The sequence below is a fragment of the Paraburkholderia sp. 22099 genome, assembly GCF_052045835.1.
Classification (GTDB): Bacteria; Pseudomonadota; Gammaproteobacteria; order Burkholderiales; family Burkholderiaceae; genus Paraburkholderia; species Paraburkholderia terricola.
On sequence record NZ_JBQEPU010000016.1, the window covers coordinates 1 to 161,844 of the forward strand.

A 161,844-nucleotide genomic window follows, 5' to 3' on the forward strand; every position below is an offset into this window, starting at 1 on the left:
CCGTGAAACGACTCCACGCCGATGATAGTGCGGATTGCCCGTGTGAAAGTAGGTAATCGTCAGGCTCCCATGCAGAAACACAGACCCCACCCCACACCGGTGGGGTTTGTGCGTTTACGCGAAGAGGAATTTACCTTATAGGTGAAAGCTGTCGTGTGGGAACGATCAAGCAAGCCTTGACATCGAGCGGTTGTTCCCTCATAATCGTCAGTTCTCTGCGGAGGGGTGCCCGAGTGGCTAAAGGGGGCAGACTGTAAATCTGTTGGCTTACGCCTACGTTGGTTCGAATCCAACCTCCTCCACCAGAAATGCAAGCTGTAGAAGTAGTTGGGAATCCATGAATCCTTGCGGGTGTAGCTCAATGGTAGAGCAGAAGCCTTCCAAGCTTACGACGAGGGTTCGATTCCCTTCACCCGCTCCAGCACAAGATGTAGCGCCCATGTGGCTCAGTGGTAGAGCACTCCCTTGGTAAGGGAGAGGTCGGCAGTTCGATCCTGCCCATGGGCACCAGAAGTACTCGGTGATTGTTTGCGCCCGGCGCAACGTACGGATAAATCCTCTTAGGAGTCGAAAATGGCCAAGGGTAAGTTTGAGCGGACCAAGCCGCACGTGAACGTCGGCACGATCGGTCACGTTGACCACGGCAAGACCACGCTGACGGCAGCGATCACGACGGTTCTGACGCAGAAGTTCGGCGGCGAAGCGAAGGCGTATGACCAGATCGACGCGGCGCCGGAAGAAAAGGCGCGCGGCATCACGATCAACACGGCGCACGTCGAGTACGAAACGGCTAACCGCCACTACGCCCACGTCGACTGCCCGGGCCACGCTGACTATGTGAAGAACATGATCACGGGCGCAGCGCAGATGGACGGCGCGATCCTGGTGTGCTCGGCCGCTGACGGCCCGATGCCGCAAACGCGCGAGCACATCCTGCTGGCGCGCCAGGTGGGTGTTCCGTACATCATCGTGTTCCTGAACAAGTGCGACATGGTGGACGACGCCGAGCTGCTGGAGCTGGTCGAGATGGAAGTTCGCGAACTTCTGTCGAAGTACGACTTCCCGGGCGACGACACGCCGATCATCAAGGGTTCGGCCAAGCTGGCGCTGGAAGGCGACAAGGGCGAGCTGGGCGAAGTGGCGATCATGAACCTGGCCGACGCGCTGGACACGTACATCCCGACGCCGGAGCGTGCAGTTGACGGCGCCTTCCTGATGCCGGTGGAAGACGTGTTCTCGATCTCGGGTCGTGGCACGGTGGTGACGGGTCGCGTCGAGCGCGGCGTGGTGAAGGTCGGCGAGGAAATCGAGATCGTCGGTATCAAGCCGACGGTGAAGACGACCTGCACGGGCGTGGAAATGTTCCGCAAGCTGCTTGACCAGGGTCAGGCAGGCGACAACGTGGGTATCCTGCTGCGCGGCACGAAGCGTGAAGACGTGGAGCGTGGTCAGGTGCTGGCGAAGCCGGGCTCGATCAATCCGCACACGCACTTCACGGCCGAGGTGTACGTGCTGAGCAAGGACGAGGGCGGCCGCCACACGCCGTTCTTCAACAACTATCGTCCGCAGTTCTACTTCCGTACGACGGACGTGACGGGCTCGATCGAGTTGCCGAAGGACAAGGAAATGGTCATGCCGGGCGACAACGTGTCGATCACGGTGAAGCTGATCAATCCGATCGCGATGGAAGAAGGTCTGCGCTTCGCGATCCGCGAAGGCGGCCGTACCGTCGGCGCAGGTGTCGTTGCCAAGATTCTCGAGTAACGCCAGATAGTTCTCGTTAATCGGTAATTTCGGGGTTGGCGGTGTCGTCAACCCCAAATGGTTTAGGGGTATAGCTCAACTGGCAGAGCGTCGGTCTCCAAAACCGAAGGTTGGGGGTTCGATTCCCTCTGCCCCTGCCAACTCTCGCGTCGCATTTGACGCTTCGTTAAGGTGTTATGGCGAATCCTTCCGTCGAAACTGTAAATACATCCAGCGACAAGCTGATGCTCGTCGCGGGCGTATTGTTGGTCTTGGCCGGATTTTTGGGATTTTTCTGGCTCAATGCCCAGGAGTGGTACGTCCGCGGAGCCGCCTTGGCTGTCGGTGTGATTGCCGGCATTGTAGTCGGTCTTCTCTCTGCGCCTGGCAAGGGCTTCATCGCTTTCGCCAAGGATTCGTATAAAGAAGTTCGCAAAGTTGTCTGGCCAACGCGCAAAGAGGCTACGCAGACAACGCTTGTAGTATTCGGCTTCGTCTTCGTCATGGCGATCTTTCTTTGGATTAGCGATAAATCCATCGAATGGGCGATTTTCTCGGTGATTCTGGGTTGGAAATGATATGAGCGATACTCCGGCATCCCCGAGCGGAAAACGTTGGTACGTCGTGCACGCCTACTCCGGAATGGAGAAGAGCGTGCAACGCGCGCTTCAGGAGCGCATCGAACGCGCCGGCATGCAAGACCAGTTTGGCCAGATCCTCGTACCGACTGAAGAAGTTGTTGAGGTGAAGGGCGGCCACAAATCCGTGACCGAACGTCGTTTCTTCCCGGGCTATGTGCTCGTGGAAATGGAAATGACGGACGAAACGTGGCACCTCGTGAAAAATACGGCAAAGGTGACAGGCTTCGTTGGTGGCGCGCGTAATCGTCCGAGTCCGATCTCTCCGCGAGAAGTCGAGAAGATCATGTCGCAGATGCAGGAAGGTGTCGAAAAACCGCGACCGAAGACCCTGTTTGAAGTAGGCGAGATGGTGCGGGTAAAGGACGGCCCATTCACGGATTTCAACGGCAGCGTCGAAGAAGTGAACTACGAGAAGTCACGTGTCCGGGTTTCCGTTACGATCTTCGGCCGCGCAACGCCGGTCGAGCTGGAATTTGGCCAGGTCGAAAAGTTGTAATTCAGAATTTTGCGGAACGCGGCATCGGCGCGTTCCGCATCTCGCGCTTACGGCTCGCGTAATGGCCGTTGAGGAGCGCAAGTAGCCTGTTTTTCGGTGAACGCGCGCTACTACTCACTGAACGTCTGCATGTATCGGAGCGGCGTTCCAAAGAGGTTTTTAACATGGCAAAGAAAATCATCGGCTTTATCAAGCTGCAGATTCCTGCAGGTAAAGCCAATCCGTCGCCGCCGGTTGGTCCGGCATTAGGCCAACGTGGCCTGAACATCATGGAGTTCTGCAAGGCGTTCAACGCTCAGACTCAAGCAATGGAACCGGGTCTGCCGATTCCTGTCGTGATCACCGCATTTGCGGATAAGAGCTTCACGTTTGTTCTCAAAACGCCGCCGGCTACGGTTTTGATCAAGAAGGCAGCGAAGATCGACAAGGGTTCGAGCAAGCCGCATACGGACAAGGTCGGCAAGATCACTCGTGCTCAAGCTGAAGACATCGCCAAGACCAAGATGCCCGATCTGACGGCAGCTGATCTGGACGCAGCGGTTCGTACGATCGCTGGTAGCGCCCGCTCGATGGGCATCACCGTGGAGGGCGTGTAAATGGCCAAGCTTTCGAAGCGTCTGCAGGCATTTGCAGCCAAGGTGGATCGTCAAAAACTGTACCCGATCGATGACGCACTGTCGCTCGTGAAGGAATGTGCAAGCGCGAAGTTCGACGAGTCGATCGACGTTGCAGTGCAACTCGGCATCGATGCGAAGAAGTCTGACCAGGTAGTTCGTGGCTCGGTCGTGCTGCCGGCAGGTACCGGTAAATCGGTCCGCGTGGCAGTGTTCGCACAGGGCGAGAAGGCGGAACAAGCCCGTGCCGCCGGCGCGGAAATCGTCGGTATGGAAGATCTGGCTGAACAAGTCAAGGCTGGCAAGCTGGACTTCGACATTGTGATCGCTTCGCCAGACACGATGCGCGTAGTCGGTACGTTGGGTCAGATCCTCGGCCCGCGTGGCTTGATGCCGAACCCGAAGGTGGGTACGGTTACGGCCGACGTCGCAACGGCAGTCAAGAATGCCAAGGCTGGCCAAGTGCAATTCCGTGTCGACAAGGCCGGTATCATCCACGCTACCATCGGCCGCGCTTCGTTCGAGCCGACGGCTCTGCGTAGCAACCTGAACGCTCTCGTCGACGCGCTGCAAAAAGCGAAGCCGGCAACGAGCAAAGGTGTCTACCTGCGCAAGGTCGCGCTGTCGAGCACGATGGGTGTTGGCGTTCGCGTCGACCAAGCGTCGCTCGCGGCACAGTAAGAAATTTCACGCCGTCTCGGCGAGAGTCGAGACGCTTTTATGGGCTTTGGGCGGTTGCGAGGTGGCGGTCTGCATCACGTAACCGGTTGTCAAAGACCGTTGGCGGGCACGCAGCGGGTAGGCGGGTCCTTAATGGAAAGCCAACGCAGATGGCGAACCCGAAAAGGTTTTGTAGTGATGAAACCGTTGGATGTCCGCAGCAATGTGGATTTCCAACGGTCGAAATACTCCTGACTGGTCGGACGCCGTTATTGAACGCGGTACACAAGGCGCACGCCGCGTGTATCGAATCTGGAGGTTAACCGTGCCACTCAACAAAGAAAGCAAGCAGGCCGTCGTCGCTGAGGTTGCCGCGCAAGTCGCGAAAGCCCAGACCGTGGTTCTGGCTGAGTATCGTGGGATCACGGTTGGCGATCTGACCAAGCTGCGCGCGAAAGCGCGTGAGCAACAGGTTTACCTTCGTGTGTTGAAAAACACGCTGGCGCGTCGCGCTGTCGAAGGTACCCCCTTTGCTCCGCTGGCAGAGCAGATGACCGGTCCCCTGATCTACGGCATCTCGGAAGATGCAATTGCTGCTGCTAAGGTCGTCAACGACTTCGGCAAGAGCAATGACAAGTTGGTCATCAAGGCTGGTTCCTACGAAGGCAAGGTGATGGACAAGGCTGGCGTGCAAGCGCTGGCAAACATCCCGAGCCGCGAAGAACTGCTCTCCAAGCTGTTGTACGTTATGCAAGCACCTGTTTCGGGCTTTGCGCGCGCTCTGGCCGCGCTGGCAGAAAAGAAACAAGGCGAAGAAACCGCTGCATAAGGTACTTCAGTCGAGCGTGATTGATCGCTGGCTGTATCCGAATTCAATTTAGGAGTATTTCAAATGGCAATCGCAAAAGAAGACATCCTCGAGGCAGTAAGCTCGATGTCGGTTCTGGAACTGAACGAACTGGTCAAGGCGTTCGAAGAAAAGTTTGGCGTGTCGGCAGCTGCTGTTGCAGTGGCAGGCCCGGCAGGCGGTGGCGCTGCTGCTGCTGCTGAAGAGCAAACCGAATTCACGGTCAACCTGACGGAAGTCGGCGCGAACAAGGTTTCGGTCATTAAGGCCGTTCGTGAACTGACGGGTCTCGGCCTGAAGGAAGCGAAGGACCTGGTCGACGGCGCACCGAAGCCTGTTAAGGAATCGGTACCGAAGGCTGCTGCTGAAGAAGCCAAGAAGAAGCTGGAAGAAGCCGGCGCGAAGGCTGAAATCAAGTAAGTTTCAGCGCGTTGCGCTAAGGCTGGCGGTTTTCCACCGCCGGCCTTTTTGTGCTTTGTGGGGACCATGTTTTTGCAAGACGTTTGGGCAAAAACATGGCTCCCAGAAGTCAAAGAAAACCGTCTATCGGCAAGATTGACCGGCGTTTCTCTTTGTCTTCTGAAGCGACTGCAGAAGGCAAGTTTGGTCGGGTAGCGGGCAACACAGGCATCCGCTGCCGTCAGCCAGCGGTTGGTAGCGGCCAACCACCAAGCTTCTAGGCTCGTTCAAGCCATCGGACGGCCATCGGGTCTCAGTCGGTGAACACTCGGGTTGTCTCATCAAGGTATCCTGCCTCGACAACAATGCCCGCCGTGATTCGGAGATCGTATGCAATATTCCTTCACCGAGAAGAAGCGCATTCGCAAGAGTTTTGCGAAGCGCCCCATCGTTCACCAAGTACCTTTCCTGCTGGCTACCCAGCTTGAATCATTCAGCACGTTTCTGCAAGCAGACACGCCGTCCACGCAACGCAAGCCGGAAGGTCTGCAAGCTGCGTTCACATCCGTTTTCCCGATTGTTTCGCATAACGGGTTCGCACGTCTAGAGTTCGTCAGCTACATGCTGTCGCCGCCGGCATTCAACATCAAGGAATGTCAGCAGCGCGGTTTGACGTATTGTTCGGCTCTGCGCGCCAAAGTGCGTCTTGTGCTGCTCGACAAGGAATCGCCGAGTAAGCCGGTCGTGAAGGAAGTGAAGGAACAGGAAGTCTACATGGGCGAAATTCCGCTCATGACGCCGACCGGTTCCTTCGTCATCAACGGCACGGAACGTGTGATCGTTTCGCAGCTGCACCGTTCGCCCGGCGTGTTTTTCGAACACGACAAGGGCAAGACGCACAGCTCGGGCAAACTGCTGTTTTCCGCACGTATCATTCCTTACCGCGGTTCGTGGCTCGACTTCGAATTCGATCCGAAGGACGTGCTGTATTTCCGCGTCGACCGTCGCCGCAAGATGCCGGTCACAATCCTGCTGAAGGCGATCGGCCTCACGCCGGAACAGATCCTCGCAAACTTCTTCGTGTTCGACAATTTCACGCTGATGCCGGAAGGCGCGCAGATGGAATTCGTGCCCGAGCGTCTGCGTGGTGAAGTCGCGCGTTTCGACATCACGGACCGTGACGGCAACGTGATCGTTCAGAAGGACAAGCGGATCAACGCCAAGCATATTCGCGATCTCGACAACGCGAAGACGAAGTTCATTTCGGTGCCGGAAGACTATCTGCTCGGTCGCGTGCTGGCGAAGAACGTCGTCGACGGCGACACCGGTGAAGTCATCGCCAACGCGAACGACGAAATCACGGAAACCGTCCTCGAAAAGCTGCGCGAGTCGAAGATCAAGGACATCCAGACGCTCTACACGAACGATCTGGATCAGGGTCCGTACATCTCGTCGACGCTGCGCATCGACGAAACCGCGGACAAGATGGCCGCGCGCATCGCGATCTACCGCATGATGCGTCCTGGCGAGCCGCCGACCGAAGAAGCGGTCGAGGCGCTCTTCAACCGTCTGTTCTACAGCGAAGATGCATACGACCTTTCGAAGGTAGGTCGTATGAAGTTCAACCGCCGCGTCGGTCGCGATGAAATCATCGGCCCGATGACGCTGCAAGACGACGACATCCTCGCCACGATCAAGATCCTGGTCGAGCTGCGTAACGGCAAGGGCGAAGTGGACGATATCGACCACTTGGGCAATCGTCGTGTGCGTTGCGTCGGCGAACTGGCGGAAAACCAGTTCCGTGCAGGTCTCGTGCGTGTCGAACGTGCTGTGAAGGAACGCCTCGGCCAAGCCGAAAGCGAAAACCTGATGCCGCACGATCTGATCAATTCAAAGCCGATTTCGTCGGCGATTCGCGAATTCTTCGGTTCGTCGCAGCTGTCGCAGTTCATGGACCAAACGAACCCGCTGTCGGAAATCACCCACAAGCGCCGTGTTTCGGCTCTTGGCCCGGGCGGTTTGACGCGTGAGCGCGCCGGCTTTGAAGTCCGCGACGTGCACCCGACGCACTACGGTCGTGTGTGCCCGATTGAAACGCCGGAAGGTCCGAACATCGGCCTGATCAACTCGCTCGCGCTGTATGCGCACCTGAATGAATACGGCTTCCTCGAAACGCCGTATCGGAAGGTTGTGGACGGCAAGGTGACCGACCAGATCGACTACCTGTCGGCGATCGAAGAAGGCCGTTATGTGATCGCTCAGGCGAACGCGGCGGTGGCTGAAGACGGCACGCTGACCGACGAACTGGTTTCCTCGCGTGAAGCGGGCGAAACGCTGATGGTCACGCCGGACCGCATCCAGTACATGGACGTGGCGCCGTCGCAGATCGTGTCGGTGGCGGCATCGCTGATTCCGTTCCTCGAGCACGACGACGCGAACCGCGCGTTGATGGGTTCGAACATGCAGCGTCAGGCTGTGCCGTGTCTGCGCCCTGAGAAGGCCGTGGTCGGTACGGGTATCGAGCGTACGGTCGCGGTCGACTCGGGGACGACGGTTCAGGCCTTCCGTGGCGGTGTGGTCGATTACGTCGACGCGGGCCGTATGGTGATTCGCGTGAACGACGATGAAGCCGCTGCCGGCGACGTCGGCGTGGACATCTACAACCTGATCAAGTACACGCGTTCGAACCAGAACACGAACATCAACCAGCGCCCGATCGTAAAGGTCGGCGATATCGTGTCGCGTGGCGACGTGCTGGCTGACGGCGCCTCGACCGACCTCGGCGAACTGGCGCTTGGCCAGAACATGCTGGTCGCGTTCATGCCGTGGAATGGCTACAACTTCGAAGACTCGATCCTGATCTCGGAGAAGGTGGTTGCGGACGATCGCTACACGTCGATCCACATCGAAGAGCTGAACGTCGTTGCTCGCGATACGAAGCTCGGACCGGAAGAAATCACGCGCGACATTTCGAACCTGGCTGAAGTGCAACTCGGCCGTCTCGACGAGTCGGGCATTGTCTACATCGGCGCTGAAGTCGAAGCAGGCGACGTGCTGGTCGGCAAGGTCACGCCGAAGGGCGAGACTCAGCTCACGCCGGAAGAAAAGCTGCTGCGCGCGATCTTCGGTGAGAAGGCTTCGGACGTGAAGGACACGTCGCTGCGCGTGCCGTCGGGCATGAGCGGCACCGTGATCGACGTGCAAGTGTTCACGCGTGAAGGGATTCAGCGCGACAAGCGCGCGCAACAGATCATCGACGATGAGCTGAAGCGTTATCGCCTCGACCTGAACGACCAGCTACGTATCGTGGAAGGCGACGCGTTCCAGCGTCTCGCACGTATGTTGACCGGCAAGGTCGCGAACGGCGGTCCGAAGAAGCTTGCGAAGGGTACGAAGATCGAACAGGCTTACCTCGAAGATCTCGACCACTACCACTGGTTCGACATCCGCCTCGCGGACGAAGAAGCAGCGGCACAGCTCGAAGCCATCAAGGACTCGATCGAACAGAAGCGTCACCAGTTCGATCTCGCGTTCGAAGAGAAGCGCAAGAAGCTCACGCAAGGCGACGAATTGCCGCCGGGCGTGCTGAAGATGGTCAAGGTGTACCTGGCAGTCAAGCGCCGTTTGCAGCCCGGCGACAAGATGGCCGGCCGTCACGGTAACAAGGGTGTCGTGTCGAAGATCGTTCCGATTGAAGACATGCCGTACATGGCCGATGGCCGTCCGGCCGACGTCGTTCTGAACCCGCTCGGCGTGCCGTCGCGGATGAACGTGGGTCAGGTTCTCGAAGTGCATCTGGGTTGGGCCGCGAAGGGTCTCGGCTGGCGTATCGGTGAAATGCTGCAGCGTCAGGCGAAGATCGAAGAACTGCGCGAATTCCTGACCAAGATCTACAACGAGTCGGGCCGCGCTGAAGAGCTGGACAGCTTCACCGACGACGAAATCGTCGAACTGGCGAAGAACCTGCGCGAAGGCGTGCCGTTCGCCACGCCGGTGTTCGACGGTGCAACGGAAGAAGAAATGTCGCGCGCGTTGGACCTGGCATTCCCGGACGACATCGCGAAGAACCTCGGCATGACGCCGTCGAAAAACCAGGTGCGTCTGTACGACGGTCGCACGGGTGAGATGTTCGAACGTACGGTGACTGTCGGCTACATGCACTACCTGAAGCTGCACCACTTGGTCGACGACAAGATGCACGCGCGTTCCACGGGCCCGTACTCGCTCGTGACGCAGCAGCCGTTGGGCGGTAAGGCGCAGTTCGGTGGCCAGCGTTTCGGTGAAATGGAAGTGTGGGCGCTCGAAGCGTACGGCGCATCGTACGTGCTGCAAGAAATGCTGACGGTGAAGTCGGACGACGTGACCGGCCGGACCAAGGTCTATGAGAACCTGGTCAAGGGCGATCACGTGATCGACGCCGGCATGCCGGAATCCTTCAACGTGTTGGTGAAGGAAATCCGCTCGCTCGGTATCGACATCGACCTCGACCGCAACTAATCGGACTACGGAGAGAAGGCAATGAAAGCTCTGCTCGATCTATTCAAGCAAGTCCAACAACCAGAAGTTTTTGACGCGATCAAGATCGGTCTGGCCTCGCCCGACAAAATCCGTTCGTGGTCGTTCGGTGAAGTGAAGAAGCCGGAAACCATCAACTACCGGACGTTCAAGCCGGAGCGCGATGGTCTGTTCTGCGCGAAGATTTTCGGGCCGATCAAAGACTACGAATGCCTTTGTGGCAAGTACAAGCGCCTGAAGCATCGTGGCGTGATTTGCGAAAAGTGCGGCGTCGAAGTGACGCTCGCCAAGGTGCGTCGCGAACGGATGGGCCACATTGAGTTGGCCTCGCCGGTTGCGCACATCTGGTTCCTGAAGTCGCTGCCGTCGCGTCTGGGCATGGTGCTCGACATGACGCTGCGCGACATCGAACGCGTGCTGTACTTCGAAGCCTATGTGGTGATCGATCCGGGCATGACGCCGCTGAAAGCGCGGCAGATCATGACCGAAGAAGATTACTACAACAAGGTCGAAGAGTACGGCGACGAGTTCCGCGCCGAAATGGGCGCGGAAGGCGTGCGTGAACTGCTGCGCGCGATCAACATCGACGAGCAGGTCGAGATGCTGCGCACCGAACTCAAGAACACGGGTTCGGAAGCGAAGATCAAGAAGTACGCGAAGCGCCTGAAGGTGCTCGAGGCTTTCCAACGTTCGGGCATCAAGCCTGACTGGATGGTGCTCGAAGTGCTGCCGGTGCTGCCGCCGGAACTGCGTCCGCTGGTGCCGCTGGACGGCGGCCGCTTCGCGACGTCGGACCTGAACGACCTGTATCGCCGCGTGATCAACCGTAACAACCGGTTGAAGCGTCTGCTCGAACTGAAGGCGCCTGAAATCATCGTCCGCAACGAAAAGCGGATGCTGCAGGAAGCCGTCGATTCGCTGCTCGACAACGGTCGCCGCGGTAAGGCGATGACCGGCGCGAACAAGCGTCCGCTGAAGTCGCTCGCTGACATGATCAAGGGTAAGGGCGGCCGTTTCCGTCAAAACCTGCTCGGTAAGCGCGTGGACTACTCCGGCCGTTCGGTGATCGTGGTCGGCCCGACGCTCAAGCTGCACCAGTGCGGCCTGCCGAAGCTGATGGCGCTCGAACTGTTCAAGCCTTTCATCTTCAACAAGCTCGAGGTGATGGGTGTCGCTACCACCATCAAGGCTGCGAAGAAGGAAGTCGAGAACCAGACGCCGGTGGTGTGGGACATCCTCGAAGAGGTGATCCGCGAGCATCCGGTCATGCTGAACCGTGCGCCTACGCTGCACCGCCTCGGCATTCAGGCTTTCGAGCCGGTGCTGATCGAAGGCAAGGCAATCCAGCTGCACCCGCTCGTTTGCGCGGCGTTCAACGCCGACTTCGACGGTGACCAGATGGCTGTTCACGTGCCGCTGTCGCTGGAAGCGCAGATGGAAGCGCGCACGCTGATGCTGGCGTCGAACAACGTCCTGTTCCCGGCCAACGGCGATCCGTCGATCGTGCCGTCGCAGGATATCGTGCTTGGCCTGTACTACGCGACGCGTGAAGCGGTGAATGCGAAGGGCGAAGGCCTGACGTTCACCGGCGTCTCGGAAGCGCTGCGTGCTTACGAGAACAAGGAAGTCGAGCTCGCCTCGCGCGTCAACGTGCGGATCACGGAAATGGTCCACAACGAAGACAAGTCGGAAGGTGCGCCGGCGTTCGTGCCGAAGATCACGCTGTATCCGACCACCGTCGGCCGCGCAATCCTGTCGGAGATTCTTCCGCCGGGCCTGCCGTTCTCGGTGCTGAACAAGCCGCTGAAGAAGAAGGAAATCTCGCGCCTGATCAACACCGCATTCCGCAAGTGCGGTCTGCGTGAAACGGTGATTTTCGCCGACCAGTTGATGCAGTCGGGTTTCCGTCTGGCAACGCGCGCGGGTATCTCCATCTGCGTCGACGACATGCTCGTGCCGCCGCAGAAGGAAACCATCGTCGGCGACGCCGCGAAGAAGGTGAAGGAATACGACCGTCAGTACATGTCGGGTCTCGTCACGTCGCAAGAGCGCTACAACAACGTCGTCGACATCTGGTCCGCAACGTCGGAAGCGGTCGGCAAGGCGATGATGGAACAGCTGTCGACGGAACCGGTGGTCGATCGCGACGGCAACGAAACGCGTCAGGAGTCGTTCAATTCCATCTACATGATGGCCGACTCCGGTGCTCGCGGTTCGGCGGTTCAGATTCGTCAGTTGGCCGGTATGCGTGGCCTGATGGCGAAGCCGGACGGCTCGATCATCGAGACGCCGATCACGGCGAACTTCCGCGAAGGCCTGAACGTGTTGCAGTACTTCATCTCGACCCACGGCGCACGTAAGGGTCTGGCTGATACGGCACTGAAGACGGCAAACTCGGGTTACCTGACGCGTCGTCTCGTGGACGTGACGCAGGATCTGGTCGTGGTCGAGGACGACTGCGGTACGTCCAACGGCGTCGCCATGAAGGCGTTGGTCGAAGGCGGTGAAGTCGTCGAAGCGCTGCGTGACCGTATCCTCGGTCGCGTGACGGTGGCTGACGTCGTCAATCCGGAATCGCAGGAAACGCTGTACGAAACGGGCACGCTGCTCGACGAAGATGCGGTCGAGGAAATCGAACGCCTCGGCATCGACGAAGTGCGCGTGCGTACGCCGCTGACTTGCGAAACGCGTTACGGTCTGTGCGCAGCCTGCTACGGCCGCGACCTGGGCCGCGGCTCGTCGGTCAACGTCGGTGAAGCAGTCGGCGTGATCGCCGCGCAGTCGATCGGTGAACCGGGCACGCAGCTCACGATGCGTACGTTCCACATCGGTGGTGCGGCGTCGCGTGCAGCGGTGGCTTCGTCGATCGAAGCGAAGTCGAACGGTACGGTGCGCTTCACGGCAACGATGCGCTACGTCACCAACGCGAAGGGCGAGCAGATCGTCATCTCGCGTTCGGGCGAAGCGATGATCACCGACGACCACGGCCGCGAGCGCGAACGTCACAAGGTGCCGTACGGCGCGACGCTGTTGCAACTGGACGGCGCGCAGATCAAGGCCGGCACGCAACTGGCGACGTGGGATCCGATGACGCGTCCGATCATCACCGAGTACGGTGGCACGGTTAAGTTCGAAAACGTCGAGGAAGGCGTGACGGTTGCCAAGCAGATCGACGATGTGACGGGTCTCTCGACGCTGGTCGTGATCGACGTGAAGCGCCGCGGTTCGCAAGCGTCGAAGACGGTGCGTCCGCAGGTCAAGCTGCTCGATGCGAACGGCGAAGAAGTCAAGATCCCGAACACCGAGCACTCGGTGCAAATCGGCTTCCAGGTCGGCGCGCTGATCACCGTGAAGGACGGGCAGCAAGTGCAGGTCGGCGAAGTGCTCGCACGTATCCCGACCGAATCGCAGAAGACGCGTGACATTACCGGCGGTCTGCCGCGTGTGGCGGAACTGTTCGAAGCACGTTCGCCGAAAGACGCAGGTATCCTGGCGGAAGTCACGGGTACGACGTCGTTCGGCAAGGACACGAAGGGCAAGCAGCGTCTCGTTATCACGGACCTCGAGGGCAACCAGCACGAGTTCCTGATCGCGAAGGAAAAGCAGGTTCTGGTGCACGATGGTCAGGTCGTCAACAAGGGCGAAATGATCGTGGACGGGCCGGCGGATCCGCACGACATCCTGCGTTTGCAGGGCGTCGAAGCGCTGTCGCGTTACATCGTGGACGAAGTGCAGGACGTGTACCGTTTGCAAGGCGTGAAGATCAACGACAAGCACATTGAAGTGATTGTTCGTCAGATGCTGCGCCGTGTGCAGATCACGGACAACGGCGATACGCGTTTCATCCCGGGCGAACAGGTTGAGCGGTCGGACATGCTCGACGAGAACGACCGTATGATCGCGGAAGACAAGCGTCCGGCAACGTACGAAAACGTGCTGCTCGGTATCACGAAGGCCTCGTTGTCGACCGATTCGTTCATCTCCGCGGCGTCGTTCCAGGAAACGACCCGCGTGCTGACCGAAGCGGCGATCATGGGCAAGCGCGATGATCTGCGTGGTCTGAAGGAAAACGTGATCGTCGGCCGTCTGATTCCGGCCGGTACGGGTCTCGCGTTCCACAAGGCACGCAAGAGCAAGGAACTGTCCGACCGCGAGCGTTTCGATCAGATCGCAGCGGAAGAGTCGTTCGAATTCGGTACGCCGGAAACCCCGGCCGCCGAACAGCACCACTCCGGCGAGTAAGTCCGGGCGGCGTTAGCCGCTTTGGACTCACCAGCCAGCGAAGCCGCTCAGTTTCGACTGAGCGGCTTTTTTTTATGCGCTCTTCTTTTGCGTGCTTTGCGCTGATTTGTTAGGCCAAACGGCTAACGTTTGTCGCAAACGGCGGGCGCAGCACGAATGCGTTGGTAAAATTCGTGTCACCGGCTCCACGCTGCTTCTCTCAAATTCATGTCCCGTCCGCTCGAAATCCTCAACGAAGTCTTCGGTTACCCCGCGTTCAGAGGACAGCAGGGCGAAATTGTCGAACACGTCTCGGGCGGCGGCGATTGTCTCGTACTGATGCCAACGGGCGGCGGCAAATCGTTGTGCTATCAGATTCCGTCGCTGGTACGGCGAGAAGGCGGCTTCGGTACGGGAATCGTGGTTTCGCCACTGATCGCGCTGATGCAGGATCAGGTGGCGGCGCTGACTGAAGTCGGCGTGCGTGCGGCGTATCTGAATTCGACGTTGTCGAGCGCCGAAGCGATGGCCACGGAACGCGCATTGCGCGATGGCGAAATCGATCTGTTGTACGTGGCGCCTGAGCGGTTGATGACGCCCCGATTCCAGGAGTTGCTGGAGCGCACGCGCATCGGGCTCTTCGCAATCGACGAGGCGCATTGCGTGTCGCAATGGGGGCACGATTTCCGGCCGGAATATATCCAGTTGTCGGTGCTGCACGAGCGCTTCCCGAATGTGCCGCGCATCGCACTCACCGCCACCGCCGACGCGATTACGCGTGACGAGATCATTCACCGTTTGGCGCTGGACGACGCACGCGTTTTCGTGTCGAGTTTCGATCGGCCGAACATCCGCTATCGCATTGTCGAAAAAGACAATGCGCGCACCCAGTTGCTCGATTTCATTCGCGCGGAACATACGCGGCCGGACGGCACAACCGACGCCGGCGTCGTGTATTGCCTGTCGCGCCGCAAGGTCGAAGAAACGGCGGAATGGCTGAAGGAAAAAGGCATGCGCGCGTTGCCGTATCACGCCGGCATGGAGTTCGAAATCCGCCAGAAGCATCAGGAGATGTTTCAGCGCGAGGAAGGCATCGTGATGTGCGCGACGATCGCGTTCGGCATGGGAATCGACAAGCCGGACGTGCGCTTTGTCGCTCACCTCGACTTACCGAAGAGCGTCGAGGGCTATTACCAGGAAACAGGGCGCGCCGGTCGCGACGGCATGGCTGCCAACGCGTGGATGGCCTATGGCCTCGGCGATGTCGTGCAGCAGCGCAAGATGATCGACGAATCCGACGCCGACGACGCGCACAAACGCGTGCAGACCGGCAAGCTCGATGCGTTGCTCGGTCTGTGCGAGGCCGCGACCTGCCGGCGGGTGCGGTTGCTCGCCTATTTCGGCGAATCGAGCGAGCCATGCGGCAACTGCGACAACTGCCTCGAGCCGCCCCACACATGGGACGCGACGCGCGAAGCGCAGATGGCGCTCTCCTGCGTGTTTCGCGCGCAGCGGGCGAGCGGTTTTCACTTCGGCGCGGGCCATCTGATCGATATCCTGCGCGGCAACCGCAGCGAAAAAATCTTGCAGCGTGGGCATGAAAAGCTGACCACATTCGGCATCGGCGCCGCGCTAGGCGAGCCGGAGTGGCGTGCGGTGTTTCGCCAACTCGTCGCGTTCGGCTATCTGACGGTCGACCACGAGGGATTTGGCTCGCTGGTTCTCACCGAAGCGAGCAAGCCGGTGCTCAAGGGCGAGCAGAGCGTCACGATGCGTCGCTATGTAAAGCCGACGCGCACCCGCCAGTCGTCCGGACGCACCAGCGAGCGTGCCGACCCCACGATCGGCATGGGTCCGCGCGAACGCGCCCGCTGGGAGCGGCTGCGCGCGTGGCGCACCGAAACGGCCAGGAGCGACGGTGTGCCGGCTTATGTGATCTTCCACGACGCGACGCTCGCGGAGATTGCCCGCAACGGCCCAGATTCCATCGAAGATTTGCGGAGTATTCCGGGCATGGGGGCGCGGAAACTGGATCGTTTCGGCGACGAGTTGCTGGAAGTCGTCGCCGCCGACTGAGTGCTCGGGCGCCTCCGCTGGGGTGCGCAGCATCGCAAGCTGTTGACTCTCTTAGTATTTTCGGAATATTATGCTAGGTTCCGGTTCTTGAGATGCCTGCGCGCGGAATCAATCCACGCGCTGCGATCGGATCCGGAAGTTCGATGCGCAATCGTTTCTGCTTTGCCCGGAAACAGATGCGTCGATTTTGTTCAATTTCAGGAATAAACAATGCCAACCATCAATCAACTGGTTCGCAAAGGCCGCGCGTCGGAAACGACGAAGAGCAAGAGCCCGGCTTTGCAGGACTGCCCCCAGCGTCGCGGCGTGTGCACCCGTGTGTACACCACGACGCCGAAGAAGCCGAACTCGGCGCTCCGTAAGGTTGCGAAGGTGCGCCTGACGAACGGCTTCGAAGTCATTTCGTATATCGGTGGTGAAGGCCACAACCTGCAGGAACACTCGGTCGTGCTGATTCGCGGCGGCCGTGTCAAGGACTTGCCGGGTGTGCGTTACCACATGGTTCGCGGCTCGCTGGATACCCAGGGCGTCAAGGACCGTAAGCAGGCTCGCTCGAAGTACGGTGCGAAGCGTGCAAAAGCTGGCAAGTAATTAGCCCGTCAGAGTAGTTTCAGGTCGCCTGCAAGGGCGGTAATAGCGGTGGTGCCGGAATCGCCGGCGCTGTCGAGTAAGTGGTCACCCGACCAGGCTGGTAAGTCGCTAGAGATGAATCGGGTTAGTTGGTGGCCGCGGAGCTAAAAAATAGCTCCAACTGAAAAGTAAAGGAAGAAACATGCCGCGTCGTCGCGAAGTCCCCAAGCGGGAAGTGTTGCCGGATCCGAAATTCGGTAACGTAGATGTAGCTAAGTTCATGAACGTGCTGATGCTCTCCGGCAAGAAGTCGGTTGCCGAGCGTATCGTGTACGGCGCTTTCGAACAGATCCAGACCAAGGGTGGCAAGGACCCGCTGGAAGTGTTCACGGTAGCGCTCAACAACGTCAAGCCGGTGGTGGAAGTGAAGAGCCGCCGCGTTGGTGGTGCGAACTATCAGGTTCCGGTCGAAGTGCGCCCGTCGCGTCGTATGGCATTGGCGATGCGTTGGCTGCGTGAAGCCGCGAAGAAGCGCAGCGAGAAGTCGATGGCCCTGCGTCTGGCAGGTGAACTCTCCGAGGCGGCTGAAGGCCGTGGCGGCGCAATGAAGAAGCGCGACGAAGTTCACCGGATGGCAGAAGCCAATAAGGCGTTCTCGCACTTCCGTTTCTAAGCTCCCCGAACCCGGGTTAGCAGAAAAATCGGAAAGAAATTCCGGGCGGGTGCGCTTACAAAGCGCCTCGCCCGTTTGTGTTACAGCGCGATGGGTATTTTCTCGCATCGCGTCATCCCCATAGAGGATCAAAGTGGCTCGCAAGACACCTATCGAGCGCTACCGTAACATCGGTATTAGCGCTCACATCGACGCCGGCAAAACGACGACGACCGAGCGCATCCTGTTCTACACCGGCGTGAACCACAAGATTGGTGAAGTGCACGACGGCGCTGCCACCATGGACTGGATGGAGCAGGAGCAGGAACGCGGCATCACGATCACGTCCGCTGCCACCACGGCGTTCTGGAAAGGCATGGCCGGCGACCGCGCTGAGCACCGCATTAACATCATCGACACGCCGGGACACGTCGACTTCACGATTGAAGTCGAGCGCTCGATGCGCGTGCTCGATGGCGCATGCATGGTGTACTGCGCAGTGGGCGGCGTGCAGCCCCAGTCGGAAACCGTGTGGCGTCAGGCTAACAAGTACAAGGTTCCCCGTCTCGCGTTCATCAACAAGATGGATCGTACCGGCGCGAACTTCTTCAAGGTCTATGACCAGCTCAAGCTGCGCCTGAAGGCGAATCCGGTGCCGGTCGTTGTGCCTATCGGCGCCGAAGAGAACTTCACGGGCGTGGTCGATCTGCTGAAGATGAAGGCGATCATTTGGGACGAAGCATCCCAAGGCACCAAGTTCTCGTACGAAGAGATCCCGGCAGCACTCGTCGACACGTGCAATGAATGGCGTGAAAAGATGGTCGAAGCCGCGGCTGAATCGAGCGAAGACCTGATGAACAAGTACCTCGAGTCGGGCGAACTGACCGAAGCGGAAATCATCAAGGGTCTGCGCGACCGTACGATCGCTTGCGAAATCCAGCCGATGCTTTGCGGCACCGCGTTCAAGAACAAGGGCGTGCAACGCATGCTGGACGCCGTGCTCGATTTCCTGCCGTCACCAATCGACATCCCGCCGGTTACCGGCGAGCTGGAAAACGGTGAGAAGGGTGAGCGCCGGGCAGCCGACGATGAAAAATTCTCGGCATTGGCATTCAAGATCATGACCGACCCGTTTGTCGGCCAACTGATCTTCTTCCGTGTGTATTCGGGCGTTGTGAATTCGGGCGACACCGTGCTGAACGCGACCAAAGACAAGAAGGAACGTCTGGGCCGTATTTTGCAGATGCACGCAAATCAGCGCGAAGAAATCAAGGAAGTCCGTGCAGGGGACATCGCTGCAGCCGTCGGCCTGAAGGACGCAACGACCGGTGACACGCTGTGCGATCCGCAGAGCCCGATCGTGCTCGAACGCATGATTTTCCCTGAGCCGGTGATTTCGCAAGCTGTTGAGCCGAAGACGAAGCCCGACCAGGAAAAGATGGGTCTGGCGTTAAACCGTCTGGCACAGGAAGATCCGTCTTTCCGCGTTCAAACGGACGAGGAATCGGGTCAAACCATCATTTCCGGCATGGGCGAGCTTCACCTGGAAATTCTGGTCGACCGGATGAAGCGTGAGTTCGGTGTCGAAGCAACGGTGGGCAAGCCGCAAGTGGCTTACCGTGAAACGATTCGCGGCAAGGCGGAAGACGTCGACGGTAAGTTCGTCAAGCAGTCGGGCGGTCGCGGCCAGTACGGCCACGCTGTCATCACGCTCGAGCCGAATGAGCAAGGCAAGGGCTATGAGTTCCTGGACGAAATCAAGGGCGGCGTGATTCCGCGTGAATATATTCCGGCAGTCGACAAGGGTATCCAGGAAACGCTGAAGTCCGGCGTGCTGGCAGGTTTCCCGGTCGTTGACGTGAAGGTTCACCTGACGTTCGGTTCGTACCACGATGTTGACTCGAACGAAAACGCGTTCCGCATGGCCGGTTCGATGGCGTTCAAGGAAGCAATGCGCAAGGCGCAGCCGGTCATTCTCGAACCGATGATGGCTGTGGAAGTTGAAACGCCTGAAGATTACATGGGCAACGTGATGGGCGATCTGTCGGGTCGTCGCGGCATCGTTCAGGGCATGGACGACATGGTTGGCGGCGGCAAGATCGTTCGCGCCGAAGTGCCGCTGTCGGAAATGTTCGGCTACTCGACGTCGCTGCGCTCGCTGACTCAAGGTCGTGCAACGTATACGATGGAGTTCAAGCATTACGCTGAAGCACCGCGTAACGTGTCCGAAGCGATCATCAACGCGAAGTCGAAGTAATCGCGCGGCAAGTCATTCAACGATTAACTTTTTGAAAGAAGAGAAACATGGCTAAAGGTAAATTCGAACGGACCAAGCCGCACGTGAACGTCGGCACGATCGGTCACGTTGACCACGGCAAGACCACGCTGACGGCAGCGATCACGACGGTTCTGACGCAGAAGTTCGGCGGTGAAGCGAAGGCGTATGACCAGATCGACGCGGCGCCGGAAGAAAAGGCGCGCGGCATCACGATCAACACGGCGCACGTCGAGTACGAAACGGCTAACCGCCACTACGCCCACGTCGACTGCCCGGGCCACGCTGACTATGTGAAGAACATGATCACGGGCGCAGCGCAGATGGACGGCGCGATCCTGGTGTGCTCGGCCGCTGACGGCCCGATGCCGCAAACGCGCGAGCACATCCTGCTGGCGCGCCAGGTGGGTGTTCCGTACATCATCGTGTTCCTGAACAAGTGCGACATGGTGGACGACGCCGAGCTGCTGGAGCTGGTCGAGATGGAAGTTCGCGAACTTCTGTCGAAGTACGACTTCCCGGGCGACGACACGCCGATCATCAAGGGTTCGGCCAAGCTGGCGCTGGAAGGCGACAAGGGCGAGCTGGGCGAAGTGGCGATCATGAACCTGGCCGACGCGCTGGACACGTACATCCCGACGCCGGAGCGTGCAGTTGACGGCGCCTTCCTGATGCCGGTGGAAGACGTGTTCTCGATCTCGGGTCGTGGCACGGTGGTGACGGGTCGCGTCGAGCGCGGCGTGGTGAAGGTCGGCGAGGAAATCGAGATCGTCGGTATCAAGCCGACGGTGAAGACGACCTGCACGGGCGTGGAAATGTTCCGCAAGCTGCTTGACCAGGGTCAGGCAGGCGACAACGTGGGTATCCTGCTGCGCGGCACGAAGCGTGAAGACGTGGAGCGTGGTCAGGTGCTGGCGAAGCCGGGCTCGATCAATCCGCACACGCACTTCACGGCCGAGGTGTACGTGCTGAGCAAGGACGAGGGCGGCCGCCACACGCCGTTCTTCAACAACTATCGTCCGCAGTTCTACTTCCGTACGACGGACGTGACGGGCTCGATCGAGTTGCCGAAGGACAAGGAAATGGTCATGCCGGGCGACAACGTGTCGATCACGGTGAAGCTGATCAATCCGATCGCGATGGAAGAAGGTCTGCGCTTCGCGATCCGCGAAGGCGGCCGTACCGTCGGCGCAGGTGTCGTTGCCAAGATTCTCGAGTAAAATCGCGGCTTGAATTTGTAGCAAGTGGTGCCCGGAGCCGGGCGCCGGCCCTCAGCGGGTGCCCGGCTCTACGTTCTTTTACTGTCTGGCGGCGCAACGCCGCCTCGCTCTTTACCGAGGAATTGTCATGCAGAACCAGAAAATCCGCATTCGCCTGAAGGCTTTCGACTATCGCCTTATCGATCAATCGGCAGCTGAAATCGTCGATACGGCAAAGCGGACTGGCGCAATCGTTCGTGGTCCGGTGCCCCTGCCGACCCGCATTCAACGTTTCGACATCCTGCGTTCGCCGCACGTCAATAAGACGTCGCGCGATCAGCTCGAAATTCGCACCCACCAACGCCTGATGGACATCGTCGATCCGACGGACAAGACCGTTGATGCGCTGATGAAGCTGGATCTGCCGGCTGGCGTGGACGTGGAAATCAAGCTGCAATAAGGCTCTCGGTGCTTGCCTGGGGTCACGGGCAACGCTAAGTCATTGATTGCTTGCGAAAAACGAAAGGCCTCGCTATAATGCAAGGCTTTTCGCGCATTTGCGCAAAAAAGTCGGCGTGCTGCAGCATGAATTCATGCCCGAAACGGCGCCGGCATTTTGTAAATTAGCCCCGACCAATCGCAGTCGGGAATGGAGAAAACGATGAGCCTTGGACTCGTAGGTCGCAAGGTTGGCATGACCCGTATCTTCACGGCTGAAGGGGATTCGATTCCCGTTACCGTGCTGGACGTGTCCGACAACCGCGTGACGCAGATCAAGACTGTTGAAACCGACGGCTACACGGCCGTGCAGGTCGCATTCGGTACGCGCCGTGCATCGCGTGTGACGAAGCCGTTGGCCGGTCATCTCGCCAAAGCCGGTGTTCAAGCCGGTGAAATCCTCAAAGAATTCCAGATCGATGCCGCTAAGGCTGCCGAGTTGTCGAACGGTGCCGTGGTCGGTCCCGATCTGTTCGAAGTGGGCCAGAAAGTCGACGTGCAAGGCGTGTCGATCGGTAAGGGCTACGCCGGTACCATCAAGCGTTACAACTTCGCATCCGGCCGTGCATCGCACGGTAACTCGCGCTCGCACAACGTGCCGGGTTCGATCGGTATGGCGCAGGATCCGGGTCGTGTTTTCCCCGGCAAGCGCATGACCGGTCACATGGGTGACGACACTGTAACGGTGCAAAACCTGGAAATCGCTCGGATCGACGCCGACCGCAAGCTGTTGCTGGTTAAGGGCGCCGTTCCAGGTGCGAAGGGTGGCAAGGTATTCGTTACGCCGGCCGTGAAGACGCGTGCCGTGAAAGGAGCGAAATAATGGAACTTAAGCTCCTGAATGCCAACGGTCAGGAAGGTGCGGGCGTTAGCGCGTCGGACGTCGTGTTCGGCCGCGATTACAACGAAGCCCTGATTCACCAGGTCGTGGTTGCTTACCAGGCGAATGCCCGTAGCGGCAATCGCGCGCAAAAGGATCGTGAGCAGGTCAAGCACACGACCAAGAAGCCTTGGCGCCAGAAGGGTACGGGCCGCGCTCGTGCTGGTATGTCGTCGAGCCCGTTGTGGCGCGGCGGTGGCCGGATCTTCCCGAATTCGCCGGAAGAAAACTTTTCGCACAAGGTCAACAAGAAGATGCATCGTGCGGGTCTCTGCTCGATCTTCTCGCAGCTGGCCCGCGAAGGCCGCATCTCGGTGGTCGACGAGCTGACGCTCGAAGCGCCGAAGACGAAGCTGCTGGCCGAAAAATTCAAGGCGATGGGGCTCGACTCCGTGCTGGTGATTACCGACACGGTTGATGAAAACCTGTACCTCGCGTCGCGCAATCTCGCCCATGTGGCGGTTGTCGAGCCGCGTTACGCCGACCCGCTGTCGCTGATCTACTTCAAGAAGATCCTGATCACGAAGGCTGCGGTCGCCCAGATCGAGGAGTTGCTGTCATGAGCGAGATTCGCAAAAACGATCATCGTTTGATGCAGGTCCTGCTCGCGCCGGTGATCTCCGAAAAGGCGACGCTGGTGGCCGACAAGAACGAACAAGTCGTGTTCGAAGTCGCGCCCGATGCCACGAAGCAGGAAGTGAAAGCTGCAGTCGAGCTGCTGTTCAAGGTGGAAGTCAATTCCGTCAATGTGCTGGTCTCGAAGGGCAAGGCCAAGCGCTTTGGCCGCTTCATGGGTAAGCGCAAGGACGTGAAGAAGGCCTACGTCTGCCTGAAGCCCGGCCAGGAAATCAACTTTGAAGCGGAGGCCAAGTAATCATGGCAATCGTTAAAGTTAAGCCGACTTCGCCGGGTCGCCGCGCGATGGTCAAGGTGGTCAACAAGGATCTGCATAAGGGCAAGCCGTTCGCACCGCTGCTCGATTCGCAGTCGTCGACTGCCGGCCGCAACAACAACGGCCACATCACTACGCGTCACAAGGGTGGTGGTCACAAGCATCACTATCGCGTCGTCGATTTCCGTCGCAACAAGGACGGCATTGCGGCGAAGGTCGAACGTCTTGAGTACGATCCGAACCGCAGCGCAAACATTGCGCTGGTTCTGTACGCAGACGGCGAGCGTAAGTACATCATCGCTCCGAAGGGTGTGACGGTAGGCCAGCAACTGATGTCGGGTTCGGAAGCGCCGATTCGCGCAGGCAATACGCTGCCGATCCGCAACATTCCGGTCGGCACGACGATCCACTGCATCGAAATGCTACCTGGCAAAGGCGCGCAAATGGCGCGTTCGGCCGGTACGTCAGCGATGTTGCTGGCTCGTGAAGGCATCTACGCACAGGTCCGCCTGCGTTCGGGTGAAATCCGCCGCGTTCACGTTGAATGCCGCGCGACGATTGGTGAAGTTGGCAACGAAGAGCACAGCCTCCGTCAAATCGGTAAGGCTGGCGCGAACCGCTGGCGCGGTATCCGCCCGACGGTGCGTGGCGTTGCAATGAACCCGGTCGATCACCCGCACGGTGGTGGTGAAGGCAAGACGGCTGCAGGTCGCGATCCGGTGAGCCCATGGGGCACGCCTGCTAAGGGTTATCGCACCCGCAGCAACAAGCGCACGACGAGCATGATCGTCCAGCGCCGTCACAAGCGCTAAGGAGTAAGCAATGGCACGTTCTGTAAAAAAAGGTCCGTTCTGCGACGCCCATTTGCTGAAGAAAGTTGAGGCGGCAGCAGCTTCGCGGGATAAGAAGCCGATCAAAACCTGGTCGCGCCGCTCGACGATCCTTCCGGATTTCATCGGTCTGACGATCGCCGTTCATAACGGCCGTCAACACGTTCCGGTGTACATCTCGGAAAACATGGTCGGCCACAAGCTTGGCGAGTTCGCATTGACCCGTACGTTTAAGGGTCATGCAGCCGACAAGAAGGCCAAGAAATAAGGGGCTCAAGATGGAAGTGAAAGCAATTCATCGCGGTGCCCGCATCTCGGCGCAGAAAACGCGCCTTGTGGCTGACCAGATCCGCGGTTTGCCGGTCGACAAGGCGCTGAACGTTCTGACGTTCTCGCCGAAGAAGGCTGCGGGAATCGTGAAAAAGGTCGTGCTGTCGGCGATCGCGAATGCGGAGCATAACGAAGGCGCCGATATCGATGAGCTCAAGATCACGAGCATCTACATCGACAAGGCTGCATCGCTCAAGCGTTTTACCGCGCGCGCTAAGGGCCGCGGTAACCGCATTGAGAAGCAATCCTGTCACATCACTGTGACGGTCGGGAATTAAGGGGTCATACGATGGGACAGAAAATTCATCCGACTGGCTTCCGTTTGGCCGTCAGCCGCAATTGGGCGTCGCGTTGGTACGCGAACAACAACAATTTCGCGGCGATGTTGCAGGAAGACATCGGTGTTCGTGAATACCTGAAAAAGAAGCTGAAGAATGCTTCGGTGGGGCGCGTCGTTATCGAGCGTCCGGCGAAAAACGCGCGCATCACGATTTATAGCTCGCGTCCGGGTGTGGTCATCGGTAAGAAGGGCGAGGATATCGAGCTGCTGAAGTCGGAACTGCAACGCCGCATGGGCGTTCCGGTCCACGTCAACATCGAAGAAATCCGTAAGCCGGAAACCGATGCGCAATTGATCGCGGATTCGATCACGCAACAGCTCGAGCGGCGCATTATGTTCCGCCGCGCGATGAAGCGTGCAATGCAAAACGCGATGCGTCTGGGCGCCCAAGGCATCAAGATCATGAGCGCTGGCCGCCTGAACGGTATCGAAATCGCTCGTACGGAATGGTATCGCGAAGGTCGGGTGCCGCTTCATACGCTGCGTGCCGATATCGACTACGCAACTTCGGAAGCGAAGACGACGTACGGCATCATCGGCGTGAAGGTGTGGGTCTACAAGGGCGACACGCTCGGCCGTAACGATGCGCCGGTGGTCGAAGAAGTCGCCGAAGAAAAGCGTCCGCGCCGCAACGCACGTCCGGGTGGCGATCGTCGTCCGCGTCGTGATGGTGAAGGTGGTGGCCCGGCAGGTGCACGCCGTGGCGCTCCTCGTCGCGCTGGTGGCGACGGGAAGACTGGAGAATAACGATGCTGCAACCGAAACGCAGAAAGTATCGCAAAGAGCAGAAGGGTCGTAACACCGGTATCGCTACCCGTGGCAACGCGGTGTCGTTCGGTGAATTCGGCCTGAAGGCTATCGGTCGTGGTCGCTTGACCGCGCGCCAGATTGAAGCGGCACGTCGTGCAATGACGCGCCACATCAAGCGTGGTGGCCGCATCTGGATCCGCATTTTCCCGGACAAGCCGATCTCGCACAAGCCGGCTGAAGTACGGATGGGTAACGGTAAAGGTAACCCTGAGTACTACGTCGCAGAGATTCAACCGGGCAAGATGCTGTACGAAATGGACGGCGTAACCGAAGAGCTGGCACGCGAAGCGTTCCGTCTGGCTGCAGCTAAGCTGCCGCTTAAGACGACGTTTATCGTGCGTCAGCTCGGCGCCTAAGGAGCAAATGATGAAGGCTTCCGAACTTCACCAGAAAGATCAGGCCGCGCTCAACAAGGAGCTGTCGGACCTGTTGAAGGCGCAATTCGGCCTGCGCATGCAACTCGCGACCCAGCAGCTCACGAATACGAGCCAGCTGAAGAAAGTTCGTCGCGACATCGCACGTGTGCGGACCGTCCTGACTGAGAAGGCGAACCAGAAATGAACGATAGCGTAAAAACCTCGCTCAAGCGGACGCTGGTCGGCAAGGTCGTCAGCAACAAGATGGACAAGACGGTCACCGTGCTGGTTGAGCACCGCGTGAAGCATCCGATCTACGGCAAGTATGTTGTGCGTTCGAAGAAATACCACGCGCACGACGATGCGAACACGTACAACGAGGGCGATCTCGTTGAAATCCAGGAAACGCGTCCGATTTCGAAGACGAAAGCTTGGGTTGTGGCTCGCTTGGTCGAGGCTGCTCGCGTCATCTGACGCCGCAAAGTTGTAGAAGTAATTGAAATCGCAGTAGGTTTCGCTTGCAAGACCAAGATTATTTGATATAATCTTGGTCTTCCCTCTTTTATGGGAGCCCCGTCGCGGGCGAAGTTGGTGGGGGAAGCGGGTCGGGCGCCAGCCTGTTCCGAAGGATTCACCGGATTGCGATGGCGGGTTTCGTTTGCCGTCGCTGCTGTTCTAACCCAAGCAGCCGATTGGCTGACGGGACCAAGACTGACCGGGTACGCCATGGTGGTGTGGCCGGATTAAGTTGGGAAAGATAAACCATGATCCAGACCGAAACTCGGCTTGAAGTGGCCGACAACACGGGTGCGCGTGAAGTCATGTGCATCAAGGTGCTCGGCGGCTCGAAGCGTCGTTATGCCAGCATTGGCGACATCATCAAGGTGACCGTCAAAGAAGCAACGCCGCGCGGGCGCGTGAAGAAAGGCGAAATTTATAACGCCGTGGTGGTTCGCACCGCCAAGGGCGTGCGCCGTCAGGACGGTTCGCTGATCAAGTTCGACGGCAACGCCGCAGTGTTGTTGAATGCCAAGCTCGAACCTATTGGCACCCGTATTTTCGGGCCTGTCACGCGCGAGTTGCGCAGCGAACGATTCATGAAGATCGTTTCGTTGGCACCTGAAGTGCTGTAAGGAGTCGCGATGAACAAGATTCGCAAGGGTGACGAAGTTATCGTCACCACCGGCAAAGATAAGGGCAAGCGCGGCATTGTGCTGTCCGTTGGCGAAGGCAAAGTGATTGTCGAGGGCATCAACCTCGTCAAGAAACACGTCAAGCCGAACCCGATGAAGGGTACGACGGGCGGTGTGGAAGCCAAGACGATGCCGCTGCAAATTTCGAACGTCGCATTGGTCGACGCGAATGGCAAGGCATCGCGTGTAGGCATCAAGGTCGAGGGAGACAAGAAAGTCCGTTTCCTTAAGACGACCGGTGTCGAGCTGAGCGCCTGACGCTGCGGAGTAAAAAAATGGCTCGTTTGCAAGAGTTTTACAAAGAAAAGGTTGTACCCGGCCTCATCGAGAAGTTCGGTTACAAGTCCGTGATGGAAGTGCCGCGCATCACCAAGATCACCCTCAACATGGGTCTTGGCGAAGCGGTTGCTGACAAGAAGATCATCGAAAACGCCGTTGGCGACCTGACGAAGATCGCAGGCCAGAAGCCGGTGATTACGAAGGCACGCAAGGCAATCGCTGGCTTCAAGATCCGTCAAGGCTATCCGATCGGTGCAATGGTCACGTTGCGTGGTCAGGCAATGTACGAATTTCTGGACCGTTTCGTGACGGTTGCGCTCCCCCGTGTGCGCGACTTCCGTGGCGTGTCGGGTCGTGCATTCGACGGTCGCGGCAACTACAACATCGGTGTGAAAGAGCAGATCATTTTCCCCGAAATCGACTACGACAAGATCGACGCACTCCGTGGGCTGAACATCAGCATCACGACGACTGCGAAGACCGACGACGAAGCAAAGGCTCTGCTCGCCAGCTTCAAGTTCCCGTTCAGAAACTGAGGTTACCGTGGCTAAACTGGCACTGATCGAACGTGAAAAGAAGCGTGCTCGCCTCGCTGCTAAGTACGCTCCCAAGCGTGCGGAGTTGAAGGCGATCATTGGCGATATGAGCAAGTCGGACGAAGAGCACTACGCAGCACGTCTGGAACTGCAACAACTGCCGCGCAACTCTAATCCGACCCGTAAGCGCAACCGTTGCGCAATTACTGGTCGCCCGCGCGGCACGTTCCGTAAATTCGGGCTGGCGCGCAACAAGATTCGCGAAATCGCGTTCCGCGGCGAGATCCCTGGCCTGACCAAGGCGAGCTGGTAATAGGAGAAACATAAATGAGCATGAGTGATCCTATCGCCGATATGCTGACTCGCATCCGCAACGCGCAGATGGTTGAGAAAGTTTCGGTGACAATGCCCTCGTCGAAAGTCAAGGTTGCCATTGCGCAGGTCCTGAAGGACGAAGGTTATATCGATGATTTCGCAGTGAAGTCCGAAGGTGCGAAGTCTGAATTGAACATCGTGTTGAAGTACTACGCCGGCCGTCCGGTCATCGAGCGCATTGAACGCGTCTCGAAGCCCGGTCTGCGTGTGTACCGCGGCCGTAACGACATCCCCGTGGTCATGAATGGCCTCGGCGTGGCAATAGTGTCGACGCCGAAGGGCGTGATGACGGACCGCAAGGCGCGTGCAACGGGCGTTGGCGGCGAAGTCATCTGCTACGTCGCTTAAGGCCGAAAGGAGAGAAACATGTCTCGAGTAGGTAAAAGCCCGATCGCGCTGGAAGGCGCAGAGGTGGCCCTGAGCGACGATCGCATTACCGTCAAGGGCCCATTGGGTACGATTACGCAGGCAGCAAACCGCCTCGTGAAAGTGGTGAACGACAATGGCACGCTGAAGATCGAGCCGGTGGACGAGAGCCGCGAAGCGAATGCGATGTCGGGCACGATGCGCGCATTGATTGCGAACATGGTGAACGGCGTGACGAAGGGTTTCGAGCGCAAGCTGACGCTGGTTGGCGTTGGTTACCGCGCACAAGCGCAAGGCGACAAGTTGAACCTGTCGCTGGGTTTCTCGCACCCCGTGGTGCACCAGATGCCGGAAGGCGTCAAGGCTGAAACCCCGTCGCAAACCGAAATCGTGATCAAGGGGATCAATAAGCAACAAGTTGGCCAGGTCGCTGCAGAAGTGCGCGGCTATCGCCCGCCGGAGCCCTACAAGGGCAAGGGTGTGCGTTACGCCAATGAGGTTGTGATCCTCAAAGAAACGAAGAAGAAGTAAGGGTGCGCAATCATGGATAAGACTCAATCTCGCCTGCGCCGCGCTCGTCAGACGCGTATCAAGATCGCTGAGCTGCAGGTCGCGCGTCTCGCCGTGCATCGCACGAACACGCACATCTATGCGCAAGTGTTCTCGCCGTGCGGCACCAAGGTGCTCGCCAGCGCGTCGACGCTCGAAGCCGAAGTGCGTGCGCAACTGGCTGATCAGACGGGCAAAGGCGGCAACGTTGCTGCTGCGACTCTGATCGGGAAGCGCATCGCAGAAAAGGCTAAGGCTGCCGGCATCGAATCCGTCGCCTTCGACCGTTCGGGTTTCCGTTACCACGGCCGCGTGAAAGCGCTGGCTGATGCGGCGCGCGAAGCCGGACTCAAGTTCTAAGGGAAGAATTCGTCATGGCAAAGATGCAAGCGAAAGTTCAGGCTGACGAACGCGACGACGGCCTTCGTGAAAAGATGATTTCGGTCAACCGCGTGACCAAGGTCGTGAAGGGTGGCCGGATTCTCGGTTTCGCCGCGCTGACCGTGGTTGGCGACGGTGATGGCCGCGTCGGTATGGGCAAGGGCAAGGCGAAGGAAGTGCCGGTCGCTGTTCAGAAGGCGATGGAACAAGCTCGCCGCAACATGTTCAAGGTGCCGCTGAAGAACGGTACCCTGCAGCACGAAGTGCACGGTAAGCACGGCGCATCGATGGTCCTCCTCGCTCCGGCGAAGGACGGTACCGGTGTGATCGCCGGTGGTCCGATGCGCGCAGTGTTCGACGTGATGGGCGTGCAGAACGTTGTGGCCAAGAGCCACGGTTCGACGAACCCGTACAACCTCGTTCGCGCAACGCTCGACGGTCTGCGCAAGCAGTCCACGCCGGGCGACATCGCGGCGAAGCGCGGCAAGTCCGTCGAAGATATTCTGGGCTAAGGTGGACACCATGTCTGATAAAACTGTCAAGGTCCAGCTCGTCAAGAGCCTGATCGGCACCCGTGAAACGCACCGTGCTACGGTGCGTGGCTTGGGCCTGCGCCGACTCAACTCGATCAGCGAGTTGCAGGACACGCCGGCTGTGCGCGGCATGATCAACAAGGTTTCGTACCTCGTTAAGGTCATCAGCTAAGCGGCTGACCAGGACTCAAGGAGTTGATAATGGAATTGAATAACCTGAAGCCGGCTGAAGGCTCGAAGCACGCTAAGCGTCGCGTCGGTCGCGGTATCGGCTCTGGTCTGGGCAAGACTGCCGGCCGTGGTCACAAGGGCCAGAAGTCGCGTTCGGGCGGCTTTCACAAGGTTGGCTTCGAAGGCGGTCAAATGCCGCTGCAACGTCGCCTGCCGAAGCGGGGCTTCACCTCGCTGACGAAGGAATTCGTCGGTGAAGTGCGTCTCTCGGATCTGGAAAAGCTGCCGGTCGACGAAATCGATCTGTTGGCTCTGAAGCAAGCCGGTCTGCTCGGCGAACTCATCACGAGCGCCAAGATCATTGCGACGGGCGAACTGAAGCGCAAGGTCGTTGTGAAGGGCCTGGGTGCGACGAAGGGTGCGCGCGCTGCTATTGAAGCAGTCGGTGGCTCTTTTGCCGAGTAACGCGCAAGTTATTTGCCGTCACTAGCATTTGCATCGGAGAAGGTACTTGGCTAACAGCCCGAGTCTCGCAAAACCCGGTCGCGGCGCGGCGAAGTTTGGCGATCTGCGTCGGCGAGCAGTGTTTCTGCTGCTGGCGCTGATCGTCTACCGTATCGGCGCGCACGTTCCGGTGCCGGGTATTGACCCGGACCAACTGGCAAAGTTGTTCCAAAGTCAGTCGGGCGGCATCCTTGGCATGTTCAACATGTTCTCGGGTGGCGCACTTTCGCGGTTCACGATTTTCGCGTTGGGGATCATGCCTTATATTTCGGCATCGATCATCATGCAGTTGCTGGCGATTGTCTCGCCGCAGCTCGAGGCGCTGAAGAAAGAGGGGCAGGCGGGACAGCGGAAGATCACGCAGTACACACGTATCTTCACGGTCCTGCTGGCGACGTTCCAGGCATTCGGCATTGCCGTCGCACTGGAAAATCAGCCGGCCTTAGTGATCGATCCGGGGATGGTATTTCGGTTGACGACGGTCGTGACGCTGGTCACCGGCACGATGTTCCTGATGTGGCTCGGTGAGCAGATCACGGAGCGTGGGCTTGGCAACGGTATCTCGATCATCATTTTTGGCGGTATTGCGGCGGGTTTCCCGAATGCAATCGGGGGTCTTTTCGAACTGGTGCGAACCGGCTCGATGAGCATCATTTCGGCGATCATCGTCGTCGTGCTGATCGCTGCTGTGACGTATCTGGTGGTGTTTATCGAACGCGGCCAGCGCAAGATTCTTGTGAATTACGCGAAGCGGCAGGTCGGTAACAAGATTTACGGCGGACAGTCTTCGCATCTGCCGCTGAAGCTGAACATGTCGGGTGTGATTCCGCCGATCTTTGCATCGTCGATCATTCTCTTTCCGGCAACCATCCTGAACTGGTTTAGTTCGGGGTCGCGTACCGGCTGGTTCGCAGACACGTTGCACAACGTGGCCGAAGCCCTCAAGCCAGGCCAGCCCGTGTACGTGTTGTTGTACGCGTTGGCGATCGTTTTCTTCTGTTTTTTCTACACAGCGTTGGTGTTCAACAGCAGGGAAACGGCCGACAACCTGAAAAAGAGTGGCGCTTTCGTTCCAGGCATCCGCCCGGGCGATCAAACGGCGCGATATATCGACCGCATCCTCACGCGTCTGACGCTGGCCGGTGCGATCTACATCGTGTTTGTTTGTCTGCTGCCCGAGTTTCTGGTGCTGCGCTGGAACGTGCCGTTTTATTTTGGTGGAACGTCGCTGCTGATCATTGTCGTCGTCACAATGGACTTCATGGCGCAGGTGCAGTCGTACGTTATGTCGCAACAGTATGAATCGCTGCTGAAGAAAGCTAATTTCAAAGGCGGCGGCGTCCCGATGCGTTGAAAGGACTTATGGCCAAAGACGATGTTATCCAGATGCAGGGTGAAGTCATCGAAAACCTGCCTAACGCTACCTTTAGGGTGAAGCTGGAAAACGGCCATGTCGTATTGGGACACATATCCGGGAAGATGCGGATGCACTACATCCGAATCTTGCCGGGCGACAAGGTGACGGTTGAATTGACGCCTTACGATCTGTCGCGTGCGCGGATCGTGTTCCGGGCGAAGTGATTTGAAAAAAGGGTAATATCATGAAAGTGATGGCATCGGTTAAGCGCATTTGCCGCAATTGCAAGATCATCAAGCGCAAAGGCGTTGTGCGCGTGATTTGCAGCTCTGATCCGCGCCACAAACAGCGTCAAGGCTGAACGCCGCGCTTTTGCTTGCGCTTTTTGTTTGAGGAAAAACAATGGCTCGTATCGCAGGGGTTAACATCCCGAATCACCAGCATACCGAAATCGGCCTGACGGCAATTTACGGTATCGGCCGCACGCGCTCGCGCGACATTTGCGTCGCTGCTGGTGTGGCATTTTCGAAGAAGGTCAAAGACCTGAACGACGCAGACCTCGAAAAGCTGCGTGAAGAAGTCGGCAAGTTCATCGTTGAAGGCGATCTGCGCCGTGAAACGACGATGAACATCAAGCGCCTGATGGATCTCGGCTGCTACCGTGGCGTGCGGCATCGTAAGGGCTTGCCCCTGCGCGGCCAACGTACGCGTACGAATGCCCGTACGCGCAAGGGTCCGCGTCGTGCAGCGCAATCGCTGAAGAAGTAAGCGGAACTGACAGTTACAGGAAAACGTAATGGCTAAGGCTTCGAACAACTCCGCGGCGCAACGCGTTCGCAAGAAGGTCAAGAAGAACGTCGCCGAGGGCGTGGTTCACGTTCACGCGTCGTTCAACAACACCATCATCACGATCACCGATCGTCAAGGCAATGCACTTGCTTGGGCAACGTCGGGTGGTCAGGGCTTCAAGGGTTCGCGTAAATCGACCCCGTTTGCAGCTCAGGTGGCGGCCGAATCGGCTGGCCGCGTGGCGATGGAATACGGCGTGAAGAACCTCGAAGTGCGGATCAAGGGCCCCGGTCCTGGCCGTGAGTCGGCGGTGCGCGCATTGCATGGTCTTGGCATCAAGATCACAGCGATCTCCGACGTGACCCCGGTCCCGCACAACGGCTGCCGTCCGCCGAAGCGTCGTCGTATCTAAGACGCTGTTTTCGCTAGCGCCTGTCGCCGCCGCGCTTGTAAGCCGGCGACCACAGGCCGCTTGCGCTATTAAATTGACTAAGCCCACCGTTCGACCCAAAGGGCTCGGACTAGCGTGAGTGCATGCATTCACGTGATCAATCATAGAAGGAATCAACGTGGCACGTTATATCGGCCCTAAGGCCAAGCTCTCCCGCCGTGAAGGCACTGACCTTTTCCTGAAGAGCGCCCGTCGTTCACTCGCTGACAAGTGCAAGCTTGACAGCAAGCCTGGCCAACATGGCCGCACCTCGGGTGCACGTACGTCCGACTACGGCACGCAACTGCGCGAAAAGCAAAAAGTGAAGCGCATCTACGGTGTCCTCGAGCGTCAATTCCGTCGTTACTTCGCCGAAGCAGACCGCCTGAAGGGCAACACGGGCGAAAACCTGCTGCAATTGCTTGAATCGCGTCTCGACAACGTCGTGTATCGCATGGGTTTCGGCTCGACGCGCGCTGAAGCGCGTCAGCTCGTGAGCCACAAGGCGATCACGGTGAACGGCGTCGTGTCGAACATTCCGTCGATGCAAGTGAAGGCAGGCGATGTTGTAGCGGTGCGCGAACAGAAGAAGAAGCAAGCCCGTATTCTCGAAGCGCTGTCGCTCGCTGAGCAAGGCGGTCTGCCGAGCTGGGTCGCTGTTGATTCGAAGAAGTTCGAAGGCACGTTCAAGCAGAAGCCGGAACGCAGCGACATCGCTGGCGATATCAACGAAAGCCTGATCGTCGAATTGTATTCGCGGTAATCGGATTAACGGCCGGGGCACCCCGATTGCGTTGCGCAAGGGGGCGTCTCGGCTGTTTATTTTCAGGTTGTTACCGGTCAGCCTTATCGGTGTAACGAGCCGAGGGTATTGAAAAGGAAAACCTATGCAAACCAGTTTGTTGAAGCCCAAGATCATCGCAGTTGAATCGCTTGGCGAAAGCCACGCGAAAGTGGTCATGGAACCGTTTGAACGCGGTTACGGCCACACCTTGGGTAACGCGCTTCGGCGCGTATTGCTGTCGTCGATGATCGGCTACGCGCCGACCGAAGTGACGATCGCAGGCGTCGTACATGAGTATTCGACGCTCGACGGTGTGCAAGAGGATGTGGTCAACCTGTTGTTGAACCTGAAGGGTGTGGTCTTCAAGCTGCATAACCGTGACGAAGTGACGGTTACGCTGCGCAAGGAAGGTGAAGGCGTTGTCACCGCGGGCGACATTGAACTTGCGCACGATTGCGAAGTGATCAACCCGGATCATGTGATTGCGCACCTGTCGAAGGGCGGCAAGCTCGACGTGCAGATCAAGGTTGAAAAAGGCCGCGGCTACGTGCCGGGCAATGTGCGTCGTTACGGCGAAGAATCGGCCAAGATCATCGGCCGCATCGTGCTGGACGCGTCGTTCTCGCCCGTTCGCCGCGTGAGCTACGCCGTTGAAAGCGCGCGTGTCGAACAACGTACCGACCTCGACAAGCTCGTGATGAACATCGAGACCAACGGTGTGATCTCGCCGGAAGAAGCAATCCGTCAATCGGCGCGTATTCTGGTCGACCAACTGTCGGTATTCGCCGCACTGGAAGGTACCGAAGCTACGGCAGAAGCACCGTCGCGCGCGCCGCAGATCGACCCGATCCTGCTGCGTCCGGTTGATGATCTCGAACTGACGGTTCGTTCCGCGAACTGCCTGAAGGCCGAGAACATCTACTACATCGGCGACTTGATCCAGCGCACTGAAAACGAGCTGCTCAAGACGCCGAACCTGGGCCGCAAGTCGCTGAACGAAATCAAGGAAGTATTGGCGTCGCGTGGTTTGACGCTCGGCATGAAACTCGAGAACTGGCCGCCGGCTGGTCTGGACAAGTAATCCCGGGACCTGAACCCGCCGCTGCACTGGCAAAGACGCGGATTTTCCTTTAAAATCCGCGTCTTGTCTTTTTTCACTACCGGCCCGTGCACTCGCCGCCTCAGGGGAAACCGAGGAGCCGAGCGTGATAGAAGAGCTGGAACAAAACTCTGAATCAAAGGAATTAACATGCGTCACCGTCATGGTCTGCGGAAACTGAACCGCACGAGCAGCCACCGTCTGGCAATGCTCCGTAACATGTCCAACTCGCTGATTGAGCACGAAGTCATCAAGACCACGCTGCCGAAGGCGAAAGAACTCCGTAAGGTCGTCGAGCCGCTGATCACGCTCGGCAAGAAGCCGTCACTGGCAAATCGTCGTCTGGCGTTCAACCGCCTGCGCGATCGTGACTCGGTCACGAAGCTGTTCGAAGTGCTTGGCCCGCGTTACGCCACCCGTCCGGGCGGCTACCTGCGCGTGCTGAAGTTCGGTTTCCGCGTTGGCGACAACGCACCGATGGCACTGGTCGAATTGCTCGACCGTCCGGAAGTCGAAGAAACTGAAGTGCAGGAAGCTGAGTAAGCTTTTTAGCACCCGAAGAAAAAGCCAGGCAGCACGCCTGGCTTTTTTGTTGGCGGGAAGAAAGCCCACGTGGCACAAATCCTTGGCGGCCAAATGCCGCAAGCTCGCCGCAGGCATCTCCGCGGTCGCGCGAAGCTAGGTGATACGATACTGACAGCTGATCGTGCCCGGCCGGAGCCCTCTGTGAACGTGAATGTGACCTTGATTCTGACGACGGTACCCGACGCGGACGTTGCCCAGAAGCTGGCGACGGACGCGTTAGCTGCGCGGCTATGCGCGTGCGTCTCTCAACTGGGCGTTGTTCAGTCCAGCTACCACTGGCAGGGCGCGATCGAAACGGCGCAGGAAATCCAGTTGCTGTTCAAGACAAGCGCCGCGCGGGCGCCAGAACTCGAACAATACATTCAGGCGAACCACCCCTACGACACGCCGGAAATCCTTTCGTGGCAAGCGACGGCATCATCCGTCTACGGCCAGTGGATCACTGCCGAAACCCAACGTCCTCTCCATGTTTAACGGTCTCGACCGCCGCGCGCTTTATGTGCTGCGCATAGCCTTTTTCCTGTTCGGCTGCCTCTTCGCCGGGTCGTTCGGCAGCGTTGCCCGCGCTGCGGACGATTTCCTCGACCCCGCGGTCGCCTTCAAATTCAGCGCCAGCGAAAAACCCGGCGAAGTCATCGTCACGTACAAGATCGCGGACGGCTACTACATGTACCGTGAGCGCTTTGCGTTCGCGCCTCGCAACGGCGCCGCAATTATCGGCGAGCCGCAGTTACCGGCCGGCCACATCAAGTTCGATCAGACTTTCAACAAAGACGTCGAAACGTATCGCAACGAGCTGACGATCCGCATTCCTGTGAAGCAGGCGGCGGGACAATTCGATCTGGTGGTGACGTCGCAGGGCTGCGCCGACGCCGGCATCTGCTATCCGCCGATGGACCGGGTGTACCGTGTCAGCGGCGAGGCGCTGCAACCGGCCGGCAACGCGGCGGCAGGCGCTTCGACGCAACCCACCCCGGCCGCCGGTGCGTCGTGGTATGAGCGGGCTACCAGCGCCGACTATGCGCGGTCGCTGTTGCAAGGTGGTGGTTTCTTCGCGATCGTCGGGCTTTTTTTCGTGGCCGGCGCCGTACTAAGCCTGCTGCCGTGCTCGTATCCGATGATTCCGATTCTGTCGGCGATCATCATCGGTGAAGGGGCGCGAGTGACGCGTGCGCGCGGGTTTGCGTTGTCGCTGGCTTACGTGATCGGCATGGCGCTCGTATATACGGCGCTCGGCATCGCGGCCGCGCTGGTGGGGCAAAGCCTCGGCGCGTGGCTGCAGAACCCTTGGGTGCTGGGCGCGTTCGGAATACTGCTGACGCTTTTCGCGCTGACGCTGATCGCAGGATTCGACATCGCCTTGCCGCGCCGTTGGCAAGAAGGCGTTTCGCAGGCGTCGGCGGGGCGCTCTGGCGGAAAATTCGCGGCGGTAGCCTTGATGGGTGCGCTGTCCGCGCTGGTGGTCGGCGCCTGCATGACCGCGCCGCTCTTCGCCGTGCTGGCGTTCATTGCGCACACCGGCGATGCGGTGCTTGGCGGCGCGGCGCTATTCTCGATGGGGCTCGGCCTTGGCGTGCCGCTTCTGATCATCGGTCTCGGTGCCGGCACGTTGCTGCCGCGCGCAGGCTCATGGATGGACGGGGTCAAGGTGTTCTTCGGCGTCGTGCTGCTTGCCGCAGCGCTGTGGATCGTCTGGCCGGTGCTCGGCGCGGCCGCGACGATGCTGTTGAGCGCGCTCTGGCTGCTCGTCGCCGCAGCATCGCTCGGTCTGTTCTCGGCCCCGGCCGTTGGCTCCTCAATATGGCGCCGGCTGAGCCGAGGGCTTGGCGCTGCGTTTGCGGTCTGGGCGGTGGCACTGCTGGTTGGCCTTGCCGCAGGCTCGTCCGATCCGCTGAAGCCGCTTGCGGTGCTGGCGGCGCGCGGCGGCGAGGCGGGTTTGGCCAATACGTCCAACGCGCTGGATACGCGGGCGCAAAGCGATCTCACGTTCGCCCCGGTGCGTTCGTCGAGCGAACTCGATCTGGCCATCAAAACGGCTGTGCAGCCCGCCATGCTCGATTTTTACGCGGACTGGTGTGTGAGCTGCAAGGAGATGGAGAAATTCACTTTCAGTGACCCGCGCGTCCGGGCGAAGCTTAAGCAACTGACCCTGCTGCGCGCCGACGTCACGGCGAATAACGCCGACGATCAGGCGCTGCTCAAGCGATTCGGCCTTTTCGGGCCGCCAGGCATCATTTTCTTCGACAAGGGCGGTAAGGAAGTACTGCGCGTCGTCGGTTACGAATCAGCGGACAAGTTTTTACGCAGCCTTGATCGCGCAACCCCGCCCGGTGTGTAGCCTCACACAGGTTTTCGATACGCGCAAAGTATGCGAAAAAAAAGGAGGCGGGACTAAAAAGTCCGCCTCCTTTTTCACCCCTCGTCAGCGCAGCAGCGTCGTCGCCCGCTAACGAAAGCCGTCAAATCATTTCTGCGAGCGCAAAATTCGCGCGGCATCCAGCGCGAAATACGTCAGCACGCCATCAGCGCCGGCCCGCTTGAACGCCAGCAGCGATTCCATCATCGCCTTGTCGTGATCGAGCCAGCCGTTCTGCGCGGCCGCCTTCAACATCGCGTATTCGCCGCTCACCTGATAAACGTAAGTGGGGAACTGGAATTCGTCCTTCACGCGACGCACGATGTCCAGATACGGCATGCCAGGCTTGACCATCACCATATCGGCGCCTTCGTTGATGTCCGCTTGCACTTCACGCAGCGCTTCATTCGAGTTGGCCGGGTCCATCTGGTAGGTCATCTTGTTGCTCTTGCCCAGATTCGTCGCGGAACCGACGGCATCGCGGAACGGCCCGTAAAACGCCGACGCAAATTTGGCCGCATAAGCCATGATGCGTGTGTGGACAAACTCCTCGCTCTCGAGCATTTCGCGAATCGCGCCGATGCGGCCGTCCATCATGTCCGAGGGCGCGACGATATCGACGCCTGCTTCAGCCTGCGCACGGGCCTGCTCGATGAGAATCTCGACAGTTTCGTCGTTCATCACGTAACCGGCTTCATCGAGCACGCCGTCCTGGCCGTGGCTCGTATACGGGTCGAGCGCGACGTCGGTCAGCACGCCCAGCTCGGGGAAACTCTTTTTGAGTTCGCGAACGGCGCGCGGAATGAGGCCGGCCGGATTGGCTGCTTCGCGGCCATCAGGCGTTTTCAGGGACGGCTCGATTGCCGGAAACAGCGACAGTACGGGCACGCCCAGCTCAACGCATTGCTCGGCCACGCCCATCAGCAGATCGACCGACACGCGCTCGACGCCCGGCATCGACCCTACGGCTTGCCGTACATTCGTGCCTTCGACGACGAACACCGGATAGATCAGATCATTCGTGGTGAGGATGTTTTCCCGCATCAGACGGCGCGAGAAGTCGTCACGGCGCATGCGGCGCGGACGGTAGTGCGGGTAGAAGCTCATATCGAATCGAAGATGATGGATGTGGAGAGTGGACAAGTACGTCTGCGTCTGCTCCCGAAACTTTTCGAGACAATGGTATATCATACCGATCGAGCAAGGCGCCTTGCGCTGACCTCCCCGCTTCTCCTCCCTGAGCGGGTGCCTGTCGTTTTTTCGATTAGGCTGTTTGACCCGCCGTTAAAGCGGCGGGTTTTTTTATGGGCGGCCGAAACGGCGCTTTTGCGTGCCTGACGGAAGCCCCAGCGCTTACTGCGCGGCGTCCGCTTCGCCCGTGGCTTTGGGGATCAGCCAGCCTTCGATCAACTCGTGCGCCTCGTCGATGCCGATTCGTTTGAGCGCCGAGAACAATTGCGCGGTCAACTCGCCTTGGTAGCCGGCGGCGCGATATTCAGCCAAGCCTTTCTGCGTCGCGCGCAATGCGTTGATGCTTTCCTGTCGCGTCAATTTGTCGCATTTTGTAAGCAGCGTATGGATCGGCTTGCCCGTCGGCGCGAACCACTCGATCATCTGCCGATCCAGATCCGTCAACGGACGACGCGAGTCCATCATCAGAATCATGCCGCGCAGTTGCGAGCGCGATTGCAGGTAGGTCGACAGTAGCGCTTCCCAATGGGCCTTGGCCGCGCCGGGCACTTCCGCGTAGCCATAGCCCGGCAGGTCCACCAGATGCGCGGTCGGCTCGTCCGCCTTGCCCACCGAAAAATAATTGATGTGCTGCGTGCGCCCCGGCGTCTTGCTGGCGAACGCGAGCCGCTTCTGATTGCACAGGATATTGATCGCCGTGGACTTGCCGGCGTTCGAACGTCCCGCAAAGGCGATCTCGGGCTGTGCGGTGGCCGGCAGGTCACGCAAGTGATTGACGGTCGTGAAAAAGCGGGATTGGTGGAGCAGGAAGGACATGATCAGGCCAGGATTCGAGACGCCGGGGAACCCGGAGCGGGGACGGGTCAAGCCCGACTGGCGTCTTAGCGATTAGCGAGTTATTGTACAATACGATGGTTTACTGAAAACCCGAGGGGGCCGCCCCGCGTGCCTTGGCGGCTCCTGGTGGTCACTCAGTCGCTGTCGTATTTTGCAAAACCTTCAGGAAAACGCTGGGCCGTCCCAAGTTTTCTTGCCCCCTTCGGGGGGCCTGGCGCGAGGCGCCGGGTTTGGGGGCTCTCTAAAAAATCCCACAAGACGAGACAGGGTGTGCGAATGAATCGACTGTGCAAGGCTCTGATGGTGCTTCAGGTAGCGGCAGGTCTTTCAGGTTTGGCAATTCAGGCACGAGCAGCAGAGCCGGCAAAGCCGGACGTCAATCGGGGGCAGGCAATCGCAATGCAGGTTTGCGCGTCGTGCCACGGCGCGGACGGCAACAGTGCCGGCGGCGCATACCCGAAGTTGTCGGGCCAGCATCCCGAGTATCTCGTCAAGCAACTCAAGGATTTCAAGACGCAGGCGGGCGCCAAGCAGCCCGCGCGCAACAATGCGATCATGGCGGGCATGGCCGCGGCGCTCTCCGACCAGGACATGGTCAACGTGGCGGCCTATTTCGCGGCGCAGGCTCCCAAGCCAGGTTATGCGCATAGCAAGGACACCGTGGCGCTCGGTCAGAAAATTTACCGTGGTGGGGTGGCCGAGAAGGGCGTGCCGGCATGCGCAAGCTGTCACGGGCCAACGGGCCAGGGCATTCCCTCGCAGTATCCGCGCCTGTCGGGGCAATGGTCGGACTACACGGTGGCGCAGTTGTCCGCGTTCACGCAGGGTTCCGGCGCACGTAACAACAACGAGGCGATGCATGCCGTCGCATCGCGTTTGTCGGACAGCGAGATCAAGGCTGTAGCCGATTACATCGCGGGCTTGCATTAAGTAAGAGTCCGCACGCAAGCGCAACCGGCCCGCCGGGGCCGGTGCAAAACAAGAAAAGGGTGGGGGCGTCGTGTCTACGACAGCCTCTCACCCTTTTTTGCTGTTCAGTCGGAGTATGAATGAGCGTCACCACGTCGGGTCTGCAGTCGAAGTCGAGCAATCGCATCGTGCGCAGCATCATCGAAGTCATGAGTTCGATGCGTTTCGCCATCGCGCTGCTCGTGATTCTGTCCATCGCCAGCATTATCGGCACCGTCCTCACGCAGGACGATCCGTATCCGAATTACGTCAACCAGTTCGGCCCCTTCTGGGCGGACATCTTCCGCTCGCTGAGCCTGTACACGGTGTACAGCTCGTGGTGGTTCATGCTGATCCTCGGCTTCCTGATGGTGTCGGTCTCGCTGTGCGTGATCCGCAATGCGCCGAAAATGCTCGCCGACGCCAGGAGCTGGAAAGACAAGGTTCGCGAAGGCAGCCTGCGCGCGTTCCATCACAAGGGCGAGTTCGCGGTGCACGGCACGCGCGCGCAGACCGCCCAGGTGCTCGCCAGGCTGTCGGCGAAGCTCGGCTATAAATTCGTCACGCGCGAGTCGGACGGCGCGACGCTGATCGCCGCCAAGCGCGGCGCGCTGACCAAGTTCGGCTATATCTCGGCTCACATCGCGATCGTGGTGATCTGTCTCGGCGGCCTGCTCGACAGCAACCTGCCGATCAAGCTGCAAATGTGGCTGTTCGACAAGTCGGCGATCCGCGCGAACACGGTAATCAACGAGATTCCTGCCGAACATCGCCTGTCGCAGTCGAACCCCACGTTCCGCGGCTACGCGTGGGTGCCGGAAGGGCAACACGTCTCGACGGCGATCCTGAACCAGCCGGACGGTTCGCTGATTCAGGACTTGCCGTTCTCGATCGAACTGAAGAAATTCATCGTCGACTACTACTCGACGGGCATGCCGAAGCTGTTCGCAAGCGACATCGTCGTCGTCGACCATAAGACCGGTGCGCGCGTGCCGGCGCGGATCGAAGTGAACAAGCCGTTCGAATACGAGGGCGTGTCGATCTATCAGTCGAGCTTCCAGGACGGCGGCTCGCAGATGCAGATGACCGCGTTTCCCATGACTGGCGCGAGCGCGAAGACCGCACCGTTCGCCGGCACGATCGGCGGCAACGCGCCGCTTGGCCAGGCCATGTCGCTGGCGGACGGACAGACCGTCGAATTCACCGATTTCCGCGCGATCAACGTCGAAAACATCTCGAACGGCAGCGGCCAGAACGACGCCCGCGGCGTCGCGGCGCATCGTACGCTGAAAGAAGCGTTCGACGAGCGTCTCGGCTCGGGCGCGAAGACGTCGAAGCCGCTCGAACTGCACAACGTCGGCCCTTCGGTGCAGTACAAGGTGCGCGACAAGGACGGCCAGGCGCGCGAATACAACAACTACATGCTGCCGGTGGAAGTAGCCGGCGAAAAGATGTTCCTCGCCGGCATGCGCCAGAACCCGGACGATCCCTTCCGCTACCTGCGCATTCCCGCCGACACCGGCGGCACCGTCAAGGAATGGATGAACCTGCGCGCCACGCTTGAGAATCCGGCCATGCGCGCGGCGGCCGCTCACCGTTTCGCGCTGCGCTCGGTGCCGGGTTCGAATGCTGAACTGCAGCAGCATCTGGAAGAAAGCGCGCTGCGCGTGCTGACCCTTTTCGCGGGCGCGGACAGCAGCGTCAAGATGCCGAACGGCCAGCCCGTCGGCGGCTTTCAGGCGATCGCCGGCTTTATCGATCACTCGGTGCCGAAGGGCGAGCAGGAAAAGGCGGCCGGGCTGCTTCTGCGCATGCTGGAAGGCTCGACGTGGGATTTGTGGCAACTGTCGCGCGAGCAGCTTGGCGAGCCTGAAGCGCAGGCCAACGCGGACGCGAGCCGCTTTGTTCAAACCTCGATCAACGCGATATCCGACAGCTTTCTGTATGGATCACCGGTTTACTTGCAGCTTGACGGCTTCAAGCAGGTGCAAGCTTCGGTATTTCAGTTGACGCGCGCACCGGGCAAAAAAGTCGTGTATCTTGGCAGTCTGCTTCTCGTATTGGGCATCTTTTCGATGTTCTACGTTCGCGAACGGCGCCTGTGGTTCTGGCTCAAGGATACCGATCACGGCACGAACGTCGTAATGGCGATGTCGAGCGCGCGCAAGACACTCGACTTCGAAAAGGAGTTCGTTCAAACGCGCGACGCAGTCGGCGCCGCGCTGGGCGCCAAACTCACTGAAGCACCCGACGCCGCCCGCGGCGCCGATCAACCCGGCCACGCCGGCGCGCAGTCCGCAAGCTCACAAGATTCGACCCGGTAAGATCATGGACTTGACTCAGGTTTCCCCCTCCTCATCATCGTCGCGGCCCAGCAAGGCGCTCGCGGGCGAGTCGCTCAACGTGGCGGAGTACGACGAGCGACCGTTTCTGAAACGGCTCGGTGTCTTCGACTGGCTGTTCGCCGTCGTGATGGTCGCTGGCGCGGGGTTCGCGCTGTCGCACTATCACGCGTTCATGAACTACTACGACAAGCTGGTGCTGGTGTGCGCGGTGCCGGTGTTCGTCGTGCTCGGCTGGCGTTGGAAGCCGGTGCGTCCGCTGATGGTCGGCATCGCGGCGCTGTCGTTGTGGGCGATCCAGATTTACCAGGGCGATCTGGCCCGTGCCGATCAGGCCTTCTTCCTGAAGTATTTCCTCTCGAGCCAATCCGCGATTCTGTGGATGAGCGCGCTGTTCGTGTTCGCCACCGTGTTCTACTGGATCGGCCTGCTGTCGCGCTCGCCAACCGGTGCGGCAATCGGCTCGAAGATGACATGGGCCGCGGTGGTCATGGGCTTCGTCGGGCTGATGGTGCGCTGGTACGAGTCGTACCTGATCGGCTCGGACGTCGGCCATATTCCGGTCTCGAACCTGTATGAAGTATTCGTGCTGTTCAGCCTGATCACCGCGTTGTTCTATCTGTACTACGAGCAGCACTACAACACGCGCGCGCTCGGCGCGTTCGTGCTGCTGGTGATCAGCGCCGCCGTCGGCTTCCTGATGTGGTACTCGGTCGCCCGTGACGCGCAGCAGATCCAGCCGCTCGTGCCGGCGCTGCAAAGCTGGTGGATGAAGATTCACGTGCCGGCGAACTTCATCGGCTACGGCAGCTTTGCGTTGTCGGCCATGGTCGGCGTCGCGTATCTGATGAAAGAGCGCGGCGTGCTGGCCGATCGCCTGCCGGCGCTCGAAGTGCTCGACGACGTGATGTACAAGTCGATCGCCGTTGGCTTCGCCTTCTTCACGATCGCGACGATTCTCGGCGCGCTGTGGGCCGCGGAAGCGTGGGGCGGCTACTGGAGCTGGGACCCGAAGGAAACGTGGGCGCTGATCGTCTGGCTCAACTATGCGGCATGGCTGCACATGCGTCTGATGAAAGGTCTGCGCGGTGCGGTCGCCGCCTGGTGGGCGCTAACCGGCCTGCTGGTGACGACTTTCGCGTTTCTCGGCGTCAACATGTTCCTGTCGGGGCTGCATAGCTACGGCAAGCTGTAAGATCCGCCGCTCCGCCCCGACTAAGAACCGCCGCGTGCTTCGCACCGGCGGTTTTTTTATGGCTGACGGAATATTTGCCGCGCCCGACGTGTTCGTCATGGCAGTAGCAACGAATAGCTGGACGGACGCGGGACAAGCGATCATGACTTCGGCCCCGTAAAATGAACGAACCGGCGGGGCCGGCAAGGAGCAGGACGATGTGGATCAAGCGAAGCGACAGAATTCAACTCCTCGGCGACGATATCGCGCGTAGCGAAATCACGCCGCGGCACGTATTCGAGAACCGGCGGCGTGTGTTGCAGGCGGCGGGCGCGCTGGCGCTCGGCGGTCTGATCGGCGTGAATGGCGAGGCGCTGGCGGCGTATTCATCGCCGGACCCGAAGGCGCAAAAGCTCGCGGCGAAGACCAACGCGAAGTTCGTCGCGCTCGACAAGATCACGCCGTTCAAGGACATCACGAGCTACAACAACTACTACGAGTTCGGCACCGATAAGGCCGATCCGTCGCATAACGCCGGCACATTGCGCCCGCACCCGTGGAAGGTGAGCGTCGAGGGCGAAATCAAAAATCCGAAGGTGTACGACATCGACGAATTGCTGAAGCTCGCGCCGCTCGAGGAGCGCGTGTACCGGCTGCGCTGCGTCGAAGGTTGGTCGATGGTGATTCCGTGGATCGGCGTGCCGCTCTCGGAACTGATCAAGCGCGTGCAGCCGACCGGCAATGCGAAGTACGTGCAATTCATCACGCTGGCAGATGCGTCGCAGATGCCCGGACTCTCGACGCCGGTGCTCGATTGGCCGTACTCCGAGGGGCTGCGCATGGATGAAGCAATGAATCCGCTGACGCTCCTGACGATGGGTGTTTACGGGCAGGTGCTGCCGAATCAGAACGGCGCGCCGATTCGCGTCGTGGTGCCGTGGAAATACGGCTTCAAGAGCGCGAAGTCGCTGGTGAAGATCCGCTTCCTCGACAAGCAGCCGCCGACCAGTTGGAACACCTATGCGTCGAGCGAATACGGTTTCTATTCGAACGTGAACCCGAACGTCGATCATCCGCGCTGGAGCCAGGCGACCGAGCGGCGCATCGGTGAGGACGGCTTTTTCACGCCCAAGCGCAAGACGCTGATGTTCAACGGCTACGGCGATCAGGTGGCGTCGCTTTATCAGGGCATGGACCTGAAGAAGAATTTCTGAGCAACGCGACCATGGCTTTCGATACACAGACTTCCGCTGTGAGCGGGCGCAAGGCGCCGCGAGCAGCGCACGCGTCCACGACGGTGAAGCGGCCCGCATCCGGCGCGCGCTGGATCGTGCCGGCGAAAATCGCGGTGTTTGTCGCCGCGTTGTATCCGCTCGCGCGCATCGTGTTGTTCGGCATGACCGATCGGCTCGGCTCGAATCCGATCGAATTCATCACGCGCTCCACCGGTCTCTGGACGCTCGTCTTTCTTTGCATCACGCTGGCCGTGACGCCCTTGCGCCGGTTGACCGGGGTCGCCACGTTCGTGCGCTTTCGGCGGATGCTCGGGCTCTACGCCTTCTTCTACGCGACGCTGCACTTCACCACTTACCTCTGGTTCGACAAGTGGTTCGATGTCGCCGAGATCGTGAAGGACATCGGCAAGCGACCCTTCATCACCGTTGGTTTCGCGGCGTTCCTGTTGCTGATCGCGTTGGCCGTGACGTCGCCGCGCGCGATGGTGCGCAAACTCGGCCGTCGCTGGCAGACATTGCATCGCGCGATCTACGCGATCGGCGTGCTCGCGATCCTGCACTTCTGGTGGATGAAGGCGGGCAAGAACGATCTGCTGTTGCCGAAGCTTTACGGCGCAATCATGCTGGCGCTGCTGGGGTGGCGGTTGATCGTATGGCTGCGCGAGCGAAGGTCGAAGGCAGGTTGACCGGCAAGCGAGTCGCACAAACTAAAAAGGCGATGCCGCGGTGGCATCGCCTTTTTTGTCAGACGCCGAACTCGACGTTTACGCCCGCAAGATCGTTTCTCCCGCAAACAACTGCTTGATCTCTTCGCGGGCGCGCACCACATGCGCTTGTGTACCATCCACCATCACTTCCGCCGCACGCGGACGGGTGTTGTAGTTGGAGCTCATCACGAAGCCGTACGCGCCGGCCGAACGAATCGCCAGCAAATCGCCGGGTTCGATCGCCAGCAGACGCTCGCGACCCAGCCAGTCGCCGCTTTCGCAAACCGGGCCGACCACGTCGTAGACATGCGCCGGTACGTCGCGCTTCGCCGCTGCTTCGATCGCGTGGTACGCCTCGTACATGGCGGGGCGCGCGAGGTCGTTCATCGCGGCGTCGACGATGGCGAAATTCTTTTCCGCACCCGGCTTCAGAAACTCGACGCGCGTGAGCAGCACGCCCGCATTGCCCACCAGCGAACGACCCGGCTCGAAATACACTTCACGATGGCCGTGGCCGCGCGCTTCGATGCGATCGAGCACGGTGCGCACGAACGCGCCGATTTCCGGCGGTGCTTCATCGTCGTAGGTGATGCCGAGACCGCCGCCCACGTCGATGTGGCGAATGCTCACGCCGTCCTGCTCGATCTGTTCGACCAGTTCCAGCAATTTGTCGACGGCGTCGAGATACGGTGCGACTTCGGTGATTTGCGAACCGATATGGCAGTCGATGCCGATCACCTCGAGATGAGTCATCGCCGCGGCGGCTCGATACGTCGCGCGCGCGTCTTCGAATGCGACGCCGAACTTGTTCGACTTCAGCCCGGTGGAAATATACGGATGCGTCTTCGCGTCGACGTCCGGATTCACGCGCAGCGAAACCGGAGCTTTCTTGCTCATGTCGGCGGCCACCGCATTCAGGCGGTCCAGTTCAGGAATCGATTCGACGTTGAAGCACTTCACGCCAGCCGCGAGCGCGTCGCGCATTTCGTCCGCACTCTTGCCGACGCCGGAAAACACGGTGTTTTCCGCTTTACCGCCGGCCGCCAGCACACGCGCCAGTTCGCCGCCCGATACGATGTCGAAGCCGGCGCCGAGACGCGCGAACACGTTCAGCACCGCGAGGTTGCTGTTCGCCTTGACGGCTACGTGCACGCTCGCGCGACGGCCTGCGCAAGCGCCGGCGTACGCGTTCCAGGCATCGGTGAGCGCGGCGCGCGAATAGACATAGAGCGGCGTGCCGAATTGTTCGGCGAGCGAGACGGCGGACACGTCTTCGGCGTGCAACACGCCGTCGACGTAGTCAAAAGCGGATCGAGTCATGCGAGGGTCTTATTGAGCGGGAGTAACGGCGGAGGCGGGCGGCGCGGCGAGTTGGTTTTCCGGCGCCAGCGTGAGCGGCGTGCCCGACGTATTCGGCACGGTGCCCGTTTCGTCGGCGGTTTCGGCGCTGGGTTTCACTTCATCCGGCGACGGCGGTTGCGTGCGGTCGATCGGCTTGGCCGGGAGCGGCGGCACGGTGGGCAAATAGAGCGAACCACGCTGCCCGCAGCCGGCAAGTGCACAACCTGCGAGAATGGCTAGACCCGCTACAATCGCGCGGCCGGGCGCCGCTGCGCGCATCCGAGAAACGACTCGCATGACTGTCCCTGAATAAATAATCGATGGAGTTTAGCATGTCCGATAGTGAATACCTGACCCGCGCGGAAGCCGCGCTAGCCGCCATCGAACGCGCACTCGACGACACCGATGCCGACATCGAATTCGAGCGCAGCGGCAATGTGCTGACCCTCGAATTCGAGAACCGTTCGAAGATCATCGTGAACCTTCAGCCGCCGATGAGCGAGATCTGGATCGCCGCGAAAGCGGGCGGCTTTCACTTCCGTTTCGTCGATGGTGAATGGCGCGATACCCGCAGCGGTACGGAGTTTTTCGCCGCGCTGTCGGAGTACGCGACGCAACAGGCCGGCGAGCCGGTTCACTTCGAAGCGTGAATCCGGGTTAAGGCGGGGGCGGGTTGCTGCTGCCCGAAGCGCGCCTCGCGACTGACGGACCGCCCACCAAAGCAAGCCTGAAACGACACCGCCGCGCATCGAGCGCGGCGGTTTTCTTCAACGGGCTACGGCGGTTCTCTAGTGCCCGCGGAACAGATTCATGATGTTCTGCTTTTCCTGCTCGTCGACCTGCGCGGGCGCCTCCGATGCGCCGTTCGCCGCATCCAGCGCGGCCTGGCTGATGCCGACCGTCGCGATGAAACCGTGCCCCGGCGTGAACTCGTCGAAATACAGTTCCGAGCCGACTTCGACCACATTGTCCGGCTTCGGCATCTTGTAGTCCGGCACGCCCTTGAGCGCGCGACCCATGTATTCGATCCACACCGGCAACGCCAGGCCGCCGCCGGTTTCCTTGTCGCCGAGACTGCGCGGATTGTCGTAGCCGATCCACGCGATCGCCGTGACCGTGTGCTGATAACCGGCGAACCACGCGTCGCGCGAATCGTTGGTCGTGCCGGTCTTGCCGCCGAGATCGGTGCGTTTCAGCACGTTGGACTTGGCGCCCGTGCCGCGTTGCGCGACGCCTTGCAGCAGACTGTTCATCACGTACGCGTTGCGCGGCTCGATGGCGTGCGGCGCGCTTTGCTCGGCCACCAGCGGTTGCGCATGGGCGACGACGATGCCGCGCTGATCCGTGACCTCGGCGATCAGATACGGGTTGATCCGGTAGCCGCCGTTGGCGAACACCGAGAACGCGCCCGCCATTTGCAACGGCGTGACGAGACCCGCGCCGAGCGCCATCGGCAGATAGGCCGGGTGACGCTCCGCGTCGAAGCCGAAGCGCGTGATGTACTGCTGCGCGTACTTGGTGCCGATCTGGCTGAGGATGCGGATCGACACCAGGTTCTTCGACTTCTGCAGCGCCGTGCGCATGGTCATCGGACCGTCGAAACCGCCGCCGTAGTTCTTCGGTTCCCACGGCTGCCCGCCGGTCTCCGCGGCGCTGAAAAAGAGCGGGGCGTCGTTGATCACCGTCGCCGGGCCGAGTCCCTTTTCGAGCGATGCCGAATAAATGAACGGCTTGAAACTCGAACCCGGCTGACGCCACGCCTGGGTCACGTGATTGAACTTGTTCTTGTTGAAGTCGAAGCCGCCGACCAGCGCGCGAATCGCGCCGTCTTGCGGCACCACCGAGACGAACGCGCCTTCCACTTGCGGCAATTGCGTGATCGACCAGTTGCCGTCGTCGTTTTTGACGAGGCGGACGATCGCGCCGGGCCGCAGCCGCTGATTCGGCTGCGCGCGCGCATTGAGCGCGGCCTGCGCGAAACGCAGGCCGTCGCCCTGGATGGTCGCGACATTGCCGTCGATGAAGGTGGCCTGCACCTGCTTCGGGCTCGCCGCCGTCACGACGGCGGCAATAATCTCGCCGTTGTCGGGATGCTCCAGCAGTGCGTCGTCGATCGCCTGTTCGCGGTCGTCCGCATCGGACGGCAGATCGATGAACGCTTCCGGGCCGCGATAGCCGTGGCGCCGCTCGTAGTCCATCAGGCCTTTGCGCAGCGCGCGATAAGCGACGTCCTGATCGGCGGAGTCGATCGTGGTGACGACGTTCAGGCCGCGCGTGTACGCCTCTTCGCGATACTGCGCGTACATCATCTGCCGCACCATTTCCGCGACGTACTCCGCGTGCACGCTGAATTCCTTGCCCGCGCCCTTGACCACGAGCGCCTGCTTGCTGGCCTCGTCGTATTGCTGCTGGGTGATGTAGCGCAGTTCGTACATGCGCTGCAGGATGTACTCCTGGCGCACTTTCGCGCGCTTCGGATTGACCACCGGGTTATACGCGGAGGGCGCCTTCGGCAGACCGGCGAGCATCGCCGACTCGGCCAGCGTCAGGTCCTTCAGATCCTTGCCGAAGTACACCCGCGCCGCGCTCGCGAAGCCATAGGCGCGCTGACCGAGATAGATCTGATTCATATACACCTCCAGAATCTGATCTTTAGTCAGCTTCGACTCGATCTTGTACGCGAGCAGCATTTCGTAAATCTTGCGCGTGTAGGTCTTCTCGCTCGACAGGAAGAAGTTGCGCGCCACCTGCATGGTGATCGTGCTGGCGCCTTGCGTGGCGTGGCCGTTGGTGAGCGCGACGAAGCCGGCCCGCGCGATACCCGTGAGGTCGACGCCGCCGTGATCGTAGAAGCGCGCGTCTTCGATGGCGAGCACGGCCTTCTTCAGACTATCGGGCACCTCCTGGATATGGACGATGTCGCGCCGCTCCTCGCCGAATTCGCCGATCAGCACATGGTCGGCCGTGTAGATGCGCAGCGGCACCTTGGGCCGGTAGTCGGTGAGCGCCTCGAGTGACGGCAGGTTGGGCGTTGCCACCACCAGCGCATAGCCGAGCACCAGCAGCACGCACACGATGCCAGCGACGATCAGACCGACAAAGCCAAGGACCAGCTTCAGCCACAACGGGCGTTTGCGCTTGTGCGGCGCGGGCGGTGGGGAGTTCGGAGACGTGGATTGCATATGGGCACCAAAAAACAGTCCCGCGATTATAGCCGCCCGGCTTTTCAGCTTTCGTCATGCTTACTGACACTTCTGCGCAGGTCGGTGCGCGACGCGGGAATGGCTTCACTGTAGCCGCTTTGGTGCGGCGCCGGCACCTGTCACGCAACGTTAGCCATTTGGCTGAGTGTCGCGCGGCGGCGCGGCTACGCACAATTCTTCCTCGTTACTCGCGCTCGAATGGTTCGCCGCGAGAGTTTGAGGGAGGGTGTGATGGCGTTCAAAAAATCGTGGCTTCAAGAGGTGCAAACAGGTGGCCGGCGTTTTGCCGCGGGAATCGACGTGAGCGCGCGGGCGGTGCGCCTCGTCATGGTGAGTCAGCCTTCGCGCACCACCGCCGCATTGCATATCGAATACGTGAGCACCGTGCCGCTTGCCGCGGGCGCGATGGCCGGCATGGAGATCGCGGATCGCCATGCGGTGGCGCGTGCGTTGCGCGACGCGTTTGCCGGTCTGCCGCGCGCCTGTGCGACGCATGCGTTGCGATGCGCGATGGCGCTGCCGGCGTCGGCCACGTTGACCGCCACGGTGCCGCTCACGCGGCTCGCCGCGCAAAGCGGCTGCGCGGAGGACGGCGGGCATGCGCTTGCCGAACTCGAACCGGCGGTGATGAGTGAAGTGGAGCGGATCGCGGGTCTCGAGCGGCACGCGCTCGCCGTCGACTGGTTTGTCGATGAAACGTCTTCGCCGGTTCGCTCGGTGACGATCGCCGCCACGGCGCGCCAGCATCTTGAGGCGCGTATCGAATGCGCGGCGTCCGCCGGTATCTCGCTGACCGCGATCGACGGCGAACCGCATGCCGCGCTGCGCGCCATGCGCTATGCGGCGAGCCATGAACTCGATCCGCACGAGCCGTATGTCGCGCTCTGGGTCGGCACGGACGGTGTGTACGGATGGCGCATCGTCGACGACGGCATCGTCGGCGAAATGCGCTATCCGGCGCCCGAGCACGCGGACTTCGCCGATGCGTTGCGTGATCTCGTGCGCGGCCCGGAACTCGACTGCGCGTTGTTGAGCGGCGAGGTCGATCTGCTCGACGGCGTGGGGTTTTCGACCGCGGATCTCGCCGACGTGTTGGGCTGCACCGTGTTGCCGTTCGAATGCGCGGCGCTAGGCGGCCTTGCGCGACCGTTGGACGATCCGTTGTTGCATGAGCCGACCGGCGCGGTCGCGTTCGGGCTCGCGTTGCGCGGGGTGTTCGAATGATGGGCGGCCTCTTGCATCCGCGCGGCTCGAACGTGCCGGCTGCCAGCACGCCGGCTTTCGCGCGCGGCGCCCGCTTCACGCGATCGTGGCTCGGTGGTTTCAACCTGCTGCCCTACAGGCAACGCAACGCGCGGCTCGCGCGCCGGCGGTGCGTACTCGAATGCATCGCCGCCGCGTTCGCCGGTTGCGCCGCGGTGCTCGCGCTGGCGGGTTGGCAGGCGTTGGAAAAGGCGCGACTCGATGCGCAGCGCGTGTCGATTGAACAGTCGCTCGCACAATTCACCGCGCCGCTCGCCGAACATGCCGGGCTATTGCGGGCGCAAGACGAGCAACGCCAGGGCGCGGCGCGTGCAAAGACCTTGTCCGCGCCGCTCACGCATTTGCGCGACCTGCTCGACGCACTCAGTTTCGAGCCGGGCGACGGCGTCGTGTTACAGCAGTTGCGTCAGCGCGAACACGAGACGGAATTGCTGGCGAGCTCGCGCGGGCATCTGGCTTCGGCGGAGTGGCTCAAGCGTCTGAGCGCGATTCGCGGCGTGACGGGCGCGGAGGTGAGCGACCTGCATCGATCGGCGCCGCCCCGTAGCGCGGGTGTGGCTGCGGGTATCGCGGGAGAAGTCGCAGGACAAGTGGAATTCGGCGCTCGTCTGCGCTGGCACGATCCGATGCGACAAACGGCTCATGTGGCCGCATCCGCGGCGCGGCGTCCGGTGAAGTCTGAACAATCGAGAGGTGTGAAATGAGTACGACGTTTGTCGATTTCGGCAGCGCGGCAAGCGCGCGCCCAATGCTTTCCCATTGGCTGAAGCGCGCGCGTGCGCCGCTCGAAGCATGGAGCGGGCGCCGTCGCTGGGCGGTTGCATTGCTGATCGCCGCGCTGGTGTTCGGGCTTGGCGCGCAGGGCTGGATCGTGGCGGATCTGGGCGGCGTGGAGGCGAGCCGGACCGCCTTGGAGGCTGCTACGCGGCATCTTGCCGATGCGAAGCGCTCGCTCGCGCAATTGCCTGCGCTGCGCCGTGAAGCAGCCGCGTCGGTCACCGCATCGGCAAGCACCCCGGCCATGACATCGAGCACCGGATCGCCAGCGCCTTCGTCCGTGGACGACGTGCGCATCGTCTCCGAACTGGCCGCGCAGAACGGCGTCACGTTGCTCGCGCTGGAACCCGGCGCCGCCAGCGGCACAGGCGCGGAAAGCATGCGCCCGTTGCAACTCACCGCGCGCACCGACTTCGTCCACTTGATGGCGTTCCTGCGCGGGCTGTTGGACCTGCCGGTACTGATCGTCCCCGTCGATGTGACCGTCAAACGGGATGGCGCAGCGCTTTCGGTGAGCGCGACGCTGCGCGTGTTCAATGCGCTGAGGCCGGTTCCTCCAACCGCGTCGGCGGCTGAGTTTGCCGAAGAGGACGCCGATTCGGCCGACGCAGACAACATCGTCTTCTTCGACCCGTTCTCGCGGCCGCAGATGCGGGCGGCGGGCGATCTGCCCGATGCTTCGCAGTTGCGCCTCGTCGGTGTGCTGCACGATCGTCAGCGTGGGTTGGCTTTGCTCGATACGCCGGAGGGCGCGACAACCGTCGCGTCCGGGCAGCAAATCGGCGCCGAGCGCGTCACGCGCTTCGACGCGCTCGGCATCACGCTCGTCAACGGCGGCACAACGCGCACGCTGGCGCTGGAAGAGGCGTCCTGATGAAGCTGGTAAAACCATTCCGCTTTGTGTCCGCGTCCATGTGCATCGGTCCACGCGCGGGCCGTGGCCTGCGCTGCGGCCTTCGTATGTGTTTCGGCCTGTACGTTGGCGCGGCGATCAGCGTCGGCATCGCGCGAGCTTCGACTCCACCGCTGCCGCCGCTGCCACCGAACATGCCGCTCGACGACGGCGTTGTGCCATTGGACGCTTCGTACAATGCTTCGCCGCCACCGCGCGGCGTTGTCGCCGAAGCGCCCAACCCGTTTCGCGATGAGTCGGCGGATCCTCGGGATGCAGCGCGCCCGTCAGCCTCCGCCGAAAACAGCCGCGCGGAGGAGCCGTTCGACGCCGACGACGGCTCCGTGCCGCTCCGAAGACGATCGGCAGCCTCGGCAACCCCGGCTCGCAACGACACCGCGACGAGTTCCGCGCTCGAAGGACCACCGGTGCCGCTGCCGCCGCTTGCGCGACTGAGCGGTGCGCCGAAAACGCTCGCCGACGCCAGGCTCGCGGCCGACGACAAACCGATCTCGCTGAACTTCAAGCGTGCCGAACTCGGCGCCGTGCTGAACGCATTCGCGCAATTCACGGGACTGAATATCGTCGCGAGCGAGAAAGTACGCGGCGCCGTCTCGCTGCGGCTCGACAAGGTGCCGTGGCGCGCCGCGTTCGATACGCTGCTCGATGTCAACGGTCTCGCGATGGAGCGCCGCGGCAACGTCGTGTGGGTCGCGCCGATCGCGGATCTCGCCGCGCGCGAGCGGCAGCGTTTCGAGGCGCACGCCAAGGCCGCCGATCTCGAGCCGCTCGCGAGCCGCACTTTCGTGTTGCACTACGCCCGCGCCGAGGACGTGCGGCGTTTGCTGACCGGTTCGGGGAACCAGCGCGTGCTGTCCAAACGCGGTGCCGTCACCGCCGATCCGCGCACCAATCTGCTGTTCGTCACCGATATCGAAGGCCGCGTCGCGCAGATCGCGGCTTTCCTCGAGTCCGTCGACCGGCCGACCCGCCAGGTGCTGATCGAGGCGCGGATCGTCGAGGGCGAACACGGTTTTTCGCGCAACCTCGGCGTGCGGCTTTCGATGGCGGCGACCAACGCCGACGGCACCGCGAGAGGCTTGACCGGCGGCACTGACGGGACGGTCTACGATCTGTCGGCCCGCCCGATTTCCGGCTTCGACGCCGCCACCGCCGGGCTCACGCTGTTCGCCGCCGGCGCCACGCGTCTGCTGAACATCGAGCTGAGCGCGCTAGAGGCCGAGGGGCGCGGCGAGATCGTATCGAGTCCGCGGGTCGTCACCGCGGACCGCATGAAAGCGGTGGTCGAGCAGGGCACCGAGCTGCCGTATCAGGCGAAAGTGGGGCAGGGCGTCTCGGGCGTGCAGTTTCGCCGCGCCACGCTCAAACTGGAAGTGGAGCCGCAGATCATGCCGGACGGGCGGGTGGTGCTCGATCTCGATGTGGCCAAGGACAGCGTCGGCGAGCTGACCGACGCCGGGCCGGCGATCAACACCAAACACGTGCAGACGCGCGTCGAGGTCGAGGATGGTGGTACGGTGTCGATCGGCGGAATCTATGCCGTCGACGAGCGGAACGATGTGACGCGGGTGCCGCTCCTGGGCAAAATACCCTTTTTAGGCGCGCTTTTTCGCCATCGGGCTCATCGCGACCAGCGCAGCGAACTGGCTATTTTCATCACGCCGCGCGTCATTCAGACGAATTAGCGGTATGCCGCCGCCGCTTGCCGGCAGCGGCGCGCAGGCTCGACAAGGCAGCCGCTTTGCCAGTAAGCTGCGGCACGAACCCACACCGGATTAGCCAGAGGACACCGTTGCAAGCGCGGGACGCACACGCCAATGTATTTTTCGTAGGGCTCATGGGGGCAGGCAAAACCACCGTGGGCCGGGCCATTGCGCGCCGTCTCGATCGCCCGTTCTTCGATTCCGATCATGAAATCGAGGCGCGCACGGGCGCGCGCATCCCGGTGATTTTCGAACTGGAAGGCGAAGCGGGCTTTCGCGAGCGTGAAGCGAACGTGATTTCCGAATTGACCGGGCGCGACAATATCGTGCTCGCCACGGGCGGCGGTGCGGTGCTGCGGCCGGAAAACCGCGAGGCGCTGCAAAATCGCGGCGTGGTGATCTACTTGCGCGCCAATCCGCACGATCTGTGGCTGCGTACCCGGCGCGACAAGAATCGCCCGCTGCTGCAAACCGAAGACCCCAAGGCGCGCCTCGAAGCGCTCTACGAAGTGCGCGACCCGCTCTACCGCGAATGCGCGCATTTCGTGATCGAAACCGGCCGGCCTTCGGTCAACGGACTCGTCAACATGGTCCTGATGCAGCTCGAGATGGCCGGCGTCGTCAAACACCCTGCGTCATAATGGACCGTATGATTACCGTCAACGTCGAACTGGGCGAGCGCGCCTACCCCATTCATATCGGTGCCGATCTGATCGGCCAAACCGCGCTGTTCGCGCCGCATATCGCCGGCAGCTCGGTCACCATCGTCACGAATACCACGGTCGACCCGCTATATGGCGACACGCTGCGCGCGGCGTTGGCGCCGCTCGGCAAGCAGGTGTCCACGGTCGTTTTGCCGGACGGCGAAGCGTACAAGAACCTGGAAACGCTGAACCTGATTTTCGACGCGCTGCTCGGCTCCCGCGCCGATCGCAAGACCACGCTGATCGCGTTGGGCGGCGGCGTGATCGGCGATATGACCGGGTTTGCCGCGGCTTGCTACATGCGCGGCGTGCCGTTCATCCAGGTGCCCACAACGTTGCTGTCGCAGGTGGATTCGTCGGTGGGCGGCAAGACGGGCATCAACCACCCGCTCGGCAAGAACATGATCGGCGCGTTCTACCAGCCGCAGGCCGTGATCGCCGACATCGGCGCGCTGCGCACGTTGCCGGCGCGTGAACTGGCGGCGGGCATCGCCGAGGTGATCAAGACCGGCGCGATTGCCGACGCGGGTTTCTTCAGGTGGATCGAGGCCAACGTCGAGGCGCTGAATCGTTGCGAACCCGAAGCGCTGGCCGAGGCGGTCAAGCGGTCGTGCGAAATCAAGGCGTCGGTGGTGGCGCAGGACGAGCGCGAAGGCGGGCTGCGCGCGATCCTCAATTTCGGCCACACCTTCGGCCACGCGATCGAGGCCGGGCTCGGCTACGGCGAGTGGCTGCACGGCGAGGCGGTCGGCTGTGGCATGGTGATGGCGGCGGATCTGTCCGTGCGCATGGGCTATCTCGACGAAGCGGCGCGCAAGCGTCTGGTCGATGTGATCGTCGCCGCGCATTTGCCGACCCGGGCGCCCGCGCTCGGCGATTCGCGTTACGTCGAACTCATGCAGGTCGACAAAAAGGCGGAAGCCGGCGCGATCAAATTCATTCTGCTGAAGCGTTTCGGTGAGACGCTGATTACCCAGGCACCCGACGCCGAAGTGCGCGCCACGCTGGCCGCCGCGGTTTAACCGCGGCAAGACTCCGGCAGCAACGCATCGCGCACCGGCGTCACGAGGCGCCGCCCATGTTTCGGAGAACCCGGTGACTGACAGGCGCAGCGACGATGTAAAACCCAACCCGGCAGGCGCGGCGTCGGTCGGCGAGCCTGCCCAGGAAGCGCTGGAAGCGCATCTCGCGCCGTACGCGGCGCGTTCCGCGCAGTCGCGCGGCCGCCGCTATCCGGAATCAGCGCCTGGCGCCCGCACCGAATTCCAGCGCGATCGCGACCGCATCGTCCACTCCACGGCGTTCCGCCGGCTCGAGTACAAGACGCAGGTGTTCGTGAATCACGAGGGCGATCTGTTTCGCACCCGACTCACGCATAGTCTGGAGGTGGCGCAAATTGCGCGGTCTGTTGCGCGCAATTTGCGCGTCAACGAAGACCTGGTCGAAGCGATCTCGCTTGCCCACGATCTCGGTCACACGCCGTTCGGCCATGCCGGTCAGGACGCGCTGAACGAATGCATGCGCGAACACGGCGGCTTCGAGCACAATCTGCAAAGCCTCGCGGTCGTCGACGATCTCGAGGAGCACTACGGCGCGTTCAACGGCCTGAACCTCTGCTTCGAAACACGCGAAGGAATTCTCAAGCATTGCTCGCGCGAAAACGCGCGGCGGCTCGGCGCCTTGGGCGAACGCTTTCTCGAAGGACGGCAGCCGTCCATCGAAGCGCAGATCGCGAATGTTGCCGACGAGATCGCCTACAACAACCACGACGTCGACGACGGTTTGCGCTCGGGCCTGCTCACCGTCGAGCAACTGGCCGAAGTCGAGCTATGGCAGACGCACTATGAGGCGGCGCGCAACGACTTTCCGCGGATCGAAGGGCGCCGGCTGATTCACGAGACGGTGCGCCGCATCATCAATACGCTGATCGTCGATCTAATCGATACCACCAAGCTGAATCTGCTCCGGCACGCGCCGGCTTCGCTCGACGCCGTGCGCGCCGCTCCGCCGCTCGTGGCCCATAGCGAGGCGATTGCCGTTCAGGCCGCGGCGCTCAAGCGCTTTCTATTCAAGAATCTGTATCGCCATTACCGGGTGATGCGCATGGCGAACAAGGCGCGCCGCGTCGTGGTCGGCCTGTTCGACGCGTTCACGGAAGATCCGCGCCTGCTGCCGCCGGGCTATCAGTCGACGGACGCGACGCTGCAGCCGCGTCTGATCGCCCACTACATCGCGGGCATGACAGATCGATATGCGGTGAAGGAATACCAACGGTTGTTCGTCATCGAAGACAACTGATCGGACGCGTGCCGGCGGGCGGGTTTGTGTCTACGTTCGGCATGAGCGCCCAAGCGGACGCGGGCACCGCATCGGCGCCCGCCACCGCGTTGCTTCGCGCCACGTGTCAGCGCAGCCTGTTCAGCGCAGCCGCGATGCGAACAGCGCGCCCGCGATCAACGCGACGCCGCCGACGATCGCAATCGTCTGCCACGGATTTTCGTGCACGTAATCGTCCGCGTCGGCCATCGCGACTTCCGCGCGCTCACGCACGGCTTCGCGCGTGTCGTTCAAACGGGCGCGCGCGGCGTCGAGCTGTTTGCGCAGTTTGCCGCGCAGTGCGACCGCGTCGGCCTGGGTGCCGTCGGCCAGGGTGGATTCGAGTTCCGCCATCAGCGTGCGCAGTTCGCTCGCGATATCTTCGGCCGCGTGGCGGCTATGGCGAGCGATGCGCCGCGCACGGCGGCTGGTGCTGGTCCAGGATTCGCCGAGGGCGTCTCGCGTATTCGAAAGTGTTGTCATGGTCGCTCCGTCGATGAGGGTGAAAGAATCCCCACGGTGCCACGCAGAAGCACGTCGCGACGCGGGAAACACCATGTGAACGCAACTTTGGTGCCAAACAGCAGCCCCTGCACACCATGACGCGGGCCGCGAACCGTCAGCAGATATTGCACCGAGGCCACGCGATTGCGGGTCAAATTTACAAAGATTCGCCGTTACGTCTGAGCCGCGCCGCCCGCGCCCGACGCCGATAACCGTTGCTCGACCTGCTTGAAATAAAGAACGCCGCCATTGAACCTATGACGGCGTTGTCCAAGCCCCGAAAATTCGACTACCCTAGCTCAACGGCCCCAATTTTCGCGACGGTCCGCGAAGCGTTAGAAACGGTAACCGATATTGACGTAGCTAACGATCGGGTTCAGTTTGATCTTGGTTTGCGACTGCACGTTGAGCGTGCCGACCGGCGTCCTGGCGGCGGTGTTCAGTTTGGCGGTCGTGCTGAGCGGCAGATAAGAGATCGACACGCCCGCGAACCAGTGCTGGTCGAACGCGTAGGTGAAACCCGCATTGAAGACCGGCGCCCACGAACTATCCGTATCGACGCTGGTCGGACCATGCAGAACATTGGCCTCGAACGCGCTGTTGGTGATCTTTGCGTCGGTGAACCAGACCCGGCTTACACCGATGCCGAGATACGGGCGGAACGCTGCGGTGGGGGCGTTGAAGAAGTACTTGAACAGCAGAGTCGGGCTCCACTGTTTCGCCTGGCCCAGCTTGCCGAATCGTTCGAAGCTGCCCGTGCCGGTCAGGTCGAATGAAGGCGGGTAGCCAAGCACGAATTCGGCCGCGATGTGGTCGGTAACGAAGTACCCGAGCGTGAAGCCGATGGTGTCCGCGGAACTTAGTGATGCACCGGTGTTGGCTTCTGTGATATTGGTCGGACTGCCGCCTATGCTTGTCACTCTCAACGGTTCACTGCTCGATTGAGGCGCAAGATGGAACCAGCCTGTTGAAAGGACAAAGCTCCCGGCCGATTGCGCGTGTGCTGCCGTTGTCATGCAGGCTAGCGCCGCCATCCCCGTTACGGCCTGTTTTAATTTCATATGTGCTCCTCCATAAAAGGCCCGCTCATTATGACGACAACGTTTGAAACAAACCATACGCGGCGGTTAGAGCTTTCTCCCTAGGCTCCGCGCGGTTTTCTGGCTCAGCCGCGCCGCGCCGAACCTCCGGCGCATGCGGCTTTTCCGACCTTCGGGTTTGTACCAACGCGACTAATTGGATACTTCAGCATGGCACGGCTTGCACGTCTCTATGTCCCTGACCAGCCGCAGCACGTCATCCTTCGCGGACTCGATCAGCAGCCCGCATTCGTCGACGACCAGGACTACGAGCTCTTCATCGACTGTTTGAAAGCGGCTTCGCGCGACCATCACTTATCCATCCACGCCTATGCGTTGATGCCGGGCGCGGTGCAACTGCTCGTCACGCCCACCGAGGAATCGAGTCTGCCGAAAGCGATGCAGGCGGTGGGGCGGCGCTACGTCGCCCATTTCAACCGGCGCTATGCGCGTCGCGGCACGTTGTGGGAGGGGCGCTATCGCGCCACGGTGATCGAGGGCGAGCGCTATTTTCTACTGGCGAGCCGGGTCGTCGAGATGTGTCCGGTGCGCGCGCAACTCGTGAGCGCGCCGGAAGACTATCGCTGGTCGAGCTACCGTCATCACATCGGCCTGACGCTCGACAGCCTGATTACCGACCACCCGTTGTACTGGTCGCTCGGCAATACGCCGTTCGAACGGCAGCGCGCTTACCGCGAGCTATGCGAACAGCCACTCGACGAGCGCGAAGCCAGTCAGCTCCAGCAGGCCACGCTGAAGGGTTGGGTGCTCGGCAGCGACACCTACCGCGAATGGGCCGCGCGCGCGGCCAATCGGCGCGTGTCGCCGCTGCCGCGCGGACGGCCGCGCAAGGTCCGCGAGACGCCGCAAACGCAGTAGCCGGCATCGCGTCGGCGGGCGGTAGTGGAACGGCATCTTCGCATGCCGTTTTCTTTTGCACGTTTTCGATGTGGCACCAATAAAAATAGACCGCAATGCACCAACTTGATAATTGGGGCGCAACCACAACGTTTTATTTGCTATTCCATTGATTCGTCGCGTATATTCCGAATTCCGGCGTTTTTGATACGCGTAGCATCCAGCGTAAAGAGCGCGCCGTCGCGGCTGCTGTGCGCACTGCGGCAATAGAAAAACGGTTAAACGGCCTGTCCGGCCCCTCACAGACGGTGTCCCCATGAACGACCACCAGCAACCGACTCATCCGGTTCCCGCCGCGCAAGGTCTGTACGATCCGCAGAACGAGCATGACGCCTGCGGCGTCGGCTTCGTCGCTCACATCAAGGGCAAGAAAAGCCACGAGATCATCGAGCAGGGCCTGAAAATCCTGGAAAACCTCGACCACCGGGGCGCCGTCGGCGCCGATCCGCTGATGGGCGACGGCGCCGGCATCCTGATCCAGATTCCCGATGGCTTCTATCGCGAGGAAATGGCGAGGCAAGGCGTTACCCTGCCGCCGTATGGCGAATACGGCGTCGGCATGGTGTTCCTGCCGAAAGAGCACGCGTCGCGCCTCGCTTGCGAACAGGAGCTGGAACGTACGGTGAAGGCCGAGGGCCAGGTCGTGCTGGGCTGGCGCGACGTGCCGGTCGACCACACCATGCCGATTTCGCCCACCGTCAAGGCGAGCGAGCCGCTGATCCGTCAGATTTTCATCGGCCGCGGCAAGGACATCATCGTGACCGACGCGCTCGAGCGGAAGCTGTATGTGATCCGCAAGACCGCGAGCCACCGCATCCAGGCGCTCAAGCTCAAGCACGGCAAGGAATACTTCGTGCCGTCCATGTCGGCGCGCACGGTCGTCTATAAGGGGCTGCTGCTGGCCGGGCAGGTCGGCGTGTATTACCGCGACCTGCAGGACGAGCGCACCGTCTCGGCGCTCGCGCTCGTGCATCAGCGTTTCTCGACCAACACCTTCCCGGCGTGGGAGCTGGCTCACCCGTACCGCATGATCGCCCACAACGGCGAAATCAACACGGTGAAGGGCAACGTCAACTGGCTGAACGCCCGCACCGGCGCGATCGCGAGCCACGTGCTCGGCGACGATCTGCCGAAGCTGTGGCCGCTGATCTATCCGGGCCAATCCGATACGGCGTCGTTCGACAACTGCCTCGAACTGCTGGTGATGGCCGGCTACCCGCTCGTCCACGCAATGATGATGATGATCCCGGAAGCCTGGGAACAACACACGCTGATGGACGACAACCGCCGCGCATTCTACGAATACCATGCCGCGATGATGGAGCCGTGGGACGGCCCCGCTGCGATCGCCTTCACCGACGGCCGTCAGATCGGCGCGACGCTCGACCGTAACGGCCTGCGTCCGGCGCGCTACATCGTCACCGACGACGACCTCGTGATCATGGCCTCCGAAGCCGGCACGCTGCCGATTCCGGAATCGAAGATCGTCAAGAAGTGGCGTCTGCAGCCGGGCAAGATGTTCCTGATCGACATGGAACACGGCCGCATCATCGACGACAAGGAACTGAAGGACAACCTCGCCAACGCCAAGCCGTACAAGAGCTGGATCGACGCCGTGCGCATCAAGCTCGACGAGATCGAGGCGAAGGCCGAGGACGTCGCGACGGAACGCCGCGAAGCCGCTGCCTTGCTGGATCGACAGCAGGCGTTCGGCTACACGCAGGAAGACCTCAAGTTCCTGATGGCGCCGATGGCGCAAGCCGGCGAGGAAGCCGTCGGTTCGATGGGCAACGACTCGCCGCTGGCGGTCATGTCCAACAAGAACAAAACGCTCTATCACTACTTCAAGCAATTGTTCGCGCAGGTCACGAACCCGCCGATCGATCCGATCCGCGAAAACATGGTGATGTCGCTGGTGTCGTTCGTCGGCCCGAAGCCGAACCTGCTCGACACGAACAACATCAACCCGCCGATGCGTCTCGAAGTGTCGCAGCCGGTGCTCGACTTCAAGGACATCGCGAAGATCCGCGCGATCGATCAGTACACGGGCGGCAAGTTCAGCTCGTATGAACTGAACATCTGCTATCCGGTGGCGTGGGGCAAGGAAGGCATCGAAGCGCGCCTCGCCTCGCTGTGCGCGGAAGCGGTCGACGCCGTGAAGTCCGGCTACAACATGCTGATCGTGTCGGACCGCAAGACCGACCGCGACAACGTCGCGATTCCGGCGCTGCTCGCCACCGCCGCGATCCACACGCACCTCGTGCAGCAAGGTCTGCGCACGAGCACGGGTCTCGTGGTCGAAACCGGCTCGGCGCGTGAAACGCACCACTTCGCGCTGCTCGCGGGCTACGGCGCGGAAGCCGTGCACCCGTACCTCGCGATGGAAACGCTCGGCCAACTGGCTGCCGGCATGAAGGGCGACCTGTCGGCGGAAAAGGCGATCTACAACTTCACGAAGGCGGTCGGCAAGGGCTTACAGAAAGTCATGTCGAAGATGGGCATTTCCACCTACATGTCCTACACCGGCGCGCAGATTTTCGAAGCGGTCGGCCTCGCTGAAGACCTGGTCAAGAAGTACTTCGAGGGCACCTCGTCGAAGGTCGGCGGCATTGGTCTGTTCGACGTGGCCGAGGAAGCGATCCGTCTGCACCGTGAAGCGTTCGGCGACAACCCGGTTCTCTCCGGCATGCTCGACGCGGGCGGCGAATACGCGTACCGCGTGCGCGGCGAGGAACACATGTGGACGCCGGATGCGATCGCCAAGCTGCAACACTCGGCGCGCAGCAATTCGTACCAGACGTACAAGGAGTACGCGCACCTGATCAACGATCAGACCAGGCGCCACATGACGTTCCGCGGCCTGTTCGAGTTCAGGCTCGACCCGTCGAAGGCGATCCCGCTCGACGAAGTCGAACCGGCGAAGGAAATCGTCAAGCGTTTCGCCACCGGCGCCATGTCGCTCGGCTCGATTTCGACCGAAGCTCACGCCACGCTGGCCGTCGCGATGAACCGCATCGGCGGCAAGTCGAACACGGGCGAAGGCGGCGAGGACGTGAACCGTTACCGCAACGAACTGCGCGGCATTCCGATCAAGAACGGCGACACCATGAAGTCGGTGATCGGCGACGAAGTGATCGTCGACATTCCGCTGAAGGACGGCGATTCGCTGCGCTCGAAGATCAAGCAGGTGGCGTCCGGCCGTTTCGGCGTGACGGCGGAATATCTCGCGTCGGCCGATCAGATCCAGATCAAGATGGCGCAGGGCGCAAAGCCGGGCGAAGGCGGTCAGTTGCCGGGCCATAAGGTGTCGGATTACATCGGCAAGCTGCGTTATTCGGTGCCGGGCGTGGGCCTCATTTCGCCGCCGCCGCACCACGACATCTACTCGATCGAAGATCTGGCGCAACTGATTCACGACCTGAAGAACGCCAACTCGGCGGCGAGCGTGTCGGTGAAGCTGGTGTCGGAATCGGGCGTGGGTACGGTGGCCGCGGGTGTCGCGAAGGCGAAGGCCGATCACGTCGTGATCGCCGGCCACGACGGCGGCACGGGCGCATCGCCGCTGTCGTCGATCAAGCACGCCGGCACGCCGTGGGAACTGGGTCTCGCCGAAACGCAGCAAACCCTGGTGCTGAACCAGTTGCGCGGCCGCATCCGCGTGCAGGCCGACGGTCAGATGAAGACCGGCCGCGATGTCGTGATCGGCGCGCTGCTCGGCGCGGACGAGTTCGGTTTCGCCACGGCGCCGCTCGTCGTCGAGGGCTGCATCATGATGCGCAAGTGCCATCTGAACACCTGCCCGGTCGGCGTCGCGACGCAAGATCCGGTGCTGCGCGCGAAGTTCCAGGGCCAGCCGGAGCACGTCGTCAACTTCTTCTTCTTCGTTGCGGAAGAAGCGCGCGAGATCATGGCGCAACTGGGCATCCGCAAGTTCGACGACCTGATTGGCCACGCCGAACTGCTCGACACGAAGAAGGGCATCGAGCACTGGAAGGCGAAGGGTCTCGACTTCTCGCGCGTGTTCTATCTGCCGCAAGTGCCGGCCGAAGTCGCGCGCAAGCACGTCGACGTGCAGGACCACGGCCTGGAGCGCGCGCTGGATCACACGCTGATCGAGAAGGCGAAGGCGGCGATCGAAAAGGGCGAGCACGTCTCGTTCATTCAGCCGGTGCGCAACGTGAACCGCACGGTCGGCGCGATGCTGTCCGGCCTGATCGCGAAGAAGTACGGCCACGACGGCCTGCCCGACGACACGATTCATATCCAGTTGAAGGGCACGGCGGGTCAGAGCTTCGGCGCGTTCCTCGCGAGGGGCGTCACGCTGGATCTGGTCGGCGACGGCAACGACTATGTCGGCAAGGGCCTGTCGGGCGGCCGCATCATCATCCGTCCGACCAACGATTTCCGCGGCAAGTCGGAAGAGAACATCATCTGCGGCAACACGGTGATGTACGGCGCGATCGAAGGCGAAGCGTTTTTCCGCGGCGTGGCGGGCGAGCGTTTCTGCGTGCGTAACTCGGGCGCGACGGCGGTTGTCGAAGGCACGGGCGATCACGGTTGCGAATACATGACGGGCGGCACGGTGGTCGTACTCGGCGAAACGGGCCGTAACTTCGCGGCCGGCATGTCGGGCGGCATCGCATACGTGTACGACCCGGATGGCATGTTCGCCGGCAAGTGCAACAAGTCGATGGTCGCGCTCGATCCGGTCTTGCAGCAGGCCGAGCAGGAACGCACGGTCGACAAGGGCCTGTGGCACGCCGGCACGACCGACGAAGCGCTGCTCAAGGGGCTCATCGAGCGTCACTTCCAGTTCACCGGTTCGCCGCGCGCCAAGGCGCTGCTCGAAAACTGGGATGCGTCGCGCCGTCAATTCGTGAAGGTGTTCCCGACCGAATACAAGCGCGCGCTGGGCGAGATGGCGGCGAAGAAGGCGAACAAGGAAGTGCTCGCCGCCTGATTTGCTTCGCTGATCGTCCGCACGAAAGACGTCACCCAGGACGTCACCCATAGCCGTACCCGCCGCCGCTCGATGGTTCGATGCGCGGCGGGAAAAGATTACCCACCTGATACAGATAGAGAAGAGAACCACATGGGCAAGGCAACCGGTTTTCTCGAGTTCGAGCGCCGCCACGAGGCGTACGAAGCTCCGCTCACGCGTGTGAAGCACTACAAGGAATTCGTCGCCGCATTGACCGACGACGAAGCGAAGATTCAAGGCGCACGTTGCATGGACTGCGGCATTCCGTTCTGCAACAACGGCTGCCCGGTGAATAACATCATTCCGGACTTCAACGACCTGGTGTTCCATCAGGACTGGAAGAACGCGATCGAGGTGCTGCACTCCACGAACAACTTCCCGGAGTTCACGGGCCGCATCTGCCCGGCGCCGTGCGAAGCGGCTTGCACGCTCGGCATCAACGACGATCCGGTCGGCATCAAGTCGATCGAACACGCGATCATCGACAAGGCCTGGGCCGAAGGCTGGGTCGCGCCGCAGCCGCCGAAGCACAAGACCGGCAAGAAAGTCGCGGTGGTCGGTTCCGGCCCCGCCGGTCTCGCCGTCGCGCAGCAACTGGCGCGCGCGGGGCACGATGTGACCGTGTTCGAAAAGAACGACCGCATCGGCGGTTTGCTGCGTTACGGTATTCCCGACTTCAAGCTGGAAAAGTGGCTGATCGACCGCCGCATGCGCCAGATGGAAGCCGAAGGCGTGACCTTCCGCGCCAACGTGTTTATCGGTAAAGCGGATTCATTGCCGCCGCACATCGGCAACACGGCGAAGGAAACCATCACGCCGGCCGAGCTGAAAGAACAGTTCGACGCCGTGGTGCTCACGGGCGGTTCGGAAACGCCGCGCGATCTGCCGGTGCCGGGCCGCGAACTGGAAGGCATTCACTACGCGATGGAATTCCTGCCGCAGCAGAACAAGGTCAACGCCGGCGACAAGGTCGCGAACCAGTTGCTCGCGAAGGGCAAGCACGTCGTGGTGATCGGCGGCGGCGATACGGGTTCGGACTGCGTGGGCACGTCGAATCGTCATGGCGCGAAGAGCGTCACGCAATTCGAACTGCTGCCGCAACCGCCGGAAGAAGAGAACAAGGCGCTCGTGTGGCCGTACTGGCCGATCAAGCTGCGCACGTCCTCGTCGCATGACGAAGGCTGCTCGCGCGATTGGGCGGTGGCGACCAAGCGCCTCGAAGGCAAGAACGGCAAGGTCGAGAAGCTGATCGCCGCGCGCGTCGAATGGAAGGACGGCAAGATGCAGGAAGTGCCGGGCTCGGAATTCGAAATGAAGGCGGATCTCGTGCTGCTCGCGATGGGCTTCACGCAGCCGGTGTCGCCGGTGCTCGAGGCGTTCGGCGTCGACAAGGATGCGCGCGGCAATGTGCGTTCGTCGACCGAAGGCGACAAGGCGTATTACACGTCGGTGGACAAGGTGTTCACGGCAGGCGACATGCGCCGCGGCCAGTCGCTGGTGGTGTGGGCGATTCGCGAAGGACGTCAGTGCGCGCGTTCGGTGGACGCGTTCCTGATGGGACATTCGGAACTGCCGCGCTAAACGTCTCCGCTGGTTTCATGCCTCGATGCATCGAAACCGGTCATTGCTTGCAGGAAGAGGTGGAGACGACGAAGCGGTAAACAAAGCCGGGCATCCGCAAGGGTGACCCGGCTTTTCTATTTCCATGTGTTGCGCCGCGTGAAAGAAAAGGCGGGGTGATCAGTGCCAAGGCAGCGGTTCAAGCCCGCGGTCCAAGGCGGGTCCGCGCCGCGTCGCGGCCGGCGAACCCGCCGGGGCGGCGAAGCAAGTCGGTCAGCTTCCTTACGAACTACTACCCCGTAACCAAAAGAAGATTTGCCGCCGTTAAACTGCGTGCGCAGCGCCCATGCTGCGAATAACCCTTCACGTTCGCGCCAGCCACGTCCAATGCCCGCAACCGGAAAAAACTGCTCGCCACCTCGCCGCTTCGCGAGCATCGCACTGCGGACAAGTCAGATCGCGCCCGTTCGCACCTCCGCGTCGCGCCGGGTGTTCCTCAAGCGTTCAGCCGGCGCGCTGCTGGTCTCGGGCATCGGCAGCTCGCTGCTCTCCGCCTGTGGCGGCAGCCTCGACGCCGGTCAGCCGGAAACGCCGCGGCTCGCGTCGGTCGATAACTTTCGCGACGTGGCGGGCGCCGCCGCCGGCTATCCCACCGTCGACGGCAAGCAGATGCGCCGTGGCGTGTTCTATCGCGCGAACGCGCTGACCTTCAGCGCGGCCGACGAAGCCGCGATCGATCACCTCGGCATCGCCGCCGTCTACGATCTGCGCACGCCGGGCGAAGTCGCGCGGATCGCCGATACGTTGCTGGCCGGCGCGACGTCCGAGGTGTTCAACGTGCTGGGCGCCCGCGACTTCGTCGCGCCGTCGTTCGATACGGCCGCCGCCGCAACAGCGTTCATGGAGGCCCAGGCGCGCGCCTACGTCACCGGCGCCGCGCAGCGCGCGAGCTACGGCGCGCTGCTCACGCGTCTTGCCGAGGGCGCCGAGATCCAGCTCTTTCATTCCAGCGCGGGTAAGGATCGCGCCGGCTGGGTCGCGGCGCTTCTGCAGAGCATCGCCAACGTTCCGCTCGACGTGATCATGCAGGACTATCTGCTCAGCAACGTCTATTCGGCGCTGTCGATCAGGGCCCATACCGACATGCTGCGCACGCGCGTCGGCGCTGCGGCCGCCGCGAGCGAGGCGCCGTTATTCGACGTTCAGGAAAGTTATCTGCAGGCGGGCTTCGATCAGGTGCAGGCGAGCTACGGCACGATGGCGAGCTATCTGACGCAAGGCCTCGGCGTGTCCCAGGCGACGATCGACCGGTTGCGCGCCCGTCTGGTGGTGTGATCCGGGTTTGAGGCGGGCTGCCCGACGGCGGTCAGGCAGCCGCAGTCAGGCAATAACGGGGTAGTGCGCGGCGAAAAAAAGTCCGCCCCAAATCACTGGGCGGACGGAGAAGGGCGGCATCGAGGTTGCCGGAGACGACTATAAGGCCGCGTCCATCGCGCCGGTTCGTGCTGTAAGGGCGCGTAAGCGCGCGTTCGCTGCCACGCCAGCTTCTCTTCCATCACGCTGTTGCCGGCGCGACCGGCAATTCGATCCGCACCTCCAGCCCGCCAAGCGCGTGATTGCGCACCTGACAGCGTCCGCCGCGATCGTGCGCGAGCCGCGCGACGATCGCGAGACCCAGCCCGCAATGGCCTTCGCCGCCCCGCGCGGCGTCGAGCCTGACGAACGGCTTCATGGCGGCGGCGATCCGGTCGTCGGGAATGCCGGAACCGTGATCGCGCACGCTGATGACCCAATGCCGCTCGTCACGCCCGGTGGCGATGTCCACCGGCGCCGAACCGTGTTCGAGCGCGTTGTCGACGAGGTTCGTCACCAACCGGTCGAGCAGCGTGCGCGGAAGCCTGAATGACGGCCCCGCGCGCAGATCGAGCGTGAACAGCGGCGCTTCCTCGGTGCTCTCGCCGACGGAAAACTGTTCCCGCAGAAATTCGTCGACCTCGACCGGCGGCCCCGCGTCCGCGGACTGGCCCGCGAACTCCAGAAACTGCTGGACGATATTGGTCAGCGAATCGACATCGCGTATCAGGCCGGCGCGCTCGCTTTCCGCGACCAGCACGCTCGCGCGCAGCTTGAGCCGCGTGAGCGGCGCTTTCAGATCGTGCGCGACGCCGGCCAGCATGACCGCCTGGTCGTCGCCGGCTTCGTTCAGGCGCCGCATCATGTCGTTGAACGAGCCGATCAGATCACGCAACTCGCGCGGTCCTTGCTCGGTCACGGGTTCCGGCCGTCCGCCCGAGCCGAACGCGCGGGCCGCGTCGGCGACGCGCGACAGCGGGCGCTGCATCTGCCAGACCGCGAATAGTGACAGGATCAGCGCGGCGAGCAGCATCGAAATGGATTCGATCAGAAAGCGCGGAGGCGGCGGAACGTCGACCGGCAGGACCACCCAGTTCGGTTTGCCGGGAAACAGCACCCACAGTTGCGGCGGGCGCAGATCGTCGACGGCGATCCGCGTGCCGGGCGGCAGGTTCTCGCGCAGGTGCCGGCTCAATTCGACCAGCGGATGATCGGTCGGCGTACTCAGATGGACGCTCGCCGGCATATTCCAGGTGGGCACGAGGTGCACGCGCATCGCGGGCGCGAGCGCCGCGCTCTTCATCGGCTCGCCGTTGACCGCCTGCAGCGCCAGCAGAATGCCGCGCGCGAAGCCGTCGATTTCATGGCGCGGCGGCTGCATGACGATCAGCACGAACCAGCCGGCCTGGATCGCGAACAACACCGCCGCAGAGAGCAACGCCATTCTGCCGAACAGCGTGTTCAGCGGATTTCTCATGCGTTCGAGGCGGCCTCGCCGGCGAAGGGCGTGCTGTCGGCGTCGGGCACGAACACATAGCCTTTGCCGCGCACCGTCTGCACGTAGCAGGGATTGGAGGGGTCGTCTTCGATCACGCGGCGCAGGCGCCAGATCGGCACGTCGAGGCTGCGGTCGCGAAAGGCGAGATTGTCGCGATGCACGAGATCGTGGATCAGCACGCGCGACAACACCTTGTACGGATTGTTGACGAAGATCTTCAGTAACGCGAATTCGCTGTCGCGCAGCGGCAGCTTGGCGTTGTCGCGGGTGAGCGAACGGGTTGCGAAGTCGAGTTCGAACGGACCGAAGCGATACGGTTTGCGGGCTTCCGGCGCACTGGTGGTGGACGGCCCGCGGCGGCGCAGCACCGTGTGGATGCGCGCGAGCAGCTCGCGCGGATCGAACGGCTTGGTCAGATAGTCGTCCGCGCCGAGCGAGAGCCCGACGATGCGGTCGGCCACCGTGCCGCGCGCCGTCACGAAGATCACCGGAATGTCGTCGCCGGCGGCGCGCAGCGCGGTGAGCGCGCGCAGGCCGTCGGTGTCCGGCATCATGATGTCGAGCACGACGACTGAAGGCCGCTCACGCTCGAGCCTGCGTTGCAGATGCGTGCCGTCGTGCAGCACTGACGCGTCGAAGCCGTTCGACTGCAAAAACTTGCATAGCAGATCGCGTACGACCGGATCGTCGTCGACGATAAGGACCTGTGGATTCATGGCGAAATTTTAGACTGGCGCGCTTCACGCACGCCTGACAGTTTTCTTACCAATGCTTACGCAGCGCCGCCCCGCGTTTCCCGCCGTGCGCGTAGGGCCCGCCGCCAAAGGCTCGGGCCACATCCTGACGCTGCCACATTTGGCAATACGTTGGGCATGGGTTGGCAACAGCGAAAGCGGCGCGGACACCGTGATGCGGCGCTGACCGGCATCGCTCGACTCTCCCGGGAAAGTATTGGCAGCGCGGCTGCAACGGTTTGCAAGCTGCCGCAACGGCTCGTAAGAACCGCTGAAAAGCGCGCTTTCCTTCGCGCATCGGCAACGCGCGTGCGGCGCGATGATTCGTCATGCAGTACGTTGCGCCGCATGTCGACGATAGCCTAACGCCTTGGGCCCACGGCAGGCGGTGCGAAACCGACAATCCAGCGCCATGCGAGGCTCATCATGACCGTCCCAAGCAACGTCAATTCCACTCGTTTTTCGCCGCTCGCGCCCACCCAGGCCGCGCCAAAGCCCGCCGCTTCCGGCAAGTCGAGCGGCACCGCGCAGACCCGGGAATCCGCCACGACCGGACAACCGTCGGCGCCCGGCGGGCTCGTCGGGCACCACGTCAACACCACCGCCTGAGACATCGAGGCCCGCGTGTCGACTCCGAGAATCATTGAGCGCGTGATCCGTGTCGCAGCCTGGTTGACGCTCGGCGCCGCGCTGCTGCCGCTTGGCGGCTGCGGTGTCGCCGCGCTGCCGTGCCGGCTGACTTCGTCCGCGCTGAAAATCATCCCGGTCGTCGGTCATGCCGCGGCCACGCCGTTCGACATGTGTTCATCCGCGATCGACTGAATCATGAGACCCAAACGGATTGCCTGTGCGTTGGCGCTGCTCGGCGGACTGTTTTCATCGACCGCTCAGGCGCAGCCGGTCGCGCGCGAAGCCGGGGCGGCCAGCGCCCTGTCCAGAGACCCTACCGCGGATGCGCGCCGGCGTTCGCAGGACGCGCCGTTCGCGTTTCGCGGCATTGCGCTCGGCATCACGCTCGACGAGTTCCGTTCGAGTTCCACCGTGCGCGCGACGCCGGTCGGCAGCGTGCCGGTCTGCGAGACGGACGTGCAGGCGGGCGCGCTCGGCATGCGGCTGAAGTCGCGCGAAAGCCTGACGGTCGCATGCCGCTGGGCGCATCGCGCGGACGACGGCTGGTCGGTGTCGCAAGCGGTGGTCGCCGGCGTGCCGGCGCAGGAGCACGTGCTGCGTTTCGCGCGTGTCGAGGGACAAAGCGCGCTGCGTCTGTACGAAATTTCTTTCGTGATCGACGAGATCACCGCAGAGGACTTGCGCGAGGCGCTCACGGACCGATACGGCGCGGCGCACCTCGTCACGCACAGCTTGTCGGCGTCGAGCACGATGCCGGTCTACGTCTGGGAAAACGCGGTGAGTTCCATCACGTTGTGCTTTCTGCCGGGCACCCGCAACGGCACGCTCACCTATCTGCTGAAGGGTTCCGACGCGTGGGTGAAGTCGGTCGTGCGGCAGTGGCAGGCGAGCGGCGCCGAGGCGGGGTGAGGATGGCCGCCGATTTTGAGCCCGGCCGATGCGGGCAAGGAGCATGCATGAGTGCGCTACGTCTGACTGTCGCGCTGGGCGCGGCGGCTTGCCTCGCGGCTTGCGGGAGCAGCCAGAAGTCGATTGTCGATACGCCGATGGCGCCGCCGCTTGCGTCCGCGCCGCTGAACGTCAACACGCAAGGCGCGATCTATCAGGCCGGCACGCCGCTGCTGCTTTACGAAACGCCGCGCGCCCAGCATATCGGCGACGTGCTGACGATTCGCCTGTCCGAGTCCTACAGCGGCAACAACAGCTCGACCGCGGCGGCGAGCCGTTCGAGCAGCATTACCGCCGACGCCGCCGACCATTCGACCGGCGCCGCCGCGCGGCTCGCGAGACTGTTCAACGTCGGCTCGGCCAGCACCGAGTTCAAAGGCCAGGGCAGTCTCACCGACGTGAGCGGCATGACCGGCACGCTCGCCGTCACCGTGATCGGCACGATGTCGACGGGCAATCTGGTGGTGTCCGGCGAGAAGATGATTTCGATGAGCGGCAACCGCGACCGCTTGCGGCTATCCGGGATCGTCAATCCCAAGGATATCGAGGCGGGCAACTACGTGGCGTCGAGCAAGGTGGCGAACGCGCGCATCGAGCAGGCCGGCGTGGGGATGATCTCCGACGCGACCACGATGGGCTGGCTGCAGAGGATGTTCCTGAGTGTGCTGACGTTCTGAACGTCCCGATGCGAGCGCCGTGCGATGTGCGATCCGCGGCGCATCGCGCACCCCGCGTCCCACGTCCCGCGTCCCGCGTCGCGCATCAGGCCGGCGGCGCCGCCCCGCGCTCCGCCGCGCCGATCTCGCCGTCCGGCACGAACACATAGCCGCGTCCCCACACGGTTTGCACATAGCGCGGCTCCGACGGATCGACTTCGATCAGCCGCCGCAAGCGCCAGATCGACACATCGAGGCTGCGATTACGATGCGCCTCGCTGTTGCCGTGCAGCTTCTCCAGCAACTGCGCGCGCGTGAGCACGGTCATCGCGTGCGTGACGAACACCTTGAGCATGGCGAATTCGCTGGAGCGCAGCGTGATGCGCTCGCCGTCGCGGCGTAATTCGCGCGCCGGAAAATTCACCTCGAAACGGCCGAAGCGATAGGGCGCGCGCTGCTCGGGCGCGCTCGGCGCAATCGTGCCGCGGCGTCGCAGCACGGTGCGAATGCGCGCGACCAGTTCGCTCGGTTCGAAGGGCTTGCCGAGATAGTCGTCGGCGCCGAGTTCGAGGCCGATCACGCGGTCGATCGGATCGGCGCGCGCGGTCAGCAGAATCACGGGGATGTCGTCGCCCGCGACGCGCAACGCGCGCAGCGCGCTGATGCCGTCGAGCTCCGGCATCATGATGTCGAGCACCACCAGCGCGGGACGCTCGTCCTGCAATTTGCGCTGCAGCGCCATGCCGTGTTCGAGCGTGGCCACCTTGAAGCCGCGCCCCTGCAGGTACTCGCTGACGAGCTCACGTACGACCGGGTCGTCGTCGACGACCAGAATGGATTGGTTCATCCGGCTCATCTTAGTGATCCGGCCGTGCGCGGCAAAGCGCGTGACGCTTTCGAATTCTTTCTCGCGTAAGAGAAAGCAAGCGGAAAGCGCCGGCGTGCGCTGCCTAGTTCGCGAGCGACGTTTGCATGGTGTTCACCGGCTGACGCGCGAGGTCCTTTTGATCGACCACCATTCGTTCGATCAGCCCGTTGAGCTTGGTCGACGCGGACGAGAAGCGGTCGGTGTTGAGCCCGCCCGTCTGATAGCGCGCGGTGATGAGAATGCGGCCGTGCTGGATCAGCGTCAGATCGATGATCGACAGATACTGGATCGATTCGTCGCTGAACGAGCGGCGGCCGTAGTCGATCGCGGCGTTATAGACGAGGCGCGCCTCGCAGCCGGCGGGCGAGGTGCCCGGATTGTAGACGTCCGAGCGAATGCCGCGGCGCTCCAGCGCGAGTTGCAGCGACGGCACGAAGTCGCCGACCGACACGTTCTGGTTCACTTCGATGCAGACGTTGCGCACGTCGGCGGGCCGGCCGTTGACGAAGGTCGGCGACGAGTAGTTTGCCGCGACTGCGTAGCCCGCCTGAATCACGGAGCCGGTGGCGTCGGCGGCCGTGATCAGCGTCCACGCGCAGCCATTCAAGCCGGCGCTCAGCGCGGCGCAGGCGGCAAGCCACGCGCAAGGCCGGCGCAGCATGACGCACGCGGCCCGGGGGGCTCGCGTGAACGCATAAGCGCGTGGGCCCGGCGTAAGCGTCATGATGCGTGGCCTGATAGCGGTCAATGAATGGTCGACGAGCGCGGTTTCGAAAAGGTGATCGCGGCGGATCGCGTCGAGCGGGCGCGCGCTCAGCGCGTGACGCGCAGACGCAGTTCGTTTTGCCCTTGCACGCTCGCCGTGACGCTGACGCGCCGCGTGTCGGTGGTCACGATGAAATGCTGGCGCGTCGGCGTATTGACGTCGTGCACGACGTTCGGAAAGCACGCGGCGATATCGGCGCCGATCTCTTGCAGCGGGTCGTTGACCACGCCGTCGGCGTGCCAGTGCGCGCGCCAGTGGCAATCGTAGGCGTGCTGGTTGGCGCGGCAATCGTCCGCGCTCGACATGCCCGGCAGTTGCGCGGCGGATTGCGCCGGCAACTGCTTGAAGTCGGTTGCGTTGACGATGTGTTCGAGCGCGGGGCAGACGTCCGCCGGCTCGGTGGGCTGGGCGGCTTGCGCGGCGCTCGTGAGCAGCAGCGCTGCGCCGAGGGCAAGCGCGAAGCGCCGGGTCAGGGGATGGGAGCGGCGATCGAATGACATGTGCGAAGAGTCCGTTAGCAGTGAGTGGCGGGGCGGGCGGGACGGGGTTCGGCCCGCACGGCTATCGTCGCTGCTGGGAGGCAATTTCAAAGCGGGGAACAGCTTGCCCGCTTCGCAAATGCTTTCTAACTCTTCTCGCGTGTTTCCTGGTGTTTCCTGGTGTTTCGGGGTGTTGCGCTTGCCTTGCTTATGCCGCCACCGCTTCGTCCGAACGCTCGACCTCGAGCGTTTCGTCATGGAACGCCGCGAGCGATTCGCGATGCGCGACGCTCACGATCGCCGCCTTCGGCAGACGCTCCGTGAACAAATGGTAGAGACGCGCTTCGTTGTCCGCGTCGAGCGCGCTCGTCGCTTCGTCGAGGAACAGGTAATCCGGCTTGTGCAGCAGCACCCGCGCGGCGGCGAGGCGCTGCTGTTCGCCCGGCGAGAGAATGCGCGTCCAGTGTCCCGATTCCTGCAAACGGTCGGCGTACTCCGACAGGCGGCAGGTGACGAGCGCCTCGCGGCATTCGTCGTCCGTATAGGTGTCGGCTGCGGACGGATAGGTGAGCGCGGCTTTCAGCGTGCCGATCGGCATGTAGCTGACTTGCGGAATGAACATCATGCGCGCGTTGACCGGCGCATCGATGGAGCCGTCGCCGAACGGCCACAGGCCGGCGAGCGCGCGCATCAGCGTGCTCTTGCCCGAACCGGACGGACCGCGCACCAGCCAGCGCGAGCCCGGCTCGATCGCGATATCGCGAATGCGCGACAGCGGGTTGCCGTTCGGCAGCGCGAGCGTGAGACCCTCGGTGCTGAGTTTGTCGGCGTCGACGAAATGCAGGTTGATGCCGCCGTGCGCGGTAGCGGGCGAGACCGATTCCTTCAACCGGGGAGCATGCACGACCCGCTTGAATTCGCGCAACCGGTTGACGGTGGCGCGCCATTCGACCAAGGTGCTGTAACTGTTGATGAACCACGAGAACGAATCGCTGACGGTGCCGAACGCGCTCGAAATCTGCATCAGCACGCCGAACGTGAAGGCGCCCGCGAAGTAGCGCGGCGCCGCGACCACCAGCGGAAAGATGATCGCGATCTGACCATAGAAGCTGAGCACGAAGGTGAGCCGCTTGGTGTACTTCATCACCTGCCACCAGTTGTCGCGGATGCGGCCGAACAGCGAGCGGGCGTTGGTCTTCTCGGTCTCCATGCCGTTGTAGAAGGCGATCTGCTCGGCGTTTTCGCGCAGGCGGATCAGCCCGAAACGGAAATCCGCCTCGACTTTCTGCGCTTGATAGTTGATCGACACGAGCGGATGGCCGACCTTCTGGATGATCAGGGAACCGGCCACCGCGTAGAGCGCCGCGGCCCACACCATGTAGCCGGGAATATGAATCGGCATGCCGCCGAGCGAGATGGTCAATGCGCCGGCGAGCGACCACAGGATCGTGATGAACGACACCAGCGTGACGACGGTGGAAAGCAGATCGAGCGTCAACGAGAGCGTGGTGGTGGCGAACGATTGCAGATCGTCGCTGATCCGCTGGTCGGGGTTGTCGGCGAGCCGGTCGCGTTCGATCCGGTAGAAGGCGCTGTCATGCAGCCATTCGTTGAGATAGCGCGTGGTCAGCCACTGACGCCAGCGGAACCCGAGCATCTGGCGCAGATAGCGCCCGTACACCGCGAGGATGATGAAGCCGAACGCGAGGCCCGAGAACACCATCAGCAGATGCGGGAAGTCGTGCACGTTCTTGGTTTGCAGCGCGTTGTAGAAGTCGGCGCTCCAGCGGTTCAGGCGCACGTTGATCCACACCACCAGCAGATTCATCGCGATGATCGCGACGAGCAGCGACCATGCGATTTTTCGTTCCTCGGAGACCCAGTAAGGTTTGATGAGGCTCCAGGCGGAGACTTTTTCGTCTGGCGGGAGCACTGGGCTGATAGAAGTATTGGCTGTCATGAGCATCCTGTGTAGTACTGGCTCAAAGCGGGCCGGTCCTATGAAACTGGCCCGTCCAGGGCTGGCCGTCGGTCGGTCGCCCGCCTCGTCGCTCTACGGCGGGTTTAATGGCGAAGCTCCGGGCGTAAGCGCGATGATGAGCGCCCGTCCGGCTGAGCGATTCTGTTGCGAAGTCCTTAAGCGGAAGTTAAGTCGCGTTGGACTCCTTCGCCTCGATGCCGCTGGCGCGTGGACGACCATGCGTGCCGCCCGCGCCCCGGTCTCGCGGCGTCCGGTCCAGGCATTGTGCCAGAGCGCGGGCTTCGTCCGTCTCGACGAAACAAAAGATCGGTGCCGGATCAAACCGCGCGTGATGAAGGGCCGCTCGTTTGCGGGCGCCGCGGCTTTTATGGTCTAATGGCCTTCGACGAAACAGGGGTGCTTTGCCCACAGGCTGCATGATTTCATGCCGCGGCGGCAAGGCTGAGAGAGACCCTTTGCACCCGATCCGGGTAATACCGGCGCGGGAAGTTTCCGGAAGCAGCCAGTCTTCCATTCCCCGCCGGGCGGCGTGCGTCATTCGAACGCATTTTTTGCCCGGCCGGCCTTACCCGCCGGTTTCGTCCTGGGTACGTGCGTTTCTTGCCGTACGGAAAGGACTCGATGACCGCCTATTCTTCAGATATGTGCTTTGCTCTTCGCCACGCGTTCGCCGGTCATGTCGGCGCGTCGCAGTGCTTCGGCCTCGCTTGCCGTCGTAACTGGGAGCGCGCGCGATGAACCGTCCCGCACAACCCGACTTCGCGGTGCTCGGCGGTGGACTTTGCGGACGCCTCGTCGCGTGGCGTCTCGCCGGTGAGGGGCATTGCGTGGCGCTTTATGAGCGCGGCGACGCCGCCGGTTCGCAAGCCGCCGCGTGGGTCGCAGCGGCCATGCTGGCGCCCCTCGCGGAAGCCGCCAGCGCCGAGTTGCTGATCACGCGGCTGGGCGCGAGTTCGCTCGATAGCTGGCCGCAAGTGCTCGCCGAATTGCCTGAGCCGGTGTTCTTCCAGCGTAACGGCACGCTCGTCGTCTGGCATCACGCCGACCGCACCGAGGCGCCGCTGTTCGAGCGCCGCGTGCGCTCGAATGCGCCTGCGGAACTGCTTGACGGCGGCTTCGTGACGCTCTCGGGCGACCAGGTCGGCGCGGCCGAACCGGCCTTGGCGGGCCGCTTCAATCAGGGCTGGCTGCTGCCGCGCGAAGGCCAACTGGATAACCGCCAGGTGCTGGCCGCGCTCGCCGCGGGCCTCGCCCAGCGCGGCGTGGAAACACACTGGAACACGCCGGTCGATGACCGCGCGCTGCCTGCCGCGCGCGTCACCATCGACTGCCGGGGTTTGGGCGCGAAGCCGGTGCTGCCCACGCTGCGCGGCATTCGCGGTGAAGTGGCGCGCGTGCATGCGCCGGGAATCACGCTGACGCGCCCGGTGCGCCTGCTGCATCCGCGCTACCCGCTCTATATCGCGCCGAAGCAGGACGATCTCTACGTGATCGGCGCCACCGAGGTGGAGGGCGAGGACATGTCGCCCGTCAGCGTGCGCTCGGCGCTCGAACTGCTGAGCGCGGCGTTTTCCGTGCATCCCGGCTTCGGCGAGGCGCGCATTCTCGAACTGAATTCGCAGTGCCGTCCGACCCTGCCGGACCACCGTCCGGCCTTGCTGTGGGATGGCGCGCGGACGCTGCGCGTGAACGGCCTGTACCGGCACGGCTACATGATCGTGCCCGAAGTCGCCGACGAAGCCGTGCGCTTCGCGGCCGCGCTGCTCGAAGGCCGCATCGGCGATGCCGACGCCTTCGCCGACTGGCGGCAGGCGGCGCGCTGGAGCGAGCTGTTTCAACTGGATTGCGCGCGGGAGCCGGCATGAGCGAGGCACGCGCCATGCAGTTTCGTCAGTCATCGATTGAACCGTATTCGAACACCATGGACATTCATATCAACCAGAAGCCGTTGTCGCTGCCCGAAGGCGCGACTGTCGCCGATGCGCTCGCCGCGTATGGCGCGCGTCCGCCGTTCGCGGTCGCGCTGAACGGCGATTTCGTCGCGCGCGCCCAGCATGCGGCGCGCGCGCTGCAGCCGGGCGACAAGCTCGATGTCGTGCAGCCCGTGGCCGGCGGTTGAGCCCGCGCCACGCATTGCCGGAGACCAGGATGATGCAAATGACTTCCCAAAAACCCGCGGACGCGCTCACGCTCTACGGCCAAACCTTCGTGAGCCGCGTGCTGCTCGGCACATCGCGCTATCCGTCGCTGCAATCGTTGTCCGATTCGATCGACGCGGCGCGGCCCGGCATGGTGACCGTCGCGTTGCGCCGGCAGATGAACGAAGGCGGCGCGGAAGCCGGCTTCTTCGATCTGCTCAAGCGTCACGGCGTGCCGCTGCTGCCGAATACGGCCGGCTGCCTGACCGTCGGCGAGGCGGTGACCACCGCGCACATGGCGCGCGAAATCTTCGAAACCGAGTGGATCAAGCTGGAATTGATCGGCGACGACTACACGCTCCAGCCCGACCCGGTCGGTCTGATCGAAGCGGCCGCGCAGCTCGTGAAGGACGGCTTCAAGGTGCTGCCGTATTGCACCGAGGACCTGGTGATCGGCCGCCGTCTGCTCGATGCCGGCTGTGAGGCGCTGATGCCGTGGGGTGCGCCGATCGGCACCGGCAAGGGCGTGATCAATCCATACGGGCTGCGGGTGCTGCGCGAGCGGCTGCCGGACGTGCCGCTGATCGTCGACGCCGGTCTCGGCGTGCCGTCGCACGCGGCGCAGGTGATGGAGTGGGGCTTCGACGGCGTGCTGCTGAACACCGCCGTGTCGCAGGCCACGCACCCCGACGCGATGGCGCGGGCCTTCGCGCTGGGCGTCGAGGCGGGCCGCCAGGCGTTTCTGGCGGGGCCGATGGCCGAGCGCGAAAGCGCGCACGCGAGCACGCCGGTGGTCGGCATGCCGTTCTGGCATCAAGACGGGAGCGCCGCATGACGCAGACTCTGGCTTTGAAAGATCGCGACCTGTTCTGGCCGCCCGCCGACGAACTCACCGAAGCGGCGGAGCGCATTCGTGCGCGCCTCGGCGACTGGCCGCCGACGCACGCGCCGTGGCGCATCTGTTTGACCGCGCCGGACGAGCCGAACGGCGGCGACCTGATCATCGTCGCGGACGCGCAGCGGCATGGCGAGCAGGTGGCGCGCTGGCTGGTGCAGGGCGCCGGGGTGATCGAGGCGGCGCAGGAGACCGCGACGCTGCACCTGGGCGGCGAAAAATACCGCCTGGAAGGCCATCTGGCGGAAGACTGGATTCCCGCGCTGGCCGCGTTTCTGGACTGTGGTTTCGATCCCCACGACGCGCTGGTGCTGGCGCTTGCCTGGCGCGATGGCGACGAAACCCGCGCCGACGACGCATTTCCGTCCGATCTCGCGCATTTCCCGCGTCTCGCCGGTTTGCCGGACGCGCCCCTGCAAGCATTCGCGCGCTGCCCGGAGCGACTGGGTTTGTACCCGGTTCTGCCGACCGCGGAGTGGGTGGAACGGGTGGTGGGCCTAGGCGTGAAGACGGTTCAGTTGCGCCGCAAGTCGGCTCATCCCGCCGACGAACTCAAGCGCGAAATCGCCCGCTGCGTGGCGGTCGGCCGGCAACACGACGCGCAGGTGTTCATCAACGATCACTGGCAGGCCGCGCTGGAAGCGGGCGCGTACGGTGTTCATCTGGGCCAGGAAGACCTGCATAGCGCGGATCTTTCCGCGCTCGCCGCAGCCGGCATTCGCCTCGGCCTTTCGACGCACGGCTTCTACGAGATTCTCAAGGCGCTGCATTTCCGGCCAAGCTATGTCGCGCTGGGCGCCGTTTTTCCGACCACCACCAAGGTCATGCCCACCGCGCCGCAGGGCCTCAGACGCCTCGCCCGGTATGTGCGCCTGCTCGACGGCGTGGTGCCGCTCGTGGCGATCGGTGGAATCGACCTGCAGGTGCTGCCGGACGTGCTGGCGACCGGCGTGGGTTGCGCGGCCGTGGTGCGGGCGGTGACGGAAGCGGCGGACCCCGCCGCCGCCGTTTCTGCACTGCAACAATTGTTTACGCAATAATCGTCAAGTTGGGTAAAGGGACGGGGCTCCTCACGGCAACTTTTGCATGATGGCCCTATAATTCGGCCTTCCGTGTAAAAGGACTGTCAGTTTCGTGTCTTCCTCTCCCGAGACCTTACTCGAGTTGCGCGACGTCGACTTCGGTTATGGCGACCGGCTCGTCCTGTCGAACCTGAATCTGCGCTTCAGGCGCGGGCAGATGGTGGCGGTCATGGGCGGCTCGGGTTGCGGCAAAACCACGGTGCTGCGTCTGATCGGCGGTCTGGTGCGCGCGCAGCGCGGCCAGATCCTGTTTCACGGCCAGGACGTCGGCCAGCAGACGCGCGACGGCCTCTACGCGCTGCGCCGCAAGATGGGCATGCTGTTCCAGTTCGGCGCGCTTTTCACCGACATGTCGGTGTTCGAAAACGTCGCGTTCGCGCTGCGCGAGCACACCGATCTCCCCGAAGAACTGCTCCGCGACCTCGTGTTGATGAAACTCAACGCGGTGGGCTTGCGCGGCGCGCGCGAGTTGCTGCCGTCGGAGATTTCGGGCGGCATGGCGCGGCGCGTGGCGCTGGCGCGCGCCATCGCGCTCGACCCCGAGTTGATGATGTACGACGAGCCGTTCGCCGGCCTCGATCCGATCTCGCTCGGCATCACCGCGAATCTGATTCGCGCGCTGAATCAGGCGCTTGGCGCCACCTCCATTCTGGTCACGCACGACGTGCCCGAATCGTTCGCCATCGCCGATTACGTGTATTTCCTCGCCAACGGCGGCGTTCATGCCGAGGGCACGCCGGCCGAACTGCGCGCGTCCACCGATCCCACGGTGCGGCAGTTCATCGACGGCGCGCCCGACGGCCCGTTCAAATTCCACTATCCCAGCAAGACGCCGCTCGCGGCGGACTTCGGCATCGGCGGAGGCCAGTCATGATCGGCTCGCTGATCAGTTCGGTCGGCCGCTCGGTGCTCGACGTGCTCGGCACGGCCGGCTACGCCACGCGCTTCTTCTTCCGGCTGGTGCTCGAATTTTTTCCGCTGCTGCGCCGGCCGCGGCTTGTCACGAAGCAGATCCACTTCCTGGGTAATTATTCGCTGGTGATCATCGCCGTGTCGGGGCTGTTCGTCGGTTTCGTGCTCGGCCTGCAAGGCTATTACACGCTGAACCGCTACGGCTCCGAGCAGGCGCTCGGACTGCTGGTCGCGCTGTCGCTCGTGCGCGAACTGGGGCCGGTGGTCACCGCGCTGCTGTTCGCGGGCCGCGCCGGCACATCGCTCACCGCCGAGATCGGTTTGATGAAGGCGGGCGAGCAACTCACCGCGATGGAAATGATGGCCGTCGACCCGGTCAAGGTCGTGGTCGCGCCGCGCCTGTGGGCCGGCATCATTGCGATGCCCATCCTGGCGGCGATTTTCAGCGCGGTCGGCGTGTTGGGCGGTTACGTGGTCGGCGTGCTGCTGATCGGCGTGGACGCCGGCGCGTTCTGGTCGCAGATGCAAGGCGGCGTCGACGTTTGGCGCGACGTGGGCGCCGGGGTCGTCAAGAGCGTGGTGTTCGGGCTCGCCGTGACGTTCGTGGCGCTGTTTCAAGGCTATGAAGCCAAGCCGACACCGGAAGGCGTGTCGCGCGCCACGACTAAAACGGTCGTGTACGCGTCGCTTGCCGTGCTCGGCCTCGATTTTCTGCTGACTGCACTGATGTTCAGCTAAGACTGCGTCGCGCTTTTTCCGCCGGCGGCGCGTCACGGGTCGCGCCCGGCGGGGAGTGTCGGCGGCGCGGCGGATTCACTTTGGGATGACGATGAAAAAGACTGCTCTCGACTTCTGGGTCGGCCTGTTCGTGGTGCTGGGTTTCGTGGCGTTGCTGTTTCTCGCGCTGAAGGCCGGCAACATGAGCTCGTTGTCGTTTCAGGCAACGTACCCGGTCAAGCTCAAGTTCGACAATATCGGCGGACTCAAGGCGCGCGCGCCTGTGAAGAGCGCGGGCGTGACGGTTGGCCGGGTCGGCTCGATCGGCTTCGACAGCAACGCGTATCAGGCCGTCGTCACGATCGACCTCGACAAGCAATACCAGTTTCCGAAAGATTCGTCGGCGAAGATCCTGACCTCGGGTCTGCTCGGCGAGCAATACATCGGGCTCGAACCCGGCGGCGACACCGAAATGCTCAAGGCGGGCGATACGATCTCGATGACGCAATCGGCGATCGTGCTGGAAAACCTGATCGGGCAGTTCCTGTACAGCAAAGCGGCTGACTCGGGCGCGTCGAAGTCCGGCTCGGGTTCGGCGGGCTCGACAGCACCTGCCGCACCTGCCGCGGCGGCCGTGGCGGCGCCGGCGGTGCCTGCCACACCGGCGGTTCCGGCTTCCGGCGCAGCCGGTCAATAAGGAGAATAAAAATGCAGACCCTACGCATCAGTGGTGCGGGCGCCTTGCAGGTGGCGAAGCTGACCGTCGTGATGGCCGCGCTCGCCGGCTGCACGACCGTGCAGACGCCGACCAAGGGCGATCCGCTCGAAGGCTTGAACCGCACCATCTTCACCGTCAACGACAAGATCGACCAATACGCGCTGAAGCCGGTCGCGAAGGGCTATGTCTTCGTGACGCCGCAGCCGGTGCGCGACAGCGTGACGAACTTCTTCTCGAACATCGGCGACGTCTACATCGCGGCGAACAACCTGCTGCAATTGAAGATTACCGACGGCGTGCAGGACATCATGCGGATCGTGATCAACACGGTGTTCGGCGTGGGCGGTCTGTTCGACGTCGCGACGCTCGCGAAGCTGCCCAAGCACGACAACGACCTCGGCCTGACGCTCGGCCACTACGGTGTGCCGACGGGGCCGTACCTGGTGCTGCCGCTGTTCGGTCCGAGCACGTTGCGCGACGCGGTCGGCTCGCTCGGCAACTATTACGTGAACCCGCTCAGCTACATCGATCCGCCGGGCTTGAGCTGGGCGCTGTATGGGCTGAACGTGGTCAACACGCGCGCCAACCTTCTGAATGCGAGCGATGTCTTGGAGGGCGCCGCGCTCGACAAGTATTCGTTCGTGCGCAATGCGTACCTGCAGCGCCGTCAGTATTTGCTGTCGGACGGCAAGCAGGCGCAGGCGCTGCCGAACTACGGCGACGAAGCGCCGTTGCCGAAATACGAAGACGTCGACGCCGGTGCGGCCAGTGCGGCTGGCGCGCCGGCGGGCGCCGTGACCGGCACGGCCGGCACCGCCGCAGGCACGCAGGCTGCTCCGGCGAAGGCGGCGGGAGCCTCGGGTACGGCTGCGGCAACGCCACCGCAAGCGGCTTCGGCGGCGGGCGCGACAGCGGGAACAACGTCGGGCGCAACCGGGACCGCGGCAAAACCTGAAGCCGCTTCGGGCAGCGCCGAAACGCCGCCAATCGATATGAACGGCGGTCCCGAAACGACGCAGATTCCGGCCGGCCAACTGGTCCCGCCCACGCGTTTCAACTTTCCGTCATTCAAATTGCGTTGATGATGTGCCCGTAACAGATCGATACGACTCTCGCAGTTTGCGCATGGATTGCCGCTGAACTCGCGTGTTAATGTCGGCTCAAACGGTTGCACTATTTTTAAGGCAAGGCTACATATGAAAAAATTCTTCCTGATTCCGTTGTTCGCTGCGTTGTTCTCGTTCGCCAGTGCCGGTGCATCGGCGCAAACGGTCGACGCCAATTCGCCGGACGGCCTGATCAAGACCGTCACTCAACAGGTGATCGATTCGATCCGCGCAGATAAGTCGATCCAGCAAGGCGACATCAACCACATCACGCGTCTCGTCAACGAAAAGATCCTGCCGTACACCGATTTCCGCCGCACCACGCAACTTGCGATGGGCCGCAATTGGCGCACCGCCACGCCAGAGCAGCAGAACCAGGTGGTCGAGCAGTTCAAGATGCTGCTGATCCGCACCTACTCGGGCGCGCTGGCTCAGGTCCGCGACCAGCAGATCCAGTACAAGCCGTTCCGCATGAATCCGGACGACACCGATACGGTGGTGCGCTCCGTCGTGATGAACAACGGCTCGCCGATCGAACTCGACTACCGTCTGTACAAGACGCCGCAAGGCTGGCGCGTCTATGACATCAACGTGCTCGGCGCATGGTTGATCCAGGCGTATCAGCAGCAGTTCAACGAGCAGATTCAGCAGAAGGGCGTGGACGGACTGATCCAGTTCCTCACGCAGCGCAACCAGCAACTCGCCGCGGGCAAGCAGTCGTGAGCGAAGTGCTGAGCCCCGTCGTGAACCGCTTCGAGAGCGGCGCGACACTGACCCACGCGAGCGCGAAGAGTGCGCTCGTGGCGGGTTTGGAGCGCATCGCGGCGGGCGCGAGCGGCGTGGATTGCACACCGCTTGCGCAATTCGATTCGTCCGCGCTGGCCGTCCTCCTCGCGTGGCAGCGGGCCGCCCAGGCACGCGGCGGCGCCCGATTCGAGATCGTCAATCTGCCGGCTGGTCTCGCCAGCCTCGCGCAAGCCTACGGCGTCGATACCCTGGTCCCGTGCAGAGCGGTCGACCAGAGTTAACGCTTTAGCGCCGACTCTTGTCCCGATACCGCCGGCGCCGCATTGGCGCCGGCATCGACGCTCCATCAGCGTCACGCGGATCGCCCCGACCCAAGCCGGGCCAGCCAATTTTTGCCCTATAATCAAACGTTTTTTGGGGCACTTAACCGGCCCCAATTTCGTTTCTCCCAGCATTTGTGTGCCCACCCTGGGCTCCGCAAGGTCCCTTTAGGCGCCGCGACGCGCGCGGCCCCCAGTCATGTCAGCCATAGAAATTCGTAACGTCAAGAAGCGCTACAAGGATTTGCAGGCGCTCAAGGGCGTCAGCCTCACGGTGGAAGAAGGCGAGTTCTTCGGACTGCTCGGTCCGAACGGCGCGGGCAAGACGACGCTCATCAGCATTCTCGCCGGTCTCGCGCGCGCCGATGAAGGCAGCATCGCCGTGCGCGGCCACGACGTTATCGACGATTTCCGGCTGGCGCGCCGCGCGCTCGGCGTCGTGCCGCAGGAGCTCGTGTTCGATCCGTTCTTCACGGTCCGCGAGACCTTGCGCATCCAGTCCGGCTACTACGGGCTGCGCAACAACGACGCATGGATCGACGAGATCATGGCCAATCTCGACCTCACCGAAAAAGCCGACGCCAACATGCGCGCGCTGTCGGGCGGCATGAAGCGCCGCGTGCTGGTCGCGCAGGCGCTGGTGCACCGGCCGCCGGTCATCGTGCTCGACGAGCCGACCGCGGGCGTGGACGTCGAATTGCGTCAAACCCTGTGGAAATTCATCTCGCGCCTGAATCGCGAAGGTCACACCATCGTGCTGACCACGCACTATCTTGAAGAAGCCGAATCGCTGTGCGATCGCATTGCGATGCTGCGGCGCGGCGAAGTGGTCGCGCTCGATCACACCAGCGCGCTGCTGCAGCGTTTTGCAGGCATGCAATTGTTCCTGCGTTTCGGCCAGGGCGTGTTGCCCGCCGACCTGCGTGTGCTCGAAGTGGAGGGCGGCGCGGGCAACGGCAATGGTCGTCAGCATCTGCTGCGTCTCGCGAGCTATGACGACGTCGAGCGGATTCTCGCGCAATGCCGCGCGGCGGGCTGCACGTTCGACGAAATCGAAGTCCGCAAGGCCGATCTCGAAGACGTGTTCGTTCAGGTGATGAACGGTCCGGAAATGATCGAGGGGCTTGCATGACCGGCTATAGTGGATTCAGCACGCTGTTTTACAAGGAAATCCTGCGTTTCTGGAAGGTGTCGTTCCAGACCGTGCTGGCGCCGATCATTACCGCGCTGTTGTATCTGACGATTTTCGGCCACGCGTTGCGCGATCATGTGCAGGTGTATCCGGGCGTCGAGTACACGAGCTTCCTGGTTCCGGGTCTCGTGATGATGAGCGTGTTGCAGAATGCGTTCGCGAATAGCTCGTCGTCGCTGATTCAGTCGAAAATCACCGGCAACCTGGTGTTCATGCTGCTGCCGCCGCTCTCGCACTACGAGATGTTCGGCGCCTATGTGCTGGCTGCCGTGGCGCGCGGGTTAGCGGTCGGCTTCGGCGTGTTCATCGTGACGATCTGGTTCGTGCCGGTCAGTTTCAGCGCGCCGCTGTATATCATTCTGTTCGCGATTTTCGGCGCGGCGATTCTCGGCACGCTCGGTCTGATCGCCGGCATCTGGGCGGAGAAGTTCGATCAGCTTGCCGCGTTCCAGAACTTTCTGATCATGCCGCTCACGTTTCTCTCGGGCGTGTTCTACTCGACGCATACGCTGCCGCCGGTATGGCGCGAAGTGTCGCGGCTCAATCCCTTTTTCTACATGATCGACGGCTTTCGCTACGGTTTCTTCGGGATGTCGGATATCAATCCGCTCGCGAGCCTCGCGATCGTCGCCGGTTTCTTCGTGGTGCTGGCCGTGGTGGCGATGCGCATGCTCGCGTCCGGCTACAAACTGCGCCACTGACAGGAGCTTTCCCATGTTGCCGACTCCCGAACAGGTCAAGCAATACATCGCCGCTGGGCTCGCTTGCCAGCATCTCGAAGTCGAAGGCGACGGTCAGCATTTCTTTGCGACCATCGTTTCGCCGAGCTTTGAAGGCAAGCGGCCGATTCAGCGGCATCAACTCGTGTACGCGGCGCTCGGCGACCGCATGCGCGAGGAAATCCACGCGCTCAGCATGAAGACGCTGACGCCCGCCGAATGGCAGAACGCGTAATCTGGAAATTTAGTGCGAATTACTCAAGAAGGGCGCGACCTCGGTAGCGGCGCGTCGAACACAATCAAGGCAGGCCCGGCCGAAGTCCGGGCGGATCAGGAACTGACAGGCATGGACAAACTCATCATTGAAGGTGGCTTCCCGCTCGCGGGTGAAGTTGTCGTCTCGGGTGCGAAGAACGCGGCGTTGCCGATCCTGTGCGCGGGTCTGCTGAGCTCGGAGCCCGTGCATCTGGACAACGTGCCGGATCTGCAGGACGTGCGCACGATGCTCAAGCTGCTCGGCCAGATGGGCGTGCGGATCGAGAGCGGCGCGGGGCGCGTGTCGCTGGACGCGTCGAAGGTCGACAACCTCCTCGCTCCGTATGAAATGGTGAAGACCATGCGCGCGTCGATCCTCGTGCTCGGCCCGCTGGTCGCGCGCTTCGGTCACGCCAGGGTGTCGCTGCCGGGCGGCTGCGCGATCGGCGCGCGTCCGGTGGATCAGCACATCAAGGGCCTGCAGGCGATGGGCGCCGAGATCACGATCGAGCACGGCTTCATCGAGGCGCGCGCGAAGCGTCTGAAGGGCGCGCGCATCATCACCGACATGATCACCGTCACCGGCACGGAAAATCTGCTGATGGCGGCGGTGCTGGCCGAAGGCGAAACGGTCATCGAGAACGCGGCGCGTGAGCCGGAAGTCGGCGACCTCGCGCATCTGCTGGTCGCGATGGGCGCGCGGATCGAAGGCATCGGCACCGATCGCCTCGTGATCCAGGGCGTCGACAAACTGCATGGCGCGAAGCACACGGTGATTCCGGATCGTATCGAAGCCGGCACGTTCCTGTGCGCGGTGGCGGCCGCCGGCGGCGACGTCACCTTGCGCCGCGTGCGCCCGCAGATTCTCGAAGCCGTCACGGACAAGCTGCGCGAGGCGGGCGTCACGATCGAGGAAGGGGAAGACTGGATGCGCGTGCGGATGGACAAGCGTCCGAGCGCGGTGAGTTTCCGCACCTCCGAATATCCGGCATTCCCGACCGACATGCAGGCGCAGTTCATGGCGCTGAACACGATCGCCGAAGGCACCGCGCAGGTGGTGGAGACGATCTTCGAAAACCGCTTCATGCACGTGCAGGAACTGAACCGCCTCGGCGCGCACATCACGATCGACGGCAAGACCGCGCTCGTGACCGGCGTGGAGAAGCTCTCCGGTGCGAAGGTCATGGCAACCGATCTGCGCGCGTCCGCGAGTCTCGTGATCGCCGCGCTGCGCGCCGAGGGCGAAACGCTGATCGACCGCATCTATCACCTGGATCGCGGTTATGACCGCATGGAGACCAAGCTCACCGCGATCGGCGCGAAGGTGCGCCGGGTTTCGGGGAGCCAGGCATGAGTTCGGTGCCGCAGACGTCGTCGTCGCCGGCGGTGAGCGCACCGCTCACGCTGGCGCTGTCGAAAGGGCGTATCTTCGAGGAGACGCTGCCGCTGCTCGCCGCCGCCGGCATCGAAGTCGCCGAGGATCCCGAAACCTCGCGCAAGCTGATCCTGCCGACCACCGATGCGAACCTGCGCGTGATTATCGTGCGCGCCACCGACGTGCCGACCTACGTCGAATACGGCGCGGCCGACTTCGGCGTGGCGGGCAAGGACGTGCTGCTGGAACACGGCGGCGGCGGGCTGTATCAGCCGGTCGACCTGGATATCGCACGCTGCCGCATGTCGGTCGCGGTGGCCGCGGGTTTCGATTATGCGAATGCGGTGCGCCAGGGCGCGCGATTGCGCGTCGCGACCAAGTACGTTGAAACCGCACGTGAGCATTTTGCCGCCAAGGGCGTGCATGTCGATCTGATCAAGCTGTACGGTTCAATGGAACTCGCGCCGCTGGTCGGCCTCGCCGATGTGATCGTCGACCTGGTGAGTTCGGGCAATACCTTGCGGGCCAACCATCTCGTCGAGGTGGAGGAGATCATGCAGATTTCGTCGCGTCTCGTCGTGAACCAGGCTGCGCTGAAGCTCAAGCGCGCCGCGTTGCGGCCGATCCTCGACGCGTTCGAACGCGCGTCGAAAGCCGGCGCGGCGACACCCTGAATCGTTGGTCCTGCTTGACCCCGCTTTAACGCGCGCCTTACCGAAACGGATACCCGTATGTCTATCAAGATTCGCAAACTCGATTCCAGCGCTCCCGACTTCCACAAGTCGCTGCATGCGGTGCTCGCGTTCGAGGCGAGCGAAGACGAAGCGATCGAGCGCTCGGTCGCGCAGATTCTGAACGACGTGAAGGCGCGCGGCGATGCCGCGGTGCTCGAGTACACGAACCGCTTCGACCGTCTCGAGGCGAACAGCGTCGACGCGCTCGAACTGCCTATGTCCGAGCTGGAAGCCGCGCTCGAAAGTCTCGAACCCAAGCGCCGCGCCGCGCTCGAAGCGGCGGCGGCGCGCGTGCGCGGCTACCACGAGAAGCAGAAGATCGAATGCGGCAGTCATAGCTGGCAATACACGGAAGCCGACGGCACCGTGCTCGGCCAGAAGATCACGCCGCTCGATCGCGCGGGTATCTATGTGCCGGGCGGCAAGGCGGCGTATCCGTCGTCGGTGCTGATGAACGCGATTCCGGCGCGCGTGGCCGGCGTGCGCGAAATCGTCATGGTCGTGCCAACGCCGGATGGCGTGAAAAACCCGCTGGTGCTGGCGGCCGCGTTGCTGGGCGGCGCGGACCGCGTGTTCACGATCGGCGGCGCGCAGGCGGTCGGTGCATTGGCGTACGGCACGCAAACCATCCCCGCGGTGGACAAGATTTGCGGCCCGGGCAATGCCTATGTCGCGTCGGCCAAGCGCCGCGTGTTCGGCACGGTCGGCATCGACATGATTGCGGGGCCGTCGGAAATTCTCGTGCTGTGCGACGGCACCACGGATCCGCGCTGGGTCGCGATGGACCTGTTCTCGCAAGCCGAGCACGACGAGCTCGCGCAATCCATCCTGCTGTGTCCCGACGACGCGTTCATCGCCCGCGTGCACGAAGCGATCAACGAACTGCTGCCCACCATGCCGCGCCGCGATGTGATTCGCGCGTCGCTGGAAGGGCGCGGCGCGCTGGTCAAGGTGCGCGATATGGCCGAAGCCTGCGCGATCGCCAACGACATCGCGCCGGAACACCTCGAAATCTCGGCGCTGGAGCCGCACCAGTGGGGCCAGTTGATCCGCCATGCCGGCGCGATCTTTCTCGGCCGCTACACGAGCGAAAGCCTCGGCGACTACTGCGCGGGTCCGAACCACGTGCTGCCTACCTCGCGTACCGCACGGTTCTCGTCCCCCTTGGGCGTCTATGATTTCTTCAAGCGCTCGAGCGTGATCGAGGTCAGCGCGGAAGGCGCGCAGACGCTCGGCGAGATCGCCGCGGAACTCGCTTATGGCGAAGGCTTGCAGGCGCATGCTCGCAGCGCCGAATACCGGATGCGGCAAAACGGCTGAGCGCGGCTGAACCTCGCGAATCCGATAACGAGCGCGGGCATCGAGCTGATGCCCGCTGACTTCGGCGACGGATTGCGTGCGGTTCTCCGCGTCTCCATTCAATAACGACAACTGAGACCAACTGAGGCGGCAGCGTGCCGCCGATGCCAGTCCGGCGTTTGCCTCGCGGCCTGGTCCACTGACCTATGACGACACCTCAAGACATCATTCGCCGCGACGTGCTCGCGATGACGAGCTATCCGGTTCCGGACGCCACGGGCTACATCAAGCTCGACGCGATGGAAAATCCGTTTCCGCTGCCGCCGGTGCTGGCCGCGCATCTCGGCGAGCACCTGGCCGGCGTCGCGCTGAACCGTTACCCGGCGCCGCGTCCGGAAGCGTTGATCGAGAAGATCAAGCGCGTGATGGGCGTGCCCGCCGGCTGCGACGTGCTGCTCGGCAACGGCTCGGACGAGATCATCAGCATGATCTCGGTCGCGTGCGCGAAGCCGGGCGCCAAGGTGCTCGCGCCGGTGCCCGGTTTCGTGATGTACCAGGTGTCGGCGAAGCTGGCGAATCTGGAATTCGTCGGCGTGCCGCTGCGGGCGGATTTCTCGCTCGATACCGAAGCGATGCTGGCGGCGATCGCCGAGCATGAGCCGACGGTCATCTATCTGGCATATCCGAACAACCCGACCGGCACGCTGTTCGACGACGCCGACATGGAGCGCATCATCGCCGCGGCCAACAAGAGCCTCGTGGTGATCGACGAGGCGTATCAGCCGTTCGCGCAGCAAAGCTGGCTGCCGCGCGCCGACGCGTTCGACAATCTCGTCGTGATGCGCACGGTGTCCAAGCTCGGGTTGGCCGGCATCCGGCTCGGCTATCTGGTCGGCAAGCCCGCCTGGCTGACCGAATTGGACAAGGTGCGTCCGCCCTACAACACCAATGTGTTGACGCAGGCCGCCGCTGACTTCCTGCTCGATCACGTCGACGTGCTGGACTCCCAGGCCGCGCAATTGCGCGAAGAACGCGCGAAACTCGCGCAGGCGGTGGCTCAGTTGCCCGGCGCCGAAGTGTTCCCGAGCGCCGGCAACTTCCTGCTGGTACGCGTGCCGGACGCGTCCGTTCTGTTCGAAACGCTGCTCACGGCACGGGTTTTGATCAAAAACGTGAGTAAAATGCATCCATTGCTGGCCAATTGCGTGCGTTTGACCGTGGGTTCGCCTCAGGAAAACGCGCAATTGCTCGCCGGGCTGAAACTCGTGCTGCACTGAATCGCGCACTGGCAAAGCGCCCCGCTCGCCGGTTTTCCCAACCCACACTACTATCGCTTTCTAGCTAGATTCGAGGAATTACCATGCGCCTTGCGGAAGTCGTTCGCAACACCAGCGAAACGCAGATCCGTGTGAAGATCAATCTGGACGGCACCGGTCAGCAGAAGCTGGCCACCGGCGTGCCGTTTCTGGACCACATGCTCGACCAGATTGCGCGGCATGGTTTGTTCGATCTCGACATCGAAGCGCATGGCGATCTGCATATCGACGACCACCATACGGTCGAAGACACCGGCATCACCCTCGGCCAGGCCGTCGCGAAGGCGATCGGCGATCGCAAGGGCATCCGTCGCTACGGCCATTCGTATGTGCCGCTCGACGAAGCGCTGTCGCGCGTCGTAATCGATTTTTCCGGCCGTCCGGGCCTCGAATTTCATGTGCCGTTCACGCGTGCGCGCATCGGCACGTTCGACGTCGATCTCTCCATCGAATTTTTCCGCGGCTTCGTGAATCACGCCGGCGTTACGCTGCACATCGACAATCTGCGCGGCCTGAACGCTCATCATCAGATGGAAACGGTGTTCAAGGCGTTCGGGCGTGCATTGCGCATGGCCGTCGAACTGGACGAACGCGCGGCGGGGCAGATTCCGTCGACCAAGGGCAGCCTTTGAGCGCTCGTTAGCCGGCTCATTGGCCGGCGAATTTACCAGGACCGGGCAAAGAGGGCGGGTTGCGCTTCCCCCGGTGTGCAATGGACATTCTGAAGTCGTTTATTTCGCTGCTGGCGCTGATCAACCCGATCGGCGCCATTCCGTTCTTTATGAGCCTCACGGCGCATCAGGCAGACGCGGAGCGGCGCAGGACCATCCGGATCGCGGCGATCTCGGTGTTCTGCGTGATTGCGGTGACCACGCTGCTCGGACAGCAGATCATCAGTTTCTTCGGCATTTCGGTCGGTTCGCTGGAAGTGGGCGGCGGGATCATCATGCTGCTGATGGCGATCAACATGCTGAACGCGCAGATCGGCAACAGCCGTTCGACGCCGGAAGAGCGCCACGAAGCCGAGCAGAAGGACAACATCGCGGTCGTGCCGCTGGCGATCCCGCTGTTGACCGGCCCCGGCGCGATCAGCACCACGATCATTTACGCGTCCGCCTCGGCGCATTGGTACGACCGGATCAGCCTCGTGGCGATCGGCGCGGTATTGGCGGCGATCTGCTTTTTTTCACTGCGCCTCGCCGAACCGATTGCCCGGTGGGTGGGTCGCACGGGCATCAACATCGGCACTCGGCTCATGGGTTTGATGTTGTCGGCGCTGGCGGTGGAATTCATCGTCGACGGATTGAAGGCATTGCTGCCTAACTTGAAATGAAAACTTCGATAGCGATTGTGGATTACGGAATGGGCAACCTGCGCTCGGTTGCGCAGGCATTGCGCAAGGCCGCGCCGGAAGCGGACGTGGCGATCGTCGACCAGCCCGAGGCGATCCGCTCGGCCGATCGCGTGGTGCTCCCCGGCCAGGGTGCGATGCCCGACTGCATGCGCAGTCTCGCTGAATCGGGCCTGCAGGAAGCGGTGGTGGAAGCGTCGCGCAGCAAGCCGCTGATGGGCGTGTGCGTCGGCGAGCAGATGCTGTTCGACTGGAGCGCCGAGGGCGATACGCCGGGCTTGGGCCTGTTGCCCGGCAAGGTGCTGCGTTTCGACCTGGAAGGCCAGGTGCAGGACGACGGCTCGCGCTTCAAGGTGCCGCAAATGGGCTGGAATCGCGTGCGTCAGGCGCATCCGCACCCGTTGTGGGACGGCGTCGCCGACAACGCATTCTTCTATTTCGTGCATAGCTATTACGTCATGCCGGAGAATGCGGCCCATACCGTCGGCGAAACGGTGTACGGTGTGCCCTTTACCTCCGCGGTGGCGCGGGATAACATCTTCGCGACCCAATTCCACCCGGAAAAGAGCGCTGAAACGGGGCTGCGCGTGTATCGCAACTTCGTCCACTGGAATCCGTGAGCGCCTTTCTTCATCGTGCTGCCATGTGCCGCAGCGCCACAAGTCGGGCGCGCGGTGCGCGCCGGAGCCGCGGCGACGCGAGTTTGCTTGCCCTTGCTGCTCCGCAAGGGCGCGCCGAGAGTTGTACTAAACTAGCGAGACGGCGTTCCGGCGGGCTGGCCCACCAGCCGCGGCCGCCGACCTTCAACCCCTTCCCAGACAACACCCGATTGCTATGCTGCTGATTCCCGCCATCGACCTGAAAGACGGTCAGTGTGTACGCCTCAAACAAGGCGATATGGACCAGGCGACGATATTCTCCGAGGAACCGGCGGCAATGGCCCGGCATTGGGTCGACCGTGGGGCGCGCCGTCTGCACCTCGTCGACCTGAATGGCGCGTTCGCCGGCAAGCCGAAGAATGAAGACGCAATTCGCGCGATCATCGAGGAAGTGGGTGGCGAGATTCCCGTCCAGCTGGGCGGCGGCATCCGCGACCTGAACACGATCGAGCGCTATCTGGACGACGGTTTGTCGTATGTGATCATCGGCACGGCGGCGGTGAAGAATCCGGGCTTTCTGCAGGATGCCTGCACGGCGTTCGGCGGTCATATCATCGTCGGGCTGGACGCGAAAGACGGCAAGGTCGCCACGGACGGCTGGAGCAAGCTGACCGGCCACGAAGTGGCCGATCTGGCGCGCAAGTTCGAGGATTACGGCTGCGAATCGATCATCTACACCGACATCGGTCGCGACGGCATGCTGCAAGGCATCAACATCGAAGCCACGGTACGCCTCGCGCGCGCGGTGAAAATTCCGGTGATCGCGAGCGGCGGTTTGTCGAATCTGACGGACATCGAGTCGCTGTGCGAAGTCGAGGACGAAGGTATCGAAGGCGTGATTTGCGGCCGGGCCATCTACTCGGGCGATCTCGATTTCGCCGCGGCGCAGACCCTCGCCGATCGGCTGCGCGAATCGGACGACGCTTGAGTTTTCTCTCAAGGCGCGTGTGAGGTATACGCCCAAGCGCCGCAGTGGACTCAAAATCGGCGCGCAAGCGCACCGCGCGAAGGCGCGTCACGAAACCGCGTCATGCCGCATGCATGCGCCTTGCAGACCTCCGGCGCAGCGCGGCCGGCCGCGCCGGCCCCCTGCCGCTCCCTGGCGAGCGGCCTCATCAGCGGTATTGGCAGAATTGCACGATCATGGCTCTAGCTAAACGCATCATTCCCTGTCTCGACGTCACGGCTGGACGCGTGGTCAAGGGCGTCAATTTCGTCGAGTTGCGCGACGCCGGCGACCCGGTCGAAATCGCGCGCCGTTACGACGATCAAGGCGCCGACGAACTCACCTTCCTCGACATCACCGCGACTTCCGATCAACGCGATCTAATCCTGCCGATCATCGAGGCGGTCGCCTCGCAGGTGTTCATTCCGCTGACCGTCGGCGGCGGCGTGCGCGCCGTCGAGGACGTGCGGCGGCTGCTAAACGCGGGCGCCGACAAGATCAGCATGAACTCGTCGGCGGTGGCGAATCCGCAGCTCGTCAAAGACGCCACCGACAAATACGGCTCGCAATGCATCGTCGTCGCGATCGACGCCAAGCGCGTCTTCGCCGAGGGCGAGCCGCCGCGCTGGGAAGTTTTCACGCACGGCGGGCGCAAGGCCACTGGCCTCGACGCGGTCGAATGGGCGCGCAAGATGGCGCAACTCGGCGCCGGCGAAATTCTTTTGACCAGCATGGACCGCGACGGCACCAAGAGCGGCTTCGACCTCGCGCTGACGCGCGCGGTGTCCGATGCCGTGCCGGTTCCGGTGATCGCCTCGGGCGGCGTGGGCTCGTTGCAGCATCTGGCCGACGGCATCCGGGACGGTCATGCGGACGCGGTGCTGGCCGCGAGCATTTTTCACTACGGCGAGCACACCGTGGGCGAGGCCAAGCGCTTCATGGCCGATCAAGGCATTTCGGTGAGGTTGTGACGTGGTGAATTCTTCGGCTGTTGAATGGCTCGACAAGGTCAGGTGGGACGCGAACGGCCTCGTGCCGGTGATCGCGCAGGAGGCGTCGACGAACGACGTGCTGATGTTCGCGTGGATGAATCGCGAGGCATTGGCGAAAACCGTCGAAACCGGCCGCGCCGTGTATTTTTCGCGCTCGCGCCAGCGCCTGTGGTTCAAGGGCGAGGAGTCCGGCCACGTGCAGCATGTGCATGAAGTGCGGCTCGATTGCGACGAGGATGTCGTGCTGCTGAAAGTCGAGCAGGTGTCGGGCATTGCGTGCCACACCGGCCGTCACTCGTGCTTTTTCCAGAAATTCGAAGGCTCGGTGGACGACGGCGATTGGATCGCCGTCGATCCCGTGCTGAAAGACCCCGAACACATTTACAAATGACGCACACCACGCCAACCACGCCGTCCACGGCCGACACGCTGCTGCGCCTCGCGGCCATCATCGACAGCCGCAAGGGCGGCGATCCGGACGTCTCCTACGTGTCGCGCCTGTTCCACAAGGGCGACGACGCAGTGCTGAAGAAGATCGGTGAGGAAGCCACCGAAGTCGTGCTGGCCGCCAAGGACGCGCGTCACGGCGGCGCGCCGAAGGCGCTGGTCGGCGAGGTCGCGGATCTGTGGTTCCATTGCCTCGTGATGCTGTCGCATTTCGATCTAAGTCCTGCGGACGTGCTTGCCGAGCTGGAGCGTCGCGAAGGTCTGTCGGGCATCGAGGAAAAGGCGCTGCGCAAGACCCGCGAGCGGGAGCAGAACGGCGACTGATTGTTCCCAATCTGGCCGCCATGCCCTTGACGTGGCGAGCACCCGCGCCCACATTGGACTGAACGCATTGATCGCATCCTCGGGAGGACGCAAGCATGGAACAGTCGCAAGAAAGCTATCCGCCGCCGGTCTACCGCAACGCCTTGGAGCCGGAGCGCGAACGCAGCCTGCGCACGCTCACGCACGTGCTGTACGCGCTGTACGCCGTGCACTGGCTGACGGGCGGCCTGACGATCGTGATCGCGATCATCATCAACTACGTGAAGCGTTCCGACGCGGCGGGCACCCCCTACGAAGCCCATTTCGACTGGCAGATCCGTTCGTTCTGGATGTGCCTGCTGGGCTATGTGATCGGCGGCTTGCTGCTGTTCGTCGTGATCGGGATTCCAGTTCTTTGGGCCGTCAGCATCTGGATGTTGTACCGTATTATCAAGGGCTGGCTGTATCTGTACGATAACAAGCCGCTCGTGAATCCGCGTGCGTGGTTCTGAGTTCGTCCGATCATTACCGGGTCGGCTTTAGCCGCGCCGCTTGGCGTCACGTCATGTCACGCTTCGCGCTCTAGCCATACTGCGTCAGGAATACGATGAGCCACGACCCGAACTGCCTTTTCTGCAAGATCGCCGCCGGCGAGATTCCGTCCACCAAAGTGCATGAAGACGACGAGTTTCTCGCCTTCCGCGACATCCGTCCGGCGGCGGAGACCCATGTGCTGGTGATTCCGCGCAAGCACATCGCCACGCTGTCGAATTGCACCGAAAGCGATGTCCCGCTGCTTGGTAAAATGCTTGTTTTGGCGGCGCGTCTCGCCGACCAACTCGGCGTAGCGTATACCGGTGGCGAAACCGGTTTTCGCACGGTAATCAATACCGGTCCGGGCGGCGGGCAGGAGGTGTACCACTTGCACGCGCATATTCTCGCGGGGCCGCGCCCGTGGAAACGGATGGGCTGAGGCTTCACGACAAGGCGCGCCGCGAGTTTTGGTGGTCCACAATAGTGCGGCTGTTGTTTTCGCCGCTGTTTTTTGCGCGTTGTAACGGCGCCGACGCGATCGTCCGGTCACAATGACATACCGCGTCGTGGGTTGCAGTCGCAGAGTCCGCGGTAACGTATAGATGAAGCGTACGCGCTTCGGTTCACGCCGTAAGGCGCATGAGTTTCGCCGCATCGGAATGCGGTGTCGGGGTTAAGGAGAGTAGTCATGGGTTCGTTGAGCATTTGGCATTGGTTGATCGTGTTGTTGATCGTGGCGCTCGTGTTCGGCACGAAGAAGCTGCGCAATATCGGCGCCGATCTGGGTGGCGCGGTGAAGGGCTTCAAGGAAGGTGTGAAGGAAGCGGAAACGCCGGCGGGCGACGCGCAGCAGCGCGAACTGCCGCGCAACGGCGCAGTGGACGTGGATGCGAAGGAAAAGACGCCGCACTCCGGCGATTACCGCTGAGCCGCGGCTTGATCGCGTGGCTTAACCGCGTTATTCACGGACATTCCACTTCATGCTGGACCTCGGTCTAACCAAGATGGCGCTGATCGGCGTCGTCGCGCTGGTCGTACTCGGGCCTGAGCGCCTGCCACGCGTCGCCCGCACGGCCGGCGCGTTGTTCGGCCGCGCACAGCGGTATATCAACGACGTCAAGTCGGAGGTCACGCGCGAAATCGAACTCGACGAATTGCGTCGCATGAAGAGCGAGTTTGAAACCGCCGCGACCAACGTCGAAACCTCCGTTCAAGACAATCTGCGCAAACACGAGACCGAATTGAACGACGCGTGGAACAGCGGCGCGCCGGTGTCGCCGAGCATTGCGGGCGGTGCGCTGGAAGGTGACGTAGGCGCTTCGTCGTGGCAGACCAGCACGCCGTCAGCGGCGCCCAGGCGCAAGAACTGGCGCGTCAAGCAGGCGGCCATGCCGACCTGGTACAAGCGCGCCACCACGCGCCGCACGCGCGTGCAATCGGGGGCGGCGCGCGTGGCGCGGCATACGCCGGCCGCCATGCGTCGTCCGACGCGCTTTTTCTGATGATCAGAACGACAATCTCTAACCGAGGGCCGGCGTGAGCGACCCCCAGCATAAACAGGACGAAGGCACTGAAGAGACCTTCATTTCCCACCTCGTTGAATTGCGCGACCGCATCATCCGCGCCGGCCTTGCCGTCATCGTGGTGTTCGTCGGGCTCGTGTATTGGGCGCCGGACATTTTCCGGCTGCTGGCGCGCCCGCTGATGATGAATCTGCCGAAAGACGGCAAGATGATCGTCACGGATGTGACCGGCTCGTTCTTCGTGCCGATGAAGGTGACCATGCTCGTCGCCTTCGTGATCGCGCTGCCGATCGTGCTGTACCAGATCTGGGCGTTCGTCGCGCCGGGGCTTTATCAGCATGAGAAGAAGCTGGTTGGGCCGCTGGTGGGCAGCAGCTACACGCTGTTCCTATGCGGCATGGCGTTCGCGTACTTCGTGGTGTTCCCGACCATCTTCCGCGTGATGGCGCACTATAACGCGCCGCTGGGCGCGGAGATGACCACCGATATCGACAATTACCTGAGCTTCGTGCTCACCATGTTCATTGCGTTCGGTGTGACGTTCGAGGTGCCGATCGTCGTGGTGCTGCTGGTTCGCATGAATGTGCTGACCATCAAGAAGCTCAAGGAGATTCGTCCGTATGTGATCGTCGGCGCGTTCGTGATCTCCGCCGTGGTGACGCCGCCGGACGTATTCTCGCAACTGATTCTGGCGATTCCGCTGGTCATTTTGTATGAGGCCGGGATCATCGCGGCGCGGTTGATCGTCGGCAAGCAGCCGGCGCCGCCGGTGGAGGATGCAAGTCCGCCGGCTTGATGCGGAGCGCGAGGCAAACAAAAAGGGCAATCCGTAATGGATTGCCCTTTTTGTTTTGCAACGGGTGTTAGCGCCTCGCTGGCCGTCCCCATGCTGCCGCAGCGCTCAACGATCCTGCGGCGGCTGCCTCGGCCCCACGAGTGTCGCATTGCTTGCTGTCGTGGCGCGTGCTGCTGTGCTGCCGCTGGAAGCGTTGGCCGTGCTTGTCAACCGCCGTCCTCGTCCTGCTGATCGCCGCCGCTGTCTTCCACCGGTTGCTTCGGCGGCGGGGGACGCTTGCCGATCGTCACCTCGAGATCCATCTCGCGGTTCTTGCGCACCAGATGAACCTTCGCGGCCGTACCCGGCTTGATCTGTGCGATCACGTTCAACAGGCGCGTGGTGTCGGTGATTTCCTGGCCGTTCACGCTCATCAGAATGTCGCCCGGCTTGATGCCCGCGCGGTCGGCGGGACCGTTCTTCAACACGCCCGCGACGATCGCACCGGACTTCTGCTCCAGCCCGAACGATTCCGCGATTTCCTGCGTCACGTCCTGCGGCTCGACGCCGATCCAGCCGCGCGTGACGGTACCCGTGGTGATGATGCTCTCGAGCACGCTGCGCGCCGTCGACACGGGGATCGCAAAGCCGATGCCAAGCGAGCCGCCCGAGCGCGAATAGATGGCGGTATTGATGCCGAGCAGGTTGCCGTTCGCATCGACCAGTGCGCCACCCGAGTTGCCTGGGTTGATCGCCGCGTCGGTCTGAATGAAGTTTTCGAAGGTGTTGATGCCGAGGTGATTGCGCCCCAGCGCGCTGACGATGCCCATGGTCACCGTCTGGCCGACGCCGAATGGATTGCCGATCGCCAGCACCACGTCGCCCACGCGCGTCTGGTCCATGCGGCCGAGCGTGATGGTGGGAAGGTTGGTCATGTTGACCTTGAGCACGGCCAGATCCGTTTCGGGATCGATGCCAATCACCTTCGCATTGGTGGTGCGACCATCCGCCAGCGCGATTTCGATCTGATCGGCGCCGTCCACGACGTGCTGGTTCGTTAGAATGTAACCTTCCGAACTCACTATCACCCCCGAGCCGAGATTGGCTGCGGGCTGTTCCTGCCGCTTGCGGTTGTTCTTGTCGCCGAAGAAGTAGCGGAATAGCGGATCTTTTGCGCGCGGGTCGGGCGGCAGTGAGCCATCCTTGCTGGAGAACACATTGACGACCGCGGGCATGGCCTTTTGCGCGGCGTCCGCGTAGGACGCCTGCGGTGGGCCGCTGCCGATGCCTGGCGCTACTTCCCGGAGGGCGACGATCGGTTCGGCGAGCTGCTTGCCGAATTGCCCTTGACGCTGGAGCCACTGCGGTTTGAGGGTCGCAATGATGAACATTAGCGCCAACAGCACGGTCACCGCTTGGGCAAAGAACAGCCAAAAGCGTCTAAGCATCTGAAGACTGGAGGTTTATATGGATCGGATCGAACTTGAATTGTACTTGAACAATCTCCTTGAAACCGCGCGCTTCAAGGACTATTGCCCCAATGGTCTGCAGGTTGAAGGGCGTCGCAGAGTGAGCAAACTCGCGACCGGCGTGACCGCTTCGGCGGCATTCCTGGAAGCCGCGCTCGAGTGGGGCGCGGACGCCGTGCTGGTCCATCACGGCTACTTCTGGCGCAACGAGGCGCCGCAAATCACCGGCCGTAAATATGCGCGTCTGAAGCTGCTGCTCGGCAACGACCTGAACCTGTTCGCCTACCACCTGCCGCTCGACGACCATCCCGAGTTCGGCAACAACGCGCAGATCGGCGCGAAGATGGGCTGGATCAGCGACGCGCGCTTCGGCGAAAACGATCTCGGCTGGCTCGCCACCTTTCCGATGCCGATCACGCTTGCGCACTTCACCGCTCAGGTCGAGCAGACGCTGGGCCGCGCGCCGCTCGTATTCGGCGACCCGGATCGCGAACTGCGCCGCGTGGGCTGGTGCACGGGCGCCGCGCAAGGCATGTTCGACGCGGCGATCAACGCGGGAGCCGACGTCTATCTCACCGGCGAGGTGTCTGAGTCGGTCATGCACACGTCGGCGGAAAGCGGCGTGGCGTTTCTCACGGCCGGCCATCATGCGACCGAGCGTTTCGGCGTGCAGGCGGTGGGCAAGCATCTATCCGAATCGTTCGATATCGAACACCTCTTTATCGATATCCCTAATCCCGTTTGAATGAAATCGCCATTAGAGAAGAAAAAGGCTCGAATAACGGAGGGGCCGCTTAAAAGGAGGTGCGAAAAAGTTTGCGATCTGTACGGAGAAACCCTGAGATATCAACGGCTTCGCACGGTTTTTGGCAATCGGCCCTTGTAAATGGCGACTCCATTCGCGCAAACTAGCGGCGGTAGAAGCCACGTGAAGGAAAAATCCAACTCAGAAGTGGGGCGTGTGATGCGAGACAAGGAAGATGAACGCGTCGACGGCAGCCGCCGTACCTGGCTGATAGCGACGACCGTAGCAGGTGGCATAGGAGGCGTTGCCACTGTCGTACCCTTTGTTAGTTCGTTTGCACCATCTGAAAAGGCCAAGGCAGCAGGTGCCCCGGTCGAAGTCGATATCAGTAATCTCAAGCCCGGCGACATGATGACCGTTGCCTGGCGCGGTAAGCCGGTGTGGATCATCAACCGCACCGACAAGATGCTCGCCGACGTCAAGAAGGCCGATAACGAAGTAGCGGATCCCCACTCCAAGAATGTTTTCACCATGCCCTTGCCGGAGTACTGCAACAACGAACTCCGTTCACGGGCCGATCACCAGAGCATATTTGTCGCCGTCGCCGTCTGCACCCATCTGGGCTGCACGCCGACGCCGCGCTTCCAGGAGGGCGCGCAGCCCAATCTTCCGGACGACTGGCCTGGCGGCTTCCTGTGCCCCTGCCACGGTTCGACCTATGACATGGCCGGCCGCGTCTTCAAGAACAAACCTGCGCCGCAGAACCTCGACATCCCGCCTTACATGTTCACGTCGGCCACCAGCCTCGTGATCGGCAAGGACGAGAAAGGAGAAGCGTAATGGCGATCGAACACGAAGTAGAGACGACCGGGCTCACCGGCTGGATCGACCGGCGCTTTCCGATGACGTCGGCGTGGAAGAAGCACGTTTCCGAGTACTACGCGCCGAAGAATTTCAACTTCTGGTACTTCTTCGGTTCGCTCGCGCTGCTGGTGCTGGTCAATCAGATCGTCACCGGCATCTTTCTCACGATGAACTACAAGCCCGACGCGACGCTCGCGTTCGCGTCGGTCGAGTACATCATGCGCGAGGTGCCGTGGGGCTGGCTGATCCGCTACATGCACTCCACCGGCGCGTCGATGTTCTTCGTGGTCGTGTATCTGCATATGTTCCGCGGGCTGATGTACGGCTCGTACCGTAAGCCGCGCGAACTGGTATGGATTTTCGGCTGCGCGATCTTTCTGTGCCTGATGGCCGAGGCGTTCTTCGGCTATCTGCTGCCGTGGGGCCAGATGTCGTTCTGGGGCGCACAGGTGATCGTGAACCTGTTCTCGGCGATTCCCTTCATCGGGCCGGATCTCTCGCTGTGGATCCGCGGCGACTACGTCGTCTCGGACGTCACGCTGAACCGCTTTTTCGCGTTTCACGTGATCGCCATTCCGCTAGTGCTGATCGGCCTCGTGGTCGCGCACATCGTGGCGCTGCATGAAGTCGGCTCGAACAACCCGGACGGCATCGAGATCAAGGCGAAGAAGGACCCCAACGGCATTCCGCTCGACGGCATTCCGTTCCACCCGTACTACTCGGTGCATGATTTCTTCGGCGTCACGGTGTTCCTGATGATTTTCGCGGCGATCATCTTTTTCGCGCCGGAGATGGGCGGGTATTTCCTCGAAGCGAACAACTTCATTCCCGCCAATGCGCTGCAGACGCCGCAGGAAATTGCGCCGGTGTGGTACTTCACCGCCTTCTATGCGATGCTGCGCGCCACCACCGATCCGTTCAAGATCGTGCTGATGATCGTGATCGCCCTGCTGGGCCTGCTCGCGTTGGTGCGTGCGCGCGGCAAGTGGAAGATCGGTTTGCCCGTGCTGGCGGTGCTGGTGATTCTGGCGATGGCGTTCACCGAATCGAAGTTCTGGGGTGTGGTGGTGATGGGCGGCGCGGTGATCTCGCTGTTCTTCCTGCCGTGGCTCGACCGCTCGCCGGTGAAGTCGATCCGTTACCGGCCGTTCTTTCACAAAGTGTTCTACGCGATCTTCGTGTTTGCCTTCCTGACGCTGGGCTTCCTCGGCACCAAACCGCCGTCGCCGGCCGCCACGCTGATTGCGCAGGTGTGCGCGCTGATCTACTTCGCGTTTTTCCTCGGCATGCCGTTCTGGACGAGGCTTGGCACGTTCAAGCAGCCGCCCGAGCGGGTGCGGTTCAAGCCCCACTAATCGCGAGCCAGGAGAACACGAATGAAGAAACTGCTTTCGACGTGCGCGCTGATCGGCGCGACGCTGCTCGCGCTCGCGGCCGCCCCGGTGCGCGCGGACGAGAATTTCCCGCTCGACCGAGCGCCCGATAACGCAGAGAATTTCGCTTCTTTGCAGCACGGCGCGCAATTGTTTGTAAACTATTGCCTGAATTGCCACAGCGCGAACCTGATGCGCTACAACCGGTTGACCGACCTCGGCATCACGCCGGCGGCCATTCAGTCGAATCTGCTGTTCACCACCGACAAGGTCGGCAACACCATGACCGTGGCGATGCGCCCCGAGGACGCGAAAGCGTGGTTCGGCGCGAGCCCGCCGGATTTGTCGGTGGAAGCGCGAGCGCGCAGCAAAGACTGGCTGTACACGTATCTACGCAGCTTTTATCGCGACGATACGCGGCCGACCGGCTGGAACAATCTGGTGTATGAGAACGTGAGCATGCCTCACGTGCTGTGGCAGCTTCAGGGGCAGCGTACCGCGAAGTTCGGCGATGAAATCGACGAAAAAACGGGTGAGACGGTACACAAATTTGTCGGTTTCCAGCAGGTCACTCCGGGGACGATGTCGCCGGTAGATTATGATTCTGCTGTGGCCGACCTCGTGTCTTACCTGTCATGGATGTCCGAACCGACGCAGAAAACCCGCAAACAGCTTGGCGTGTGGGTGCTTCTCTTCCTCGGCATTCTGAGCTTTTTCGCCTGGCGACTGAACGCCGCGTACTGGAAACATATCAAATAATCACGCCGTCACCCGGCGTGGGGCCGGCGCCGGGAAGAACCTGCTGAACGGTTTTTCCGCGCGCTGGCCCTTCAGCTTTTTGAGGAAACGTAAATATGATGGTTCTGTATTCCGGCACAACTTGCCCGTTCTCCCAGCGTTGCCGGCTGGTGCTGTTCGAAAAGGGCATGGACTTCGAGATCCGCGACGTCGACCTGTTTAACAAGCCGGAAGACATCGCCGTGATGAATCCGTATGGTCAGGTGCCGATTCTCGTCGAACGGGACCTGATTCTGTACGAATCGAACATCATCAACGAGTACATCGACGAGCGCTTCCCGCACCCGCAACTGATGCCGGCCGATCCGGTTCAGCGCGCCCGCGCCCGCCTGTTCCTGCTGAACTTCGAAAAAGAACTGTTCGTTCACGTCGGAACGCTCGAAAACGAAAAGGGCAAGGCCGCCGAGAAGAACCACGAAAAGGCGCGCCTCGCGATCCGCGATCGCTTGACGCAGCTTGCGCCGATCTTCCTGAAGAACAAGTACATGCTCGGTGAAGAGTTCTCGATGCTCGACGTCGCCATCGCGCCGCTCCTGTGGCGCCTGGATCACTATGGTATCGAGCTGTCGAAGAACGCCGCACCGCTGATGAAGTACGCCGAACGCATTTTCAGCCGTCCGGCTTATATCGAAGCGCTGACGCCTTCCGAAAAGGTGATGCGTCGTTGAGTATGGCTTTGGGGCAAGGGCGCCGCACAGTCGAGAGGGTGCGGGCCCGTGCCTGGTCAGAGGACTGTTGATGCAAGAGATTTCCACCAAACCTTATCTGTTGCGCGCCCTGTACGAATGGTGCACGGATAATGGCTACACGCCGCACATCGCGGTCCGGGTCGACAATCAGACGCGCGTGCCGCGTCAGTTTGTGCGCGACAACGAAATCGTGTTGAACATCAGCTTCGAGGCTACCAGCCAGCTGCAGATGGGCAACGAGTGGATCGAGTTCAGCGCGCGCTTTTCCGGTAAGTCGCACAAAATCGAAGTGCCGATCGCCAATATTCTCGCGATCTATGCGCGCGAAAACGGGCAGGGCATGGCGTTTCCGGTCGAATCGGCGGGCGGCGAGGCGCGGGACTCCGGTGCCGACGCCGTGCCGGCGGACGAAAGCGCTATGCCGGCGGCGCCGCGTGTGGTGGAGACGTCGCCTGCGGCTGCCGATGCTGCTTCAGCCAAAACGGATAGCGCGACCGAGGGCCCCCAGCCTGACGACGACGGATCGAAAGGCGGCGGAAGGGCTCGCCTGAAGATCGTAAAGTGAAGTAGAATTACGGGCTCAAAGCCGGCTTAGCTCATCAGGTAGAGCGCTTGACTTGTAATCATGAGGTGGCGGGTTCGAGTCCTGCAGCCGGCACCAGTAGTACGAAAACGGGTTTCTGAAATGTTCAGAAACCCGTTTTTTTATTCTTGAGCGGAACGTAGTCGTCATTAAATTGCGCCAATAAATATATCGGGTTGCGGCACGGTAAGGGGCCTGCAACCCGATATTCAAGGCGTTAATGGCGCTATTAAAATTTTTAGTGCGTACCTTATTGCTCTCTCAGGTTCTATCATGATTTGTGACCGTGCGCCTTGGCGGTCGGCGATGACTATACATAGGCGATACGGGTCTGTCTATTAGCCGGGCGGTCTGCAAGCGCAGGTTCATGCGTGCGGCATAATCGATTTTAAGCATGGTTAACCCGGTCCGTCGGGCCGCTTGTAACTCTGCGGACTTGAACATTCCATGTTACCCGGTCGCTTATTCATGCTCGCCTTGTAAAGCAAGCGTCCGTGTTTCAGAACTTGGCCGTGAAAGCATCGCCGATTCTTGGCCCCTTGAGGGCCGAAGAGCACCTCGGACGCAAAGCGTTCGTGAGACCTCAAACGGCCGAAATTCACCATATCTCTTTCACCTTGTCGATTGTGGACGATTCAGTCTACATGTGCCGCGCGCAGTAGCGAAAATGCAGTGCCACGGCCAGCCTTGGCCGCGCTCGCCGACGAATAGCCCACCGCGAACCCGAACGACAGGGGTACTATTCGGGGCGTCAGTCGGCATCGCTTATCAAGTACTCCGGCGGGCAACGCCCCCCGACGACGCGATATTTCATTGCGTCACTTCCGCAACACAGATCCCACCTCACCATGACCAGCCCAGCAACCATCACCTGGCCCGAAGCCGACGGTCCCCGCACCGCGCGTTGGCGCTCCGAAGCGGCAGTGCCGCCGCCGAAACGCGTCATCGTCGCGGATGACCGCACGACCGCCGACTCCGCCTATCGTCTCGCCTGCGAAGGCACGGCGCTGTTATGGAACGGCGATTTCCAGAACGCTCGCCAATTGCTGCAGGCGGTCACGCGTCGACTGGAACGCAAACCGCGCAAGCAGGGCGAGACGCCGCTCGACGCCTTCAACCTGCATCGCCAGGCGCAGTCGCAACGCGCCCGCACGCTCGGCATGATCCTGATTCCGCTCGACGCCGCTTACGGCATTCCGTTGCGCCGCGCGCCCGACGTGCAACAGGCTTGCATCGAAACGTATGGTCCGGCCACCGGTGAAGCGTCCGTCGTATCGCTGCGCGAACTGCTTGGTCTGATCGGCGCGCACGAGTGGCGCAAGAAGGGTGTCGAGATTCCCGCGCTGGGCGAGCGCATTCATCCGCACCACGGCGTGTTTTCGCCGGTGCGGGGTGAATATGTGGATCTCGTCGCGCGAACGCCACTGCCCTCGCTGAACAAGGCGTTCGATATCGGCACCGGCACCGGCGTGTTGGCCGCGCTGCTCGCGAGGCGCGGCGTGAAGAAAATCGTTGCGACAGACCAGGACCCGCGAGCGCTCGCTTGCGCCCGAGAGAACCTCGCGCGCCTCGGCTACGACCAGCAAGTCGAAGTGGTGCAAGCGGACTTGTTTCCGGAAGGCCGTGCGCCGCTCGTCGTCTGCAATCCGCCGTGGGTGCCGGCAAGGCCCGCGTCCCCGATCGAACATGCGATCTACGATTCGGAAAGCCGCATGCTGCTGGGTTTTCTCAACGGTCTCGCGGAGCATCTATCGCCGGGCGGCGAAGGCTGGCTCATCATGTCGGATTTCGCGGAGCATCTCGGTTTGCGCACGCGCGAGTGGCTGCTTGCGGCGATCGAAAAGGCCGGGCTGACTGTGGCGGGCCGCGAGGATATTCGTCCGCGGCATCCCAAGTCGACCGACGAAACCGATGCGTTGCATGCGGCGCGCGTGGCTGAAGTGACGTCGCTGTGGCGTCTTAAGGCGCGGTAGGCGATGCGGCGGAGGGGCGCGCGCCCCGCGCCTCAAGATAGGCCAACGCGCCGCGTCCCGCCGCCAAACCGCTGGCGAAGCAGGCGGTGAGAAGATAGCCGCCCGTTGGTGCTTCCCAATCGAGCATTTCGCCCGCGCAGAACATGCCGGGCAGACGCTCGATCATCAGATGCTCGTCGAGCGCCTCAAAGGGAATGCCGCCGGCGGTGCTGATCGCTTCCGCGATCGGCCGGGCCCGCGTGAGCCGCACCGGCAGCGACTTGATGGCATGCGCGAGAACGTTCGCGTCGGCGAAGGCTTCCTTCGACAGAATCTCGTGCAACAAGGCCAGTTTTACCCCGCTAATCCCGATCCGGCCATGCAGATGGCTCGACATCGAACGTGAGCCGCGCGGCCGCGTGACTTCCGCGACGACACGCTCGAGAGTCAAGCCTGGCGCCAGATCCAGACTGATTGTCACGTCGCCGTCGGCGAGAATCCGGTCCCGAATAGCCGCCGATAACGCGTAAATCAGGCTCCCTTCCAGGCCCGTTTCGGTCAGAAGTATTTCACCTTGTCGATTGTGGACTTTGTTGTCTACGCCAGCGAGTGAAATGGCCACCGGCTTGACCGGCTGGCCCGCGAAACGCTCGCGCAGATAAGGGTTCCAGTCGGCGTCGAAGCCGCAGTTGGCGGGTTGCAGGGGCGTCAGCGGCACATCGCGCGCTGCCATGAGCGGCACCCAGGCGGCGTCCGATCCGAGGCGTGGCCAGCTTGCGCCGCCGAGCGCGAACACCACGGCATCGCAAGTCACGACTTGCGGGCCGCCGGGCGTGGCAAACCGCAGCGCATGCGTGGCGTCGCCGGCGTCGCTCTCAACCCAGCCAATCCACTTGTGGCGCATATGAAACCGCACGCCCGCTTCTCTCAATCGATGCAGCCACGCCCGCAGCATCGGCGCCGCTTTCATATCGGTCGGGAAAACGCGGCCCGAACTGCCGACGAAGGTTTCGACGCCCAGCTCGTGCAGCCAGGCGCGCAAAGCGTCGGGACCGAAGGCGTCCAGCAACGGCTCGATCCGCTCGCGGCGCGCGCCGTAGCGGTCCAGAAACGGTCCGAGCGGTTCGGAATGCGTGATGTTCATGCCGCCTTTGCCCGCCATCAGGAATTTGCGGCCGACCGACGGCATCGCGTCATACACGTCGACCAGCACGCCATGTCGGGCAAGCGCCTCGGCAGCCATCAAGCCGGCGGGGCCGCCGCCGATCACGGCGACGCGGGCGGAATCGAAGGAGGATGACATGCGGTCCTGCGGATGAGCGGAAGAGGCGGTGCGTCAGCGGGATCGGACGATCGCGCGGCGCGAAGGGCGCTATTTTCACACCGTGGGCAGCGCAGGGCAAACGCGCGGCTGAGCCGGCAGGCCGAAAAAAGCTGGGTTCGGGCGTTTGCGTATCGGCCCGGTTTGCGTTTGCCGCTTCGGGACCGACCCGCGCGACCTATACTTTTCACATACCTTCCACCGGACGCAGTGTCGCGTTTTCCGCCTCGAACCAGCCCACGATTTCACGCTGCCCGCGCTGCCCTAACGGCCGCGTGACGGCGGGCGACGGAGTTCGCGCGTCTGTTCCCTGTCCGGATGTTCTGAAGGTTGATACCAGGAGACTGCCATGAGCCGCAAATATATCGACTGTCGCGAATTCCCGAGCGAGATGAACTGCACCGTTGCCATGTCCGCCGACAGCGAGGACGAATTACTCGACGCAGCCGTGCAGCACGCGGTTTCGGTTCACAAACACGAGGATTCGCCGGAACTGCGTTCGCAGCTCAAGACCCTGTTCCATGAAGGCACGCCGCCGGTCGAAGCGCCGCGCGCGTGATGTGTCGCCCTTCCGCCAGAAGGGATGCCGGCTGACCGGTGCGAGCGGCCGCGTGCCGCCCGCGCGGGTCGCGGCGTGACGTCGGTTTTAGCTGGGGTAAGCCTCGTCCACCTTGAGCCCGGCGAGCTTGAAAATGACCCGCAACGTTTGCGGTTTGATGTCGCGCCTCGATGCGAGCGTGGTCATCACGAAATCGAGTACTTTTGCGTATTTCAGCATCGTCAGGCAGGTTTCCATATCGACGCTGCCGTCGCGCATGATTTCCGCCAGACGCAGAATTTCCGTGGAAATGTCGCGCGCCATCTCCAGTTCGAGTTGCTGCTTCTCGGACCAGACCGGCGTGGCAGTGAGTTTCGCCAGCATTTCCTGAAACTTCTGTTCGACGTTTCCGTTGGGTATCGTATCCATTGCCGCCTCTGTTATATCCGAGCGCGTCCGCTCGGGATCGCGGCGCGCTTCTGGTTACGTAACATTAGGTCCCTGTTCCGGGACCGCCCTCCCCACCTGCAGCCGGTTCGCCGATTGAAGCACGGCGCTGGCAATCCGTTGTCATCGGCGGCACGGCTTACCTTGCCGGGGAGCCGGCCCGCAAGCTGTTTTGCGCGCTGTTCGAGCAGAAAACATTCCAGATCGTCGACCTTTTTCGCATGATTCGCCCGGCTCCTTCGGTGAGCGGGCCGCGCTTTGGGTAAACTGCCAGCAACTTTTCCCTTTTTCCGTCACCTGTCGCACGTTCGCGTTGCAATCGGCGGCGGTTTCCACGATGTCCAGCAAAACCCACGAAATCCGTCCGAACCAGTCCGTCGAGCTACTGAAAGAGCTTCACATCCTCACGCGCGACGGCAAGATGAACCAGGACAGCCGCCGCAAGCTGAAGCAGGTCTATCACCTTTTTCAGTTCATCGAGCCGCTGCTCAAGGACCTCAAGGACAAGCAGGGCGCCTTGACGCTCGTCGACCACGGCGCGGGCAAGTCATATCTAGGTTTTATCCTGTACGACCTTTTCTTCAAGGAATTTCAGGGCGCCGCTGGTGGGGCTTCGCACATTTACGGCATCGAAACGCGCGAGGAACTGGTCGCGAAGTCGGAAGAACTGGCCGCTCGGCTCGGCTTTACGGGGATGTCCTTCCTGAACCTGTCGGTGGCCGACTCGATCACGTCCGAGCGCTTGCCGGCCGAGATCGACATCGTGACGGCGCTGCATGCCTGTAATACCGCGACCGACGACGCCATCCGCTTCGCGCTGGAAAAGCACGCGAAGTACATCGTGGTCGTTCCGTGCTGCCAGGCTGAGGTGGCGGGCGTGTTACGGCAGAACAAGGGCAAGTCGCTCGCGAACGCGTTGACTGAAATCTGGCGGCATCCGCTGCATACGCGGGAATTCGGCAGCCAGATCACGAATGTGCTGCGCTGCTTGCAGTTGGAGGCGCACGGCTATCAGGTGAGCGTGACCGAACTGGTCGGGTGGGAGCATTCCATGAAGAATGAACTCATCATTGCCCAATATAAGGATTTGCCAAGGCGGCGGCCGGCCGAGCGGCTTAATGAGGTGATGGAGACGCTTGGAATCGGGGAGTTGAAGGAGCGTTTTTTCGTGTCCGGCTGATTTCGCTTTCCGCAGGCGACTTTTAACAGTGGCTGCCCGACGCCGCTACCGTTGCCGCTGCCGTTGCATGGCCGCCGCCATGAATCACCGCTTCATCAGTTCGTTCCACCCGGCGAGGCCGATCCGTCGAAGGGTTGCCTGATTTCGCTCATAAATAGCCTCAGCGTCGGGGAAAGCCTCGACAGCGCGCTCGATGCTGTCCTCGCGCAGCAAATGCAAAATCGGATAAGGCGCCCGATTGGTGTAATTCTCGATGTCGTCGGGTTCGCTGCCTTCGAACTGGTAATGAGGATGAAAGCTGGCGATCTGAATCGAGCCTTCGAGCCGAAGCTGCTTGAGCATCCGCTCGGCGAAAAACAGGCAATCGTTGTACTCGAGAAAATCGCCGAGCGCGCGCGGCAGAATCAATAGCGTGGTATCGACGGCGTCAGGATCGGACGCAAGCAGCGTCTGCAACTCGGCTTCGAGGTCGGTCAACACCGCTTCCATATTCACGGCGTCGCTGACGGCATAGCGAATCTGCCCCTTCACGTGCACTGCTTTGGCGAAGGGGCATAAATTCAGTCCGATCACGGCGTGGGTCAGCCAGTGGCGGGTGGCGGCAACGACGGCATCATGGGATTCGGCAGGCAACGACATGGCACGCAGCGAAAGGGGAAAGCGCCATTTTAACGGCGCGGACCGTGGCCGATCCGCGCCTCGCGACGGTGAAACCGCACAGCCGGCTCCAGCTCAACCTCTAGCCGCCGCCCCGCCGCATGCCGCGGCGATCAACTGCGCGGCGACTTTCGGCGCGGCGAGAATCGGTCCGCATCCGGGGCCATAGGTCTGACTGGCCGCGTACACGCCTTCGATCAGCAAGCCGAGCGCGTTGGCGAGCGCCACCGGATCGTCGGCGCCTGCGCCAGTCGCCAGTTCGGTGAGTCGCGCCAGCAACCGTTCCTTGTTGCGAAACACGAATTGCCGCGCCGGATGCGCCGCGTCGGGAAACTCCACCGACACGTTCACGAACGGACAGCCGCGGTAGCCCTCGATCGACGCTCGCACCGCCAGGTCGTCGAAATACTGCTGAAGCTGCTTTGCCGGCTCGCCCGGATGCTTCGCGAAGCTCCGTTCCACATAGCCGAAGAACTGCTCGTCCTTGCGCTCCAGATAAGCCATCACCAGTTCGTCTTTCGACGAAAACTGGCGGTACAGGCTCATCTTGTTCACGCCCGCGCGTTCCACCACCGCATCGACGCCGACCATCCGCACGCCCTCGCGGTAGAACAACTCGTCCGCGGCGCGCAGCAGATGCTGCTGCGCCTGTGGCCCGGCCGTTTGCGCGCTGCGCGCGCGCCGGGGACCGGCCGGCTTGTGGGTTTCGCTGTGGGACATGGTAAGCACCTGAAAATTAAATCGACGCCTTGACATGTTACCGACCAGTAACTAACATCGCAACACCGTTGTGACTGAGCTGTCACAAACCCTTTACCGAAGCCGTCATAGTGCGAACGGCGAATGCGAACGGCGCCGTTCTTGTGAGCGGTGTCGACTGGAGAACCGATGAACTGGGCAGCGAGACTGATTGGCGGACGTTTCCACTATGGCTGGTTGACTGTCGCCGTGGTGTTCCTGGTATTGCTGGCGGCGGCGGGCACGCGCGCCACGCCGAGCGTGATGATGGTGCCGCTCGAGCATCAGTTCGGCTGGAGCCGGGCGACGATTTCTCTCGCGATCTCCGTGAATATCGCGCTCTACGGCCTGATGGGGCCGTTCGCAGCGGCGGCGATGCAGCGCTTCGGCGTGCGTCCCACGCTGCTGGCCGCGCTCGGCACGATGGCCGCGGGCGTAGCGCTGTCGTCGCTGATGACGCATCCGTGGCAGATGGTCCTGATCTGGGGCGTGATGGTCGGCGGCTCGACGGGCGTCGCGGCGCTGTCCTTGTCCGCGACGGTGGTGACGCGCTGGTTCACCACGCGCCGCGGCCTCGTCATGGGCATTCTCACGGCCAGTTCGGCCACCGGCCAACTGGTGTTCCTGCCGATGCTCGCGGCCATCGCCCAGCACCACGGCTGGCGCCCGGTGGTGTGGGTGGTCGCGCTGGCGGCGGCGATCGTGTTGCCGCTGGTCGCGTTCCTGTTGCCGGAGCGCCCGGCCGACATGAAGCTGCGTCCGTACGGCGAACCGCACGACGCGCCCGCCGCAGCGCCCGCTACGAAGCAGAATCCATTGGCAATCGCTTTCGGCACGCTCGCCATGGCGAGCAAGACGCGTGACTTCTGGCTGCTGTTCTTCAGTTTCTTCATCTGCGGCGCGAGTACCAACGGTTACGTCGGCACCCACCTGATCGCGATGTGCGGCGACTACGGCATGACCGAAGTGCAGGGCGCGTCGCTGCTCGCCGCGATGGGCATCTTCGATCTGTTCGGCACGACGCTTTCCGGCTGGCTTTCCGACCGCTTCAACAGTCGCGTGCTGCTGTTCTGGTACTACGGGCTGCGCGGCTTGTCGCTGATGTATCTGCCGCACGCGTTCGGCATCGACTTCTTCGGCCTGCCGCTGTTCGCGGTGTTCTACGGCCTCGACTGGATCGCCACCGTGCCGCCCACCGTGCGTCTCGCCACCGACGTCTACGGCAAGGAAGCGGCGCCGGTGGTGTTCGGCTGGGTGGTCGCCGGCCACCAGTTGGGCGCGGCGTTCGCGGCGCTCGGCGCCGGCATGCTGCGCGCGAGCCTCGGTACGTACACGGTGGCGTCGATGATTTCGGGCGGCCTGTGTCTCGTCGCCGCCGTGATCGTGTTGCGCATCAACCGGCCCGCCAAGGTGCCGGAACCGCAGGCGATCTAAGGCCGCGCCCGCGCCCGCGCCCGCGCGCGGGGCACGGCGAAGCGAAGCCCGACAAACGGCCCCACTGGGGCCGTTCGCATTCCAGCCGACGCAAAAACCACCCCGCATAGGATGAAGCGCGCGCGGCGAAGCCCGGTTATGCTATGTGACCCCGGGCAGCCGCCCGTCGACCATGAATTTCGACCGAGAGAAGCGCATGACCAACAAACCCGCCCCTACCGAAGTCGCCATCCACGAGTTGATTGCAGGCCGCTGGAGCCCGCGCGCTTATTCGAGCGAGCCGGTGAGCCGCGACAACCTGCGTTCCGTGCTCGAGGCGGCTCGCTGGGCGCCGTCTTCGTATAACGCGCAGCCGTGGCGTTTCGTCGTATTCGACCGCAGCGTCGACGAAGTCTCGTTCAAGCAGGCCTTCGCCACGCTGGTGCCGTTCAATCAGGGCTGGAATGCGCAGGTGCCGGTGCTGATCGCGGTGACCACGCACACGCTCACGAGCAAGGGCGAAGTGAATCGCTGCGCACCCTACGATGCGGGCGCGGCGGCGATGGCGCTGGTGTTGCAGGCGCACGCGCTCGGCCTCGCCGCGCATCAGATGAGCGGCTTCGATCCGAATGCGTTCCGCGCGGCATTCCAGCTCCCGAAGGACGTTGAAGTGATCGCGATGATCGCGCTTGGCCATTACGGCGAGGTCGACAAGCTGGACCCGGTGCTGCGTGAGCGGGAGAAATCGGCGCGTCAGCGTCTTCCGCTGGCGGACATCGCTTACGGCGGCGGCTGGAAGAAGGCATTCTGAGCGGTTCGCCGCCCAGGCGGTGATGGAAAAACGCGCGGCGCCGGCCGCGCGTTTTTTATTCCTCGTCGTCCAGCACGCTCGACAGCGGCCTCGCGACGTGCTCGAGCGACCTGCGCTCGGCATCCACGCCCCAGATCGCCGCGATCACCGCGGCCGCGAGCATCAGCGCCGAGCCGACCAGATAGCCCGAAAACACCTCGCTGCGCTGATGCGTGTCGATCAGCCTGCCGAAGAACGCCGGGCCCGCGATGCCGCCCAGCGCCGTGCCGAACGCGTAAAACACCGCGATCGCCAGCGCGCGGATCTCCAGTGGAAACGATTCGCTGACCGTCAGATACGCCGAACTCGCGGCCGCCGATGCGAAGAAGAAAATCACCATCCATGCGATCGTCTGCGTGACGACGGTGAGCATGTGCTGCTCGAACAGGTAGCCGCTCAGCGTCAGCAGAACCGCGGATATGCCGTAGGTCGCCGCGATCATCTTGCGCCGTCCGATCACGTCGAAAAGCCGGCCGAGGACCAGCGGTCCGAGGAAATTGCCGAGCGCGAAGGGCAGCAGATACCAGCCGATATGCGCGGGCGGCACCTGGTAAAAATCGGTGAGCACGAGCGCGTAGGTGAAGAAGATCGCGTTGTAGAAGAACGCCTGCGCGGTCATCAGCGACAGCCCGACCAGCGCGCGGCGCCGATGCACGTTGAAAAGCGTGTGGAACACCTCGCGCAGCGGCGTATGTCCGCGCGCGCGCAGCCGCAGCGCAATGAGTTCATGGTCCACGAGCGTGTGACCCTCGCGGCGAAAGCGCGTTTCGAGCGCTTCGACGATCGAGCGCGCGTCGGGCTCGCCGCCGCGGGTCAGGAGCCAGCGCGGGCTTTCCGGCACCCAGACACGCATCGGCAAGATCACCAGCGCCAGCACCGCGCCGATGAAAAAGCACGCGCGCCAGCCCCAATCAGGCGGCAGCAGATTCGGATCGAGCAGCACCAGCGAGCCCGCCGCACCCAGCCCCGCGCCAACCCAGAAGGTGCCGTTGATGCCGAGATCGGTCCAGCCGCGCACGCGGGCCGGCGTGAATTCCTGGATTGTCGAATTGATCGCCGTATATTCCCCGCCGATACCCGCGCCGGTCAGAAAGCGAAACAGCAGGAAACTGGCCAGATTCCACGAAAACGCGGTTGCTGCCGTGGCGGCCAGATAGAGCGCGAGCGTGATGAAGAACAGCTTGCGACGGCCGAGCCGGTCGGTCATCCAGCCGAAGCCGAGTGCCCCGAGCACGGCGCCGGCGATGTAAGCACTACCGGCGAGGCCCACGTCTGCGTTCGTGAATTGCAACGTGGGGCTCGCCTTCAACGCGCTCGCCACCGCGCCCGCCAGCGTCACTTCGAGACCGTCGAGCAGCCACGTCACGCCCAACGCCACGACGATCAGCGAGTGAAAGCGGCCCCACGGCAAGCGGTCCAGCCGCGAAGGCAGGTCCGTTTCGACGACGGCGGTGTTTTTTTCGCGGACGGCGGCGGTTGGCGGCGCGCTCATTGCTCAAAGTCTCCTCAATGTCATAAATTGGCGGCGTAACCTGTTGGCGTGAGCAATTTGCGTTCCGCCCGACAGGCCTGTGGGTTTTGTTGCGGATGCGCCGGAAGCGTCAGTTGATGCCCGTTGGGATTTCGTGATACAAAGCCGCTCCCCCCTTCTGTCCGCGCCAGCCGTGAGCGGCGATTCCTGCCATGAACTATTGCGCGATCGACTTCGGTACTTCCAACTCGGCCGTGGCTGTCCCCGACGGCGCGGCGCTGAAGCTCGCGCCGGTCGAGGGCGCCTATACGACGCTGCCCACCTCGGTGTTTTTCAACACCGACGAAGACACCCGCGAATTCGGGCGGGCTGCGCTGGCAGCGTATATCGACGGTTTCGACGGCCGCCTGATGCGCTCCATGAAGAGCATTCTGGGCTCGCCGCTCGCCGAGAATTCGACCGAGTTGGGCGACGGTTCGGCGATCAAGTACACCGAGGTTATCGCGATTTTTCTCGATCACCTCAAGCGGTCGGCGGAAAAAAGCGCCGGCGGGCCGATCAATCGCGCGGTGCTGGGCCGCCCGGTGTTTTTCGTCGACGACGATCCGCGCGCCGATCAGATGGCGCAGCAGCAACTCGAAGCGGCGGCGCGCTCGGTCGGTCTGCGGGAAATTCACTTTCAGTATGAGCCGATCGCCGCCGCGTTCGACTACGAATCGCATCTGACGGCGGAAGGACTCGTGCTGGTGGCGGACATCGGCGGCGGCACCTCGGACTTTTCGCTGGTGCGCGTCGGGCCGGAGCGGATGAAGCGCGTCGAGCGCAAGGACGACGTGCTGGCCCATCACGGCGTGCACGTCGCGGGCACCGATTTTGACCGCCGCGTCGAATTGGCGACGATCCTGCGCGAACTCGGCTATCAGGCGCTCGACCCGGAAGGCCGCGAAATCCCGAACCGGGTCTATTTCGATCTGGCGACCTGGCATCTGATCAACACCGTCTACGCGCCGAAGCGAGTCGGCGAACTCGCGCTGATGCGGCATCTGTTCACCGAGGTCAAGCATCACGACCGCCTGATGCGTGTCGTGGAGCGCCGCCTGGGGCATGCGCTCGCGGCGCACGCCGAAGAGGCGAAGATCGGCGTGGCGGCGGGCGGCGAAACCGTGATCGATCTCGACGAAGTGGAAGACGACCTGCGCCTCGCCTTCGACGAAGCGCAGTTGATCAAGGCCGGCCAGGACGAGACGCGCCGCATCGTGCAGGCCGCACGCGACACGGTGCAGGCGGCCGGCATCGCCACGCGCGACGTCAGCGCGATTTACTTCACGGGCGGCTCGACCGGTTTGGCGTTTCTATCGGGTGCATTGGCGGCTGCATTTCCAGACGCCAAAGCGGTATTCGGCGACCGTCTCGCCAGTGTCGCGACGGGCCTCGGTATTCACGCGCGGCGTCTGTTCGGATAAACCCGAATCACCAGTCGCATACTGCGAAGATAATCAGCGCATAGCATTACGACGAATATAAAAAAACCCCGCCGAGGCGGGGTTTTTTGCGTCCTGAAGGGAGCGCTCTGCTTACACCGGCTTGATGTTGGCAGCTTGCTTGCCCTTCGGGCCCGTCTTCACTTCAAACGTGACCTTTTGGTTTTCTTGCAGCGTCTTGAAGCCTTCCGTGCGGATTTCCGAGAAATGCGCGAACAGATCTTCGCCGCCGCCGTCCGGCGTGATGAAGCCAAAGCCCTTTGCGTCATTGAACCACTTGACGGTACCGGTTTCCATATTACTTGTTCCTAAAGATGGTAAATAAGGCCGAAGCCCAATGGGTGCATGAAAATCAAGGAAGGGGGTAATGGGACCAACCGGAGTACCGTTGATGGGCGAACTACGAAAGACCAATTCACTCGCCGCTTGAAATCCTGCCCGGACGTTATACGGCGATTTTGAGAGAAGGTCAACACTCTCGCCGCATCTTTACAAAATTTCGGTATGGCAAGGTGGGACGTCCTTACAAAGCTTTCCGTTTGTCTGATCTTTTTTGTCAGGGACAACCCTTGGTTTGGCTGCAGGCGGCGGGGGCAACCGTTAAACTACGCGCCCCGCACCGGTTGCGCCGGTTGCGCATGCATGCACGTCACCGTCCGCAGCGTCACAAGCGATGTCTCGCGGTGCCGACACATGGTTCTGATACAGGAGAGGATGTGAAAAGTTCTATACAACGGAACATCGGGCCGTTTGCGTTGCTGCTGACCGGCCTGGGTTCGATCATCGGCTCGGGCTGGCTATTCGGCGCGTGGAAAGCCGCCAAGATCGCCGGTCCTGCCGCCATTTGCGCATGGGTCATCGGGGCGGTCGTGATTCTCGCAATCGCGTTGACCTACGCCGAACTCGGCGCGATGTTTCCGGAATCGGGCGGCATGGTGCGCTACGCGCGCTATTCGCATGGCGCGCTCGTGGGTTTCATTAGCGCGTGGGCAAACTGGATCGCCATCGTCTCGGTGATTCCGATCGAGGCCGAGGCGTCCATTCAGTACATGAGCACCTGGCCCTATGCATGGGCGCAGGCGTTGTTCGTGAACGGGGAATTAACCACCGATGGGCTCCTGCTGTCCGCCGCGTTGGTGGTGATTTACTTCCTGTTGAATTACTGGGGCGTGAAGCTCTTCGCTCGCGCCAATTCGGCCATCACGATCTTCAAGTTCCTGATTCCGGGCGCGACGATTGTCGGCTTGATGATGGCGGGCTTCCACAAGGAAAACTTCGGCGAAGCGAGCACGTTCGCGCCGTACGGCTGGTCGGCGGTGCTGACCGCGGTGGCGACGAGCGGCATCGTGTTCGCGTTCAACGGTTTCCAGAGCCCGATCAATCTGGCCGGCGAGGCGCGCAATCCGAGCAAGAGCGTGCCGTTCGCGGTGATCGGCTCGATCCTGCTCGCGCTGGTCATCTACGTGCTGCTGCAGGTTGCGTATATCGGCGCGGTGAGCCCGAGCGACGTGATGAAGGGTTGGGGCCATTTCAACTTTGCTTCGCCGTTCGCCGAACTGGCGATCGCGCTGAACCTGAACTGGCTCGCCATCCTGCTCTACGTCGACGCGTTCGTCAGCCCGAGCGGCACCGGCACGACCTACATGGCGACCACGACCCGCATGATCTATGCGATGGAGCGCAACAACACCATGCCGAAGATGTTCGGCAATGTGCACCCGTTCTACGGCGTGCCGCGTCAGGCGATGTGGTTCAACCTGCTGGTGTCGTTCATTTTCCTGTTCTTCTTCCGCGGCTGGAGTTCGCTCGCGGCGGTGATTTCGGTCGCGACCGTGATTTCGTACCTGACCGGCCCGATCAGCCTGATGGCGCTGCGCCGCGCGGCGACCGACCTGGAGCGTCCGCTGCACATTGCGGGCATGCAGATCATTGCGCCGTTCGCCTTCGTGTGCGCGTCGTTGATCCTGTACTGGGCCCGGTGGCCGCTGACGGGCGAAATCATTCTGCTGATGGTCGTGGCGCTGCCGGTGTACTTCTACTTCCAGGCGAAGTCCGGTTTCGGCGGTTGGGGACGTGATCTGAAGGCGGCGTGGTGGCTCGTGGCCTACCTGCCGATCATGGCCGTGCTGTCGCTGATCGGCAGTAAGGAGTTCGGCGGTCTGGGCGTCTTGCCGTACGGCTGGGACATGCTCGTGGTAATCGCGTTCTCACTGGTGTTTTACTACTGGGGCGTGCGCAGCGGGTATCGCTCGGAGTACCTGGACGAGCGTGACATTCACGACGAGGTGCTCGAAGAGATGGCGGTGCATTAACAGGCCGCGATTCGATTGGTGTTGGCATTCGTATGGAAAAAACCCGCCTTGAGGTTGACTCTGGCGGGTTTTTTTATTGGCGTCACTTTTGACTTCACGCGCTGCCAAACACGTAATTCGTCATGGCGAGCGCACGCTGATAGGTGCCGAGCGATTGAATCGCCAGCGAATAATCGTCGTCGGCCGCGCCCAATGCGGCGAATACGGGCAGCAGATGCTCGTCGGTCGGATGCATCAGCGCCGCGTGCGGCGCCTGGCGACGGTAGTCGAGCAGCGCGTCGAGGTCGTGTGCCGCAAGCTTGTCCTCGAACCAGCCGGTGAATTCGGCGACGCGCGGGTCGGCGTCTTCGGGGCGCGCCGAAAAGTCGGCGGCGCGCAGGTTGTGCGTGATCTGGCCGGAGCCGATCACCATCACGCCTTCGTCTCTCAGCGCGCGCAGCGCACGGCCGATGCGGAAGTGATGCGCCGCGTTCATGTGCGGCTGGATCGACAATTGCGCGACCGGCACGTCGGCGTCTGGGAACATCAGCAGCATCGGCACCCATGCGCCGTGATCGAGGCCGTGTGGTTCGGTATCGGCGGCGATGTCGTTTTCACCGAGCAGCAGGGCGGCACGGCGCGCGACATCGGGCGCGCCCGGCGCCGGATACCGGATCTCATACAGCTGACGCGGAAAACCGTAGAAGTCGTGGATGGTTTCCGGCGCCGTGGACGTGCTTGCCACCGGCCGCGCCGTGCCCCAGTGAGCCGACAGCATCAGCACGGCTTCGGGACGCGGCAGTTGCGCGCCGAGCACGCCGAATTCGGCGGACGGCAGCGAGGGGTCGATCGGCAGCGTGGGCGCGCCGTGGGAAAGAAAAAGCGAAGGCAGGCGGTTCATGGTAGCAACGCAGCCGGGTGCGGCGGCGCGGAGATTGGATTGCTACCAATATAAGTCCGCACTGATCTTTGATAAACGGCGGAAAGCGGAATTGATTGCGTCGCAATCGTTACTAATCCGCGCCGTGCAATCCTTGCCACGCCGGCGACAAGGCTGGTCCGAGCGCGAACAGATCCAGCACGCGCGACACGGTGTGATCGACCATCTCGTCGATCGACTTGGGTTGGTTGTAAAAGGCGGGCAAGGGTGGAAAGATCACGCCGCCCATTTCGGTGACGGCCGTCATATTGCGCAGATGCGCGAGATTGAACGGCGTTTCCCGCACGAGGAGAACGAGCCGGCGGCGCTCCTTCAGCGTGACATCGGCGGCGCGCGTGATCAGATTGTCGGAAAAACCGTGCGCGATGCTCGCGAGCGTTTTCATCGAGCAGGGGGCGACCACCATGCCTTCTGTCGCGAACGAGCCGGATGCGATGCTCGCGCCCACGTCGCGCACCGAATGGACGACATCCGCGAGCGGATGCACGTCATCTCTGGACAACTGGAGTTCGTGCTGGATATTGAGCCAGCCAGCGCTGGAAATCAGCAGGTGGCTCTCGACGCCGCCCAGCTTGCGCAACGTCTCGAGCAAGCGGATGCCGTAGATGGCGCCGGTCGCACCGGTGATCGCGACGATCAGCCGGCGTGGCGCCGCAGTGGGTGTTTCCATGGCTCGCGGCGCCTTGTGGGGCAAAGGCTCAGGCCGCGGCAAACAATTGCTGCAGTTCGCCCGATTCGTACATTTCCATCATGATGTCCGAGCCGCCGATGAATTCGCCCTTCACGTAGAGCTGCGGAATGGTCGGCCAGTTCGAGAACTGCTTGATGCCCTGGCGGACTTCGTCGTCTTCGAGCACATTGACGGTCTTGAACTCGCCGACGCCGCACGCCTTCAGGATCTGGACGGCGCGGCCCGAAAAGCCGCACATCGGGAACTGAGCGTTGCCCTTCATGAAGAGCACGACGTTGTTCTCGTCGACGATTTGCTTGATGCGTTGTTGCGTATCCATGACTGACCTTGCGGTTCCGTGATGTGTGGGGAATAGGCTGAAATGATAGCGGATTTCGGTAAGACCAGCGGCGGGCCGCTTTATCCATGCACCGGATAAGGCTATCCGCGAAGCGTCAGCCGGGCCACCGTCCGCCGCTGATTCGCTCGATACCGGCAAGATCCCGCTCCGAGCGCACTTCCTCGAAATCGCGCGCTGACAGGAGCGCGCGAACGGCTTCGGCCTGATCGTAGCCGTGTTCGATCCACAATACGCCGTTGGCGCTCAAACGTGTGGGGGCGCCACCGATAATCGCGCGGATTGCGCTGAGGCCGTCGGCTTCGTCGGTGAGCGCGCCGCGCGGCTCGAAGCGCAAATCACCTTCCGACAGATGCGGATCGCCGCTCGCGATATACGGCGGATTGCTCACGATCACCTCGAAGCGCAGCGCGGCGTCGAGCGAGTCGTACCAGTCGCTTTGCTGCAATACCACGGCGCCGCCGGGACGGTTGGCACCGAGCAGGCGGGCGGCATTGCGGGTTGCCACCGCCAGCGCTTCCGAAGAACGGTCGAGCGCCCAAACGCGCGCGTCAGGTCGCATCGACGCAATCGCCACCGCGATAGCGCCCGTGCCGGTGCCGAGGTCGAGCACGCGCGGCCGCGGGAGCTTGTCCATCGCGCTCAGCGCGGTTTCTACAAGCAGTTCGGTTTCAGGACGCGGGATCAGCACGTCGGGCGTCACTTCGAACTCGAGCCCGAAGAATTCGCGTGCGCCGATCAGTTGCGCGACCGGCTCGCCGGCTACGCGACGCGCTTCCAGCGCCCGGTAACGCTCGACCAACGCGCCGGCGAGCGGTTCATCGCCGCGCGTAATCAATTGCGTATGCCGCCAGCCGAGCACGTGCGTGAGCAGAACCCGCGCTTCCAGCGGCGGCAGCGGCGAGGCGCGCAACAGCGCGGCGGGTGTAGCCGGGCTCATCCGCGGCTCGTCTGCTTTCGTCTGCTGACTCATTCGCGCTTCAATCCGCGTCGCCGAGCGAGGCCAGCAGTTCAGCCTGATGCTCGCTGACGAGAGCCGCGATCAGTTCACCGAGGTCGCCGTCCATGATCGCCTCCAGGCGATACAGCGTCAGATTGATCCGGTGATCCGTTAAACGCCCCTGCGGAAAGTTGTACGTGCGGATGCGTTCCGAGCGGTCGCCCGAGCCGATCAGGCTCTTGCGCGTGGCCGCTTCCTTCGCCTGCTGCTCGTGCGATTGCTTGTCCTTGATGCGCGCGGCGAGCACCTTCAGCGCGCGGTCCTTGTTCTTGTGCTGAGAGCGGTCGTCCTGGCATTCGACGACGATCCCCGTCGGCAAGTGCGTGACGCGCACCGCCGAATCGGTTTTGTTGATGTGCTGCCCGCCGGCGCCGGATGCACGGAACGTGTCGATGCGCAGATCGGCCGGATTGATCTCGACTTCGCCGATTTCGTCCGCTTCCGGCATCACCGCGACGGTGCAGGCCGACGTGTGGATGCGGCCTTGCGTTTCGGTCGCCGGCACGCGCTGCACGCGGTGGCCGCCCGACTCGAATTTGAGCTTCGAATACGCCGCTTCGCCGGCGATCCGCACGATCACCTCCTTATAGCCGCCGAGATCCGATTCGCTCGCCGACATCATCTCGACCTGCCAGCGATTACGTTCGGCAAAGCGAAGGTACATGCGCAGCAAGTCGCCCGCGAACAGCGCGGACTCGTCTCCGCCCGTGCCCGCACGGATTTCCAGGAAGATGTTGCGGTCGTCATTGGGATCTTTCGGCAGCAGCATTTTTTGCAGTTCGCCGCCGAGCGTGTCCATGCGTTCGCGGGCCGCGCGAATTTCTTCTTCGGCGAAATCGCGCATCGACGCGTCCGCCAGCAGTTCCTGGGCGGTCTCGGCGTCGTGCATGGCCTGGCGCCACAGCGCGTATTGCTCGACCACCGGCCCGAGCTCGGCGTGTTCGCGCGTGAGCTTGCGATATTGGTCGAGATTCGAGGTGATGTCCTCGCGGCTCAACAGATCGTTCAGTTCGGCCAGCCGGGTAGTGAGCTGGTCGAGCTTGCGTTGCATGCTCGTTTTCATCGGACGGGTATCGGAGCGGGCTCCGGCAAGGACGGCAACTAGGGAGTGGGCGGATGCCCGGGTAGAAGCACGTCACGGGCCACTTGCAAGTGGCGCGGACAGCGCGGCGATGATTGCGCCGCTAACGCTCGGAAGAACCCGAGTGTTTGTAGAAGCCGCTCATCAGTTCAATGAGCGTGTCACGGTTGTCGCTGCTCGCGCGATTGAGCGCGTGCGTGGGCCCGTGGATCAGCTTGTTGGTGAGCGCCTGTGACAGCGCCTCGAGCACGGCGGCCGGATCGTCGCCGCGCGCGAGCATCTTCTGCGCGCGTTCGACTTCCGCGCGGCGCAGCACGTCGGCCTGCGTATGCATGTGGCGAATCACCGGCACGATGCTGCGCGCGTCGAGCCATTGCATGAAATTCTGCACGCGCGTTTCGATGATCGCCTCGGCCTGCGCGACGGCAGCCTGGCGCGACGCATTGCCTTCGCGGACGATCGCGCCGAGGTCGTCGACGGTATACAGAAAGACGTCCTCGAGCTGGCCGACTTCGGGTTCGATATCGCGCGGAACGGCCAGATCGACCATGAAGATCGGCCGGTGACGGCGCGCTTTCACGGCCCGCTCGACCGCGCCCAAGCCGATGATCGGCAAGGTGGAAGCGGTGCACGACACGATGATGTCGAACTCATGCATCCGCGTGGGCAGTTCGGACAGGGGAATCGCCCGGCCGTTGAAGCGCTCCGCGAGCCGCGAGCCGCGCTCGGCGGTGCGGTTTGCGACCACCAGTTCGCGTGGCTGCTGCGCGGCGAAGTGCGTGGCGCACAACTCGATCATTTCGCCTGCGCCGATGAACAGCACGCGCTGATTCGACACCTTGTCGAAGATTCGCTGCGCGAGCCGCACGGCGGCAGCCGCCATGGAAACCGACTGGGCACCGATTTCGGTGGTGCTGCGCACTTCTTTCGCGACGGCGAACGTGCGCTGGAACAACTGGTTCAGGTAAGTGCCGAGCGCGCCGGCCTCGGAAGCAGTGCGTACCGCGTCCTTCATTTGCCCGACGATTTGCGTCTCGCCCAACACCATCGAATCGAGCCCCGATGCGACCCGAAAGGCATGCCGCACCGCTTCCGACTGCGGCAACGCATAGACGTGCGGCGCAAGTTCGTCGATAGGCAGATTGTGGTATTTCGAGAACCACTGGATCGCGGCTTCGCGCGCGGCGTGGTCGTCGGTTGCGCAATAGAGCTCGGTGCGATTACAGGTGGACAGAATCGCCGCTTCCGGTGCCGTGCGGGCCATGCGGCCGAGCCAGATGCTTTTGAAGGTGTCGAGTGCGGGCTTGATCTGTTCGAGCGGAAACGCCACGCGTTCGCGCAAGGCGACAGGCGCGGTGTGGTGATTGATTCCGATCGTTAGAAGCTGCATATGGGGGGCTATGGTTTAGCTGAATATTATAGCGTTTTCACCATTCTTACATTGAGCCCGCGTCATGCAGCTTCTGCGGCGGCCTCCGGCGGGAGCGCGTCGAGTTGATAGCCGTAGCCATATAGCGGCGTCAGGCAATAGCCGTGCTCGGGGCGTAACTGCAATTTGGTCCGCACGCGCGACGCATGCGTGTCGACGGTACGCGACCTTACGTCGCGCCGGCACGCCCAGACGGTTTCGAGGATATGCGCGCGCGATACAGGCCGCGACAGATTGTTGAAGAGCAGGCGCGCGAAGCGGAATTCCTTCGGCGTCAGCGTGACCGTCTGATCGCGGAACGTGACGCCCAGTTGCGCCGCGTCGAACGCGTAGCCGCCGATGACGTCGCGCCGCCGGTTGGGCGGGCGCCGCAGGCCGGCGCGCCGCAGCAGGGCGTCGACCCGCGCGAGCAGCTCCGGGCCGCTGACCGGTTTGCTGACGCAGTCGTCGGCGCCCGCGTGCAGCGCGGCTACGATCTGGCTTTCGCGCGGCGCCGACATCAGCACGATCACCGGCAAGCTGGGCAGGATGGCGCGGGCGCGGGCGATCACGTCTTCGGCGGAATGGTCGCCGGCCCAGCTTTCGGTGATGAGAAGGTCGAAGAATTCGTCCGCCGCGCGGCTCAGAAACGGTGTGCTCGCGGTGAAGTGCTGGCACACATGGCCGCCGGCGAAAATCAACTGGCCGACCAGTTTGGCGTGGCGCAGGTCCGGCTCGATGAGGGCGATTCGCATGGCGTGCTGTCAGCGTGGCAATCAGCAGGAACCAGGTTTTCTCGTAAGGCTTACAGCTTGCCTAACATCACCCCGACCCCTAAACTCAACCGCTATGCGGAAAGCGCCGTGCTGAACCTCTAGAGTTAATGAGACAAGAATGCTAGCTGTCCAGTCCCCCTGCGCCCATGAGATAAATCTGAAACTGCGCGAGACCCGCCGCTAATGGGTTGGCCCGGAATTGTGGTTCTGGGGTCGGCGATCGGCCTTGCGGGCTGGTGGCTGCATCCGCTGCGCCGTTCGAGCCGAACCCGATGGTGGGTGGCGCTCCTGACCGGACTGCTCGGCGCCGCTATCGCGCGCATGGCCGGCAACGTGACTGGTCTCTTCCATGACGGCGATCTGCTCGAGTGGCCGGTGTGTACCGGCATCGCGTTGATCGCCGTTGCCGTGACGGTCGGCTTGCTGTCCCGTCGATGAATATTTGCAGGTGACTCTGATGAATGCCCGACTCCCCGAAACCTCCCCCATCCCCGAACGGCTTGCCACACTTCGCAACGTCATGGCGCGCGAAGGCGTTGCCGCCTACCTGGTGCCGTCCGCTGATCCGCATTTGTCTGAATACTTACCGGGCCGTTGGCAGGGCCGGGAGTGGCTGTCGGGTTTCACCGGCTCGGCCGGTACGCTGATCGTGACCGCCGATTTCGCGGGCGTCTGGACCGACAGCCGCTATTGGGAGCAGGCCAATGCGCAACTGGCCGGCACCGGCGTCCAGTTGATGAAGATGACCGGCGGCCAGCAGACCGCCCCGCATTTCGAATGGCTCGCGCAGAACGTGGCGGCGGGCGCCACGGTCGGCGTGGACGGCGCGGTGCTCGGCGTGGCGGCGGCGCGCGCCTTGACCCAGGCGCTCACCGCGCACGGCGTGAAGCTGCGTACCGACGTCGACCTGTTCGACGCAATCTGGCCGCAGCGTCCGTCGCTGCCGGCCGACGCCGTGTTCGAGCACGCCGCGCCGCATGCGAGCGTCGCGCGTTCGGAAAAGCTCGCGCAGATTCGCCGCGCGATGGCGGAAAAGGGCGCGCAATGGCATTTCGTCTCCACGCTCGACGACCTCGCGTGGCTGCTCAACCTGCGCGGCGCCGACGTGAGCTACAACCCGGTGTTCGTGGCGCATGCGCTGATCGGCGTCGACCACGCGTCGCTCTTCGTCGCCGACGGCAAGGTGCCGCAGGCGTTGGCCGACGCGCTGGCGCGCGACGGTATCAGCGTCGAACCGTATGCCAAGGCGGCAAACGCGCTGGCCGCGCTGCCCGCCGGCAGCACGCTGCTGATCGATCCGCGCCGCATCACCTACGGTTCGCTCCAGTCGGTGCCGTCAACGGTAACGGTGGTCGAGGCGGTCAACCCGTCCACCTTTTTCAAGTCGCGCAAGACCGAGGCCGAAGCCGCCCACGTGCGCGAGACGATGGAGCAGGACGGCGCGGCGCTCGCCGAGTTTTTCACATGGTTCGAAGGCGCGTTGGGCCGCGAAACCATTACGGAACTGACCATCGACGAACGCCTCACGGCGGCTCGCGCGCGCCGTCCCGGCTTCGTGTCGCTGAGCTTCGCGACGATCGCGGGCTTCAACGCGAACGGCGCGATGCCGCACTATCGCGCCACCGAGGAATCGCATTCGGTGATCGAGGGCAACGGGCTGTTGTTGATCGATTCCGGCGCGCAGTATTTGAGCGGCACCACCGACATCACGCGAGTCGTGCCGATCGGCACCCTCAGCGCGGCACAGCGGCGCGATTTCACGATCGTGCTGAAAGGCACGATGGCTTTGTCGCGCGCGAAATTCCCGCGCGGCATCCGCTCGCCGATGCTCGACGCGATCGCCCGCGCGCCGATCTGGGAAGCCGGCGCCGACTACGGTCACGGCACCGGTCACGGCGTGGGTTACTTCCTCAACGTGCATGAAGGCCCGCAGGTGATTTCGCACTATGCGCCGGCCGAACCGTGGACCGCGATGGAAGAGGGCATGATCACGTCGGTCGAGCCGGGCATCTACCGTCCGGGCAAGTGGGGCGTACGGATCGAAAACCTCGTGCTGAACGTGCCCGCGGAACACACGGAGTTCGGCGACTTCCTCAAGTTCGAGACGCTCACGCTGTGCCCGATCGACACGCGTTGCCTCGATCTGGCGCTGCTGCGCGAGGACGAACGCGCATGGCTCAACGCGTACCACGAGATGGTGCGCAGGCGTTTGTGGCCGCACGTGTCGGGCGACGTCCGCGCATGGCTGGAACTGCGCACGCAACCCATCTGATCGCCGCAATTGCGTGGCTTACGGAGAGTGCATGGCAATCAAGGCAGTCGTGTTCGATTTCGGCGGCGTGCTGATCGACTGGAGCCCCGAGTATCTTTATCGTCAGCTGATTCCTGACGAAGCCGAGCGCCGCTGGTTTCTCACCCACGTTTGTTCGATGGACTGGGTGATCCGTCAGGATGGCGGCCAGCCGATCGTCGAGGCCACGAACGAATTGATCGCCAGGTTTCCCGATCACGAACCGCTGATCCGCGCGTTCTACGAGCGCTGGCACGAAATGGTCGCCGGCGTGCTGGAAGAGGGCGTCGCGATCATGGAAAAACTCGAAGCCGCCGACGTGCCGCTGTTCGGGCTGACGAACTGGTCGGCGGAGACGTTTCCGTATGCGTGGGAGCATTACCCTGCGCTGCGGCGGTTTCGCGACATCATCGTGTCGGGGCGGGTGGGGCTCGTGAAGCCCGATCCGGCGATCTTCGCGGCAATGCGTGAGCGGATCGAACTGCAATTGCCGGGCATCGAGCCCGGCGAACTCGTCTTCATCGACGACAACCAGAAGAATGCGGAAGCGGCAATCGCGCTCGGTTGGCATGGCGTGCATCACATCAGCGCTGCGCAAACCGAAGCGAAGCTGCGCGAGTTGGGGCTGCCGGTTTAAGCAGCGGTGTTGTTCAGGCGAAGCTGCGACGCAACGCGTTTGCGCTCTCGCCTCTATAAGCTTTGCGCCGGCTTCCACTACTGCCCCAGCAGATTCTTCAACGCGTTACCCAACCCTTTCACCGTTTCCCCCGCGCCTTTCGCGACGCCCTCGACGCTTACGCCCAACGCTTTGGCAAACCCGGCGGCAATGCGCGTCATCAGACTTTCCTGCACCGAGAACTTCGGGTCGCGCAGATTTCCATCCAGCACGAAATGCAGCGTGATGTCGTCGTTGCGCGCCTTGAGCGCCGCGACCGCCGCTTTCGTGGGAATCGACATGAAGGTGTCGAGCGGATTGCCGCTCTCGGCGAGTTGCAGACCGTGGACCGTCATCGTGCCGGGCGCGTGCAACTGGTCATTGCGCACCGTCGACTCGACGGTGAGATCGATCGTGCCGCCCGTCACTTGCGCCTTCGCGCCGGCCTTTTTCAGCAGGTACGGATCGAGCATCACCACATCGACGCCATGCAGTTTGCTGACGGTTTGCGAGTCCTTGTTCGCGACCTTGATCCAGCCGCCGAACGACACCGTGCCGGTATGCGCCGGGCCTTTGATCGACCCGGTGACGTCGACGCTGGTCGGTTCGCTGAGCGCCGGCAGATGCAGGTGATCGACGGTGGCATTGGCGTTGCTGACCGTCACTTTGAAAGCGGGCGGGCCGACCGTCATGTCGTGGAAATGGAAGTTGCCCTGCTCGAAGCGAATGTGATCGACCAGTTTTTCACGCGATGCCGGCGCGGCGCTGCGGCCGGCGTCGTCCTTGCCGTCGGCGTTGAGCGACTGGCGCAGATTCGGCAGCAAGCGGATCGTGCCGTCCTTGCTGCGCAACACCGCCATGTCGAAGCCGCGCACCACCACGCTGCGGATATGCATGCGCCGCGCGATCAGGTCGCGGATATCGGGCGTGAGGATGATTTCGTCGGCTCGGAGCGGATCGCCGGCGGGCCAACCGGGCGGCGCCTTGAGCAGAACGTGACTGAGATGAACGGAGGTCAGACCGACGCGGATGCTTTCCGCGCTGCCAAGCGGACCGAGCGCCGCGATCACACGTTCCTTGACTTCGCGCTGCGCGAATTGCAGCGCGCCGACCACGGCGACGATCAGCACCAGCAGCACACCGCCCATCGAAACGAGCCAGCGCTTGCCCTTGGACATCGCCATGCTTGCCTCCTCGTCACTGCGTCGTGCGGTGCGGCTGTGATCGTAACGGTTCGCGCATGCTCCAACTGACGCAACGGCGGCATTCCGCCTGAACCTGAGATCACGCCGTGGCGAGCAACGCGCGTGCCCCGCCGCCTGACAAAAAACGCCGACGAATGCCGGCGTGCAGCGGTGAGCGCAACAGCGGGCCACACGCCGGCCGCGCTCGAAAAAACGGCCCACCCGCCAACCGGCGAGCGGGCCGCGGCGTCAGGACTTAGCGTGCGATCGGCTTGTAACGCAGACGCTTCGGACGTGCAGCTTCTTCACCAAGGCGCGCGCGCTTGTCCGCTTCGTATTCCTGGTAATTGCCGTCGAAGAAGGTGACTTGCGAATCGCCTTCGAACGCGAGGATGTGCGTGGCGATGCGGTCGAGGAACCAGCGATCGTGCGAGATCACCAGCACCGAGCCGGCGAATTCCAGCAACGCATCTTCGAGCGCGCGCAGCGTTTCCACGTCGAGGTCGTTCGACGGTTCGTCCAGCAGCAGCACGTTGCCGCCCGCGATCAGCGTTTTCGCCAGATGCAGCCGGCCGCGCTCGCCGCCCGACAGATTGCCGACGATCTTCTGCTGGTCGCCGCCCTTGAAGTTGAAGCGGCCAATGTACGCGCGCGACGGCGTTTCGTACTTGCCGACCGTCAGCACGTCCGCGCCGCCGGAGATTTCCTCGAACACGGTCTTCGAGCCGTCGAGCGCGTCGCGGCTTTGGTCCACGTAGGCGAGCTTGACCGTCGGGCCTTGCACGATCTCGCCCGAATCCGGCTGTTCGCGGCCGGTGAGCATGCGGAACAGCGTCGACTTGCCGGCGCCGTTCGGCCCGATGATGCCGACGATCGCGCCGGCCGGAATCTTGAAGCTGACGTCATCGAGCAGCAGACGATCGCCATACGATTTGCTGACGTTCTTGAACTCGATCACTTCATTGCCGAGGCGGTCGCCGACCGGAATGAAGATTTCCTGCGTTTCATTGCGCTTCTGGTAGTCCTGGCTGTTCAGTTCCTCGAAGCGGGCGATACGCGCCTTCGACTTCGCCTGACGGCCCTTGGGGTTCTGGCGCACCCATTCCAGTTCCTTCTTGATCGCCTTCTGACGCGCCGATTCCGACGACTCTTCCTGCTTCAGGCGCTCTTCTTTCTGATCGAGCCAACTGCTGTAGTTGCCCTTCCACGGAATGCCGTGGCCGCGGTCGAGTTCGAGAATCCACTCGGCGGCGTTGTCGAGGAAGTAGCGATCGTGCGTCACGGCGACGACCGTGCCCGGAAAGCGCGTGAGGAACTGTTCGAGCCAATCGACCGATTCCGCGTCCAGGTGGTTGGTCGGCTCGTCGAGCAGCAGCATGTCCGGCTTTTCGAGCAGCAGCTTGCACAGCGCGACGCGGCGTTTTTCGCCGCCGGACAGATGCTCGATCTTCGCGTCCCACGGCGGCAGGCGCAGCGCGTCGGCGGCGATTTCGATCTGCTGGTCCGCGCTGCCGCCGTCGGTGGTCGCGAGAATCGCTTCGTACTTGGCCTGTTCGGCGGCGAGCGCGTCGAAGTCGGCGTCCGGTTCGGCGTAGGCCGCGTAGATTTCGTCGAGCTTCTTCTGCGCGTTGAACACGTCGCCGAGACCTTCCTCGACCGCTTCACGCACCGTCTTGTTCGGATCGAGCTGCGGCTCCTGCGGCAGATAGCCGATGTTGAGGTTCGGCATCGGCGTGGCTTCGCCTTCGATGTCCTTGTCCACACCGGCCATGATGCGGATCAGCGTCGACTTGCCCGAGCCGTTCAGACCGAGCAAGCCGATTTTCGCGCCGGGGAAAAACGACAGCGAGATGTCTTTCAGGATTTGACGCTTGGGCGGCACGATTTTGCCGACCCGGTTCATGGTGAAGACGTATTGGGCCATTTGCTTGCAATAGACGTTGACGACGCCGGCCGCATCGAGGGCGGGCTGCCGTGGGTGGATGGGTAATCGGTGTTAAGGCCGGGCAGTGTGCCCGACGCCGGCCGGCGCGGCATGGCGTGCGGCGTCGAACTTCGCGACGCCCCGCGCGCGGGCGGGTGGTTCAGGTGGCATTGTACTTCGCGGTGAGGGCGGGGCGGCAGGGTCGATTGCCGTGAGGTTGGCGCTGAGCGCGGTTCACGCGCCTTCGGCAAGGTCGAAGCGCGGAACTCAAAGCCAGTCCGCTACGCCGCCGTGCCGTGAACACGTGCCGCTGCGATGACGGCTAAAGCTGTACGTGCCGTCGCGGCAGCGCGCGGTGGCGCCTTGCGGCACCTTGCTGGACAGGGAGCGGGCCGGCGCGTGAACCGTGTTGCCGTCGCGGTTGGTATAGCTGTCGTGATTGCTGAGGTTGGATTCGTCGGGTGAGGTGCCGGGAGCGACGTAGGCAAACGCCGACGAGGCGCTGAACAGCAGGGCCACCGCGATGGCGGTGTAAGGACGGAAACGGCTAGCAGTGGTGATGCTTTTCATGGTCTCTTTGCATTTGTTCTTCTTTGCGTGTGCTTCTGGCGCTCGCTCAGTTCACCCGCCGTCCCGTCGACGGATCGAAGAAATGCAGATGCCGCGCGGGCAGCGCCACTTGCAGCGCCTCGCCTGCCGTGGGCCGATGCGCATGCGGCAAGCGCACCGTTACGTCGTGTTTGCCCCAGCGCCCGTGCGCGAGGTTATCCGCGCCGAGCAACTCGCAGGAATCGACGGTGAGCGTGGCATGCGGCGCATCCGCGTGACCCGGCGTCATGTGCTCGGGACGAATGCCGAGCGTCCATTCGCGTCCGTTGGCGAGTTCGCCGCCGATTGCAGCCGTGCCCGTCAGCGGCAGCTTCGGACCGTTGCCGGCGACTTCGAACGCCGAGCCGTCGTCGGACACGCGGCCTTCCAGCAGATTCATGCCCGGCGAGCCGATGAAGCCCGCGACGAACACCGTCGCCGGCCGTTCGTAGACTTCGGTCGGCGCGCCGATCTGCTCGGCGTGGCCCTTGTTCATCACGATCACACGTTGGGCCAAGGTCATCGCTTCGATCTGATCGTGCGTGACGTAAAGGCTGGTCGTGGCGAGCCGCGCATGCAGACGCTGGATTTCGAGGCGCATCTGCACGCGCAGGCGGGCGTCGAGATTGGACAGCGGTTCGTCGAAGAGAAACACCGCCGGCTCGCGCACGATCGCGCGGCCCATCGCGACGCGCTGCCGTTGTCCGCCGGAAAGCTCACGCGGCTTGCGTTGCAGCAGCGCTTCGAGTTCCAGAATCTGCGCGGCGGCCTGCACGCGCTGCGTGATCTGCGCCCGCTCGACGCCCGCGATCTTCAGCGCATAGCCCATGTTCTCGGCGACGCTCATATGCGGATACAGCGCGTAGTTCTGGAACACCATCGCGATGTTGCGATCCTTCGGCTCCAGTCGGTTGACCACTTTACCGGCGATCGAAATCTCGCCCTCGGAAATGCGTTCGAGTCCCGCCACCATCCGCAGCAACGTCGACTTGCCGCAGCCGGACGGGCCGACCATCACGACGAACTCGCCGTCCGCGACGTCCACGTCGATGCCGTGCAACACGAACTGTTTGCCGTCGTAGGTTTTTTTAACGCCTTGCAGAGTCAGTGCAGCCATGCTGTTTTAGCCTTTCGTTGCTTGCCGCGGCGTGCGCGGTGTTTTTCGCGTTTGTCATTGCGCGACCGACGTTCGTTCATGCGAGGCGCGGCTTACCGCGGCTCACTTTTCCGAGTCCACCAGGCCGCGCACGAACCAGCGCTGCATCGTCAGCACGACGGCGAGCGGCGGCAGCATTGCGAGCAGCGTCGCGGCCATCACGAGATGCCATTCGGTCGCGGTGTCGCCGGACGCGATCATGCTTTTGATGCCGACCACCGCCGTCGTGAGCGACTGCTGGCTCGTGATCAGGATCGGCCACAGGTACTGATTCCAGCCGTAGATGAAGGTGATGACGAAGAGCGCCGCCATGTTCGTTTTCGATAGCGGCAACACCACGTCCCAGAAGAAGCGCATGGGCCCGGCGCCGTCGATGCGCGCCGCTTCCATCAACTCGTCGGGCAGCGTCATGAAGAACTGGCGAAACAGAAAGGTGGCGGTGGCCGACGCGATCAGCGGCAAGGTCAAGCCGCTGTACGTGTTGCTCAACTGCATCGACGACACGACCTGCACGGTCGGGAAGATCCGCACTTCGACGGGCAGCATCAGCGTGATGAAGATCAGCCAGAACGCGAGATTGCGAAACGGGAAGCGGAAGAACACGATCGCGTAAGCCGAGATCATCGAGACAGCGATCTTGCCGATCGAAATCACCAGCGCCATCACGAGGCTGTTGAACAGCATGCGGCCGAACGGCGCCGCCGCATTGCCGCTGCCGCGGGCCCAGACGGTCGCGACGTTTTCGAGCAGATGCGAACTCGGCACGAGCGAGAGCGGCACGCTGAAAATCTCGCGCTCGCTCATCGTCGCGGCGCAGAACGCGACATACACGGGAAACACCACCAGCACGACGCCGAGCATCAGCACCGCATGACAGAAGAGGTCGAAACCGCGGCGGTTCTCGATCATGAGTATTGAACCCTGCGTTCGATGAAACGGAACTGCACGACGGTCAGCGCGACGACGATCACCATCAGGATCACCGACTGCGCGCCTGAACTGCCGATGTCGAGTCCCTGGAAGCCTTCGGCGAAAATCTTGTAGATCAGCGTGCGGGTCGATTGCGCGGGGCCGCCGCCGGTGGCCGCGTCGATCACGGGGAAGGTGTCGAAGAACGCGTAGGTGATGTTGATCACCAGCAGGAAGAAACTGGTCGGCGAAAGCAAGGGCAGCGCGATGCCGAAGAAACGCCGCACGGGTCCTGCGCCGTCGATCGCGGCGGCTTCGATCAGCGAGCGCGGAATCGCCTGCAGGCCGGCATAGAAGAATAGAAAGTTATAGCTGATCTGCTTCCAGACCGACGCGAGCACCACCAGAAACATCGCCTGGCTCGCATTCAACGCGTGATTCCAGACGATGCCGTACTTCGCCAGCGCATAGGTGACGAGGCCGATGCTCGGGTTGAACAGGAACGACCAAAGTACGGCGGCGATCGCGGGCGCGACCGCATACGGCCAGATCAACAGCGTCTGATAGGTCTTGGCGGCGCGCGTCACGCGGTCGGCGCAAACGGCCAGCAACAGCGAGATCAAAAGCCCGGACAGCGTGACGAGCGTGCAGAAAATCAGCGTCGTGTTGAACGACGACAGATAGAGCGGGTCGGCGAAGAGCTGCTTGAAGTTGGCGAGCCCGACGAATTCGCTCGACGTGCCGAACGCGTCCTGGCTTTGCGTGGATTGCCACAGCGCCTCGCCGGCCGGCCACAGAAAGAACAGCAGCGTGATCGCGAGTTGCGGCGCGACGAGCAGATAGGGCAGCAGGCTGGTGCCGAAGCTGGAGCGCTTTTCCATCGAAGGTGTCCTGGGTTCGACTTGCTGCCGGCAGGGTTCCGGCGCGAAGCACGCCGAAACCCTGCCGGCTGGCGCAGCGCTTAGCTGCCGGCTTTTTCGAAGCGGCGCAGCAGTTCGTTGCCGCGCGTGACGGCGGAGTCGAGCGCTTCTTGCGGCGTCTTTTTCTGTGCCCACACCTGTTCGAGTTCTTCGTCGATGACGGTGCGGATCTGCGGCATGTTGCCCAGACGCAAGCCCTTCGTGTACGGCAGCGGCGGCTTGTTGAGCATCTGTTTGATCGCGGTGTCGCTGCCCGGATTCTTCTCGTAGAAGCCTTGCTGCTGCGTCAATTGATACGCGGCGGTGGTGACCGGCAGATAGCCCGTGTCCTGGTGCCACTTCGCGGCGACCGGCGCCGACGACAGATACGCGAGGAACGCGGCCACGCCCTTGTACACGGCCGGATCCTTGCCCGCCAGGACCCACAAGCTCGCCCCGCCGATGATCGCGTTCTGCGGCGCGCCCTTCACGTTCGCGTCGTACGGCATCATGCCGGTGCCGAAGCTGAACTTCGCGTACTTCTTGATGGTGGCGAGCGAACCGGACGAGTTCGTGATGATCCCGCAGTCGCCGCTATAGAACTTCGAGATCGGTTCGTCCTTGCGGCCGACGTAGGTGAACGAGCCGTCCTTCTGCATGTTCTGCAGGAACTGGATGTGCGCGACCTGCACCGGCTTGTTGAATTCGAGCTGCGCGTCGGCGCCATCGAAACCGTTGTTCTTCGACGCGAACGGCGCGCCGTGCCAGGCGCTGTAGTTTTCAAGCTGAATCCAGCTTTGCCAGCCCGACGAGTATCCGCACGCCATGCCAGAGGCCTTCAACTTCTGCGCGTCCACCTGCAACTCGGCCCAGGTTTTCGGCGGCTGATTCGGATCGAGCCCGGCTTTCTTGAAGGCGTCCTTGTTGTAGTACAGCACCGGCGTCGAACTGTTGAAGGGCATCGAGATCAAGTGACCGGTTTTGGCGTCGCTGTAATAACTCGCGATGGTCGGCACGAAGGCTTTTTCATCGAGCGGCACGCCGGCTTGCCTGAACACGTCCGAGACCGGGATCACGGCTTTCTTCGCCTGCATCATGGTCGCGGTGCCGACTTCGTAGACCTGCAGAATGGCCGGCGCATTGCCGCTGCGATAGCCGGCGATGCCGGCGGCGAGCGTCTGGTCGTAGGTGCCCTTGAATACCGGCACGATCTTGTAGTCGCTTTGCGATGCGTTGAACGCGTTGGCGATGTCGTTCAGGCGTTCGCCCAGCGCGGCTTCCATGGCGTGCCAGAACTGGATTTCGGTGGCCGCGTGGGCGGCCTGGCTGACGCCGAGGCTCAGCACGGCAGCCACGGAAAGCGAACGGAACAGCGGCTTGCAACTCATCGATTTGTCTCCTTGGTCGACCAGCGTTAGCGCTTAGCGCTTAGTCTGGTCCCATGCAACATGCTTGCTGGGAACGGGGCGCGGATGAAACCGCGCGATTCTATTTGTGTTCGATGACAGTTCGGCGTCGGTGGCCGACGAGCGGCTCGTTGCTTCGATGGCGCCGAATGCCGCAATTTAACATCGGCCGCGATGAATCGGAAAGGGACGGTGTCGCGATGCCGCCGCGGCGCGGGTGCCCCGGCGCGGTGAAGAGCGACCAAAGAAAAAGCCCGCTTGGAGCGGGCTGAGCAGGCACTTCCGGGGGCTGCCTCGAACGGCGACGGCGCCAATACGACGTCCGCCGCGCGTTGAGACCAGACCTCAAACGTTGAACAGAAAATTCATCACGTCGCCGTCGTGCACGACGTATTCCTTGCCTTCAGCGCGCATCTTGCCCGCTTCCTTCGCGCCTTGCTCACCCTTATAGGTGATGAAGTCGTTAAAGGCGATGGTCTGCGCGCGAATGAAGCCGCGCTCGAAATCGGTGTGAATCGCGCCCGCGGCCTGCGGCGCGGTATCGCCCACATGAATCGTCCACGCGCGCACTTCCTTCACGCCGGCCGTGAAGTAGGTTTGCAGGCCGAGCAGCTTGAAGCCCGCGCGGATCACGCGGTTCAGGCCCGGCTCTTCCATGCCCATGTCGGCGAGGAACACTTCCATGTCCGCTTCCTCGAGGTCGGCGATTTCCGCTTCGATCGCCGCGCACACCGCCACCACCGGCGCGTTTTCCGTCGCCGCGAATTTCGTGACCGCGTCGAGGTGCGGGTTGTTATGGAAGCCGTCTTCCTTCACGTTGGCGACGTACATGGTCGGCTTGGCGGTGATCAGGCAGAACGGCTTGAGCGTCGCCTTTTCTTCGTCCGAGAGGTCGAGCGCGCGGACCGGCTTGGCCTGGTCGAGTTGCGCGCGGACCTTTTCGAGCACGGCGGCGTTCCTGGCCGCTTCCTTGTCGTTGCCCGACTTGGCGGCCTTCGAATAGCGCGCGAGCGCCTTTTCGACGGTTGCGAGGTCGGCCAGCGCCAGTTCGGTGTTGATCACCTCGATATCAGACAGCGGGTCGATCTTGTTCGCGACGTGAATCACGTTCTCGTCTTCGAAGCAGCGCACCACGTGCGTGATCGCATCGGTTTCGCGGATATTCGCGAGAAACTGGTTGCCGAGACCCTCGCCCTTGCTCGCACCGGCCACGAGACCGGCGATGTCGACGAATTCCACCACCGCCGGCAGGATGCGCTCCGGCTTGACGATTTCGGCGAGCGCCTTCAGGCGCGCGTCCGGCACTTCGACAATGCCGACGTTCGGTTCGATCGTGCAGAACGGATAGTTCTCGGCGGCGATGCCCGCCTTGGTCAGCGCATTGAACAGGGTGGACTTGCCGACGTTGGGCAAGCCGACGATGCCGCATTTGAGGCTCATGGAAATCCTTCAGTGATTCAGTAAATTGCGTGATGCGCTCGACGCTGTGTGCAGGATTCGAAAAGCCTTCGCGTTTGGCGTGGCGGAGGAAACGCAGCGGAGCGGGACAAGACACCAGACCGGGCGTTGCCTCGGCGATTCTGGGCGAGTTTTGTCACGGAAGGCGTAATTGTAACCCGTTCGGATCGGCTTCTTGATCTGCCTCGGGTAAGCCGCGCGGCCGATCCGTCCCCCGCAACCCCCACGGCTATAATGCGCGCATGAACGCACACCACCAGACCTTTGATGCCGCCGTGATCGGCGGCGGGCTCGTCGGCAAGACCGCGGCGCTCGCGCTGACGCAAGGCGGGCTGCGCGTGGCGCTGCTCGCGCAACCCTGCGCGGCGTTGCCCGCCGGCGCCGCTTTCGACTCGCGGGTCTATGCGTTGTCGTCGAGTTCGCAGGCTTTGCTGGAGCGCTTGCGGATCTGGCAGGCGCTCGACCTGTCGCGGCTCGGACCGGTGTACGACATGCGTGTCTACGGCGACGCGCACGCCGAACTGCATTTCTCCGCGTTTCAGGCCTCGGTGCCGCAACTGGCGTGGATCGTGGAGTCGTCGGTGATCGAGCGCGCGCTGGATGCGGCGCTGCGCTTCCAGCCGAATCTCACCTGGATCGACACGCGTGCGCAGGCGCTGGACTTTACCGCCGACGGCGCGAGCGTCGGCCTCGCCAACGGCAACGTGCTCGAAGCCGATCTGGTGGTCGGCGCGGACGGCGCGCATTCGTGGGTGCGCGCACAGATCGGTTCGAAGATGAACCGGCGCGATTACAAACAGACCGGCGTGGTCGCGAATTTCAAGGCCGACAAGCCGCACGGCGAAACCGCCTACCAATGGTTCCGGGACGGCGAGATCATCGCGCTGCTGCCGATGCCGGACGGCCACGTGTCGCTGGTCTGGTCGGCGCGCACCGAGCACGCGGAGCAACTCGTCGCGCTCGATCCGGCGCAGCTCGCCGCCGAAGTGGAACGCGTAACGGGCGGCCAGTTCGGCGCGCTCGAATGCGTGACGCCCGCGAAGGGCTTCCCGCTCGCGCTGCAAACCGTCGACCGGCTGGTGGCGCCGCACGTCGCGCTGGTCGGCGACGCCGCGCATCTGATTCATCCTTTGGCGGGACAGGGCATGAATCTCGGTCTGCGCGACGTCGCGGCGCTCGCCGAAACCGTCGCCGGCAAGGAGTCGTTTCGCCATCTCGGCGACATGGTGCTGCTGCGCCGCTACGAGCGCGCCCGCCGCGAGGACATCCGCGCGCTGATGATCGCCACCGACGGCCTGCAAAAGCTCTTTTCCGTTCCCGGCCCGTTCGCCAAGGTGCTGCGCAATACGGGCATGGCCTTCGTCGGCGCGCAGCCGTTCATCAAGCGCTGGCTGGTGTCGGCCGCGCTCGGGTAACGCGCGCTACCTCGCATGGCCGGCGCGGCGAGACGGGTATCATGCACGGACGGACGCCGTTGCGGTCAGACCGGAACCGTCGCACAACGCGCACGTCGCAAATCAAGACGTAGCAAACGCGCATGTCGCACAACGCGCAATACGCGCGATAGAACTCAGGAATTCAGCATGAAAAACCCCTTTCGCATGGTGGCCGCCGCGCTCGCCATTGCCGCTGTCACGATCGGTTGCTCGGCGCAGGCCGACCAGACCACCGACAAGCTCAAAGCCACGCTGCAAACGCGTCTCGCCGACGTCACGATCAAGAGCGTGACGAAATCGCCGATCGCCGGCCTCTACGAAGTGAACCTCGGCACGCAGATCATTTATAGCGACGCGAACGGCGATTACCTGATGCTCGGCGATATCGTCGATGCAAAGAGCCGCAAGAATCTGACCGAAGCGCGTCTGTCGGAAACCAACCGCATCGATTTCGCGAGCCTGCCGTTCGCGAACGCGGTGAAGGTCGTGAAGGGCAACGGCGCGCGCAAGATCGCCGTGTTCTCCGATCCGAACTGCCCGTACTGCAAGCAGTTCGAAACCACGCTCAAATCGGTCGACAATGTCACCGTCTACACCTTTTTGTACCCGGTGCTGTCGCCGGATTCGACCGCCAAATCGAAGTCGATCTGGTGCTCGACCGACCGCGCGAAGGCATGGGAATCGTGGATGCAGGACCATCAGGCGCCCACCGCCGCCGGCACCTGCGATACCGCGGCGATCGACAAGAACCTGGCGCTCGGCCGCGCGATGAACGTCGAAGGCACGCCCACGGTGTTCCTCGCCGACGGCCGCCGCTTGCCCGGCGCCGTGCCCGCAGACCGCCTGAACAAGGAATTGTCCGCGGTGCATTGAGCGCCGAAACCGAGCAAGGCAGCACATCGAAGCAAGGAGGCGCGGAGTGCGCCTCCTTTCACATCAAGCCCCGAACATCCCGCCTCGAATCTTCCGATCCCCGATGAAGCCGATCCGCTACAGCATCGTTCCCAGCCAACCCGCCGCCCATCTGTTCGAAGTCACCGTCACCGTCGCCGATCCCGATCCGGCAGGCCAGCGTTTCATGCTGCCGGTGTGGATTCCGGGCAGCTACATGGTGCGCGAGTTCGCGCGCAACATCGTCACGCTGCGCGCCTTCAACGAGGCGGGCCGCAAGGTGCGTGTCGAAAAGACCGACAAGCACACGTGGCGGGCCGCGCCGGTCAAAGGCGCGCTGACGCTGCGTTATGAGGTGTATGCGTGGGATTTGTCGGTGCGCGCGGCGCATCTCGACGATACGACGGGTTTCTTCAATGGCACGAGCGTGTTTCTCTCGCCGCTCGGCCACGAGGACGCGCCGTGCGTGGTCGATATCCAGAAGCCGGTAGGCGCCGCGTATCGCAACTGGCGCGTCGCCACCGCGCTGCCGGAAGCGCGCGGCACGAAACGTTACGGCTTTGGCGAGTATCGCGCGCAGAACTACGATGATTTGATCGATCATCCGGTTACGCTCGGCGAGTTCGAGCTTGCCACCTTCAAGGCGCATGGCGTGCCGCACGACATCGTGATCGCCGGGCGCGTGGTCGGGCTGGACATGGCGCGGCTCTCCGCCGACCTCAAGCGCATCTGCGAAGCGCAGATTGCGTTGTTCGAGCCGAAGTCGAAGAAAGCGCCGGTCGACCGCTACGTCTTCATGACGCAGGCCGTCGCCGATGGTTACGGTGGACTCGAACATCGCGCTTCGACCGCGTTGATCTGCAATCGCGGCGATCTGCCGGTGCAAGGCCGCGAGGCGCTCACGGAAGGCTACCGGACCTACCTCGGTCTGTGCAGCCACGAATACTTCCACACGTGGAATGTGAAGCGGATCAAGCCGGCCGTGTTCGCGCCGTACGATCTGAACGCGGAGAACTACACGTCGCTGCTGTGGCTGTTCGAGGGCTTCACCTCGTACTACGACGATCTGATTCTCGTGCGCAGCGGCCTGATTTCGCCGGACGACTACCTCGGCATGCTCGGCAAGGTGATCGGCGGCGTGCAGCGCGGCAGTGGCCGCCTGAAGCAGACCGTCGCCGAAAGCTCGTTCGACGCGTGGGTCAAATACTATCGGCAGGACGAAAACGCGCCGAACGCGATCGTCAGCTACTACACCAAGGGCTCGCTCGTCGCGCTCGCGTTCGATCTGACGATCCGCGCGCAAACCGGCAACCGCAAATCGCTCGACGACGTGATGCGTCTGCTGTGGCAGCGTTTCGGCCGTGACTTTTATCGCGGCAAACCGGTGGGCGTCGAGGAAAGCGAGATTGAGGCGATTTTCGCCGAAGCGACCGGCGCGCAACTGGGCGAACTGTTCGCCGAAGCCGTGCACGGCACGCACGATCTGCCGCTCGACGCGCTTTTCGAACCGTTCGGCGTGACGCTCGCGCCCGATCTCGACAAGAACGGCAAACCGTCGCTCGGTGCGCGGGTGCGCGGCGGGGCGGATTGCACGCTGACGGCGGTTCACGACGGCAGCGCCGCGCAGAAAGCGGGCCTCTCGGCCGGCGACGTGCTGATCGCGCTCGACGGCCTGCGCGTGACCGGCTCGAATCTCGACGCGCTGCTGTCGCGCTATCTGCCCGGCGCAAAAGTGGAAATCCATGCCTTTCGCCGCGACGAACTGCGCGCCGCGCAAGTCAAGCTGGACGGGCCTGAGGCGACGCGCTACAAGCTCACGATCAGCGACAGGCGGCCCGCCGCGCGCAAGGCCCGCGAGCGCTGGCTGGCAAGCTGATCGTAATCCGTAGTGCCGTCAATCGGCGGCTGAGGGTGGCGGATTGTTCTACCAGTGCAACAATCCGTCGCCTTTCAATGGCTTTTTCCCGGGTCGGTAAAAAAACACAATGGCTCCACTCGCGCAACACTGCGCGCCCCCACTGGAGTCAACCATGACCACGATCCTGCAAATCAACTCGGCAGCCCGCTCGCAAGGCGCGAACTCGACGCTCCTCGTCAACGAACTCACCGCCAAGCTGCAACAATCGAATCCGGGCGCGCAAGTCGTCGTCCGTAACCTGCAAGCCGAACCGCTGCCGCATCTGGACGACGCCGTGCTCGGCGCGTTCTTCACGCCCGCCGACCAGCGCACGCCGGAGCAAGCCGCGATCGCCGCGCGCAGTGACGCGCTGATCGCCGAACTGCAAGCCGCCGACGTCGTCGTGATCGGCGCGCCGATGTACAACTTCGGCATCTCGTCGCAGCTCAAGACGTATTTCGACTTCATCGCACGCGCCGGCATCACGTTCCAGTACACGGCGAACGGTCCTGAAGGTCTCGTGAAGGGTAAGAAGGTCTACGTCGTGTCGGCGCGCGGCGGCAAGTATCTGGGCACGCCGGGCGACAGCCAGACGCCGTATCTCAAGACCTTCCTCGCCTTCATCGGCATGACCGACGTCAACTTTATCTACGCCGAAGGCCTGAACATGGGCCCGGACGCAGCCGGCGCCGCGCTGGCCGCCGCGCGCGAAGCGATCGCTGCCGCGTAAGCTGCGAGGGTTGCGCCGCTGCATGTGAGCGCAGCGGCGACGAATGAAGAAACGCCACGGAATGCGAATTCCGTGGCGTTTTTTATGCCTTCGAGGCGTTGGCCCGTGTCGCCGGCGCGAGTGGCATTCGTGAGCGCTTAAGCCAGCGTCTGCGCTTCGTCGGGCAAGCGCCAGTCGATCGGTTGGCGGCCGTGCTTCGCCAGATACTCGTTGGCCGCCGCGAAATGCCCGCAGCCGAGAAAGCCCCGATGCGCCGACAGCGGCGACGGATGCGGCGCTTCCAGCACGTAATGCGACTTGCCGCCGAGCAGCGCGCGCTTGGCCTGCGCATGCGCGCCCCACAGCATGAACACGAGGCCGTCGTGGCGCGTCGCCAGTTCGTGAATCAGCGTATCCGTGCATTTTTCCCAGCCGCGTTTCGCGTGACTCGCGGCGGCATTGCGCTCGACGGTCAGCACGGTGTTCAGCAATAGCACGCCTTGCCTGGCCCATGCGTCGAGGCAGCCGTGACGCGGCGGCTCGTAGCCGAGACTCGCGGCGATTTCCTTGAAGATGTTGCGCAGCGAGGGCGGCGGACGCACGGCGGGCGGCACCGAAAACGCGAGTCCGTGAGCTTGCGGGGTGCCGCGGTCTTCGCCGTGGTAGGGGTCCTGGCCGAGGATGACGACTTTCACGTCGTCCGGGCTGGTGAGGCGCAATGCGCGGAACACGTCGGTGGGATAGACGGTTTTGCCGGCGGCGCGCTCACCGTCGACGAAACGGCATAGCGGCGCATAGGCGTCGCTTTCGATGAACGGTTTGAGGTGCGCGCGCCATGCGGGAGGCAGGGCGTCGAATTGGGCTTCGAGCGTGGTCGTTGGCTGTGCGTGCGGCTGAGCGGTTGCGTTGGCCGGCGTGGCCGGAGCGTCGCCGAACAGCGAAGCCTGCGACGGCGTGGAGCGGGTGCGGGATGCGGAGGTCATGGCGGGGAAGTGTCGCAGCAAACGCGTTGGGGCTCAAGGTGCGTTTGCCGTGCGGGTTTGTGCCGCGGAGTCAGTTCGCTCGCAATTGATAACCGCGTTGGGCCTTGCTGATGTCGTCGGGAGCGAGGCCGGCGACCTGCTTGCCGAGTTCCGCCGCCAGCGCGTGCAGTGCGGCTTCATCGCCGGATTTCAGTTCCAGCTCGATTTCGGAGATCGGCGCGCGGCGGAGTTCGCCGTTCACTTCAGCCACAACGTCGCCCTGGTCGATCGCGGCCTCGACTTCCGATCCGTCGATCTCGACATGCCACAGCGTGCGCGTGAAATTCGTGCGGAACAGTTCGATCAGTTCCGGCGCAGCCTGGCGCAGCGCTTGCCCGGCGGCCGGCTCGTCGCACTCGTGCAGCAAGGCGTCGATCTCCAGCTTTTCGCCTGCCACGGGCATCTCCCATTCGTGCCGGCTGTGCAGACCACCCTTTGCGAGACCCACCGTCTTGAACGTTTGCAACCAGCCGTCCGGCGTATGCCGCAGACGCAGCGCGCTTTTCGAACTGGCGAGCGTCAGCCGAGGCGTGTCGAAGTAAATATTCGACAGCTTGACCGCGCGGCCCGCTTCACCGGTGCGCTCGACGAACCACTGCGTCGCCGCTTTCACCTGACTCGCCGGCAGCGCCAGCTTGATTTCGCGTTCCATGCCCATGACGTGCTCCGCTACCTCTGCCGTGTGCCGACGCCGCGCCTAGAAAAACATCCGGGCCAGTTCCACGCCCGGTTCTTCCGCACGCATGAACGCCTCGCCGACGAGAAACGTATGCACGTCCATCGCCCGCAACCGATCGGCATCGACGCGCGACAGGATGCCCGATTCGGTGACGACGATGCGGTCGTCGGGAATCGATTCGAGCATGCCGATGGTCGTCTCGATCGACGTTTCGAAGGTGCGCAGATTGCGGTTGTTGATGCCGATCAGCGGCGTTTTCAGCGTGAGCGCTTCCATCAGTTCGCGGCTGTCGTGCACCTCGACCAGCACTGCGAGGCCCAGCGAATGCGCGAGCGCTTCCAGGTCCTGCATCTGCGAGGTATCGAGCGCGGCGGCGATCAGCAGGATCGCGTCGGCGCCCATCGCGCGGGCTTCGACGATCTGGTACGGATCGACGATGAAGTCCTTGCGCAGCACCGGCAGGCCGCACGCGGCGCGCGCTTCCTGCAGATACGCTACGCTGCCCTTGAAGAACTGCACGTCCGTGAGCACGGACAGGCAGGCCGCGCCGTGCTTCTCATACGAACGCGCGATCTCGGCCGGCACGAAGTGCTCGCGCAGCACGCCCTTCGACGGGCTGGCCTGCTTCACTTCGGCGATCACCGCGGCGAGCCCCGCCGTGTGCTTCGCACGCAATGCGCCGACGAAATCGCGGATATCGCGCGCCGACGCTTCGAGGCGCAGTTCTTCGAGCGGCGCGCTCTGTTCGGCCGCGCGCACTTCTTCGCGTTTGACCGCGATGATGCGGTCGAGGATGTCGCTCATGAGTATCTCGCTACGAAAATGACTGCTTGAATTGCTGGGTGAAGCGGATCAGTTCGTCGACCTTCGCGCGCGCCTTGCCGCTGGCGATCGCTTCGCGTGCGAGCTGAATGCCGTCCGCGATCGACGCGGCCACGTTCGCCGAATAGAGCGCCGTCCCCGCGTTCAGCGTGACGATTTCGCGCGCGACGCCGGGCTTGTTGTCGAGCGCTTCGAGCAGCATCACCTTGGATTCGGCGGCGTCGGCCACTTTCAGCGTGCGGTTCGACACCATCTGCATGCCGAAGTCCTCGGGGTGAATCTCGTACTCGTGGATCTGGCCGTCGCGCAACTCGCCGACTTGCGTCGCCGCGCCGAGCGAGACTTCGTCCATGCCGTCCATGCCGTACACCACCAGCACATGCTTCGCGCCGAGGCGCTGCATCACGCGCACCTGAATGCCGACGAGGTCGCCATGAAATACGCCCATGAGCTGATTCGGCGCGCCGGCCGGATTAGTGAGCGGCCCGAGGATGTTGAAGATGGTCCGCACGCCGAGTTCGCGGCGCACCGGCGCGATGTTCTTCATGGCCGGATGATGGTTCGGCGCGAACATGAAGCCCATGCCGGTTTCCGCGATCGACGCCGCCACCTGTTCCGGCTGCAGGTCGATATTCACGCCGAGCGCCTCGAGCACGTCCGCGCTGCCCGACTTGCTCGACACGCCGCGATTGCCGTGCTTCGCAACCCTGGCGCCCGCCGCGGCGGAGACGAACATGGTCGCCGTGGAAATGTTGAAGGTGTGCGAGCCGTCGCCGCCGGTGCCGACGATATCGACGAAATTCGAGTTGTCCTGCACCTCGACGTGCCGGGCAAATTCTCGCATCACCGTGGCGGCGGCGGTGATTTCGCCGATGGTCTCTTTTTTGACGCGCAAGCCGGTGATGATCGCCGCCGACATCACGGGCGAGAGTTCGCCGCGCATGATGAGCCGCATCAGATGCAGCATTTCGTCGTGGAAAATCTCGCGGTGCTCGATGGTCCGTTGCAGCGCTTCCTGGGGCGTAATCGACATGATGTCGTCTCTCTTCATCAAGCGGTGCGGTGGGTGACGGCGGACTTCGACTGTTTCACGAAGTTTTCGAGCAAGGCGTGGCCGTGTTCGGACAGGATCGCTTCCGGGTGGAACTGCACGCCTTCGACCGCGAGTTGCTTGTGGCGCACGCCCATGATCTCGCCGTCCTCGGTCCATGCGGACACTTCCAGGCACTCGGGCAGCGACTCGCGTTCGATCGCGAGCGAGTGATAGCGCGTGACGGCGAAGTGCCTGGGCAGATCGGCGAACACGCCCTTGCAGTCGGTTTCGATCGTGCTCACCTTGCCGTGCATGATGGTCTGCGCGCGCACCACGCGGCCGCCGAACGCCTCGCCGATCGCCTGATGGCCGAGGCACACGCCGAGAATCGGCGTCTTGCCGGCGAATTCGCGCAGCACGTCGAGCGTGATGCCGGCGTGTTGCGGATTGCTCGGACCCGGCGACAGGCAGATGCGCTCGGGGTTGAGCCTCGCGATTTCGTCCAGCGTGATTTCGTCGTTGCGGTAGGTGCGCACGTCCTCGCCGAGTTCGCCGAAGTACTGCACCAGGTTGTAGGTGAACGAGTCGTAGTTGTCGATCATGAGCAGCATGGTCTGTCTCCGGTCAGAAGTCGCTGTCGAGGCCGTCTTGCACCTGCTCGGCGGCGCGCAGCACCGCGCGCGCCTTGTTCTCGGTTTCTTGCCATTCGGACTCGGGCACGGAGTCCGCGACCACGCCCGCCGCCGCCTGAACATACAGATTGCCGTTGGCGATCACGCCGGTGCGGATCGTGATGGCCAGATCCATCTCGCCGGTGAACGACAGGTAGCCGACCGCACCGCCGTACAGGCCGCGCTTCACGGGTTCGAGTTCGTCGATCAGTTCCATCGCGCGGACCTTCGGCGCACCCGACAGCGTGCCGGCCGGGAAGGTGGCGCGCAGCACGTCGAAATTGGTGGTGCCGGGTTTCAGCTTGCCTTCCACCGAGCTTACGATGTGCTGCACGTGCGAGTACTTTTCGATCACCATCTTGTCGGTGACGACCACCGAGCCGATCTGCGCGATGCGGCCCACGTCGTTGCGCGCGAGGTCGATCAGCATGACGTGCTCGGCGATTTCCTTCGGATCGTTCAGGAGTTCGGTGGCGAGCTCGGCGTCGCGTTCCGGCGTGTTGCCGCGCGGACGCGTGCCGGCGAGCGGCCGGATCGTGACGATGCGGTCCTCGCCGCGCTTTTCCTGGCGCACCAGGATTTCCGGCGACGCGCCGACCACATGGAAGTCGCCGAAGTTGTAGAAGTACATATACGGCGACGGATTCAGCGAGCGCAGCGCGCGATACAGCGAGAGCGGATTGTCGCGGTACGGTTTGGTCAGACGTTGGCCGACCTGCACCTGCATCAACTCGCCCGCGGCGATGTATTCCTTCGCCTTGCGCACGGCGGTCAGATAGTCGTCTTTCGCGAATTCGCGGTAGGTGTCGGTGCGCACGCTCGCCGACGTGACCGGCGGCTGCACGGTCGTGCGCAAACGCTGGCGCAATTCACGCAGACGCTGCCTGGCCTTCGTGTATGCCTCGGGCTGCGTCGGGTCGGCGTAGACCACGAGGTACAGCTTGCCCGCGAGGTTGTCGATCACCGCGACTTCCTCGGTGAGCAGCAACTGGATGTCGGGCAGGTTCAGATCGTCTTTCGGCGCGGTATGCGCAAGCTTCTTCTCGATGTAGCGCACCGCGTCATAGCCGAAGTAACCCGCGAGGCCGCCCGCGAAACGCGGCAGCCCCGGGCGCTGCGCCACCTTGAAGCGCCCCTGGAATTGCTGGATGAATTCGAGCGGATCGCCCTCGTGCGTTTCGACCACCTTGCCGTCGCGCACCACTTCCGACACGCCGTTGCGGGTGCGCAGTAGCGTGCGCGCCGGCAGTCCGATGAACGAATAGCGGCCGAAGCGCTCGCCGCCCACCACCGATTCCAGCAGAAACGAGTTGGCGCCGTTGCGCTCGCTCTGCGCGAGCTTCAGGTACAGCGAAAGCGGCGTTTCGAGGTCGGCGAGCGCCTCGGCGATCAGCGGAATGCGGTTGAAGCCCTCGTTGGCGAGGGACTGGAATTCGAGTTCGGTCATGTTCCGATCCTGTTCGTAGGTCCGGCGGCAGCGCGCGTCGGACAAAGCGGGGCATTGCGCGGCCGGTCAGCCGTTCGTTCGACGTTTCGATACGATGATACCGACCGGCGCGAGTTTCCCATCGACGCGTGCAGCGAATGTCAGCGCACAGATGTACTTTGCGGGTACACGCGGGCTGAATCAACCGGTGCAGCGAAACAAGACGATGGAAAAAAACGCGTGAGCGCAGCGAAGTAAAAAACGGTTGCCGAAGACGAACTTCAGCGTACCTCAGAGGAGGTTAGCGCGACCAGCGACGCCAGGGCCAGGCTCCCCGGTCGATGCTAATCAGACTCCGTTTTTTATTCAGAAACATGAGGATGAGGGACTTTTCAAGTCGTGGATTGGTGCGCTGCGATTGCCTTGGCGGCCTCCAGCAGCGAGGCAACTATACCATCGGATTTTATTGTTTGTATAGCTTGGCCGTGGTTGTAGCCGTATGGCACGGTAAGCGTTGCCATGCCCGCCGCGCGGCCCGCGAGCGCATCGTTTTCGGAGTCGCCGATCGCGACCGTGGCTTGCGGTTCGACGCCGAGTTGCGCCGCGGCCGTGAGCATGGGTAGCGGGTCCGGCTTCTTTTTCGGCAAGCTGTCGCCGCCCAGCACGACGCTGAAATACTGGCTGAGCCCGTACTGCCGCAGCAAGTCGACCGCGAACCGGTGCGGCTTGTTGGTCACGCAGGCGAGTTTGAGGCCGGCGTCGCGCATGGCGATCAGGCCGGCTTCGACGTCGGGATACAAGCGCGTATGCAGGCCGTTGATCTTCGCGTACTCCGCCTGATAGAGCGCGAGCGCCTCGTCGAAGCGATCCTGTGCGTGGGCCGTTTCGAAACGCGGCGCGAGCACGCTGCGGATCAGATGCTCCGAACCCTTGCCGACATAACCGACCACTTCCTCACGCGAGGTTTCGAGTGCGTCGAGTTGCGCGAGCATGCCGTTCAGGCCGGCGGTGAAATCGTCCGCGGTGTCGACCATCGTGCCGTCGAGGTCGATGATCGCGGCTTGAAGGCGCGGGCCGGTGAACGCCGGGGCGGGAAACGGAGCAGTCATGGCGGCGGGTTTCAGTGCTCGATGCCGGCAAGCGCGGCGCGCATCTTGTCGATCACGACCTTGTGATCCGGCGCGCCGAAGATGGCTGAACCGGCCACGAACGTGTCGGCGCCGGCTGCCGCGATTTCGGCGATGTTGTCGACCTTCACGCCGCCGTCCACTTCCAGATGGATCTCGCGGCCGGTCTTTTCCTTATAGGCGTCGATCCGCTTGCGTGCTTCACGCAGCTTGTTGAGCGCCTCGGGAATGAACGATTGACCGCCAAAGCCCGGATTCACCGACATGATCAGCACGAGATCGAGCTTGTCCATCACATGGTCCAGATAATTCAGCGACGTGGCGGGGTTGAACACCAGGCCGGCCTTGCAGCCGTGGTCGCGAATCAGCGAAAGCGTGCGGTCTATGTGATCGGAGCCTTCCGGATGAAAGCTGATCAGGTTCGCGCCGGCTTTCGCGAAGTCCGGCACGATCCGGTCGACCGGGCGCACCATCAGATGCACGTCGATCGGCACGTCCACGTGCGGGCGGATCGCCTCGCAGACGAGCGGGCCGATGGTCAGGTTCGGCACGTAGTGGTTATCCATCACGTCGAAGTGAATCCAGTCGGCGCCGGCGGCGACGACGTTGCGCACTTCCTCGCCGAGGCGCGCGAAGTCGGCGGACAGAATGCTGGGTGCGATGCGGAATTGCGTCATGGCGGGAGGCGGAGGCAAGCGGGAAAGCGCTATTTTACCGTTTTGTGCGGTTCTGAACCGGCTTGCGGGCGGCTTGCAGGCGGCTTGCGCGTGGCGCGAGTACGGTTCGCGCATGGCTGACGGGCGGTCCAAGGCCGGCTGCGGTTCGAACCGCGTGGGTGATACACCAGGTGACAAAACGCCTGAGTCGCCCTTGGCCAGAGGATTTGTCCGGTTGCGGGCGTGCCGCGCATGAAGCAGAATGCCAATCCATCAAGCGCCGCTTCGCCGATGCGCCCGCAAACCATTGGCGCTAGGGCTTTCCGCGATTTTTCACACCTGTTTCACCAGATCGGAATCACGATGAGCCAGTACGAATTCAGCGTCTCGGCGCGGGTGCAATATCTGCCCGAAGAGTCGGACCCGGAGCACCGCCAGTATGCGTTCGCATACACGCTGACTATCCGTAACAGCGGCCAGGTGCCCGCGCAGTTGATTGCGCGTCATTGGGTGATTACCGACAGCGACAATAACGTGCAGGAAGTGAAGGGCCTGGGCGTGGTCGGCCATCAGCCGCTGCTCAAACCGGGCGAGCACTTCGAATATACGAGTTGGGCGGTTATCGCCACGCCGGTCGGCACGATGCGCGGCGAGTATTTTTGCGTGGCGGAAGACGGTGAGCGTTTCGATGCGCCAGTGCCGGAGTTCATCTTGCGCATGCCGCGCACGTTGCATTGAACCGGGGGCGTGGCCCGCGGTCTTTAAACAGTCCATTGCGCGGTTGAGCGCCCAGCTTTACCGCGTTTTTTGCTGCTTGGACTGTTGGTTATCGTTGGCGCGTGCGGCTTTCTTCTTGCCTGACGACGTCCACACAACGATAAAGACGAGCAGGAAGAGCGCGAGAAGCGATTCCAGCGCGAAGATGAGCATTGGGTATTCGTCGAACAGATCAGACATGGCGGTTTCCATCAAGAACGAACATTGTATGCGTTTTGTCCGCACGGCCGGAGCGTGGCTCGGGGCGCTTTCGGTTGCGGTGATGCTGGCGTCCTGCGGCGGCGGCGGCGCGGTACGGCCCTCGGTCTCGCCGCCCACGGGCGCCGCGATCATACCCGGGCAGATTGCCCCGGCGCGGCTCACGGCGGTGGCCTGGCAGCAAGTGCCGGGCTGGCAGGATGATTCGCTGATCGGCGCGACGGCCGCTTTGCGGCAAAACTGCGTGAGGCTGGCACGTCAATCGAACTGGGCTCGTGCTTGTGCCGCGGCGTCGCAAATCGACGACCTCGACGTCACCAGTGCGCGGGCGTTTTTCGAGGCCTATTTCACGCCATTCCAGCTAGCGAATAACGACGGCACGCTCGACGGTCTCGTCACCGGTTACTACGAGCCGTTGCTGCGCGGTTCGCGTACGCGGCACGGCGTGTATCAAACGGCGCTGTATCGCTGGCCGTCCGGTTATCGTGCGGGTGCGCCGCTGCCGGCGCGTGCGCAACTGGAGCGTTCCGGCGTGCTCAACGGTAACGAACTGGTGTGGGTCGACGACCCGATCGAAGCGTTTTTCCTCCAAGTGCAAGGCTCGGGGCGCATCGTGATGGAAGACGGCAGCGTGATGCGGGTCGGCTTTGGCGGCACCAACAATCAGCCGTACAAGTCGATCGGGCGGTGGCTGCTGGATCGTGGCGAACTCACGCCTTCGCAGGCCACCATGCAGGGAATCAAGGCATGGGCGCGCGCGAATCCGGCGCGGGTCGATGCGTTGCTCGATACCAATCCGCGCTTCGTGTTTTTCCGGGAGATGCCGTCGGGCGAGAGCGTGCCTGGCGGCGGCGCGGACGGTCCGATCGGCGCGCTCGGTGTGCCGCTGACGCCGGAGCGGTCGATCGCGGTCGATCCGGCGTCCATTCCGCTCGGTACGCCGGTGTTCTTGCAGACCACGCGTCCGCTGACGAACTCGCCGATGAATCGCCTCGTCTTCGCGCAAGACACGGGTTCCGCGATCAGGGGCGGCGTGCGCGCCGATTACTTCTGGGGGCTGGGCGACGACGCCGGCGATTTGGCCGGCAAGATGAAGCAGGGTGGCCGGATGTGGTTGTTGCTGCCGAATTCGTGATGGGTTAACTGTGGCGAGCGCGGCGGTTTTCCCAGAGGCAAGGCCGCCGCGTGTCGCGTGGGCATTGAAGTGCCTAACGTTGGCTAACGTTGCAGTCCCGGCGCCGCAATTGGGTGCGGCGCCGGCCGCCTGGCCTAAAGCCCCGACTTACGCTTGTCCACTACCCGGCGGGCCTTTCCCACCGAGCGCTCGATCCCGTTCACCGCCAGCACATTCACCACGGCGCTTACGCCGATCAGCGCCTTAATGTCGTACGCCAGCGCCTGCTTTGCCGTGTTCAACGCGACGGTGTCAGGCGCCGTCTCCGGGCAGGGCTCCACGTTTAACGTCAGCACGTCGAGCGGACCTTCCTTGGTGAGCACGATCTGGTAGTGCGGCGCGAGAGCGTGCTGCTTGAGCAGCAATTCCTCGATCTGCGTCGGGAACACGTTCACGCCGCGCACGATCATCATGTCGTCCGAGCGCCCGGTGATTTTTTCCATTCGACGCATGGTGCGGGCGCTGCCCGGCAGGAGGCGCGTGAGATCGCGAGTCCGGTAGCGAATGATCGGCAGCGCTTCCTTGGTCAACGACGTGAACACCAGTTCGCCGAGTTCGCCGTCCGGCAACACCTGGCCGGTTTCAGGGTCGATGATCTCGGGATAGAAATGGTCTTCCCAGATGGTCGGGCCGTCTTTCGTTTCCACACACTCCGACGCCACGCCGGGCCCCATCACTTCGGATAAGCCGTAGATATCGACAGCGTCGATGCCCATGCGCTTTTCGATCGCATGGCGCATGTCGTTGGTCCACGGTTCCGCGCCGAAGATGCCGAGACGCAGCGAGCAAGTCGCCGGATCGATGCCTTGCCGCTCGAGCTCGTCGGCAATCGAAAGCATGTAGCTCGGCGTGACCATGATGATGTCGGGCCGAAAATCCTGAATCAGCTGCACCTGCTTTTCGGTCTGGCCGCCGCCGAACGGGATCACGGTGAGCCCTGCGCGCTCCGCGCCGTAGTGCGCGCCGAGGCCGCCCGTGAAGAGACCGTAGCCGTAGCTCACGTGAACCTTGTCGCCGCGCTTCGCGCCGGCGGCGCGGATCGAACGCGCGACGAGATTCGCCCACGTATCGATATCGCGCGCCGTGTAGCCGACCACGGTCGGCTTGCCGGTCGTACCGGACGACGCGTGGATTCGTGAGATCTGTTCCTGCGGCACCGCGAACATGCCGAACGGGTAGTTGTCGCGCAGATCCTTCTTCGTGGTGAAGGGAAAGCGCGCCAGGTCCGCAAGCGTTTTCACCTCGCTTGGGTGAACGCCGGCTTCATCGAATTTGCGCTGATACACCGGCGAATTTTCATACGCATGGTTCAGCGACCATTTGAGCCGTTCGAGTTGAAGCGCGGCAAGTTCGTCGCGGCTGGCGGTCTCGATCGGATCGAGCGGAAGGGCGGTAGTCATCGAATGTCTCCTTGCTGCCTCAATGCTTGAGTCTGGTGTGCGGCGCGCTCGCGCAAAAAACCGGGGACTGTCTGCAATTTATGGACGTGGTGCCAATGAGCCGGCGCGGTGCCGCGCAATCTCTTGTGGATTTGCTGCGGGGCGGCCGGGTGGTTGGCGTACGGTTGCCTCCTGATTGCCGCGCCCTCGGCCGATTAATCGCCCGTGGGAATCAGCTTGCCTTTTATTTGCGCGGACTTACCGCGGAACATTGCGACGGTTTCCTCCGCGCGGTTCGTGACGCGAATATCGTAGATGCCGGTTCGGCCGCTCAGTGTTTGCTCGATGGCCTCCGCTATCAGCACGTCGCCGCCTTCAACCGGCCGCAAAAACTCGATCGAGCAGCCGGATGCGACCGTGTTGATGTTGTACGTGTTGCAGGCGAACGCGAACGCCGAATCGGCGAGCGTGAAAATCAGGCCACCGTGGCAAATCTGATGGCCGTTCAGAAAATCGTCGCGCACGACCATGCGCAGACGCGCATAGCCTTGGCGCACCTCGACGATCTCGAGGCCGAGCGCCCGGCTGCATGCGTCGTTCTCGTACATGGCGGCGGCGGTTGCGCGGGCGAGTTCATCCGGCGTCATCTGCTCGGGACGGTTTGGTTGCGTGGACATGTCAGCGGCCCTCGAAACGCGGCGCGCGTTTTTCGACGAAGGCTTGCACGCCTTCCGCGTAATCGTGGGACGCCCCGAGTTGGCGTTGCAGATCGCGCTCCAGATCGAGTTGCTGATCGAGCGCTTGCGTTGCGCCGGCGCGCATCGCCTGTTTGATCGCGGCAATCGCGCGCGTTGGTTGCTGTGCGAGTGTTGCAGCGAGTTGCGCCGCGCTGGAGGCGAGCTCCGCGTCGTCGACGGCTTGCCAGATCAAGCCCCAACTTTCGGCTTTCTCCGCCCCCAGTTTGTCGCCGGTGATGGCGAGCCCCAAGGCTCGCGCCATGCCGATGCGTTGCGGTAGAAACCAGGTGCCGCCGGAGTCCGGCACGAGGCCGATCTTCACGAAAGCCTGAATGAAGCTTGCGGAGCGGGCCGCGAGCACAAGGTCGCAAGCCAGCGCGAGGTTGGCGCCGGCGCCGGCAGCCGTGCCGTTGACTGCCGCGATCACTGGCAGCGGCAGCGCTTGCAGGCGGCGAATCAACGGATTGAAATATTCATCGATCAGTGCCCCCAGATCGGTCATCGCGCCGGGCGTGAAGTCGAGGTCCGCCAGGTCCTGGCCCGCGCAGAAGCCGCGTCCCGCGCCGGTCAGGACGAGGGCGCGCGCGCCGGAGGCTTCGACCTCGTCGAGTGCCGCGCTCAGTTCCTGATGCATTGCGCGCGTGAAGCTATTGAGCTTGTCCGGGCGGTTTAGCGTGATGGTCGCAACATGATTAGATGCGTCGATGTGCACGCGGATCGCTTCATACGACATTGGGTGTCTCCTCTCAAAGTGTCTTTGATCGATGGGCGCTGCGGTGCCGCCGTCAGAGCCGCTCGATCACCAACGCAATGCCTTGGCCCACGCCGATACACATCGTGCAAAGTGCAAAGCGGCCATTGCTTCGTTCGAGTTGATACAGCGCGGTCGTGATCAGACGCGCGCCCGATGCGCCAAGCGGGTGGCCAAGCGCAATCGCTCCGCCGTTCGGATTGACGCGCGGATCGTCATCGCGCAGACCGAGCGTGCGGAGAACGGCTAGGCCCTGTGATGCGAAGGCCTCATTGAGTTCGATTACGTCGAACTGGTCGAGCGTCATGCCGAGTTGCCTGATGAGCTTTTGCGTAGCCGGCGCCGGCCCGATGCCCATGACGCGCGGCTCGACGCCCGCCGTTGCCATGCCCACCACGCGCGCGCGACGACGCAGGCCGTATTGATCGGCAGCTTGCTGGTTCGCGAGCAGCAGTGCGCATGCGCCGTCGTTCACGCCTGACGCATTGCCGGCGGTCACGCTGCCGTCCGGACGAACCACGCCCTTGAGCTTGCCCAGGCTTTCGAGCGAAGTTTCCCGTGGATGTTCGTCGAGCGTCACGCGTACGGGATCGCCTTTCTTCTGTGCGATTTCAACGCCGACGATTTCCTGAGCCAATGTGCCGTCGCGCTGCGCGCGGGCCGCCTTTTGCTGACTTGCCAGGGCAAACGCGTCCTGGTCCGCGCGGCTGATACCGAATTCGACAGCGACGTTTTCCGCGGTTTCAGGCATCGAGTCCACGCCGTACTGGCGTTTCATCAGCGGATTGATGAAGCGCCAGCCGATGGTGGTGTCGTGGATCCCGGCTTGCCGCGAAAACGCGCTGCCGGCCTTGCCCATGACGAACGGCGCGCGCGTCATGCTTTCGACGCCGCCGGCGATCATCAGACGCGCCTCGCCCGCCTTGATCGCGCGAGCGGCGGTGCCGACCGCATCCATGCCCGAGCCGCACAGGCGATTGATGGTTGCGCCGGGCGCCTCCGTGGGCAAACCGGCCAGCAACGCAGACATGCGCGCGACGTTGCGGTTGTCTTCGCCGGCCTGATTGGCGCAACCGTAGATCACGTCGTCGAGCATTCGCCAGTCGACGCCCGGATTGCGCTCGATCAGTGCCTTGATCGGCACCGCGCCGAGGTCGTCGGCGCGGACATCCTTCAGGGCGCCGCCGTAGCGGCCGATTGGGGTGCGAATCGCGTCGCAAATGAAAGCGTCGTTCATATGGGTTCCTGCCGAAAGGAATCGGCGCGAGATGCCGATTCGATGTCTCATGTTAGTTGGGGCGTACAGCGCGGTCCATTCGGCCAAACGGCATAAGACGAACGCTGTGCTTCCGTCTTATGTCGTTCAGCCAGCTACCGCCGGCGCTGCTTTGGGTTCAACATGAACGCGGCTTTGAACCACGCGGAAGCGGTTGGCGACGAAGGCGGCGTCGGTCAGCGCGGCATTGGCCGCCGGGTTTGCGCCGGTGCCGTGGAAGTCGGAAAAGGCCGCCGACTGGTTGACGAATACGCCGCCCGTCAGATTGATAGACAGTGCGACGCTGCCGCGGATCGATGCCTCGTGAGCAGCTTCGAGCACGGCTTCGTCGGTGCTATAGACCGACAGTGTCAGCGCGCCGTGCTCGGCGGCGATTGCGCCGGCCAGGTCGAGGGATTGTGCGGTCGAATCCGTGGCGATCACGAACGAAATCGGGCCGAACCATTCCTTCGTGAAGCTGGCGTGATCATGGGCGGCATCCAGTTGCAGCACGAGCGGGGTACGCACGCGCGCGCCGGCAAAAGTCGGATGTTCGAGCGCTTGGCTTTCGACCAGAACGCGGCCGAGCTGGTCCGCTTCCTCGATGCGCCGGATGACGCCGTCGTTTTGAATCGCCCCAAGCAGGTCGACTGCGCGGGCCGGGTCGGCCACCAGTTTTTGCACCGCGCCGGCAATGGCTTGCGCGACCTCGTCGAAGCTCAGGGTGCCATCAGCGGCGCGAATGCCGCCGCGCGGCACATAGATGTTTTGCGGCGCCGTGCACATCTGGCCCGAATACAACGCAAGTGAGAAGGCGATGTTGCGGGCAACGGCTTTGATGTCGTCGACCGAATCGATCACGATCTGGTTGACGCCGGCTTTCTCGGTATAGACCTGCGCCTGGTGCGCATGGCGCTCGAGCCACGTGCCGTTCTGCGTGCTACCCGTGAAGTCGATGAGCTTGATTTCCGGACGCACGGCGAGATCCTGGACGAGTGCACCGTCGTTCGGCTCGGTGGCCAGCAACGTGACGACGTTCGGATCGAAACCGGCTTCGCGCAACACGTCACGCGCGATTCGTACGGTCAGCGCGAGAGGCAGGATTGCGCCGGGGTGCGGCTTGACGATGACCGTGTTGCCGGTGGCGAGATCGGCGAAAAGGCCCGGATAGCCGTTCCATGTCGGGAACGTGCAGCAGCCGAGTACGAGGCCCGTGCCGCGCGGTACGACGGTGTAACGCTTGTGCATGGAGAGCGGCGGGTTCTTGCCTTGCGGTTTTTCCCAGTGGGCGTCGGCCGGAATACTGCGCAGTTGGTCCCACGCATACACGACCGCCTCAAGCGCGCGGTCTTGTGCGTGCGGGCCGCCGGCCTGAAAGGCCATCATGAATGCCTGCCCGGTTGTGTGCATCACGCTATAGCCGATTTCAAAGCTGGAGCGATTCACGCGCGCCAGAATTTCCAGGCATACGCCGACCCATGCCTGCGGACCGGCTCCACGCCAGTCGCGCTGCGCCTCGGCGGCTGCGGCAATGAGTGCGTCGGGATCCGCCTTCGGATAGCGCACGCCGAGCGGAAACCCGAACGGCGAGACCTCCGCGCCGACGGTTTCTCCGGTGGACGGTTGGTCCAGTTCGAAGACTTTGTTCAGATGTGCTTTGAAGGCGGCTTCGCCGTCCGCATTAGCTGTTTCCCCGTACACTTTCGGAGTGGGCATCTCGACGAACGGACTCCAGTAGCCACGCGTCTCGATGGCGGTGAGGGCCTTTTGCAACGTGTCTTCGTGCTTCGCGAATAGGGGGGGTGTCATGGCAGAGAGCTTGGCTGTGCGTTGAGAAAACCCTGTCGAATAATTGACCGGCCGGTTGGTTTGTGAATGGTAGCATTACTGGAACGACGGCGCGAAGCGTTTTCGCGCGGGAACTAATCGATTAGGAGGCGGGCATGGCTTACGAAAATATTCTGGTTGAGGCGCGAGGGCGGGTCGGTTTGGTCACGTTGAATCGTCCGAAGGCGCTGAACGCCTTGAACGATGCGCTGATGGACGAGTTGGGAAAGGCACTGCGCGAGTTCGATGGTGATGACGCCATCGGTGCGATCGTGATTACCGGCAGCGAGAAGGCGTTCGCGGCGGGCGCCGACATCGGCATGATGTCGACCTATACGTATATGGACGTCTATAAAGGCGACTACATCACGCGCAACTGGGAAGCGGTGCGCTCCATCCGCAAGCCGATCATTGCAGCGGTGGCAGGCTTCGCCCTCGGCGGTGGCTGCGAATTGGCGATGATGTGCGACATCATTTTTGCCGCCGATTCAGCAAAGTTCGGTCAACCGGAAATCAAGCTCGGCATCATGCCGGGTGCCGGCGGCACGCAGCGGCTACCGCGCGCCGTCTCAAAGGCGAAAGCGATGGACCTCTGCTTGACCGCACGTTTTATGGATGCCGCGGAAGCCGAACGTGCCGGACTCGTTTCGCGCGTCATTCCTGCCGCATCTCTGATCGAGGAGTCCATCGCCGCAGCTGCGACCATCGCTGAGTTTCCGCTGCCGGCAGTGATGATGGTGAAGGAGTCGGTCAACCGCGCATATGAAACGACGCTTGCGGAAGGCGTGCATTTTGAGCGCCGCCTATTCCATTCGCTCTTCGCGACGGAAGACCAGAAAGAAGGGATGGCCGCTTTCGTGGAGAAGCGCAAACCGGTTTTCAAACATCGTTAATACGTTTGTCAAAATAACGCTTGCAAGGCCCGTTCGGGGTCGCTAGAATCTCGCTCTTTCGTGCCTCGGACAGCGGGGCGCGGGAAGCGGGAGAGCCAGCAATGGCGGGGGTTTGCGGCAGGTCGGA

At 62.7% G+C, this 161,844-nt stretch carries 167 protein-coding genes, 5 tRNA genes and 1 riboswitch; of the genes, 123 read left to right on the plus strand and 49 right to left on the minus strand.

Annotation, left to right across the window (positions count from 1 at the left end; all coding sequences use genetic code 11):
- The first annotated feature begins 219 nt into the window (after window positions 1-219).
- The 49 genes from ACTJLC_RS16460 (at window position 220) to dsbD (ending at window position 38,113) form a co-directional block, all read left to right on the plus strand.
- Window positions 220-305 (plus strand) — tRNA-Tyr (locus ACTJLC_RS16460).
- 42 nt (window positions 306-347) lie between these two features.
- A tRNA-Gly gene (locus ACTJLC_RS16465) sits at window positions 348-421 on the plus strand.
- A 14-nt stretch (window positions 422-435) separates the two neighbouring features.
- A tRNA-Thr gene (locus ACTJLC_RS16470) sits at window positions 436-510 on the plus strand.
- A 63-nt stretch (window positions 511-573) separates the two neighbouring features.
- Complete coding sequence (tuf, locus tag ACTJLC_RS16475; RefSeq protein WP_012434572.1) at window positions 574-1,764, plus strand: elongation factor Tu; 1,191 nt, start codon at window positions 574-576, stop codon at window positions 1,762-1,764.
- Window positions 1,765-1,828: 64 nt separating this feature from the next.
- Window positions 1,829-1,904, plus strand: a tRNA-Trp gene (locus tag ACTJLC_RS16480).
- A 36-nt stretch (window positions 1,905-1,940) separates the two neighbouring features.
- Window positions 1,941-2,321, plus strand: a complete 381-nt coding sequence (gene secE / locus ACTJLC_RS16485) for a preprotein translocase subunit SecE (protein ID WP_440844590.1) — start codon at window positions 1,941-1,943, stop codon at window positions 2,319-2,321.
- A gap of 1 nt (window position 2,322) precedes the next feature.
- Window positions 2,323-2,880, plus strand: a complete 558-nt coding sequence (gene nusG, locus ACTJLC_RS16490; protein WP_007180147.1) for a transcription termination/antitermination protein NusG — start codon at window positions 2,323-2,325, stop codon at window positions 2,878-2,880.
- Between the two features lie 164 nt (window positions 2,881-3,044).
- Window positions 3,045-3,476 (plus strand): 50S ribosomal protein L11, encoded by a 432-nt coding sequence (gene rplK / locus ACTJLC_RS16495; RefSeq protein WP_042329781.1) that lies wholly within the window; start codon window positions 3,045-3,047, stop codon window positions 3,474-3,476.
- Entirely contained in the window at window positions 3,477-4,175 is a 699-nt protein-coding gene (gene rplA, locus ACTJLC_RS16500; protein WP_073432703.1) for a 50S ribosomal protein L1, read from the plus strand.
- A 304-nt stretch (window positions 4,176-4,479) separates the two neighbouring features.
- A complete protein-coding gene (gene rplJ / locus ACTJLC_RS16505; protein WP_006053279.1) occupies window positions 4,480-4,983 on the plus strand; it encodes a 50S ribosomal protein L10 in 504 nt (167 codons plus the stop codon).
- Window positions 4,984-5,046: 63 nt separating this feature from the next.
- On the plus strand, window positions 5,047-5,421 hold the full coding sequence (gene rplL / locus ACTJLC_RS16510; RefSeq protein ID WP_011490060.1) for a 50S ribosomal protein L7/L12: 375 nt from the start codon (window positions 5,047-5,049) through the stop codon (window positions 5,419-5,421).
- 369 nt (window positions 5,422-5,790) lie between these two features.
- Window positions 5,791-9,897, plus strand: coding sequence for a DNA-directed RNA polymerase subunit beta (rpoB, locus tag ACTJLC_RS16515; protein ID WP_073432701.1), 4,107 nt, complete (start codon window positions 5,791-5,793; stop codon window positions 9,895-9,897).
- 21 nt (window positions 9,898-9,918) lie between these two features.
- On the plus strand, window positions 9,919-14,157 hold the full coding sequence (gene rpoC, locus ACTJLC_RS16520) for a DNA-directed RNA polymerase subunit beta' (RefSeq protein WP_073432699.1): 4,239 nt from the start codon (window positions 9,919-9,921) through the stop codon (window positions 14,155-14,157).
- A 207-nt stretch (window positions 14,158-14,364) separates the two neighbouring features.
- Entirely contained in the window at window positions 14,365-16,212 is a 1,848-nt protein-coding gene (recQ, locus tag ACTJLC_RS16525) for a DNA helicase RecQ (protein ID WP_310133225.1), read from the plus strand.
- A 210-nt stretch (window positions 16,213-16,422) separates the two neighbouring features.
- Window positions 16,423-16,803, plus strand: a complete 381-nt coding sequence (rpsL, locus tag ACTJLC_RS16530) for a 30S ribosomal protein S12 (protein ID WP_006998493.1) — start codon at window positions 16,423-16,425, stop codon at window positions 16,801-16,803.
- A gap of 181 nt (window positions 16,804-16,984) precedes the next feature.
- Window positions 16,985-17,455: a 30S ribosomal protein S7 gene (gene rpsG / locus ACTJLC_RS16535; protein ID WP_006053291.1), complete on the plus strand. Its 471-nt coding sequence runs from the start codon at window positions 16,985-16,987 to the stop codon at window positions 17,453-17,455.
- Window positions 17,456-17,588: 133 nt separating this feature from the next.
- Window positions 17,589-19,691: an elongation factor G gene (gene fusA, locus ACTJLC_RS16540; RefSeq protein ID WP_073432695.1), complete on the plus strand. Its 2,103-nt coding sequence runs from the start codon at window positions 17,589-17,591 to the stop codon at window positions 19,689-19,691.
- Window positions 19,692-19,738: 47 nt separating this feature from the next.
- Complete coding sequence (gene tuf / locus ACTJLC_RS16545) at window positions 19,739-20,929, plus strand: elongation factor Tu (RefSeq protein ID WP_012434572.1); 1,191 nt, start codon at window positions 19,739-19,741, stop codon at window positions 20,927-20,929.
- Between the two features lie 127 nt (window positions 20,930-21,056).
- A complete protein-coding gene (gene rpsJ, locus ACTJLC_RS16550) occupies window positions 21,057-21,368 on the plus strand; it encodes a 30S ribosomal protein S10 (protein WP_006998489.1) in 312 nt (103 codons plus the stop codon).
- A gap of 201 nt (window positions 21,369-21,569) precedes the next feature.
- A complete protein-coding gene (gene rplC, locus ACTJLC_RS16555; protein WP_073431863.1) occupies window positions 21,570-22,229 on the plus strand; it encodes a 50S ribosomal protein L3 in 660 nt (219 codons plus the stop codon).
- Window positions 22,229-22,849 (plus strand): 50S ribosomal protein L4, encoded by a 621-nt coding sequence (rplD, locus tag ACTJLC_RS16560; RefSeq protein WP_007180136.1) that lies wholly within the window; start codon window positions 22,229-22,231, stop codon window positions 22,847-22,849. Before rplC ends, rplD begins: the two co-directional genes overlap by 1 nt.
- Entirely contained in the window at window positions 22,846-23,160 is a 315-nt protein-coding gene (gene rplW / locus ACTJLC_RS16565) for a 50S ribosomal protein L23 (protein ID WP_007180135.1), read from the plus strand. Before rplD ends, rplW begins: the two co-directional genes overlap by 4 nt.
- Window positions 23,161-23,162: 2 nt before the next feature.
- On the plus strand, window positions 23,163-23,990 hold the full coding sequence (gene rplB, locus ACTJLC_RS16570; RefSeq protein ID WP_073431858.1) for a 50S ribosomal protein L2: 828 nt from the start codon (window positions 23,163-23,165) through the stop codon (window positions 23,988-23,990).
- 10 nt (window positions 23,991-24,000) lie between these two features.
- On the plus strand, window positions 24,001-24,276 hold the full coding sequence (gene rpsS / locus ACTJLC_RS16575) for a 30S ribosomal protein S19 (RefSeq protein WP_004199273.1): 276 nt from the start codon (window positions 24,001-24,003) through the stop codon (window positions 24,274-24,276).
- Window positions 24,277-24,286: 10 nt separating this feature from the next.
- Window positions 24,287-24,616: a 50S ribosomal protein L22 gene (gene rplV, locus ACTJLC_RS16580; RefSeq protein WP_011490054.1), complete on the plus strand. Its 330-nt coding sequence runs from the start codon at window positions 24,287-24,289 to the stop codon at window positions 24,614-24,616.
- A gap of 11 nt (window positions 24,617-24,627) precedes the next feature.
- On the plus strand, window positions 24,628-25,425 hold the full coding sequence (gene rpsC / locus ACTJLC_RS16585; protein ID WP_035554750.1) for a 30S ribosomal protein S3: 798 nt from the start codon (window positions 24,628-24,630) through the stop codon (window positions 25,423-25,425).
- Between the two features lie 2 nt (window positions 25,426-25,427).
- Complete coding sequence (rplP, locus tag ACTJLC_RS16590) at window positions 25,428-25,844, plus strand: 50S ribosomal protein L16 (RefSeq protein WP_007180131.1); 417 nt, start codon at window positions 25,428-25,430, stop codon at window positions 25,842-25,844.
- A 10-nt stretch (window positions 25,845-25,854) separates the two neighbouring features.
- Entirely contained in the window at window positions 25,855-26,049 is a 195-nt protein-coding gene (gene rpmC / locus ACTJLC_RS16595; RefSeq protein ID WP_007180130.1) for a 50S ribosomal protein L29, read from the plus strand.
- Window positions 26,046-26,318 (plus strand): 30S ribosomal protein S17, encoded by a 273-nt coding sequence (rpsQ, locus tag ACTJLC_RS16600; protein ID WP_007180129.1) that lies wholly within the window; start codon window positions 26,046-26,048, stop codon window positions 26,316-26,318. Before rpmC ends, rpsQ begins: the two co-directional genes overlap by 4 nt.
- A gap of 290 nt (window positions 26,319-26,608) precedes the next feature.
- Window positions 26,609-26,977, plus strand: coding sequence for a 50S ribosomal protein L14 (rplN, locus tag ACTJLC_RS16605; RefSeq protein ID WP_006052212.1), 369 nt, complete (start codon window positions 26,609-26,611; stop codon window positions 26,975-26,977).
- A 9-nt stretch (window positions 26,978-26,986) separates the two neighbouring features.
- Window positions 26,987-27,295: a 50S ribosomal protein L24 gene (rplX, locus tag ACTJLC_RS16610; RefSeq protein ID WP_310133233.1), complete on the plus strand. Its 309-nt coding sequence runs from the start codon at window positions 26,987-26,989 to the stop codon at window positions 27,293-27,295.
- 17 nt (window positions 27,296-27,312) lie between these two features.
- Window positions 27,313-27,852: a 50S ribosomal protein L5 gene (gene rplE, locus ACTJLC_RS16615; protein ID WP_006052214.1), complete on the plus strand. Its 540-nt coding sequence runs from the start codon at window positions 27,313-27,315 to the stop codon at window positions 27,850-27,852.
- A gap of 7 nt (window positions 27,853-27,859) precedes the next feature.
- The gene (gene rpsN / locus ACTJLC_RS16620; RefSeq protein ID WP_006052215.1) at window positions 27,860-28,165 is read left to right on the plus strand and encodes a 30S ribosomal protein S14; all 306 of its coding nucleotides are present in this window, start codon (window positions 27,860-27,862) and stop codon (window positions 28,163-28,165) included.
- Window positions 28,166-28,179: 14 nt separating this feature from the next.
- Window positions 28,180-28,575, plus strand: a complete 396-nt coding sequence (gene rpsH / locus ACTJLC_RS16625; protein ID WP_006052216.1) for a 30S ribosomal protein S8 — start codon at window positions 28,180-28,182, stop codon at window positions 28,573-28,575.
- A gap of 18 nt (window positions 28,576-28,593) precedes the next feature.
- Window positions 28,594-29,124 carry a 50S ribosomal protein L6 gene (gene rplF / locus ACTJLC_RS16630; RefSeq protein ID WP_073431855.1) on the plus strand — a complete coding sequence of 177 codons (531 nt, stop codon included), beginning with the start codon at window positions 28,594-28,596 and terminating at the stop codon, window positions 29,122-29,124.
- A 12-nt stretch (window positions 29,125-29,136) separates the two neighbouring features.
- On the plus strand, window positions 29,137-29,502 hold the full coding sequence (gene rplR / locus ACTJLC_RS16635) for a 50S ribosomal protein L18 (RefSeq protein ID WP_006052218.1): 366 nt from the start codon (window positions 29,137-29,139) through the stop codon (window positions 29,500-29,502).
- Window positions 29,503-29,516: 14 nt separating this feature from the next.
- Window positions 29,517-30,035, plus strand: coding sequence for a 30S ribosomal protein S5 (rpsE, locus tag ACTJLC_RS16640; protein ID WP_006052219.1), 519 nt, complete (start codon window positions 29,517-29,519; stop codon window positions 30,033-30,035).
- Between the two features lie 10 nt (window positions 30,036-30,045).
- Window positions 30,046-30,228 (plus strand): 50S ribosomal protein L30, encoded by a 183-nt coding sequence (rpmD, locus tag ACTJLC_RS16645; protein WP_073431862.1) that lies wholly within the window; start codon window positions 30,046-30,048, stop codon window positions 30,226-30,228.
- 29 nt (window positions 30,229-30,257) lie between these two features.
- Window positions 30,258-30,692: a 50S ribosomal protein L15 gene (gene rplO / locus ACTJLC_RS16650; protein WP_073431854.1), complete on the plus strand. Its 435-nt coding sequence runs from the start codon at window positions 30,258-30,260 to the stop codon at window positions 30,690-30,692.
- Window positions 30,693-30,738: 46 nt separating this feature from the next.
- Window positions 30,739-32,085: a preprotein translocase subunit SecY gene (gene secY / locus ACTJLC_RS16655; RefSeq protein ID WP_073431853.1), complete on the plus strand. Its 1,347-nt coding sequence runs from the start codon at window positions 30,739-30,741 to the stop codon at window positions 32,083-32,085.
- 8 nt (window positions 32,086-32,093) lie between these two features.
- The gene (gene infA, locus ACTJLC_RS16660; protein ID WP_004521905.1) at window positions 32,094-32,312 is read left to right on the plus strand and encodes a translation initiation factor IF-1; all 219 of its coding nucleotides are present in this window, start codon (window positions 32,094-32,096) and stop codon (window positions 32,310-32,312) included.
- A gap of 20 nt (window positions 32,313-32,332) precedes the next feature.
- Window positions 32,333-32,449, plus strand: a complete 117-nt coding sequence (gene rpmJ / locus ACTJLC_RS16665) for a 50S ribosomal protein L36 (protein ID WP_004199844.1) — start codon at window positions 32,333-32,335, stop codon at window positions 32,447-32,449.
- 41 nt (window positions 32,450-32,490) lie between these two features.
- Entirely contained in the window at window positions 32,491-32,856 is a 366-nt protein-coding gene (rpsM, locus tag ACTJLC_RS16670) for a 30S ribosomal protein S13 (RefSeq protein WP_006052223.1), read from the plus strand.
- Window positions 32,857-32,884: 28 nt separating this feature from the next.
- Window positions 32,885-33,289 carry a 30S ribosomal protein S11 gene (gene rpsK / locus ACTJLC_RS16675; protein WP_006052224.1) on the plus strand — a complete coding sequence of 135 codons (405 nt, stop codon included), beginning with the start codon at window positions 32,885-32,887 and terminating at the stop codon, window positions 33,287-33,289.
- A 157-nt stretch (window positions 33,290-33,446) separates the two neighbouring features.
- The gene (gene rpsD / locus ACTJLC_RS16680; RefSeq protein ID WP_007180123.1) at window positions 33,447-34,070 is read left to right on the plus strand and encodes a 30S ribosomal protein S4; all 624 of its coding nucleotides are present in this window, start codon (window positions 33,447-33,449) and stop codon (window positions 34,068-34,070) included.
- A gap of 124 nt (window positions 34,071-34,194) precedes the next feature.
- Window positions 34,195-35,172: a DNA-directed RNA polymerase subunit alpha gene (locus tag ACTJLC_RS16685; protein WP_006052226.1), complete on the plus strand. Its 978-nt coding sequence runs from the start codon at window positions 34,195-34,197 to the stop codon at window positions 35,170-35,172.
- A gap of 168 nt (window positions 35,173-35,340) precedes the next feature.
- Complete coding sequence (rplQ, locus tag ACTJLC_RS16690; protein WP_008923330.1) at window positions 35,341-35,733, plus strand: 50S ribosomal protein L17; 393 nt, start codon at window positions 35,341-35,343, stop codon at window positions 35,731-35,733.
- Window positions 35,734-35,916: 183 nt separating this feature from the next.
- Entirely contained in the window at window positions 35,917-36,249 is a 333-nt protein-coding gene (gene cutA / locus ACTJLC_RS16695; RefSeq protein ID WP_114163585.1) for a divalent-cation tolerance protein CutA, read from the plus strand.
- Complete coding sequence (gene dsbD, locus ACTJLC_RS16700; protein WP_440844599.1) at window positions 36,242-38,113, plus strand: protein-disulfide reductase DsbD; 1,872 nt, start codon at window positions 36,242-36,244, stop codon at window positions 38,111-38,113. The genes cutA and dsbD overlap by 8 nt, the downstream gene beginning before the upstream one ends.
- A 126-nt stretch (window positions 38,114-38,239) precedes the next feature.
- Here the strand turns inward: dsbD and hemB are convergent, their stop codons facing one another.
- Window positions 38,240-39,238 (minus strand): porphobilinogen synthase, encoded by a 999-nt coding sequence (gene hemB / locus ACTJLC_RS16705; protein WP_114163228.1) that lies wholly within the window; start codon window positions 39,236-39,238, stop codon window positions 38,240-38,242.
- Window positions 39,239-39,484: 246 nt separating this feature from the next.
- Window positions 39,485-40,138 carry a ribosome biogenesis GTP-binding protein YihA/YsxC gene (gene yihA / locus ACTJLC_RS16710; protein WP_073431849.1) on the minus strand — a complete coding sequence of 218 codons (654 nt, stop codon included), beginning with the start codon at window positions 40,136-40,138 and terminating at the stop codon, window positions 39,485-39,487.
- 297 nt (window positions 40,139-40,435) lie between these two features.
- Here yihA and ACTJLC_RS16715 point away from each other — a divergent pair, with 297 nt between their 5' ends.
- From ACTJLC_RS16715 to msrQ, 5 genes are all read left to right on the plus strand, one after another.
- Window positions 40,436-41,089 (plus strand): c-type cytochrome, encoded by a 654-nt coding sequence (locus tag ACTJLC_RS16715; RefSeq protein WP_073431848.1) that lies wholly within the window; start codon window positions 40,436-40,438, stop codon window positions 41,087-41,089.
- Window positions 41,090-41,208: 119 nt separating this feature from the next.
- Entirely contained in the window at window positions 41,209-43,431 is a 2,223-nt protein-coding gene (locus ACTJLC_RS16720) for a cytochrome c biogenesis protein ResB (protein WP_440844602.1), read from the plus strand.
- Window positions 43,432-43,435: 4 nt separating this feature from the next.
- Window positions 43,436-44,644, plus strand: a complete 1,209-nt coding sequence (ccsB, locus tag ACTJLC_RS16725; protein WP_073431846.1) for a c-type cytochrome biogenesis protein CcsB — start codon at window positions 43,436-43,438, stop codon at window positions 44,642-44,644.
- A 197-nt stretch (window positions 44,645-44,841) separates the two neighbouring features.
- On the plus strand, window positions 44,842-45,837 hold the full coding sequence (gene msrP, locus ACTJLC_RS16730) for a protein-methionine-sulfoxide reductase catalytic subunit MsrP (RefSeq protein WP_114163225.1): 996 nt from the start codon (window positions 44,842-44,844) through the stop codon (window positions 45,835-45,837).
- An 11-nt stretch (window positions 45,838-45,848) separates the two neighbouring features.
- Complete coding sequence (msrQ, locus tag ACTJLC_RS16735; protein WP_073431844.1) at window positions 45,849-46,544, plus strand: protein-methionine-sulfoxide reductase heme-binding subunit MsrQ; 696 nt, start codon at window positions 45,849-45,851, stop codon at window positions 46,542-46,544.
- A 78-nt stretch (window positions 46,545-46,622) separates the two neighbouring features.
- Here the strand turns inward: msrQ and lysA are convergent, their stop codons facing one another.
- On the minus strand, window positions 46,623-47,885 hold the full coding sequence (gene lysA, locus ACTJLC_RS16740) for a diaminopimelate decarboxylase (protein ID WP_154874804.1): 1,263 nt from the start codon (window positions 47,883-47,885) through the stop codon (window positions 46,623-46,625).
- Window positions 47,886-47,894: 9 nt separating this feature from the next.
- A complete protein-coding gene (gene lptM / locus ACTJLC_RS16745) occupies window positions 47,895-48,203 on the minus strand; it encodes an LPS translocon maturation chaperone LptM (protein WP_073431842.1) in 309 nt (102 codons plus the stop codon).
- A 35-nt stretch (window positions 48,204-48,238) separates the two neighbouring features.
- Between lptM and cyaY the strand changes: the two genes are divergently transcribed.
- Window positions 48,239-48,556 (plus strand): iron donor protein CyaY, encoded by a 318-nt coding sequence (cyaY, locus tag ACTJLC_RS16750; RefSeq protein WP_073431841.1) that lies wholly within the window; start codon window positions 48,239-48,241, stop codon window positions 48,554-48,556.
- Window positions 48,557-48,694: 138 nt separating this feature from the next.
- On the opposite strand, the gene ACTJLC_RS16755 is transcribed toward cyaY, so the two are convergent.
- Window positions 48,695-51,088 (minus strand): penicillin-binding protein 1A, encoded by a 2,394-nt coding sequence (locus ACTJLC_RS16755; protein ID WP_073431840.1) that lies wholly within the window; start codon window positions 51,086-51,088, stop codon window positions 48,695-48,697.
- A gap of 252 nt (window positions 51,089-51,340) precedes the next feature.
- On the opposite strand from ACTJLC_RS16755, the gene pilM reads away from it, so the two are divergent.
- The 7 genes from pilM (at window position 51,341) to ACTJLC_RS16790 (ending at window position 58,767) form a co-directional block, all read left to right on the plus strand.
- The gene (gene pilM, locus ACTJLC_RS16760; RefSeq protein ID WP_440844606.1) at window positions 51,341-52,333 is read left to right on the plus strand and encodes a type IV pilus biogenesis protein PilM; all 993 of its coding nucleotides are present in this window, start codon (window positions 51,341-51,343) and stop codon (window positions 52,331-52,333) included.
- Entirely contained in the window at window positions 52,330-53,076 is a 747-nt protein-coding gene (locus ACTJLC_RS16765; RefSeq protein ID WP_440844608.1) for a fimbrial assembly protein, read from the plus strand. The genes pilM and ACTJLC_RS16765 overlap by 4 nt, the downstream gene beginning before the upstream one ends.
- Entirely contained in the window at window positions 53,073-54,023 is a 951-nt protein-coding gene (locus tag ACTJLC_RS16770; protein WP_440844610.1) for a hypothetical protein, read from the plus strand. Before ACTJLC_RS16765 ends, ACTJLC_RS16770 begins: the two co-directional genes overlap by 4 nt.
- 38 nt (window positions 54,024-54,061) lie before the next feature.
- Complete coding sequence (gene pilQ / locus ACTJLC_RS16775; RefSeq protein WP_440844707.1) at window positions 54,062-55,747, plus strand: type IV pilus secretin PilQ; 1,686 nt, start codon at window positions 54,062-54,064, stop codon at window positions 55,745-55,747.
- A 107-nt stretch (window positions 55,748-55,854) separates the two neighbouring features.
- Complete coding sequence (locus ACTJLC_RS16780) at window positions 55,855-56,406, plus strand: shikimate kinase (protein WP_073431836.1); 552 nt, start codon at window positions 55,855-55,857, stop codon at window positions 56,404-56,406.
- A complete protein-coding gene (gene aroB, locus ACTJLC_RS16785; protein ID WP_176035841.1) occupies window positions 56,406-57,491 on the plus strand; it encodes a 3-dehydroquinate synthase in 1,086 nt (361 codons plus the stop codon). Before ACTJLC_RS16780 ends, aroB begins: the two co-directional genes overlap by 1 nt.
- A gap of 73 nt (window positions 57,492-57,564) precedes the next feature.
- The gene (locus tag ACTJLC_RS16790; protein WP_310318198.1) at window positions 57,565-58,767 is read left to right on the plus strand and encodes a deoxyguanosinetriphosphate triphosphohydrolase; all 1,203 of its coding nucleotides are present in this window, start codon (window positions 57,565-57,567) and stop codon (window positions 58,765-58,767) included.
- Window positions 58,768-58,887: 120 nt separating this feature from the next.
- Here the strand turns inward: ACTJLC_RS16790 and ACTJLC_RS16795 are convergent, their stop codons facing one another.
- Entirely contained in the window at window positions 58,888-59,268 is a 381-nt protein-coding gene (locus tag ACTJLC_RS16795) for a DUF883 family protein (protein ID WP_073431834.1), read from the minus strand.
- A 356-nt stretch (window positions 59,269-59,624) separates the two neighbouring features.
- Window positions 59,625-60,350, minus strand: coding sequence for an OmpW/AlkL family protein (locus ACTJLC_RS16800; protein ID WP_073431833.1), 726 nt, complete (start codon window positions 60,348-60,350; stop codon window positions 59,625-59,627).
- 189 nt (window positions 60,351-60,539) lie between these two features.
- Between ACTJLC_RS16800 and ACTJLC_RS16805 the strand changes: the two genes are divergently transcribed.
- The 4 genes from ACTJLC_RS16805 (at window position 60,540) to ACTJLC_RS16820 (ending at window position 69,162) form a co-directional block, all read left to right on the plus strand.
- The gene (locus ACTJLC_RS16805; protein ID WP_073431832.1) at window positions 60,540-61,247 is read left to right on the plus strand and encodes a transposase; all 708 of its coding nucleotides are present in this window, start codon (window positions 60,540-60,542) and stop codon (window positions 61,245-61,247) included.
- A gap of 295 nt (window positions 61,248-61,542) precedes the next feature.
- Window positions 61,543-66,246, plus strand: a complete 4,704-nt coding sequence (locus ACTJLC_RS16810; protein WP_310125822.1) for a glutamate synthase-related protein — start codon at window positions 61,543-61,545, stop codon at window positions 66,244-66,246.
- 132 nt (window positions 66,247-66,378) lie between these two features.
- Entirely contained in the window at window positions 66,379-67,848 is a 1,470-nt protein-coding gene (locus ACTJLC_RS16815) for a glutamate synthase subunit beta (RefSeq protein ID WP_114163220.1), read from the plus strand.
- 366 nt (window positions 67,849-68,214) lie between these two features.
- Window positions 68,215-69,162, plus strand: coding sequence for a tyrosine-protein phosphatase (locus ACTJLC_RS16820; protein ID WP_440844615.1), 948 nt, complete (start codon window positions 68,215-68,217; stop codon window positions 69,160-69,162).
- Window positions 69,163-69,382: 220 nt separating this feature from the next.
- On the opposite strand, the gene ACTJLC_RS16825 is transcribed toward ACTJLC_RS16820, so the two are convergent.
- Both ACTJLC_RS16825 and ACTJLC_RS16830 read right to left on the minus strand, forming a co-directional pair.
- The gene (locus ACTJLC_RS16825) at window positions 69,383-70,657 is read right to left on the minus strand and encodes an ATP-binding protein (protein WP_440844617.1); all 1,275 of its coding nucleotides are present in this window, start codon (window positions 70,655-70,657) and stop codon (window positions 69,383-69,385) included.
- On the minus strand, window positions 70,654-71,394 hold the full coding sequence (locus tag ACTJLC_RS16830) for a response regulator (protein ID WP_073431827.1): 741 nt from the start codon (window positions 71,392-71,394) through the stop codon (window positions 70,654-70,656). The genes ACTJLC_RS16825 and ACTJLC_RS16830 overlap by 4 nt, the downstream gene beginning before the upstream one ends.
- A 444-nt stretch (window positions 71,395-71,838) precedes the next feature.
- Between ACTJLC_RS16830 and ACTJLC_RS16835 the strand changes: the two genes are divergently transcribed.
- The 4 genes from ACTJLC_RS16835 to ACTJLC_RS16850 are packed head-to-tail and all read left to right on the plus strand — an operon-like array spanning window position 71,839 to window position 73,667.
- Window positions 71,839-72,021, plus strand: a complete 183-nt coding sequence (locus ACTJLC_RS16835) for a hypothetical protein (RefSeq protein WP_073431826.1) — start codon at window positions 71,839-71,841, stop codon at window positions 72,019-72,021.
- Window positions 72,022-72,066: 45 nt separating this feature from the next.
- Window positions 72,067-72,234, plus strand: a complete 168-nt coding sequence (locus ACTJLC_RS16840; RefSeq protein ID WP_318268352.1) for a DUF6726 family protein — start codon at window positions 72,067-72,069, stop codon at window positions 72,232-72,234.
- 3 nt (window positions 72,235-72,237) lie between these two features.
- Window positions 72,238-72,951, plus strand: coding sequence for a hypothetical protein (locus tag ACTJLC_RS16845; protein ID WP_440844619.1), 714 nt, complete (start codon window positions 72,238-72,240; stop codon window positions 72,949-72,951).
- Window positions 72,952-72,998: 47 nt separating this feature from the next.
- A complete protein-coding gene (locus ACTJLC_RS16850) occupies window positions 72,999-73,667 on the plus strand; it encodes a flagellar basal body L-ring protein FlgH (protein WP_073431823.1) in 669 nt (222 codons plus the stop codon).
- 85 nt (window positions 73,668-73,752) lie between these two features.
- Here ACTJLC_RS16850 and ACTJLC_RS16855 read toward each other — a convergent pair whose 3' ends face one another.
- The 4 genes from ACTJLC_RS16855 to ACTJLC_RS16870 form a co-directional block, all read right to left on the minus strand.
- Window positions 73,753-74,493: a response regulator gene (locus ACTJLC_RS16855; protein WP_073431822.1), complete on the minus strand. Its 741-nt coding sequence runs from the start codon at window positions 74,491-74,493 to the stop codon at window positions 73,753-73,755.
- 103 nt (window positions 74,494-74,596) lie between these two features.
- The gene (locus tag ACTJLC_RS16860) at window positions 74,597-75,238 is read right to left on the minus strand and encodes a hypothetical protein (RefSeq protein WP_310125801.1); all 642 of its coding nucleotides are present in this window, start codon (window positions 75,236-75,238) and stop codon (window positions 74,597-74,599) included.
- Window positions 75,239-75,327: 89 nt separating this feature from the next.
- The gene (locus ACTJLC_RS16865; protein ID WP_440844622.1) at window positions 75,328-75,780 is read right to left on the minus strand and encodes a hypothetical protein; all 453 of its coding nucleotides are present in this window, start codon (window positions 75,778-75,780) and stop codon (window positions 75,328-75,330) included.
- 187 nt (window positions 75,781-75,967) lie between these two features.
- Window positions 75,968-77,719 (minus strand): ABC transporter ATP-binding protein/permease, encoded by a 1,752-nt coding sequence (locus ACTJLC_RS16870; protein ID WP_114163582.1) that lies wholly within the window; start codon window positions 77,717-77,719, stop codon window positions 75,968-75,970.
- Window positions 77,720-78,122: 403 nt separating this feature from the next.
- A riboswitch (TPP riboswitch) is annotated at window positions 78,123-78,245 on the plus strand.
- A gap of 229 nt (window positions 78,246-78,474) precedes the next feature.
- On the opposite strand from ACTJLC_RS16870, the gene ACTJLC_RS16875 reads away from it, so the two are divergent.
- The 29 genes from ACTJLC_RS16875 (at window position 78,475) to tatC (ending at window position 100,816) form a co-directional block, all read left to right on the plus strand.
- Window positions 78,475-79,605, plus strand: coding sequence for an FAD-dependent oxidoreductase (locus ACTJLC_RS16875; protein ID WP_440844624.1), 1,131 nt, complete (start codon window positions 78,475-78,477; stop codon window positions 79,603-79,605).
- A 56-nt stretch (window positions 79,606-79,661) separates the two neighbouring features.
- Window positions 79,662-79,859, plus strand: coding sequence for a sulfur carrier protein ThiS (gene thiS / locus ACTJLC_RS16880; RefSeq protein WP_020070630.1), 198 nt, complete (start codon window positions 79,662-79,664; stop codon window positions 79,857-79,859).
- Between the two features lie 38 nt (window positions 79,860-79,897).
- Entirely contained in the window at window positions 79,898-80,713 is an 816-nt protein-coding gene (locus ACTJLC_RS16885) for a thiazole synthase (RefSeq protein ID WP_440844626.1), read from the plus strand.
- Window positions 80,710-81,813, plus strand: coding sequence for a thiamine phosphate synthase (gene thiE / locus ACTJLC_RS16890; protein ID WP_440844628.1), 1,104 nt, complete (start codon window positions 80,710-80,712; stop codon window positions 81,811-81,813). The genes ACTJLC_RS16885 and thiE overlap by 4 nt, the downstream gene beginning before the upstream one ends.
- Window positions 81,814-81,907: 94 nt before the next feature.
- Window positions 81,908-82,729 (plus strand): ABC transporter ATP-binding protein, encoded by an 822-nt coding sequence (locus ACTJLC_RS16895; protein ID WP_310133317.1) that lies wholly within the window; start codon window positions 81,908-81,910, stop codon window positions 82,727-82,729.
- An 8-nt stretch (window positions 82,730-82,737) separates the two neighbouring features.
- A complete protein-coding gene (mlaE, locus tag ACTJLC_RS16900; RefSeq protein ID WP_073431025.1) occupies window positions 82,738-83,505 on the plus strand; it encodes a lipid asymmetry maintenance ABC transporter permease subunit MlaE in 768 nt (255 codons plus the stop codon).
- Between the two features lie 91 nt (window positions 83,506-83,596).
- Window positions 83,597-84,181, plus strand: a complete 585-nt coding sequence (gene mlaD / locus ACTJLC_RS16905) for an outer membrane lipid asymmetry maintenance protein MlaD (RefSeq protein WP_154874830.1) — start codon at window positions 83,597-83,599, stop codon at window positions 84,179-84,181.
- Between the two features lie 11 nt (window positions 84,182-84,192).
- Window positions 84,193-85,284 carry an MlaA family lipoprotein gene (locus ACTJLC_RS16910; protein ID WP_073430952.1) on the plus strand — a complete coding sequence of 364 codons (1,092 nt, stop codon included), beginning with the start codon at window positions 84,193-84,195 and terminating at the stop codon, window positions 85,282-85,284.
- Between the two features lie 114 nt (window positions 85,285-85,398).
- Window positions 85,399-86,031 carry an MlaC/ttg2D family ABC transporter substrate-binding protein gene (locus ACTJLC_RS16915; RefSeq protein ID WP_073430953.1) on the plus strand — a complete coding sequence of 211 codons (633 nt, stop codon included), beginning with the start codon at window positions 85,399-85,401 and terminating at the stop codon, window positions 86,029-86,031.
- A complete protein-coding gene (locus tag ACTJLC_RS16920) occupies window positions 86,028-86,336 on the plus strand; it encodes an STAS domain-containing protein (RefSeq protein ID WP_440844632.1) in 309 nt (102 codons plus the stop codon). Before ACTJLC_RS16915 ends, ACTJLC_RS16920 begins: the two co-directional genes overlap by 4 nt.
- 238 nt (window positions 86,337-86,574) lie before the next feature.
- Window positions 86,575-87,507: an ABC transporter ATP-binding protein gene (locus ACTJLC_RS16925; protein ID WP_440844634.1), complete on the plus strand. Its 933-nt coding sequence runs from the start codon at window positions 86,575-86,577 to the stop codon at window positions 87,505-87,507.
- Window positions 87,504-88,268: an ABC transporter permease gene (locus ACTJLC_RS16930; RefSeq protein WP_073430956.1), complete on the plus strand. Its 765-nt coding sequence runs from the start codon at window positions 87,504-87,506 to the stop codon at window positions 88,266-88,268. Before ACTJLC_RS16925 ends, ACTJLC_RS16930 begins: the two co-directional genes overlap by 4 nt.
- Before the next feature lie 13 nt (window positions 88,269-88,281).
- Window positions 88,282-88,521 (plus strand): BolA family protein, encoded by a 240-nt coding sequence (locus ACTJLC_RS16935; RefSeq protein ID WP_007180203.1) that lies wholly within the window; start codon window positions 88,282-88,284, stop codon window positions 88,519-88,521.
- A gap of 63 nt (window positions 88,522-88,584) precedes the next feature.
- Entirely contained in the window at window positions 88,585-89,895 is a 1,311-nt protein-coding gene (murA, locus tag ACTJLC_RS16940; protein ID WP_440844710.1) for a UDP-N-acetylglucosamine 1-carboxyvinyltransferase, read from the plus strand.
- Window positions 89,892-90,590 carry an ATP phosphoribosyltransferase gene (hisG, locus tag ACTJLC_RS16945; RefSeq protein ID WP_073430958.1) on the plus strand — a complete coding sequence of 233 codons (699 nt, stop codon included), beginning with the start codon at window positions 89,892-89,894 and terminating at the stop codon, window positions 90,588-90,590. The genes murA and hisG overlap by 4 nt, the downstream gene beginning before the upstream one ends.
- Before the next feature lie 57 nt (window positions 90,591-90,647).
- Window positions 90,648-91,970, plus strand: coding sequence for a histidinol dehydrogenase (gene hisD, locus ACTJLC_RS16950; protein WP_440844637.1), 1,323 nt, complete (start codon window positions 90,648-90,650; stop codon window positions 91,968-91,970).
- A 185-nt stretch (window positions 91,971-92,155) separates the two neighbouring features.
- Window positions 92,156-93,226, plus strand: a complete 1,071-nt coding sequence (gene hisC, locus ACTJLC_RS16955) for a histidinol-phosphate transaminase (protein WP_310318151.1) — start codon at window positions 92,156-92,158, stop codon at window positions 93,224-93,226.
- A gap of 83 nt (window positions 93,227-93,309) precedes the next feature.
- The gene (hisB, locus tag ACTJLC_RS16960) at window positions 93,310-93,897 is read left to right on the plus strand and encodes an imidazoleglycerol-phosphate dehydratase HisB (RefSeq protein ID WP_006052285.1); all 588 of its coding nucleotides are present in this window, start codon (window positions 93,310-93,312) and stop codon (window positions 93,895-93,897) included.
- A gap of 80 nt (window positions 93,898-93,977) precedes the next feature.
- Window positions 93,978-94,598 (plus strand): YchE family NAAT transporter, encoded by a 621-nt coding sequence (locus ACTJLC_RS16965; RefSeq protein ID WP_073430961.1) that lies wholly within the window; start codon window positions 93,978-93,980, stop codon window positions 94,596-94,598.
- Window positions 94,595-95,236, plus strand: coding sequence for an imidazole glycerol phosphate synthase subunit HisH (gene hisH / locus ACTJLC_RS16970; protein WP_440844640.1), 642 nt, complete (start codon window positions 94,595-94,597; stop codon window positions 95,234-95,236). Before ACTJLC_RS16965 ends, hisH begins: the two co-directional genes overlap by 4 nt.
- Window positions 95,237-95,450: 214 nt before the next feature.
- Window positions 95,451-96,203 carry a 1-(5-phosphoribosyl)-5-[(5-phosphoribosylamino)methylideneamino]imidazole-4-carboxamide isomerase gene (gene hisA, locus ACTJLC_RS16975; RefSeq protein ID WP_012434504.1) on the plus strand — a complete coding sequence of 251 codons (753 nt, stop codon included), beginning with the start codon at window positions 95,451-95,453 and terminating at the stop codon, window positions 96,201-96,203.
- Window positions 96,204-96,418: 215 nt separating this feature from the next.
- Entirely contained in the window at window positions 96,419-97,192 is a 774-nt protein-coding gene (hisF, locus tag ACTJLC_RS16980; RefSeq protein ID WP_440844642.1) for an imidazole glycerol phosphate synthase subunit HisF, read from the plus strand.
- Window position 97,193: 1 nt separating this feature from the next.
- Window positions 97,194-97,604 carry a phosphoribosyl-AMP cyclohydrolase gene (gene hisI, locus ACTJLC_RS16985; protein WP_176035826.1) on the plus strand — a complete coding sequence of 137 codons (411 nt, stop codon included), beginning with the start codon at window positions 97,194-97,196 and terminating at the stop codon, window positions 97,602-97,604.
- The gene (locus ACTJLC_RS16990) at window positions 97,601-97,984 is read left to right on the plus strand and encodes a phosphoribosyl-ATP diphosphatase (RefSeq protein ID WP_073430964.1); all 384 of its coding nucleotides are present in this window, start codon (window positions 97,601-97,603) and stop codon (window positions 97,982-97,984) included. Before hisI ends, ACTJLC_RS16990 begins: the two co-directional genes overlap by 4 nt.
- A 95-nt stretch (window positions 97,985-98,079) precedes the next feature.
- The gene (locus tag ACTJLC_RS16995) at window positions 98,080-98,475 is read left to right on the plus strand and encodes a DUF4870 family protein (protein ID WP_114163207.1); all 396 of its coding nucleotides are present in this window, start codon (window positions 98,080-98,082) and stop codon (window positions 98,473-98,475) included.
- A gap of 95 nt (window positions 98,476-98,570) precedes the next feature.
- Complete coding sequence (locus tag ACTJLC_RS17000) at window positions 98,571-98,936, plus strand: histidine triad nucleotide-binding protein (RefSeq protein WP_114163206.1); 366 nt, start codon at window positions 98,571-98,573, stop codon at window positions 98,934-98,936.
- A gap of 249 nt (window positions 98,937-99,185) precedes the next feature.
- On the plus strand, window positions 99,186-99,425 hold the full coding sequence (gene tatA, locus ACTJLC_RS17005; protein ID WP_073430967.1) for a Sec-independent protein translocase subunit TatA: 240 nt from the start codon (window positions 99,186-99,188) through the stop codon (window positions 99,423-99,425).
- 52 nt (window positions 99,426-99,477) lie between these two features.
- Window positions 99,478-99,999, plus strand: coding sequence for a Sec-independent protein translocase protein TatB (tatB, locus tag ACTJLC_RS17010; RefSeq protein WP_440844646.1), 522 nt, complete (start codon window positions 99,478-99,480; stop codon window positions 99,997-99,999).
- A 34-nt stretch (window positions 100,000-100,033) separates the two neighbouring features.
- Entirely contained in the window at window positions 100,034-100,816 is a 783-nt protein-coding gene (gene tatC / locus ACTJLC_RS17015) for a twin-arginine translocase subunit TatC (RefSeq protein WP_073430969.1), read from the plus strand.
- A 206-nt stretch (window positions 100,817-101,022) separates the two neighbouring features.
- Here tatC and ACTJLC_RS17020 read toward each other — a convergent pair whose 3' ends face one another.
- Window positions 101,023-102,243: a Do family serine endopeptidase gene (locus ACTJLC_RS17020; RefSeq protein WP_073430970.1), complete on the minus strand. Its 1,221-nt coding sequence runs from the start codon at window positions 102,241-102,243 to the stop codon at window positions 101,023-101,025.
- A 19-nt stretch (window positions 102,244-102,262) separates the two neighbouring features.
- Between ACTJLC_RS17020 and ACTJLC_RS17025 the strand changes: the two genes are divergently transcribed.
- From ACTJLC_RS17025 to ACTJLC_RS17060, 8 genes are all read left to right on the plus strand, one after another.
- On the plus strand, window positions 102,263-103,009 hold the full coding sequence (locus ACTJLC_RS17025; RefSeq protein WP_440844649.1) for a Nif3-like dinuclear metal center hexameric protein: 747 nt from the start codon (window positions 102,263-102,265) through the stop codon (window positions 103,007-103,009).
- Between the two features lie 219 nt (window positions 103,010-103,228).
- A complete protein-coding gene (gene petA, locus ACTJLC_RS17030; RefSeq protein WP_440844712.1) occupies window positions 103,229-103,849 on the plus strand; it encodes a ubiquinol-cytochrome c reductase iron-sulfur subunit in 621 nt (206 codons plus the stop codon).
- On the plus strand, window positions 103,849-105,228 hold the full coding sequence (locus ACTJLC_RS17035; RefSeq protein WP_073430973.1) for a cytochrome b: 1,380 nt from the start codon (window positions 103,849-103,851) through the stop codon (window positions 105,226-105,228). Before petA ends, ACTJLC_RS17035 begins: the two co-directional genes overlap by 1 nt.
- Window positions 105,229-105,249: 21 nt before the next feature.
- Window positions 105,250-106,005: a cytochrome c1 gene (locus ACTJLC_RS17040; RefSeq protein WP_073430974.1), complete on the plus strand. Its 756-nt coding sequence runs from the start codon at window positions 105,250-105,252 to the stop codon at window positions 106,003-106,005.
- A 95-nt stretch (window positions 106,006-106,100) separates the two neighbouring features.
- Window positions 106,101-106,712, plus strand: coding sequence for a glutathione S-transferase N-terminal domain-containing protein (locus ACTJLC_RS17045; protein ID WP_006052302.1), 612 nt, complete (start codon window positions 106,101-106,103; stop codon window positions 106,710-106,712).
- Between the two features lie 70 nt (window positions 106,713-106,782).
- The gene (locus ACTJLC_RS17050) at window positions 106,783-107,298 is read left to right on the plus strand and encodes a ClpXP protease specificity-enhancing factor (protein ID WP_440844652.1); all 516 of its coding nucleotides are present in this window, start codon (window positions 106,783-106,785) and stop codon (window positions 107,296-107,298) included.
- A gap of 20 nt (window positions 107,299-107,318) precedes the next feature.
- A tRNA-Thr gene (locus ACTJLC_RS17055) sits at window positions 107,319-107,394 on the plus strand.
- A 770-nt stretch (window positions 107,395-108,164) separates the two neighbouring features.
- Window positions 108,165-109,289, plus strand: a complete 1,125-nt coding sequence (locus tag ACTJLC_RS17060) for a methyltransferase (RefSeq protein WP_440844654.1) — start codon at window positions 108,165-108,167, stop codon at window positions 109,287-109,289.
- Here the strand turns inward: ACTJLC_RS17060 and ACTJLC_RS17065 are convergent.
- Window positions 109,276-110,571, minus strand: a complete 1,296-nt coding sequence (locus ACTJLC_RS17065; RefSeq protein WP_440844656.1) for a TIGR03862 family flavoprotein — start codon at window positions 110,569-110,571, stop codon at window positions 109,276-109,278. The genes ACTJLC_RS17060 and ACTJLC_RS17065 overlap by 14 nt on opposite strands.
- 367 nt (window positions 110,572-110,938) lie before the next feature.
- Between ACTJLC_RS17065 and ACTJLC_RS17070 the strand changes: the two genes are divergently transcribed.
- The gene (locus tag ACTJLC_RS17070; protein ID WP_073430978.1) at window positions 110,939-111,148 is read left to right on the plus strand and encodes a DUF1059 domain-containing protein; all 210 of its coding nucleotides are present in this window, start codon (window positions 110,939-110,941) and stop codon (window positions 111,146-111,148) included.
- 87 nt (window positions 111,149-111,235) lie between these two features.
- On the opposite strand, the gene ACTJLC_RS17075 is transcribed toward ACTJLC_RS17070, so the two are convergent.
- Complete coding sequence (locus ACTJLC_RS17075) at window positions 111,236-111,556, minus strand: DNA-binding protein (protein WP_440844658.1); 321 nt, start codon at window positions 111,554-111,556, stop codon at window positions 111,236-111,238.
- A 355-nt stretch (window positions 111,557-111,911) separates the two neighbouring features.
- Between ACTJLC_RS17075 and ACTJLC_RS17080 the strand changes: the two genes are divergently transcribed.
- Complete coding sequence (locus tag ACTJLC_RS17080) at window positions 111,912-112,754, plus strand: class I SAM-dependent methyltransferase (protein WP_440844714.1); 843 nt, start codon at window positions 111,912-111,914, stop codon at window positions 112,752-112,754.
- Between the two features lie 84 nt (window positions 112,755-112,838).
- On the opposite strand, the gene ACTJLC_RS17085 is transcribed toward ACTJLC_RS17080, so the two are convergent.
- Complete coding sequence (locus ACTJLC_RS17085) at window positions 112,839-113,393, minus strand: DUF1415 domain-containing protein (protein WP_310133349.1); 555 nt, start codon at window positions 113,391-113,393, stop codon at window positions 112,839-112,841.
- Between the two features lie 93 nt (window positions 113,394-113,486).
- On the minus strand, window positions 113,487-114,131 hold the full coding sequence (locus ACTJLC_RS17090) for a TetR/AcrR family transcriptional regulator (RefSeq protein ID WP_440844660.1): 645 nt from the start codon (window positions 114,129-114,131) through the stop codon (window positions 113,487-113,489).
- Between the two features lie 168 nt (window positions 114,132-114,299).
- On the opposite strand from ACTJLC_RS17090, the gene ACTJLC_RS17095 reads away from it, so the two are divergent.
- Window positions 114,300-115,583 carry an MFS transporter gene (locus ACTJLC_RS17095; protein ID WP_073430982.1) on the plus strand — a complete coding sequence of 428 codons (1,284 nt, stop codon included), beginning with the start codon at window positions 114,300-114,302 and terminating at the stop codon, window positions 115,581-115,583.
- Window positions 115,584-115,779: 196 nt separating this feature from the next.
- The gene (locus ACTJLC_RS17100) at window positions 115,780-116,373 is read left to right on the plus strand and encodes a nitroreductase family protein (RefSeq protein WP_176035825.1); all 594 of its coding nucleotides are present in this window, start codon (window positions 115,780-115,782) and stop codon (window positions 116,371-116,373) included.
- Window positions 116,374-116,428: 55 nt separating this feature from the next.
- Here the strand turns inward: ACTJLC_RS17100 and ACTJLC_RS17105 are convergent, their stop codons facing one another.
- On the minus strand, window positions 116,429-117,904 hold the full coding sequence (locus ACTJLC_RS17105) for an MFS transporter (RefSeq protein WP_073430984.1): 1,476 nt from the start codon (window positions 117,902-117,904) through the stop codon (window positions 116,429-116,431).
- Window positions 117,905-118,095: 191 nt separating this feature from the next.
- On the opposite strand from ACTJLC_RS17105, the gene ACTJLC_RS17110 reads away from it, so the two are divergent.
- Window positions 118,096-119,346: an Hsp70 family protein gene (locus ACTJLC_RS17110; RefSeq protein WP_154874861.1), complete on the plus strand. Its 1,251-nt coding sequence runs from the start codon at window positions 118,096-118,098 to the stop codon at window positions 119,344-119,346.
- 111 nt (window positions 119,347-119,457) lie between these two features.
- Here ACTJLC_RS17110 and ACTJLC_RS17115 read toward each other — a convergent pair whose 3' ends face one another.
- Window positions 119,458-119,661 (minus strand): cold-shock protein, encoded by a 204-nt coding sequence (locus tag ACTJLC_RS17115; protein ID WP_007180251.1) that lies wholly within the window; start codon window positions 119,659-119,661, stop codon window positions 119,458-119,460.
- A gap of 419 nt (window positions 119,662-120,080) precedes the next feature.
- Here ACTJLC_RS17115 and ACTJLC_RS17120 point away from each other — a divergent pair, with 419 nt between their 5' ends.
- The gene (locus tag ACTJLC_RS17120) at window positions 120,081-121,676 is read left to right on the plus strand and encodes an APC family permease (protein WP_114163197.1); all 1,596 of its coding nucleotides are present in this window, start codon (window positions 120,081-120,083) and stop codon (window positions 121,674-121,676) included.
- Window positions 121,677-121,770: 94 nt separating this feature from the next.
- Here the strand turns inward: ACTJLC_RS17120 and ACTJLC_RS17125 are convergent, their stop codons facing one another.
- The 7 genes from ACTJLC_RS17125 to ACTJLC_RS17155 all read right to left on the minus strand — a co-directional run bounded on the left by ACTJLC_RS17125 (window position 121,771) and on the right by ACTJLC_RS17155 (window position 127,867).
- Entirely contained in the window at window positions 121,771-122,556 is a 786-nt protein-coding gene (locus tag ACTJLC_RS17125; RefSeq protein WP_440844664.1) for a DODA-type extradiol aromatic ring-opening family dioxygenase, read from the minus strand.
- A 112-nt stretch (window positions 122,557-122,668) separates the two neighbouring features.
- The gene (locus ACTJLC_RS17130) at window positions 122,669-123,265 is read right to left on the minus strand and encodes a UbiX family flavin prenyltransferase (RefSeq protein ID WP_440844666.1); all 597 of its coding nucleotides are present in this window, start codon (window positions 123,263-123,265) and stop codon (window positions 122,669-122,671) included.
- Window positions 123,266-123,293: 28 nt separating this feature from the next.
- A complete protein-coding gene (gene grxD, locus ACTJLC_RS17135; protein ID WP_073430989.1) occupies window positions 123,294-123,605 on the minus strand; it encodes a Grx4 family monothiol glutaredoxin in 312 nt (103 codons plus the stop codon).
- A gap of 115 nt (window positions 123,606-123,720) precedes the next feature.
- Window positions 123,721-124,596 (minus strand): peptide chain release factor N(5)-glutamine methyltransferase, encoded by an 876-nt coding sequence (gene prmC / locus ACTJLC_RS17140; protein ID WP_440844669.1) that lies wholly within the window; start codon window positions 124,594-124,596, stop codon window positions 123,721-123,723.
- Between the two features lie 7 nt (window positions 124,597-124,603).
- On the minus strand, window positions 124,604-125,686 hold the full coding sequence (prfA, locus tag ACTJLC_RS17145; RefSeq protein ID WP_073430991.1) for a peptide chain release factor 1: 1,083 nt from the start codon (window positions 125,684-125,686) through the stop codon (window positions 124,604-124,606).
- Window positions 125,687-125,807: 121 nt separating this feature from the next.
- Complete coding sequence (hemA, locus tag ACTJLC_RS17150; RefSeq protein ID WP_440844671.1) at window positions 125,808-127,094, minus strand: glutamyl-tRNA reductase; 1,287 nt, start codon at window positions 127,092-127,094, stop codon at window positions 125,808-125,810.
- Window positions 127,095-127,156: 62 nt separating this feature from the next.
- Entirely contained in the window at window positions 127,157-127,867 is a 711-nt protein-coding gene (locus ACTJLC_RS17155; RefSeq protein ID WP_440844673.1) for a response regulator transcription factor, read from the minus strand.
- Window positions 127,868-128,071: 204 nt separating this feature from the next.
- On the opposite strand from ACTJLC_RS17155, the gene ACTJLC_RS17160 reads away from it, so the two are divergent.
- The 3 genes from ACTJLC_RS17160 to ACTJLC_RS17170 are packed head-to-tail and all read left to right on the plus strand — an operon-like array spanning window position 128,072 to window position 130,815.
- Window positions 128,072-128,326: a hypothetical protein gene (locus tag ACTJLC_RS17160; protein WP_073430994.1), complete on the plus strand. Its 255-nt coding sequence runs from the start codon at window positions 128,072-128,074 to the stop codon at window positions 128,324-128,326.
- 19 nt (window positions 128,327-128,345) lie between these two features.
- Complete coding sequence (locus ACTJLC_RS17165; protein WP_440844675.1) at window positions 128,346-130,160, plus strand: aminopeptidase P family protein; 1,815 nt, start codon at window positions 128,346-128,348, stop codon at window positions 130,158-130,160.
- A gap of 31 nt (window positions 130,161-130,191) precedes the next feature.
- A complete protein-coding gene (locus ACTJLC_RS17170) occupies window positions 130,192-130,815 on the plus strand; it encodes an HAD family hydrolase (protein ID WP_440844677.1) in 624 nt (207 codons plus the stop codon).
- A 77-nt stretch (window positions 130,816-130,892) separates the two neighbouring features.
- On the opposite strand, the gene ACTJLC_RS17175 is transcribed toward ACTJLC_RS17170, so the two are convergent.
- The 8 genes from ACTJLC_RS17175 to ychF all read right to left on the minus strand — a co-directional run bounded on the left by ACTJLC_RS17175 (window position 130,893) and on the right by ychF (window position 140,339).
- Entirely contained in the window at window positions 130,893-132,017 is a 1,125-nt protein-coding gene (locus tag ACTJLC_RS17175; RefSeq protein ID WP_310133378.1) for a DUF748 domain-containing protein, read from the minus strand.
- Between the two features lie 256 nt (window positions 132,018-132,273).
- Window positions 132,274-133,941: an energy-dependent translational throttle protein EttA gene (gene ettA / locus ACTJLC_RS17180; RefSeq protein WP_073430998.1), complete on the minus strand. Its 1,668-nt coding sequence runs from the start codon at window positions 133,939-133,941 to the stop codon at window positions 132,274-132,276.
- 267 nt (window positions 133,942-134,208) lie between these two features.
- Window positions 134,209-134,511, minus strand: a complete 303-nt coding sequence (locus ACTJLC_RS17185) for a DUF3761 domain-containing protein (RefSeq protein WP_440844680.1) — start codon at window positions 134,509-134,511, stop codon at window positions 134,209-134,211.
- A 46-nt stretch (window positions 134,512-134,557) separates the two neighbouring features.
- On the minus strand, window positions 134,558-135,646 hold the full coding sequence (locus tag ACTJLC_RS17190; RefSeq protein ID WP_440844682.1) for a sn-glycerol-3-phosphate import ATP-binding protein UgpC: 1,089 nt from the start codon (window positions 135,644-135,646) through the stop codon (window positions 134,558-134,560).
- A gap of 102 nt (window positions 135,647-135,748) precedes the next feature.
- Window positions 135,749-136,594 (minus strand): sn-glycerol-3-phosphate ABC transporter permease UgpE, encoded by an 846-nt coding sequence (ugpE, locus tag ACTJLC_RS17195; RefSeq protein WP_440844684.1) that lies wholly within the window; start codon window positions 136,592-136,594, stop codon window positions 135,749-135,751.
- Entirely contained in the window at window positions 136,591-137,475 is an 885-nt protein-coding gene (gene ugpA, locus ACTJLC_RS17200; RefSeq protein ID WP_114163188.1) for a sn-glycerol-3-phosphate ABC transporter permease UgpA, read from the minus strand. The genes ugpE and ugpA overlap by 4 nt, the downstream gene beginning before the upstream one ends.
- Before the next feature lie 80 nt (window positions 137,476-137,555).
- Window positions 137,556-138,881, minus strand: a complete 1,326-nt coding sequence (gene ugpB, locus ACTJLC_RS17205) for a sn-glycerol-3-phosphate ABC transporter substrate-binding protein UgpB (RefSeq protein ID WP_114163187.1) — start codon at window positions 138,879-138,881, stop codon at window positions 137,556-137,558.
- Window positions 138,882-139,244: 363 nt separating this feature from the next.
- Window positions 139,245-140,339 (minus strand): redox-regulated ATPase YchF, encoded by a 1,095-nt coding sequence (gene ychF, locus ACTJLC_RS17210; protein ID WP_073431004.1) that lies wholly within the window; start codon window positions 140,337-140,339, stop codon window positions 139,245-139,247.
- A gap of 260 nt (window positions 140,340-140,599) precedes the next feature.
- On the opposite strand from ychF, the gene ACTJLC_RS17215 reads away from it, so the two are divergent.
- The 4 genes from ACTJLC_RS17215 (at window position 140,600) to ACTJLC_RS17230 (ending at window position 145,311) form a co-directional block, all read left to right on the plus strand.
- On the plus strand, window positions 140,600-141,772 hold the full coding sequence (locus ACTJLC_RS17215) for a UbiH/UbiF family hydroxylase (RefSeq protein ID WP_440844687.1): 1,173 nt from the start codon (window positions 140,600-140,602) through the stop codon (window positions 141,770-141,772).
- Between the two features lie 168 nt (window positions 141,773-141,940).
- On the plus strand, window positions 141,941-142,666 hold the full coding sequence (locus tag ACTJLC_RS17220) for a DsbC family protein (protein WP_083086431.1): 726 nt from the start codon (window positions 141,941-141,943) through the stop codon (window positions 142,664-142,666).
- A gap of 103 nt (window positions 142,667-142,769) precedes the next feature.
- The gene (locus tag ACTJLC_RS17225) at window positions 142,770-144,560 is read left to right on the plus strand and encodes a M61 family metallopeptidase (RefSeq protein ID WP_440844689.1); all 1,791 of its coding nucleotides are present in this window, start codon (window positions 142,770-142,772) and stop codon (window positions 144,558-144,560) included.
- A gap of 154 nt (window positions 144,561-144,714) precedes the next feature.
- On the plus strand, window positions 144,715-145,311 hold the full coding sequence (locus tag ACTJLC_RS17230; protein WP_154874878.1) for an NAD(P)H-dependent oxidoreductase: 597 nt from the start codon (window positions 144,715-144,717) through the stop codon (window positions 145,309-145,311).
- A 137-nt stretch (window positions 145,312-145,448) separates the two neighbouring features.
- Here ACTJLC_RS17230 and ACTJLC_RS17235 read toward each other — a convergent pair whose 3' ends face one another.
- From ACTJLC_RS17235 to rpe, 8 genes are all read right to left on the minus strand, one after another.
- Entirely contained in the window at window positions 145,449-146,273 is an 825-nt protein-coding gene (locus tag ACTJLC_RS17235) for a uracil-DNA glycosylase (protein ID WP_440844691.1), read from the minus strand.
- Between the two features lie 70 nt (window positions 146,274-146,343).
- The gene (locus ACTJLC_RS17240; protein WP_440844693.1) at window positions 146,344-146,970 is read right to left on the minus strand and encodes a CYTH domain-containing protein; all 627 of its coding nucleotides are present in this window, start codon (window positions 146,968-146,970) and stop codon (window positions 146,344-146,346) included.
- 39 nt (window positions 146,971-147,009) lie between these two features.
- Window positions 147,010-147,795: an indole-3-glycerol phosphate synthase TrpC gene (gene trpC / locus ACTJLC_RS17245; protein ID WP_440844695.1), complete on the minus strand. Its 786-nt coding sequence runs from the start codon at window positions 147,793-147,795 to the stop codon at window positions 147,010-147,012.
- 10 nt (window positions 147,796-147,805) lie between these two features.
- Window positions 147,806-148,846, minus strand: coding sequence for an anthranilate phosphoribosyltransferase (trpD, locus tag ACTJLC_RS17250; RefSeq protein ID WP_114163580.1), 1,041 nt, complete (start codon window positions 148,844-148,846; stop codon window positions 147,806-147,808).
- Window positions 148,847-148,863: 17 nt separating this feature from the next.
- Entirely contained in the window at window positions 148,864-149,457 is a 594-nt protein-coding gene (locus tag ACTJLC_RS17255; RefSeq protein ID WP_073431012.1) for an aminodeoxychorismate/anthranilate synthase component II, read from the minus strand.
- 13 nt (window positions 149,458-149,470) lie between these two features.
- Complete coding sequence (trpE, locus tag ACTJLC_RS17260) at window positions 149,471-150,964, minus strand: anthranilate synthase component I (protein WP_073431013.1); 1,494 nt, start codon at window positions 150,962-150,964, stop codon at window positions 149,471-149,473.
- 371 nt (window positions 150,965-151,335) lie between these two features.
- Window positions 151,336-152,052, minus strand: coding sequence for a phosphoglycolate phosphatase (locus ACTJLC_RS17265; RefSeq protein ID WP_310133398.1), 717 nt, complete (start codon window positions 152,050-152,052; stop codon window positions 151,336-151,338).
- An 11-nt stretch (window positions 152,053-152,063) separates the two neighbouring features.
- Entirely contained in the window at window positions 152,064-152,747 is a 684-nt protein-coding gene (gene rpe / locus ACTJLC_RS17270; RefSeq protein WP_073431015.1) for a ribulose-phosphate 3-epimerase, read from the minus strand.
- Between the two features lie 342 nt (window positions 152,748-153,089).
- Between rpe and apaG the strand changes: the two genes are divergently transcribed.
- Window positions 153,090-153,464, plus strand: coding sequence for a Co2+/Mg2+ efflux protein ApaG (gene apaG / locus ACTJLC_RS17275; RefSeq protein ID WP_440844699.1), 375 nt, complete (start codon window positions 153,090-153,092; stop codon window positions 153,462-153,464).
- A gap of 57 nt (window positions 153,465-153,521) precedes the next feature.
- Here apaG and ACTJLC_RS17280 read toward each other — a convergent pair whose 3' ends face one another.
- Window positions 153,522-153,683 (minus strand): hypothetical protein, encoded by a 162-nt coding sequence (locus ACTJLC_RS17280; protein ID WP_167363300.1) that lies wholly within the window; start codon window positions 153,681-153,683, stop codon window positions 153,522-153,524.
- A 28-nt stretch (window positions 153,684-153,711) separates the two neighbouring features.
- On the opposite strand from ACTJLC_RS17280, the gene mltA reads away from it, so the two are divergent.
- On the plus strand, window positions 153,712-154,836 hold the full coding sequence (gene mltA / locus ACTJLC_RS17285; RefSeq protein ID WP_083086519.1) for a murein transglycosylase A: 1,125 nt from the start codon (window positions 153,712-153,714) through the stop codon (window positions 154,834-154,836).
- A 134-nt stretch (window positions 154,837-154,970) separates the two neighbouring features.
- On the opposite strand, the gene paaK is transcribed toward mltA, so the two are convergent.
- From paaK to paaN, 5 genes are all read right to left on the minus strand, one after another.
- Window positions 154,971-156,275 (minus strand): phenylacetate--CoA ligase PaaK, encoded by a 1,305-nt coding sequence (gene paaK, locus ACTJLC_RS17290; protein WP_154874883.1) that lies wholly within the window; start codon window positions 156,273-156,275, stop codon window positions 154,971-154,973.
- 194 nt (window positions 156,276-156,469) lie between these two features.
- Window positions 156,470-156,931, minus strand: coding sequence for a hydroxyphenylacetyl-CoA thioesterase PaaI (gene paaI / locus ACTJLC_RS17295; protein WP_083086437.1), 462 nt, complete (start codon window positions 156,929-156,931; stop codon window positions 156,470-156,472).
- 1 nt (window position 156,932) lies between these two features.
- The gene (gene paaG, locus ACTJLC_RS17300; RefSeq protein WP_440844702.1) at window positions 156,933-157,724 is read right to left on the minus strand and encodes a 2-(1,2-epoxy-1,2-dihydrophenyl)acetyl-CoA isomerase PaaG; all 792 of its coding nucleotides are present in this window, start codon (window positions 157,722-157,724) and stop codon (window positions 156,933-156,935) included.
- Between the two features lie 52 nt (window positions 157,725-157,776).
- Window positions 157,777-158,979: a 3-oxoadipyl-CoA thiolase gene (pcaF, locus tag ACTJLC_RS17305; protein ID WP_310133414.1), complete on the minus strand. Its 1,203-nt coding sequence runs from the start codon at window positions 158,977-158,979 to the stop codon at window positions 157,777-157,779.
- A 126-nt stretch (window positions 158,980-159,105) separates the two neighbouring features.
- Window positions 159,106-160,806 carry a phenylacetic acid degradation protein PaaN gene (gene paaN / locus ACTJLC_RS17310; protein WP_440844704.1) on the minus strand — a complete coding sequence of 567 codons (1,701 nt, stop codon included), beginning with the start codon at window positions 160,804-160,806 and terminating at the stop codon, window positions 159,106-159,108.
- A gap of 134 nt (window positions 160,807-160,940) precedes the next feature.
- Between paaN and ACTJLC_RS17315 the strand changes: the two genes are divergently transcribed.
- Window positions 160,941-161,717: an enoyl-CoA hydratase gene (locus tag ACTJLC_RS17315; protein ID WP_154874887.1), complete on the plus strand. Its 777-nt coding sequence runs from the start codon at window positions 160,941-160,943 to the stop codon at window positions 161,715-161,717.
- Window positions 161,718-161,844 lie beyond the last annotated feature (127 nt).

What these genes read in the sequence shown, in the direction of transcription:
- ACTJLC_RS16925 (WP_440844634.1), top strand. Translation starts at nt 86,575, where the DNA reads ATGTCAGCCATAGAAATTCGTAACGTCAAGAAGCGCTACAAGGATTTG.
- ACTJLC_RS16715 (WP_073431848.1), top strand. Translation starts at nt 40,436, where the DNA reads ATGAATCGACTGTGCAAGGCTCTGATGGTGCTTCAGGTAGCGGCAGGT.
- rpoB (WP_073432701.1), top strand. Translation starts at nt 5,791, where the DNA reads ATGCAATATTCCTTCACCGAGAAGAAGCGCATTCGCAAGAGTTTTGCG.
- rplE (WP_006052214.1), top strand. Translation starts at nt 27,313, where the DNA reads ATGGCTCGTTTGCAAGAGTTTTACAAAGAAAAGGTTGTACCCGGCCTC.
- ACTJLC_RS16820 (WP_440844615.1), top strand. Translation starts at nt 68,215, where the DNA reads ATGCCCGCAACCGGAAAAAACTGCTCGCCACCTCGCCGCTTCGCGAGC.
- ACTJLC_RS17280 (WP_167363300.1), bottom strand. Translation starts at nt 153,683, where the DNA reads ATGTCTGATCTGTTCGACGAATACCCAATGCTCATCTTCGCGCTGGAA.
- ACTJLC_RS16845 (WP_440844619.1), top strand. Translation starts at nt 72,238, where the DNA reads ATGAGACCCAAACGGATTGCCTGTGCGTTGGCGCTGCTCGGCGGACTG.
- infA (WP_004521905.1), top strand. Translation starts at nt 32,094, where the DNA reads ATGGCCAAAGACGATGTTATCCAGATGCAGGGTGAAGTCATCGAAAAC.
- thiE (WP_440844628.1), top strand. Translation starts at nt 80,710, where the DNA reads ATGACGCAGACTCTGGCTTTGAAAGATCGCGACCTGTTCTGGCCGCCC.
- rpsS (WP_004199273.1), top strand. Translation starts at nt 24,001, where the DNA reads ATGGCACGTTCTGTAAAAAAAGGTCCGTTCTGCGACGCCCATTTGCTG.
- secE (WP_440844590.1), top strand. Translation starts at nt 1,941, where the DNA reads ATGGCGAATCCTTCCGTCGAAACTGTAAATACATCCAGCGACAAGCTG.
- ACTJLC_RS17080 (WP_440844714.1), top strand. Translation starts at nt 111,912, where the DNA reads ATGTCCAGCAAAACCCACGAAATCCGTCCGAACCAGTCCGTCGAGCTA.
- ACTJLC_RS17185 (WP_440844680.1), bottom strand. Translation starts at nt 134,511, where the DNA reads ATGAAAAGCATCACCACTGCTAGCCGTTTCCGTCCTTACACCGCCATC.
- rpmD (WP_073431862.1), top strand. Translation starts at nt 30,046, where the DNA reads ATGTCTGATAAAACTGTCAAGGTCCAGCTCGTCAAGAGCCTGATCGGC.
- ugpE (WP_440844684.1), bottom strand. Translation starts at nt 136,594, where the DNA reads ATGATCGAGAACCGCCGCGGTTTCGACCTCTTCTGTCATGCGGTGCTG.
- rplK (WP_042329781.1), top strand. Translation starts at nt 3,045, where the DNA reads ATGGCAAAGAAAATCATCGGCTTTATCAAGCTGCAGATTCCTGCAGGT.
- ACTJLC_RS17130 (WP_440844666.1), bottom strand. Translation starts at nt 123,265, where the DNA reads ATGGAAACACCCACTGCGGCGCCACGCCGGCTGATCGTCGCGATCACC.
- hisB (WP_006052285.1), top strand. Translation starts at nt 93,310, where the DNA reads ATGCGCCTTGCGGAAGTCGTTCGCAACACCAGCGAAACGCAGATCCGT.
- rpsL (WP_006998493.1), top strand. Translation starts at nt 16,423, where the DNA reads ATGCCAACCATCAATCAACTGGTTCGCAAAGGCCGCGCGTCGGAAACG.
- rpsJ (WP_006998489.1), top strand. Translation starts at nt 21,057, where the DNA reads ATGCAGAACCAGAAAATCCGCATTCGCCTGAAGGCTTTCGACTATCGC.
- ACTJLC_RS17240 (WP_440844693.1), bottom strand. Translation starts at nt 146,970, where the DNA reads ATGGGCATGGAACGCGAAATCAAGCTGGCGCTGCCGGCGAGTCAGGTG.
- msrP (WP_114163225.1), top strand. Translation starts at nt 44,842, where the DNA reads ATGTGGATCAAGCGAAGCGACAGAATTCAACTCCTCGGCGACGATATC.
- ACTJLC_RS17225 (WP_440844689.1), top strand. Translation starts at nt 142,770, where the DNA reads ATGAAGCCGATCCGCTACAGCATCGTTCCCAGCCAACCCGCCGCCCAT.
- ACTJLC_RS17000 (WP_114163206.1), top strand. Translation starts at nt 98,571, where the DNA reads ATGAGCCACGACCCGAACTGCCTTTTCTGCAAGATCGCCGCCGGCGAG.
- pilM (WP_440844606.1), top strand. Translation starts at nt 51,341, where the DNA reads ATGGCGTTCAAAAAATCGTGGCTTCAAGAGGTGCAAACAGGTGGCCGG.
- ACTJLC_RS17115 (WP_007180251.1), bottom strand. Translation starts at nt 119,661, where the DNA reads ATGGAAACCGGTACCGTCAAGTGGTTCAATGACGCAAAGGGCTTTGGC.
- ACTJLC_RS16910 (WP_073430952.1), top strand. Translation starts at nt 84,193, where the DNA reads ATGCAGACCCTACGCATCAGTGGTGCGGGCGCCTTGCAGGTGGCGAAG.
- ACTJLC_RS17035 (WP_073430973.1), top strand. Translation starts at nt 103,849, where the DNA reads ATGGCGATCGAACACGAAGTAGAGACGACCGGGCTCACCGGCTGGATC.
- paaK (WP_154874883.1), bottom strand. Translation starts at nt 156,275, where the DNA reads ATGACTACCGCCCTTCCGCTCGATCCGATCGAGACCGCCAGCCGCGAC.
- ACTJLC_RS16830 (WP_073431827.1), bottom strand. Translation starts at nt 71,394, where the DNA reads ATGAATCCACAGGTCCTTATCGTCGACGACGATCCGGTCGTACGCGAT.
- msrQ (WP_073431844.1), top strand. Translation starts at nt 45,849, where the DNA reads ATGGCTTTCGATACACAGACTTCCGCTGTGAGCGGGCGCAAGGCGCCG.
- rpsE (WP_006052219.1), top strand. Translation starts at nt 29,517, where the DNA reads ATGGCAAAGATGCAAGCGAAAGTTCAGGCTGACGAACGCGACGACGGC.
- ACTJLC_RS16800 (WP_073431833.1), bottom strand. Translation starts at nt 60,350, where the DNA reads ATGAAATTAAAACAGGCCGTAACGGGGATGGCGGCGCTAGCCTGCATG.
- mltA (WP_083086519.1), top strand. Translation starts at nt 153,712, where the DNA reads ATGCGTTTTGTCCGCACGGCCGGAGCGTGGCTCGGGGCGCTTTCGGTT.
- ACTJLC_RS16915 (WP_073430953.1), top strand. Translation starts at nt 85,399, where the DNA reads ATGAAAAAATTCTTCCTGATTCCGTTGTTCGCTGCGTTGTTCTCGTTC.
- rplX (WP_310133233.1), top strand. Translation starts at nt 26,987, where the DNA reads ATGAACAAGATTCGCAAGGGTGACGAAGTTATCGTCACCACCGGCAAA.
- ACTJLC_RS17175 (WP_310133378.1), bottom strand. Translation starts at nt 132,017, where the DNA reads ATGGCGATGTCCAAGGGCAAGCGCTGGCTCGTTTCGATGGGCGGTGTG.
- ugpB (WP_114163187.1), bottom strand. Translation starts at nt 138,881, where the DNA reads ATGAGTTGCAAGCCGCTGTTCCGTTCGCTTTCCGTGGCTGCCGTGCTG.
- ACTJLC_RS17110 (WP_154874861.1), top strand. Translation starts at nt 118,096, where the DNA reads ATGAACTATTGCGCGATCGACTTCGGTACTTCCAACTCGGCCGTGGCT.
- rplC (WP_073431863.1), top strand. Translation starts at nt 21,570, where the DNA reads ATGAGCCTTGGACTCGTAGGTCGCAAGGTTGGCATGACCCGTATCTTC.
- petA (WP_440844712.1), top strand. Translation starts at nt 103,229, where the DNA reads ATGCGAGACAAGGAAGATGAACGCGTCGACGGCAGCCGCCGTACCTGG.
- ychF (WP_073431004.1), bottom strand. Translation starts at nt 140,339, where the DNA reads ATGAGCCTCAAATGCGGCATCGTCGGCTTGCCCAACGTCGGCAAGTCC.
- ACTJLC_RS17170 (WP_440844677.1), top strand. Translation starts at nt 130,192, where the DNA reads ATGGCAATCAAGGCAGTCGTGTTCGATTTCGGCGGCGTGCTGATCGAC.
- ACTJLC_RS17165 (WP_440844675.1), top strand. Translation starts at nt 128,346, where the DNA reads ATGAATGCCCGACTCCCCGAAACCTCCCCCATCCCCGAACGGCTTGCC.
- hemB (WP_114163228.1), bottom strand. Translation starts at nt 39,238, where the DNA reads ATGAGCTTCTACCCGCACTACCGTCCGCGCCGCATGCGCCGTGACGAC.
- paaN (WP_440844704.1), bottom strand. Translation starts at nt 160,806, where the DNA reads ATGACACCCCCCCTATTCGCGAAGCACGAAGACACGTTGCAAAAGGCC.
- recQ (WP_310133225.1), top strand. Translation starts at nt 14,365, where the DNA reads ATGTCCCGTCCGCTCGAAATCCTCAACGAAGTCTTCGGTTACCCCGCG.
- rplO (WP_073431854.1), top strand. Translation starts at nt 30,258, where the DNA reads ATGGAATTGAATAACCTGAAGCCGGCTGAAGGCTCGAAGCACGCTAAG.
- pilQ (WP_440844707.1), top strand. Translation starts at nt 54,062, where the DNA reads ATGTGCATCGGTCCACGCGCGGGCCGTGGCCTGCGCTGCGGCCTTCGT.
- rplQ (WP_008923330.1), top strand. Translation starts at nt 35,341, where the DNA reads ATGCGTCACCGTCATGGTCTGCGGAAACTGAACCGCACGAGCAGCCAC.
- rplP (WP_007180131.1), top strand. Translation starts at nt 25,428, where the DNA reads ATGCTGCAACCGAAACGCAGAAAGTATCGCAAAGAGCAGAAGGGTCGT.
- hisH (WP_440844640.1), top strand. Translation starts at nt 94,595, where the DNA reads ATGAAAACTTCGATAGCGATTGTGGATTACGGAATGGGCAACCTGCGC.
- rplN (WP_006052212.1), top strand. Translation starts at nt 26,609, where the DNA reads ATGATCCAGACCGAAACTCGGCTTGAAGTGGCCGACAACACGGGTGCG.
- rpsM (WP_006052223.1), top strand. Translation starts at nt 32,491, where the DNA reads ATGGCTCGTATCGCAGGGGTTAACATCCCGAATCACCAGCATACCGAA.
- prmC (WP_440844669.1), bottom strand. Translation starts at nt 124,596, where the DNA reads ATGAGTCAGCAGACGAAAGCAGACGAGCCGCGGATGAGCCCGGCTACA.
- rplD (WP_007180136.1), top strand. Translation starts at nt 22,229, where the DNA reads ATGGAACTTAAGCTCCTGAATGCCAACGGTCAGGAAGGTGCGGGCGTT.
- rpoC (WP_073432699.1), top strand. Translation starts at nt 9,919, where the DNA reads ATGAAAGCTCTGCTCGATCTATTCAAGCAAGTCCAACAACCAGAAGTT.
- ACTJLC_RS16815 (WP_114163220.1), top strand. Translation starts at nt 66,379, where the DNA reads ATGGGCAAGGCAACCGGTTTTCTCGAGTTCGAGCGCCGCCACGAGGCG.
- rpsG (WP_006053291.1), top strand. Translation starts at nt 16,985, where the DNA reads ATGCCGCGTCGTCGCGAAGTCCCCAAGCGGGAAGTGTTGCCGGATCCG.
- ACTJLC_RS17190 (WP_440844682.1), bottom strand. Translation starts at nt 135,646, where the DNA reads ATGGCTGCACTGACTCTGCAAGGCGTTAAAAAAACCTACGACGGCAAA.
- ccsB (WP_073431846.1), top strand. Translation starts at nt 43,436, where the DNA reads ATGGACTTGACTCAGGTTTCCCCCTCCTCATCATCGTCGCGGCCCAGC.
- rpmJ (WP_004199844.1), top strand. Translation starts at nt 32,333, where the DNA reads ATGAAAGTGATGGCATCGGTTAAGCGCATTTGCCGCAATTGCAAGATC.
- ACTJLC_RS17050 (WP_440844652.1), top strand. Translation starts at nt 106,783, where the DNA reads ATGCAAGAGATTTCCACCAAACCTTATCTGTTGCGCGCCCTGTACGAA.
- tatB (WP_440844646.1), top strand. Translation starts at nt 99,478, where the DNA reads ATGCTGGACCTCGGTCTAACCAAGATGGCGCTGATCGGCGTCGTCGCG.
- ACTJLC_RS16770 (WP_440844610.1), top strand. Translation starts at nt 53,073, where the DNA reads ATGAGTACGACGTTTGTCGATTTCGGCAGCGCGGCAAGCGCGCGCCCA.
- ugpA (WP_114163188.1), bottom strand. Translation starts at nt 137,475, where the DNA reads ATGGAAAAGCGCTCCAGCTTCGGCACCAGCCTGCTGCCCTATCTGCTC.
- ACTJLC_RS17220 (WP_083086431.1), top strand. Translation starts at nt 141,941, where the DNA reads ATGAAAAACCCCTTTCGCATGGTGGCCGCCGCGCTCGCCATTGCCGCT.
- trpC (WP_440844695.1), bottom strand. Translation starts at nt 147,795, where the DNA reads ATGAGCGACATCCTCGACCGCATCATCGCGGTCAAACGCGAAGAAGTG.
- rpsK (WP_006052224.1), top strand. Translation starts at nt 32,885, where the DNA reads ATGGCTAAGGCTTCGAACAACTCCGCGGCGCAACGCGTTCGCAAGAAG.
- rplV (WP_011490054.1), top strand. Translation starts at nt 24,287, where the DNA reads ATGGAAGTGAAAGCAATTCATCGCGGTGCCCGCATCTCGGCGCAGAAA.
- ACTJLC_RS16685 (WP_006052226.1), top strand. Translation starts at nt 34,195, where the DNA reads ATGCAAACCAGTTTGTTGAAGCCCAAGATCATCGCAGTTGAATCGCTT.
- rplA (WP_073432703.1), top strand. Translation starts at nt 3,477, where the DNA reads ATGGCCAAGCTTTCGAAGCGTCTGCAGGCATTTGCAGCCAAGGTGGAT.
- dsbD (WP_440844599.1), top strand. Translation starts at nt 36,242, where the DNA reads ATGTTTAACGGTCTCGACCGCCGCGCGCTTTATGTGCTGCGCATAGCC.
- lysA (WP_154874804.1), bottom strand. Translation starts at nt 47,885, where the DNA reads ATGACTCGATCCGCTTTTGACTACGTCGACGGCGTGTTGCACGCCGAA.
- ACTJLC_RS17095 (WP_073430982.1), top strand. Translation starts at nt 114,300, where the DNA reads ATGAACTGGGCAGCGAGACTGATTGGCGGACGTTTCCACTATGGCTGG.
- ACTJLC_RS16855 (WP_073431822.1), bottom strand. Translation starts at nt 74,493, where the DNA reads ATGAACCAATCCATTCTGGTCGTCGACGACGACCCGGTCGTACGTGAG.
- ACTJLC_RS17025 (WP_440844649.1), top strand. Translation starts at nt 102,263, where the DNA reads ATGGATCGGATCGAACTTGAATTGTACTTGAACAATCTCCTTGAAACC.
- ACTJLC_RS17155 (WP_440844673.1), bottom strand. Translation starts at nt 127,867, where the DNA reads ATGCGAATCGCCCTCATCGAGCCGGACCTGCGCCACGCCAAACTGGTC.
- ACTJLC_RS17315 (WP_154874887.1), top strand. Translation starts at nt 160,941, where the DNA reads ATGGCTTACGAAAATATTCTGGTTGAGGCGCGAGGGCGGGTCGGTTTG.
- hemA (WP_440844671.1), bottom strand. Translation starts at nt 127,094, where the DNA reads ATGCAGCTTCTAACGATCGGAATCAATCACCACACCGCGCCTGTCGCC.
- trpE (WP_073431013.1), bottom strand. Translation starts at nt 150,964, where the DNA reads ATGACCGAACTCGAATTCCAGTCCCTCGCCAACGAGGGCTTCAACCGC.
- ACTJLC_RS16875 (WP_440844624.1), top strand. Translation starts at nt 78,475, where the DNA reads ATGAACCGTCCCGCACAACCCGACTTCGCGGTGCTCGGCGGTGGACTT.
- ACTJLC_RS17070 (WP_073430978.1), top strand. Translation starts at nt 110,939, where the DNA reads ATGAGCCGCAAATATATCGACTGTCGCGAATTCCCGAGCGAGATGAAC.
- ACTJLC_RS17105 (WP_073430984.1), bottom strand. Translation starts at nt 117,904, where the DNA reads ATGAGCGCGCCGCCAACCGCCGCCGTCCGCGAAAAAAACACCGCCGTC.
- ACTJLC_RS17085 (WP_310133349.1), bottom strand. Translation starts at nt 113,393, where the DNA reads ATGTCGTTGCCTGCCGAATCCCATGATGCCGTCGTTGCCGCCACCCGC.
- ACTJLC_RS17125 (WP_440844664.1), bottom strand. Translation starts at nt 122,556, where the DNA reads ATGAACCGCCTGCCTTCGCTTTTTCTTTCCCACGGCGCGCCCACGCTG.
- rpmC (WP_007180130.1), top strand. Translation starts at nt 25,855, where the DNA reads ATGAAGGCTTCCGAACTTCACCAGAAAGATCAGGCCGCGCTCAACAAG.
- ACTJLC_RS16795 (WP_073431834.1), bottom strand. Translation starts at nt 59,268, where the DNA reads ATGACAACACTTTCGAATACGCGAGACGCCCTCGGCGAATCCTGGACC.
- ACTJLC_RS17040 (WP_073430974.1), top strand. Translation starts at nt 105,250, where the DNA reads ATGAAGAAACTGCTTTCGACGTGCGCGCTGATCGGCGCGACGCTGCTC.
- rpsC (WP_035554750.1), top strand. Translation starts at nt 24,628, where the DNA reads ATGGGACAGAAAATTCATCCGACTGGCTTCCGTTTGGCCGTCAGCCGC.
- nusG (WP_007180147.1), top strand. Translation starts at nt 2,323, where the DNA reads ATGAGCGATACTCCGGCATCCCCGAGCGGAAAACGTTGGTACGTCGTG.
- ACTJLC_RS17020 (WP_073430970.1), bottom strand. Translation starts at nt 102,243, where the DNA reads ATGCTTAGACGCTTTTGGCTGTTCTTTGCCCAAGCGGTGACCGTGCTG.
- ACTJLC_RS16850 (WP_073431823.1), top strand. Translation starts at nt 72,999, where the DNA reads ATGAGTGCGCTACGTCTGACTGTCGCGCTGGGCGCGGCGGCTTGCCTC.
- aroB (WP_176035841.1), top strand. Translation starts at nt 56,406, where the DNA reads ATGGACCGTATGATTACCGTCAACGTCGAACTGGGCGAGCGCGCCTAC.
- rplW (WP_007180135.1), top strand. Translation starts at nt 22,846, where the DNA reads ATGAGCGAGATTCGCAAAAACGATCATCGTTTGATGCAGGTCCTGCTC.
- paaI (WP_083086437.1), bottom strand. Translation starts at nt 156,931, where the DNA reads ATGTCCACGCAACCAAACCGTCCCGAGCAGATGACGCCGGATGAACTC.
- apaG (WP_440844699.1), top strand. Translation starts at nt 153,090, where the DNA reads ATGAGCCAGTACGAATTCAGCGTCTCGGCGCGGGTGCAATATCTGCCC.
- ACTJLC_RS16870 (WP_114163582.1), bottom strand. Translation starts at nt 77,719, where the DNA reads ATGACAGCCAATACTTCTATCAGCCCAGTGCTCCCGCCAGACGAAAAA.
- ACTJLC_RS17090 (WP_440844660.1), bottom strand. Translation starts at nt 114,131, where the DNA reads ATGTCCCACAGCGAAACCCACAAGCCGGCCGGTCCCCGGCGCGCGCGC.
- ACTJLC_RS16825 (WP_440844617.1), bottom strand. Translation starts at nt 70,657, where the DNA reads ATGAGAAATCCGCTGAACACGCTGTTCGGCAGAATGGCGTTGCTCTCT.
- hisD (WP_440844637.1), top strand. Translation starts at nt 90,648, where the DNA reads ATGTCTATCAAGATTCGCAAACTCGATTCCAGCGCTCCCGACTTCCAC.
- cyaY (WP_073431841.1), top strand. Translation starts at nt 48,239, where the DNA reads ATGTCCGATAGTGAATACCTGACCCGCGCGGAAGCCGCGCTAGCCGCC.
- prfA (WP_073430991.1), bottom strand. Translation starts at nt 125,686, where the DNA reads ATGAAAACGAGCATGCAACGCAAGCTCGACCAGCTCACTACCCGGCTG.
- ACTJLC_RS17265 (WP_310133398.1), bottom strand. Translation starts at nt 152,052, where the DNA reads ATGACTGCTCCGTTTCCCGCCCCGGCGTTCACCGGCCCGCGCCTTCAA.
- rplF (WP_073431855.1), top strand. Translation starts at nt 28,594, where the DNA reads ATGTCTCGAGTAGGTAAAAGCCCGATCGCGCTGGAAGGCGCAGAGGTG.
- ACTJLC_RS16805 (WP_073431832.1), top strand. Translation starts at nt 60,540, where the DNA reads ATGGCACGGCTTGCACGTCTCTATGTCCCTGACCAGCCGCAGCACGTC.
- ACTJLC_RS16930 (WP_073430956.1), top strand. Translation starts at nt 87,504, where the DNA reads ATGACCGGCTATAGTGGATTCAGCACGCTGTTTTACAAGGAAATCCTG.
- lptM (WP_073431842.1), bottom strand. Translation starts at nt 48,203, where the DNA reads ATGCGAGTCGTTTCTCGGATGCGCGCAGCGGCGCCCGGCCGCGCGATT.
- ACTJLC_RS17065 (WP_440844656.1), bottom strand. Translation starts at nt 110,571, where the DNA reads ATGTCATCCTCCTTCGATTCCGCCCGCGTCGCCGTGATCGGCGGCGGC.
- ACTJLC_RS17160 (WP_073430994.1), top strand. Translation starts at nt 128,072, where the DNA reads ATGGGTTGGCCCGGAATTGTGGTTCTGGGGTCGGCGATCGGCCTTGCG.
- rpsH (WP_006052216.1), top strand. Translation starts at nt 28,180, where the DNA reads ATGAGCATGAGTGATCCTATCGCCGATATGCTGACTCGCATCCGCAAC.
- rplB (WP_073431858.1), top strand. Translation starts at nt 23,163, where the DNA reads ATGGCAATCGTTAAAGTTAAGCCGACTTCGCCGGGTCGCCGCGCGATG.
- ACTJLC_RS16810 (WP_310125822.1), top strand. Translation starts at nt 61,543, where the DNA reads ATGAACGACCACCAGCAACCGACTCATCCGGTTCCCGCCGCGCAAGGT.
- yihA (WP_073431849.1), bottom strand. Translation starts at nt 40,138, where the DNA reads ATGTCCTTCCTGCTCCACCAATCCCGCTTTTTCACGACCGTCAATCAC.
- ACTJLC_RS16885 (WP_440844626.1), top strand. Translation starts at nt 79,898, where the DNA reads ATGACTTCCCAAAAACCCGCGGACGCGCTCACGCTCTACGGCCAAACC.
- ACTJLC_RS17045 (WP_006052302.1), top strand. Translation starts at nt 106,101, where the DNA reads ATGATGGTTCTGTATTCCGGCACAACTTGCCCGTTCTCCCAGCGTTGC.
- ACTJLC_RS17230 (WP_154874878.1), top strand. Translation starts at nt 144,715, where the DNA reads ATGACCACGATCCTGCAAATCAACTCGGCAGCCCGCTCGCAAGGCGCG.
- ACTJLC_RS17100 (WP_176035825.1), top strand. Translation starts at nt 115,780, where the DNA reads ATGACCAACAAACCCGCCCCTACCGAAGTCGCCATCCACGAGTTGATT.
- trpD (WP_114163580.1), bottom strand. Translation starts at nt 148,846, where the DNA reads ATGTCGATTACGCCCCAGGAAGCGCTGCAACGGACCATCGAGCACCGC.
- tatA (WP_073430967.1), top strand. Translation starts at nt 99,186, where the DNA reads ATGGGTTCGTTGAGCATTTGGCATTGGTTGATCGTGTTGTTGATCGTG.
- ACTJLC_RS16860 (WP_310125801.1), bottom strand. Translation starts at nt 75,238, where the DNA reads ATGACGCTTACGCCGGGCCCACGCGCTTATGCGTTCACGCGAGCCCCC.
- ACTJLC_RS17060 (WP_440844654.1), top strand. Translation starts at nt 108,165, where the DNA reads ATGACCAGCCCAGCAACCATCACCTGGCCCGAAGCCGACGGTCCCCGC.
- paaG (WP_440844702.1), bottom strand. Translation starts at nt 157,724, where the DNA reads ATGTCGTATGAAGCGATCCGCGTGCACATCGACGCATCTAATCATGTT.
- ACTJLC_RS16965 (WP_073430961.1), top strand. Translation starts at nt 93,978, where the DNA reads ATGGACATTCTGAAGTCGTTTATTTCGCTGCTGGCGCTGATCAACCCG.
- ACTJLC_RS16765 (WP_440844608.1), top strand. Translation starts at nt 52,330, where the DNA reads ATGATGGGCGGCCTCTTGCATCCGCGCGGCTCGAACGTGCCGGCTGCC.
- hisF (WP_440844642.1), top strand. Translation starts at nt 96,419, where the DNA reads ATGGCTCTAGCTAAACGCATCATTCCCTGTCTCGACGTCACGGCTGGA.
- ACTJLC_RS17235 (WP_440844691.1), bottom strand. Translation starts at nt 146,273, where the DNA reads ATGACCTCCGCATCCCGCACCCGCTCCACGCCGTCGCAGGCTTCGCTG.
- thiS (WP_020070630.1), top strand. Translation starts at nt 79,662, where the DNA reads ATGGACATTCATATCAACCAGAAGCCGTTGTCGCTGCCCGAAGGCGCG.
- grxD (WP_073430989.1), bottom strand. Translation starts at nt 123,605, where the DNA reads ATGGATACGCAACAACGCATCAAGCAAATCGTCGACGAGAACAACGTC.
- ACTJLC_RS17215 (WP_440844687.1), top strand. Translation starts at nt 140,600, where the DNA reads ATGAACGCACACCACCAGACCTTTGATGCCGCCGTGATCGGCGGCGGG.
- rplR (WP_006052218.1), top strand. Translation starts at nt 29,137, where the DNA reads ATGGATAAGACTCAATCTCGCCTGCGCCGCGCTCGTCAGACGCGTATC.
- ACTJLC_RS16865 (WP_440844622.1), bottom strand. Translation starts at nt 75,780, where the DNA reads ATGTCATTCGATCGCCGCTCCCATCCCCTGACCCGGCGCTTCGCGCTT.
- tuf (WP_012434572.1), top strand. Translation starts at nt 574, where the DNA reads ATGGCCAAGGGTAAGTTTGAGCGGACCAAGCCGCACGTGAACGTCGGC.
- ACTJLC_RS16755 (WP_073431840.1), bottom strand. Translation starts at nt 51,088, where the DNA reads ATGCAATCCACGTCTCCGAACTCCCCACCGCCCGCGCCGCACAAGCGC.
- pcaF (WP_310133414.1), bottom strand. Translation starts at nt 158,979, where the DNA reads ATGAACGACGCTTTCATTTGCGACGCGATTCGCACCCCAATCGGCCGC.
- ACTJLC_RS16990 (WP_073430964.1), top strand. Translation starts at nt 97,601, where the DNA reads ATGACGCACACCACGCCAACCACGCCGTCCACGGCCGACACGCTGCTG.
- rpe (WP_073431015.1), bottom strand. Translation starts at nt 152,747, where the DNA reads ATGACGCAATTCCGCATCGCACCCAGCATTCTGTCCGCCGACTTCGCG.
- rpsQ (WP_007180129.1), top strand. Translation starts at nt 26,046, where the DNA reads ATGAACGATAGCGTAAAAACCTCGCTCAAGCGGACGCTGGTCGGCAAG.
- ACTJLC_RS17075 (WP_440844658.1), bottom strand. Translation starts at nt 111,556, where the DNA reads ATGGATACGATACCCAACGGAAACGTCGAACAGAAGTTTCAGGAAATG.
- ACTJLC_RS16935 (WP_007180203.1), top strand. Translation starts at nt 88,282, where the DNA reads ATGTTGCCGACTCCCGAACAGGTCAAGCAATACATCGCCGCTGGGCTC.
- ACTJLC_RS16995 (WP_114163207.1), top strand. Translation starts at nt 98,080, where the DNA reads ATGGAACAGTCGCAAGAAAGCTATCCGCCGCCGGTCTACCGCAACGCC.
- tuf (WP_012434572.1), top strand. Translation starts at nt 19,739, where the DNA reads ATGGCTAAAGGTAAATTCGAACGGACCAAGCCGCACGTGAACGTCGGC.
- hisC (WP_310318151.1), top strand. Translation starts at nt 92,156, where the DNA reads ATGACGACACCTCAAGACATCATTCGCCGCGACGTGCTCGCGATGACG.
- ACTJLC_RS16835 (WP_073431826.1), top strand. Translation starts at nt 71,839, where the DNA reads ATGACCGTCCCAAGCAACGTCAATTCCACTCGTTTTTCGCCGCTCGCG.
- ACTJLC_RS16720 (WP_440844602.1), top strand. Translation starts at nt 41,209, where the DNA reads ATGAGCGTCACCACGTCGGGTCTGCAGTCGAAGTCGAGCAATCGCATC.
- rplL (WP_011490060.1), top strand. Translation starts at nt 5,047, where the DNA reads ATGGCAATCGCAAAAGAAGACATCCTCGAGGCAGTAAGCTCGATGTCG.
- mlaD (WP_154874830.1), top strand. Translation starts at nt 83,597, where the DNA reads ATGAAAAAGACTGCTCTCGACTTCTGGGTCGGCCTGTTCGTGGTGCTG.
- hisA (WP_012434504.1), top strand. Translation starts at nt 95,451, where the DNA reads ATGCTGCTGATTCCCGCCATCGACCTGAAAGACGGTCAGTGTGTACGC.
- hisG (WP_073430958.1), top strand. Translation starts at nt 89,892, where the DNA reads ATGAGTTCGGTGCCGCAGACGTCGTCGTCGCCGGCGGTGAGCGCACCG.
- ettA (WP_073430998.1), bottom strand. Translation starts at nt 133,941, where the DNA reads ATGGCCCAATACGTCTTCACCATGAACCGGGTCGGCAAAATCGTGCCG.
- ACTJLC_RS17255 (WP_073431012.1), bottom strand. Translation starts at nt 149,457, where the DNA reads ATGCTGCTCATGATCGACAACTACGACTCGTTCACCTACAACCTGGTG.